Here is a 230,686-nt window from a genome sequence, read left to right on the forward strand (position 1 = left end):
CGGCCTGACGCTCAAGCGCGAGCACCGCATGCTCGACCGTTTCCTCAACTTCAACTGGGCGACCCTCGGTGGCCTGATCTATGTGACCACCACCTGGCAGACTTGCTTCCCCAAAGAGAACCTGAGCTGGGCCCTCGGCAACTCGCAACTGCTGCAGAACCTGCAGCAACAGATGGAGCAGCAGAAGGCCAAAGGGCTGATGTTCCGCTTCTCTACCTACCTGACCTGCTACGACATGAACGGCATCTTCAACGACCAACCTCCCATCGTCACCCACACCGTCGACCCGAAGATCCTGGCCGATGTGCAGGCGATGTACCAGAAAGGCCTGGACAATGTCGGCAGCATCTTCTTCAACCCCGCCTACAGCCGCAGCGCCGGCACCCTGGGCCTGTGGTTCGACGACGAGTTCCCCACGGCACCGGCCGGGCGGCGGCTGGTCCCTGCTAATCCGGTACAGTTGCAGAAGGACGGCGTGGACTTCAAGACCATGACATTGGGCGTGATCTCGGCGCAGGTGCATGACGACACCCTGTCACTGGATCTGCTCAACGGGTTCCCCAGCTATGCGCTCGACGAGAAAGCCAAGATTCCGCTGCCGGCGAAGTTCGACGCCGGCAGCTACCAGCTGGGGATACGCCAGGGCGAGCAGTTCACGCCGTTGGCCAGTTTCGGCTACGACGACTATCAGCAGGCGGCCTTCGACAAACGCTCGGGGATCCTCGACCTGCCGTTGAGCGCCGAGGCACAGAAACAGCTGCAAAGCGGAGCGCTGGAGCTGCAGCAGCAAGGCACCACGCCGGTGAAGGCGGCGACCCAGCAGATGTGGACCGCCGAAGTGGTCGAGAGCGCCAGTTTCATCGACGTCGGCGACAGCAAGACCTTGCAGATCATGGTGCAGTATGACGGCTTGCCCGCGCCGGCCGGCACCGTGCTGACGGTGGCCGAGTACAACAATGCCTACATGATGTGCACCACCGACTACTACCTGGCGTTCAGCAACCCGGCCGACTTCACGCTGTTCCTGGAAGACCCAGACAATCCTGCCAACAACACCCCCAATCTGCCGCAGTTCGTCGGTACCCCGTCGCTCACTCGCCAGCTGAGCGAAGGCACGGGCCGTAGGCTCACGGCGGTCCACCCCGCCGGCCCGACCACCGACATGAAAGCGGTGAGCTACCAGCAGTACCTGCCCACGCCAGGTTCGGTGGCCCTGAGCCCCAGCCTGGCATTCGCCAACCCCATCCAGGGCCAGGGCACACTGAAGGATGAGCCGAAGGGCAACGTGCAGTTCAGCACCACGCAGATCACCACCGACGCCAACGGGATTGCCCTGCTGACCGTCAAGGCCGTGGCGCCGGGCTTCCCGACCTTGCGCTTCTTCGTGCATGAGGACAAGCAGCCGCCGCAGGTCCCGTTCAGCTTCAAATTGATGCAAACCTACACCGACTTCCTCGCGCCGCTGCGCGTGTTGCCGCAGGAGCCGGAGATACAGCAGGCGTTCGTCGATGCCTGGAACCTGGTCTATAAGCAGCAGAACGCCGGCCAGTTGATCTGGGAAAGCTTCATCTACCCGTTCATCCTGCAGCCGTTCTTCTACATGTACCCGATCATGAACAAGTACATGCCGCTGAACTCCCTGGCACGCATAGAAGGCGCGGTCGACCAGCTCATCGTGCTGATCAGCAAGGAGTACCAGGAGGAAAGCACCCTGGCGATGCCCATCACCCGCGACATGCCGCAAAGCCGCCGGGCGGTGCTGGAGCTCTGGGCCCAGGCCCTGGTGAAACGCAACTACCCACCCATCGAGCTCAGCATGAGCGACTACCCGCAAGGCTGACCGGCAGGACTGCCGGGTGACGAGGCTGTCACCCGGCGCACTGCACAGGCGTGCTCGCCTGCAATGCTGGCGAGCATTGGCAACCGCCCTCGTCCAAGGAGAGACGTGCATGCACTTCCCCATTCATGTGTCACCGCACCCACGCCAAACGCTGTGCCCCAGCACAATCATCGCCGAGGGTCTGCTGAACCCACGCGGCGCCTGTCTGCAAGCCGATGGCAGTCTGCTGCTGGCCGAAGCAGGCTCGGGCCTGCCCGAGCGGCCTTTCAGCGGCCGAATCAGCCGACTGCGACCGGATCCGACCTCACCCGGCGCCTACCTGCCCCGGGAAACCCTGGCACAGGGCTTTCGCGCCATGAACATGCAAGCGCGCATGTTGCGCGACGAAATCATGGGGTTGTCGGACATCGCCTGCGGTGACGGCCGCTGCCTGGCCAGCCAGACCGACTATGTCGAGGGCTCAAGGTTGCTCGACCTGCAGTTCGACCCGCCCGAGCCGGTGTTCCACAGCCGCGGCAACCTCAACGCACTGTGCTTTCACCCAACCCGGCGCAGTTGGCTGGCGGTCAAGCCCGATAGCAACCAGTTGGTGGAGTTCGTCGATGGCCAGCAGGAGCGCGTGCTGGCGCAGTTGCCCGAACTGGAGCAAGGCCAGGAGGCCGTGCCCGTCACACTGGTGCATGAACCCAACACGGACGCGGTGCTGATCAGTCTGTTCTCCGGCGAGCTGCACGGTGACCCGCTGCGCAAGGGCATAGACTTTGCCGACAGGGCCGGACGGGTCATCCGGGTCTGGCCAGCCGATGGACGCATCGAGGTGGTTGTCCAGGGGTTGCAACTGCCCACCGGCCTGGCCCTGGACCGCAACGGCAACCTGCTGGTGCTGGAGCTCTGCGACAGCGTGCAGCAACCTTTGACGCCTGACTGGCAAGGCGAACCGCGGCATGGCGGCTTCACCCGTTTCTCAGGCAGGCTCCTGCACTGCAACCTGCAGACCGAGCAGGTGACGGTGCTTGCCCAAGGCCTGGATACGCCGTCCAACCTGTGCCTGGTACAGGATGGGGTGTTGGTCAGCGAAGGCATGGGGCTGCTGGGGCGGGCACTGCCCACGCCAGAGGGCGAGGTGGTGCCGTTGGCTGGCAGCGTGCGCTGGGTGGGGCTTCAAGACGGCATACAGCCAAAGCCTTGAACATTCCCGGCGTCCGGCGTAAAAAACTCCCTGCCCTCCCCAATCCCGCAAGGAGCACCGGATGCTGGAGCTGCACACCGAGCGCCTCTACCTGCGCCCCCTGAACGAAGCCGATTGGCCACTGTTCCTGAGGCTCCATCGCGAGCCTGACACCATGCGCCATGTATTCGACGAACTGCCGGAAAGCGAAGTGCGCCGTGGTTTCGAACACCGCCTGCCGCAGTGGTCGCCCGAAGCGGAACATTGGCTGTGCCTGGTGATGGTCGACAAGGCCAGTGGCTGCGACGTCGGCGTCACCGGCCTGCGCGTGCTGCGCCCCGGCCACGCCGAGGTCGGCTACCTGCTGCTGCCGCAATGGCACGGCAAGGGCCTGGGCAGCGAGTCGCTGCGGGCCATCCTGGCATTCGCTGCCGACAAAGGCCTGGGTTCGCTGGAGGCCACGGTCACCGACGGCAACGACGGCTCCTGCCGGCTCCTGGAAAAGTGCGGTTTCACCCTCGCCCGCCGTGTGCCCCAGGCCTACCTGCTGCGCAATACGTTGCACGACGACCTCATCTACACCCTCGACCTGCGCGGATAGCCCATGAACCCCTATCAATGCCTGCCGCCCCGCGCCTTCTGGCGCACGGCGATCGCCGAGCGGCCCGCCGAACAGGTCGGCGAGTTGTGGTCGCCCGCCTTCGGGATCGACGCCAAGGATGCCATCGTCACCGCCGGTTCCTGTTTTGCCCAGCACATCGGCCATGCACTGGTGGCCCGGGAAATGAACTGGCTGGATGCCGAGCCAGCCCCGGCCGACTTGCCCGAGGACCAGCGCAAGGCACGCCAGTACGGGGTGTTCTCGTTCCGCACGGGCAACCTCTATACCCCAGCCATGCTGCGCCAGTGGCTGCAATGGGCGCTGGACGATCAGCCCCAGCCTGGCGAGACCTGGGCGCATGACGGACGCTACTTCGACCCGTTCCGCCCCACCGTTGAGCCCGCCGGTTTCGCCAGCGAGCAGGCGTTGTTCGCCTCGCGCCAGGCAACCCTGGCGGCGATCCGCCTGGCGGTGCGCCGCGCCAAGGTGTTCGTCTTCACCCTGGGCCTGACCGAGGCCTGGGTCCACCGCGACACCGGCGTGGTCTATCCGCTGTGCCCCGGCACCGTGCGCGGCGAGTTCGACCCGCGGATCCACCAGTTCCGCAACTTCGGCTTCACCGACACCTGCCAGGCCATGACCGAGGCCATCGCGCTGATGCGCGCGGTGAACCCAAGCCTGCGCCTGTTGCTCACCGTCTCGCCGGTGCCGCTGACCGCCAGCGCCACCGGCGAGCACGTGCTCAGCGCCACAACCTATTCCAAGTCGGTGCTGCGCGCCGTGGCCGGCCAGTTGTGCCAGGACCTGCCCGAGGTGGACTACTTCCCGTCCTACGAGATCATCACCGGCACCCCATTCAAGGGCGCCTTCTACCAGCCCAACCAGCGCGAGGTGACGCCCGAGGGCGTAGCCTTCGTGATGCGCCAGTTCTTCGCCGGCCTGGCCGCCGAGGCCGCGCCCGCGGCAAGCGTCGCCACCCCGTCCGTAACCTGTGAGGACCTTGTCTGTGAAGACGCCAGGCTCGACTACTACGCCTAGTTTCCTGCTGCTGGGCGATTCCCATGTCGCGGTGGTCGGCCTGGCCGCCAAGGCGCGGGGGCTGGCGTTCGGTGGTGGGCCGCTAGGTGCCGGGCGCGATTTCGGCGTGGATTTCTTCAGCCTGGCGGCGGACGACGTGGCAATGCGCGACGCCGAGCTGGAGCAACTGTATCGCCAGGCCCTCTCCCAGCTCGACGCTCCCTGCCTTGGGCGGATCCCCGGCCCGCTGGTGTGCAGCATAGGCCTGAGCCTGCACTACCTGGCCACCACCCAGAACTGGCTGTGCTACCAGGGCCTGGATGGCGAGTTCGATCCCGGTTTCCTCGACGGGCCGCTGTTCGCCACGATCATCGACACCCTGTCGCGCCCCGCCCTGGCGTTCTACGAGCAGGCGCTGGCCCTGGGCGTCAAGGTGTACGCCGTGCTGCCACCGCAACGGGTGCCGCCGATGGCCGACCGCCGGGTGTTCATGGCCGCGCAGGCGCTGCTGATGGAGCGCCTGCGCGGGCTGGGCGTGGAGCTGGTCGATGTGCGCGCAGCCGCCAATGACGACCGGGGGCTGCAGCGGGTCGAGTTCTGTGAAGTCGATGATCCGCTGCATGGCAACCTGGCCTTTGGCGAGCTGGTGCTCGATCAGTTGTTGTGGCAGATGGCCTAGGCACTGGGGGTTCGCCGCTGCAAGGGCAACGACGGACACCTCCTACCCCCGCGGCCGCCCGCCAAGAATCGTCACCCGCTCGCCATAGCGTGAATGCGGGAAGTAATCCCACACCGCATGGTGCTGGGTGCAGCGGTTGTCCCAGAACACCAGGGTGCCCGGCGCCCAGCGCACCCGGCAACTGAGCACCGGCTCCCGGGCCACTAGGTCGAACAGCATGTTCAACAGCACCTGGCTCTCGCCGGCCGCCAGCTGCACGATATGCGAGGTGAAGCCCGAGTTGACGAACAGCGAAGGCCGCCCGGTCTCGGGATGGCGCACCACCACCGGGTGCTCGGTCTTGGGCAGGCCGGGCGGCGGCGTGTAGCCCTTCCACGGGATCTCGCCGTCATGGATGGCGGTCAGGCTGCCGAGAAATGCCTGCATGGCCGGCGACAGCATCTCCAGCGCCAGGTGCATGTTGGCGAACAGGGTGTCGCCGCCCGTGCCGATGGCCGGGGTTTCCTTCACGTACAGCATCGAGCCCATGGACGGCTCCAGGTCGGCGGTACCGTCGGTGTGCCAGGTCTCGCCCGCGACGAAGCGCGACTGCGCATTGGCGCGGATCACCACCAGCTCCGGGTCGTCGCCGTCGATGTCTTCCAGCGGCAAGGCGCGCAGTTCGCCGAACAGGCGGCCGAAGGCCTTGTGCTGCTCGACGCTGAGCTGCTGGTCGCGAAACACCAGCACGTGGTTTTCCAGGAACGCCCGGCGGATCTCCAGCAACTGCGCCGGCGGCAAGTCGCGCGACAAATCGACCCCTGCGATCTCGGCACCGATGATCGGCGTCAGCCGTTCCACGCTGATGCTGCGGTACGGCGTGCGCTGGGCGCCGGCAATCCGTTCGATGGCGTTCAATCCGTGTTGATCCATGCTTCCCTCCCTGATGCGTGTTGATGGGTTTGGCTCGCCAGGCGCTGCAGCCCCGCCGCCAGGTGCGTGGCCGGCGCCATGCGCTGTTCGGTCGAGGTCGCGCAGGCCCAGCTGCAGACCCGCGCCAAGGCGCCGACAACGCTGGCGCACGCTTGTTCGTCAGCGTTGGCATAGGCGCGGGCGGCGACCTCGCTGCTGGCCGCCGCATTGGCCGTGGCGAATGCGTGGGCATTGGCCTCGGTGCTCAATTGCGCGTAGTACCGGGCGAAACCCTCGGCGTCACCGAACTGGTCGGCGATCATCGCCTGGTTGCTCGGCGCCTGGCCGTAGTCCAGGGCGCTCTCGTAGGCCTGGGCGTAGGCCGCTTCGGCGTCGTAGGCCCGGCGAAACGCGGGCAACAGTACCGGCCTGAGGGCGGCGCGCCACTCACCGACACGCCCGCGCAGCCCCAGGCCGGCGCGTTGGTGCAGGCGTTGCAGCGTGAGCAGCGCCTGGACGTGCTCGGGCAGTGCCTCGGCGAGCAGCGGCAACACCACCTCGGCCTGCCAGCGGTGCAGCAGGCGCCAGTACGCCTGCCGTTCCAGCGGCAGTGGCAATGGCCCGCTCTGCAACACCCGCAGCAATGGGCTGAGCCACACCGGTGGCGTGGCCTGTTCAGCCTGCATGTGTACCCTCCCCCTGCGCGAGCAGGTCGGCATTGATCGCCTCGGCGATCTGCCGGGCCCAGGGGCCGGCGACGATGCCATAGTGATCGGTGTCCAGCGCCGCCCAGTCGCTCAGGCCCGGCAGCAATGCCTGCCAGGCCTGGCGCAGGTCCTGCGCCTGCCAGCCGCTGCCGATGCCGTAGGGGTTGGGCCGCGTGGCTATGAATAGCCGCCCGGGCGTGTCCGCCAGCATGGGCGGTACGTGCCCCAGCATGCTCGCCAGGTTGTTGCGACAGCAGGTCACCAGGCGTTCCAGATAGCGCGCGCCGTCCGCCTCGCCATTGCGCAGGGCGAACTCCCGTTCGAACACCTGCTGGATCTGCGCCTCGTCGATCTGTTGCAACTCGGTGCCGGCATCCGGCGCGGGTGGATCGACCAGGTACAGCGTCGGCGTCTCGCGCCCGGCTTCAACGGCCAGGGCGCACAGGGCCTGGGCCACCCAGGCGCCGAAGGACCAGCCCAGCAGGCTCCAGCGTGCACCGGCGGGCAGTTCGGCCTGAATCGCGTCCAGGTACAGCTGCGCACGGGCCTGCAGCGAGAGGTTGGGCAGCACCGGCTGGCTCAGCACCGGGTCGGCGATCACCCGCACGCAAAGGTCCGGGTGCAGCGCCGTGGCCAGCTCGCGGTAGGCCTGGACGTCGCCGCCGACCGGGTGGATCAGGTACAACCACTGACGGCCGTCCCCCTGCTGCCAGGGATCGATGCGCAGGGCCTGGCGCCATGGGTCGCCGTCACCCTTGGCCTGCCCCGGCTCGTCGGCAACCAGGGCCAGTACCTCGCCCAGGCTGACCTGCGGGCTGAACTGCGACAACTGCACGACCTGGCCGGTGGCGCCCTGCAATTCATCGATCAGGTCGAGCAGGGTCAGCGAATCAGCGCCCAGGTCGTACAGCGACGCATCGTCCGCTAGCGCGTCCACGCCCAGCCACTGGCACAGACAGCCACGCAGGCGCTCGGCCAGGTCGCTCCCGCTCGCCTGCACCACGCCTTGGGGTTGCGCCGGCGCCACGCCATGACGAACAGGATAGAAGCGCCGGGCGGTTTCCAGTGACGTGGTCGAGACCAGCAGCTGGGGCAGCTGCGCGGCCATGGCCCGCTCGAACACTTCGCAGCCTTCCGCCGCCGACAGCCCGACCTTGAGGTGCTGCTGGTGCGCCGCGTCGCTACCATGGGTGCGGGTGGCCATGCCGATGTCGCGCCAGATATCCCAGTTGATGCCCAGGCGCAGGCAGCCCTCGTCGGGCGTTGCGCGGTAATGGGCAAAACCGTCGAGCACGCCGCTGGCCGCGGCGTAGTCCAGGTGCCCCACGCCACCGAACAGTGCCGACATGGACGAGCAGTACAGCACGAAGCCGGGCGTCATCCGTGCGATCAGCGCCTCCACGGCGAGCAGGCCACGGGTCTTGGCGGCCATGGCGGCGGCCATCTCCTGGGCGTCGCGGTGCCGGATCAAACTGCCGGCACCAACCCCTGCGGCGTGGATCACCCCGTCGAAGTGCCCGTAGCGGCAGGCCAGGTCATCGAGCACCTGGGGCCAACGCGTCAGGTCGGCGAGGTCGGCCTGCACCCAGTCGATCCGCGGGTGATCCATGTCCACCGTCGGCGAACGCGACAGCAGCACCACGCGCCGCCCCTCGGCACGCAACAGGTGCTGGCACAGGGTACGACCGATGCCGCCAGCACCGAGGATCAGGTAGGTGCCAGTGTGCGCAAGGCTTGACGCCGGGGCCGCCGGCAGCGGGCTGGGCACCAGCCGTGGTTGCCACAGGTAGCCGTCGCGCAGGGCCAGGCGCCGGGGCAACGCCTCGGGCTCGCCCAGCAAGGTCGCCAGGGCGCCGGCGTGCTCGCCCAGCGCGGGGCTTGGGAGGTCCAGCCAATGGCAGCGCAGCGGGTATTCCTGGGGCGCTACTTCGGTCACTCCCGCCAGGGCCGCCAGCTCCGGCCGTGCCACCGCGCCCTGCACCGGGCACGCCTGCCAGGACAGCAGCCACAGGCGCAGGCAGGCGTCACGCGGCGCCTGGCCCCAGGCCTGCAGCAGGCTGCCGGGTGTATCCAGGCAGGCCCATTGCGCCGTCGCCAGGCTGCGCTCGTCGACCGCACCGCTCACCGACAGGGGCAAGGCGTGCAGCCAGTCCAGCGCCCCTGGCAGTGCGTCGAACAGGCGGCCCAGTGCCTGGGCGTCGCCCACGTCCAGTTCGAAACGGTCGGCAGCAAGCTGACGGAAACCCTTGCCCGCCCGCACATGCACGACCCGCTGGCAGGCTTGGGCCAATGTCGCGAGCACAGCTTCGTCGGCGTCATCATGCGCGCACACCACGAGCGTCCGCTCGCTCTTGTGCATGGCCGCAGAGCCCAGGCGCCGCACACGCTGCCATTGCCGCTGGTGGAACCAGTCGGCCAGCGGCTTGCGCTCAGGCGTCGTGTGCCCCTGGAAACGGTAGGTTTCCAGGTCGAAGGCGGATGGCGGCAGGTTCCAGGGCGGCGCCGCCGAACGGCTCGGCCACTGGATCTGCGCGCCCTCATACCAGGCTGCCAGCACGGCCTGGGGCGAATGCTCGCTGGCCAGCAGCCGCGCCGACGAGGGACTGACCTCGCGCACCGCCGCCAGCGACAGGGCATCGCCTGCCTGGTAGACCATGCCGAAACGCCAGCGACCCTGGCGCCGACCGCCCTGCAGGTGCCGCAGCAACACCTGCACATCACCGGGGTTGGCCCGCAGCCAGTCGCCGACAACGCTGATATCGCGCTCCAGGGCCGTGCGGCTGTGGGCAGACAGCAGCAACAGCGGCGCCACCGCTTCAGGCACAGGCGGCTCGGCCTGCAACGCGCCGACGATTACATGGGCATTGGTGCCGCCGATGCCGAAGCTGCTCACCCCGGCCATGCGTCGCTGCCCCTGCGGCCAGGGTTGCGCCGTGGTCGGGATATGGAACGGCGAGCGCGCCAGGTCGATCTGCGGGTTGACGGCGGAGAAACCCAGGTTGGGCGGGATCACTCCGTGGTACACCGCCAGCGTGGCGCGGATCAGCCCGACCACGCCTGCCGCCGCGCCCAGGTGGCCGATCTGGCTCTTTACCGAGGCCAGCGCGCAACCGCCCGTCGGCGCCTCGCCGAAAGCCTGGGTCAGCGCGGCGACCTCGACCGGGTCGCCGAGCAAGGTGCCGGTGCCATGGGCCTCGACGTAGCCGATGGCACCGCCACTCACCCCGGCCTTGTCCAGGGCCCGGGCGATCACCGCGCCCTGCCCGGCCACCGACGGCGCGGTGTAGCTCATCTTGGCGCGGCCATCGTTGTTCAACGCCGAGCCTTCCACCAGCGCGTAGATACGGTCGCCATCGGCGCGGGCGCGGGCCAGCGGCTTGAGCACCACCACCCCGTAGCCGCTGGCGCCGAGGGTGCCGCTGGCGTCTTCGCTGAAGGGCCTGCACAGCCCGTCGCGGGAGAAGATGTGCTGCGAACGGTGGCGGTAACCGTCGGCCAGGGTCGGGTCGATCAGCACGCCGGCCGCCAGCATCAGGTCGCTGTCGCCCTGGCGCAGCAGGTTGCAGGCCAGGTGCACGCCGATCAGCGAGCTGCCGCAGGCGGCCTGCACGCTCAGCGCCGGCCCGGTGAAGTCCAGGTGGTAGGCGGCCTTGGTGGCGAGGAAGTCCTTGTCGTGGTGCAGGGCCAGCTGGAAGCCGTCCGGCAACTCGCCGGCGCCCTGCTCGCGCAGCATCTGCTGGAAGTAGGTGGTCTCCCCGCAACTGGCCACCAGGCCGATGCGCGGGCCCTCGCTCGACGGCACGATACCGGCGTGCTGCAGGGCCTGCACGCAGGCCATCAGCAGGTGGCGTTGCTGCGGGTCCATCAGCCGCGCCTCCTGGCGGCTGATGCCGAAATACTCGGGATCGAAGTCGAGCATGCCGTGCAATTGGCTGCGGGCGCCGACCAGGCCGTCGGCAGCGGCGAAGTGCTCGATACCCAGCGCATTGTCCTGGACCATCGCCCAGAACTCGCCAAGGTCGCGGGCACCGGCGACGTTGACCGCCATGCCGATGATCGCCATCGGCTGCTCGCGGGTATCGCTGGCACGCGCACGCTGCGCTGGGGTGGCTGCGTCACGCGCCAGGTGCGCGGCCAGGCGGCGGATCGTCACGTGCTCGAACAGCTCGGCCATGCTCGGGGCACGGCTCAGCGCCTGGCTGTAGCGCGCCTGCAGACGCATCAGGCCGAGGCTGGTGGCGCCGGCCTCGAAGAACGTCTGCTGCGGCTCGATGGCGTGGCCGATCACCTCGCGGAACAGTGTCGCCAGTTCAAGCTCCAGTGGGCTCGACGCATCCGTTACCACGCGGCGCCGTTCCAGGGGCTCGCCCTGCCCGACCAGGGCCTTGCGCTCTATCTTGCCGCTGGGGGTGCGCGGCCAGTCGTCAATGCGTCGGTACTGGTCGATGCGCACATGGGCCGGTAGCTGCCGCGCCACCTGCTGATCGAGGGCCTGCACCGTCGGCGGCGTGCCAGCAAGCTGCAGCCAGGCGACCAGGCGCGCACTCTCGCCCTGTACCGTCACCACGGCGTTGGCCACGCCGCTCACCGCCATCAATGCCGCCTCGACCTGGCCCAGTTCCAGGCGATGGCCGCTGAGCTTGACCTGCTGGTCGTCACGGCCCACGTAGTGCAGGCAGCCCTCGGCATCGGCCCAGGCCAGGTCGCCGGTGCGGTAGTACAGGCAGCGGCCACCCTCGGCCTGGGGCAGTTCGACGAAACGCTCGGCGTTGAGCGCGGCATCGCCCAGATAGCAGCGGGCAACCATTGCCCCGGCCACCAGCAGGTAGCCCTGACTGCCGCTGGGCACCGGGCGGTCCAGGGCGTCGACCAGCAACAGCCGCGCATTGTCGACCGCCTGGCCGATGGGCGCGCGCAGCGGCCAGGCGCGCACATCCGGCGGCAGCCGGTAGGCGCTGACCACATGGGTTTCGGTGGGGCCATAGTGGTTGAACAGGCTGGCCTTGGGCAGACCTTCGAACCAGGCGCGCAGCGCCTCGCTGCACAGCAACTGTTCGCCGGCCGTCACCACCTCGCGCAGGGACGCAGGATAGATGCCCTTGGCCACGGCGGTCTGCGCCAGGTGCTGCAAGGCCACGCAGGGCAGGAACAGCCGCTCGATGCGCGCCTGTTGCAGATACCCCAGCAGCGCCTCGGCGTCCTGGCGCCAGTGCGGTTCGATCAGGTGGTAGCAACCCCCGCCGCACAAGGTGCCGAACAACTCCTGGAACGCCACGTCGAACGACAGCATGGAGAACTGCAAGGTCACCGAACGGGCCGGCAACTGCCCGGCATTGCGCTGCCAGTGCAACAGGTTGCACAGGGTGCGATCGGTCACCTGCACGCCCTTGGGCGTACCGGTCGAGCCCGATGTGAACAGGGTGTACAGCGGGCGCTCGCCGCGGTGCCGGGGCCGCGTCAGGCTTGCCGGCGCGGCGTCGAGGTGTACCCGCTGGCAGTGGCTGGCGTCGACATCCAGCGCCTGCAACGCCGCCTGCGTGGCCGTGCTGAACAGCACACAGCACGCTTGCGCCTGGGCCAGCACCTGGCGCTGTACCGTCAGCGGATAGCTCGGGTCCAGCGGCACGGCGGTGATGTTGAGCTTGGCCAGGGCGAGCAAGGCGACCACGTGCTCCACCGACGGGGCCAGCAGCAGCACCATGGTCAGCGGGCCTTCGCCTGCGTAGCGGCTGGCCAGGGTCGCCGCCAGGGTGTCGGCCAGCGCATCCAGTTCGGCGTAGTCCAGCTGTCGCGGTCCGGCCACCAACGCAGTGGCCTTGGGGGTTGCCTGCACCTGATGCTCGAACCAGTCGGCCAGGGTGACGAACGGCAGGCAGACATCGGCGCCTTCGCTGGCCGCTGGCAGGCGTTGCCGATAAGGCGCCACCAGGGTGTCGAGGGTCGCCCGGGGGTCTGCCAGCAACAGGTCCAGGCCCTGATGCAGCAACGTGTCCAGCGCGGCCACCTCCTCGGCCTGGAAATGGCTGCACTGGTATTCCCACCAGCACTCCAGCAGCCCGTCACCGCCCACCACCAGCAAGCTCAGCGGGCACTTGGCCTGCGGCGTCGCGTACGGCTCCAGGCTGGCCCGCAACGGGGCGGCGGCGAGCTTGGCGTAGTCGGTGTTTTCCAGCACGAACAGGTAATCGAACAGGCTTTGGCCCGAGGACAGCCGCAGGTCCTCGACCAGATCGGCCAAGGCCACGTCCTGCAAGGCCAGCACTTCACGCACGGTGGCGGTCTGTCGGCGCAGTTGCTCGCCGAGGGATTGCGTTGCACGTAGGTCGGTGGGGATCAGCACGGTGTTGGCGAACATGCCCACACAGGCCTCGAACTCGGCCAGCGGCCGATTGGCAACCGGGCTGGCGATCCGCGGGCGCTCGCAACCGACCACCGCGTGCAGGCTCCAGGCGAAGACACTGAACAGGACGTCGAAGCGGGTCAGGCGCTGCTCGGCGCAAAAGCGTTCGAGCGCGGCGCTGCGCCGTTCGCCCAGTGGCTGGCGATACAGGCGCCCCCGGGCATCGCCGGGATACCTGGCCGGGCGCGGCGAGGTCGCCTCGCCGTGGCGTGCGTGCAACGCCACCAAGGCTCGGCGCTGTTCACGGTAGGCCGGGCTGACGCTCCATTGCCGCTGCCACAGGGCAAAGTCCAGGGTGTCCAGGGCCGGCGCCGGTGCCTGGCTGTCGCGTCCCTGCAGGGTGTCCTGGTACAGGCTGGCCAGATCATCGAACAGCAGGTTCATCGACCAGCCATCGGTGATGCTGTGGTGCAGATTCAGCAGCAGGCGGCAACTGCCGTCGGCATGCGGCGCCACCCAGGCGCGCAGCAGGCTCGGGCTGGCCAGGTCGAAGGGGGCGTCGAACACCAGGCTGGCGAAGGCTGGCCAGATGTCCTCGGACAATTGGCCGGGAGCCAGGAGCCGACAGACTGCCGCCGACTCGGTGATCGCCTGCTGCGGACCGTCGGCACCTGCCACGAACGTGGTACGCAGCGCCGGATGGCGCGCCACCAGGCGGCGCAGCGCTTCAGCCAGGGCCTCGGGGTCCACACCCGGCGCCAGGTGCAGCACCATCGGCACGTTGTAGGCGGTCGATTCGGGCAAGCGTTGCTGTTCGAGCCACAGGCGGCGCTGTTCGCTGCTGGCCGGGCCGGCTTGGCTGCCATGCGGGGCCGGCGCGGGCGGATAGGCCGTGGCCCCGCCCTGCCCGTGCTCCAGGCGCTTGGCCAATGCGGCGAACGGCTCCTCGAGCAATGTGCCGATGGCGATTTCCTGGTGCCAGTGGCTGCGGATCGCCGAACGCAGGCGCATGGCCTTGAGTGAATCGCCGCCACTGCCGAGCCAGTCGTCCCCGGCGCCCAGGGCGGCCTGGCCAAGCAGTCCACGGGCCTGCTCCAGCAGCCAGTGCAGCTGCGGCGACTGCATGCCCGCCTCGGCTGGCGCGCGCCAAGGCCGGGTGGCCTGGGCCAGCAACTCGGCCTGGTCGATCTTGCCGTTGGCGGTCAGCGGCAGGCGCGGCACCTGGAACAGTTGCTGCGGGCGCATCCAGGGCGCCAGGTGCTTGCGCAGGTAAGACTCGAACTCGCGGTAATCCAAGGTCCCGCGTGGCACGAGGAAGGCCAGCAACTGGTGGTCCTCGGCGGCCTGCCGGCGGCTGCAGACGTACGCCTGCGCCACCTGGGGATGTTCGCGCAGGCGCTGCTCCACCTCGCCCGGCTCGATACGGAAGCCGCGGACCTTGACCTGCCGGTCTACCCGCCCCAGGCACTCGACCAGCCCTTGCGCGTTGATGCGCACCAGGTCGCCGGTGCGGTAGTGCTTCTGCAAGTTGCCATCCGCCGTGGGCAGCAGCACGAATCCGCGCGCGGTCTCCTCGGGGCGGTTGCGGTAGCCACGGGCCACGCCGCTGCCGCTGAGGTACAGCTCGCCGACCGCGCCCGGCGCCACCGGCTGCTGGTCTGCGTCGAGCACCTGGAGGCCGGTGTCCGGCAACGGCAGGCCGATGGGCACGCTGTCGCCGGCAAACTCCCGTGGGATTGCATGGCACAGGGCGAAGGTGGTGCATTCGGTGGGGCCGTACACGTTGAACAGGCGGCAGGCGCTCTGCGGATTGGCCTGGTACCAGGCGCGCAGTGCCACGGCGCCGACCTGCTCGCCGCCGGTCAGCACCTGGCGCAGGCTGGCGAAGCAGGCCGGGTACTCAGCGCTCAGGGTGTTGAATAGCGAAACCGTGATGAACAGAGTGTCGACCCGCTGCGCCTCGAGCACTTCGGCCAGGCGCCGGGCGTCGAGCAGGTCGTGGTCGGCGATCATCACGCAGCAGCCACCGTTGAGCAGCGGTGCCCACAGCTCGAAGCTGCAGGCATCGAAGGCCGGGTTGGACAGGCAGGCAAAACGGTCGCCGGGGCGGATCTCGATATAGCTGCCGGCCTGCGCCAGGCGCAGCAGGCCGCGCTCCCCCACTTCCACGCCCTTGGGCATGCCGGTGGTGCCGGAGGTGTAGAACAGGCACATCACCTCGGCGAAGGCCTGCGGCAACGGCTGCGCCGGTTGCTCGGGGTAGTCCAGCAGCGCCTCGACACTGGCCTCCCACGGCCCCGGCAGCCCTTGGGGCGCATCCGCCAGGCTCAGCACACCGACACAGTCGGCATCGGCCAGCATCGATGCCCGGCGCTCGCCGGGGCTGGCGCGGTCCAGCGGCATCACCACGGCGCCGGCCTTGAGCGCGCCGAGCAGCGCCGCCACCCCCTGCCAGCCACGCGGCAGGTAGAGCGCAAGCGCCTGGCCCGGCAGCACGCCGCGCGCCTGCAAGCCCCGGGCGATGCGTTCACTGGCGCCGGCCAGCTGCGCATAGCTCAGCCGCACCTGTTGATCGATCACCGCCAGGGCTTGCGGGGTGCGCTGTACCTGGGCGGCGAAGCGCGCAAGCACGGTGTCCTGGAGCACGCTCATCATTTGCCCTCCTGGGCGTCGAAACGTTGCAGTTCACGCTGGAGGGTGCGTGACACCCGATGGATCTCGGCGCTTTCGAGCATGTCCCAGTGGCCGCCCTGCACCAGCGTGGCCAGGTAGCCGTCGGCGGCGCGGCGCCGCCAGAACGCCCGCAGCCCGCGCAACTGCCCGCGGGCCATGTCTTCCCGCGCCTGCACCAGCACCACCCGCCCGGCCTGGGGTGGGCAGGCGTAGGCGGCCATGGCCAGGCGGTTATGGTTGTAGACGTGGAAGTAGCGCTCGACCTGGGCGTCCTCGATACCGGGGTACATGCCGTTGAAACGCACCAGCTTGTCGCGGAACTCGGCCATGTCGACGGTACCGATCTGCGCCCGGAAGGCCGGATCGTCCGAACCCTGAGTGTCGAGCAGGACCACGCTGACCTGCCCGTGTCCAGCCAGGCGCAGGCGCCGGGCCATCTCGTAGGCCACCAGGCCGCCGAACGACAGCCCGGTGAGCAGCAGCGGGCCGTGCGTCAAGGGCTCGATGAGGCGCAGGTAGGCACCGGCCATCGCCTCGACCGTGGGCTCGGTGGCTTCGCCGGGGTTGAGCCCCGGCGATTGCACGCCATGCACGCCAACCGCCTCGGGCAGCGCCTTGGCCAGCGACAGGTAGCAGAACGCGGTGCCGCCGGCCGGGTGGATACACACCACGTTGTGCCGCCCCTCGCCCTGGCGGAAGGTGATCAGGTTGCCGTTGTCCCCCTGGGTGGCGGCCCCGTTTCGCAACCAGCCGCCCAGGGCCTCGATGGTCGGGTGGCCGAGTACCACCCGCGCCGGGACCTCGATCTCGAAGGCCTGGCCGATCTGGTAGGCCATCTTGACCGCGGCGATGGAGGTACCGCCGACGGCGAAGAAGTTGTCGCGAATGCCGATCTGCGGGGCCAGCAGCAGGCCTTTCCAGATCTGGTAAAGGGTCAGTTCGATATGGTCGCGAGGGCTGCCGAGGTTGACCTGGCGCGCGGCCAGGTCGTGTTCGGCGCGCTCGGCCAGCGCCTGGCGATCGACCTTGCCGTTGGCGGTCAGCGGCATGGCGTCGAGCCACAGATAGCTGCTGGGCAGCACGGCGCTGGGCAAGGTGTCGGCCAGGTGTACGCGCACGGCCTGTTCGTCCGGCCTGGCGGGCGCCACGCAGCAAGCCACCAGGCGCTGGTGCTCGGCCTGCTCGCCGAGCATCAGTACCACGCTGGCCGTGATCCCGGGGAAGGCCTGCAGCCGCGCCTCGACCTCGCTCAGTTCCAGGCGCACGCCGCGCAGCTTGACCTGGAAGTCGTCGCGCCCCAGGAACTCCAGTTGCCCATCGGCGCGGTAGCGGGCCAGGTCGCCGCTGCGGTAAAGGCGATCACCGGGCACGAACGGGCTGTCGATGAAGCGTTCGGCGGTCAGCGCCGGCAACCCAAGGTAGCCGCGGGCCACGCCCACGCCGCCAATGTGCAGGTGGCCGGTGACACCGGGCGGCACCGGCGCATCGAAGTCGTCGAGCACATGGAAGCGGTTGTTGGCGATGGGCCGGCCGATCGGCAAGCGCAGGGCCGGCACCGCGTCATCCGGCGCCAGGGTCCAGATGCTGTTGATGACCGTGGTCTCGGTCGGCCCGTAGACGTTGTGCAGCCGCGCCTTGGGCAGGCGTGCCCGCAACAGGCGTGCCAGGGCCGGCGACAGCTCGCCGCCGCCGCAGAACACATCGCTCAGGCCGTGGCACAGGCTGGCCTCCTCCACCTCCAGGAACAGCTGCAGCATGGCCGGCACGAACACCATCGCGGTGACGCCCTGCTCGCGGACCAGCCGGGCCAGGTAGCCGGGTTCCAGATGCCCGCCGGGCCGGGCGATCACCAGGCGTCCGCCGGTGGCCAGCGGCCAGAAGGTTTCCCAGGCCGAGGCGTCGAAACCGAACGGGATCTTGTGCAGCATCGCCCCGGCCTCGCCGCATACGCCCAGGCACCACAGCAGCAGGTTGCCCAGCCCGCGATGCGCGACCATCACGCCCTTGGGCAGACCGGTGGTGCCCGAGGTGTAGATCACGTAGGCCAGGTGCTCGGGGGTTACGCCCACCTCATGGGCAGCGAGGTTTTCGGCGGCCAGCTGCGCCCAGCACGGGGCGTCGGCCAGCAGGTCGAGGACCGGCGCCTCCCAGCCCGAGGCCTGCATGGCCTGGCCGAGGGTGGCGCGGGCCGCGCCCAGGGTCAGCAGTACCGCCGGGGTGCTGTCGCCCAGCATGTGGGCGAGGCGCCCGATCGGGTAGTCCGGGTCCAGCGGCACATAGGCGCCACCGGCCTTGAGCACCGCCAGCAGCGCCACCGGCAATGCCGCGCAGCGCTCCACGCAGACCGCCACGCGCACATCCGGGCCGACGCCCAGGGTGCGCAGGTAGCGCGCCAGGCGGTTGGCCTGGGCATTGAGTTCGGCATAACTCAGCGCCTCGCCCTCGAACACCACCGCGCAGGCCTGCGGGTTGCGCGCCACCTGCGCCTCGACCAGGCGGTGCACGCAGTCGACCGGCGTCGGCAGCGGGGCTGGCCGGTTCCAGCCGTGCAGCACCTGCTCGCGCTCGGCCGTATCCAGCAACGACAGCTCGCGCAAGGGCCGCTTGGGATCGGCGGCCACCTGGGCGAGCAGATGGTGATAGTGGCCACTGAGGCGCTCGATGGTGCACCGGTCGAACAGGTCGGTGTTGTACTCGACCAGCAGGTGCAGGGCACCGTCGCGTTCGCTCCACTCGAATGCCAGGTCGAACTTGGCGGTGGCGCTGCCGGTGCCGTGAGGCGACAGTTCCAAGCCCGGCAACGTGATGGCGGCGCCCGGGGTGTTCTGCACCACCATCATCACCTGGAACAGCGGGGAATGACCGGGGTCGCGGGGTGGGTTGAGCGCCTCGACCACCAGGTCGAACGGCACGTCGTGGTGCGCGTGGATTTGCAGCATGTTGCCGCGCACTTCGCGCAGCAGTTCGGCGAAGGTCTGCGCCGGATCGAGTTGCTGGCGGATCACCAGGGTGTTGACGAAGTGCCCGACCAGGGGTTCGAGCTCGGCCCTGCCGCGGTTGGCGAATGGCGTGCCCACGCACAGGTCGCGCTGCCCGCTGTAGCGCCACAACAGCACGTCCAGGGCGGCGAGCAGCACATTGAAGCGCGTGCCCTGGGTATGCCGGGCCAAGGCGTCGAGCTCGGCCAGGGTGTCGGCGCCCAGTGTCGAGCTGAAGGTCGCGCCGACGAACCGCTGTACGGCTGGGCGCGGGCGGTCGCCGGGGACTTCCAGCAGGGTCGGCGCACCGGCCAGGGTACGCCGCCAGAAGTCCAACTGGCCCTGCAGCGCCGCGCCGTCCAGGCGTTGGCGCTGCCAGCAGGCGTAGTCGGCGTACTGTATCGGCAGCGGTGCCAGGCGCGCAGGCACGCCGCGCAGCAATTCGGCGTAAGCGTTGGCGACCTCGTGCAGGATCACCCCCATCGACCAGCCGTCGGCGACGATATGGTGCATGCTGTACAGCCAAACATGATCCTCATCGCCCAGGCGCAATAGCGTCGAGCGCAGCAGCGGGCCCTGGGCCAGGTCGAACGGCGCGCGGGCCTCGGCTTCGACGGCGGCGGCCAGGCGCTCCTGGCGCAGCGCTTCGGGCAACTGGCTCAAGTCCAGCACGGCCAGGGTCAGCGGCAGGCTCGCATGCACCACCTGGCGCGGCTCGCCATCGACGTTGGCGAAGGTGGTGCGCAACATGGCATGGCGCTCGACCAGCACGTTCAGCGCTCGCTCCAGCACGGCTGCCTCCAGCCGGCCCTTGAGCCGCAGCGCCGAGGGCACGTTGTAGAACGGGTTGCCCGGTGCCAGTTGGTCGAGGAACCACAACTGCTGCTGCGAGAAGGACAGCGGGCAATCGGCCTGCCCGTCCGCACGACGCGGAATCGGCGCACTGTCGTCCGGCGCTGCGAGCAAGGCGATCAACGCCTGTTTGTGGGTCTTCAGCGCCGCCATCAACGCGTCATCGAGAAACCCTTTGGGCGCCTTGCAGCGCAGCTTGTCGCCGTCCACTTCGAGGGCCACGCCATGGCGGTCGAACAACGCCAGCAATTGATGGGCGTTCATACTTCGAATTCCTCCATGTCGTTGTCGTCCTGCGCCGTCACGGCGAGTACCTCAGGCTGCGTGGGTGGCGCTGCATGGGCTGCGCGCAGGCCGCCCACCATCGAATAGACCAGCGCATGCTCGGCGCCCAGGTCGAACAACTCGGTCAGTTGGCGCGCCTCCACCGAACCGACGCCGCACAGGCCCAGCCCCAGGTCGGCCGCGGCCATGGTCAGCAACTGCGCCATGGCGCCGGCCTCGATCAGGCAGAATTCGCGGCTGCCGTCACCGTACAGCGGGCGGATCGCCGCCAGGTCGGCAACGAAGAACAGCGCGAACGCCGCGCCTTCGTAGACCGGCCGGTTGACGAAGTAGTCGTAGGTGTCGGCATCCAGCGCGCCCTCGCCCATGGCCACCAGGCGATGAGCGACCGGGTCGTGGTAGTAGGCGCCGCCATGCACCCCGTGTACCCGCCCCGGCTTGATGTACAGGTAGGTCTGCAGCGGATAGGCGCCGCCGGCCGAGGGGAACAGGTACTTCGCCTCGCCGTCGAGCTGCCCCTGGGCCAGCATCGCCAGCAGCCCGGCAAAGGCCTGCGTGGTGATCGGCTGCTCCAGGTAATGGCGCACCGAGCGGTAGTCGCGATAACGCTGGATAAAGGCCGGATCGTCCGGCACGCCCAGGGGCACCTGCCGGGCATCGTCGGCGAATCGCCGCCGTGCGCGTTGCTCGGCCTTGAAGCGTGTACGTTGCTGGGGATCCTCCAGCACCTCGTCGATCTGCGCCCTCGGCGCTTCTTGACGCTGGGGACGCTGGCGGTACAGCGCCAGCAGGTTGAGCAGGGTCGGCTGCGCCAGCAGGTGCGCCACATGGGGACGGAAGCCCAGTTCGCTGGACAGCGCGTTGCTGATACGCACGATGTCGATGGAGGTGGCGCCGAGGCTCAGCAGGTTGGCATCGGCGGCGATGGCCGGCTGGCCCAGTACCTGCTCGACGATTGCCACCAGACGCTGTTCCTGCGGGCCGTCGAGCAGCAGCTGCGGGCCGCTGGCCGGCGCTTGCTCGGGTTCGGGCAGGCGGCTCTTGTCGACCTTGCCGTTGGCCGACAGTGGCCAGGCGTCCACGAAGGTGAACGATGACGGCAGCATGTACGCCGGCAGCTTGTCGGCCAGGTAGCCGGCGAAGTCGCCGGCCTGCAGCGCCGGGTCGGCCTTGAGCACGTAGCCGGCCAGGCGTTTCTGCGCCTGGGCCTCGCCGAGGATGCGCACCACCGCGCTATGCACGCCCGGGTGGCGATTGAGCACGGCCTCGATCTCGCCCAGTTCGATGCGGTAGCCCTGGACCTTGACCTGGTTGTCGTCGCGGCCGAGGAACTCGATGTTGCCGTCGGGCAGCAGGCGCCCGAGATCGCCGGTGCGGTACAGGCGCTCGCCGGTCAGCGGGTGGTCGAAGAAGCTCCTGGCGCTCAGCGCCTCGTCACGCCAATAGCCCTTGGCAAGGCCAATGCCGCCGATGTATAGGTGGCCGGTGGCCCAGGTGGGGCGCACCTGCAGGGCTTCGTCCAGCACGTGGAAGCGCTGGTGATCCAGGGCCTTGCCGTAGGGAATGCTGCGCCACGCCGGATCGACCTGGGTGATCGGGTAGCCAATCGACCAGATCGACGCCTCGGTGGCCCCGCCCAGGCTCATCATCTGCAACCCCGGGCGCAGTACACGGGCGCGTTCGGGCAACGCCAGCGGGATCCAGTCGCCGGACAGCATGGCCAGGCGCAGGCTCGCCGGCAGCGCCCTGCCCTCGCCCTCCAGGTACTCGACCAGCATGCCCAGCAGCGCCGGCACCGAGTTCCACACACTGACCCGATGACCCTCGACCAGGGCGGCCCAGTGCGCCGGATCCAGGCTCAACTGCGGCTCGAGCATCACCACCGCCGCGCCCGCCGCCAGGGTGCCGAAGAAGTCGTACACCGACAGGTCGAAGCTCAGCGACGAAATGGCCAGCACGCGGTCCTGAGGGCCCACGGCGAAGCGCCGGTTGATATCGAGCAAGGTGTTGACCGCGCCCTGGTGGTCGATCACCACGCCCTTGGGCGTACCGGTGGAGCCGGAGGTGTAGATCACGTAGGCAAGATCGTCGGGGCGCACGTCCACTTCGCGCAGTGCTTCGACCGGGCTGTGCGCCTGCTCGCTGACCGTCAGCGCGGTGATCTGCGCCGGCCACGCCACCTGCTCCAGCAGGCTGGGTTGGGTCAGCGCCAGGGTGGCCTCGGCGCGTTCGAGAATGTGCTGCAAGCGCGCCTTGGGCAGGTTCGGATCGAGCGGCAGGTAGGCGCCGCCGGCATACAGGATCGCCAGCGTCGCCACCACCTGCTCCCAACCGCGCTGCATCACCACCGCGACCAGGCGATTGCGCTGCACGCCGCGCGCTTGCAGCTGCGCGGCCAGTTGCCGGGCCTCCTGGCGCAACTGGCCGTAGCTGAGCTCACGGGCGCCCAGCACCGCGACGGCCTGTGGCGTGGCCAGGGCCTGGCGCTCGAACAGCGCGTGCATCAACGGCAGGTTTCGTGGCGCCGCCGGCGCTTGCGGCAGGCGCGCCTGGGGCAGCAACTGCGGCGTGCTGGCGGCCCAGGCTTCAGGAGCGAGCAGGTGATCGAGCAGCGCGTTGTAGGCGGCGAACATCTGCCCGATCATGCCTTCGGGGAACAGTGCGTCGATGCTGTCCCAGTTGAACAGCAGGCGGCCTTCGAGCTCGAGCAGGGTATGGTCGAGCCACACGTGCGGGGTCTGGGTGATGCTGTGTTCCAGCGTCGCGCCCAGGGCGTCGGCCAAGTTGAACTCGGCCAGCTCCGGCGCGGCTTCCGACAGGGTGCTGTTGAACACGATCGGCATTGCCGTCTGCTGCACGCCGCGGGCCTGGGACAATTCGCGCAGCACGCGCACGCCGCTGACCACCGAGTGGTCGATGTCCTGCCACAGGCGTGCCTGCACGGCGCGGGCCTTGTCGGTGAAGCTGGCGCTGCCGTCAATGGCCACCTCCAGCAGCACCAGGGAGGTGAAATCACCGATGATCGCGTCCACCTGCGGGTGCAACGGCAGGCGGTTGAACAGCGGCAGGCTGAGGGTGAAGCGCGGTTGCCGGCTCCACAGCGCCAGCACCTCGCTGAACGCGGTCAGCAGCATCACCGACGGGGTGACGCCGAAGCGCCGGGCCAAGGCCTTGAGCTGGGCCCACTGCGCCGCCGGCATGTCGCGATCACGCCGGGTGAAGTGCGGGTTGGCGATGCTTTCCGGCTGGCATACCCGTGGCAGGTCCGGGGCCGGGGCCAGGTGCTCGATGCGCCCGCGCCAGTAGTCCAGGGCCTGCGCGTAGCGCTGGTCGGCGCGCAGCCGGCGCTCGGCCAGCACATAGTCGCGGAAGGTCACGCCCGGCTCGGGCAGCGCCCGCTCGGGGTGGTGATAGAACCCCATCAGCTCGCGGGCGAGGATCTGCGTGCTGGCGGCATCGACCACCAACGCGTCGAGGCTGATATGCAGGTGGCTGATGCCATGGTCGAGCAGCGACACGCTGAAGTCGAACAACGGCCATCGGCTGGCGTCGAGCACCTGGTGCGACTGACGCTCGCGGGTGGCCAGCAAGGCCTGGTTGGCCGCTTCTGCGCCCAGGCCACGCAGGTCGTGCAGGGTCATGCTGTAGCGCGGCACCTGCTCCAGCACCTGCTGGGTGCCATCGCCGAGGAACACCACCCGCAGCATGTCGTGGCGCAGGATCATGCGGTTGAGCGCGGCCTCGAAACGCGGCACATCGAACGCCGGGATGCGCAGTTCCTCGTAGCCGTGGGCGCTGACGCCGCCGAGGCTGACGCTGGCTTCGCGGCCGAACCAGTAGGCTTGCTGGATATCGGTGAGCGGGAATGGCGCGTGACGGCTTGCAGGATCGGGCTGCAGTGCCTGCCCCTCGGGCGCGGCCTGCCCGTGCGCCGTGGCTTTGGCCTGGGCGGCCAGGTCCATCAGCACGGGCGCCTGGAACAGGCTGCTCAGCGACAGCTGCGTGCCCAGGCGCTGGTTGATCGCGTAGACCAGGCGCGTGGCCAGCAGCGAATGCCCGCCCAGGTCGAAGAAGTTGTCATGGATGCCGACCCGCTCGCACTTGAGCACCTCGGCCCAGACCTGCGCCATGCGCCGCTCGGTGTCGTCGCGTGGTGCTTCGAAATGCGCCGCGCCGCCGCGCTCGGGCGCCGGCAACGCCTGGCGGTCGAGCTTGCCGTTGCGGGTCAGCGGCAGTTGCTCAAGGCTGACCCAGGCGCTGGGCAGCATGTGCTCGGGCAACTCGCGCTGCAACGCGGCGCGCAGGGTCTGCGGCGCCTGGCCGACCACGTAGGCCACCAGGCGTGGGTCGCCGGCGACGTCCTCGCGCAACAGCACGGCAGCGTCGCGCACGCCCGGTTGCTGGCGCAGCAGGCTGTCGATCTCGCCCAGTTCGATACGGAAACCGCGCAGCTTGACCTGCTGGTCCGCCCTGCCCAGGTATTCGAGGTTGCCGTCGGCCTGCCAGCGCGCCAGGTCGCCACTGCGGTACATGCGTGCGCCGGGCTCGGTGCCGAACGGGTCAGGCAGAAAGCGCTCGGCACTCGCTGCGCTGCGGTTGAGGTAGCCGCGGGCCAGGCAGGCGCCGGCAATGTACAGCTCGCCGGACACCCCCACCGGCAGCGGATTGAGGTCGCCGTCCAGCACGTAGAGCCGCGCATTGGCGATCGGCTTGCCGATCGGCGGCAGTTCCGGCCAGTGTTCAGCCTCGTCGCAGGCGAGGCTGAACTGGCTGACCACATGGGTCTCGGTGGGCCCGTACTGGTTGCGCAGGCGCGCGCCGCCTAGCCCGCGGACCAACGCGCGCAGCGCATCGTTGACCTGCAGCGCCTCGCCGGCGGTGACGATCTCGCACCCACCAGCCGGCCTAGGAGCGTCGGCCTCGGTCAGCGCGGCCAGCTGTTGCAGCACGGCGAACGGCAGGAAGGCGCGCCCCGCCTCCTGGGCCACCAGGGTCGGGCGCAGGGCGGCCAGGTCCTTGCGCCCGGCTTCGCTCATCAGCAGCAGGGTGCCGCCCTGGCACAGGGTGCTGCAGATCTCCTGGAACGACACGTCGAAGTTCAGCGAGGCGAACTGCAGCACCCGGCGCGGCGCCGGGTCGTCGTCCAGTTGCCAGCCGATCAGGTTGTCCAGGGCGCGGCGGCTATGGGCTACGCCCTTGGGCCGCCCGGTCGAGCCGGAGGTGTAGAGCACATAACCGAGGTTCGCCGGGCTGACCACTACCTGCGGATCGCTGGCCGTGCAGTCGGCCCAGCGCGCGGCGTCGCGGTCCAGGCACAGCAGCTCGACCGCCTGCGGCAGGCCCGGGCACAGCGAGGCCTGGGTCAACAGCAGGCTTGGCGCGGCGTCGGCGAGCATGAAGGCCAAGCGCTCGGCCGGATAGGCGGGATCGAACGGCACATAGGCCGCGCCCGCCTTGAGGATCGCCAGCAGGCCAATGACCATCTGCGCCGAGCGCTCCAGGCACAGGCCAACTCGCTGCTCGGGGCCGACACCTTGGGCGATCAGGTGGTGGGCCAGGCGGTTGGCGGCGCGGTTCAACTCGGCGTAGCTCAGGGACTGCCCGTCGGCGACCAGCGCCACGGCACCCGGCTCACGCCGGGCCATTGTCTCCAGGCGCGCCATGCAGCCCGGCTGGCTGGCGGTGTCGCGGGCCGTACGGTTGAAGGCGTCCAGAACCTGCCCGCGCTCAGCGCCGTCCACCAGCTCGAGCGTGGCGATCGACTGCGCGGGCTCATCGACCATGGCCTGCAACAGGCGGCGCAGGTATTCGCCGAAGCGCGCCACGGTAGCGGGCTCGAACAGCCCGCTGGCGTACTCCAGGCCACCGACGATCTCCCCATCGCGCTCGCTCAGCGCCAGTTGCAGGTCGAACTTGGCCACCCGCTGGCGCGCCGGCACGGTGCTGACTTCAAGGCCCGGCAAGGCCAGGGTCTGGCCCTGGTCCTGCTCCCAGGCGAACAGCACCTGGAACAACGGGCTGTAGGCCAGGCTGCGCGACGGGTTGAGCAGTTCCACCACCTGTTCGAAGGGCAGGTCCTGGTGGGCCTGGGCCTGCAACGTCAGCTGGCGGACCTGGCGCAGCCATTGCGTCAGCGAAGGGGCGCCGCTGCGGGTAACGCGCAAGGCCAGGGTGTTGACGAAGAAGCCGATCAGCCCGTCCAGCGCCGGGTCCGGGCGGTTGGCCGAAGGTACGCCGATGACCACGTCGTCCTGGCCGGACAGGCGCATCAGCAGCAGCGACCAGGCGCCCAGCAGGGCCATGAACAGCGTGGTGCCCTGGGCGGCGCACAGTGCCTTCAGGCGCGCGGTCAGGGCGCGATCCAGCACCAGCGGCACGTAACCGCCGCGATAGTCCTGCACGGCCGGGCGCGGGTGGTCGGTCGGCAGCGTCAACAGCGCCGGCGCGCCCTCCAGTGTCTGTTGCCAGTAGCGGCGTTGGCTGGCCAGGCGCTCGTCGGCGAGCCACTGCCGGTGCCAGGCGGCATAGTCCACGTACTGCACCGTCAGCGCAGGCAACAGGGCCTCATGTCCTTGCACGGCGGCGGCATACAGCGCCTCCAGGTCACGGGTCAGCACGCCTACCGACCAACCATCGGAGATGATGTGATGCTGGGTCAGCAGCAGCACATGCTCGTCCACCGCCAGGCGTACCAGGCAGGCACGCATCAGCGGCCCTTGGGCCAGGTCGAAGGGCCTTGCGCCCTCCTCTTCGATCAACGCCTCCAGGCGCGACTGCGCATCAGGCAGGCCGTGCAGGTCGACTTGGCTGAAAGCCATGCCCTGGTCCGCGGCACCGATGAGCTGGCGACCCTCGCCCTCGATGCTGACGAAGGTGGTGCGCAGTGCTTCGTGGCGGGCCACCAGGCGGTCCAGGCTCAGGGCCAATGCCGTCACCTGCAACGGGCCCTTGATACGCAGGTTCAGCGGCATGTGGTAGGCGCCATTGCCGCCCTCCAGCTGGGCCAGGAACCACAAGCGCTGCTGGGCGGACGACAACGTTTGCGCGCCGGATCGTTCGATCGCGATGATCGGCATGCGCGCCTCGTCCCGGCTGGCCTGGAGATGCTCGGCGAAGTCCTTGAGCCGCGGGTGTTCGAACAGCAGCGCCGGCGCCACTTCGCGGGCCAGCTCCTGGCGCACCCTGGCCAGGATGCGCATGACCAACAGCGAATGGCCGCCGAGGGCGAAGAAGTGGTCGTCGCGCCCGACCCGCGCCAGGCCCAGCACCTCGGCCCAGATGGCCGCCAGGGTGGTTTCCAGCGTGCCCTGCGGCGCCTGGTAGTTGGCTTGCTCGAAGTCACCGGCCTGCGGTGCGGGCAGGCCGCTGCGGTCGAACTTGCCATTGGCGGTCAGCGGCAAGGCCGGCATCATCACGTAGGCGCTCGGCAGCATGTAGTCCGGCAGATGCGCGCCCAGCTGTTCGCGCAGGGCAGCCGGGTTCAACCCGGCGCCCGGCTGCTCGGCGTAGTAGGCCACCAGGCGCGGCTCGCCCGGTGGGTCCTGGCGCAGCAGCACCAGGCTTTGCCGCACGCCGGGCACTTGCGCCAGGCGTGCCTCGATTTCACCCAGCTCCAGGCGTAGGCCACGCAGCTTGGCCTGCTGGTCGCCGCGACCAAGGAACTCGAGCTGGCCATCGGCGTTCAGGCGCGCCAGGTCGCCGGTGCGGTACAGGCGCTCACCTGCCACATAGGGGTTGTCGATGAAACGCTCGGCGGTCAGTTGTGGCAGGTTCAGATAGCCACGCGCGACCCCGACACCACCGAGGTACAACTCACCCTCCTCGCTCGCCTGCCCTTGCGCATCGAGCAGATAGACGCGGCAGTTCGCCAGCGGTCGACCGATGGGCAGCACAGCATCAGCCACCTCGTGCGCCGGCAGTTCGTGGCAGGTGCTGTCGATACTCGCCTCGGTGACTCCGTACGCCTGCACCAACTGCACCCGCTCGCCGCACAGGCGGCGCAACTGGCGGGCGCTGTGGGCGGTCCAGACGTCGGAGCCGCACACCACGGTGCGCAGGAACGCCAGGTCGCGACCGTTCGCCTCGGCCCAGTCCATCAGCGGGTTGAGCACTGCCGGCACGAAGTCGCCGAAGCCCACCTGCGCTTCGCTCAACAGGCGGTACAGCGCGGGCGGGTCCATCAGCGTGTCACGCGGACACAGCACCAGGGTGCCGCCAAAGCCCAGCGCGCGGATCAGGTCGGCGCTGAACACATCGAACGAAAAACCGGCCATTTGCAGATGATTGAGCGGCGCCTGCAAGGCATAGAAGCGGCCCCAGGCGGCACTCAACGCGACCAGGCCACGGTGCTCGACCATCACCCCCTTGGGGGTGCCGGTGGAGCCGGAGGTATAGATCACATACGCCAGGTGACGGGACGTGAGGCCGACCGCCTGCGGGTCGGGATCAAAGGCCGGCTGATCGGCCCAGGCGTGCTTCTCGTCCAGGTCGAGCACCACCGCCGCCAGCTCCAGGCCAGCGAGCAAAGCCAGTGCCCGGCCGTGGCCAAGCAGCACCGCCGGCGCGCTGTCGGCCAGCATCTGCGCCAGGCGTGCCCGCGGGTAGGCGGGGTCCAGCGGCACGTAGGCGCCCCCGGCCTTGAGCACCGCGAGCACGGCCACCAGCATGTCCAGCGATCGCTCGACGCACAGGCCGACCCGCACGTCCGGGCCGACACCCTGGGCGCGCAGGTGATGGGCCAGGCGGTTGGCCCTGGCATTGAGCTCGCCATAGCTCAGCGCATCCTCGCCATGGCGCGCGGCGATGGCTTGCGGCGCCCGCCGTGCCTGCGCTTCGAACAGGCCATGCACGCACTGGTCGCTGTCGAACGGTGCGTCGTGGTGCCAGTTATCGGGTAAAACAGCGGCTTGCGCGCCGGCCATGCCGCGCGTGGAGGGGGTGTCGAACATCGGGCTGCCATCCGTGAGTATTGTTTTTATTCGCTGCGCGCAGGACGACGGGCGTCCTGCCGGTCGGGTCGGTCATTCGGGGGAGATCAGGGGCCAGGCGCGGCGCGGGCGCGCGCAGCAGTGAGGCGCACAGCGTGCGGCCGGGGGATGGCGCACGTGAAGGGACATGTGGCGAGCACGGGCGCATGGCCCGTCATATCGACGATTCCAGACTGCGTGACCAATTGAAACCTCACCATCCTTATGGGGGCATGCAAGGGCCACGAGCGTTGAGCCTGGGTGGTCCCTTCGGCTGCGGTACCGATGACCTGTGGGCCGTCGGTTTTCCAGTTGCGCCGGGCTCCTGGCCCCGGGCGCTGGCGGATGATAACCATGAGGGTCCGCAGCTAGGCAACAAAAACTAAAAATTTAATGCTTGATTGTTTACCTGGCGGCCTTCTCCCCACTTACCGGTCAGGCCGCCAGGCCCCCTTCACTGCGCAGGCGCCACCGCCGGCGGTGGCTCGTTGGTCACCCGCAGGATCCCCCACAGCCCCGAGGCATTGCCGTACGCCGCATAGTCGCGGAACAGGTAGTCCCCCGGCACGGCGTTGGCGCCCCCGGCACTGGGCAGCATGAAGCTGAAGTGCGCCGCCGGCAGCACGCTTTCCTGCGCGCCCACGTACATCGCCATCGGGTTGTAGCCGTAGCGCACCGAGCCGATGCCCGGCAGGCCCATGGGGTAGCCCTGCACATCGCTCTTCTCGGCCTGGTAGTTGTGCAGCGGCCACAGGTGCCCATCGAGCTGGTAGGTGATGCCGCGGCTACCACCGCTGGGCATCAGTACGTGGCTGCGCGCCGGCTGGCCGGGCTTGGCCCAGAGCACCGGGGTCTGCGGATCGCCGCCGACCAGGGCATTGCTGTAGGCCATGTGGGCGTTGGGCACGTCGGCGAAGCCGAAGCCATCGGCATGGCCGAACGGCGCGTCCGGCGCCAGGCCGAAGCGCAGCCACAGCGGCTCGGTCTTGTAGTTCATCGCCATGTTGCCGTTGTCCTTCGGATCGCCGGGCACGCCGTTGCCCTCGGTGGCGATGCCCTCCACCGGCCGGCCATCGGCCCAGCGCATGTTCAGCGAGCGCTGCCACACGGTGACAAAGTCGCGGTAGTCGGGCTGGCCGCTGACCTTCACCGTGGCCTGGGCGCGGCTGGCAGTGTCCTCGGTCCAGGTCGCGCTTTGCGGCAACACACTCATGGCGCCCACCAGGCCTTTCTGCGGCTGCTTGATGACATCCGCCGGGGTCAGGTTGAGGCCGCCGAACTCGATGGCCGTGGTGTTGATGTTGTCCACGGTGCGGCCCAGTTGCAGCACCGGCTTGCCTTCACGCTCCAGGTGCCCGGCGTAGTACTGGTACACCCGGTTCGGGTAGGCGCCGCTGCTGCCGGTGCGCGGCGGCACGGTCTGCACCGGGTTGAGGCCGACGTTGACGCCGTCCGACTTGGTGATGTCGTAGGCCAGCAGTTGCGCATGCAGGCCGACGTGGCTGGACGGGCGCATCAGGTTGTTGTTGAACGCCGTGGAGCCCTCGCCGCCGGCGCGGTCGCGCTTGACCACGTTCTGCATCACCGCGCTGCTGGGCAGGTCGGGCATCATCAGCGGCAGGCGGTTCTCCAGGGTGATACTGATGCAGTCACCGGCGTTGGCGCGCAGCACCAGCGGCTCGACCGGCACGCCGGCCTTGAGCTTGCCGGTGCTCGCGTCGAGGTCGGCCTTGCGCACGTAGAGCACCGCGGTCGGGTCGTGCAGCGGCGAGCTGTGCCCGCCGACGGTGAAGGTCGCGCCATCCTCCTCGTCGGTGACCGTGGCCATGGGGATATCGACCTTGCGGCTGTTGAACACCAGGGTGCCGCCATTGGCCTTGAGCGCGCCACCGACGTGCTGGCCGATACCGGCCGGGTCGTTGATGCTGACCCCGTGGCGGTTCTCGAGAATGTCGTTGGCCAGGGCCGCGACGATCTCGTAGCTGCGCTTGACCGTCGGCCGCGTGCCGATGCCATTGGCGTTGGCCGTGGTCTTCGGGCAGATGCCGTCGAAATTGACGGTATTGCGCATGGCCACCGGCTGCGGATTGTTCGGCAGGGCGAACAGGTCGGCGCGTTGCGCAGTGTAGTTGCGCATGATGCCCCAGATGCCGTTCCAGTAGCCTTCCAGCGCTGCGTCCAGCGAGTACAGGTAGTCGCCGTTGGTGGCGGCGGAGCTGGAAATCATCGACACCGGCGCCATGAACCCGAGCTGCTCGGAGATGCCCACCATCTGCGACGACTTCCACCCCGAGTTGGAGCTGTTGCCGAAGCCTGAGCCGTTCTGCAGCCATTTCACGCCGTGCAGGGTGACGTTGTGTTCCTCCTCATGGCCGCCGGCATGCATGCGCAGGCGCACGTTGTCACCGGAATAGGTGCGCAGCAGCGGTGTGAACGGGTCACCCGGCTCGCTGCCCTTGTTGACATGCGGCGGGAACAGCGTGGTGCCGCCGGTGGGGCCGGTGGCCTGGGTGATCGCCGAAGGCGCCAGGTTCATCGCCGGGATGGCGCGGTCGGTGCGGCTCTGCATGGCGTAGGCCAGGTCACCGCCGAGGCCGTCGGCCTGCATGCCGCGCTTACCGTCCGGGGCGACCTTGTTCGGGTCGAACACGCGCAGGGCCAGCGGTTCGTTGCGGTAGTTGACGACGAACATGCCGGGGTCATCCACCGAGATCGCCTGCGGGCATGGCCGGGTCGGGCAGCCTGGGCTCAGCCCGCCCCGGGATTCGACCACCGATTCGAGCAGCGTCGAGGCCTTTTGCCGCACGGGCGGGTTGATGGCGTAGCGGAAGCTGTCGGCGGTGGCCGGATAGGCCTGGCCGTCCGGCACGCCATTGGGGCCGGCGCCGACATACACGCCGGCTTCATAGGCATGCTGGAAGTCGCTGTACTCGAGGAAGAACTCGCGGTAGCTGTCGTTCTTGCCATCGCCGTCGTGGTCGCCGGTCTGGATCACCGCCTGCCACGAGGTCGGGCCGCCATCCTGGCGGGTCGCCGGGTTGTACAGCTGTTCGCCGGTCTCGGCGTGGTACCAGGTAGAGCCTGCGGGCTCGGCCAGCACGGTGGCGTACAGCCCGAGCTGCTGGTGGGTCGATGGGCCGAGGTGGTCATGGGTGAAGATGGTGCCCAGGCCACGGTCGACGTTGTGCACGTTCACCAGGGGGTCGGCGAACCAGCGTTGCATCGCGCTGCGCGCGCCGAGCCAGTCGGCCCGGCCGAAGCGTCCGAAGTACGGATGCTGCTTGGCTTTCGGGCAGGCGGCGGTGCCGTCGCGGGTATCGCCTTCGGTGCAGTTGTTGAAGCTGCGGATGGCATGCACGCGCTCGACCACGCTGCCGGGCGAGAGGATGCCGTCTTCGTAGTTCCAGCCGTTGGCCGAGCCGTCGGCGGCGGTCAGGTCCCATTTGGGCAGGTGGATATGCTGGCCGATCACGTCGGTCGGGGTGCGTACCTGGTAGTCGTCCATCTCGTAGAACGACGGGATCAGGTTGGTATGCACGTACTGGGTGCAGTCGAAGGTGTTCATGCGCATCACCAAGGGCTCCGGCGGGCGCTGCTTGGTGATCACCGGCCAGGCGTCTTCCCACAGGGCGAGGATGCGCGCCTGCGGGAAGTGGTAGCCGACCTTGTTGTACACCGCGTCGAACTGGATATTGGCCGCCTTGTAGATGCGCGGGCGGTCGGCGGTGAAGGTGGACGAACCGCGGAAACTCATGCCGGTGAGGTTTTCGCCGCTGAAGAATTCGCCCACCCCGGAGCCTTGTGTCAGACGCTTGCCACGATCGTCCATGCACGGCTCGTAGTAAGGCGCGCCCGCTGTCGGCAAGGCGCCGTTGGTGCGGAAGGCCTTGGCCACCGGCGCGCTGCCGGGAATCAGGGCGAAGCTGGGATGCTCGGCCTTGGCGTGGAACTGCATGGCTGCCTGTTCGACCTCGGTGCCCTCTTCGGGCAGGTAGATCGGCTTGGCCTTGTGTACCACCTTGGAGAAGTCCAGCTTGGTGGTGGTGGTCACGGCGTCGCCACCGGCAGACACGCCGTCGAGGGTGTGCCGGCCAAGGCCGCCGTCCCAGCCGTCGACCTGGTTGGGGTCGAGGTTGGCCCACAGCGCCTTGCCACTGTCCTTGAGCTGCCGGGCCAGGGCCGGGTCGAGCATGTCCAGCGGCGGGGTCGGTGGACGCTGGCCGACGCTGCTTTCCATGCCGCCGATCCAGAACGGGTAGCCGGGGTTTTTCAGGCTGCCGTCGGCGTTGCGATTGGTCTCGCTGCGATCGACCAACGCGAGGGAGCCAACCGCACGCGGCGTGGCGGGCTCGTCGGGGTGATCGTCGCCCTCCTCTTCTTCTTCGTCATGTTCGGCGACCAGGGTTTCGGCCAGCTTGGGCACCACTGTGACCTTGCCCGGCATCGGCGCCATGGCCTTGCCCGGCAACGGCACGATGGCCGGGATCGGCGTGCCGGCGATGATCTCGCCGTCGGGCAGCGCCCGGGCGCCTGGGGCGGGCTTGCCATTGCGCAGGGCGAACGGTGTGGTGTGGAAGCCGTTCTCGCCCTTGCCGCTGACCTCAAGGCGGGTGCCCGGTTCGAACACATCGTGTACCCGCCACATGGCCCACATGCCCTGGGCGAAGTGCGGATAGAAATGACAGTGGTAGATGGCGTCGCCGGCTACGCGGTTGCGGTTGCCGGAACCGCCGTTGGCGATTTCGTAGGTGTAGCCCACGCCCGGGCCGATGCCCTGGGCGTCGATGTAGTCGGAGTTGTCATCGTTGGGGTTGAACAGCCACTGGTGCCCGTGCAGGTGGAAGATGTGCTGCTCGTGCCCATTGTGGGTGTTGCGGAACTTGGTGAAGTCACCGATGTAGCTGTGGTGCACGTTGGCCGGTTCCGCCGGATACAGGGCCATGCTCGCCTTGACCCCGGTGGCGCTGGCCGGCGGCGTTTCGCCCGGACGGATGTTCTCCAGCCCGACGTTGGCCGGGATATCCACCAGGGTGCCGATATCACCGACAGTGTGGGCACTGAGGAAAAATTCCTCGTAGGCGCACGACAGGCAGTCATGCATCGGCCCCACGCCAAGGCGGTTGGCCACCACCTCGGCGCCCATGCCGCCGGAGCCGTAGTTGATCATGAACGAGTCGCGGGTCGGCTCCAGCACGTGGCCCATGACCGGGTCGGCCCAGTAGCCGGGGAAGGCCTGGGTGGCGGCAACCTCGTCGGCGAACTGCGAGGCGAAGTCGCGGAAGGCTTCCAGGCGATTGGGCAGCGCCGGGTTGCGCTTGCCGACGCTTTCCAGCGGATAGGTGTTGGCCGGGAAGCTGCCGTCCGGGTTGGGGCCCATGACGATGGCGTCGGTCTCGCTGCTCTGGATCTCGTTGCCATCGACCATGGCGATGATCGGCTTGCCGGCCTTGCCCTCGGCGATCCACGGTTCGACGTTGGGGTAGCGCGCCTGGTAGTCGATCACCGGCTGACCGGTTGCGGTGCGGCCGGTGGTGGCCAGGCGCATCTCCTCTTCGGTCAGGGTGTTGCGGTAGGTACGCCCGGCCTTGGGCACCACCACCACCTGGCCGAACAGGCCGTTGGCGACGTTGCCGCCGCCACCCTGCCCGCCGAAGGTCGCACCCTGGCTGGTAACGGCGAAGGCGCCTTCACGCTCGGCGTACAAGGTGTAGCTGCGGGTGCCGCCCGGGGCGACCAGGAAGTTGCCGTTGCGCCCGGTGTTGGCGGCGATATCACCGATGCTGTTGACCGCCTGCAGGCCGTTGACCTGGAAGCCCACATGGCGGTCGGTGACCTGCTCGTCAGCGACGAAGTGCTCGTTGCCCTCGTTCTCGACCTCGGCGCCCTCTTCTTCCTCGCCTTCGACTTCGGTCTCGTCGTGATCGATGCCGTGCTTGTTGGGGTTGGCCTGGTAGGCCAGCAGGTTGCTCAGGTTGACTGTCAGGCAGTCCCCCGCCGCCACCCGCAGCACGATCGGCCGCGGGCGCTTGTCCGGGCGCAGGGTGACCTTGCCCGGCACCGCCGCACCGCCCTTGCTCAGGGGCACGCGATGCTCGTCCACCACGTCCTGGCGCAGGGCGAACATCATGCCGTTGGCGTTCTGCGCGCCGAGGCGGTTGAACATCAGTGGCTGATCCAGTGCCACCACGTTGGCCACCAGCGTGCGCTGGCACTGCACGGCGGCCTCGCTGGATACCTGCCAGCCCAGCAGGACCAGCAGGAAGGTGGACAGGACCGGGCCTTTGCGAGGAGTCGACATGGGGCACCTCCGGGGACACAGGGATACTGCGTGGAGGTCAGCAAGTGCCGTGCCAGTTAATTAACTGATGAATTTCAATTAGTTAAGCGATGGAGAGTGGGGAAACCGGGGGATATCACCCATTGATGACCCCGGATCAGGGCCTACCGCGCAAGGGCTACGCAGTTTTCCGGTGCCACGACAAGCTGACGCCTACAAGAAACAGGCAATCACTCCGATAGCATTTAGTGATTGAACGCCAACGCAAAGGTGCAGTAAGCTCGGTCGCAATCACTGGAGAGCAACATGTCGAAACAAACCCGCAACCACGCCAACCACACCGGTCGCTCCGCGCACCGCGTGCTGGCCGTTGCCGGTCGTAACGCCGTTGCCAGCTTTTATTTTGGGTATTGGTTTAGCCACTAGGCGCCGATTACCCATCCGGCGCCCACCTTCGAGGGGCCGCCGAACATGAGAATACTCAAACCCCCGGTCGGCTCCCCGACCGGGGGTTTTGCTTTTCCGGGCCCACGAAACATACCGATCACCTTGAGGACAGCGTCATGAACCACACCACCTACTACCGCACCTATGCATGGCGATTTAGCCAGTTCCGTTCGGGCCAGCCTGCCGCCTCCGTTCGGTCGATTTCCGGTGGCAATGCCGCACAGACACCCCATTTGACGATCAGTCGAACACCTCGATAGGGCCGACCGCGCGGGCCAGAACCCGCCGTCCGCCCAGGGAACAAACGCCATGCAAGCCTCGAACCTCGCCCTGCCCCTGACCCAGCCGCACGCTGCCAACACCAACGTCAGCCAGCGCCTGCCCAGCCCGCACCTGCTCAAGCAGCAGATGCCGCTGTCCAGCGAACTCACCCAGCAAGTCCACGCCCAACGCCAAGCGATCCGCGCCATTCTCGAAGGCCGCGACGAACGCCTGCTGGTGGTGGTCGGCCCCTGCTCGATCCATGACCCGCGCTCGGCCCTCGAGTACGCCGACCGCCTCGCCGCGCTCAGCCGCGAGGTCGACGACAAGCTGCTGCTGGTGATGCGCGCCTACGTGGAAAAACCGCGCACCACCGTGGGCTGGAAAGGCCTGGCCTACGATCCGCACCTCGATGGCAGCGACGACATGCACGCCGGCATCGCCCTGTCCCGTGGCCTGATGCTGGGCATGCTCGAACGCGGCCTGCCGATCGCCACCGAGCTGCTGCAGCCGATGGCCGCCGGCTACTTCGACGACCTGCTGGGCTGGGCCGCCATCGGCGCGCGCACCACCGAGTCGCAGATCCACCGCGAAATGGTCAGTGGCCTCGAGCTGCCGGTCGGCTTCAAGAACGGCACCGACGGCGGTATCGGCATCGCCTGCGACGCCATGCGCAGCGCCGCCCACTCGCACCGCCACTTCGGCATGGACGCGCAGGGCCACCCGGCGATCATCGAGACCCTGGGCAATCCCGACACCCACCTGGTGTTGCGCGGCGGACACAAGGGCCCGAACTACGACGCCCAGAGCATCGCCCTGGCGCGCCAGGGCCTGGCCAAGGCCGGTCTTGCGCCACGCATCATGGTCGACTGCAGCCATGCCAACAGCGGCAAGGATCCGGCGCGCCAGCCGGCGGTATTCGAGGACGTGCTGGCCCAGCGCCTGGCCGGTGACCGCTCGCTGGTCGGGGTGATGCTCGAGGGCCACCTGTTCGACGGCTGCCAGGCCCTCGGCAAGGGCGCGCTGAAGTACGGCGTGTCGATCACCGACGGCTGCCTGGGCTGGGACGCGACCGAAGCGATGCTGCGCAAGGCGGCTGAGTGCCTGTAGGAGCAATACGCAAGCCTTGCGAGACATGTCCCAGACAAGTGCGCTAGGCTTGCCCTTTTCCCCCCAAGGAGCAGTACCCATGGCCCGAGCCACCGCCCGCCACATCCTGGTTGCCAGCGAAGACAAGTGCAACGAACTCAAAGCGCAGATCGAAGCTGGCGCCGACTTCGCCGAAGTCGCCAAGGCCAACTCCACCTGCCCATCCAGCCGCCAGGGCGGCGACCTGGGCTCGTTCGGCCCAGGCCAGATGGTTCGCGAGTTCGACACCGTGGTCTTCAGCGCGCCGCTGAACGTCGTCCAGGGTCCGGTGAAGACCCAGTTCGGCTACCACCTGCTGGAAGTGACCAGCCGCCAGGACTGATCCGGCATTGCCGTGCTCGTTCCTGTAGGAGCGATCGTTGTGGGAGCGGGCTTGCCCCGCTCGCACAAAAGCCGTTTCGACATGATCATGCGCTGTGTGGCTGCAAGTTGCGTGTGCCTGATCCTGCCGTTTTCACTACAGGCCGCCCCCACCCACGCCATCACCGTCTACGGTGAAGCCCCCCGCTACCCCGCGAAATTCCACCACTTCGACTACGTCAACCCCGACGCCCCCAAGGGCGGTAGCCTACGCCGCTCGGCCATCGAGATCGGCCAGTTCGACCATATCCTGCCCTACATCGACAAAGGCATCGGCGTCAGCCAGGTCGATGGCTGGCTGTACGCGCCGCTGGCCGTGCGTTCGCTCGACGAGCCCTACACCGTCTACGGCCTGATCGCCCAGCGCCTGGAGCGCGGCCCCGACGACGCCTGGTTGCGCTTCTACCTCGACCCGCGCGCCACCTTTGCCGACGGCAAGCCGGTGCGCGCCGAGGACGTACGCTTCAGCTACGAGCGTCTGATGAGCCAAGGCAGCCTCAAGTACCGTACCCAGTTCGCCGAAGTGGCCGGGGTCACCGTCGAAGGCCCGCGCCAGGTGCGCTTCGACTTCAAGCAGCCCCATGGCCGCACCCTGCCGCTGGAGCTGGCCGGCCTGCCGGTGCTGCCCGAGCATGACTGGCGCCAGCGCGACTTCGCCAACGGCGCCGGCTTCGACAAGCCCGTGGGCAGCGGCCCCTATCGCATCGGCAGGATCGACAACGGCCGCAGCATCACCTTCGAGCGCGATGCGAACTGGTGGGCGCGGGACCTGCCGGTCGCCCGCGGGCTGTACAACTTCGCCCGCATCAGCGTCGAATTCTTCGGCGACACCGAAGTGGCCCGCCAGGTACTCAAGGGCGGTGGCTACGACTACAACCGCGAGTACTCCGCCACCGCCTACACCCTCGGCTACAACGGCGCGGCGCTGGATGACGGGCGCCTGCGCCGTGCCCACCTGGGCCCGGCCAAGCCGCAGATCGCCCAGGGCTTCGTGTTCAACCTGGACCAGCCGCAGTTCAAGGACCGCCGCGTGCGCCAGGCCCTGGGCATGCTCTGGGATTTCGAGTGGAGCAACCGGCAGATGATGCGCAACCTGTACATCCGCCAGCAGAGCCTGTACGCCAACACGCCACTGGCCGCCCGCGCCCTGCCCGACGCCGAGGAGCTCAAGCTGCTCGAGCCGTTGCGCGGCCAGGTGCCGGATGAAGTGTTCAGCCAGGTGTTCAGTGCGCCGGTCACCGATGGCTCCGGCATCATTCGCCAACAGCAACTGCAGGCCTTGGCCTTGCTGCAGGACGCCGGCTGGCATCCCCAGGGCGATCGGCTGGTCAACGCCCAGGGCCAGCCGCTGAGCTTCACCTTCCTCAATGGCCAGTCGGGCATGGAGCGCCTGCTGCTGCCGTGGAAGCGCAACCTGGCGCAGATCGGCGTCGAGCTGAACATCCGCAACGTCGACTCGGCCCAGTACGTCAATCGCGTGATGGCCCGCGACTACGACATGATCGTCACCGGCTACCCGGTGACCCTGTCGCCAGGCAGCGAGCAGTACAACTACTTCGGTTCCGCAGCGGCGAACGATCCCGGCTCGAACAACCTGATGGTGCTCAAGGATCCGGCAGTGGATCGCCTGCTCGACGGCCTGGTGCGCGCTTCAAGCCAGGCCGACATGCTGCGCCACGCCCGCGCCCTGGACCGGGTGCTGCAATGGAACTACTACTGGATCCCCAACTACTACCCGCCTGGCAGCTCGACGGTGTGGTGGAACCGCTTCGGCCTGCCCAAGGTACAGGCCACCTATGACGAAGGCCTGGACACCTGGTGGGAAGTCAGCCCACGGGCTCTGACCACCCAGCAGATGGCCGAGCGCCAGGGGAGCGCGCCATGACCACCTATATCCTGCGCCGCCTGCTGCTGATCATTCCGACCCTGCTGGCGATCCTGCTGGTCAACTTCGCCATCGTCCAAGCAGCCCCCGGCGGCCCGGTGGAACAGGCCGTGGCCCGCCTGCAGGGCATCGGTGGCGGCGCGCCGGGCGCACAGGTCGAGGCGGTGCAGGGCGAATCCCGCGCCACCCGTGGCCTGGACCCCAAGCTGATAGAAGAGATCAAGCGCCAGTACGGTTTCGACAAGTCCGCCCCGGAACGGCTGTGGCTGATGCTCGGCCAGTACGCCCGGCTGGACTTCGGCCAGAGCTTCTTCCGCGGCGCCAAGGTCACCGATTTGATCGTGGAAAAACTGCCGGTGACCCTGTCGCTGGGCTTCTGGGCCACGCTGATCACCTACCTGGTGTCGATCCCGCTGGGTATCCGCAAGGCGGTGCGTCATGGCAGCCGCTTCGATGCCTGGAGCAGCGCGCTGATCGTGATCGGCTACGCCCTGCCCTCGTTCCTGTTCGCCCTGCTGCTGATCGTGCTGTTCGCCGGCGGCACCTCGCTCAACTGGTTCCCGGTACGTGGCCTGGTCTCCGACGACTTCGAGCAGCTCAGCCTGCTGGGCAAGGTCGCCGACTACTTCTGGCACCTGGTGCTGCCGGTCGGCGCCCTGGTGATCGGCGGCTTCGCCACCCTGACCTTGTTGACCAAGAACGCCTTCCTCGACGAGATCGCCCGCCAGTACGTGGTCACTGCCCGCGCCAAGGGCCTGAGCGAACGTCGCGTGTTGTACGGCCATGTGCTGCGCAACGCCATGTTGCTGGTGGTGGCCGGCCTGCCCCAGGCGCTGATCACGGTGTTCTTCGCCGGCTCCCTGCTGATCGAGGTGATCTTCTCCCTCGACGGTCTGGGGCGCATGAGCTACGAGGCGGCGGTGTCGCGGGACTACCCGGTGGTGTTCGGCACCCTGTTCATCTTCACCCTGGCCGGGCTGCTGATCCGCCTGCTGGGCGACCTGTGCTACACGGTGCTCGACCCGCGCATCGACTTCGACGCGACGGGCCACTGATGTTCTCGCCCATCGCCCGGCGCCGCCTGCGCCGCTTTCGCGACAACCGCCGCGGCTGGGTTTCGCTATGGCTGTTCGCCGCGCTGTTGCTGCTGAGCCTGGGCGCGGAACTGGTGGCCAATGACAAACCCTTGCTGCTCGGCTACCAGGGCGAGCTGTACACCCCGGCGCTCAAGCGCTACACCGAGCAGCAGTTCGGCGGGCAACTGCCGTTCCAGCCCGACTACCGCAGCCAATACGTGCGCCAGCTGATCGAGGGCCAGGGCGGCTGGATGCTCTTCGCGCCGATCCCGTTCAGCGCCGACACGCCCAACTACGACCTGCAGGTGCCTACCCCCAGCCCGCCCAGCACGAGCAACTGGCTTGGTACCGACGACCAGGGCCGCGACGTGCTGGCGCGGGTGCTGTACGGCACGCGGGTGTCGCTGCTGTTCGCCTTCGCCCTGACCCTGCTCAGCGTGCTGATCGGCGTCACGGCCGGCGCCCTGCAGGGCTACCACGGCGGCTGGGTCGACCTGCTCGGCCAGCGCCTGCTGGAGGTGTGGTCGGGGTTGCCGGTGCTGTACCTGCTGATCATCCTGTCGGGGTTCGTCGAGCCGGATTTCTGGTGGTTGCTGGGGATCATGGCGCTGTTCTCCTGGCTGACCCTGGTGGATGTGGTGCGCGCCGAGTTCCTTCGTGGGCGCAACCTGGAATACGTCAAGGCCGCTCGCGCACTGGGGCTGTCCGACACTCAGGTGATGCTGCGGCATATCCTGCCCAACGCCCTCAACGCGACCCTGACCTACGTGCCGTTCATGCTCACCGGGGCGATCACCACCCTGACCGCGCTGGACTTCCTCGGCTTCGGCATGCCCGCTGGCAGCGCCTCGCTGGGCGAGCTGGTGACCCAGGGCAAGCAGCACCTCGAGGCGCCGTGGCTGGGCTTTACCGCGTTCTTTGCCCTGGCGCTGATCCTGTCGTTGCTGGTATTCATCGGCGATGCGCTGCGCGAGGCGTTCGACCCGCGCCGGTGATCGCTTGTACCGGCCTCATCGCCGGCAAGCCGGCTCCCACAGGGTTCGCGCTATCTCTGTGGGAGCCGGCTTGCCGGCGATGAGGCCTTCACGTCCAACCCAAGGCCAATGCATGCACGACAACCTCAAGGACTACCCCCAGGTCCGCCAACTGGCCATCCGCTCGCTGTTCGAGATCATCGAGCAGTCCAGCGAAGGCACGGTGATCGTCGACCGCCAGGCGCGCATCGTCTGGATGAACGAGCGCTATGCCCGCCGTTTCGGCCTGGAGGACGCCGCCAGCGCCATCGGCAAACCGTGCGAGACGGTGATCCCCGGCAGCCTGATGCGCGAGGTAGTGAGCAACGGCAAGCCGATCCTGCTGGACATGCTCGACACGCCGAACGAACCGCTGGTGGTGATGCGCCTGCCGATCCACGACGACCAGGGCGCACTGATCGGCGCCATCGGCTTCGCCCTGTTCGACGAGCTGCGCAGCCTGTCGCCTCTGCTCAAGCGCTACGCCAGCATGCAGCAGGAGCTGGCTTCGACCCGCTCGCAGCTGCGCGCGCGCCAGGCCCGCTACAGCTTCGCCCAGTTCGTCGGCAGCAGCCCCGCCTGCCTCGAGGCCAAGCGCCGCGCCCGGCGTGGGGCTGGTAGCGACTCGCCGGTGCTGCTGCTGGGCGAGACCGGCACCGGCAAGGAACTGCTGGCCCACGCCATCCATGCCGCCTCGGCCCGCGCGCACAAGGCCTTCGTCAGCATCAACAGCGCGGCGATCCCCGAGGCGTTGCTCGAAGCCGAGTTCTTCGGCACCGCCCCAGGGGCCTTCACCGGCGCCGACCGCAAGGGGCGCAGCGGCAAGCTGCAACTGGCCGAGGGCGGCACGCTGTTCCTCGACGAGATCGGCGACATGCCGCTGACCCTGCAAAGCAAGCTGCTGCGCGTGCTGCAGGAAAAGGAATACGAGCCGGTGGGCAGCAACCAGATGCTGCGCAGCGACGTACGGATCATCGCCGCCACCTCCATCGACCTGCAGGCGGCCATGGCCCGGGGTGCGTTCCGCGCCGACCTGTACTACCGGCTGAACGTGCTGCCGGTACAGGTGCCGCCGCTGCGCGAACGCCTGGAGGACCTCCCGGCGCTGTGCGAGGCGATCCTCGCCGAACTGGGCAGCCAGTACGAGCTGGAGGCCGAGGCCCAAGCGTTGTTGGGGCGCCATGCCTGGCCGGGGAACATCCGTGAGCTGCGCAACGTGCTGGAGCGGGCGACCTTGCTGGCGGACCAGCCGCGACTGGGCGTGCATGACCTGGCGAACGCGCTGGGGCCGTTGAGCCCGCTGGCATTGGCTGTACCAGCACTGGATTACCGCCAGGCATGCGCCCAGTTCGAGCGAGGACTGATTGTCGATGCCTTGGCGCGCAGTGCCGGAAACGTGCCGGAGGCGGCGCAGGCATTGGGCCTGGGACGGTCGACGCTGTACAAGAAGATGGCGATTCTGGGAATCGAGTCTCAATAAAGAGACGCACATCTCACTACCGAGATCATTGCGAGGGCTGCGCCCTCGATCGCCGGCAAGCCGGCTCCCACAGGGGCGTACCGCGATCAACTGTGGGAGCCGGCTTGCCGGCGATGGGCCGCAACGCGGCCCCACTCTCTCAAATTCGAGACACCAATTTTGATAGAAACAATAAAACTCAATAATTTCAATAGCTTAAGAAGTTGGCACAATTCCCGCTAATGGTATTCCAACCATAAAAACAACAGTTGGAGATCCCCTTAGGATGACCGTGCTCATCGCCCTGGCCGCCCTGGCCCTGCTGATGCTCGCTGCCTACCGCGGCTACAGCGTGATCCTCTTCGCCCCCATCGCCGCCCTCGGCGCGGTGCTGCTCACCGACCCCGCCGCCGTGGCCCCGGCCTTCACCGGGGTGTTCATGGAGAAAATGGTCGGCTTCATCAAGCTCTACTTCCCGGTGTTCCTGCTCGGCGCGGTGTTCGGCAAGCTGATCGAGCTGTCGGGCTTCTCGCGCTCGATCGTCGCCGCCGCCATCCGCCTGCTCGGCACCCGCCAGGCAATGCTGGTGATCGTGCTGGTCTGCGCCCTGCTCACCTATGGCGGCGTGTCGCTGTTCGTGGTGGTGTTCGCGGTGTATCCGTTTGCCGCCGAGATGTTCCGCCAGAGCGACATCCCCAAGCGACTGATCCCGGCGACCATCGCCCTGGGCGCGTTCTCCTTCACCATGGACGCCCTGCCCGGCACACCGCAGATCCAGAACATCATCCCCAGCACTTTCTTCAACACCACCGCCTGGGCCGCGCCCTGGCTGGGCCTGATCGGCACGTTGTTCGTGTTCAGCGCCGGCATGCTCTACCTGCAACGCCAGCGCAACAAGGCCCAGCGCAAGGGCGAAGGCTATGGCAGCAACCTGCGCAACGAACCGGAGACCGCCGACGACATCGCCCTGCCCAATCCCTGGCTGGCCCTGGCGCCGCTGCTTCTGGTAGGCGTGATGAACCTGCTGTTCACCCACTGGATCCCGCAGTGGTACGGCACCAGCCACACCCTGCAACTGCCGGGCATGGCCGCGCCGGTGCAGAGCGACGTGGCCAAGCTGACGGCGATCTGGGCGGTGCAGGCGGCATTGCTGGTGGGCATCCTGATGGTGCTGGTGTGCGCCTTCGGCACCATTCGCCAGCGCCTGGCCGAAGGCACCAAGAGCGCGGTGAGCGGCGCCTTGCTGGCAGCAATGAACACGGCCTCGGAATACGGCTTCGGCGCCGTGATCGCCTCGCTGCCTGGCTTCCTGGTGCTGGCCGACGCCCTGCGCGGCATCCCCAACCCGCTGGTCAACGAAGCCATCACCGTCACCCTGCTGGCCGGTATCACCGGCTCCGCCTCCGGCGGCATGAGCATCGCCCTGGCAGCCATGAGCGACAGTTTCATCGCCGCCGCCAACGCCGCCAACATCCCGCTGGAGGTACTGCACCGGGTCGCCGCCATGGCCAGCGGCGGCATGGACACCCTGCCGCACAACGGCGCGGTGATCACCTTGCTGGCGGTCACCGGGCTGACCCACCGCGAAGCCTACAAGGACATTTTCGGTATTACCCTGATCAAGACCCTGGCCGTGTTCGTGGTCATCGCCACGTTCTACGCCACCGGCATCGTATGAAGGAGAAAGGCATGACGCTCAAAGGCAAGACCGCACTGGTCACCGGTTCCACCAGCGGCATCGGCTTGGGAATCGCCCAGGTGCTGGCCGAGGCCGGCGCCGACATCCTGCTCAATGGTTTCGGCGACCCGGCCGCGGCCATCGCCGAAATCAAGCGGTACGGGGTCAAGGTCGCCCATCATCCCGCCGACCTGTCCGACGTGGCGCAGATCGAGCAGATGTTCGCCCTGGCCGAGCGCGAGTTCGGCGCGGTCGACATCCTCGTCAACAATGCCGGCATCCAGCATGTGGCGCCGGTCGAGCAGTTTCCGCTGGAGGCCTGGGACAAGATCATCGCCCTGAACCTCTCGGCGGTGTTCCATGGCAGCCGCCTGGTGTTGCCAGGCATGCGCACACGCGGCTGGGGGCGGATCGTCAATATCGCCTCGGTGCATGGCCTGGTGGGCTCCACCGGCAAAGCCGCCTACGTCGCCGCCAAGCATGGCGTGGTCGGTCTGACCAAGGTGATCGGCCTGGAGACCGCCACCAGCAACGTCACCTGCAACGCCATCTGCCCGGGGTGGGTACTGACCCCGCTGGTGCAGAAGCAGATCGATGACCGCGCCGCCAGCGGTGGCGATGCCCAGCAGGCGCAACACGACCTGCTGGCCGAGAAGCAGCCCTCGCTGGCCTTCGTCACCCCCCGCCACCTCGGCGAACTGGTGCTGTTCCTGTGCAGCGAGGCCGGTAGCCAGGTCCGTGGGGCCGCCTGGAACGTCGATGGCGGCTGGCTCGCCCAGTAAAGGCTAGAGTGGAACAAGACGAGCCCGCTTCTGTACAGGGGCGGGCTCGCACCGCGACAAGACTCTCCGCCCTGACCGAGACTCCCGGCATGAACGACGTACTCTGGCGCCCCACCGCCACCCAGATCGAAGCCAGCCGGATGGACGCCTTCCGTCGTCGCGTCAACCGGCGCTTCAACCTTCAGCTCGATGACTACGCCGCGCTGCACCGCTGGAGCATCGAGCAGCGCCCGCAATTCTGGCAAACCCTCGCCGAATACTTCCATGTGCAGTGGCACACGCCGCCGTCGAGCATCCTCGAGGAAGGCGAACACATGGCCGATGCGCGCTGGTTCCGCGGCGCCACCCTGAACTTCGCCGAACATCTGCTGCAGCGCCGCGACGACCGCCCGGCCGTGATAGCCGTGCGCGAGGACGGCAGCCGCCACAGCCTCACCCACAATCAACTGGCTGCGCAGGTCGCCGGCTTGCAGCAGGCCTTTCGTCAGGCCGGGATCGCGCCGGGCGATCGTATCGCTGCGGTCATGCCCAACACTTGGGAAACCCTGGTGGCCATGCTCGCCGCCACCAGCCTCGGCGCGGTCTGGTCCAGTTGCTCGCCGGAGTTCGGCAGCCACGGCATCATCGACCGCTTCGGCCAGATCGCCCCTCGGCTGCTGGTGGTTTGCGCCGGTTATCAATATGCCGGGAAGGTCATCGACCAGGTCGAGAAGATCAACCAGGTCGTGGCCCAGCTACCGAGCGTCGAGCAGTTGCTGGTGGTGCCGCATACCCGGCCGCAGACCCGCGCCGATGAGTTCACCGGCAAGCCGACGTCCCTGTGGGCCGATTACTTCACGCCCGGCGGGACGCCGACCTTCGCCGCGCTGCCCTTCGATCATCCGCTGTATATTCTGTATTCCAGCGGCACCACCGGCGTGCCCAAGTGCATCGTCCACCGCGCCGGTGGCGTGCTGCTGCAGCACCTCAAGGAGCACGGCCTGCACAACGACCTCAAGGCCGACGATGTGCTGTTCTACTACACCACCTGTGGCTGGATGATGTGGAACTGGCTGGCCAGCGGGCTGGCGGTCGGCGCTACCTTGGTGCTGTATGACGGCTCGCCGTTTCACCCCGGGCCCGAGCGTTTGCTCGACCTGATCGACGCCGAAGGCATCCGCGTCTTCGGCACCAGCCCCAAGTACCTCGCCGCCCTGGAGCAGGCCGCTGTGGAGCCGGCGAAAACCCATGGCCTGAGCAGCCTGCGCCTGATCCTTTGCACCGGCTCGCCGTTGTCGCCCCACAGCTACGACTATGTCTACGCCAAGGTAAAGGCCGACGTGTGCCTGGCCTCGATGTCCGGGGGCACCGATATCGTCGCCTGCTTCGTGGCCGGCAACCCGCTGCTGCCGGTGCGCCGTGGCGAAATCGCCGGCAAGGGCCTGGGCATGGCGGTGGAAGTCTGGGACGAACGGCGCCAGCCGATCAGCGGCGCGAAAGGCGAGCTGGTCTGCGTGCATCCCTTCCCCTCGATGCCGCTCGGCTTTTGGGGCGACACTGACGGCCAGCGTTACCATGACGCGTACTTCAGCCAGTTCCAAGGTGTCTGGTGCCAGGGCGACTACGCCGAGCAGGTGCCTGGCGGCGGGCTGGTCATCCATGGCCGCTCCGACGCCGTGCTCAATCCCGGCGGCGTGCGTATCGGCACCGCCGAGATCTACCGCCAGGTGGAAAAGGTCGAGGAGGTGCTGGAAAGCGTGGCCATCGGCCAGGACTGGCACGACGATGTGCGCGTGGTGCTGTTCGTGCGCCTGCGCGACGGCCTGCAGCTCGACGAGGCCCTCAGCCTGCGTATCCGCCAAGTGATTCGCCAATACACCACGCCGCGCCACGTGCCGGCGGTGATCGTCCAGGTCAGCGACATCCCGCGCACTCTCAGCGGCAAGCTGGTGGAGCTGGCGATCCGCGACGTGGTGCATGGCCGGCCGGTGAAGAACACCGATGCCCTGGGCAACCCCGAGGCGCTGCAGCAGTTCCGCGACCGCCCGGAGTTACGCTGAGGGCGACATCAGGCATAATGTCGCCCTTTTGCCCCGAAGCACAGGTAACCCCATGAAAGCCCAAGCCCGCCACATCCTGGTCAAGACCGCTGACGAAGCCGAGAAGCTCAAGCAGCGCATCGCCAACGGCGAGGCCTTCGACGTGCTGGCGAAGAAGTTCTCCACCTGCCCCTCCGGCAAGCGCGGCGGCGATCTGGGTGAAGTGCGGCCCGGCCAGATGGTCGGCGCCATCGACCAGGTGATCTTCAAGAAGCCCCTGCGCGTGGTCCACGGGCCGATCAAGAGCAAGTTCGGTTACCACCTGGTGCAGACGTTCTACCGCGACTGAGCCTCATCGGCGCGTCGCCTTTGCAGCAGCGCCGGCGACTGCTCGCCACTGGCGACCACGCGCTCCAAGCCTTCCTGCACGGCAAGGCTGGCGCTCTCCATATCAGCTACGGCCTTGAGCATCGCTGCGGCATCGCCGCTGACATAGGCATCGATGGCATCGAATGCGCAGCGGTGTACCGCGGCGTGGGGCGCGTCGATGTCCTTGTACCCCGCAAGATGCGCATAGTGCAGGGCCCCGTCCCCCTCGCGATACCACTTGCCCAGGCGGCAGCGGGTGTGGTCGGTGAAGTCCGCGCCGCGCTCCTGCGAGACCCCGAACAACACCTTGTAGACGCGAAACTTGTAGATCAGGTGATCGAGCTTGGCCAGCTCACAGAAACTGCGCAGCGCCGACACCGATGCCGAACCTTCGGCCACCGTCGACATGTCCAGCAACTGGCGCATGGTACTGGCCGCGGACTGACCGACTCCGCTGTACGATGACGAATGCTCGGCCAGGCTGGCGATATGCCCGCGGCTTTGCGCACTGTCGGCACGAATGGCCGAGACCAGCGTACCGATCTCGGCGGTGGCTTCCGCCGTGCGCCTGGCCAAGGTTCTGACCTCATCGGCCACCACGGCGAAACCGCGCCCTGCGTCCCCGGCCCGCGCCGCCTCGATGGCCGCGTTCAAAGCGAGCAGGTTGGTCTGGTCCGCCACCTCGCGGATAATCTCCAGCACACCGCCGACCTGCTGAGCCTGATGATCGAGCCTGCCGACCTTCTCCGACGCCTCGCCGGAGGCATCGGCCAATTGCTCGAGGTTGGTCGCGATCGCGTCGATGCTGGCCTGGTTGCTGCTAGCGATGCCCTGGATGCGGATGGCGTACTGCCTTTCCTGCTCCATGCTGTGGGCGAGGCTGGCGAACGAAGTCTGGGTCATTTCCAGGGAGTGCGAGAACGCCGAGAGGTTGCCGGCCAGGTGGGCGAGCACCTGGTTCTCCCGCGCCAGTTCCGTGGCCCTCGATTCCGCCTCGTTGGCGCGCTGCTCCGACGCCAGCAGCTGTGAGCGGGTACGCTCGAGGGCGAGATTCAGCTCGTTGATCTGCGGGTCTTGCCGACCTGCCTTGCTCCACCACTTCACACCACGCTCCCGGGACTCACCCACCGCTTGTCACCCGACCGAAGACATCCGGGCAGAAACACCTAACGTTCTCAGCAAGCCGAGGCCCGCACAAGGCTCAGTTGCACAGAAAAACTACGGATCAGCCGATTGCCCGGCACGGCGCTTTCCCTGGCTTGGCGTATCCGCCAGCGTCGACTAATCGATTGTTTGCTCCGAGAAATATGGCCGGCACGTGGCCACCTGACAGTTTTGCCAGTTGTCCTGAGTAGCGCGTTTCCCTACAAGTCGCATAGGGCCGGGCCAACTCTGGGGCACCGGGCTTCCCGACCGGAAATGGAGATCTGCCGATGCGCCGCACCTACCTGCTCACTCCTGCCTCCTTGCTGATGCTTGTCATGCCTTCGCACGCATTCTGCGCCTCACTGACGGTGGCCCCGGGCGATGTACTTGGCGCTGTCGTGCAAACCCCGGATATCGATACGTTCACCATGACCGGCGGTACGCTGCAATCGCTGAACCAAGGTCAGGGATACGACGAATTCACCATGTCCGACGGACGCATCATCGGTGCCTTCGAAGACGGCGACAGGGCGATCTTCAGTGGCGGTCGTATCGGCCGGGTCGACCTGAAGCTCGCCGACAACTACTTCGAAATGTCCCAGGACTCCGCGGTGCAGACCAGCATCGATGGCAACCTGGTGAGCGGCTTCGGTAAAGACACCATCATCCTGCGCGGCGGCACTATCGGCGGCAACATCAGCACCAGTGGCGGCGTGGACAACATCAGCATCAGCGGCGGCAACCTGCTCGGCAATGTTCTGACGAGCGCGGGAGACGACGTCTTCACCTGGTCCGGCGGCAGCATCGGCGGGCGAGTCGACATGGGCATCGGCAATGACCAAGCGACCATCGTCGGCCTGGGCCCGGCTAGCCTCACCGTCACCCTCGATGGCGGCGAGGGTAGCGACGCGCTGCGCTTCGGCGGCAGTCGGATCATCAATGGCGAGCGCTATGTCAACTGGGAAACCATCGAGCTCACCCGCGACAGCCGCCTCGCGCTGGACGACACCCTGACACTTGGCGATGCCGTCAGCGGCAGCGGTTCACTGGTTATCGACGCGACGAGCACGTTGTCCTCCCGACAGGGCAACGTCTCGGCATTCACTGCCGGGCAAAATGCCTCGCTGCGCAACGCTGGCACCCTCGATCTGGGCACTGGCAACGACGCCCAGGGCCGCTTGACGATCATCGGCAATTACCAGGGCGACAATGGCCTGTTGCGACTCAACAGTGTGCTGGCCGGCGACAACGCGCCCTCCGATCGTCTGGTGGTCAGCCAAGGCACCCTCACCGGCAACACACGCGTGGAAGTCAACAACCTCGGTGGCGCCGGTGCCGTCACCACGCAAGACGGCATCCAGGTGGTCGAGGCCCGCCAGGGTGCGACGAGCAGCGATACTGCCTTCGTGCAGACCCAGACATTGTCGGCCGGTGCCTATGACTATCGCCTGTTCAAGGGCGGCGTGACCGCCGGCTCGGAAAACAGCTGGTACCTGCGTTCCTCACTGGTCGCGCCACCTGCGCCGACTCCGGGAGAACCAGCCATTACACCGCCAGTGGCGGCTCCCGCGCCCGGTCAACCCGACCTTCCCACCCCGGTGGCCGGCGAAAATCTCCCCCTCTACCGCCCGGAAGTGCCGGTATATGCCGCAGCGCCAAGGGGCGCCGCGATCATCGCACGGCAAGCACTGGGCACCTTCCACCAACGCCAGGGCGATCAGCGTCTGCTCTCCAGCCAGGGCCCCCTGCCGGCCAGCTGGGGCCAGGCCTACGGCGGTGCGTTGCGCCAGCAGTGGAGCGGTACCGTCAGCCCAAGCCTGGATGGCGACCTGTATGGCTTCAAGGTGGGCCAGGACCTCTACGCCAAGGTCGCTGAGAACGGCTATCGCCAGCAAGCAGGCGTGTATGTCAGCCACAGTCGCCTCGATGCAGACGTCAAGGGCTTTGCCCTGGCCAAGCAGGATCGCAGCGTCGGTGACCTGAAGCTCGACGGCGACAGCGTCGGCGTCTACTGGACCCTTGTCGGCCCCCAGCGCTGGTACCTGGACACCGTATTGCAATACACCGACCTCGATGGCCGGGCCCGTTCGGACCGAGGCGACAAACTTGACCTCGACGGCCATGCCTGGACCGCCTCGGTGGAGTCCGGCTACCCCATCGCCCTGTCCGAGCGCTGGACACTGGAGCCGCAAGCGCAGCTGATTGCACAGAAAGTCGCGCTAGACAGCGCCGCCGACAGCGTCTCGCGCATCAGCCACGATGCCCAGGTGGAACTGACCGGACGCTTGGGTGTGCGCCTGGAGGGCGCCTTCAGCGGTGGCGGCACTCGACTTCTGCAACCGTACGCACAAATCAACCTTTGGCATGGCGACGGAGGCCGCGACACCCTGACCTTCGATGATGTGGACAAGATCAAGACCGACTACCGCTACACCTCGGTGCAGCTCGAAGGCGGCCTGGTTGCACAGGTCAACCAGTCATTGAGCCTGCATGGCGGCGTGCAGTACAGCAGCAACCTCGACAGCCGCCAGCAGGAGGCCAGCGGTGTCAACCTGGGCGTGCGCTGGCAGTACTAGCGACGCGCCGCGAGCAACCCGAGCCCGGCGCAACCGAGCAGCGAAGCACTGACCCGGTTGAACATACGCCGTGGTCCGGGCCGTTCGAACCAGCGCTGCAAGTACGCGCCAAGCCCGGCATAGATGGCGATGGCCGCCCACTCCAGCAACAGGAACAGCACGCCCAAGTGCAGGAACTGTTCACTGACCGGGGTAGCGCTGCCCACGGTGACGAACTGCGGCAGGAACGCGGTAAAGATCAGGATGGCCTTAGGATTGCCCGCCGCCACCCAGAACTCCTGGCGCGCCAGTTTCCAGGCGCCGCAAGGCTGCTCGCCGGCCACCGCCGTCTCGCCGACCGGTGCCCGCCACAGCTGCCAAGCGATATAGAACAGGTAACCCGCGCCCAGCACCTTTATCGCCAGGAACAGGTACTCGCTGGTATGCAGCACCACGGCCAGGCCCATCGCGGCGAGGGCGATCATGCCGCTGAAGGCGAGCAGGCGCCCGGCACCGGCCACGCAGGCGGTGCGCAGGCCATAACGGCTGGCATTGTGCAGGGACAGCAGGTTGTTGGGGCCCGGCGCCATGTTCAGGGCGAAACAGGCGGGGATGAACAGCAGTAGGCTCGACAGGTCCATTCTTGTTCTCCTTGCAGGAGCGGCCAGCCTCGCGGCTGCCTGCCCATCGCGTCAAGCACAGCCAGCAGGCAAATGGCCGGAACAGTGGCCAGCGGTTAGGCTGGCGCTTTGCGCACACCCACGCCGCCTGCCATGGCCGCGCCTGCTACAAGCCACACAGCCATCCGACCTTTTCCATCGGTGCAGTGGATGCCGGGGCGCACGCCTGCGAATGCCTCAGGCCTTGATGACGATGGTGTGCGCCAGCATGTCACCGAGACGCTTGCGTGAACCGAAAAAGATGAAGATCCAGTCGAGAATGCTGAGGAACGGCGTAGTGATATTGCGCACGAAAGACTGGGCGATGGTGCAATTCAGGTAGCTGCGCTCATCGACCACGCAGATCCCCAGCAGTTTCTTGCCCACGCTCTGCCCATTGGGCAAGGCATCGGAAAACAGGTAGTAGGCCAGCGGCGCGCCAAAGCTGATCCAGACGCTGATCTGCTCGGACAGCTGGAGGAACTCGACGACACTGAAGGTCACGAAGAAGATGGCATAGGTGACCAGCACATCGATCATCTGCCCGCCCCAGCGGCGTCCCAAGCCTGCGAGGTTGCTGGGTTTCCGGTAGGCAGCCGGGGTTTCGGTAGTGCTCATGAGTCCATTCCAGTGAAGTTGATGAGCCACTTTATCGGCGAGCCCCAACAGATGTTTAGCCCGCGAACTGCACCCTGCAATTTTCTCCAATACCACGACGAAAATCTGCTGGTAGCGCTGGCTATCGGTAACCGCCGGGTGCTGCGCCGCTTCGCCCATGCCCTGCCCTGGCTGAAACGGGCGACCGGGATGATGCTGATCCTGCTCGCCGCTGGCATGCTCACTCGTCTGGCGTGGGGTTGACCTGCGTCAGGCTGGCGAGGTCCAGCAGGCTGAAGCGACCACGGCTCCAGCCGCCGGTGTCCAGGTGCCAGACGTTACCCAGCACCTTAATCTCCAGCACCGGCGTATGGCCGACCAGCAAGGCGCGCAGGCCCTTTACCGGGCGGCTGTCGCCCTCCTTGAGGCGCCGGCGCGACCACTGGCAAACCTCGCGCACCTGCAGGTCATCCCCGGCCTGCAGGCTCGCGCACAGCTGCGCCCAGTCGTCGAACGGGCTGTCGGCATGCAACAGGCCGACCGGCCCGCCCGCCGTGTCGACCTGCAAGGCGATCGGCAGGCGTTCGAACACCTCGACGAAACGCACCTGCTCGGCCTTTGGCAAATCGAGGAACCATCCGCCACCGGCGGCCCGGTACATGTCCAGGTCGACCCGGCCGCCGCGCAGGTGATTGACCGCGAGCGACTCGTGGTTGCCCTGCACCGCATGGAACCAGGGCTCGGCCAGCCATTGCAGCGCCTGGGCGCTGCCCGGCCCGCGGTCGACCAGGTCGCCGACGCTGAACAGCCGATCGACCAGCGGATCGAAGCCGACGGCCTCCAGGCATTCGCGCAGGCGCTCGAAATGCCCATGGATATCGCCTACGGCCAGGTCACGGCCTCGGGTGTTGGCGGCGACCCGCCTGAACGCACTCATCGCATCATTCCTCTGCTTCTGCCCGGCACCGGCGTAAAATAGGCGGGCAAGCCGCCCGAACCCGGAGGTGCATCATGCGTACTACCCTGGCCAGTTGCCTGCTGATGGTGCTGGCACTAGACAGCATGGCACAGGGCACTTCGACCGCGCAGGTCGAGGTGCGTTTCGACCATCCCGAGAAGTTCCGCGATGCCAGCCTCGACAACCGCGCCTACCCGCGCGGCGCCGACCCGCAGGTGATGAAGGCCCTGGCCGAGCACCTGCAGGCACTCGGCCAACGCTACTTGCGGCCCGGTCAGCAACTGCTGATCGACATTCGCGACATCGACTTGGCCGGCCAGTTCGAGCCTTGGCACAGCCAGGCCTACGATGTGCGCTTTCTGCGCGAAGTGACCTGGCCCAGCATCGACCTCGACTACACCTTCGAGCAGCCCGGCCAGCCCACGCTCAAGGCCAAGGAGCGCCTGAGCGACAAAATGTACCTCAGTCGCCCCGGTCGCCTGGGCAACAATGATCGGCTGTATGCGGAAAAGGCCATGCTTGGCGACTGGTTCCGCCAGCGCTTTGCCCCGCCGTCCTCTTGAGCGTCAACCTGCCAGACGGCGCAGGGCGATGGGTGCGATCAGCCGATGGAACGGCGCTACCGGCAGCATGTACAGGCGGCCCAGCCAATTGTGCGTACGCACCACCGTGCTGACCAGCACCTCGCAACTGCCCTCGGCCAGCGGACGGCGCATCAGGGCGATGTACACGTCCAGGTGCTGGTCGCGGTCGACCAACAGCACCTCATCGACGGTGTTGCTCACCAGCGTGAAGATCCCCACCCGCTCACCGGGCTGGTAGTCATGCGGGGCGCGAGCCGGGTCGATGGCGGTCAAGCGCCCCAGATCCTTGAGGCCGAACAGGCCCACCAGGCGATTGCGCAGCACCATCAATCCGTCGATCCAGGCGGGCATGCTCGTCATCAGGCGCAGGAAATGCACCATGGCAGGCCGCCCGTCGTCCTTCAATTGGATCGCCCGGCAATGACGAAAGCCCGCCTGTCCGGCGTGGGCGGCGATCAGCGAGTCGGCGGGTATGGCTGCGGCGTGGGTCATTGCGGTTTCGTCCATGAAATCGACCTGTCGGTACTGGGAGTGAGCGTGCGGCGATTGTATCCTCGTCAGCCGACGACATGCCAAGGACGGATACCTCTTGAGGACTTGCACGCTACGACAGCTTTCACGGCCAGGCATTGGCCGGCAATGGCCTGCGGAGCTACCCGCATGAAGTATGTGCTGGTGATCCTGGCCAGCTACGCCAGCGTCTGGTACCTGGTCGGCACCCTGATTCGCGGGCGCCTCGCCGATATTGCCGAAGGCCTGAGACACCGCCCGGACGCGCCGCCTGCCGGGCAGTACCTGCGGGAAGTCGAAGCCCACGCCCGACGCGCCCACCGCCACTACAGCCTGTTCGCCGGCACCTTGCTGGCCGTGGTGTTGACGTTGTTCTGTAGCTGGCTCAGCTGAGGCCTAAAAATCCAACGCCAGGCTCTGGCGCCCCTCCAGCGCCAGCAGGTACTGCTTGGCCGGCAATCCACCGGCGAAACCAGTGAGGCTACCTGAGGCTCCAATCACCCGGTGGCATGGCGCGATTATCGAGATCGGGTTGCGCCCGTTGGCCGCGCCCACCGCGCGAACCGCATCGGGCTTGCCGATCTGCTGGGCGATCTGGCCGTAGCTGCGGGTTTCGCCGAAGGGAATGGTCAACAGCGCCGCCCACACCTCGCGCTGGAACGCGGTGCCGACAAAATCCAGGTCCAGCTCGAAGCGCTGACGTTCGCCGGCGAAGTATTCGCCCAGCTGGCAGGCGGTCTCACGTAACACGCCGTGCTGGTCGTCCCGGTGCAGCTCGCCCAGGCGCACCCGGTTTTCCCGCTCCTGCTCCCACAGCACGGCGGCCAGCCGCTCGCCCCGCGCCACCAGGGTAAGGGTGCCGACAGGCGATTGCATGAGGGTGAAGGCACAGGACATGGCAGGCTCCGGCAGGATGACGATCGTTGCACTGTACCCATCGCGGCGCGGCCACGCATCCGCTTTCTTGCCCAGCCATCGCCACTGGCCAGGCCAAGCCACCACCCCGTACACTGGGCCGCCACTCGTTTTTCAAAGGATGGAAACACAGTGAACGACGCCTCGCCCGACATCGTCATCGAGCGCTTTGCCGAGCAGCACCTGCACGGTATCACCGCGCTCTACAACGAGCCCGCCGTGTGCCGCAAGGTGCTGCAGATGCCCTATCAGTCCGTTGAAGTCTGGCGCGAACGCCTGGCCGCCTACCACGAGCGGCAGGTGCGCCTGGTGGCGGTGCAGCAAGGCCAGGTGATCGGCAATATCGGCCTCGACCAGAGCACGCGCATCCGCCAGGCACACCTGGGCGAGCTGCTGATGGGCGTTGCCCAGGCCTGGCAAGGCAAGGGCGTCGGCTCGCGGCTGATGACCGCCATCCTCGACATCGCCGACAACTGGATGAACCTGCACAGGGTCCAGCTCACCGTCTACGCCGACAACGAACCGGCACTGGCGCTGTACCGCAAGTTCGGCTTCGAAGTCGAAGGCCGGCTGCGCGACTACGGCGTGCGCGACGGTGCGTATGTCGATGCACTGTGCATGGCGCGCATGCGTCAGTCGAAGAACTCCATGCCCGCGTAGGGTTTGACCCGGCAGGCCGCCAGCCGCGAGTGCAGATCGCCGACATGCGCTTCGAGCTGGTGGCCGTCAGGGTCGAGGAAGTACAGCGAGTCGCCCTCGCTGCTGTCCTGTTTCCACAGGCCGACGCCATGCTCGCGCAAGCGTTGGGCGAATTCCGCGAAATCCGCTTGGCGAATCGAAAACGCATAGTGCGTGTAGTTGCGCTGCAAATCACCCGCCGCGACCTGATCGACCGACAGGCACAGCCACAAGTCGCCCAGGCTCAGGTAGGCACCCCGCGCCCAACGTGCATCGAGCTTGAAGCCCAATACCTGATGGTAGAACTCAATGCTTTCCGCCAGCCTGGATACGGCCAGGGTGAGATGGTTGAATCCGTTCAACATGAACAAGGCCCCAGAGTGAAGTACGACGCGGGGCGAGCCCCATCGAGGCAGGCTCGCCCCGCCATGTCGCGATCATACTCGCGAACACATCAGAGCGGCATCGAGCAGACGTCCCTTGTCATACCAGGCATCGCGCTGATAGGCGGAATACTGCTGCCGCCCAGGGGAACCCTGCACCTTCACCAGGCCGTCGGCCTTGTTCGGATCGGTGCTGGCGACAAACAACTCGAGAGCATCCTGGTTTTGCACGACGTAGGTCGTGGCGTTCGCGGGAAGCTCGGCCTTGACGCAGTTCAGGTAGTCAGGCGGGCTTTTCGCGGTCACACCGAAGGTGTTGTCGCGGCCCGCGCGGATATCGGGATCATGCGCGCAGCCGGCCAGCAGCAGGCTGGCGGCCAATGCCATCGTCAAGCGGCTCATACAGACTCCAACCACCCCAGCAGCAAGCCCTGGACAGGGTCAGGCAGCTACCACCCTTTTTAATAGTGTGCTTACGATCTAACAGACTAGCTGCGCATGACGGGCGCGGTATGCCGGTTCGCTATATCGCTTGGGCGGGCCTGTCGATCCGGTACAGCACGTGTGGTCGCAGCGGATCGCCTTCAGGCACCGTCAAATCGGGGAAGTCGTCCGCCGGGTCCGAATGCATCCCCAACCGTTGCATCAACGCCCTGGAAGGTGTGTTGATGGCGGAGGTGTAGCCGATGACCTGGCGTAACCCAAGCGTCGACCATGCGTACGCCAGGCAGGCGCTGGCCGCCTCGAATGCATAGCCTTGCCGCCAGTGACTGCGCCCGAGGATCCAGCCGATTTCGACGTGGGGGCCGCCCGGTATCTCATCTCCCGTCGAGGACAATCCCAGCCCGCCGATGAGCGCACCGTCGGCCCTGCGCTCGACCGCGACAAAGCCGAACCCTTGTGCCTGCAAGTGTCGATCGCAGTCGGCAAGCATCGACCGGGTTTCATCGGGCGTCAGTAGCGCCGGGTAGTAGTAGCGCCTGACTTCGGGGTCGGCATTGACGAGGGCGAAGGCTTCGATGTCCCGTTCGGCCCAGGGCCGCAGGACAAGACGTGGGGTCTCGATGAACATGGGTTAGGTGCAACTCCCTTCTACCAGGCATGACCGACATCGCCCTGCGATGCCTGCGAGGCACGGGAATCTAGCACAAGCGAATGCTCTTTGAACTCCGGCCTACAATCGACCGGAGCCCGGACAGGTCAATGCATAGCGATCAAGGTTTGCCGAAAACATAGAAGCTCAGGTTGGCCGAACTCTTGCCCGCAGCGAACAAACCACGCAGGTTGTTCATCGAGACGCTGCGAATGTTGAAAGTCTCCTGAGCGGAGTAGTTGTCATTGATGCTGACGTACTGCAGGTTCTTGTCGCTGCCACCGGAATAGTCCAGGCGAACCATGAAGGTGCCTGCACCGGCGGTGGTTCTGAGGATGAAGGATTTGTACTGCTGGATCTGCGCTTCGACGAAGTTCGCGCCCGCCCGCTCACCTTCCTTGCCCTTCACATCACAACGACCGCTACTCAGGTAGACATAACCTGGAGGCACTTGGACATCGGCGGCCAGTTCTTCTTTGAAAGCCTGTTGCTGTGTCATGACTCATGCTCCTTATGAGTAGGATTTGCTTACAGCACTGATGAGTCTACAAGCGCCCGGCAAGTCGGCATTACCGGCGGACAAGCGGAACACGCAAACGGATAATACGAGACGGGAGTTAAATTCAAATGAATTGATAAATTGTTTCAGCCACTACCCTGCCCCGCGAACGGCCTTCAGCGCCGCTTGTTGATCCGTACTGTCAGCGCGCTGAAGAACATGAGCATGGCGGCGACATACAGGAAGACCAGATCGACGCCTGGAAACACGCCAATCCCTACGCACCAGGCAACCAGGAATATCCCGCCGACAATGCAGCGTTGTCGGGCCGTGAATCGCTCACTCGCGGCCTTTATACGGTCTATCCATGCCATCGATGCACTCCACGAAGGGTCAAAACCTTGATGATGATCTCCTTGAAATCGAAAGCCGCCTGACGATTCCCTCAGTGCTTGCCTGCCGACGCTGGCGACCCGGCCCCCGTGAGGATGACGCTGGCAGCGATCACGAGATAGATCAGGTACTGCCCTGGGTGGACAAAAAGACCTACCGCCCAGACAGCGATCAATCCCCCGCCGATCCAACGCCTGCGCCGAGGTGTCAGCCACACCAGCAACGCTGCGTGTTTTTCACGCCAGCTCATCCCACACTCCCTGTCTGGTAAACGGCGAAGCATACCACCGTGAGCGCCCGTCAACGTCAACCGAACGACAATCCTGCGCCCGGGCCCGGTTCTGGGGACATCGCCCCAGAAGTGGGGATCAGACACTGGCCTGCAAGAACATGAAAACCGCCACCACATCCACGGCCAGCACGGCGGCCACGACGAAGCTCATGAAATGGAAGTCATCCTGGAACATGTCTGCTCTCCCGCTGGTGGGTTTGCTGGGCTCAAGCAACTCCCGTTCCAGCCTGCCCGCTACAGGATCATGTCCATTGGTCAGGCGCGGTGGGTCTGTCGCGCAAACGGGCGCTTACTGATCACTCCCTCCGACCCTGCGCAAGGATGCCAATCGAGGTGTGCCCGATGAGACGCATCCAGAAAATCATCCAGCAGCGCCGTCGGCAGTTGCATGTGCATCTGCCGCCCAGTGAATTGAAGGCGTTGAGCCGTGAAGATGGACCCAACATGGCGAAACCGCTAAAGGGGGCGCAGAGGCGCCAAACCACATGTGATGCTAGGCTCGGGCGAACCTGGCCATCCAAGGTAGTGGAAATGAGCTTCGACTGGCACGCTGGACCTATCACCCGCACCACTCTGCTCGACAAGAACTACCGCAATACGCAGAAGGTCCGGCAGTTTCTGCTCGGTGAATGCGGCGCGGCGTTCAAGTTCGATCGGACCTTCATGGCCTGGATCAAGAGCGGAGTCCCCTCCACCATGGGTGATGTCGCGGATGAATGGATGCGTACGCGCAGGTGACCGCCCGGCAGCTGTGTCTCAGGGTGGCGCTGCCAGCGACAAGTGCCGGAAAAAGAACCTGTTTCAGGTAGATCTTGTTATTTCCGCGTGCCGCCCCCTGGTTTGTCGCTCTCTACCCCTCTGACGGACGGGCAAGTAGGCCAAACACCGAGACCGGAAAAAGCCATCGAACTACTTGCTTTAAGTACTTCATAGTCTTAACTGCGTAACACAACAACCCACGCTGAAAAAGGCATGAACTCACTTATCCATCCATGAGCTAACCTAACTACTAATCATAAGTAGCAGTGGCAAGTCTGCACATTCCAAATAGGGAGCCGCCCCATGGAATCCACAACCCAAAGGGACTTAAACTATGAAACTCACGATCACCAATGGCGCAAGCACATCAGTTGACATTGCAGTGAGCACATGGCGTAACGACGGAAATGACAGTTACTACTCAATAGCTCAAGGGGAATCTGACAGCTGGGACCGCAGCGACGCAAGAGGGTACTTGATGGCGGTGAAAATGAAATCCCAAGTAAAAACCTACTACGTTTCCCAAACCAGCAAGATAGTTGTTGAAGATAACACCGTGAAAGATCATGGCCAAACTCTTAATCCGCTATACGCAGTAAATACCATGTAACACCAGCAGCCGTTGTCGACTGCAGAATGACTGGCATGCTGCACAGTGCTAGTCATTCTGCATGAGCGATTCTAATTACATGTATTCGACAAGCCTGCAGTGTAAACAGGCCTTGATCGTCGTCACCAGTGATAGCCGTAATTCGTAGTGCGGGTGCTGGGGCAAGTTTGGCTCTTGTCGCTGCAGGTTCTCGCAACCCGTAACCGTTTCGACCAGGTCCGCAGTCGGCAATGGTCTTGAGATAATGGCGAATTGCCGGTACTTTTAGCGGCTTTGTCAGTAAGGACACTCCCTTTCATGCGCTGCGTTAAAGCCATTCCTCTCGCCATCTCCGCTATCGCCATCTCACTTCTCGCGGGGTGCGCCATTACTCCCCCGGCAAACTGGACCGATAAAGGTACCGGCACCATAGCTACGCGAAAGGGATTTATTAACTGCTACACAGACGCCAACCTGATCGACGGCAAACGCACGGAAGGCACCCTCTGCGCGACTGCAGTCACAGGATTTTTAAGTGATGGAGAGCCTGGAGTGTTCGCAGGCGTGGGATACGGTCGGCCGTTCAAAATCGAGATCAGCAAAACTTTCCAAGGTTACAAGCTGCCTTTCGCTGACCAGACGGGGCTGCTCAAATGCGATCCGTTGAAAACCGAGCCAGGCAAGACTATCCCCGAATCCATCTGTACGCTGACCCTCAATGATCAGAAACTGGTGAGTGCCAGGATCATCTTCGATGGCATGAACTGAGCGCTTGGATTCGGCGATCGCCTGCTCGACGCCATAAGACAGGCGCGCCGTCTGGCCGACCAGAGACGTATGGCTTCAAAGTCGGCCTACCCCACCAGCCCATTTGTGCTCCAACCGAGCAAAGGTGGGCTGTGGATCAACGAACCAAGTGTTACAATCCGCCAATTCAAATCAGCGCTCAAGGCGCTGGACATCCGTGAACGCCGGCAGTACGACACCCGCCACACCTACGCAACCCTGTGCCTCATGGCTGGGATGAACCGAAGCGTTCATCGCGAACCAGCTCGGCCAAGGCGTCGAGATGTTGCCCTCTACCTACGCGAAATGGATCAGCTCCTCCTCGGACTGGAGGGAGCTGGAGAAGCTGCCGCCCCAAGTCGAATTGGCCCAAGACTGGCCCAAGACTGACGAGAGGGCCTAAATACACCTCTGGAACCCCCGCAGGACAAGCACTTGATTTCTACCGCCAACATCACCATGCAGTTCGGCTCCAAGCCCCTATTCGAAAACGTCTCGGTCAAATTCAACAACGGCAACCGCTACGGCCTGATCGGCGCCAACGGTTGCGGCAAGTCGACCTTCATGAAGATCCTCGGCGGTGACCTGGAGCCGTCCGGCGGCCAGGTGATGCTCGAGCCCAACACCCGCCTGGGCAAGCTGCGCCAGGACCAGTTCGCCTATGAAGAATTCACCGTGATCGACACCGTGATCATGGGCCACGAGCAGCTGTGGAAGGTCAAGGCCGAGCGCGATCGCATCTACTCGCTGCCGGAAATGACCGAGGAAGACGGCATGGCCGTCGCCGAGCTGGAGACCGAGTTCGCCGAGATGGACGGCTACACCGCCGAATCGCGCGCCGGCGAGCTGCTGCTGGGCCTGGGCATTCCCCTGGAACAGCACTTCGGCCCGATGAGTGAAGTGGCGCCAGGCTGGAAGCTGCGCGTGCTGCTGGCCCAGGCGCTGTTCTCCGACCCGGACGTACTGCTGCTCGACGAACCGACCAACCACCTGGACATCAACACCATCCGCTGGCTGGAAACGATCCTCACGGCGCGCAACAGCACCATGATCATCATTTCCCACGACCGTCACTTCCTCAACAGCGTCTGCACCCACATGGCCGACCTGGACTACGGCGAACTGCGCCTGTTCCCGGGCAACTATGACGAGTACATGACCGCGGCCACCCAGTCGCGCGAGCAACTGCTGTCGGACAACGCCAAGAAGAAAGCCCAGATCGCCGAGCTGCAGACCTTCGTCAGCCGCTTCTCGGCCAACGCCTCCAAGGCCAAGCAGGCCACCTCGCGCGCCAAGCAGATCGACAAGATCCAGCTGGCCGAGGTCAAGCCATCGAGCCGTGTCAGCCCGTTCATCCGCTTCGAGCAGACAAAAAAGCTGCACCGCCAGGCGGTGATCGTCGAGAAAATGGCCAAGGCCTTCGACGACAAGGTGCTGTTCAAGGACTTCAGTTTCACCATCGAAGCCGGCGAGCGCGTGGCGATCATTGGCCCCAACGGTATCGGCAAGACCACCCTGCTGCGCACCCTGGTCGGCGAAATGAAGCCGGACGCCGGCGCGGTGAAGTGGACCGATAGCGCCGAAGTGGGCTACTACGCCCAGGACCACGCCCACGATTTCGAGGACGACGTGACGCTGTTCGACTGGATGGGCCAGTGGACCAGCGGTGAGCAGGTGATCCGCGGTACCCTGGGGCGCATGCTGTTCTCCAACGACGAGATCCTCAAGTCGGTGAAGGTGATCTCCGGTGGTGAACAGGGCCGCATGCTGTTCGGCAAGCTGATCCTGCAAAAGCCCAACGTACTGGTGATGGACGAACCGACCAACCACCTGGACATGGAATCGATCGAGGCGCTGAACCTGGCGCTGGAAAACTACCCGGGCACCCTGCTGTTCGTCAGTCACGACCGTGAGTTCGTGTCGTCGCTGGCCACCCGCATCATCGAGCTGACGCCCGAAGGCGTGGTGGACTTCAGCGGCACCTATGACGACTACCTGCGCAGCCAGGGTGTAGTGGTCTGACCAAGCGCTGAGCAACCATCATCGCGGGGCAAGTCGCATCGGTACGCCGATACGCCTTGCCCCGCGATGCGTTTAATTAGTTAGCCTGCTTCCTTTTCCCTCGCGCGGCAGCCATGATGGGCACAGCCCACCGCCCGCCCGCGAACGAGCCCATGACCGCGCCACACGCCTCCAGCGTCACCCTGCAGATCCTCTCGATCGTCCTCTACACCTTCATCGCGTTCCTCTGCATCGGCCTGCCGATCGCGGTGCTGCCTGGCCACGTGCATGATCAGCTGGGCTTCGGTGCGGTAATCGCTGGCCTGACCATCGGCCTGCAATACCTGGCCACCCTGCTCAGCCGGCCCTTTGCGGGGCGGGTCGCGGACACCTTGGGCGGCAAGCGCGCCATCCGCTATGGTCTGTACGGCATTGCCGGCTGCGGCGTGCTCACCCTGCTGTCGGCCTGGACCCTCGCCCTGCCCTGGCTGAGCCTGGCGCTGCTGCTGGGCGGCAGACTGCTGCTGGGCATCGCCCAGGGGCTGATCGGTGTCGCAACCTTGAGCTGGGGGATCGGTCAGGTGGGGGCGGAGCATACCGCCCGGGTCATTTCCTGGAACGGCGTCGCCTCTTACGGCGCCATCGCAATCGGTGCGCCGGCCGGCGTGCTGCTGGTGGATGGTTTGAGCTTTGCCGTGCTCGGAGCGGCACTGTTGGTGCTGGCGCTATCGGCCCTTTTGGTGCTGCGCACGCGCCCTGAGGTCGTGATAGCCGGCGGTGAACGGTTGCCGTTCTGGTCGGCGTTTGGCCGCGTGGCACCCTGCGGCATGGGGCTGACCCTGGCGTCTATCGGCTACGGCACCCTGACCACCTTCGTCACCCTCTACTACCTCGAGCGCGGCTGGATTGGCGCAGCCTGGTGCCTGAGTGCCTTCGGTCTGTGCTTCATCCTCTCTCGGCTGCTGTTCGTCAACGCGGTCAACCGCTTCGGCGGCTACAACGTGGCCATCGCCTGCATGGCCACCGAGGTACTGGGCTTGAGCTTGCTGTGGCTGGCGCCCTCGCCTTTGTGGGCGATGCTCGGCGCCGGACTGACCGGCTTTGGCCTGTCGCTGGTGTATCCAGCCCTGGGTGTCGAGGCGATCCGCCAGGTGCCCAGCAGCAGCCGTGGCGCCGGCCTGGGCGCCTACGCGGTGTTCTTCGACCTGGCGCTGGCCATTGCCGGCCCGGTGATGGGCGCGGTGGCGGTACACCTGGGCTATGCCTCGATTTTCGCCGTCGCCGCCCTGCTCGCCTTGTCAGGGGTGGGCTTGATCCTGCTGCTGGCCCGCCGCGGCTGAACGTTCGGCGGGCTCCGGCGCGCCCAATGCCTGGCTGAAGAAGGCCGCAGTCTCGCTACGCAGCGAGCGATGGATATGCCGGCGGTCGACACCCTCGGCGTCCTTGCACAGCACCGGCATGCGCAGGTGTTGCTCGTCGTCGCAGGGGGCCATGAACACGAAGTGCCCGGCACCGGCCAACAGGCGGTAATCAGGCGTAACCGGCAGCTTGCGCGCCAGGGCGTCGGCGTTGTGCTCCAGGGCCAGCAACTGGTCGTTGTCGCCGCTGTAGATCAGCGCCGGCACCTGCACGCCGGCCAGGGCGTGGCGACCGAACATCAGGCTCAACGGTGCCATCAGCATCACCGCGCCTACCCTGGCGTCGGCGCGGGGCGCCAGTTCACTGTGGTCGGCGATCAGTACGCCATGGGTCTTGCAGGCGTCGGCGTCACCGGGGCGTTGCTCGCAGTAGCGGCGCAGGCGTTCGAGGTCGGGCCGCGCGCCAGAAAGGATCAGCGCGGTTTCGCCACCGGCGGAGTAGCCAATCACCCCGACCTTGCCATCATTCAGGTACGGCGCGAGCAGCCTGTCGTTTCGTGCCGCGGTAATCGCGGCGCTGATCTGCAGCGGCCGGCCATAGAGGTTGCTGAGGGTGCCCAGGCGGCTATGGTCGCGGTTGTTGTCGCCGGGATGGACCACCGCCACCACCACGAAGCCCTGTCGAGCCAGGCCGTTGGCCAGGTCATGCAGGGCCATTGGGCTGCCGGTGTTTCCATGGGAGATCACCAGCAGCGGGAACTGGCCCATGGCTACCGGTGCCTCTTCGGCGACACGGGTCTGGTAGCCCTCGATGCGCACCGGGTGCGCCTCGCCGCTGGAGGGGTAGAACGCCAGGGCCTGCATGGGCTTGGCGTCCACCGGGTCGACCAGGGTCAGCCGGTGCAATCCGGCCACCCACGGCGCTGCATCGGCGCGGGCCAACAGGCCGCCCAGCAGGAATAGCGCCATCAGCAGGCAGCTTCGCTTCATCGCAGGGCGCTCCCAGGTTCAAGGCACTGCGCGGTACACGGGTATGGATGCCAGCATAGAACCCGGCTCGCTGACGGCAGATGAAAACTGGATGAAAAAAGCCGGCTGGCGCACGAGGCGACAGCCGGCTTTGCGTCGATGGCAACGATCAGGCAGCGGCGAACAGCTCACCTGCAATCTGTGCCTGGGCGGCATCGATGGCCTTGGCGCGGTGCTCCGGGCCGTAGGCCAGGCCATGGGCGCGGACAATTTCCAGGTCGGTGATGCCGATGAAGCCGAGGAACACCTTGAGGAAGTCCTCATGGCCGACACCGGTCGGCTGGCCCTGGTGCAGGCCACCGGCGGTGGACACCAGGATCACTTTCTTGTCACCGCACAGGCCTTCCGGCCCGGCTTCGGTGTAGCGGAAGGTCTGGCCAGCTACCGCCACGCGGTCGATCCAGGCCTTGAGCTGGGTCGGCACGGTGAAGTTGTACATCGGCGCACCGATCACCACCGCGTCGGCGGCGAGGAATTCTGCCAGAGTCTCGGCACTGAGCTTGGCTTCATGGGCCTGGGCGGCATCGCGCATTTCCTCGGGGGTACCGGCAGCCACCAGGGTGGCGGCGGAGAAGTGGCTGATGGCGTCGCTGGCCAGGTCGCGGTAGACCACCTCGATGCTCGGGTCGGCGGCCTTCCAGGCCTCGACCACTTCGCGGCTCAGTTGGCGGGAGGCGGAATTGTCGCCCAGGATGCTCGAATCGATATGCAACAGTTTCATGGGACTCTCCTGTGAATGAAGACCGCGGCGGTGGGCGATCACGATGGAGAGAATCCTATCGGCACATCGAATAGCTGATAAGTCGGCAAAAATGCGTTAGTTTGTTCCACTGATGGAACAATGAGACTGCCAAATGCAAGACCTCAACGACCTCTTCTACTTCGCCCAAGTAGTCGAAGCCGGTGGCTTCGCTGCCGCCGGGCGCCAGCTGGGCATCCCCAAGTCGCGCCTGTCGCGGCGCATCGCCGAGCTGGAGGAACGCCTTGGCACGCGCCTGCTGCAGCGCACCACCCGGCAACTCAAGCTGACCGCCGTGGGCGAGCGCTACCTGAGCCATTGCCAGGCCATGCTGCTGGAGGCGGAGATGGCCGACGAAGTGGTGGCCAGCATGTCCAGCGAGCCTCGTGGCCGGCTGCGCGTATCTTGCCCCGTCGCCCTGGCCCATGCATTCCTGCCGGATATCATCAGCCGCTTCCTCGCCCAGTACCCCTTGGTGCAATTGGACATGGTGCTGCTCAACCGCCGGGTCGACCTGATCTCCGAAGGCATCGACGTGGCCCTGCGCGTGCGTGACCTGGGCGATGAAGATCCGGCCCTGGTCACCCGGCGCCTGCGCCAGGCGCAGATGCAACTGGTGGCCGCACCAGGGTTTGCCGACCATATCCGCGAGCCCGCGCAACTGGCGACCCTGCCGGTGTTGGGCGCGGCCGAGGCCGACCGGCTGGTGCATTTTCGCCTGCATGGCCCCAACGACCGGCAGGAGGAGGTCGCCCTGGAGCCGCGCCTGGCCATCGACGACTTCGTCGTGCGCAATGCCGCGGTACGCGCCGGCCTGGGTTTCACCGCCCTGCCGTCGATGTTCTGCGAGGAGGAACTGGCCCGTGGCGAACTGGTGCGCCTGCTGCCAGACTGGTCGCTGCCTGGAGGCTACCTGCAGGCGGTCTACCCGCATCGGCGCGGCCTGCTGCCGGCGGTACGGGCCTGGATTGATCATCTGGCGACCTCGTTCGAGGCCTGTGGAGAGCGTTATGTCTGAGAAAAGGATGTCCGAGGAGCAAGTGGCGGCGCTGTGCCTGGCCCTGCCGGGGGCACAGGAAGACTACAAGTGGGGCGGCATCCGGGTGTTCTCGGTGGCCGGCAACAAGATGTTCGCCGTGCAGGACCTGGGCGGCGCGGGCCTGTCGTTCAAAGTCGCCGACGAGCTGTTCCTGGGCTATTGCGACCGCCCTGGGGTACGCCCGGCACCCTACCTGGCGCGGGCGAAGTGGATCAGCATGCTGCCGCCCTATCCCATGGGCCGCGACGAGTTGAGCGATCTACTGCGCCGCTCGCACCAACTGGTGGTTCGCCGCCTGCCCAGGCGCCAGCAGGCCGGGTTGCTGCTTGGGTCGAGCGACGAATAAGTCTCAGCCGGGCAATGGCGGCCCCTTGAGCTCGACCCGGTTGCCGTCCGGGTCGAAGCAGTACAACGATAGCCCCTCGCCCTCGGCACCGTAACGTTTCTCGGCGGCTTCCACCCTGACACCGGCCTCGCGCAGCATTACGCCAAGCGCCTGCGCGTCGAACGGCTCGATGCGCAGACAGAAGTGATCCATGTTGTGGCCAGGCCCCTGGTCACCCTCGCGGCCCAGCGGTCCATTCACGGCCACCAGGTCGATAAGACCGTCGCCCGCGCCCAGGTGGATCATACCCAACGTGTCTCGGCGCTTGCGCACCGGACAGCCGAGCAGCTCGTGATAGAAGGCCAGGCTGCGCGTCAGATCACTGACACGCAGAACGATATGGTCGATATGCAAGATGGCGAAAGCTGGCATGGCGATGCTCCACGTTCAGGCTTTGCCTAGACCATAGCAGCGGCCCTAGAAAGTCGCCTTAGGCCATTGGCGTCAATCAACGACGGCGGGAGCGCCGCGGCTGTCGTGGGTCGGACGGCCGCTGGCACGTCAGCAATTGCCCCGTTCCCTGCACCAGCCATGGAGCGCATCGACCCTCGCCGGCAAGCGGCCCGCACCTTCGCCGATCAGATAGCTGCTCTATTGGCCCCGCAAGTCTTCGAAGAAGGCCTGACGCCCCTGCACCTGGCTCGACGCGCGAGGCTGCCCGGCGGCCTCGCCGCTGGCCTTTTCCACATGCCAGTAGCAATGCCGGATTGCCCGCGTCACCGCCACATAGGCCAGGCGCTGTACCTCTTCCTTCTGCGCTGTGTCGAACGCCTGAGCGTCGCCTGGCTTGCCGAGACCTGCGAGGCGGTAGACCTGGTTTTTGTAAGGCGAACTGGTCAGGTACTGGCAATCGCCGAGCATGAACACCGCATCGGCCTGCAGCCCCTTGGCACTGTGGTAGGTCAGCTGGCGCAGGCGGCGTTGGCCGGGCGGCAAGCTAGAATCCACTTTAACAATTGACTCTAAATACTTTTCAATCAATAACTTATCGCTTGTTTTTCGAAACAACATCATGACTGACTCGCCACGCTGATAGTGCTCGATCAACGTCTCGGCCAATGCCGACTCATCCCGGTCGAAGACCCTCACTGGCGACAGCGGCAGCTCAGCCGCCAGTCCGCTGGCCCTGGCCTTCTTGCCGGTGATGGCCGGCGCGCTTTTTACCAGGTGCTCGGCGGCATCGATGATGTGCTGCTGGCTGCGGTAGTTTTCCACCAGCATCACCCGAGTGTTGGCCGGTGACGGGAAGGCCTTGGTGAACTCCATGAAGTATTTCGGTGAGCTGCCGCGCCAACCGTAGATCGACTGCCAGTCATCGCCAACGCACATCAGCGACGAATGCTGCGCCAGGCGCCCATTGTGCATGGCCGGCCCACGGCGGCGGATCTCGGCCAGGCAGGCGCGCAACCAACTGACGATCTGCGGCGAGACGTCCTGGAATTCGTCGATCATCAAGTGCGCCAGCGGGCGCAGCAAAGGATCGGGTAGCAACCTGAGGTTCTCCGGGTTGTTCTCACCGAACAGGGCGAACATGCGGTTATAGGTCATCACCGGCGGCGACTGGGCCAACAGGTGCGCTTCCAACGCCTTCCAGAACAGTGCCAAAGCCTCGAAGAACGCTGCATCGCTGTCGCCGGACGGGAAGCTCATGGCGGCGACGGCACTGTTGACGTCCAAGCCAAGGTTCTCGATGAAGCTCGCGGCGGTGACGAAGGCGTCGAGCAAGGGCGCCGAGGCCAATTCGCCTTTAACCTTGTACTCGAAGCCCGGGCCTGCCACGGCATTCCCCGCCAAGGACGTTGCAAGCCGCTTTGTAGAAGCATAGTTATCAAGCCATATCAGAGGCTTATCGCAGAAAGCTTGAAACAGAGTGCGCTTTACCGCCCACTCCGCGCGCACGGCCAGCTTGGCTCCCGGGCGCTGATACTGGGCACTTTCGGACGGATCGAAACCCAGTACCACCCAGGCGTCCAGCCCTTCCAGGCGGCCATGCACATGAAAACGGCTGCCGCGGATTTGTACCGTGTCGCGGCACGGCTCGATGCCCTTGATCGGCCAGGCACCGGCGGCGAACCACAGGTCCTCGATCACATCGCACAGTTCCTCGTCGCGCTGGGCGGCCAGCTGGGTTACCTGCACGCGCTTCTGCACATCCGGATGATCCGGATCCATCGGCTTGAGCAGCAGTGCTTCCTGGCGCAACGCACCGACCAATTGGGCAAAGCGGGGGTTCTGGCCCAGCAGGTCGCTGTAACACTGGTTGAGCTGCTGGCGCTGGGCATCGTTCAGGCGCAGGTCGAACGGGTTGCTGTCAGCGTTCGCCTCGCCGCCCGCGGGCATCTCATTGCCCAGGGTCTCGAACGCCCGTACCTGGGCAAAGCCCGGCAGGCTGCGCACCAGCGGCAGGATGCGTGAATGGAAGGTGCGCACCAGCTCACGCCCCTGTGCGGGCGACAGTTCGAGCTGCCACAGGGCGAACACCTGCAGCAGGCGCTGGATGAAATCACGGCGTGACTCGCGGGTGAAGGTCACAACGGTCAGCGCATCGAGCTCGAAACCCAGGTAGTGGCGCAGCAACAGGATGCGCAGCACCAGCGAGGTCGACTTGCCGGCACCGGCGCCAGCCACCACGCAGGTCGAGGGCGTGTCGCTGAAGATCAGCTTCCATTGCGCCGCGCTCGGCTGCGCCTCGGCCGGCAGGCGCTTGGCGACATCGGCCTTGAAGCGCTTTTTCAGCTCGGTGGTCAATGCCAGGCGCCAGTCGTCGAACAGGTTGTCGTCCTGCCCCGGCACACCGGCACTCTCCGGGCGGGTATCGCGGATCACCAGGACCTGGCGCCCGGCCTCGTAGCCATCGACCCGACCCCGCTCATAACCTTCACGCAGGCCATCGGCATGGCCGTTGCGTTGCCCCGTGGCATGGCCAAGGAACCAGGAGTCGCGATGCTGCGCCTGCAGACGCGATAGACCTCGTCCCAAGACGCGCGCCGCCAGGCGGCGCAGCCAAGGCAATTGGGCGGGTGGGGTCAGGTCGGCCGGGGCCTGGGGATGCTCGTGCGGCACGGTCACTCCATTGAAAATCAGAACAGCCGGCATGTTCGCCTCATCCGCGTAAAAGTGCCAGCGAATGCTTATGGATCATGGGATTAGGCGATGAACCGCATGCGGAATCGCACAAATAGATATCGAACAAGTTGATATTATCAAGCCGATATTTACGCTTTTTATCGATATTTAACCCGCGCATCATGCCCTCATTCCACCGAATCAGAGGAGCATCACCATGCTGCAACTGCGACCTTTCGAAGGCCTTGGCCACGCCAACCACGGTTGGCTGGACGCCCATCATCACTTCTCCTTCGCCGAGTACCATGACCCGGCACGCATGCACTGGGGCAACCTGCGTGTATGGAACGACGACCTGATCGCCGCCGGTGCAGGCTTCCCACCGCACCCGCACCGTGACATGGAAATCATCACCTATGTTCGCGAAGGCGCCATCACCCATCAGGACAGCCTGGGCAACAAGGGCCGGACCGAGGCCGGCGACGTACAGGTCATGAGCGCTGGCAGCGGTATCGTCCACAGCGAGTACAACCTGGAGAAGGTCGACACGCGGATTTTCCAGATCTGGATCGTCCCGGAGAATGTCGGCGACGCGCCATCCTGGGGTACCCGTCCCTTCCCCAAAGGTGAGCGCGGCGAGGGCTTCGTGACCCTGGCCAGTGGCCGCGAAGGCGATAAAGACAGCCTGCGCATCCGCACCGACGCCCGCCTGGTGGCCGCGACCCTGCGCGCCGGTGAAAGCGCCGAGTACCGTCTCGATGAGGGCCGCCGCGGCTACCTGGTACCGGCCAAGGGGCGGATCGAGGTGAACGGCTTGCAGGCCAAGGCCCGTGACGGGGTGGCAATCGAGCAGGAAACGCTGCTCAAAGTAACGGCGCTGGAAGACAGCGAAATCGTGCTGGTCGATGTGGCCTGATCGACCTCGCCCGGCTTGCCGGCGCAGGTCGACATCGCACTTTTTCGCGTTTGTGCGCTCTATGCATGGCCAGGTCCCGCCGATCCCCGGTGGGGCCGACTTTTCCAACCGGTGCCGATGGCCGTACGAAAACGCCTTCCGTTTCCTCGCCAACTGCTGATTGTCAGCAGCCTGGCCTGCCTGGTCGCATGCACCCAGCAGCAGGGCCGCGACATGCTCACCCAGTTCGGCAATGGCAAGCCCGACGAGCTGTTCCAGACCAGTGTCGACCGCATGGCCACCCTGGCCATGCGCGATAACCTGCAAAGCCTGTACCTGCTGATGAACAAGCTGTACCTGCGCAACCCCAACCAGTGGCGGCAATCGGGTTACCTCGACGCCACCACGGCGGCGCGGCAGATCCGCATTGCCATCGAGCAGCGCCAACCGCTGGCGCAACTGGGTGAGCGGCGTGACCTGGCCGCCTTGAGCTATGCCTTGAGCCCGGAGTTTCGCGGCGACCGGGTGGGCGCATTCATCTACGCCATCGGCAGCATGCTGGTCACCGCCCACGGCGGGCGCACCGAATTCTACATGACCGATACCCTCGACCCGCTGTTCATTTACAACGCAGCGCGCAATATCGAGAAGGCCACCTGGATGCTCGGTCAGCGCCAGGACGCCAATGGCGTGCTCCTGCTGTTTTCCAACGAGATCTCCGAGCAAGGCAGCAATCTGAGTTTCGCGGTGGAGTTCGGCAAAGTGGTCGCCCGCCTGGATCTGCTGACACAGATGCTCGACGAACGTTATCGGCGGATCGGCCTGAACTATGCGCAAAGCCTGCTATTGATGAACTTCCTGCCAGTGCAGTGACCCTCGCCCGCTAATCACCTGAGTGAGCGGCTGGTTGCACTGGCAAGTGCATACGACGCCTGTGACAGATCAGGAGCTTTCCCTCACCATCAGTTCGAACCCCAGGTCCTGCTGCCCGGCGGCCACCCGCTTGCCATCGAGCAACGCCAGCAGCGCCTGCGCTGCGCCACGGCCAACCGCCGCACGCGGGGTACGGATCGAAGTCAGGCGCGGGACCATGTGCGCCGAGGCCGGCAGGTCATTGAAGCCGACCATCGCCACCCTGCGTGGCACTTCGATGCCTTCGCGCAGAGCCTGCAGCACCGCGCCCTGGGCCAGGTCGTCGTTGCAGAAGAAGATGCCATCGACATCCGGCGCCCGGGCCAGCAGGCGGCTGAACAGTGTGCCGCCCAGGCCGATGGACGAGGGTTGCGGGTCGAGCACTTCAAGCTCGGCGGCTTGCAGACCAGCCTCGGCGAGGGCTTGGCGGAAGCCCTCGGCACGCTGCATCACCCGTGGGTCGAGCTGCGCGGCGATGAACCCCAGGCGTCGGCGGCCACGCTCGATCAGGTGCCGCGCCGCTGCGCGCCCGGCCGCGTGCTGGGAGAATCCCACCGACAAGGCATCGTCCTCGCCGCCTAGCTCCATCATGTGTACACAGGGCACCTGGCTGGCGGCGAGCATCTGCCGCGAGGCCTCGCTGCGCTCGAAGCCGGTGAGCAGCATGCCGCACGGCTGGTAGGCCAGGTAGTTGCGAATGAGGTTCTCTTCCTCGGCGATATCGTAGTGGTAGTTGCCGATCAGCACTTCCAGGCCACGGGGCCGCATCACCTCGTGGATGGCCTCGAGGGTATCGATGAACAGCTGGTTGGACAGCGAGGGGATCAACACCACCACCGACTGGCTGCGTGCCGACGCCAGGGCACGGGCCGCCGGGTTGGCGACATAGCCGAGGGTCGCCGCCGCGGCCATGACCTTCTGCGCCAGCTCCGGCGCGACCGTGCTGACGCCACGCAGGGCGCGGGAGGCGGTGATGGGGGAAACCCCGGAAAGCCTGGCGACTTCCGCCAGGGTGGGACGACCAGTGGTACGCGAGCCAGTGCGGGACATGAGTGTTGTAATTTTACCGCTTGCAGGAATGGGGAACGGTCACTAAGGTAGCGCTGTCTCTGAATGCAGGCAATGCAATCTTGGTAGCAGGCATGCGTTCAGCGTCCATACTGCCAAAGACAAGATCAATAACACCCGGGAGGGTGGCGCAATGGCTTCTGGTTCGTCCCGACCAAGACAGCGCTATCTCACCCAGCAGGAGGTACAGATGAACCCTTCCCTGTCCGCGATCGTGGTCATGGGCGTGGCCGGCTGCGGTAAAAGCAGCGTCGGCGCCGCCATTGCCACCCGCAGCGGCGGCCGCCTGATCGAAGGCGATGCCTTCCACCCCGCCGCCAACATCGCCAAGATGAGTGCCGGCATTCCCCTGAACGACGACGACCGTGCCGGCTGGCTGGTACGCCTTGGCCAGGAGCTGCAAGCCACCCTCGCCGCCGGCGAGCGCCCCATTCTCACCTGCTCGGCCCTTAAACGCCGGTATCGGGACACCCTGCGCCAGGCCGTGCCCGAGCTGTGCTTCGTGTTCCTCGAACTGACCCCGCAGGAAGCCGAGAAGCGCGTGCTGGCGCGCCCCGGCCACTTCATGCCGGCCAGTCTGATCGACAGCCAGTTCGCCGCGCTCGAGCCCCCACACGCAGAGCCGCTGACCCTGGCCCTGGACGCCACCCGCCCGCTGACCACGCTGGCCGAGGACGTACACCAATGGCTAAAGCCTTGCGGTGAGCGGGCGCTGGCGCGGACTGCCTGACCCGGCGGTTTATCCGGCTCACCAAAGACAGCGCTGTCTCCAGGCCCTGAAGGCTGAATGACGCAAGACACGCGACACCAAAACAACAACGAAAAGACCGAGGTTCACGAACCATGTTCGGACTGGCTACCGATACCTTCTTGTTGCTCGACGCACTGGTCACCATCGTCGGGCTCATCCTGCTGATCACCCATTTCAAAGTTCATCCCTTCGTCGCCCTCACCATAGCCGCGGGCTTTCTCGGCCTGACCTCCGGCATGCCGGTGGCCAAGGTGATGAAATCGTTCCAGGACGGCTTCGGTGGTGTACTGGGGTTCGTCGGCATCGTCCTGGCCCTGGGCACCATGCTCGGCAAGCTGATGGCCGATTCCGGCGGCGCCGACCAGATCGCCCAGACCCTGATCCGCGCCTTCGGCAAGCAGAAGGTGCATTGGGCGATGATGTTCGCCGCCTTCCTGGTGGGCATCCCGCTGTTCTTCGAGATCGGCTTCGTGCTGCTGATCCCGTTGGTGTTCATCGTCGCCCGCCGCTCCGGCGTGTCGCTGGTGAAAATAGGCATCCCGCTGCTGGCAGGCCTGTCGGTGGTACACGGCCTGGTGCCGCCGCACCCGGGGCCGCTGCTGGCGATCGGCATCTTCCACGCCGATATCGGCAAGACCATCTTCTATGGCCTGCTGGTGGCCCTGCCCACTGCGGTGATCGCCGGCCCCCTGTTCGGCAACTTCATCTCGCGCTACATCCCGGGTAACCCGTCCCAGGAGCTGATGGATCAGATCGCCCGCGAGTCGAACCAGCAGAACCTGCCAAGCTTCAGCGTGACCCTGATCACCGTGCTGCTGCCGGTGGTACTGATGCTGCTCAAGACCTTCGCCGACGTGGTACTGCCGGCCGAGCACATCGTGCGCCAGTGGATGGACCTGATCGGCCACCCGATCACCGCCCTGCTCGCCGCACTGCTGCTGGCCTTCTATACCTTCGGTTCGGCCCGTGGCTTCAACCGCCAGCAGATCATGAAGATGCTCGACCAGAGCCTGGCTCCCACCGCAGCCATCGTGCTGATCGTCGGCGCCGGCGGCGGCTTCAAGCAGATGCTGGTGGACACCGGCGTGGGCAACGTGATCGGGCAGATGGCGGTGCAGGCCGAGATCTCGCCGATCATGCTGGCCTGGCTGGTGGCGGCGGTGATCCGCATCGCCACCGGCTCGGCTACGGTGGCCACCATCACCGGCGCCGGCATCGTCGCCCCGGTGATCGACCTGGTGCCGGGGGTCAACCGCGAGCTGCTGGTGCTGGCCACCGGCGCCGGCTCGCTGATCCTGTCCCACGTCAACGATGCCGGTTTCTGGCTGGTCAAGCAGTACTTCAACATGACCGTGGCCGAGACCTTCAAGACCTGGAGCATGATGGAGACCATCCTTTCGGTGGTCGGCATCATCTTCATCATGCTGCTATCGATGGTGGTGTGACCGTTGGTCGCCGTAATGGCACCTTGCTGATGGGGCCATGGCCCATATGAGAACGAGGCCCTGCGCAGGCAGGGCCGACTTCTTGTCATCGCAAAGGAGCTTGCCCGTATGAAACGTTCCTTCCTGCTTGCCGCCCTGCTCGCCTCGCCCCTGGCCTTCGCCGCCGGCACCGGCGCCACCTACCCTGACGACCCGCACAACCCGGCGCCCAAGCCCGGCGTGGACAGCACCCTCAACCCGATCGAAAAGCCCATGCCACGGGATACCGACCCGCGGATCAAGGGCAATGACCCGGACAGTCCGCCAGCCGAGCAGAACGATGATCGTGATCTGCCGGGGATGGGTGGTAGTGGCTCGGAGGGGATGGGGCGTGAAGGCGCAGGCTCAGGCAACGGCGGCAAGCCCTGAGCTTTGTGAAAACGGGTTTTACTCAGCACAGCAAAAAAATCCCGCTGCCTGACGGCCTGTGAAGCCCATCGCCGGCAAGCCGGCTCCCACCCGACCGCGCCGCCCTCAAGCCAAGCGCTATCCCTGTGGGAGCCGGCTTGCCGGCGATGGGCTGCATGGCAGCCCCACAAACGCGAAACTGACAGGCAATCAGCCCGCCCGCTCACCATTGCCGTTTGTCCGGCCGGGTCAACCCAAGCTTCTCGATCTTGTAGCGCAGCATATCCCGCGACAGCCCCAACAACCGTGCCGACTTGGTGACGTTCCAGTCGGTGCGGTCGAGGGTGCGGCAGACCATGTCGCGCTCCATGTCCGGCAGGCTGGCAGCTGCCGGTGGCTCGTGGCGTGGCACCTCGAATGCCAGCACCTGCGCCGGCTGCGCCAGCGGCTCGTCGATCAGCGTCATGCACAGGTTCAACTGGTGGGCGCCGATCACCTCGCTGGGCGCCAGCAGCACCGTCTGCTCGAGCATGTTGCGCAGTTCGCGCACGTTGCCCGGCCAGCTGTAACCCAGCATCAGCGCCTCGGCCTCGGCCGAGAAGCGCAGGTTGGGCTTGCCGTAGCGCCGCCCGTGATGGGCCAGGAAGTGCCGCGCCAGGCGCAGGATGTCCTGGCCACGGGCAAACAGGCGCGGCACCTTGAGGGCAATGATGCGCAGGCGGAAGAACAGGTCGCGGCGGAACTTGCCCTGCTGGACCATCTGCTCCAGGTTGCAGTTGGTGGCGCTGATCACTCGCAGGTCGACCTTGCGCTCCTTGACCGCGCCGATACGGCGAATGGTGCGATCCTCCAGCAATTTCAGCAGCTTGGCCTGCAGCACCAGGTCCATCTCACCGATTTCGTCGAGGAACAGGGTGCCGCCATCGGCCGCTTCGACCAGGCCCACGCGGCGCTCCTTGGCATCGGTGAACGCGCCCTTCTCATGACCGAACAGCTCGGCCTCCAGCAGGTTGGCGGGGATCGAAGCGCAGTTGAACTCGATGAACGGGCCCTTGGCCCGACTGCCGTCGAAATGCAGGGCGCGCGCCACCAGCTCCTTGCCGGTGCCGGTCTCGCCCTCGACCAACACTGGCGGCAGGTCACCGCTGGCCATGCGCTGCTCGGCGTCGAGCAGTTGACGCAGGGTGTGCTTGAGCTCGAGCATGGCCGGCGACTCGCCGATCAAGGCCTGCAAGCCGGACTTCTGCGCCTCGCGCTCCTGGTAGAACGACAGCGTGCGCTCCATGCGCTCGGCGGCCAGGGCCTTTTCCAGCATCAGCTTGAGCTCGGCCAGCACCACCGGCTTGGTGAGGTAGTGGAACGCGCCCTCCTTCATGGCCAACACGGCGTCCTCGACGTTGCCGTAGCCGGTCATCATGATCACCTTGAGCTCCGGCGCCTGCGCCACCAGCGTGCGCAACAGATCGTGGCCGCTCATGCCGGGCAGTGAATTGTCGGTCAGCACGGCATCGGGCCGGGCGCGCTTGATCTGCTCCAGCGCCAGTTCCGCGCTGTGGCACACCGTGACCTCGAAACCCTTGAGGCTCAAGTAGGTGCGAATGTTGTCGGCAAGGATTTCATCATCCTCGACCACCAGGATGCTGTGCTCCATGGTCCCCTCCCGCTGCAATATTGAAAGTCAGGCTGACGCGGGTTCCTTCCTCTTCGCGGCTGGTCAGTTCGACCGCGCCGCCAAAGCGTTCCATGATCCTTTTGACCAGGGCCAGGCCAACACCCAGGCCGCCTTGCTTGGTGGTGAAGAACGGCTTGAACACCATGCGCCGCTGCTGCTCGCTCATGCCCTTGCCGGTGTCGCTGAGCTGCAGTTGCGCCTGCTGCCCCTCCAGCTGGCGCACCTCGGCGCGCAGCTCGCCACCTTGGGGCATGGCCTCCAGGGCGTTGGCAAACAGGCTGTTGAGGATCTGCGTCAGTTGCAACGGCTGGCTGGCCACCCATTGCGTCGCTGGCCCGTCGAAGGCGAAGCGCACGTTGTTGCGCTCGATCTGCGGAGCGAAGGCCTGCCGCGCATCCTCGACGGCCGCCACCAGGTCGACCGACTCGGCTTCGTCGCTGGTCGGGCGCAGCGACACCAGCAGGTCGCGGACCCAGCGCGACATGCGGTCGACCTGGGTGATGATGTCGCCGATGTTCTTCTGCGCCGCCGGGCTGGCGATGTCCTGGGCCAGTTCTGCGCTGGAACGGATATTGGCCAGCGGGTTGCGCAGGCTGTGTGCCACCGCCGAGGACATCTCGCCCAGGGCCACATAGGTTTCGCTGGCCACCAGGCGGTCTTGCTGGTGATGCAGCAGGCTGGCGGCACGGCGCACGATCCAGAACAGGCCAAAGTAGATCAGCGCCCCGCCGACCAGGGTGGAGGCCCAGATCAGCACGTAGCCACGGTGAATACGCCGTACCAGGTCCTGGGGCTCCTTGTAGATCTCGACCATGGCCAGCACTTGCTCGCCCTGGCTGTCGAACAGCGGGATGTAGTTTTCGATGAACAGGTGCCGGGGCTCGCGCTGGAACTTCTGTTCTTCGCGGTCTTCATCGGCCTGGTGGTAGCTGGCCGATACCGACTTGCGCGAGCGGAAGGCGTGTTCCAGGTCGTCATCTTCATCGATGCGCTTGCCGATCAAGTGCGGGTTGGTCGACCACACCACCGTGCGGTCACGGGCATAGACATTGGCCAGCAAAGTGTCGGGCAGATGCTCGACGTGGTCGAGGAACTCTACCCGGGTCGACTCGGCCAACTGCGGCGTGAACTGCAAGTGCTGCTGGTCGAGGCGCGGATCTAGCAACTCGCCCATGGTGATGCCCGGCGGCAGCTGCGAGTGCCGCACCTCGGCCTGCGCCATGGCCTGGATGAACTGCGCAGTGAGCATGGCATCGCGCTCGACGCTGTCCTGCACCACGAAACGCGTCGACACATACCCCAGCCCTCCGGCGACCGAGGCGATGATCAGCAGGCTGACCAGCGAGAACCAACGCAGCAGGTTGAACTCGCGCAGCGGCGTGGGCAGCCCGCTGACGGGAGGCACGGCCTTGTCGTGGGCATCGTTTTCGAGCGTCTGCATCACGTCGTTCCCACCTGGAAGGCCGATGAGGCTCATCGGCACGCTGCTGCTACCAGTGGTAGCAAAATGACTTCATGAAGCCTTGGCCCAAGGTGTCAGGCTAGGGCCAAGAGTGATGTAGCAAGAAGCCAGCCAGTCAATGTCACCAAAATAATTTATATTTAAAATCATATAGTTAAATCAATTTATTAAGACTGAGTCTTGGATAGTTCCCCAATTTTGGGTAAAGATCACCCAAAATATATTTTCTATAAAAATCAATAACTTAAAATGTATTTCTATAGTGATTTATAGAGGTTTGGCCACGCGAAAACTCAACAGCACCCGCGTCCCCACTCCTTCGCGACTGCTCAAGCGCACTGAGCCACCGAAGCGCTCCATGCTCCTCTTCACCAGCATCAGCCCCACGCCAACACCGCCTTGCTTGGTGGTAAAGAATGGCCGGAACGCCAAGCGCTGCTGTTGCTCGTTCATGCCCTTGCCAGTGTCCGAAAGCCGCAGGCTCAGGTTGCGTCGGTCGTGACGCACCACTTCAACGCGCAGCTCGCCACCGGCCTCCATCGACTCCAGGGCGTTGGCGATCAGGCTGCTGAAGATCTGCCCGAGCAGCGCCGGCTGCCCCAGCACCTTGACATTCGGCAGCTCAGGCAGCAGCAGACGCACGCCACCGCGCTCCAGCACCAGGGCAAACGCCTGCAAGCTGTCGCGCAGGCTCTGCGCCACATCCACCGGCACGGCCTCGTCGCTGAGCGGGCGCAGCGACTGCAACAGCTCGCGCACCCACTGCGACATGCGGTCGACCTGGCTGATGATGTCGTTGATGTTCTTCTGCGCCGGGCCATCGTCGAAGGCCTGGGCCAGCTCGGCGCTGGAGCGGATGCTGGCCAAGGGGTTGCGCAGGCTGTGGGCCACCGCCGACGACACCTCGCCCAGAGCCACGAAGGTTTCGTTGCCGATCAGCCGCTTCTGCTGCACCGCCATCAGCCTGGCAGCGCGGCGCATGATGCCGTACAAGCCGACATACACCAGCCCGACGCCCACGGCGATGGCCAGCCAGATCAGCAGCAGGCCGTGTTCGATGCGTACGATCAGGTCGTGGGGCTCCTTGTAGATCTCGACCATGGCCGTGACGTTCTCGCCGTCAGCGTCGAACAACGGGATGTAGTTCTCGATGAACAGCTGTTCGGGTGGGGTGACGAACTTCTGCTCGCTGCGCGCCTGCTCGAAGTCGTGGTAGCTGGCCGATACCCGCATCCTGTACTCGAAGGCCCGGTCGAGGTCATCGTCCGATTCGATCAGCTTGCCGATCAGCGCCGGGTTGCTCGACCAGATCACCGTGCGATCGGGGGCGTAGATATTGGCCAGGAGCATGTCCGGCAGGTGGGCGATATGGTCGAGGAACTCGCCTCGGGCCCGGCGCCGAGCCTCGGGGTCGACGTCGGGCAAGGCATGGTCGGTGCGTGGGTCGAGCAGCTCGCCCATGGTGCGCACGTTGGGGATCGACACATGGCGCACCTCGGCGTCGGCGATGGAGGTGATGAACTGGGCGGTGAGCAAAGCATCGCGCTCGACGCTCTCGTCGATGATGAAGCGGCTGGAGATCAGACCGAGGCCAACCCCCACCGACAAGATGATCGCCAGGCTGACCCAGGCGTACCAGCGCAGCAGGTTGAACGGCTTGCGCGCCTGGCCGGCTTCGGCGGGCAGCATTGTGTCGGGACGGGGGGCGAGGTCCATGGCGGGCTCCGCGGCAGGGCACCTCTAGAGGTTATAGCCCAAAGCTGGGGAAAGCATGGGTGAGGCGAGGCGATTGATCGCGTGAGGGCCGCCAGGTGCTCGCCGCAACCCTTGCAGCGCCTGTAAGATCGAGCGCCGCCCGCGCGGCGCATCGCTGGCAAGCCAGCTCCCACATTTATTTCGGGCCAGTTATGCCTGCGCCGCCGCGGCTGTACGCCTTGTGGGTACGACACGGTCTCAGCGTGGGCATTACTGGCGTCCGGCTTGTCTCAAGACATGCACCAGGGCGGACAGTGACAACTTCACAGGACAGACTTGCCCGAAACAGATGTGGGAGCAGGCTTGCCAGCGATGCGCCGCGCGGGCGGCGCTCGATTTCACAGGCGCTGCAAGAATCACGGTGAACACCTTGCCCCTCAAAGCGGCGCATCCCCAGCCAACCCGCGCAGCAGCCGGTAGTCACGCAACACATTCGGCACGTAGCGCTGGGTCTCGGCGAACGGCGGCACCACCCGCCCGCGGCTGAGTACCGCCTCGGGCCCCGCATTGTAGGCTGCCACCGCCAACGTGATGTCGTTATCGAACAGCTGGAGCATGCGCTTGAGGTAGCGTGCCCCGCCCTGCACGTTGGCTTGCGGGTCGAGCACATCCTTGACGCCCATCGCCTTCGCGGTGTCCGGCATCAGTTGCATCAACCCCGCCGCGCCCTTGGCCGAGCGAGCCTTGGGGTTATAGCCGGACTCGGCCTTGATCAACGCGTGCAGCAACGCCTGGGGCACTCCATGGGCCAGCGCGGCGGCCGCCACCAGGTCTGCATAGGGCCGTCCGGTGATCAGTTGCGCATCGATCGGCCCGCCTGCTGTCGCGCGTTCGCTGACCACGCGGTCGTAGTGCCGCCCTGGCCGATGCACATTGGACAGCACGAAGCCGCCCTTGCCATCACTGGAGATGTAGATGTCGGCCTGGGCGCCGAACACCATCAGGCCCGCCGCCAGCCCCACGATCAGTCCACGCATGTCGCTCGCCTCCGGCCCAAACACTCGAGAGTGGCCCCCGATGTGGGGGAAATGCCCCGCCAATCCGGGCTTTTCGACTACGACGCAAGCCGCGTGCCGCCCGCTGTGGCCCATGGCGCAAGGGCCCGACGCAGACGTGCATGGCTGTTGCATGGCAGGGACAAACGCAACGGAGGGTTTCACCATGCAGCGCAGCATCCGTAGCCAACGCGGCTTCACCCTGCTCGAATTGTTGGTGGTGTTGGTGGTGTTGGGCCTGTTGGCCGGCATCGTCGCGCCCAAGTACTTCAGCCAGCTCGGCCGTTCGGAGGCCAAGGTGGCACGGGCACAGATAGAGGGCTTGGGCAAGGCTCTGGACCTGTACCGCCTGGAAGTCGGCCACTACCCCAGCAGCGAACAGGGCCTGCAGGCCCTGGTGGTCGCCCCCGGCGGGGAGACACGCTGGTCGGGCCCTTACCTGCAGAAGGCCGTGCCACAAGACCCTTGGGGTCGCCCCTACATCTACAAACAGCCCGGCGAAAACGGCGGTGAGTACGACCTGCTGTCGATGGGCAAGGACGGCCAGCCCGGCGGTGACGGCGAAAACGCCGAGATCACCAGCTGGCAATAAGGAGCCCGACCATGCGCTATCAGCTCAAGGCCCTGGGAAGCCAGGGCGTAGTGCAATTGCAGGTGGAGGCCGAGGACCGCGACCAGGCCCGGCGCCAGGCCGAGGACCAGGGCTTGCGCGTGCTCAGCGTGCGCAGCCAGGGCCTGGCCTGGCGCCGGCGCGCGGCGACGTTCGACCTGATGTTGTTCAGCCAGGAACTGGTCACCTTGCTCGGCGCCGGGCTGCCGTTGATCGACGCCCTCGAAAGCCTGGCCGAGAAAGCCCCTGGCGGCGCCGCGCGCAAGACCCTGGAGCAACTGGTGCGCCAGCTCTATGAGGGGCGCTCGCTGTCCCAGGCCCTGGCCCAACAGCCTCGAGTGTTTCCGGCGTTGTACGTGGCGTTGGTGCAGTCCAGCGAACGCACCGGCGCCCTCGGCGACGCGCTCACCCGCTACATCGGCTATCGCCAGCGGCTGGACCTGGTCCGCCAGAAGCTGGTCGGCGCTTCGGTGTATCCGCTGCTGCTACTGCTGGTGGGTGGTGGCGTGGTGCTGTTCCTGCTGGGTTACGTGGTGCCGCGCTTCAGCCTGGTGTTCGAGGGCATGGGCACCGAGCTGCCATGGTTGTCGCGGGTACTGATGCGCATCGGCCTGTTCCTGCATGCCCAGCAACTGCCCCTGGGGCTGTGTACGCTTGCCAGTGTCGGCACCCTGGTTGTCCTACGCCGCCACCCAGCCGTGCGCCGTGGCGCCAGCCGCCTGCTACGCCGACTGCCCGCGCTGCACCAACGCCTGGTGATGTATGAGTTGGCGCGCTTCTACCGTTCGCTGGGGATTCTGCTGCAAGGCGGCATCCCCATCCTCACCGCGCTGGGCATGGCCCGCGGCCTGCTGGGCAACACCGCGGCCGAGGGCTTGGAGCAGGCTGGTCTACGGGTCGCCGAGGGCCTGCCGTTGTCCGATGCGCTGCAGGCCGGCCAACTGGTGACCCCGGTTTCGCTGCGCCTGCTGCGTGCCGGCGAGCAATCGGGCAACCTGGGCGAAATGCTCGAGCGTTGCGCGGATTTCCACGACCAGGAGATCGGTCGCTGGGTGGAATGGTTCGTCAAGCTGTTCGAGCCCTTGTTGATGACCTTTATCGGTCTGCTGATCGGGCTGATCGTGATCCTGATGTACATGCCGATCTTCGAGCTGGCATCGAGCATTCACTGAAGCCAAGCGATCCCCAGCACGCAACGGCTCAATAGTCGAACTGCTCCACCGCCCTGCGCCGCTCGTTGTCATCGCGCCGGTCATAGCTCGCGGTGGTCTGGATGTTGGCATGGTGCGCCAGCTTCTGCGCGATCGACAGGTCGTGCTCCTCGATCACCCGGGTGATGAACGCCCGGCGGAAATCATGGGGCATGATCTTCGCCCCCACCTGCGCCCCGCGCTGGCGGGCGATGTAGTAGATAGCATGCTTGGTGATGCGCGCGCGGGTAATGTGGCTGCCACGGCGGATACGGTTGAACAGAAAACTGTCGTCGCGCTCGCCAGCCACCAGGTGCTGGCGGCGCAGGTCGAGCCAGGCCTGCAGCTTGTCGAAGGCCCAGGCCGGGGCGTACTTCACCAGTTGACGATTACCCTTGGCCAGCACCTGCACGCTGCGCTCCTGAAAATCTACCTGATCCAGGTTCACGTCGACCGATTCGGACTTGCGCATCCCGGTGCCATAGAGCAACGCCAGGATCGCCGCGTCGCGCACGCCCTGCGGGCGCGGGTCGGCGGCGCACACGTCCATCAGCTCGCGGATCAGGCTGCGCCGCAGGTTGCGCCCCGGTGGCAGGCGGCTACCGCCGGCGGGCTTGACCTCGCGGATCAGCAACAACTGTTCGTGCTCGATCAAGCCCTGGCGCCAGGCCTCGTTCATCACCCCGCGCACGGCATTGACGTACAAGGACGACGTGTTGGGCGCATAACCATCGGCGCGCAGCGCCGCGACCAGGGCGATCACATGGCCAGGCTCCAGGCGGTGCCAGGGCACCTCGGCGATATCGCAGTCGGCAAACCCCAGGCGGTCGGCGGCGTCCTGCAGGATGTAGCGCATGGTCAACTGGCTGGATGGGGCCAGACGGGCGAGGTACTGCAGCAGCGGATTGCGCAGGAGATCGGTCACAACGGGGATCCTGTAGCAAGGCCGCCCTGACGCTAAAGGCGAGGCGGCGCAAAGCGAGTCATTTAAACCATGATTAAGGTCAAAAAGACTACAAAGATAAAGCGTCATAATGACTACAAACAGTGCCATCACCTTGATATTCAAAGGCTTTGAACGCTGGCACGGTTCGTGATGGTACCCCATTCAACCGTTTCAATCGAACCAAGGTCCTTGCCATGCTCGTCCAGCCGATCACCGCCCGCCCACGTCAGGCCATCTGGGCCCTGGGTTTCCGACCCTTTTTCCTCGGCGGCAGCCTGTTCGCGCTGATCGCCCTGCTGCTGTGGGCCGGCGTGCTCGTCGGTGCGTTCGAGCTCAACCCGGCCGGCGGCATGCTCGCCTGGCACCGCCATGAAATGCTGTTCGGCTTCGCGGTGGCCATCGTCGCCGGCTTTCTGCTCACGGCCGTGCAGAACTGGAGTGGTATCCCCGGCCTGAGCGGGCGACCGCTGCAGGGGCTGTTCCTGCTCTGGCTCCTGGGCCGAGCGGGTTGGTTCCTGCCCTTGCCCGCCTGGCTACTGGTGCTGATCGAAGGCGCCTTCCTGCCCCTGGTGGCGCTGACTCTGGCGCGACCGATCATCCAGCGCCGACTGCGCAACAACTACCCCATCGTCGGCCTGGTGCTGCTTATCGCAGCTTGCCAGTGGCTGACCTTGGCGGGCTGGCTGCAAGACAACCCCGTGTGGCAACAACGAGGTGTACTGGCCGGCCTGTGGCTGGTGGCGGCGATGATGAGCGTGATCGGCGGGCGGGTGATCCCGTTCTTCACCCGCCGTGGCCTGGGCAACATGCGCCCGGCACCGGCTCGACCCTGGCTGGACCGCGCCTGCCTGCTAGGCAGCGTGGCGCTGCCGCTGACCTATGCACTTGGGCTCAACGACGCGCCACAACCCCTGATGGCCGTGCTGTTCGCCGCCCTTGCGGTACTGCATGGTGTGCGCCTGGCGTTGTGGCATGACCGTGGCCTATGGCGGGTTCCGCTGTTGTGGTCGCTGCACTTGGCCTATGCCTGGCTGATTCCCGCCTGCCTGGGGCTGGCGCTATGGCATGTCGAAGTGGCGATCAACCCAAGCCTTGCCGCCCACGCCCTGACGGTCGGCGCCATGACAGGACTGATCGTGGCGATGATGGCACGGGTCAGTCTGGGGCATACCGGGCGACCGCTTCAGGTACCCCGCAGCGTGGGTTGGGCATTTGCGTTGATTCAGTTGGCGGCGTTAGCCCGCGTGGTGGTGGCAGCGTTCACCCCGCTGGGGCTGGGATTGTCGGTGTCGTTCGCCAGCGTGGCACTGCTGCTGTTCCTCTGGCATTACCTGCCGATCCTGCTGCGGCCGCGAGTGGACGGCATGCCGGGCTAACGGGCATGCCCCGCGCCAGGGCCGCATCTGGTCTACAGTTGAAGCCACGTTCACTGGCGAAGGGACCGCATGGCCTTCCACCACCTCACCCGCACCCACCCGCGCTTGAGCATCGCCACCCTGGCCGGCCTGCTCGGTGGCTGGCTGATCCCCTCCGGCGATGCCGTGCAGCATGTCCTTGTCGGCTGGAACCTCGGCGTCTGGCTCTATCTCGCCATGGTCCTGTGGCTGAGCCTGCGGGCCAATGCCGAGCGGGTACGCAAGGTCGCCCGCATCGAAGATGAAAACGCCGGCCTGGTGCTGATCACCGTGTGCGTTTCGGCCATCGCCAGCCTGGCGGCAGTCACCCTGCAACTGGTGTCCAGCCGCGGCCTGGAGGGCAGTACGCTGGGCTTGCACTACCTGTACACCGGGCTGACGGTGGCCGGCTCCTGGCTGCTGATCGGCTGCATCTTCAGCCTGCACTACGCCCGGCTGTTCTACACCGGCGACCGCCATGAACCACCGCTGCGCTTCGCCGACGGCGAGCGCAACCCGGACTACTGGGACTTCCACTACTTCTCGTTCACCATCAACGTCGCCGTACAGACCTCCGACATCGGCGTCGGCGGCCGGGCCATGCGTCGGGTGGTGCTGGCCCACTCACTGGTAGGCTTCGTGTTCAATACGGCGATCCTGGGCTTCACCATCAATATCGCTGCCGGGCTGCTCGGCCAAGGCGCGTGAAGCACAGTTGCGGATGCGCCGGCATACCTGTGCCAGCACCTGCGCCTCGAGCACCAATCCCAGCCGCACATGTCCCGCTGCGCTGGGTCCGAAACCATCGCCCGGTAGCAGAGCCACGCCCTCCTCGTCCAACAGACGTTGGGCGAATGCCTGGGCGCTGAGCCCGGTGCCACGGATATCGAGCATCACGAACATGCCTCCCACTGGCCGATGCGCATGGATGCCGGGGCAACCTTCGAGCAAGGTACACACCCGGTCGCGCCGCGCTCGGTACACCTCGCGCATTCGCCGTACCTCGCCTTGAGCCTGATCCAGGGCTACGCAAGCCGCCTGCATGACGAACTCCGGCAGGCCGAACAGCATGCTCATCACCAGGTTGCCGAGGTGTTGGGCAAACAACGGCGGACCGATCACCCAGCCGACACGCCAGCCACTCATGGCGTGGGACTTCGACAAACTGCCGATCGACACACAGCGCTGGGCCATGCCCGCCAGGCTCAGCGGGTTCGGTGCCTCGCCGTCGTAGAGCAGTGACTGGTAGACATCGTCGCAGATCAGCCACAGGTCGTGTTCCTGGCACAACCGCGCCAGACGCTTGAGGTCGGCCAGGTCGATGGCCGCCCCCGTGGGATTGTGCGGGCTGTTGAGCAACAACCCGCGACTGCGTGGCGTAATCGCCCGCGCCACCGCCGCCGGGTCCAGACGAAAGCCCTGCTCTGGGCGCACCGGCACCTGTACGGCGCGCGCGCCACAGGCACCGAACACGGTGTGATAGGTGACGTACATGGGCTCGGCGACGATCACCTCGTCGTCCGCTTCGAACAGGCACTGGAAGGTCGCGTACAGTCCGCACTGCGCCCCAGCGGTCACCACCACCCGCTCGGGGTCGAGGGCTACCTGGCTGTGTCGAGCGACGGCCTGGCGGAGTGCGAGGCTGCCGCGCACGTCGCTGTAGTGAGTTTCGCCGCGGCGCAAGCTGGCGATCGCGGCCTCGACCACCGGTAGTGGCGTGTCGAAATCCGGGTCACCTACCGACAATAGGAAGACTTCACGCCCCTGCCGACGCTGCTCCAAGGCCTGGTAATGGATATCCCAGGCCGCGATTGCGTGGCCGACGATGCGCTGGGTGAGCGTGGAATAACGCATGACTGTCTCCCTGTCTGCCAGCCGGCGCCGCTGGTCCGAAAAGCGCTGACGGTAAACATAGCAGAGCGCTGCTGGCTGCCAGGCGCCGACCCACGGGGAAAACGTTTGCCTGGCCCCTGCGCGCCCACCGTTCATCGTGACAGGACTGTGACCGCCGTCATGCATTAGTACATCTGCCATATTTTCCAGCGAATACTGCCATGGCAGGTGCTAAGGTTAGAGTCCTGACGGCCAGGACGGCCTAACCTGCTACCGCTTTGCAATCACCACGTTCACGAACAAGGAGGCTGGCATGAACAAGATGACGTTCCCCAACGCCTGCCAGGTGATGCGCTGGCATTTCCACCCGCTGGGTTTCGAGGCCAGCATGGATGCCCCGCGCAGCATGGTCGCCCGGCTGTTCGACCGCGCCACTGGCGAGACCTTGCTGGCGATTGCCGGCATCCCCTGCGCCACCGTCATGCCCGCCGCCGATGTCGAGCGGATCATCGAGGCCGTGGAAGCCGAGATGGAGACCTTCGATCTGCTGGCCAGCCCACTACGCAGCGCGGTTTAGCCCTCCTGGGCCTGGCGCGCCTTGAGCGCCTGCAATCCCTTCATGAACTGCTCCGGCGGCACCGGCTGGCCGAGCAGGTAGCCCTGCAGCGAATCGCAACCCAGCCGGGTCAGGAAGTCCTGCTGACGATCGGTTTCCACCCCCTCGGCGACGATGCGCAAGCCCAGCGCCTGGCCCAGGGCGACGATGGCCGAGACAATCGCTGCGTCATCGCTGTCTTGCTCCAGATCGCGCACGAAGCCACGGTCGATCTTCAGTTCGTTGGCCGGTAGGCGCTTGAGGTACATCAGGCTGGAATAGCCGGTGCCGAAATCGTCGATGGACAGGTCCACACCCATGTCCGACAGGCGCTGCAGCACATGCAGGCTGGCGTCGGCATCACGCATGGCGGTGGTTTCGGTGATTTCCAGGGTCAGGCGGTTGGGCGGCAGGCCATTTTCCTCCAGCGCGCGGGCCACGCTGTCGACCAGCCCGGCGTGGCAAAACTGGATGGCTGAGAGGTTGACCGCGATCCGCCATTCTTCATTGCCCTGTTCCAGCCACTGGCGCATCTGCCGGCAGGCTTCGCCCAGCACCCACTCGCCAATCGGGATGATCAAGCCGGTCTTTTCCGCCAGGCCGATGAAGCGGTCCGGCAGCATCAGGCCATGTAGCGGGTGTTCCCAGCGCAGCAATGCCTCGGCGCCAATGGGCTGGCGCTGCACGGCGTCGAACTTGGGCTGGTAGTGCAGGCGGAACTGGCCCTGGTCCAGGGCCGTACGCAGGTCCTGCAGCAGTTGCAGTTGCTGGCGCGCGTTGCTGTTCATCGAGGCATCGAAGAAGCTATAGCCGTTCTTGCCGGCGCTCTTGGCGTGGTACATGGCGGCGTCGGCGTTGCGCAGCAGTTCGTGCTGATCCAGGCCATTGCCTGGGTACAGCACGATGCCGAGGCTCGCCGACAACTGCAGGTCGTGCTCGACCACGCGGAACGGCCTGGCCATCAAGTTGACCTGCTTGACCGCGACGTTCATGGCATCGTCCGGCTCGTCCAGCTCCACCAGCAGCACGAACTCGTCGCCACCGATACGCGCCAAGGTGTCCTGGCTATGCAAATGGCCACGCAGACGCGCAGCGACTGCCTTGAGCAGCTGGTCGCCGACATGATGGCCGAAAGCATCGTTGACGGGCTTGAAACCATCCAGATCGATGAACATCAGGGCAAAGCACCCGCCCTGCTCCGCCACCCGGCCGATAGCCTGGTCGATGCGGTCGGCGAGTAACGTGCGGTTGGGCAGCCCGGTCAGGGTGTCGTGCAGTGCCAGTTGAGTCAGCTCTTGGTTGGCCAGGGTCAGCGAGCGCGCCAGTTCCGCAGTGCGCGCCTCCAGCCGGGCATCGAGCACCGAAGTCAGCAGCGCCACCGCCAGCACCGCCAAGGTGGTGATCAGCACCAGATAGTCCAGGCCGTCGCCCGCCAACCCCGTGGCCAGCGCGCCGCAGAAACTGCCGGCCGGGAAATTGGCCGCGGCCATGCCGGTGTAGTGCATACCGACGATGGCGATGCCCATCACCACCGCCGCCACGCCACGGATCTGCCGCACATAGGGTGTGTGCTGGCGCAGGCGGAAGGCGATCCACAGCGCTGCGGCCGAAGCGCCCACTGCGATGGCCAGCGAGGCGCCGAACAGCGTCGGGTCGTAGTCGATACCCGGCTGCATGCGCAGTGCGGCCATGCCCATGTAGTGCATGCAGGCGATGCCGGTGCCCATGATCAGGGCACCGAATGCCAATTGCAGCCACGGTAGTTTTGGCTGGCTCACCAACCACAGGGCGAAGCCCGAGGACGCCACCGCGATCAACAGTGACAGTGCTGTGAGGGCGGTGTCGTAACCTAGCTCGATGGGCAACCTGAACGCCAGCATGCCAATGAAGTGCATCGACCAGATGCCGATCCCCATGGCCAGCGCCCCACCTCCCATCCACAGGTACACCGCACGGCCCTTGGCCGTGGCGATGCGCCCAGTCAGATCCAAGGCCGTGTAGGAAGCAAGGATGGCCACGCACAGCGAGATCAACACCAGCGAGGAGGAGTAACTACCGATCAACATTCGCAGTTCCAGGATCGTACCGGGCAAGCCCGGGAAAAGCCGATGATTGTACTCAAGCTTTGCCGAAACGCACGGGGTTTTCGCGCCTCGCGATGGATCCAAAAACCGCTCGAAAGACCTACAGTGAAGGGGTTAGAGCGTTTGCGCGAACAACTGAAGGCATAATGCCACTTGTCGTTCGCTTCTGCTCATGGCGGTTCGCGGGCAAAGCCATCGATCTGGCACGCTCCTGCAGATCCCTGACTACGAGAAACACCGAGCCAAGCGAAGCGACTCCAGCTAAGCTCAGCACACCACCACGCCGTTCCCGGAGCCTGCAATGGCCACCCTGCCCAGGCATGCAGTGCCGCTCGCCCTGCTCGCCATCACCCTGTCGGTCACGACCGGTTGTTCGAACAAGCACCCCAGCGCCCGCTACGCCGCCCAAGGTTCCAACTGCTATGCCAAGGCCTTGCCCAGCAGCGGCGAAGGCGGCCTGGCGTTCGGCCCGACACTGGCCACGGCGAGCAGAAAGTCACTGGACAGCTGCATGCGCTACGCCGGCAGGTCCGGGGGCACGCCGCGCACCTGTCAGGTCGTCGTGGCCAAGTGCAAGAGCTGAACTAGCCCAACGCTTCTTCGATCAGCGCGGCGACCTCCCATGCACGTGAAGCCAGCGATGCATGGCTGGCATCCAGGGTGATGACCTTGCGTGCCCGCAAGCGTGCCGACATCATCTGCTGGTTGGCTGGGGCGATCATGTGGTCCTGGCTGGAAATCTGGTACCAGGAAGGTTTGTGCTTCCAGGCCGGGTCGCTGATGGCGTCACCGAAGGTGCTCGCCAGCGGCGCCTTCTGCGTCACCGCCATGACCCATGCCTCATCCGCCGACAGATCCTGGCAAAAGCTTTCGTGGAACTTGTCGGCGTTGATCCACAGGTAGCCATCGCTGTCCGGCGCAAGGTTCGCTGCCGCGACAGGCGGATGCTGCTGCGTCAGGCCGCCTGGGCTTTCGCCTGCGTCAGGGGCGAATGCCGCGATATAGACCAGCCCCTTCACGTTCGCGGCGTTGCCAGCCTCGGTGATCACCGCGCCACCGTAGGAGTGCCCCACCAGCAGCACCTCGCCTTGTACCTGGGCCACCATCTTGCGGGTACGCTCGGCATCGTCGGCCAAGGAGGTCAGTGGCAGCTCCACGGCGCGCACGTCTTTAATGCCCTTGCGCGCCAACTCGACGATCACCTTCCCCCAATGGGCGGCCCCGCCCCAGAAACCGTGTACCAGCACGACTGTAGGCTTGCTCATGAATGAGTACCTTCGTGAGAGAAACAAGGATTGATTCGCCACAACAGCATAGGCCCCTCAACGGTCGGCCTTAGATCAAAAGTGTCGTGCGAGACAGCGGCCATTGAAGCGAACGACTCACTGCCCCGCCTGCTGACGTTGCCAGCGTTCCAGGTTCTCGGTTACCAGCCGTTCGGGCAGCGGACCCGCCACCAGCTCTTTCATCTTGCGCGCCAGCTGTTCGCGCAGCGCCGGCTGGTTGCAACCCGACTTGTGCGATAGCGCCAGGTACAGCCCTTCGCTGGATACCGGCGGCTCAAGTACCTCCAGCTCCTTTTCCTTACCCAGCGTGCGCGCCAGGGCCATGCCGGGGTACTGCTCGAAGATCACGTAGTCGCTGCGCTTGAGCAGCAGCTTCTGGAAGGCCTGGGTAACGCTGGGCACCGCTTCGAGATTGAGCTGCGCCCGGGCGTAGTCGTCGAACGCCTGGCCATGGCTATTGTTGACCAGCGTCCCGCCACGTCGTCCTTTCAGGTCGGACCAGTCGCTGTAGACGAAGCCTTCACCCTTGCGCACCCAGACCACGCTGGAATTGAACAGGAATGGCGGGCTGATGAAGTCGGTCAGCAGTTCCCGGGCCTGGGTGCGGAAGTAGCCGGCCAGCATGTCGATGCGCCCGCTGTTCACTTCCTCCTGGGCCCTGGACCATGGCCCGACGTACACCACGTCCACCACCAGGCCGAGGTCCCTGGCCACCTGCTTCAGCAAGTCGGCATTGGCGCCGATCAGTTGCTCGGGATTGTGCGGGTCGCGCCAGAGATAAGGTGGGTACTCCGGGTTGCCGGTAGCGGTAAGGTACTGACAGTTGTCGGCGGCGAAACCGAGCTTCGGGACCATGGCCAGCAGGCACGACAACCCTACAGACAGGCCCAGACAACGTCCGCTCATGGCGCTCCTCGTGCAATGGATTACGCCACCGAAAACGTGGCCCTACACAGTTTGCACGAGAAATGAGCGAACGCCACATGCTGTATGACGATCTGTGATGCGGTGCAGCGTCACGGGCAAAGTCGTCGATAACAGGTCACTGCTCGGCCAACTCCGTCCGCGCGTCCCAGCCACCGCCGAGCGCCGCGATCAATTGCACGCTCGCCACCAACCGCCCCTGCAACAGCGTCAACACGCTGCGCTCGCTGCTCAGCGCGGTAGTTTGCACATTCACCACGTCCAGGTAGCCGATCAACCCGGCCTTGTACTGGTTCTCGGTCAAGCGCAACGACTCCCGCGCCGCCTCGAGCGCTTCCTGCCGGACAACGGCTTCGTCGCCATACACCTTGAGCTGCACCAGGTAGTTCTCCACCTCCTTGAACCCATCGAGCACCGTCTGCCGGTATTGCGCCACGGTCTGGTCGTACACCGCCACCGTGCGGTCCACCTCTGCGCTGCGCTTGCCGGCATCGAACAGCGTCAACGCCAACTGCGGGCCGACGGACCAATAGCGGTTGGGCAGCTCGATCCAGTTGTTGAAACTGCTGCTGGAATACCCGCCATTCATGCTCAGGGACAGGTCGGGGAAGTACGCCGCCCGGGAGACACCGATATTGGAGTTGGCCGCCATGACCTTGCGCTCGGCCGAGGCGATATCGGGCCTGCGCTCGAGCAACTGCGACGGCAGCGACACCGGCACCGGCGGCAACGCCGGAATGTCGCCGCTTGCGGCCAGGGCGAAGTCGGCCGGTGCCTTGCCCATCAGCACGGCGATGGCGTTCTCGTATTGTGCGCGCTGCCAGGCCAGATCGATCAGGTCGGCCTGGGTGCTCTTGAGCTGGGTACGCGCCTGGGCTACGGCATCCGGCCCGGCAACCCCGGCGCGGTACTGGTTCTCGTTCATCTTCAACGACCGCTCATAGGCCGCTACCGTTGCCTCGAGCAGGCGCTTCTGCGCATCGATCACCCGCAGTTGCAGGTAGTTCTGCACCAGTTCCGACTGCTGGCTCAGACGAATGGCCGCCATATCGGCCAGGCTGGCCTCGGCACTGGCCTCGTTGGCGTTCATGGCTTCACGCAGCTTGCCCCACAGGTCGATCTCCCAGCTCACGCCGAGTTGCGCGTTGTAGGTGTTGCGGATACCGCTGCTGTTGTTCGACAGGCTCGAGCTGGAACTCCCGGTGCCCTGGGCCGAACGGTTCTTGCCAGCGGTGAGGTTCAACGAGGGGAACAGCGCGGCGCGGCTGCTGCGCACCAGCGCCTGGGCCTGGCGGTACTGCGCTTCGTACTGCGCCACCGTCTGGTTGCTGCGGTTGAGCTCTTCCACCAGGGCATCGAGCTGCTTGTCGCCATACAGCTCCCACCATGCCCCGCGGGCGATGGCATCGGACGGGTTGGCCTGGGTCCAGCCCTCGGCCTGCTTGAACTGCGCCGGGGTGCTGATCTCCGGGCGGTGATAGTCCGGGCTCAAGGTACAGGCGCTGAGCATGGCCACGCACAACCCGGCGCTGACCAGGCGCGAGCCGCGCCCCTGGGTCAGCAGCCTGAGGGTGCGATGGATTCGGGTGTGGGCAAAGTTCATAGCGGGGTATCCAGGGCAGCATCGGTGCGCACGCCGCGCCAGCGGTTGAACCGGTGGCGCAGGCGATCGAGGTACAGGTAGACAACAGGCGTGGTGTAGAGGGTGAGAATCTGGCTGAACACCAGGCCGCCGATAATGGTCAGACCCAGCGGCTGGCGCATCTCGGCGCCCTCGGCGCGGCTGAGCAGCAGCGGCAGTGCGCCGAGGATCGCGGCCATGGTGGTCATCAGGATCGGCCGCAGGCGCAGCAGGCAGGCACGGCGGATCGACTCCTCCGGCGACAGGCCTTCGTGGCGCTCCAGCTGCAGGGCCAGGTCGATCATCAGGATGGCATTCTTCTTCACCACGCCGATCAGCAGGAACAGCCCCAGCAGCGAGATCAGGCTGAACTCGCCACCGGTCAGGTACAGCGCCAGCAAGGCGCCGACCCCGGCCGAGGGCAGTGTGGAGAGGATCGTCAGCGGGTGGATGTAGCTTTCGTAGAGAATGCCCAGCACCAGGTACACCAGCACCAGGGCGCCGAGGATCATCAGCGGCTGACCTTCGGTGGTCTTGGTAAAGGCGTCGGCGTCGCCGCCTAGCTTGGCGATCACCGATTCGGGCAGGCCAAGCTTGGCCACCGCCCGCTCCAGCGCGGCCAGGGCCTGATCGGGGCTGTAGCCTTCGGCGACATCGAACGAGATGTCCTCGGAGGCGAACTGCCCTTCGTGGCTGACGCGGTCGTTGGCCAGGCTGTTCTCGTAGCGGGCGAAGGTCGACAGCGGCACCCGGGCGCCGTCGGCGGTGATCACCTGCACCTGCTCCAGGGTGCTCGGGTCCCAGGCGTATTTCGGGTTGATCTCCAGCACTACCTGGTATTGGTTGAGGCTGTCGTAGATGGTCGAGATCTGCCGCTGGCTGTAGGCGTTGTTGAGCACCGCGGTGACCATGTCCATGTCGATGCCCAGGCGCTTGGCCTGGTCACGATCGACAACAAGAGTCACCTGCTGGGTGCCGGCGCCGTCGTGGGCGTCGATGGCGGTAAGCTCGGGCAGTTTACGCAGCTCGGCGGTGACCTTGGGGAACCACTCGCGCAGAGCCGCCAGGTCGCCGCTCTGCAGGGTATAGAGGTACTGCGAGGTGGTCTGGTCGCGACCGCCGCCACCGAGTTGCAGGTCTTGGTCAGCCATCAGATACAGGCGCCCGCCGGGGATCTTCGGCAGGTCCTTGCGCAGGCGGTCGATGACCTTCTGCGCATTCTCCTTGCGCTCGGCTATCGGTTTCAGGCGCACCAGCACGAAGGCGTTGTTGGTGCCGCTGTTGCCACCGATGAAACCGGCAACGCTCTCCACCGCCGGGTCCGCAAGCAGGGCGCGGCGGTAGATTTCCATCTTCGGTTGCATCACGGTGAACGACAGGCCGTCGTCGCCACGGATGAAGCCTTGCAGCTGGCCGGTGTCCTGCTGCGGCATCAGGGTCTTGGGCACCACCACGTACAACGCGATGTTGAGCACGATGGTGGCCAGCAGGCTGAGCAGGGTCAGGCGCCTGTGGCGCAGCGCCCAGCCCAGGCTCCGGTCGTAGCCGGCGACCATGCGTTGGTGGATGCGGTCGCTCCAGCGTTGCAGGCGGGTCTGCTGTTGCGGGCCATGGACCTTGAGCCAGCGCGAGCAGAGCATCGGCGTCAGGGTCAGCGATACCACCAGCGAGACGATGATCGCCGCCGCCAGGGTGATCGAGAATTCCTTGAACAACCCGCGCACGATACCGCCCATGAACAGGATGGAGATGAACACCGCCACCAGCGAGACGTTCATCGACAGCAGGGTGAAGCCAACCTCCTGGGCGCCCTTGTAGGCCGCGCGCATCGGGCTCTCGCCCTTCTCGATATGCCGGGAGATGTTCTCCAGCACCACGATGGCATCGTCCACCACCAGCCCGGTGGCGAGGATCAGCGCCATCAGCGACAGGTTGTTCAGCGAGAACCCGCACAGGTACATCACCGCGAAGGTGCCTACCAGCGACACCGGCACCGCCAGGCTGGGGATCAGCGAGGCGCGGAAGTTGCCGAGGAACAGGTACACCACCAGGATCACCAGCACCACGGCGATCAGCAAGGTGTGCTCGGCCTCCTTCAGGGTGGCCTTGATTACCGGCGAGCGATCCATGGCCACGTTGAGCTTGACGCTGGCCGGCAGCAGCGACTGCAACGCCGGCAGCTCGGCCTTGATCTGCTCGACGGTCTGGATGATGTTGGCGTTGGTCTGGCGGTTGACCACCAGCAGCACCGCGCTCTCGTCGTTGAAGAAGCCGCTGTTGTAGCGGTTCTCCACGCCATCGCTGACCTTGGCCACGTCCGACAGGCGCAGGATCGAGCCATTCTGCTGGCGGATGACGATGGGCTTGTAGTCCTCGGCCTTTTCCAGCTGGTCGTTGGCACGCACCTGCCAGTTGCGTTCTCTGTCCTCGACGAAACCCATGGGCCGGCGCTGGTTGGCGTTGGCCACGGCAGTACGCACATCGTCCAGGGACAGACCGTACTGGTTGAGCAACTGCGGCTCGAGCTCGATGCGCACCGCAGGCAGCGAACTGCCGCCGATCTGCACCTCCCCTACCCCACTGACCTGGGCCAGGCTCTGGGACAGGATGGTGTCGGCCAGGTCGTACAGCTTGCCCTTGGACAGCACCTGCGAGGTCAGCGACAGCACCATGATCGGTGCCTGGGACGGGTTGATCTTCTTGTAGGTGGGCATGCTGCGCATGCCACTGGGCAGCAGGTTGCGGGTGGCATTGATCGCCGCTTGTACCTCGCGTGCCGCGCCATCGATGTCGCGGCCCAGCTCGAAGCCGATGATCACTCGGGTCGAGCCCTGGTTGGAACTGCTGGTCAGGGTGGTGACGCCGGCAATGGCGCCGAGCTTGCGCTCCAGCGGCGTGGCCACGGTTGACGCCATGACCTCGGGACTGGCGCCGGGCAGGCTGGCCTGCACCACGATCACCGGGAAATCCATCTGCGGCAGCGGCGACACCGGCAGCAGGCCGAAGCTCACCCCACCCAGCAGCATGATCGCCAGGCTCAGCAGCATGGTGGCTACCGGCCGGCGAATGAACGGTGCGGACAGGTTCATGCTTCGGCCTGCCGCGCATCGTCAACCGGGCGCCAGCGACGTGCCAGGCGGTCGAAGTACAGGTAGATGACCGGTGTGGTGAACAGGGTCAGCACCTGACTCACCAGCAGGCCGCCGACCATCACCAGGCCCAGCGGCTGGCGCAGCTCGGCGCCGGAACCGGTGGCGAGCATCAGCGGCACCGCGCCGAACAGCGCAGCCAGGGTAGTCATCAGGATCGGCCGGAAGCGCAGCAGCGCCGCCTGGTAGATCGCATCACTCGGGCTCATGCCCTGATGGCGCTCGGCCTCGAGGGCGAAGTCGATCATCATGATCGCGTTCTTCTTGACGATGCCGATCAGCAGGATGATGCCGATAATGGCGATCATGCCCAGGTCGTTGCCGCTGAGCAGCAGCGCCAGCAAGGCCCCTACCGCCGCCGAGGGCAGCGTGGAAAGGATGGTCACCGGGTGGATGTAGCTCTCGTAGAGCACCCCGAGCACGATGTACATGGTCACCACGGCGGCGAGGATCAGCAGCAAGGTACTCGACAGCGAAGCCTGGAACGCCTCGGCGGCACCCTGGAAACGGGTCTGCACGCCGATCGGCATGCCGATGTCCTGCTGCACCTGTTCGATCACCTTGACCGCCTCGCCCAGCGACGCGCCGTGGGCCAGGTTGAACGACATCATCACCGCCGGGAACTGGCCGATGTGCGAGATGGCCAGCTGGGCCTGGCGCTGCTCGATGCGCGCGAGGGCCGACAGGCGCACCTGGCCGCCGTCGGCGGCCTTGACGTGGACCGCCTCCAGGGCCTGCGGGCCGAGGCTGGCCGCAGTCTGCGACTGCAGCACCACACGGTACTGGCTGGCCTGGGTGTAGATGGTCGAGATCTGCCGCTGGCCGAAGGCGTCGTACAGGGCGTTGGTGATCTGCGCCACGGTGATGCCGAGGCGGCTGGCCATGTCGCGGTCGATCACCAGGTACACCTGCAGGCCCTTGTCCTGCAGGTCGCTGGCCACGTCCTGCAGCTCCGGGCGGTCCTTCAGTGCCTGCACCAGCTTGCCGCTCCACTCGGCGAGCATGTCGGCATCCGGCGAGCTGAGGCTGAACTGGTACTGGGTGCGGCTGACCCGGTCCTCGATGCTCAGGTCCTGCACCGGCTGCATGAACAGGCGGATGCCGACCAGTTTGTCGAGCTGCGGCTGCAACCGGTTGATCACCTCGGATGCCGTCACGTCGCGCTCACCATGGGGCTTGAGGTTGATCAGCAGGCGGCCGCTGTTGAGGGTGGCGTTATCGCCATCCACACCGATGTAGGAAGACAGGCTCTGTACCGCCGGGTCCTGCAGGATCACCTCGGTCAGGGCCTGCTGGCGCTCGCTCATGGCGGCGAACGAGGTCGACTGCGGCGCTTCGGAAATACCCTGGATGACCCCGGTGTCCTGGGCCGGGAAGAAGCCCTTGGGCACCATCAGGTAGAGCACAACGGTCAATGCCAAGGTGGCCACGGCCACCAGCAAGGTCAACGGCTGGCGTTTGAGCACCCAGGTCAACGCCGTGCCGTAGTGCTTGATCAGCCAGTCGATCCAGGCGCCGCTGGCACGGTAGAAGCGGCCCTGCTCCTCCTCCTTGGGCTCGCGCTTGAGCAAGCGGGCGCACATCATCGGCGTCAAGGTCAGCGATACCACCAGGGAAATCAGGATGGCCACCGCCAGGGTGATGGCGAACTCGCGGAACAGGCGCCCGACCACATCGGCCATGAACAGCAGCGGGATCAATACCGCGATCAGCGAGAAGGTCAGCGATATCAAGGTAAAACCGATCTGTTTCGCGCCCTTGAGCGCGGCTTGCAGCGGTGTCTCGCCCTCTTCTATATGCCGGGAGATGTTCTCCAGCATGACGATGGCATCGTCCACCACGAAACCGGTGGCGATGGTCAGGGCCATCAGCGTGAGGTTATTGACCGAGAAGCCGGCCAGGTACATCACCCCGAAGGTGCCGATCAGCGACAGCGGCACGGCGATCGACGGGATGATCGTGGCCGAGACCCGACGCAGGAACAGGAAGGTCACCATCACCACCAGGGCAATGGCGAACAGCAACTCGTGCTGCACGTCGCGCACAGCGGCGCGGATGGTCTGGGTGCGGTCGGTGAGGACGCTGACGTCGAGGCCCGCCGGTAGGTTGTCGGTGATCGACGGCAGTAGCTCCTTGATCCGGTCGACCACCTCGATGACGTTGGCGCCGGGCTGGCGCTGGATGTTCAGCAGCACCGCCTCGTTCTGGTTGGCCCAGGCGGCCAGGCGCTCGTTCTCGGCGCCGTCGACGATCTCAGCGACGTCCTTCAGACGCAGCGGCGCGCCATTGTTGTACTTGAGGATGAGGTTGGCGTACTCGGCCGGCGAGCGTAGCTGGTCGTTGGCGTCGAGCATCGACACCCGGGTCGGGCCATCGAAGTTGCCCTTGGGCTGGTTGACGTTGGAAGCGCCGATCAGGGTGCGCACGTCGTCCAGGTTGAGGCCATTGGCCGCCAAGGCATCGACGTTGACCTTGATCCGCACCGCCTGGCGCTGGCCACCGGCGATGCTGACCATGCCGACGCCACTGATCTGGGCGATCTTCTGCGCCACGCGGGTGTCGACCAGGTCGTTGAGCTTGGGCAACGGCATGGTCTTGGAGGAGATGGCCAGGGTCAGCACCGGCGTGTCGGCCGGGTTGACCTTGTTGTACACCGGTGGCGCCGGCAGGTCGCTGGGCAGCAGGTTGCTGGCGGCGTTGATCGCGGCCTGTACCTGCTGCTCGGCGACATCCATGTTCATGTCGAGGTTGAAGCGTAGGGTCAGCACCGAGGCGCCGCCGGAGCTGGTCGAGGCCATCTGCTCGAGGCCCGGCATCTGGCCGAACTGGCGCTCCAGTGGCGCGGTGACGGCGCTGGTCATCACCTGGGGGCTGGCGCCGGGGTACAGGGTCATAACGCGGATGGTCGGGTAGTCGACCTGGGGCAAGGCCGCCACCGGCAGCAGCTTATAGGCGATCAGGCCGGCCAGGACGATGGCCAGCATGCTCAGCGTGGTGGCGACCGGCCGCAGGATGAACAGGCGCGAGAGGTTCATGCGCCCGCCTTGGAGCCTGGTTCACCGGTCTGCGCCGAGCCCTTGGCGCCCTGCCCCTGCAGGTGCTGGCCGGGGGTGGTCGGCACTTGCGAGCTGTCTTCGACCACCTCGACCTTGGAGCCTTCGCGCAGACGGTCGGTGCCTTCCAGCACCAGGCGGTCACCGGCGGCCAGGCCCTCGAGGATCACGCTGTTCTCACCATCGCTGGCACCGACCTTGAGCGGGCGGATGTTGATGGTGTTCTCGGCGTTGACCACATAGGCGAAGGTGCCGTCATTGCCGAACTGGATGGCCGCGGCCGGGGCCAGTACCACCTGCTTCAGGGTGTCGGCCAGCAGGCGCACATTGACGAACTGGTTGGGGAACAGCGCATGGTCGGTGTTCTGGAAGGTGCCCTTGAACTTCAGGGTACCGGTGGCGGTGTCGATCTGGTTGTCGAGGCTGCCCAGCACGCCGGTGGACTGCAGTTTCTGGTCGCCACGGTCCCAGGCCTCGACCGGTAGGCTCGCGCCAGTGCGGTAGCGGGCCAGCACGGTGTCGAGCTGAGTTTCCGGCAAGGTGAAGGCGACGCTGATCGGCTCGGTCTGGGTGATGATCACCAGCGCCGTGGTGTCGTTGGCGGCCACCAGGTTACCCAGGTCCAGCTGGCGCAGGCCCAGGCGACCGCTGATCGGCGCACGGATCTGGGTGAACTCCAGGTTCAGGCGTGCGTCGTTGACCTGCGCCTGGTTGGTCTTGACCAGCCCCTGGAACTGCCCGACCTGCGCCTCGGCGGTGTCCAGGGTCTGCTTGGCGATGCTGTCTTCGGCGTACAGGCCTTTATAACGGGCCAGGTCGACCTGGGCGTTCTTCAGTTGCGCCTGGTTCTGCGCCAGGGTGCCTTCGGCCTGCTGCAAGGCGATGCGGTAGCTGCGCGGGTCGATCTCGGCGAGCAGGTCGCCGGCCTTGACCTGCTGGCCTTCCTTGAAGTGGATCTTCACCAGCTCGCCGGCCACCCGGCTGCGCACGTTGACCGTGTTGGTCGCGGTCACGGTGCCAAGGGCCTTGTAATACAGCGGGAAGTCACCCACCCGCGCAGGCTCGACGCGCACCGGCACCGCTTCGGTGGAGGCGCCGAAACCCGGCCGCCCGCCCATGCCTTTACCCGGGCGATGCCCGCCACCCTCTGTATGGGCAGTCGTTGCGGGCCACAGCCACCAGGCCAACAGGGCCACCAGCAGCAGGATCAGCAGGCCGAACAGCCAGCGACGAGGGGAACGGGAATTGGAGGCTTGCATGGGTCGAACGAACCTTGTTCAGAGATAGACGGCATGGAGAGCGTGAACGATAAGCACTGGCATCGTTTTAGCAAAGGGGCTTTACCAGTGCTTTACCTTCGGCTGACGTTGGCAAAGGGGTGAACTTTAAATGAAAACGGCCTGGAACAGGGTCCAGGCCGTTACAGGGTGTAACCCGTGGGACTGCGCAGCAGCCCCAACATCACTTACTTCAGAGCAGCCAGCACCGCTTCATAGTTCGGCTCGTCGGCGATCTCGCCCACCAGCTCGGCGTGCAACACCTTGTCGTTTTCATCCAGTACCACTACGGCACGGGCGGCCAGGCCGGTCAGCGGGCCGTCGGCGATTGCCACGCCGTAGTTCTCCAGGAACTCGCGGCCACGCAGGGTCGACAGATTCTGCACGTTCTCCAGGCCTTCGGCGCCACAGAAGCGCGCCTGGGCGAACGGCAGGTCGGCGGAGATGCACAGCACCACGGTGTTGGCCAGGTCATTGGCCTGGGCGTTGAACTTGCGCACCGAGGTGGCGCAGGTCGGGGTGTCGACGCTTGGGAAGATGTTCAGCACCTTGCGCTTGCCGGCGAAGTCCTTGAGCGACGTGTCGGCCAGGTTGCCAGCCACCAGGGAGAAAGCAGGTGCCTGGGTACCCGCTTTCGGCAGTTCGCCTTTGACTTGAACCGGGTTGCCTTTGAGAGTCACTTGGGCCATGGCGGAAATCCTTATGTGGGTAGGGTTGAAAAGGATCCAGAGTTAAGCATGAAGCAGCACAAGTGCCTATGGGCAAAAATGAAATTGTCCTACGTTTGGGCAATTCCTGTAGACAAACGCCCGGGTGACTGGCGTCGACCCGGGCGTTTGTCCTACATGGAGGCCGTTCAGGCCAGCAGGCCGTACACCACCGAGGTCAAGGCCACCAGGCCGACCACCACCACGAACAGGTTGGACAGCGCACCACTGTACTTGCGCATCGACGGCACGCGGCGAATGGCGTACATCGGCATCAGGAACAGCAGCACCGCGATGATCGGGCCGCCGAAGGATTCGATCATGCCGAGGATGCTCGGGTTGAGGGTGGCGACGATCCAGCACACCACCAGCATCAGCGCGGCGACGATACGGTCCAGGGCCTTGGCGCCCGGGCGCATGCCGGACTTGACGATCATGCCCTTGAGGCCTTCGCTGGCACCGATGTAATGGCCCAGGAACGACTTGGCGATGGCGATGAAGGCGATCAGCGGCGCGGCGAAGGCGATGGCCGGCTGCTCGAAGTGGTTGGCCAGGTACGACAGGATCGACAGGTTCTGCGCCTTGGCTTCGGCCAGCTGGGCGCTGTTCAGGGTCAGCACGCAGCTGAACACGAAGAACAGCACCATCAGCACCATCAGCAGGTGGGCGCGGCGCAGGATCTGGCCACTGCGCTCGTCGGCGTGTTCGCCGTAGCGGCGCTTCTGGTCAACGGCAAAGGCCGAGATGATCGGCGAGTGGTTGAACGAGAACACCATCACCGGGATGGCCAGCCACACGGTGTGCAGGAAGGCCGAGCCGGACGGCACCTGGGTGGCGGTGTCGAGGATGCCGCCGGTCCAATGCGGCACCAGGTACAGGGCCAGCAACGCCAGGGCGACGATGAACGGATACACCAGCAGGCTCATGACCTTGACCGTGGCCTGTTCGCCGCAGCGCACGATGGCCAGCAAGCCGAGGATCAGCACGAACGACAGGATCGCCCGCGGCGGCGGCGCGATATGCAGCTGGTGCTCCATGAAGCTGCTGACGGTGTTGGTCAGCGCCACGCTATAGATCAGCAGGATCGGGAAGATGGCGAAGAAGTACAGGACGGTGATCAACGCGCCTGCGGTGATGCCGAAATGCTCCTCGACCACGTCGGTGATATCGCCGTCCTTGCTGCCCGAGAGCACGAAGCGGGTCAGCCCGCGGTGGGCGAAGTAGGTCATCGGGAAGGCCAGCAAGGCCAGGACCAGCAGCGGCCAGAAACCGCCAAGGCCGGCGTTGATGGGCAGGAACAGGGTTCCGGCGCCGATGGCCGTGCCGAACAGGCCCAGCATCCAGGTGGTGTCTTGACGCGACCAGCTGCCGAGGGTGGCGGGGGTCGATTCTACAAAGCGTTGTTCAACGCTTGGGGCCTGCTCATTCATTCCGGGTGAAGCTCCACTCGCAAGACTGCAACAGGCTGAGAATGGCGAAATAGACGATTCGCCCAACTCAACCGGGGAAGAGGGGCGCGATTGTGCATGCAAAGGTTGCACTTGTGGAAGCCCTACCCGAGGGACGGTTGCACTTGTCTTTACAAGCAGGTTGTGCTGTATGGGGCCGCACAGCGGCCCCAGGCAGGTTACCGCTGAACGGCGGCGAATGCCTCGGCCACCTGGCGCAGGTTGGCCGGACGCAGCCCGGACATGCACACCCGACCGCTGTCGATGAGATACACGCCGAACTCGTCACGCAGACGGCGCACCTGTTCGACGCTGAAGCCGGTGTAGCTGAACATGCCGCGCTGGCGCAGGAAGAACTGGAAGTCCTGGCCCGGCAGCAGTTCGCCGAGCAGGTCGACCAGGCCTTGGCGCATGTCGAGGATGCGCTTGCGCATCACCTCCACTTCCACCGCCCATTGGGCATTGAGCGCGGCATCGCCCAACACACCGGCCACCAGCTGGGCGCCGAACGCGGGCGGGCTGGAGTAGTTGCGGCGCACGGTGGCCTTGAGCTGGCCAAGCACGCTGGAGGCGGTGGCGGCATCGTCACAGACCACCGACAGCCCCCCTACCCGCTCGCCGTACAGCGAGAAGATCTTCGAGAACGAGTTGCTGACCAGGCACGGCACGCCGGCACGGGCCATCTCGCGGATGGCGTAGGCATCCTCCTCAAGGCCTGCGCCGAAGCCCTGGTAGGCGATATCGAGGAACGGAATCAGCTGGCGCGCCTTGACCACCTCGACCACCTGCTGCCACTGCTGCTGCTCCAGGTCGACCCCGGTGGGGTTGTGGCAGCAAGGGTGCAGCAGGACGATGCTGTTCGCCGGCAGGGTCTGCAGGGCCGCCAGCATGCCGGCAAAATCGACGCCGCGGGTGACGGTGTCGAAATAGGGGTAGCTGTGAACCTTGAAACCCGCACCTTCGAAGATTGCCCGGTGGTTGTCCCAGGTCGGGTTGCTCACCCACACCTCGGAGTCGGGGAAATATCGCTTGAGGAAGTCGGCGCCGACTTTCAGCGCGCCGGAGCCGCCGACGGTCTGCACGGTGGCCACGCGCCCATCGGCCACGGCCGGGTGGTCCGTGCCGAACAGCAGCGCCTGGATCGCCTGGCGATAGGCGGCCAGGCCTTCCATCGGCAGGTACAGTGAGGCTTCATGGGGCTGGTCGGCCAGGCGTTTCTCCACCTCGGCCACCGCCCCCAATTGCGGCACCACGCCGGCTTCGTCGTAGTACAGACCGATACTCAGGTTGACCTTGTCGGCGCGCGGGTCGGCCTTGAAGGTTTCCATCAGCGAGAGAATCGGGTCGCCGGCATAGGCATCGACATGTTTGAACACAGCGTGCAGCTCCTTGGAAATCAGGACAGTTCAGGAAAGGCTCAGGCGAGGATACCCGCAGTGGAGCGCGAGGAACATCACCGGTGTGCAAGGAGTCGATGCAGGGGTGCAAGCCACGAGCTGACGGCTCAGCCGGCCAGCGCCTCGAGCTCGGTCAGTTCCCGTTCGGTCAGCGCCACTCCTTCCCGTGCGGCCACTTCACGCTCGCGGTAACGCCGCTCACCGGGCATCCGCGCCAATCCGGCGGCCTGCATCTGCTCCACCAGTTCGCGGCTTCGCAGTGCAAAGCGCTCGCCCTCGGCCTTGCTCGGGTCGATCACGATGATCAACTGGCCGGTCCAGGGAGTCTTGGCTCCCGGGTGACCGGACCAGTCGAACTCCCAGGAGAAATTGCCTCCCGTCAGCGCCGCCGCCAGCAGCTCGACCATCATCGACAGCGCCGAACCCTTGTGTCCGCCGAACGGCAGCAAGGCGCCGCCCTCGAGAATCGCCTTGGGGTCGGTGGTTGGCTGGCCATCGGCATCCACACCCATGCCCGGCGGCAGCTGCTCACCCGCCCGCGCGGCGATCTGCACATCGCCATGGGCCATGGCGCTGGTGGCCATGTCGAAGACGATCGGGTCATGCCCCGCGCAAGGCGCGGCAAACGCGATGGGGTTGGTACCGAACAGCGGCTCGCGCGCACCATGGGGCACCACGCAGGTCATGCTGTTGACCACGCTCAGGGCCACCAGGCCTTCCTCGGCGAATGGCTCGACATCCGGCCACAGCGCGGCGAAATGGTGCGAGTTGTGAATCGCCAGCACCGCGATGCCTGCGCTGCGCGCCTTCTCCACCAGCAGCGGGCGGGCTGCGGCCAGTGCCGGTTGGGCAAAGCCGCCCTTGGCATCGACTCGCACATAGGCTGGTGCCAGGTCGGTTACCTGCGACTCGGCGCGGCCATCGACCCAGCCACTGGCCAGGGTCGAGACATAACCGGGAATACGGAACACCCCATGACTGTGGGCGCCGTCGCGCTGGGCGCTGGTGCAGTTGTGGGCGAGCACGGCGGCCACCGTCGCGCTGCAGCCATGACGCTCGAAGATCGACTGCAGCAATGCCTGCAGCTCGGTAAAAGGCACACGCACGACAGGGTCGGTGGAAGGTGAAGACATCTGGAGCTCCTTTCTTGGAATTGGAATCGCTACAGCGCAACTGCACAGACTTTCCCGCCAATGACAGCTATCTGTCAAATATTGACTTGATGACAGAAAACAGCCATTTTGGCTTCCACGCCAGAAATCAACCGGAACCGACCATGAGCCAATCGATCAAGCAACGCCTGGAAAGCAGCCTGCACACCGCTGCCGCTTCGGGCCGCCAGATCGCCAGCTACATGCTCGCCAACCTCCATGAGCTGCCCTTCCAGACCTCGGCCAGCATCGCCGCCAAGCTGGGCGTGAGCGAATCGAGCGTCGGCCGCTTCTGTCGCGCCCTGGGCTATGCCCACCTCAAGGCTCTCAAACAGGACCTGCAGAACGACCTGGGTGACGGCCCGTGGCTGGCCGGCGACCGCCTGCAGGCGTTTCGCCAGCAACCCGAGGACGACCAGCGCTCAGGCAGCCTGGAGCTGGAAATGGCCGCGCTGGTGCGCGTGCATGAATACAGCCGCGGCGAGACCTGGCAACAGGTCGCTCGGCGCCTGGCCGACAAACCGCGGGTATTCGTCGCTGGCTTTCAGACCGAGCGTGGCGTGGCCATGTGCATGAGCCACCTGCTGCAGTACCTGCGCGACGGCGTGCAGTTGGTCGATGGCAGCGCCGGGCATTTCGGCGAGGTACTGCTGGGGCAACCGCAGGACTGCGCGCTGGTGGTATTCGAAGCTCGCCGCTATTCGCGCCACGCCCAGCAGCTGTGCCACAAGGCGCGTGCGTTGGGCATCCCGGTAACCCTGGTCACCGACACCTTCTGTGACTGGGCCGATGCCAACGCCGACGAGGTGTTCCGCATCCCCACCGAATTCAACCTGTTCTGGGAATCCACCGCGACCATGCTGTCGTGGGTACACCTGATGGTCAACGAGGTCTGCAAGCAGCTCGGACCGGATGTTGAAAAACGCTTGGAAGCAACAGCCGCTCTACATAACGAGTTCGTCGGCTACACCTCGTGGCCGGCGGGCAAACAACAATAGCAAGAGTGCGATGACCGAGGTGCGAGATGAAAGGAACCATGGCTGTGGTGGGTGCGTGCGCCCTGCTGCTGGCGGGCCACGCCAGTGCCGAGACCCTGCGCTTTGCCACTGAAGGCGCATATCCCCCCTTCAATTACGTCGACGCCGACAACAAGCTGCACGGCTTCGACATCGACATCACCCATGCCCTGTGCGAACAGATGAAGGTCGAGTGCAGCCTGGTGGCCCAGGACTGGGAAGGCATCATTCCGGCGTTGATGGCGCGCAAGTACGACGCGGTGGTGGCCTCGATGATCGACACCGAGGAACGACGCCGCAAGATCGCCTTCACCGACCGCTACTACCGCACCCCGTTGACCGTGGCGGTCGCCAAGGACAGCAAGATCAGCGACGCGCAGACCGACTTCAAGGGCTACACGGTCGGCGCCCAGTCCGCCTCGACCCAGGCGATCTACGCCGAGGATGTGTACGGCAAGGCCGGTGCGGACGTGAAGCTGTACCCGACCCTGGACGAGGCCAACGCCGACCTTGCCGCCGGGCGCCTGGACGGGGTAATCGCCGACAAGTTCCCGCTGCACGAATGGCTGAACAAGAACGGCAAGGACTGCTGCAAGATCCTCGGCGACGTCGACGGCACCAAGGCCGATGCGGCGATTGCCGTGCGCAAGGACGACGACGCCCTGCGCGTGCGGCTGAACGAGGCACTGGCGGCGATCGTCGCCAATGGCACCTACCAGAAGATCGCGAGCAAGTATTTCGCCTTCGATATCTACCAGTAATCTCGTGGGAGCGGGCTTGCCCCGCGATGGCGTCCTTCGTCAACCAGGTGCTATCGCGGGGCAAGCCCACTCCCACGGGGTCGCATGTATCCTGGGGGTTAACCATGCTCGATCAACTCTCGCTGCTCTCCTTCGCCAGCGGCGGCTGGGGCCAGGCGCTGCTGGCCGGCGCGCTGGTGACCGTGTCGCTGGCCCTGGCCTGCCTGCCCATCGGCCTGCCACTGGGCCTGCTGGTGGCAATCGCCGCGCGCTCGCGCAAACGCCTGCCACGGGCCTGGGCCACCACCTTTTCCACGGTGTTCCGCGGCCTGCCCGAACTGCTCACCCTGCTGATCATCTATTACGGCTGCCAGATCGCCGCGCAGAAGATCCTCGCCGCACTGGGCTACGAGGGCGAGGTGCTGATCAACACCTTCCTCGCCGCGATGGTCGCCTTCAGCCTGGTGTTCGCCGCGTTCTCCAGCGAAATCTGGCTGATGGCCTTCAAGACCCTGCCCAAGGGCCAACTGGAGGCCTGCGCGGCCTTGGGCCTGGGCAAGCGCACCGGGTTCTTCAAGGTGGTGCTGCCGCAACTGACCCGCATCGCCCTGCCGGGCCTGTCGAACAACTGGCTGAGCCTGCTCAAGGACACCTCGCTGGTCTCGACCATCTCGCTGATCGACCTGATGCGCCAGACCAACCTCGCGGTCAGCGTGACCAAGGAGCCGATGCTGTTCTACGGCGTCGCCTGCCTGGTCTACCTGCTGTTCTCGGCGCTGTCGGGCAGGGTCTTCGCCCTGCTCGAGCGGCGCAGCAATCGCCACCTGCAAGGAGTCCGCCCATGAGCCTGGAGCAACTGCTGGCCTACGTGCTCGACCCGGACCTGCTGGACCGTTACGGCGCGCGTTTCGTCGATGGCCTGCTGGTCACTGCCAAGCTGGTGGCGATCTCGTTCACCCTCGGTGCGCTGCTGGGCATGCTCCTGGCGCTGGCGCCGATGTCACCGAGCCGCGTGCTGCGGCGCCTGGCGGCTGGCTACGGGTATTTCTTCCGCGGTTCACCGCTGCTGGCCCAGCTGTTCCTGCTGTACTACGGGCTGGGTTCGCTCAAGGGTTTCTGGCAGGAGCTGGGCCTCTGGTGGTTCTTCCGCGAGGCCTGGTACTGCGCCCTGCTCGCCTTCACCCTCAACACGGCGGCCTATCAGGCCGAGATCTTCCGCGCCAGCCTGATGGCGGTTGCGCCGGGCCAGTACGAGGCGGCCAAAGCCCTGAACCTCAAGCGCTCGACCACCTTCTTCAAGGTAGTTTTGCCACAGTCGCTGCTGGTGGCCATCGGCCCGCTGGGCAACGAGCTGATCATGATGATCAAGGCCAGCGCCATTGCCTCGCTGGTGACGATCTACGACCTGATGGGGGTGGCCAAGCTGGCCTTCTCACGCAGCTTCGACTTCCAGATCTACCTGTGGGCGGCGGTGCTCTACCTGCTGATCGTCGAGGTGGTCCGGCGCACCCTGAAACACCTGGAGGCCCGATTGGGCCGCCACCTGAACTGATTGAAGGAAACCTCCATGCATTGCCAGACCATCGTCCTGGGCGCCGGCATCGTCGGTGTCAGCACCGCCCTGCACCTGCAGGCCCGCGGACGCCAGGTAATCCTTATCGACCGCGACGAGCCCGGCAGCGGCACCAGCCATGGCAACGCCGGGCTGATCGAGCGTTCCAGCGTGATCCCCTATGCCTTCCCGCGCCAGCTTGGCGCCCTGCTGCGCTACGGCCTGAACCGCCAATCGGACGTGCGCTACAGCCTGTCGTATCTGCCCAAAGCTGCACCGTGGCTGCTCAGTTACTGGCGTCAGTCCGCCCCCGAACGCCTGGCCAAGGCCGCTGCCGACATGCTGCCGCTGGTGCAGCGCAGCGTCGAGGAACACGATGCGCTGATCGAGGCCGCCGGGCTGCAGGCGCTGGTAGAGGCCAAGGGCTGGATCGAGGTATACCGTGACGCCGCGCTGTTCGAACAGGCCAAGCACGATCTGAAGGGGTTGGCCCGCTACAGCCTGCGGTACGAGATCCTCGAACGCGAACAACTACAGGCCCGCGAACAGCAGCTGGACGGTGATGTGATCGGCGGCATTCACTGGCTCGACCCGAAGACGGTAAGCAACCCAGGAGGCCTGACCCGTGGCTACGCCGCGCTATTCGTCCAGCGTGGCGGGCAGTTCCTCCATGGCGATGCGCGCAGCCTGCGCCAAGTCGAGGCCGGCTGGCAGTTGGACAGCCGTCGCGGCAGGGTGACCGCCGACGAGGTGGTGGCCTGCCTCGGCCCGCAGTCGGCCGACCTCTACGAGCGGCTGGGCTACCGCTTTCCACTGGGCATCAAGCGCGGCTACCACATGCACTACGCGACCCGCGACGGCGCCGTCTTGGGCCACTCGATCTGCGATACCCAGGGCGGCTATGTCCTGGCACCGATGGCCCAAGGCGTGCGCCTTACCACCGGCATCGAGTTCGCCGCCAGCGACGCCCCGGCCAACGAGATTCAATTGCGCCGCTGCGAGGCCCTGGCGCGCAAGCTGTTCCCGGCGCTGGGAGAGCGTTTGGACGACACGCCCTGGCTAGGCCGCCGCCCCTGCCTGCCGGACATGCGTCCAGTGATTGGCCCAGCACCGCTGCACAGGAACCTGTGGTTCAACTTCGGCCATGCCCACCATGGCCTGACGCTGGGCCCGGTCAGCGGCCGCCTGCTGGCGGAGTTGATGACCGGCGAGCGTCCCTTCACCGACCCTGCGCCCTACAGCGCCGTACGCTTCACCTGAACCTTGAGCGGGAGAACAACAAGATGACCGCACCTTTGAGCCTTGCCAGCCTGCACCCTGCCCCCGATCCACGCCCGGAGCTGATCCGCATCGAAGGTCTGAACAAGCATTACGGCGCGTTCCATGTGCTGCACGATATCGACCTGTCGGTGCGCGAGGGCGAGCGGATCGTCCTTTGCGGCCCCTCGGGCTCGGGAAAATCGACACTGATCCGCTGCATCAACCGCCTGGAGATCGCCCAGCAAGGCAGCATCCGCGTGGCTGGCACCGACCTTGCCAGCACCGGCCGTGAGGCCGCCAAGGTGCGCAGCGAGATCGGCATGGTGTTCCAGCACTTCAACCTGTTCCCGCACATGAGCGTGCTCGACAATTGCCTGCTGGCACCGATGAGCGTGCGCGGCCTGTCACGCCGGGAGGCCGAGGAGCGGGCGCGGTCGTACCTGAGCAAGGTGGGTATCGAGAGCCAGGCGCACAAGTACCCCAGCCAGCTCTCGGGCGGCCAGCAGCAGCGAGTGGCAATCGCCCGGGCGCTGTGCATGAAGCCCAGGATCATGCTGTTCGACGAGCCGACCTCGGCGCTCGACCCGGAGATGGTGGCCGAGGTGCTGGATGTACTGGTGCAGTTGGCCGGCACCGGCATGACCATGCTCTGCGTGACCCATGAGATGGGCTTTGCTCGGCAGGTGGCGGAGCGGGTGTTGTTTCTCGAAGGTGGGCAGATCATCGAGGACTCTTCACCGGAGGTGTTCTTCGGCCAGCCCAGGACGGCGCGGGCACAGGCGTTTTTGAAGCAGATTCTGCATTAGCGGTTCGTGGTCCTATTCAGATATATGCAAGCCTGGCCGACTCTCCTGCAAGACAGCGATGCGATAGATGATGATCTTGATCTTGATCTTGATCTTGATCTTGATCTTGATCTTGATCTTGATCTTGATCGCAAGATTAACTGCGTAGTTACTAGCGACAGCTGCGCCAGCCCAGGCGCCGCCCGTAACTTCGCGACTTCAGGAGGCCGAACGCAGGTCTTGCGGAGGGAGGTGACGGGCATGGATGCCCGTCAAGCGCTGCGCCCCAGGATGGGGCGTTCAGCGCGGTCCTCCCGGGAGCAAGGCCGGAGTGAGGGAACCCGGAGCGAAGCGGAGGGCCGGATGAATGGAGCGCAGCGTTTTTTGGTTACTTTTTGTCGCGTTTGACAAAAAGTGACTCGCCGGGTGGCGAAAGGGTGAATATGCGTCAGTATAGCAAATGAATGCACTTACACCTGTTAAAACCCACACCAATCGCATTTGACTTTGACTTTGACTTTGACTTTGACTTTGACTTTGACTTTGACTTTGACTTTGACTTTGACTTACACAGCGTGTGTTTTAAAAGTTATATGCGCATTCATTCGCCATGTCGACGCACATGTGTCAGCGATGTCTCAAGTCCATACATCGTGGGAAAAGGAGGCAAAACCGTTCGGCTCCGTTCATACGGCCCCTACGCTGCGCTCCGGGGTCCCCTCACTCCGGGCTCGCTCCGGGAGGACGCGCCGACGGGCCATCCATGGCCTGATCGGCGCTTGACGGGCATCCATGCCCGTCACCTCCCTGCGCAAGCCCTCCGTTCGGCCTCCTGAAGTCGCAATTTGTGTCGCCTGAACTATCGCGCGCTTAGAAGCAAGAGCAAGAAGTATAAGTTTTTGCTTGGCACTTTAATATTAAAAATACTTCAGCCACCACACTAACTCAACACCACGCACACCTCACGCAAGTTAACTACATGATTCACCGCTTACGCGCACAAATACCGAAGGCGATATCGCCGATGTAGATGTCCTGCGACCGTAGCCGCTCGGCATCCAGGCGTGCCTGCAATGTGTCGATCCCCACCTGCCGCGCCGTGGCCACGCCATGGGCGATGATCCGCGGCAGGCAAGCGCGGATGATCTCACCCAGCGGGTAGGCGTCGTCGGGCGTCTGCACCAGGCATTCGGCACGCAGGTCCTCGACCATCAGCGCCGCCTCGCTGAACAGGCGATGCAGATTGAAGCCGATATTCAGGTCCGCCCCCTCATGGGCAAGCATGCGCCGCAACCATTGCTGGGCCTTGTGGTGCAAGGGGAATGACGCCTGGCTGGCCGGAGCCAGGCTGCCATCGTGCTCCTGGAAGATCATCAGCCCGCCTGGCAGCAGACACCGGGCCAACGCGCGCAACGCCTTGACCGGGTCCGCCTGGTACATCAGTACCCGTCGCCCGACAATGGCGTCGAACAACCCCAGGGGCGCGGGCAACGCGCACAGCTCGGCAGCCACGAACTCAGGTAGCGCCGCCCCTTTGCGGCTTTCACGCTGGCGCGCGACCTCCAGGGCGCCAGCCGCCCGGTCGATACCCACCACCGCGCCGTCCTCGCCTACCAGGCCGGCCAGCAGCCAGCTCACATCGCCACTGCCACAACCGACATCGAGCACGCGCATACCGGGGCCAATGCCCGCGTCGACCAGCAGGCGCGTGGTGAAATCCGCTTTCGCAAGTGCCATGCCATGCTCCTTCGCAAGGAGACCAGTGTGCAGAGCAAAAGGGCATGCGCACAAGACTGGCCTATGCTACAGCCACCCACCACCCTAGGCCCCGAGCATACCCATGGTTACCGACCCACTGCTGGACAGCTGGCGGCACAATGCCCAGGCCTGGATCGAGGCGGTACGCTCCGGCTCCATCGAATCCCGCCGCCAGGTCACCGACCAGGCGATACTCCTGGCCGTGCTCGGCCACCAGCCTAGTAGGGTGCTGGATCTGGGCTGCGGCGAGGGTTGGCTGCTCCGTGCCCTGGCCGCAAGGGGCATCGATACGGTCGGGGTGGATGGCGATGCGACCCTGGTCGCCGCCGCACGCGAAGCGGGTTCGGCGCAGGTCCACCTGGCCAGCTATGAACAAGTGATCGCAGGCGTGCCGGGCATCGGCCACGATCATGAGCTGATCTGCGCCAACTTCGCCCTGCTCCAGCAAGACATCATTCCCCTGCTTACGGCCATGCGAGATCTGCTGCAGCCCGACGGCACGCTGCTGATCCAAACCCTGCACCCCTGGACGGCAGCCGCCGGCAACTACCAGGATGGCTGGCGCGAGGAGTCATTCGTCGGGTTCACCGGCGACTGGCGCCCGATGCCATGGTACTTCCGCACCCTCGGCAGCTGGCTCAAGGCGCTGGAGCTGGCGGGCTTTGACCTGGTCGAACTGCAGGAGCCGCAACATCCGCAGAGCCAGGTGCCGCAATCCCTGCTGCTGGTCACGCGCAAAGCGGCCTGACCCCTGCGGCCTCTCGTCGCAGCCTTTTCCCTCTTGGCAAATCCTGTACAGGCCGTAAAATCCCGCCTCCTTTTCGCCCGTCGCCCCAACCGGTGGCAAGCCCCCGCAAAGACCGCGTCCGTGCCTCACACATCGCGCATGTGCCACAGGCTCAACCGCCCCGCCCGGCCTCCACCCAACAGGCCCCGCGGTTGACTCTTGCCAAGCTCGCATCCCGCCCCAGGCCGCACTGTACGTCGCTGTCCGCCACGTGCAGCCGAAAAGGTGCTTCTGAGCTCTTTTCAACCTTGAGGTAACTATGTCTGTGCGTTTGCTGGCGATGGCGCTGGCACCCCTGCTCGGCCTGTTCATCATTGCCCTGGGCAATGGCGTGCTGTCTTCCCTGACCACCCTGCGCCTGGGCGCCGCCGGCGAATCGGCGACCATGATCGGCGTAGTGTCCTCGGCCTACTTCATCGGCCTGACCCTGGGCGCGATCTTCAACGACCGGCTGATCCTGCGCATCGGTCATATCCGTGCCTACAGCAGCTTCGCCGCCTTGATCGGCGCCACCATCCTGCTGCAGGGCCTGTTCTACGACACCACCTGGTGGTTCGTGCTGCGGCTGGTCAACGGCTGGGCGGCGGTCGGCGTGTTCCTGGTGATCGAGAGCTGGCTGCTGCTGGCCGGTGACGCAAAGATCCGCGGGCGTCTGCTGGCGCTGTACATGATCGCCTTCTACGGTGCCGGGGTGATCGCCCAGGCCGCCTTGGGCGAGGTCACTGGCTGGGGCGAGACCGCGCCGTTCATGGTCGCCGGCATGCTCGCCACGCTGTCGGTGCTGCCGATCGTAATCCTGCCCCGGGTATCGCCACTGCTGGATCAGGTCGAGCCGCTCAAACCGCGGCAACTGCTGGGCGTGGCGCCGACCGGGCTGGTCGGCTGCTTCGGCTCGGGGGTCGCCATCGCCGGGATCTATGCCTTGCTGCCGCTGTACCTGCAACGCATCGGCCTGGACGTCGGCGAGACCGGCGACATGATGGCCTGGGTGATCCTCGGCGCCATGCTGCTGCAGTATCCGGTCGGGCGCTGGTCCGACCGCAAGGATCGCCAGGATGTGCTGATCGCCCTGGCCGCCCTGTGTACCGTGCTGTCGGTATTGATCGTGCTGCTGCCAGCCGACACCGTGCTGCTGCCGGCACTGCTGTTCCTGCTCGGCGGCGGCGTGTTCGCGTTGTATCCGGTGGCAGTCAGCAGCGCCGCCGACCGCGCTCCGGCCGACGCGCTGGTGCCGATGATCCAGGGGCTGCTGCTGATCAACTCGCTGGGCTCGGCCATGGCCCCGCTGGCCATTTCGCCGATGATGACCGCTTATGGCGAAGTCGGGCTGTTCTGGGCCTTCGCCGTGATCAACCTGGCCATGGTCGGGTTCTTCCTCTGGCGCCGCGGCAAGCGTCCGGCCCCTGAACATCCGGCGCCCTTCGCACCCACGGCGACCTTCTCGCCAACCGGCGCGGAACTGCGGGTGACCGAAGACCTGATGCACGCAGCGCAGGAGCACCCGACGCTGGAGGCGATGGATGCCACGCCCGGCCAACAGGCGCCTCGCCCTGACGCACACTGACGGCAGACGCCAAGGACCGCCCGTCGCTTGACGGGCACCTTGGCGCCGCCGTGATAGCCCAACCATGACAGTCATCCGACAGGAGATTCATCATGGTCAATCCACGTCCCCTCGCCTTGCTGCTGGCCCTGATGCTGGGCAGCACCGCCACCCTCGCCCTCGCAGCAACCGACATGAACGGCAGCGGCACGCACAAAGAGCACACGTCCGAGCAAGGCAAGACCGCCGGTGAAGGCAGCAGCGTAAACAGCCCCGGTGGCAAGGATAACGACAGCAGTGACACCGGTACCGACTCTGACGCCGCCGACGGTGCCGCTGGCGGCTCCAACAGTACCGGAGAAGCCACCGGCAGCGGCGCCGGGGCCTCTGGTGGCAGCGCCGAGGATCAGGACAGCCGGTGACGCACGGCCTTCACCGCCAGTATCGGGGCTCGTCCACCACGCGCTGGTGCTCGGCGAACAACAACGGCAGCTGCTCTTTGAGGAAGTCCAGCCAGGTACGCACCTTGGCATCCAGGTAATGCCGTGACGGATAAATCGCATAGATCTCACGCTGGCGCAGCCGATGCGGCGCCAGCAAGCGGCACAGGCGCCCCTCCTGCATGGCCTGGCTCGCCGAGTAATACGGCAGCAGGCCGACCCCCATGCCCAGCTCGGTGGCCTTGAGCATGGCGTCTGCGACGTTGGTGAGGAAGGTGTCCTGGGGCACGATCACGCAATTGTCGGGGTGGCCTTCGAACGACCAATCCTCCTCGAACAGCGGGTCGACGGTGCGCAGGCAGACGTGCCCGTGCAAGTCCTCGGGGCGCTCGGGTACGCCGTGACGGGCAAGGTAATCCGGGGATGCGCACAGGATGCTGTGGATGCTGCCCAGCGGTATGGCGATCAGTTGCGAGTCCGGCAGGCCCTGGCCGATGGTGATCACCACGTCATGCCCCTCGGCCAGCGGGTCGGGGTTGCGCTGCGAAAGGGTCAGCTCCATCACCACTTCCGGACAGGTCGCGTTGTAGCGCGCCACCAGCGGCATCATCAACAGCCCCAGGCCATGGGTGCAATGGAAGCGCAGGCGGCCACGGGGCGTGAGGTGGGCGCCGCGCGCCTCGTCCACCGCCTCCTCGGTGAGTAGCATGATCTGCCGGGTGCGCTCGAGAAAGCGCTCGCCCGCCTCGCTCATGCGCAGGCGCCGGGTGGTGCGGTGCAACAGGCGGGTCTGCAGCTGGTTCTCCAGCTCGGCGACGATCCGCGACACCTGCGCGGCAGAAATATCCAGGGCCTGGGCCGCCCCGGCGAAGCTGCCGCATTCCACTACCCGGGCGAAGGTTCGCATCGCATGCAGCATGTCCATGGGCAGGCACCCTCATTCATACATGAAAGGCAGGAATCTATCACGGGATAGCCCATTTATTGTGAAACACAAATGAATGGATCATTAGTTATCCGCAATAAATGAGGTACCTGTCATGAAACGTTCGATTGCCCTGCTCGCCCTCAGCGCCACCCTCGCCTCGTTCGGCGCCTTCGCCGACAACAGCCCCAGCACCTATGAGTACGGCATGCCGCTGGACATCGCCAAGGTCATTTCGATCACTCCGGCCAGCAACGACGCCGATTGCCAGGTCGGCACCGCGCACATGGTCTACGTCGACCACCAGGGCCAGACCCGCGAAGTCGACTACCGCCAGATGGGTAACTGCTCGCAGCTTTAACCCCGTGGCAAAAATACCAGCCATCTTGCTGAAAGTGCATTTGCCCGCCTGACACGGCGCCGCATGATCTGCCGGGACAACAACAAGAACGTCCCGGACCATGAATACGATCGATACCTCCACGGCCCTGTCCGTACGCGCCTGCGACGCTTCCCACGCCCGCATCACCTGGCGGCTGATGCCGCTGCTGCTGGTGTGCTACCTATTCGCCCACCTGGACCGCATCAACATCGGCTTCGCCAAGATGCAGATGAGCGCCGACCTGGGCTTTTCCGACACCGTCTACGGCCTGGGCGCCGGCCTGTTCTTCATCGCCTATGCGCTGTTCGGCGTGCCCAGCAACCTGGCCCTGGAGCGGGTCGGCCCGCGGCGCTGGATCGCCACGCTGATGGTGGTGTGGGGGTTGTTGTCCACCGGCATGATGTGGGTCCAGGACGCAGCTGGGTTTTACACACTGCGCTTTCTGCTTGGGGTGGCCGAGGCCGGTTTCTTCCCTGGCATTCTCGTGGTGCTCAACCGCTGGTATCCGGCCCGACGCCGCGCCCAGATCACGGCGTTGTTCGCCATCGCCGTGCCCTTGGCCGGGGTGGTCGGCGGGCCATTGTCCGGCGGCATCCTGCAGGCGTTCCACGATCAGGGCGGCATGAGGGGCTGGCAGTGGATGTTCCTGATCGAGGGGCTGCCGGTGGTATTGCTCGGGCTGGTGGTGCTCAAGGCCCTGCCGGACAGTTTCGAGCAGGTGGCTTGGCTCGACGCCGATCAGAAGCATGCATTGCGCGAGGAAATGGCCCGCGAGGAGCGGCACAAGCCGATTGACTCGATGCGCGGGCTGCTGGGCGACACCCAAGTCTGGTTGCTGGTGGCGATCTATTTCGCGGTGATGCTGGCAGTCAACACCCTGGCCTTCTGGATGCCCAGCCTGATCCATGGGGCCGGCATCGGCAGCGACGGCCAGGTCGGTTTGCTCAGCGCCATCCCTTATCTGGCCGGATGCCTGTTCATGCTCGGCTGCGGTCGCTCCTCCGACCGTCACCGCGAACGCCGCTGGCACCTGTGCGTGCCCTTGCTGATGGCCGCCGCCGGCATCGCCCTGGCCGGCTGGGCGCCGGGCAACGCCTGGCTGGTAATGGCCGGGCTGGTGGTCGCCGGCATGGGCGCCAGCGCCGCGCTGCCGATGTTCTGGCAACTGCCGCCGGCGTTCCTGGCGGGCGGCGCCAAGGCCGCCGGCATCGCCATGATCAGCTCGTTCGGCAGTATCGCCTCGTTCGCCGCGCCTTACCTGATCGGCTGGATGCGCGACAGCACCGCCAGCCCGGGCCTGGCCTTACAGGTACTGGGCGTGGCTATCGTGCTGGGTGCCGTGCTGGTGCTGAAGGTGCCTGCCAACGTGGTCAACCCAAAGTGAGGGGCTTCACGCCAGCAACTCGGCAATCCACTGCGCCTGACGGGTGATATCGCGCACCTTATCCTCCGGCACTGGCTGGCGCGCTCGGGCGAAGTTGGCAAGGGTCTGGTGTTTCTGGCGCAGCATGCGTTGCCACTTGAACAGGAACGCAGGGCTGCGCGCCTGCATCAGCAGCGGGCCGAAGTACAGCTGCTCGGCGCTGTAGCTGACCGACTCGGCACGTTCGGCGACGATGATTTCGTAGTCGAAACGGTTTTCCCGCAGCACTTCCTCACAGACGATCCGATAGCCGTTGTCCATCAGCCACTGGCGCAGCGCCTGTTCACCGCCGTTGGGTTGCAGGACCAACCGCTCATGTCCGCCCAGGTGCTGCTTGCCAGCCTCGAGGATGTCGCGAATGGTCTCGCCGCCCATGCCGCAGATACTGACTGCGGTGATGCCATCATTTGGCCCGATGGCCGCCAGGCCACTGGCATGGCGCACGGTGATGCGGTCTTCCAGGCCGTTCTCGCGCACGGTGCGCTGCGCGGCCTGGTAGGGCGTCAACGCCACCTCGCCGGCCACGGCCGCGACGATCGCGCCCCGACGCGCCAGCGCCACCGGCAGGTAGCCATGGTCCGAGCCGATATCGGCCAGTCGCGCGCCCGCCGGCACATGGGCGGCCACGCGTTCCAGGCGCATGGACAATGTGTGTTCGTTCAACGCAAGCCTCTTTTCACGACCAGGGCCCGGCGCCTGTGGCCGGGTGGGGCGCGATTCTGCCGGTCCCGGCCAGGTATTTCAAATGCCCACGACCGACCGCCCTGCCTCGACCGTTCCCGCCCGCTCGCGTAGGCTTGGCGGTTTCCTTCCGTTGCAAGGCGAAACCCCATGGCTAACAGCGACATCATCTACACCCCCGACCCGGACGCCGACTCGATCTCCTCGGACGTTGCCGAGTACAACGGCATCCTGGTCAGCACCCAGATTCCCGTGCAGGCCGATGGCAGCCTTGAGCTGGGCGACATCACCACCCAGTGCGAATGCACCCTGCAAGCTTTGAAAGTTGCCCTGGAGCGCGCCGGCAGCTCGATGGACCGGGTGTTGCACCTGACCATCTACCTGACCGACATGGCCGACCGGGCCGCGTTCAACGAGGTGTACCAGCGGTTCTTCAAAAAGCCATGGCCGGTGCGCGCGGCGGTGGGCGTGGCTTCGCTGGCGTTCGAAGGGATGCGTGTGGAAGTGACGGCGATGGCGGCCAAGGGCTGAGATCTGCTCATGGGCCGCCTACGGCGCGGCCCCATGACGATTGTTGCCTCTTCAAGCGTTACTATCTCCCGAGCGCAGCGTACTAGCAGCTTCCTCGACAACGTCAACTGCCACTTGAGTTATAGCTGACGATTGTGCTCGAACCCTATTCTCTTGGTACATATCGTTGATATCAACCTGCAACAACTTTGCCTTGGCGCCAAAATTGACCTCTTGGCTGGATGAGAGCATGTCAGAAATCTTGGAAATCGAAGCGGCACCGACGACCGCGCCAAGCAGGCCCAACTCCGTCGCCCAATGACCACCGCCCTTCTCCGTGGCGCCTAGATATAGGCCTGCCCCCCATCCAACAACAGCCGAAGTTGTACTAGTCAGTGCTCCAACAACATGGGTAGCCCTCTGCATGGATGTCACAGGTTGCCCCGCCAGCCCCTCACGCTTGTTGTGTATCAGTATTTGCCGATTTTCCGAGTAGACGGACATATCCCATAACTGTTTGAAATGATGTGGTGCCTCGTTCGCACCAGCCGTACCTACTGCCGAGGCCGCAGTGGCCAGGAGTGATCTGACAAAAGACCTGTCAGTACCCCGGGAATCATGGAAGTTGATTGGATCACCCTGGCAGTACGCAAAAGCATTGATTCCACCCGCCCCGAACGGACTCAACCGATCGGGCGAGTTGAACCGCATCAGCAATGGATTGAAGGTCCGATGCCCATTGCCCAGATGATAATGGCCCGTCAGCGAATCGTGGGGATGGCCACAGTAGGCCAACCGAGCATCACGCTTATCGGAAACGGCCCCATATGGCGCATAAGCCCTGGGCAGGCTGGAGCTTCCCAGCACTGATCGCTGCTGGTCGATCACGGCCAAACGACTGGAAGTCATCGCACAACCTTTTGCAGAAAGATATTGGACCCGACGCTACCACCACCGCGTCGCACGCATAACTGACAAAAATGCCAGGCCTTCTACCACCGTTTGGGCAAGTTCATCGGTTATGGATGCCCCCGCCCCGATTCACCGCTACAATGCCCGCCTTACCGTGACAGCCCGAACCTATAACGACATGTCCCTTCCAAAGCACCACCTGGAACTGCTCAGCCCTGCCCGTGACGTGAGCATCGCCCGCGAGGCGATCCTGCACGGCGCCGACGCCATCTACATCGGCGGCCCGAGCTTCGGCGCGCGCCACAACGCCTGCAACGAGGTCAGCGAAATCGCCGAGCTGGTCGAGTTCGCCCGGCGCTACCATGCCCGCGTGTTCACCACCATCAACACCATCCTCCACGACAACGAACTGGAGCCTGCGCGCAAGCTGATCCACCAGCTGTACGACGCCGGTGTCGATGCGCTGATCGTGCAGGACCTGGGGGTGATGGAGCTGGATATCCCGCCGATCGAGCTGCATGCCAGCACCCAGACCGATATCCGCACCCTGGAGCGGGCCAAGTTCCTCGACCAGGCCGGCTTCTCCCAGCTGGTACTGGCCCGCGAGCTGAACCTGCAGCAGATCCGCGCCATCGCCGCCGAGACCGACGCGGCCATCGAGTTCTTCATCCACGGCGCGCTGTGCGTGGCCTTCTCCGGCCAGTGCAACATCTCCCACGCCCAGACCGGACGCAGCGCCAACCGCGGCGACTGCTCCCAGGCCTGCCGCCTGCCGTACACCCTCAAGGACGACCAGGGTCGCGTGGTGGCCTTCGAGAAGCACCTGCTGTCGATGAAGGACAACAACCAGACCGCCAACCTACGCGACCTGGTCGATGCCGGCGTGCGCTCGTTCAAGATCGAGGGCCGCTACAAAGATGTGGCGTATGTGAAGAACATCACGGCCCACTACCGCAAAGAGCTGGACGCCATCCTCGAGGACCGCCCCGAGCTGGCTCGCGCCTCCAGTGGCCGCACCGAGCACTTCTTCGTGCCGGATCCGGACAAGACCTTCCACCGCGGCAGCACCGACTACTTCGTCAGCGACCGCAAGATCGACATCGGCGCCTTCGACTCTCCAACCTTCACTGGCCTGCCGGTGGGCGTGGTGGAGAAAGTCGGCAAGCGCGACCTGCTGGTGGCCACCGATGTACCACTGACCAACGGCGACGGCCTCAATGTGCTGGTCAAGCGTGAGGTCGTGGGTTTCCGCGCCAACATCGCCGAACTCAAAAGCGAATCCGAGGAAGACGGCCAGAAGCGCTACCGCTACCGCGTCGAGCCTAACGAGATGCCCGAGGGCCTTTACAAGCTACGCCCCAACCATCCGTTGTCGCGCAACCTCGACCACAACTGGCAACAGGCGCTGCAGCGCACGTCGTCCGAACGCCGGGTAGGTGTCGAATGGCATGCCGTGCTGCGTGAGCAGCGCCTGATGCTGACCCTTAGCAGCGAGGAAGGCATCAGCGTGCAGGTCGCCCTGGACGGCCCGTTCGGCGCCGCCAACAAGCCGGAACAGGCGCTCGAGCAACTGCACGACCTGCTCGGCCAGTTGGGTACCACGATGTACCACGCCGACGCTATCGAACTCGATGCGCCCCAAGCGTTCTTCATTCCCAACTCGCAGCTCAAGGCCCTGCGTCGCGAGGCCATCGAGGCACTGACCGAAGCGCGGGTCAAGGCCCACCCGCGTGGCGGGCGCAAGGCCGAGACCACGCCACCGCCGGTGTACCCCGAGTCGCACCTGTCATTCCTCGCCAACGTCTACAACCAGAAGGCCCGCGACTTCTACCATCGCCATGGTGTGCAACTCATCGATGCGGCGTACGAGGCCCATGAAGAGCACGGCGAAGTGCCGGTGATGATCACCAAGCACTGCCTGCGCTTCTCCTTCAACCTGTGCCCCAAGCAGGCCAAGGGTGTGACCGGCGTGCGCACCAAGGTGGCGCCGATGCAGCTGATCCAGGGCGATGAAGTGCTGACCCTGAAGTTCGACTGCAAACCCTGCGAGATGCATGTGATCGGCAAGATGAAGAGCCATATCATCGACCTGCCGACCCCAGGCAGCGCGGTGGCCCAGGTGGTCGGGCACATCAGCCCGGAAGACCTGCTCAAGACCATCCCGCGCGCGCCGCACTGAGGTATGACCCGTCGTCGCTCCAGCGGACTTCACCGGCGGCGGGTCTAGACTGAACAGGGGGCTGCCACACGTGGAGGTGTGAGATGAGCCAGTTCAAGCGATTGTTGGTCATGCTCGGCCCGCAGATGCGCCACACGCCTGCCCTGCAGCGCGCGGCGGCGTTGGCCGAATCCAGCGGGGCCCTGCTGGACCTCAATGTCTTCATCGATGATGTCGACACCTTCGGCCTAATGAGCGACAGCCGCGAGCGCGAGCGCCTACTCGACGACAACCGCCAGTGGCTGGCTGATGAAGCCGAGCAGCTGCGCAATGCTGGCCTGGATGTCTCTACCGAACTGCTGCTGACCCGTGATCCGCTGGGCAGCGTGCTGGAGCAGGTCGAGCGGCTGGGCTGCGACCTGATGGTCAAGGACGTGCAGCACGAACCCATCCTCAAGCGCCTGCTGGTCACCCCGCTGGACTGGCAACTGCTCAAGGACAGCCCGATAGCGGTGCATCTGGTCAGCGATATCCGCCTGCCCCTGCCCCGGCAGATCGCCGCCGCGGTCGACCTCAACAGCCATGGCGCCGGCGAGCACCTGGACGACGCGGTGATCCGCAGCGCCCATGCCCTGGCCCTGCAGTGCAACGCCGAGCTGCACCTGTTGCATGTGTGCGATGCGGCCAGGACCCATATCGCCGACTTCGGCGCCGGCACCGTGACCATGCCTGGCTTCGACGCCAACGTGCGCACGGCCCAGCACACGGCGTTCAATCGCCTGGGCGACCACTACCAGATCGACCTGGAGCGCCGTCACTTCCTCGAAGGGCCGGCGGTCAAGGCGCTCACCCAGTACATTGCCGCCCACCGGGTCGATGTGATCGTCATGGGCAACCATCGCCACGATGCGCTGCAGGCGTTTCTCGGCGGTACCACGGCGCATGTGCTGGAGCATCCGTTGTGTAATGTGCTGGCGATCAAGGCGGTACGCTGAAACCATCGCGGGGCGAACCCGTTTCCAACGCGTGGAAACGGGTTCGCCCCGCGATGAAGAGCAGTTACGGGGTCAGAACGCCTTGCTGTAGAACAGCGAGTAAGACTCGATCCCGTCGTTAGGCTGCTTCAGCCCGGCATTGGAATAGTGCATGGCGCGAATGCCGATCTTCTGCTCCGCCGGCAGCTTCAGGCCGAAACCGATCCGGTCCTCGAAGTTCACCGACGAGCCCAGGCGCTGGTCGCCCACGTCGGTCTTGGAGAACGCCGCCAGGCCGATACCCGCCTCGATGAACGGGGTGTAGGTAAAGCCACTGAATTCATAGACGAACACCGGGCTGATCGACAGCGAGTGAGCCCCACTGGCCTCGCCGCCTTCCCAGTAGGTGTAAGCCGCATCCCAGTATCCGGTCAGATGTCCGGTACTGCTCTCAAGCCATTTCTTGTCCCAGTCGAAGGACAGGCCGATGCGGTAGGTCATGTCGCCTTGGCCAGTAGCACCCACGGCAGCGGACACCTGCGCGGCCTGGGCCAGGTTGGCGCCGGCGAAAGCCAGCACGGCGGCGGCCAACATTGTGGCGAGACGGGTTTTCATCAATGACTTTCTCCTGATGGTCTTCACGGGCAGGGCCGCGAAATGCGCGTCCCTGCGTCAATGGAGGCTACGCCCCTCGTTTTTCCTGCATTGGCAACCCCAGACTGGCAAGGGTTACAAGCGGTAATACTTCTTTGATTATTGTCAGAATGTACTGATAGTGGGAAGTGATTTGCCACTATTGGCTAAAGGACATTGGGCGCTTGCCATTGGTTCAGTCGTATTCCGCTTCCCTTACCGCCAGTTGAGGTCAACCCGCGCCGGCGCCTTGCCATCCACCGTCACCTGTTGCTGCACCGTCTGGCCCTCGGCATTGCCGACCACGCGGTAGTGCCCGGGGGGCAATTGCACGAAGATCAACGGGCCGACGTCCTGCAACGTCAGTACCGAGTGGCCCTGGGCCGATTGGATATCCACTGCGGCGCCGCTCTGGAACTTGCCTTCGGCGCCGGTCGAGAGGGTGATGTGCAGGTCGTAGCCGGGGGTGCGGCGCAGGGCATCGGCTTCATCCTGGCCGATACCGCCCTGCAGGTAGCGGATGCCGTTCTGTTCCTGGGGCTGCAATTGCACGCCCTGCGGATCGATGGGAGTGTTCAGGTCGGTGGCTGCCGCGAGGCTCCAAGGCATGGCCAATGCCAGCAACAGCGCGGCGCAAAGACCGTAATGATGAGTGTGCATGATGCATTCCTCCCTGGGAGGGATGGTCTACACAATTTGGAGGGTTTTCCGGGGCTCGGGTTCGCCTGTCGACGCACCGTTAGTCTGCGTGGCGCTGCCCTTCAAGCCGAGGGCAGTTCACGACGCTCTTCCAGCAACTTGATGAACATGCTCAAGCTGCGCGACACCGTGCCCCGCCGCCACACCAGCCAGGTCTTCAGGTAGCGGAAGTCCTCGGCCATCGGCCAGGCGCTGACCGTGCTGCACCCCGGCATGTTGTCGAGCATGCTGCGCGGCATCATCGCCAGGCCTGCGCCTGCGCTGACGCAGGCGAGCATGCCGTGGTACGACTCCATCTCGTGGATCTTGCCCGGCACCGCCTGGTCATGGACGAACCAGCTTTCGAAATGGTGGCGGTACGAGCAGTTGGCGCGAAACGCGTAGATGCTCGAGCCGTTGACGTCACGGGCACGGGTCACGGGCGGGTGGTTGAGCGGCGCGATGACCATCATCTCCTCCTCGAACACCGGCATGCCTTCCAGCGTCGGGTGCAACACCGGTCCATCGACGAAAGCCGCCACCAGGCGCCCGGACAACACCCCTTCGAGCATGGTCCCCGACGGCCCGGTGGACAGGTCCAGGTCGACCTTCGGGTAGCGCTGGTTGTAGGCCGCCAGCAAGGCCGGGATGCGCACCGCTGCGGTGCTTTCCAGCGAACCCAGGGCGAAGGTGCCCTGCGGGTCTTCTCCCGCCACGGTCAGGCGTGCCTCATGAACCAGGTCGAGGATGCGCCGGGTGTACTCGAGGAAGTTCCAACCGGCTGGCGAGAGGCGCAGGCGGCTCTTCTCGCGGATGAACAGCTCGACCCCCAGATCCTCCTCCAGCTGCTTGATACGGGTGGTCAGGTTCGACGGCACCCGATGGATCTGCTGGGCGGCGGCGCTGATGCTGCCGTGCTCGGCCACGGCCTTGAACATCTCGAGTTGCACCAGGTCCACGGTCATTCTCCAAACGTGAATGTTTCGCTCATTATTATTCAGTTTTCATTAAAGCGCGCCACCACTAGTCTGCGCTCACCCCATCAGAACAATGAGAGTCCTGCCATGAGCGAGATCAGCAGCCTGACCCACGCCATCTCCGTCGACCCCTATAGCGGCGAACGGATCGGCCACTATGCCTTCGACACCGACGCCGCACTGGACGCGGCGCTGCAACGCGCCAAGGCAGGCTACAGCCAGTGGCGCAAAGTGTCGCTGGGTCAGCGCAGCGAGTACCTGGTCGCGCTCGGGCAGGCCCTGCAGGCCAACGCCGAGGCCTTCGCACAGATGATCGCCCGCGAGATCGGCAAGCCGGTCAGCCAGGCCCGTGGCGAGGTGAGCAAGTGCGTGGGCCTGTGCCAGTGGTACGCCGAACACGGCCCGGCCATGCTCGCGCCGGAGCCGACCCAGATCGAAAAGGCCCGTATCGAGTACCGCCCGCTGGGCCCGATCCTCGCCGTGATGCCGTGGAACTTCCCGGTCTGGCAGGTGCTGCGCGGCGCGGTGCCGGCGCTGCTGGCGGGCAACACCTACGTGCTCAAGCACGCGCCCAACGTGATGGGCAGCGCCTACCTGCTGGCCGACCTGTTCAAACGCGCCGGCCTGCCTGAGGGCGTGTTCGAGGTGCTCAATGTCACCCCGGACGGCGTCACCCGCGCCATCAACGACCCACGCATTGCCGCCATTACCCTGACCGGCAGCGTGCGCGCCGGCATGGCCATCGGCGCGCAAGCCGGCGCCGCGCTGAAGAAGTGCGTGCTCGAGCTGGGCGGCTCCGATCCGTTCATCGTACTGGCCGATGCCGACCTCGATGCCGCGGTGAAGGCCGCCGTGATCGGCCGCTACCAGAACACCGGCCAGGTCTGCGCCGCCGCCAAGCGCCTGATTGTCGAAGAAAGCATCGTCGAGGCGTTCACCCAGAAATTCGTCGAGGCCACCCGTGCGCTGACCGTCGGTAACCCGCTGGACGACGCCACCTACATCGGCCCGATGGCCCGCTACGACCTGCGCGATGAACTCGACGGCCAGGTCCAGGCGACCCTCGCCGAAGGCGCTACCCTGCTGCTGGGGGGTAAGAAGGTCGAAGGCGTGGCCAACTTCTACGAGCCGACTGTGTTCGCCAACGTCACCCCGGACATGACCGCGTTCAAGCAGGAACTGTTCGGGCCGGTGGCGGCGATCATCAGCGCCCGCGACGCCGACCACGCCGTGGCACTGGCCAACGACAGCGAATTCGGCCTGGCCGCGACCATCTACACCGCCGACTATGCCTTGGCCGAGCGCATGACCGCCGCGCTGGACACCGGCGGCGTGTTCATCAACGGCTACTGCGCATCCGACCCCCGTGTGGCGTTCGGTGGCGTGAAGAAGAGTGGCTTCGGGCGCGAACTGTCGCACTTCGGCGTGCGCGAGTTCACCAATGCCCAGACCGTATGGCTGGATCGCAACTGATCTGAACGAGCTGCTCGCCGGCCAGACCGGCTCCTGCGGGAGCCGACCTGGCCAGTGAGTACCTGCTGGTCTGCAAAATCGCCTGAGCCTGTACCTTGAGTCACTCGGCAAGCGGCGAATAATCGATCACCTCCCCTTTACCCGGAGGTACCGATGTCCACCCATGCCACGCCACTGCGCCTGAACAGCACCGACCTGACCACCCTCAAAGGCCGGCAGAAGATCGTCGCCCTCACCGCCTACAGCACCCCCATCGCCCGCCTGATCGACTCGCTGGTGGACCACGAAGACCACAACCATATTGAATTTAGCACCTCAATATAGCGATCGCACTAAATCACATGAAAGCCTAAACTTTACGTTCACCAGCATTAAAACCTTCGAAATACTCAGCAATTAACTTCTTATTAACGAAAAAGTCATCCAAAACAATAACCAAGAATAGCTCATCCTTAAATCTGTAATCAAACGGTATGCTGGCACCGTCAATCTTGAAACTTTTGACCTTGTGACCCCTCACAGAAACATCTGCCTCAGAAACCCTTTGCTCATACTGATCAAGACTGTAAAGTATTTGCTCATGATCAATATGAGTAATTAGATACCCACCCTCAGTACGCTCATATTCCAAATGCACCAACTGAGTAACCACCGAGTCACCCGCCAACTGGAAGTCATCATTTAGCTCTTCAAAAATCAAGCTTTGGGATTTCTGATCATGTATTACTGTTAGTTTGTCACCAAACCTTTCAACAGAATAAAACTCCGAAACAGCTGGCAACTCTGACACCTCGAGATCCAATATAGATCCGTAAGCTTTCTCCTCCATGGAGGGCCGTCCATCGGCAATGCATTTTATTCTGAATGCGAGCGTGCCCACCTTGCCATCCGAATACAACTGATAGATGGACTCAGCCAAAATTTGCGAAACCGGGATACTAAAAAATTTATTCAAACGCTTATCAACGACACCTCTAGCAAGATGATCACAATCGAACCTCATGTTCTCATTAAAGCTAAGAAGGCCGTACTTGGCAAACTGCCTGTCAACATCTTGCAGCCTCACATCAACACCTGAATACAAATCAATTAAGGACGCTGAAAGATCAAGCTCAATATCGTCCAAAACATACCTTGACCTCCGATACTCCTCGTAAAACAACAGCACCACCTTATACACGACATAATATTCGGCCACGAAAGCCTCTACTCCATCGCCATAGTGCCCCCTGGCACAGTTCGAAACACCTTCATAGCTAGCTTTTAAATTCTCACCATACAAACAAAGCACGCCATTGAAATCGGAAATCTCCAACTTCTCGAGCTCCATCTCCAACTCAATTTCTGCAAACTTTGGGTTTCGCCCAATCTTCATGGCTTCGTCTATTTCACCGCGGAGAACCTCAACCCTGAAGCCAGCCTCCCTCAAGAATAAATCATGAACCCTACTGCAAAACTCTGAGTCACTCAGAAGTGCTTTTAGCTGTTGAAGAGTTGCTTCTGACAACGGCGCCTGACGTCGACTCATCAAGCAAAGTATTTTGTGCTGATTACACTCACTACAATACGCAGACTCATGAATCTTTTCGACAATGTCCTTAATCATTAAAACCCTCTCAAACAATAAAATCAAAGATTCACAAACCTCAATATCCTCACGCGCGTTCGCAGCCTTGCTTTCGGCCAATCTCACCCGTCGCATGACAACAGTTCGACGCCTCAAATCTATGGCAGGGTAAGCTATCGTTTTTCAATCCTTTTTACCAGCTGACTGTGCGACTGAGCTCCACTACTGACCTGCGAAGTTACTGAGTACCGCTAAATTATTAACTAGCACTCAGAAGCAGATGTAGCCCAGGGATGCCATACTTCTGGTCTTTAACGTGCTTTACCGCCTGAACATGATGCTTTTGAATGCGATTTTCCCCCTCATCCTAGCCGAGAGAAATCACGGATTAGAAGAGGCCATACGAAAGCCTGCGAAAATCGTGGCTAATAATCTACCTCTCAGCAAGCGTGGCCTTACGTACGACATCGTCGAGCCCAGTTGAACGCAAGAGCCTATAACCCGCGCCCGCGCCTCAGCGTCTCGCTGGGCAACTCCTGGAACAACTGCCGGTAACTCTCGGAAAACCGCCCCAGGTGCCAGAACGACCAGCGCATCGCCACCTCGGCCACGGTTGCGTCACCCACCAGCAGGTCCCGCCGCGCGCCGTTCAGGCGACGCAGGCGCAACCAATGCGCCGGTGGCAGGTTGGTGAAACCTTTGAAGGCTTGCTGCAACTGACGCACGGAAACCCCGGCGACCTTGGCCAGCTGCAGCAGGTTGAGGGTTTCGTCAGGACAGTCGGCGGCCCACTCGCTGACCCGACGCATGATCGCCCGCTCCTCGTCGCGCCGCCCCAACGCATCCCCCTGCAGATGCTGCCCGGCGTTGTCGAGGATGAACAGGCAGTCTTCCAGCAACTGCTCGCGCAGCGCCCCGCCTTCCAGCGGGCAATCGGCCTGGCCCAGCTGGGTGAGCGTGGCGCTCAGCCAGTTGCCGAACAAGGCGTTCTGCTGGCAGGTCAACGGCACCATGAACAAGCCGCGCAGGCGTTCCAGGTCGAGGCCGTGGCTGGCCAAGAACGGCTGCTCGAATACCACCGCCACCTCCTGGTAGTTCTCCGGGGTGATCCAGATATTGCGGCTGTCTTCATTGAGCAGGTAGAGGCTGTTTTCGCTGCGGTCGAAACAGAACGCCAGGGCGCCGCTGGGGGCGCGAAAGAACTGCTCGACCCGGGTATTCAGGCGCTCTTCATACACCTCCACGCCATCAAGGCCCAGCCAGCGCAACTGACCGTTGAAATGCCCAGGGGACATCTGCCGGTATTGCTGCTGCCAGCCGGGGGTGGCGCGGGTCTGTTCGGTCACATCGGTGGTGCGGTAATCCTGGACCTGCAAGGCGGTTGGCGTTGTCACGCGCTGTCCTAGTTGCACTCTTTTGGTGCATTCATTGCCGAAGAAAGTGGATAGATCGCCCTGGGGGCAGCGACCAAGATAGTCCTCAGCGTCACCTGTGGGAAGTGCCCCTCGGCACTGAACGCCTTGCGTCCCACCACAACTACCCAACCAAGAGGTTTGTATGAACGCCCCCTTCGATCAGCTGTCCACCTGGCTGAAAGAACACCGGATCACCGAAGTCGAATGCGTGATCAGCGACCTGACCGGCATCGCCCGCGGCAAGATCGCCCCAACCGCCAAGTTCCTCCACGAGCGCGGCATGCGCCTACCCGAAAGCGTGCTGCTGCAGACCGTCACTGGCGACTATGTCGATGACGACATCTACTACAGCCTGCTCGACGCCGCCGACATCGACATGGTCTGCCGCCCCGACCCCACGGCGGTGTACCAGATCCCCTGGGCCATCGAACCGACCGCGATCGTCATCCACGACACCTTCGACAAGCAGGGCAACCCGATCGAGCTGTCGCCGCGCAACGTGCTGAAGAAAGTGCTCAAGTTATATGCCGACAAGGGCTGGCAGCCGATCGTCGCGCCGGAGATGGAGTTCTACCTGACCCAGCGCTGCGAGGACCCTGACCTACCGCTGCAAGTGCCGCTGGGTCGCTCGGGCCGCGCCGAAAGTGGCCGTCAGTCGTTTTCCATCGATGCCGCCAACGAATTCGACCCGCTGTTCGAGGACGTCTACGACTGGTGCGAAATCCAGGGCCTGGACCTCGACACGCTGATCCATGAAGACGGCCCGGCGCAGATGGAGATCAACTTCCGCCACGGCGACGCCCTGGACCTGGCCGACCAGATCACCGTGTTCAAGCGCACGATGCGCGAGGCGGCGCTCAAGCACAACGTCACCGCCACCTTCATGGCCAAGCCGATCACCGACGAGCCGGGCAGCGCCATGCACCTGCACCAGAGCGTGGTCGACATCGCCACCGGCAAGCCGATCTTCGCCAATGACGACGGCAGCATGAGCGAGCTGTTCCTGCACCATATCGGCGGCCTGCAGAAGTACATCCCCAAGCTGCTGCCGATGTTCGCGCCGAACGTCAACTCGTTCCGCCGCTTCCTGCCCGACACCTCGGCGCCGGTGAACGTCGAATGGGGTGAGGAAAACCGTACCGCCGGCCTGCGCGTGCCAACCTCGAGCCCCGAAGCGATGCGCGTGGAGAACCGCCTTCCGGGTGCCGACGCCAACCCGTACCTGGCCATTGCCGCGAGCCTGTTGTGCGGTTACATCGGCATGGTCGAGAAGCTCGAGCCCAGCGCCCCGGTACAGGGCCGCGCCTATGAGCGGCGCAACCTGCGCCTGCCGATCACCATCGAGGACGCGTTACAGCACATGGAAGACTGCGAAAAGGTGCAGCAGTACCTGGGCCAGCAGTTCGTCCAGGGCTACGTCGCGGTCAAGCGCGCCGAGCATGAAAACTTCAAGCGCGTGATCAGCTCGTGGGAGCGCGAGTTCCTGCTGTTGAGCGTGTGATCCGCTTTGGGGGTGCTATGCACCCCTTTCGCTGGCAAGCCAGCTCCCACAACAGCAGCACAACTCCTGTGGGAGCCGGCTTGCCGACGATGGGCTGAACATTAGCCCTTACACCAGCGAACTCCAAGAACAAGACCAACGAGGTGTCGACCATGCGTCATCGCAAAGCCCTGATCCCCGCAACCTTCGCCCTGCTGTTCGGCGCTGCCGTCCAGGCCCAGCCAACGGTGAGCGTTTACAACTGGACCGACTATATCGGTGACACCACCCTGGCCGACTTCCAGGCCAGCAGCGGGATCAAGGTGGTCTATGACGTGTTCGACTCCAACGAAACCCTGGAGGGCAAGCTGCTGGCCGGACGCACCGGCTATGACGTGGTCGTGCCCTCCAACCATTTCCTTGCGCGCCAGGCCCAGGCCGGCGCGTTCCTGCCGCTGGACCGCAGCAAACTGCCGAACTGGCGCCACCTGGACCCGAAACTGCTCAAGCAGCTGGAGCAGAACGACCCGGGCAACCAGTACGCCGTACCGTACCTCTGGGGCACCAACGGCATCGGCTACAACGTCGACAAGGTCAAGGCGGTGCTGGGCATCGACAGGATCGACTCCTGGGCCGTGCTGTTCGAAGCGGAGAACCTGAAGAAGCTCAAGCAGTGCGGCGTGGCGTTCATGGACTCGCCCGACGAGCTCTACCCCGCCATGCTCAACTACCTGGGCATGAACCCGCGCAGCGAGAAGGCCGATGACTACAAGAAGGCCGAGGCCCGCCTATTGGAGCTGCGCCCGTACATCACCTACTTCCATTCCTCCAAGTACGTATCGGACCTGGCCAATGGCGATGTCTGCATCGCCTTCGGCTACTCCGGCGACGTCCTGCAGGCCGCGCACCGCGCCGAGGAGGCCGGCAACGGCGTCAAGGTCGCCTACAGCATTCCCAAGGAAGGCAGCAACCTGTGGTTCGACCTACTGGCCATCCCCAAGGACGCCAAGAACCCCGAGCAGGCCCTGGCCTTCATCAACTACCTGCTCGACCCCAAGGTGATCGCCAAGGTCAGTGCCACGGTCGGCTATGCCAACGCCAACCCCGACGCCAAGGCCGACATGGACCCGGCGCTGGTCGACAATCCCGAGATCTACCCGCCCCAGGAGGTGCTGGACAAACTGTATGTCTCGAGCATGCAGAGCCCGCCGATCCTGCGGCAGATGACCCGCTCCTGGAGCAAGATCAAGTCCAACCGCTGAGCCGAGCACACCCATGCCTCACATGACTGAACACACTGCCTCCTACTACGCCGCCTCGGCGCGCCAGGCGGCGACCTACCCCGCGCTCGACCAGGACCTGCAGGCCGATGTCTGCGTGGTCGGCGGTGGCCTGACCGGGGTCAACGCGGCCCTGGAGCTGGCCGAACGCGGCCTCTCGGTGATCCTGCTGGAGGCCCGCCGCATCGGTTGGGGCGCCAGCGGGCGCAATGGCGGGCAACTGATCCGCGGCATCGGCCATGACGTCTCGGGCTTTGCCCGGCACGTCGGCCAGGACGGCGTGCGTTACCTCAAACAGGCCGGGATCGACTCGGTGGCTCTTGTCGCCCGCCGTATCGCGCAATATGGCATCGACTGCGACCTGCGCTGGGGGTTCTGCGAGCTGGCCAATACCCCTGCCCAGTTCGCCGCATTCGAGGACGAGCAGCGCGACCTCGCCGAACTGGGCTACCCGCACGAGACCCGCCTGGTCGGCCCCGAGCGCATGCACGAGATCGTCGCCAGCGACCTGTACGCCGGTGGTCTGGTCGACATGGGCTCGGGCCATCTGCACCCGCTCGACCTGGTCCAGGGCGAAGCCCGCGCCGCCCATGGCCTGGGGGTGCGCATCTTCGAGCAGAGCCCGGTACTGCGCATCGAACATGGCAGCACGGTGACCCTGCACACCGCACGCGGCAGGGTGCGGGCGCAGAGCCTGGTACTTGGCTGCAACGCCCACCTCGACGAACTGGAGCCACGCTTGAGTGGCAAGGTGCTGCCGGCCGGCAGCTACGTGGTAGCGACCGAGCCACTGCCCGAAGGCCTGGCGCGCACGCTGATCCCGCAGAACATGGCGCTGTGCGACCAGAAAGTGGGCCTGGACTACTACCGCCTGACCGCCGACAACCGCCTGCTGTTCGGTGGCGCCTGCCACTATTCCGGCCGCGACCCCAAGGACATCGGCGCGTACATGCGGCCCAAGGTGCTCAAGGTGTTCCCGCAACTGGCCGAGGTGCGCCTGGACTACCAGTGGGGCGGCATGATCGGCATCACCGCCAACCGCTTCCCCCAGGTCGGCCGGCTCAGCCAGCACCCCAACGTGTTCTATGCCCAGGGCTACTCCGGGCATGGCTTGAACGTCACCCACTGGACCGCGAAACTGCTCGCCGAGGCCATCGCCACCGAGCAAAGCCATGGCTTCGATGTGTTCCGCGCGGTGCCGCACCTGACCTTCCCCGGCGGCAAGGCACTGCGCTCGCCGCTGCTGGCGCTGGGAATGCTGTGGTACCGCTTGCGCGAGGCACTGGGCTGACGGCCCACCGTCAAAGGATGGCCTGCAGCCCCTTGTCGGCAATGATGTTCAGCAGCTTCAAGGCCGGCCCGGCCGGGCGTGTTTCGCCCTGTTCCCACTTGCGCACTGTCGACGCGCTGGTGTGCAGGTGCAGGGCGAACACCGGTTGGCTGAAGTTAAGGGCTTCACGCAGGTGGCGGATGTCCTGGGCAGTGAACGCTCGCACCGGAGCCGGGCAGATCGCCTCGAAGTCCCTTAGCGTGACCTTGCCGACAGCACCGGCCTGCTCCAGGGCCGACAGGTCGGCACGCAATGACTCAATGAGTTTGCTGGTCACAGTGGACCTCCATCAATACCCCACAGCCCAATGCCTTGGCCAGGGCGCGGGGTGACAATTCCAGAAAAACCTTGCCGGTAAACTGCAGGGCCTTTTGCTCGGCCGACGTGACATTGGCCTGGTCGCTTTTGGCGAATCCATGCAGGAACACATATCGATCTCCAATACGAGCCGACAGGAGCGTGCGATAACCACCTCGCTTGCCACTGCAAAGGCCCGCAATGCGCTTCTTGAACAGCAAACCGCCAAGACTCGCATCAACCAGCCCGCTGTGCATCTCCAGAACTGCCCGGCAGAGCAAGTGGTCCGGCAAGCACTCCCTGGCTTGCCAGCGGGCAAACTCCCTACGCTTGTAGACATCCATGATCGGCACCCGAAACATACCCGTAAAGGGCACACTTTTCCATCGCCGATGACGAATGGCTAGTCAGCCCAATCAGGTTGATCGGTGGGAAACGGCAACTCTCGAAGGCCCGGAAACTGGCCTTCGGCCCACCACCTGCTAGCGTTGTTCTGGCCCCTTCCCTCATGGACTCGTCATCATGAAGCACCTGCCTCGCACCACCCTGCTGTGCGCTGCTCTGCTGGCCCTGGTTGCCTGCTCCAGCAACCGTGTCGATCCCAAGGACTATTCCGGGTTTCTCAAGGACTACAGCCGCCTGAAGCCGGCCGAGAGCGTCTCCGGCGCGCCGGTGATGCGCTGGATCGACCCGGACGTGAAGGCCAGCCAGTACACCAAGGTGTTCATCGAACCGAGTCAGTTCTACCCCAAGCCGCAGCCGACCAACGTGATCTCGGCGCAGACCCTGCAAGAGATCACCCGCTACTTCAACGAAGCGATGCGCCGCGAGCTGGGCAGCGTGCTCACCCTGGTCAAGGAGCCTGGCCCGAACACCATCGTGGTGCGCCCGGCGATCACCGCGGTCTCTACCAGTACCGAAGGCCTCAAGCCCTATGAAGTGATCCCCATCGCCCTGGTCGCCGCGGCGGTCAACACCGCCGCCGGTGGCCGCGACCAGGCCGTGGACATCGCCGTGGAGGCGGCCTTCCTCGATGGCGCCAGCCAGAACGTGCTGGCCCAAGTGGTGCGCAAGGGCAGCGGCAAGGACCTGGAGAACGACACCACGCAGCTGACCCTGAACGACGTCAAACCGGTGCTCGATGGCTGGGCCAGCGACATGCGCCGCAGCTTCGTGGCCCTGCAGCAGAAAGCCAAGTAAGTGACCATCTGGTCAATGCGCGACCGCTCGTCGGACATGCTGTAAAAATGCCATCACTGCCTGGCCGGCCTGCTTAACTCAAGCGGGCTGCCAGGCAGGCGGCACCGCGTATCAGGGATGGCTGCACAAGCCGGCTGCCAACAGCCGCTCGCACCGGGCAAGCCTGTTCTCCCCGCCCGGTCTCCCACCTCCTCCGCCTCTTCGCCCGCCTGCGCCAGTCGTGGTTATCGGTATGTCATTCATCGAATGCAATGGAGGCAATCATGTCTGAATCGCTGCTCGCACCGTCGGAAGGCCTTTTCCCGGTGTCCTACCTCATTGGTACCAACGCGCCAGGTGCCCCGCGCCTGCAGCTCGACCTGCTGGTCTACACGCCAGACCGCAGCGTCAACGGCCACGCGCTGATCACCCAGACCACCAACCCACCGCTGGAGCTGGCGCTGGATGTCTGGGGCACCTACAGCTACCTCACCGTGCAACCGCCAAGCGAAGGCAAGATCCTGCTGACGGTACGTGGCAACCATGGCGGCCCACACGCCAACTCGCCGGAGCAGTTCGAGCTGCGTGCGCTGCTCGACCAGGACTGGCAGAAAGGCACGGCCAGCTACCGCTACTACAACGGCCAGCGCTGGATCGAGGTGGACAACGTACCCGTCGTGCTGGAGCTCAAGCGCATCCAGACGCTGGCGAACGTCGACCTGACGACCGAACTGCACAACGCCACCCTGGAGGCAGTGATCGCCACCGGTGATGTCGCGCAACTCAAGCACCTGGCCAGCGGTGCCGTGGGCAAAGCCCTGGACCAGGCCCTCGCCTCGACCAAAAGCCCGGCCGCCAAAGCCGCCAAGAAAGCCTGAGCAGACAAGGAGAATCAGCATGTCCTTCGGACTTTTTCATACCCGCCTGAACGTCAGCAACGGGCTGCTCGGCGCCCCGATCCTGACCCTCGACCTGCTGGTGAATACCGTGCAGAAGAAGGTCACCGGCAGGGCTTCGATCATCCAGACCACGCATCCGGTTCAGGTGTTCCACGCCAAGGTGTGGGGCGGTTACAGCGAGCTGCCGTTCGCGCCCGCGGGTAGCCCGTCGATCGTCCTGCACCTGGATGGCAGCCCAAGCGGCCCGCTCAGCCAGATTGCCCAGACCTTCCACCTGCAGGGTCTGCTCGACCAAGGCTGGAATGCCGGCACCGCCAGCTACCGCTACTTCATCAACGGCCATTGGGTCGATCAGCATGGCCGCGTGCGCAAGGCGCCGGACATCACCCACCAGGATCAACCGCGACCAGCGGAGCGCCTGAAGGCCGCGATCAGGCACCTGGAAAGCGTCTGACCCGAGCGGTCCGCGGGGCAAGTCCTCCCCCACGCTTTCACGTGGGAGCGGGCTTGCCCCGCGTTCTTAGGTCAGGCCATGAAGCTGTAGGCGATCGCCGACAGCGTGATCAAGCCGATCAGCACCACGAACACATTCGACAGCTTGCCCGAATACTGCCGCAACGCCGGTACCTTCTGTACCGCGTACATCGGCATCAGGAACAGCAGGCAGGCGATCACCGGCCCACCGAGGCTCTCGATCAGCCCGAGGATGCTCGGGTTCAGGGTCGCCACCGCCCAGCAGGTCACCAGCATGAACAATGCGGTAGCGCGCTCCAGGCGCTTGGCCGGCCAGGTCTTGCCGCGCCCGCGCAGGCTCTTGACGATCATGCCCTGGAAGCCTTCGCTGGCACCGATGTAGTGGCCGAGGAAAGACTTGGTGATTGCCACCAGCGCGATCAGTGGCGCGACGAAGGCGATCACCGGGGTCTGGAAGTGGTTGGCCAGGTACGACAGGATCGAGATGTTCTGCGCCTTGGCCGCGGCCAGGTCCGCCGGGCTCAGGGCCAGCACGCAACTGAAGCAGAAGAACATCACTGTCAGCACCATCATCACATGGGCCGTGGCCAGGGTCCGGCCACTCTTGCGGTCGGCATCATTGCCATAGCGGTGCTTCTGGTCGACGGCGAAGGCCGAGATGATCGGCGAATGGTTGAACGAGAACACCATCACCGGAATCGCCAGCCATAAGGTCAGCAGCAGCTTCGAGGCGCTGATGCCCTCGTTGGCCTGGGCGAAGAAGGCGCCGTTCCAGTTGGGGATCAGGCTCAACGCCAGCAGCAGCAAGGAGGCGACGAAGGGATACACCAGCACGCTCATGGCCTTGACGATGATCTGCTGGCCGCAGCGCACCACGATCATCAAGCCGCAAATCAGCAACAGCGCCAGCAGTGCCCGCGGCGGCGCACCGATATGCAACTGGTGCTCGAAGAAGCTGGTCAGGGTATTGGTCAATGCCACGCTGTAGACCAGCAGGATCGGGAAGATGGCGAAGAAGTACAGCAAGGTGATGAGCTTGCCGGCGCCTACGCCGAAGTGCTCCTCCACTACCTCGGTGATGTCCTCGTTGCCGCCTTTGCGCCCGGACAGCACGAAGCGCGTCAGGGCGCGGTGGGCGAAGAAGGTCATGGGGAAGGCCAGCAGCGCCAGGATCAGCAGCGGCCAGAAGCCCCCGACCCCGGCATTGATCGGCAGGAACAGGGTGCCGGCGCCGATCGCCGTGCCATACAGGCCCAGGGCCCAGGTGGTGTCGTGACGGTTCCAGGTGGTCGAGCCACTGGCCAAAGCCGGGGCAGCCGAATCCGCACGAACGCTCGTGGTGCTTTGTACATCAGTCATGGGTATCGCCTTGTAGTTGTTTTTGTCGCAGGTACAGCGGGTGTTGCAGGTTCAATCAGGTTTGTGCGGCACGTCGTGGCAGCGCGCCCGCTCCCACGACGTCAAAGGCTTGTTTTCAGCACTCGACGAACGCGACGGCCAGGCCGCCGCGGGAGGTTTCCTTGTAGTTGGCGTGCATGTCCGCGCCGGTATCGCGCATGGTGCGGATCACCCGGTCGAGGGAGATGAAGTGCTCGCCATCGCCACGCAAGGCCATCTGCACGGCGTTGATGGCCTTCACCGCGGCAATCGCATTGCGCTCGATGCACGGGATCTGCACCAGGCCACCCACCGGGTCGCAGGTCAGCCCGAGGTTGTGCTCCAGGGCGATCTCGGCGGCGTTTTCCAGCTGCGGCGGGGTCGCGCCAAGCACTTCGGCGAGCCCTGCGGCGGCCATCGAGCAGGCCGAGCCCACTTCACCCTGGCAACCGACTTCGGCGCCGGAAATCGAAGCGTTCTTCTTGCACAGGATGCCCACTGCGGCAGCGGCCAGGAGAAACGCCACCACATCGTCGTCACAGGCGCCGGGGTTGAACTTCATGTAGTAGTGCAGCACCGCCGGGATGATTCCCGCCGCGCCATTGGTGGGCGCGGTGACCATGCGCCCGCCGGCGGCGTTCTCTTCGTTGACCGCCAGGGCGAACAAGTTGACCCACTCCATGGCGCTGAGGGTCGAGCCGATCACGTTGGGCTTACCGACTTCCTGCAGGCTGCGGTGCAGGCGCGCCGCCCGGCGCTTGACCTTGAGCCCGCCGGGCAGGATGCCTTCGTTGCGCAGGCCGTTGTCGACGCACTCGCCCATCGCCGCCCAGATCTTCAACAGGCCTTCGCGAACCTCGCTTTCCGGACGCCAGGCGCACTCGTTGGCCAGCATCAGCTGGCTGACGCTGAGGTTGTGGGCCTTGCACAGGGCCAGCAGTTCGGCACCGCTAGAAAATTCGTAAGGCAGCTCGACCAGGCCCTCGTCGCTCGAAGGCGCATCGATTTCAGCTTGTTCGACGATGAAGCCGCCACCCACCGAAAAGTAGGTCTGGCTGAACAGGCTGCCCTGCCCGTCGAAGCTTTCCAGGGTCATCGCATTGGGATGGTAGGCCAGGCTCTCGTCCAGCAGGCGCATGTCGCGGCTGTACTGGAAGTCGATCGGATGACTGCCGTCGAGCATCAGGCATTGCTCCTGCATCAGCTGGTCGATGCGTGGCTCGATGCTGTGCGGGTCGATCCGATCAGGCCATTGGCCCATCAGCCCCAGCAGGCAGGCACGGTCGGTGGCATGCCCGACTCCGGTGGCCGACAGCGAGCCATAGAGGCGCACCTCGACCCGGCGCACCTGGGCCAGCAGGCCGCGCTCACGCAAGGCCTGGGCGAAGGTCGCCGCGGCGCGCATAGGGCCGACGGTGTGGGAGCTGGATGGGCCGATGCCAATCTTGAAAAGGTCGAAAACACTGATAGCCATGCTAATGCCTGACCGTGGCGGCGATCTGCGACACGCCACGGCTCTCCGGAAAATTTGAGCGGTATTGCCAAGTTGCGCGATACTGCCGCGCTCAGGCCAGCTTGACCAACGAAACTTCCTACACAAGCCTTTAGCAGGACTAAACAATGAAAGGCCCACTCAATGGCCAGGTGTTCGTCTGGCTGCACGTGTTCTCCTGTGCGGCGCGACACCTGTCGTTCACCCGCTGCGCCGAAGAGCTGCACATCACCCCCGGAGCGGTCAGCCAGCAGATGCGCCAACTAGAGGAGCGCCTGGGCTTTCGCCTGTTCCTGCGCCGCGCCCGCGGCGTCGAGTTGTCCGCCGAGGGCCAACGCCTGGCACAGACCGTGGCCGAAGCCTACGGCAGCATCGAAGCCGAGCTGCTGCGCCTGGACGCCGGCGAGATCCGCGGCACCCTGCGCCTGCGTTCGATCCCCTCGTTCCTGGCCAAGTGGCTGACCCCGCGCCTGCCGCGCTTCCAGCAACGCTATCCGGACATCGAGCTGCGCCTGGTGGCCGAGGACAGCAACCAGGCGCTGCACCCGGAAGACTTCGACCTGGCCATCGACCTCAACGACGGCAGCTATCCGGGCATGCTCTCCACGCCTCTGCTCGACGAGCAGATCTTCCCGGTGTGCTCGCCTGCCCTGCTGCGTGGTCGTCCGCCCCTGCACGGGCCAGCGGGCTTGGCCCACTACCCGCTGCTGCATGACATCACCGCCTGGCGCGGCAGTTCGGAATACGCCGAGTGGGAGTTCTACCTCGACGGCATCGGTGCCGGCGGACTGGACGTGCGCCGTGGGCACACCTTCAACCGCAACCACCTGACCATTGAGGCCGCCATCGCCGGCGTCGGCGTGGCCATCGCCCGGCGTACCCTGCTCAACGACGAACTGGAGCGCGGCGCGCTGATCGTGCCGTTCGGGGTACCGATCGCCAACCACAAGCGTTATGTGCTGCTGTATCCACCGGGCGGGCTGAGCCAGCCTGGGGCGCGGGCGGTGCATGACTGGCTGGTTGAAGAGGCGCAGAGCTTTCGCGCCATGCACCCATTGGCACTGCCGGCGACTTAAATCAATACCTCTTTAAATGCTAATGATTAGCATTGAGGATTTGCCTTTCTGATTCGGAATCCCTAGTGAATGCCTTCACTTACTTGCGAATCGAAAGGACTCCAGCATGTCGCAACAACGTGTCAGCCCGGCGCAGCAGCCGGCTGTGCCCCACTTCGACCTCAATCGCATTTTCACCGCCATGCACATGGCTTTGCTGCTCGGCCTGGGCGGCGCGTCCATGGGGGTGACTGCGGCGCAGACCGAGGAAGTGGAAAAGCCCCGCCACGGCCAGCCCACCGGCAGCCTGGAGCTGTCCGAAACCATGGTCGAAGGCAGCCGCGACGCCCCCAGTGCATTGCCGCCAGTCTACGCCGGTGGCCAGGTGGCCTCGGGCGGCCGGGTCGGGCTGCTGGGCAACAAGGACTTCATGGAGACGCCGTTCAGCACCATCAGCTACACCGAGAAATACATCGAGGACACCCAGGCCCAGACCATCACCGATGTCATCGCCGCCACCGACCCGTCGGTGTTCAGCAACGGCCTCAAGGGCACCTACAGCGAGAACTACTCGATCCGCGGCTTCAACTCCAACATCAACGACGTGAGCATCGGCGGCCTGTACGGCATGGCGCCCTACTACCGGATCTCGCCCGAGATGTTCGAGCGCGTCGAGGTGCTCAAGGGCCCGTCCGCCCTGCTCAACGGCATGCCGCCAGGCGGCTCGGTGGCCGGCAGCATCAACCTGGTGCCCAAGCGCGCGGGCGCCGAACCGCTGACGCGGATCACCGGCACCTACATGTCGGACGCGCAGTTCGGCGGGCACCTCGACGTCGGCCGTCGCTTCGGCGAGGAACAACAGTTCGGCGTGCGCTTCAACAGCGTCTACCGCGACGGCGATACCGCCACCGACCACCAGCGCATGAAGGCCGAGCTCAATGCCCTGGGCCTGGACTGGCGTGGCGAGCGTGCGCGGCTGTCCGCCGACCTGTACCAAAGCGAGGACCGGGTCAGGGGCCAGAACCGCGGCATTGGCCTGGCCGAGGGCGTACCGGTGCCCAGGCCGCCGAAGTCCGAGACTTTGCTCAACCCGGACTGGGGCTTCGTCCAGACCCGCGACAAGGGCGTGATCGTGCGCGGCGAGTACGACCTAAACGACAACCTCATGGCCTATGCCGCCGCCGGCACCAGCAAGACCGACTATGCCTACAGTGGCACCATGCTCGCCGAGGTGTTCAACACCGCCGGGGACATGGAGACACGCATGGGCCAGTTGAAGATCGACCTGAAGAAGACCTCGGGCGAAGCCGGCCTGCGCGGCCATTTCGACACCTTCGGCGTGGGTCATCAGTGGTCGCTCAACGCCACGCACTATTCGGATAAGCAACGCGACTATGGTCGGCGTGACATCCCGGGCGCGGAGTGGATCAACAATATCTACCACCCGGTCTGGGGTCCCGAGGCCGCCAGGAGCTACCCACCCATCTCCCACACCGAATCACGCCTGAGCAGCTACGGCCTGGCCGACACCCTGTCGTTCCTCGACGAACGCCTGCAACTCACCCTGGGCGTGCGTCGCCAGCAGGTGCTGACCGACAGCTTCGACGTCAGCAACGGCGCGCACACCACACGCTACAACGAGAGTGCCACGACCCCAGCGGCGGCAGTGCTGGTCAAGGTCACCGACGAGGTGTCGCTGTACGCCAACTACATCGAGGGCCTGAGCAAGGGCGCCATCGCGCCGTTCAATACGGCCAATCGCGGCGAGGTCTTCGCCCCCTACAAATCCAAGCAGAAGGAAGTCGGCGTCAAGCTCGACCTCGGCGACTTCGCCCACACCCTGAGCCTGTACCAGATAGAACGCCCCAGCAGCTTCACCGACCCGGTAACCAGAGTGTTCTCCTTCGGCGGCGAACAGCGCAACCGCGGGCTCGAATGGAGCTTCTTCGGCACACCGCTGACCGATGTGCGGCTGATGGGCGGCGTGGCCCGCCTCGATCCCAAAGTGACCAAGGCCGCAAGCGGCTCGGATGAAGGCAAGACCGCTACCGGCCAACCGAAACTGCAGGGCAAGCTCGGTGTGGAGTGGGACACCCCACTGCTCGATGGCCTGACCTTGACAGCCAACGCCAACGCCGTGTCGAAACAGTACATCAGCAGCGACAACAGCCAGTCGATTCCCGGCTACACCATCTACGACGTCGGTGCCCGCTATCGGCTGCAGGTCGCCGACCACCCGGTGACCTTGCGTGGCACGGTGGAGAACGTGACCAACAAGGCCTACTGGGGCATGCCGCTGCTCACCAGCCTGGGGCTGGGTGCGCCACGCACCGTGCAGCTGTCCGCCAGCATCGACTTCTGATCCTAGTCCGCCTTGCCCACCGGCATCGGTTGCCCCGCCAGGACACTGGCGGGCGTGACCACCTGCCCTAGGTCGATGTGGCGGAAATCCGGCTTGGCCCCGAGTCGCGCATTGAAGCGCACGTTGAAGGTGAACGGGTCGTCGGTCGGCATGTCCAGCGACCGCCCATAGAGCGCGCTGACCGCCTTGTCGTCGTAGCCCATCAGCTTGAGCATCGTGGGGAACAGGTTGTAATGGCTGGAGGCATTACGGTTCACCGCCAGGTTGCCTTCCCAATCCAGTGTCCTGAGGCCCTGCCCCTGGATCACTACCAGCGGTACCAGGCCCTCCTCTGGCACCGGGTCGCTGTCGCAATGAGTGTTCAGCCCTGGGTTGCCACGCTCATGCAGGTCCTGGCCATGGTCGGAGGTGTACAGCACCACGGCCTGGCTGAGGTCGGCCTCGGCGAACAAGCGGCGGAAGAACTCGCCGACGTTCCACAATACGGTGTTCTGGTAGGCATTGCGGTACAGCACCCAGTCCTGCGGGCGTCCGTCGAAACCGTCGCGGGTGCCGGTCTCGGCGATATCGACGTAGCGGCCCCGTGGCAAGGCCGGCTGGTATTTGAGGAAGTCGTCCGGATACTTGTCATGCACAGGGAAGTGGGCGCCGACCTTATTCACCACGATCAGCTGCGGCTTGCCATCCTTGAGCAGCGCCACCAACCGATCGAGCGCCGCCATGTCGCGCTGCACCACGGGGATGTCGTCGAACTGGATGAACTGGTCGATATCGCGCTTCTCGGTCAAGGTCATCAGGTTCTGCAGGTTGCCGCCAGTGCATTGCCCGTCGATATAGACCGTCTCCAGGCCCGCGCGCTTGGCGTACTGCCAGATCGACGGCTGGGTCGAGTTGATGCGCAGGTAGTCGTCGCGGGTGCCGCCATAGCGCAGGGTGACATTGGTGTCGACGCTGCAGTTGGCGATGGAGGCGGCGTAGCCGAAATTGACGATCTGCACGCCAGGCTGGGCCTGGGCCAGATGGCTGGTGACCCCGGCCGGGGTGTTCAGGTCCAGGTAGTTGCCCGAAATGCTCTCGTCGATCAGCAGCACGATATCCCGTGCCATCGTCGGCCCCGACTGCGCAAGGGTCACGGGCTGACGCGGCCCGACATGGTCGTGCAGGGTCTCGTAGGTGAACAGGCTCAGGTAGGCCAGCGGCGTGTACATCACCGGCAGCCCGCGGGCGCCCTCGCCGGCCCGCACGAACAGGATGGCGACCAGCGCCAGCAACCCAAGTACCGGTGCCAGCGGCGGTAGCCGGCGCGGCAGCTTCGGCGTCGGCCCCGGACGCAGGCCGATGCCCAGCAGCAACAGCAGCGCCCGCGCCGCAGCGAGGGTTATAGCGTAGTGATATTGCTGCAGCGCCTCCTGGACGAAACCGCCGGCGTAGACCATAGACACGAAGGCGCTATAGGTCAGGTAGGAATCGGTGATGCGGTTATAAGCGTCAAGAAAGATCGCGCTGATCGTGAAGGCCAGGGCCAGCACCCAACGCAGCCAGCCGGGGCGGGTGAACGCCGCCAGCACAAGGGCCACGGCCAGCATCGCGAACATGCCCAGGTACAGCACCAACGGCACGCCAATACCCAGGGCTTCTATACGCTCGCGGTAATAGGCGTGAAAGCTGGCCAGATAGACCAGCAGTAACAAAAACTTGATCCATCCGCGCATGTTTCAGCCACTCCGGTCATGGAATTCTTCTCAAACCGTAGCAGTTGTGAAACAAACCACAACGCAAAAAAGTCAAATTTCCGACGACATGCCGACACCGGAATCTGGCACCGCCCGCAAGCTGTTGTTGATTATCTCTATCGTCTGCAACCCGCTTGTTTCGCCGCATTGGACCGTTCATCGGTTCGTCGAACGGCCAATTGCCACTAGGTATGCTCGCTAACACACGGATTGGAAACGGGTTGGTGGCAGATGGCCCGTTTCGTTGGAGTCTGTAAATGCGACGAAACATGCCATTGCTTTGACGCAATTCCCCGGCACTGAGCTATACCCAATTCACACCACTGTTTCATCTCCCTTACTCATCCATTCGAGGCACCGCGCATGGACGTGAGCGTTTTTGGCACCGGTTATGTCGGACTGGTACAGGCAGCAGCCCTGGCGGACGTAGGTCATCGGGTTCTCTGCGTGGATGTCGATACCCACAAGATCAACCAGTTACGCCAGGGTGTACCGCCGATCAGCGAGCCGGGCCTGTCGGACCTGCTCGAGGACAACATCAAGGAAGGCCGCCTGCTGTTCAGCACCCAGGCCAGCGATGCGGTCAGCCATGCCGAGCTGATCTTCATCGCCGTCGGCACGCCGCCCGATGAGGATGGTTCAGCTGACCTGACCCACGTGCTCAACGTCACCCGGCAAATCGCCGCGCTGATGGAAACCGACCACACCTTGATCATCAAGTCCACCGTGCCGGTAGGCACCGCCGACCAGGTCATGGCGCTGGCCCGCGACGAATTGCAGCGCCTGGGCAAGGGCCAGTTGCAGGTACGCGTGGTGTCCAATCCCGAATTTCTCAAGGAAGGCAGCGCCCTGGCCGACTGCATGCGCCCGGACCGCATAATCGTCGGCACCCTCGACGAAGTGGCCCATGACCAGTTGGCCGAACTGTACGCGCCGTTCTGCCGCAATCACGAAAAGCTGATGTTCATGGACAACCGCAGCGCCGAGCTGACCAAGTACGCCGCCAACGCCATGCTCGCCACCCGCATCAGCTTCATGAACGAGCTGGCCAACCTCAGCGAACACCTGGGCGCCGACATCGAGGCGGTACGCCGGGGTATCGGCTCCGACCCGCGCATCGGCTACCACTTCATCTACCCCGGCTGCGGCTTCGGCGGCTCGTGCTTCCCCAAGGACATCAAGGCCCTGCTGCACACCGCCGCCCACAGTGGCATGCCGCTGCGCCTACTGCAGAGTGTCAGCGAGGTCAACGACCAGCAGCGGCGCATCCTCTTCGCCAAGCTCAAGCAGCGCCTCGGCGGTCTGGCGGGCAAGTCCATCGCCCTGTGGGGCCTGGCGTTCAAGCCCAACACCGACGACATGCGCGAAGCGCCCAGCCGCTACCTGATGGAAGCGTTGTGGGCCGAAGGCGCCACGGTGCGCGCCTATGACCCCGAAGCCATGGACGAATGCCGGCGCCTGTACGGCTATCGCGACGACCTGCAGCTGTGCGCCACCCGCGACGACACCTTGCAGGACGCCGACGCCCTGGTGATCTGCACCGAGTGGAAAAATTTCCGCGTGGTCGACTTCTCGATGCTCGCCAGCAAGCTGCGCGAGCGGGTGATCATCGATGGTCGCAACCTGTACAACCCGGAGCAGGTGGCCGCCCACGGCCTGCACTACAGTGGCATCGGCCTGCGCCAGGTCAGCCCGCAGGCGGATGCGCCATGAAAGTGCTGGTCACCGGCGCAGCCGGTTTCATCGGTGCCCACACCTGTCGCCAGCTGTTGCTCGAAGGGCACCAGGTGGTGGGGCTGGACAACTTCAACGACTACTACGAGCCGTCGCTCAAGCATGCCCGCGTGCACTGGGTACGCCAGACAGTAGGGGACTTTCCGCTGCACTGTCTGGACCTCGGCGACCGCGACGGCATGGCCAGGCTGTTCGCCAGCGAACGCCCGGAAGTGGTGGTACACCTTGCGGCCCAGGCTGGTGTGCGCTATTCGCTGCAGAACCCGCAGGCCTACCTGGAAAGCAACCTGGCCGGCTTCCTGAATGTGCTCGAGGGCTGCCGTCGGCACCCGGTCAAGCACCTGCTGTACGCCTCGTCCAGTTCGGTGTATGGCGCCAACCAGCAAACGCCATATCGCGTCGAAGACGCCGTTGACCACCCGCTGTCGCTGTATGCCGCCACCAAGAAGGCCAACGAGGCCATGGCCCACAGCTACAGCCACCTGTACGACATTCCTTGCAGCGGCCTGCGCTTCTTTACCGTGTACGGCCCGTGGGGCCGCCCGGACATGTCGCCGATGCAGTTCGCCAAGGCGATCAGCGAAGGCCGGCCGATCCAGCTGTTCAACTATGGCCGCCACCAGCGCGACTTCACCTACATCGACGACATCGTCGAGAGCCTGGTACGGCTGATTCCCCTGCCCCCGGTCGCCGACCCGCAGTGGGATGCGCTGAACCCGGATCCGGCCAGCAGCCATGCGCCGTGGCGGCTGTACAACATCGGCGGGCAGCGTCCGGTGGAGCTGCTCGACTACCTGGCCTTGCTCGAGAAACACCTGCAGCGCAACGCGGTGATCGAACTGCTGCCGCTGCAACCAGGCGATGTGCTGGCCACCTGTGCCGATGCTAGCGCCCTGGCCAGGGTCACCGGATTCACCCCACAGATAGGTCTCGATGAGGGGCTCAGGCGCTTCGTCGCCTGGTTCAAGAGCTACTACTCGCCCGCCGCCAGCGAAGCGGCGCCCACGGGCGAGCAGCCGAATCAACGGAGGGCGGTATGACAGGACAACCCAAGAGCGCGCAACTGCAGGCGCTGTACCAGGACAAACGCATGGACCCGGCGCACCGGCAGCGCATCGATGCCGCCATCCACATGCAGGGCCGCGGCTGGATCACGGGGCGCGCCGGTGGCCGTCCCTGGACACTGTCGCGTACCAACCGCGTGCTGTCGTGCCTGGCCGCGCTGACTCTGCTGTTACTGCTGTCGCCGCTGTTCCTGGTACTGGCGCTGCTGATCAAGCAGTCCAGCGCAGGCCCGGTGTTCTTCGTGCAAAAGCGCACCGGCTACCGTGGTCGCGCTTTCGGTATGTACAAGTTCCGCACCATGGTGGCCAACGCCGAGGCGCTCAAGGACTCGCTGCGCCACCTGAACAAGCACGGCGCCGAATCCATCGACTTCAAGATCGACAAAGACCCGCGCATCACCTCGATAGGCGGCTGGTTGCGCCGCAGCAGCCTGGACGAGCTGCCCAACCTGATCAACGTGGTCACCGGCGACATGCGCCTGGTCGGCCCGCGCCCCACTTCGTTCAACGCCTACCGCTACCACGACAACCACCTGGCGCGACTGTCGATCTACCCGGGCATGACCGGTCTGTGGCAGATCTCCGGGCGCAGCAACATCGATTTCGACCAACGTGTGGAGCTGGACCTGAGTTACATCAACGAACAGAGCCTGATGCTGGACCTGAAGATCCTGCTCAAGACCCCGTTCAAAGTCTTCACTGGCCACGGAGCAAGCTGAGATGGACGGTTCATCCTCGAGAAGCCTGACGATCGCTACCCCAAGCGAGACCAACCTGACCGCCACCGTGCTCGACCTCGACCAGCGCACCCTGCTGCTGACCGCGGCCAACACCGGCAGTGGCACCAGTACCAGCGCCCTGGCCTTCGCCAGCCAGCTGGCGCTCATGAGTGCCGGCAACGTGCTGCTGATCGACGCCAGCCTGGCACCTGGCGGCCTCAGCCAGCAACTGGGCCTGAGCAAACTGCGCGGCTACAGCGACCTGCTGTTCAACCAGGACACCCCGCCGCTGGCCCAGGACTGCATCGTGCGCCTGTCCGACCAGCCGTTCGACGTGCTGCCGGTGGGCACCTGGAAACGCGGCCGCGACCGCCTCGACCCCGAGCAATTGCGCGTGCTGCTGCACCAGTTGAGCAATCAGTACCGCTTCGTGGTGATCGACGGCGAGGCCATCTACGCCAGCGCCGACAGCCTGGTGATCGGCACCCTGGTCGACGGCGTGATCCTGGTGGTGTGCGCCGAGGAGACCCGCTGGGAAGTGGCCCAGGCCGCCAGCCAGCGCCTGACCCAGGCCGGCGCGCGATTGATCGGCAGCGTGTTCAACAAGCGCAAGTACTACATGCCCAAGTGGCTGTACGAAAATCTCTGAGAGGCCGCACAGGATGAACGCCATGAGATATCCCTCGATTGCCCTGTGCGTGCTGGCCCTGGCCGGCTGCGCCAGCCAGGAAAACCGCGAGATGCCGGTGCAGATCCTCACCGCGCCTCCCGCCGAAAGCCAGGCCACCGAAGTCGCCCGCCGCGAGCAGGTACTGCGCCCGCAGGACGTGCTGGAAGTGATCTTCCACGTCAGCAACCGCTCGGCCGGGGCCTACCGCATCCAGTCCGGCGACACCCTGGACCTGAACTTCATGGCCGCCAGCGGCCTGAACGGCAACCAGCTGGTGCAGCCCGACGGCACCATCACCCTGCCCAGCACCAATGCCGCCGTGCGCGTCGAAGGCATGACCCCTGGCGAAGCCGAAAGCGCCATCCGCCAGGCCTACCAGGACAAGCGGGTATTCAAGCCCAACCGTGACCAGGTCACCGTGCGCGTGATGAGCCCGATGACCGACGAGGTCAACCTGAAGAACGCCCTCAGCCACCCCGGCACCGGCATGAGCCGCGACATCACCGTGGGTAACGACGGCCGCGCCACCTTCCCGGAAATCGGCTCGGTGCCGCTGCAGGGCATGACCGTCAACCAGCTGCGCGACTACCTCAACGAACGCTACGCCACGTTGCCCGGGCGCATGAGCGTAGACGTACTGCTCAAGTCCACCGCCGCCAACGAGATCTACGTGCTCGGCGAAGTCGGCCAGCCCGGCGCCTTCCAGATCCGCCGCCCCGTCTCCGTGCTCGAGGCGCTGACCCTGGCCCGCGGCCCTACCCTCAAGGCCAAGCTCGGTTCGGTGGTGATCATGCGCCGCGAAGGCAACACCGTGCATGCGGTCAACTACGACGTCGACCAGGCGCTCTCCGGCGGTAGCCAGAAACTCGCCTACCTGCAGCCCGAAGACATGCTCTACGTGCCCAAGACCAAGCTTGCCAGCGCAGCCGAGCTGTCCCGGCAACTGGCCGACGTGGTGCTGTTCCAGGGCTTCGGCTTCAGCTTCAGCTACCGCGTCGACAATAAAGAAAGCGACGACTGACCGGGGGACGGACCATGACCACGCAACCGAAAGAAAACTACGTACATGAGTTCTTCCGCATCTTCTTCGCCAACCGCCAGTTGGTGAAACGGGTGTTCCTGGTGTTCGCGGTGATCGCCGTGCTGTTGCCGCTGGTGCTCAAGCAGAGCTACGACATCACCGCCGAAGTCATCGTGCAGTCCAAGAAGCTTTCGCAGAGCGACACCACCTCGGCGCTCAGCCAGCAGGCCGACCAGTTCATCCCGCCGTCGCTGGCCGACATGGAGACCGAGAGCAACATCCTGCGCTCGCCGACCCTGATCCGCCAGACCATCGGCGAGCTGCGCAAGGAAGGCCACTATCCGGACGAGCCCGGCCTGCTGCGGCGCACCGTGATCGACCCGCTGCGCCACGCGGTGATCGAGCCCCTGCACCGACTGTTCGGCAACAGCGTGGCGGACGATCGCGACACCCAGCTCGATACCCTCACCGACCAGGCGGTCAAGGACCTCAAGGTCGAGACCCTGCCCGGCTCCAACGTGATCTCCATCACCTACAGCGCCGACGATGCCAAGCTGGGCACGCTGTTCGTCAGCCGCCTGCTGGAGAACTTCCTGGCCAACCGCCAGGACCTGCAATCCAACGAACTGCCCGAGGCCTTCTACGAGCAGAAGAAGCTGCATTACCAGGCCCGCCTGGGCGACCTGGAAAGCCAGCGCCTGGGCCTGCTGACCGCCATCGGCTCGTCGGATCCCAAGGAGGAGATCACCTTCCGCCTCAACGCCATCAACACCGAAGAGCAGGCGCTCAACCTGCAACGTGACCGCCAGCTGCAGAACCAGAAGTGGCTGGACTACCTGCAGAGCAGCCTGGCCGCGGCCAACAAGGCGAAGATGGCCGACTACGCCTTCCCCTACACCTTCACCACCACGGTCGACAACGTCGCCTTCGAGGACCGCGAGATCAAGCAGCTCGGCGAGCAGCTGACCACCCAGCTGGCCCGTTACAACGGTGACGCCACGGTGTTCCAGCCAGGCTCCGACCAGATGGTGATGGCTCGCCAGCAGATCGCCCAGTTGCGCGCGCAGTTCCTCAAGATCGTCGAGAACCGCATCCGTGAACGCCAGCAGGACCTGGCCGTGACCCAGCAGGTGATCGAGCAGAAGACCCAGCGCATCGCCGACTACAGCAAGCGCATCCTTCAGTTGCGCGAGACCCAGAGCAAGACCCGCCAGCTGGACACCGAGATCGATGCCCTGCACAAGGCCTTCTCCACCTACGCCCAGCGCTACGAGGAAAGCCGTGGCCAGGGCCTGCTCGATGGCAGCCAGTCCAACGCGCGCATCCTCAGCGCACCCTACGAGCCCACCGCGGCGAGCTTCCCGAAACCCGGCCTGATCATTCCGTTCGGCCTGGTCACCGGCCTGCTGCTGGCGATTGCCGTGGTCTACGTCAGGGAGTTCTTCGACCACCGCTTCAAGCATCCGGCGCAGATCAGCCACGAACTGGGCCTGCCCGTACTGCTGGTGATCAACGACCAGTCCCCTGCGCTGCCCAACCCGCACAAGAGCTGGTCGCTGCCACGCCTGTGGCACTGGGTGCGCAATTGAACGCCGCGCTGCACGCCGGCCGGCCGATCCTGCACCTGCTGAGCAGCGGCGGGTTCTACGGCGCCGAGCGCATGCTCCTGGACCACTGCCAGGCGACCCCTGGGCGGCATCGGGTGCTGTTTCTCGATGCCCCGGCCGAACTGGTGGCGCGCTTTCGCGAGGCGGGTGTCGAGTGCGACACCTGCCGGGGCCTGGGGGCGGTGCTCAAGGTGCTCGGCGCGCAGCGCGGCCTACGCCCACTGGTCAACAGTCATAACTTCAAGGGCCAACTGTTCGGGTGGATCGGCGCCACGCTGTGGCGCCTGCCGATGGTCAGCACCCAGCATGGCTTTACCCCGCGCAGCCGCAAGCAACGCTTCTACACCTGGCTGAGCCTGCAGCTGTGCCGTACGCCGACGGTGGACACGGTGGTGTGCGTGGCCGAGAGCATCGCCCGCATCCACCGCGATGCCGGGGTGCCAGCGGCCAAGCTGCAGGTGATACCCAACGGGCTGCCCGAGATCTGTGAAGCGCAGGCAAAGGATGGCGTGGGAGCGCTACAGCCAGGCGGCGCCCCCTGGCTCGCCGCCTACGTCGGGCGGTTGTCCAGCGAAAAAGGCCCCGACCTGTTCCTCGATACGCTGATCCCGGTGTGTCAGCGCCAACCGCGGGTCCACGCCGTGATGCTTGGCGAAGGCCCTGAGCGCGAAGCCCTGCAACAACGCATAGATGCCGCCGGCCTCAGCGAGCGCATCACCCTGCCGGGCTTCCAGCGCGACATGCGTGGCTGGATGAAACGCCTGGATGCCCTGGTCATCAGCTCGCGCACCGAAGGCACGCCGATGATCCTGCTCGAGGCCATGCAGGATGGTGTGCCGGTGGTGGCCTTCGGTGTCGGCGGCATCCCCGACGTGATCGAGCACGGCCACAACGGCCTGCTCGCCCGTCCCTTGGCCACGGCTGAGCTGGGCGAGCATCTCGAAGCGCTGTTGCAAGACCCTGAGCAAGCCGACGAACTGGTTGCCCGGGCGCGCCAGACCCAACGTCAACGCTACCACCTGCCGACCCTGGCACAACGCTGGGCCCAGGTGTACCGGGGCACGGCCGAGGAGGTTGTCGCATGATCATTCCCCTGTCGCTGGTGGCCCTGGTGGCCTTGCTGAGCCTGGGTCTGCTGGCCAGCCCCTACCCGTTCCTGGCGCCCGGCGGGGTGATCGGCCTGGCCGGCGTGCTGGTGCTGTACCGCAAGCCGGCCTGGGGCCTGCTGGCAATCGCCACCCTGGTGCCGCTGGAGGGGCTGCTCAAGGACGGTCTAGTGTCCGGCGCCAAGCTGGTGGGCATCGGCCTGGTGCTGATCCTCAGCCTGCAACTGGCAGTGCGCCAAATCCCCGGCGAGCGCCTGCGCAGCAATCAATGGCGCCTGCTGCTGCCGTTCATGGCCCTGTACCTGCTGAGCCTGTGGGCCAGCGACGACCTGGCCCTGTCGGGCGGGCACCTGCGTGAGCTGCTGGTGGGCCTGGTGGTATTCGTCATTACCTTGCTGGTCGGTCGCGACCTCAACCTGCCGCTGCTGGCGCGGCTGGTCACCGTCAGCGTGTGCGTTACCTGCCTGTTCGCGATCTTCTCCACCAAATACCAGGAGCAGGGCCGCGCCTCGGCCATGCTCGACCCCAACGCCTTCGCCCTGCTGATTACCATCGCCATGCCCCTGGGACTGTGGCTGGCGATCAAGGCGCGGCAGATCCCGGTCAAGCTGTTCTGGGCCGGTTGCTGCCTGTTGCTGCTGGTGGGCATGACCAAGACCGAATCGCGCTCGGGGCTGGTGGTGCTGCTGATCAGCCTGGGCATCGTGCTCTATAACTACCGCGAACAGCTGACGCGCATCCGCCCGCGCCACCTGGGCTTCGCCATGCTCGGCCTGGCCATCGTCCTGCCCCTGGGCATCGCCTTGATGCCCGCCGGCTACGCCGAGCGCATCCAGTCGCTGATGCTGCTCAAGTCCGGGGTCAACGCGCACCAGGACGAGTCCCTGGGGCGGCGCGCCTCCTACCTGGTGGTGGGCAAGGAGATGATCAGCCACAGCCCGCTGCTCGGCACCGGGCCCGGCACTTTCCCGCTGCATTACGCCGATACTGGCTTCTCCAAAGCCTTCGCCCCGGTCAACAGCAAGACCACCGACCTCTACCGCCGCGCCCACAACACCTACCTGGAACTGTTCAGCGAAGTCGGCCTGCCGGCAGGGCTGCTGTTCGTCGGCATGATCGTGCTGGCCCTGCGCAATTTCTGGCGGGCGCGCGCCGCCTTCCGCGCGGCCGGCGACCCGGACCGCGCCGACCTGATGACCCACCTGACCATGAGCATGCTCGCCATCGGCCTGTTCCTGATGTTCCTCAGCGCCCCGAGCCACAAGTACCTGTGGCTGATGCTGGCGCTGTCCAGCGTGCTGCTCGGCCAGGCACGTGAGCAGCAGCCGGTGGAGGTGGCCCGATGAGCCGGGTGAGTATCGTCATCCCGATGTTCAACGAAGCCCGCCATATCGGCCGCACCCTCGACGCCGCCCGGCGCTCGGCAAGCGCGGCGGGTCTGGCCTGCGAGCTGATCGTGGTGGACAACGGCTCCAGCGACGACGGCCCGGCGATCGCCCGCGCTCACGGCGCCCAGGTGCTGAACGTGCCGGGCGTGGCCATCGGCGCCCTGCGCAATGCCGGCGTACACGCCAGCCAAGGCGACTGGCTGGCCTTCCTCGATGCCGACATCGAAGTCCCGGAACACTGGCTGGACCTGCTGCTGGACCTGCAGCGCCGTGGCGAAGGCGATGTCTTCGCCCTGGACTGCGACACCCCGCGCCACGCGCCGTGGTTCGCCCAGGCCTGGCAACGGCGCACCTTGCGCACCGGCCAGACAGTGCAGGACTGCACCTGGCTGCCCACCCCCAACCTGTTGATGCGGCGCAGCTGGTTCGAGCAGGTCGGCGGCTTCGACGAGCGCCTGCGCACCGGCGAGGACAAGGACTTCACCTTGCGCCTGCATGAAGCCGGTGCGCGCCTTCGCGTGCTGCGCGAACCGGCGGTGCTGCACTGGGGCTATGAAGCCAACTGGCGCGAATGGCTGGGCAAGGAGATGTGGCGCCAGGGCAGCCACCTGCAATTGCTGCGCAGCCATGGCGTGAGCCTGCGCCTGCTGCGGTTCCCGATGCTCTCGGTGGGCGCCTGGGTGCTGGACGCCATGGCCCTGTCGGCGCTGCTCGACGGTTTCCCGCATGTCGCCCTGTTCTTCCTGCTGGTCAGCGCCCTGCCCGCGCTGCTCCTGAGCCTGCGCCAGAGCCGCAGGCACCGCGACCCGCTGCTCACGCTGCAGCTCTGGGGCCTGCACTGGCTGCGCCTGCACCTGGCCGGCGCGGCCTTCATCCTCAGCCTGTTCAACCGCACCGCAAGGAGGCCCGCCCGTGGCTGAGTTCATTTTCTGGCTATGCCTGCTGCTGCCGCTATATGCCTGGGTCGGCTATCCCCTGCTGCTGACCCTGGCCGCGCCGTTCTTTGCCCGTCGCACGCATTCACCATTGCCGCCCCAGCGGGTGAGCGTGGTGATTGCCGCGCACAACGAAGAGCGCCATATCGAAGCCAAGCTTGCCAGCGTGCTCGGCCAGGACTACGCAGCCGCCGAGCTGCAGGTGGTGGTGGCCAGCGACGGCTCCAGCGACCGCACCGTGGCCTTGGCCCGCAGCCTGGGCGACCCACGGGTGCAGGTGCTGGACCTGCCACGCCTGGGCAAGGCAGGTGCGTTGAACAGTGCCGTGCAAGTATGCACGGGCGACCTGCTGGTGTTCACCGACGCCGACAACCAGTGGTCGACCGACACTCTCGGCCTGCTGCTGGCGCCCTTCGCCGATGCGCAGGTCGGCGGCACCGCCGGGCATATGATCATCCCCGACCCAGGCAAGGGCCTGAGCATCGGCGACAGCCTGTACCGCCACTACGAAGCCTGGGTGCGCAAGGTGGAGAACCGCACCGGCTGCATGGTCTCGGCCGATGGCGCCCTGCTGGCCCTGCGCCGGCCGCTGTACCAGCCGATCCCGAAACAGGTCAACGACGACTTCTTCATCAGCACCTGCGCGCCGGCCGCAGGCCTGCGCATCGTCTATGTGCCCGAGGCGGTAGTGCTCGACCAGGGTGTGGACGAGGCCGACAAGCAGTTCCGCCGCCGCCAGCGCGTCACCGTCGGCGGCCTGCTGAGCCTGGCCGCCCGCCGCGAGCTACTCAACCCGGCGCGCCACGGCCTGTACGCCATCGCCCTGATCAGCCACAAGCTGATCCGCCGCCTGGCCCCGGTGCTGCTGCTGCCGCTGCTGCTGGCCAACCTGTGGCTGGCCGCCGAGCCCGGTTTCTACCGCCTGACCCTGGCCCTGCAACTGCTCGGCTACGCCGCCGCCATCGCCGGCCTGCTCGACGCCCGTCGGCGCTTGCCGCGCCCGTTCCGCCTGGCCGCCTTCGTGCTGGTCACCCTCGCCGGCATGAGCGTGGGCCTGTGGCAGTTCCTGCGCGGGCACAGCTACAGCCAATGGAACCCCGACCAGAATCGATGAGCGACGGACATGCCGATCAAGACCCATATCAAGCAGGCCAGCGGCTGGTTCTATTTCAATTCGCCACGCGGACGCGCCGAGCTGCGTGGCGCCGGGGTGATCCTCATGCTGCACCGGGTGCTGGCCGATGACGCCAGCGCCGCGCTGCCCCACCGCAACGAACTGTGCGTTGGCCCCCGGGCCTTCGAAGGCTTGCTGCGCTGGCTGCCCCGGCATTTCGATTGCGTCAGCCTCATGGACCTGCTGCAGAGCCACGAGGAGCCCCGCGGCGACAGCCGCCCCAAGGTCGCCCTGACCTTCGACGACGGCTGGCGCGACAACGCCGTCAACGCCTTCCCCCTGCTGCAGCGCCACCAGGTGCCGGCGAGCATCTTCCTGTCCACCGACTACATCGGCAGCCGCCAGCGCTTCTGGTGGGAAAGCGTCGGCGAGACCTTGTGGGGCAGCCATGGCGAAGAGGCCCGGCGGCAACTGATCGAACGCCTGCGCAAACTAGGTCGGCCATTGCCGGCGGCCTACTTCATGCACGACCACAGCAAGGCCCGCAGCCTGGTGCTGGCGCGCTACCTGCAGACCCTCAAGAGCCTCAGCCCCCAGGCCCTGCACGTACTGACCGATGCCTGCCCGACGGAATCGCTGCCCCAGGCCATGGACTGGCAGCAGGTGCGCGCCCTGGAGGACTCCGGCCTGGTGCGCTTCGGCCCGCATGGCGCCAGCCATGCCCTGCTGCCCTACCTGGACGACCATCGCCTCAAAGAAGAACTGACCCGCAGCCATGCGGCACTCAACGAAGGCTGCCGCGCTCCGCTGCCGGTGTACTGCTACCCCAACGGCGACCACGACGAACGCGTGCGCACCCAGGTCGCCGCGCATCGTTATCCCTACGCCCTGAGCACCCGCCCGGGCATCTGCAAGGGCCACGACGACCCGCTGGCCCTGCCGCGCATCGGCGTCAGCCAGCGCAATGCCAGCCGGCCCTCGCTGCTGGCCTGGCGCATCAGTCGCGGAGACCGCTGATGAATCGCAACAGCTACCTGCGCCACCTGGCGCTGAGCATGGGCACCAAGCTTGCGATGATCGCCCTGCGCCTGCTGCGCAACGTACTGCTGGCGCGCATCCTCGGGCCCAGCGAGCGCGGCCTGTTCGCCCTGCTCAGCACCCTGCCCGACCTGATCAGCGCCGCCACCAGCGGCGGCCTCAACAGCGCGGTCGGCTACCAGGCGGCCAAGCAGCGCGACATGGGCCTGCTGCTGACCCAGGTGCTGGTCTACGGTTGCCTGCTGGCCGGCGTGCTGACCCTGGCCTGCGTGTTCCTGGTGCGCGAGTTCGGCGCCGACCTCGAGGTCACCGTGCAACTGGGCCTGCTGGCCTGGCTGTTGCTGCTGGCGGTGCCGATGACCGTGCTCAAGAGCGGCCTGCTGACCCTGCACAACGCCAGCGGCGGCGTCGGCGCCTTCAACGTCCTGCGCCTGACCGAGTCGCTGGCGCCGCTGCTGCTGTTCCTCGGGTTGTTCTGGATGTGGCGCGACGAAGCGCTGGAGGCGGCGCTGATCAGTTGGCTGTGCGGCATCGCCCTAGTCCTGGCGCTGGGCTTGTGGTGGCTGCGCCGCCAGCACCCGCTGGCCCTGCGCTGGGACCGTGGTGGCCAGCGCGAGCTGCTCAGCTACAGCGCCAAGAGCCACCCCGACCTGTTATTCCAGCAGTTGATCCTGCGCTCGGACTACCTGTTCATAGGCGCCCTGCTCGGCAGCACCGCCCTGGGCCACTACGCCATGGCCAGCGCCGCCGCCGAACTGCTGCTGATCGTCCCCGAGGCGGTGACCACGCCACTGATGAAACGCCTGCTGCAGCAGGATGCCGGCATGGAACGCATCACCCCCCTGGCCTTGCGCCTGACCGCCACGGTGATGCTCGGCGCCTGCCTGGGCATGGCGCTGATCGGCCACTGGCTGATCGTCACCCTGTTCGGCGCCGAGTATGCCGCGGCCTATCCGGCCCTGCTGGCGCTGCTGCCGGGCCTGCTGGGGCTTTGCTACGCCAGCATCCTGCGCCTGGACCTGCTGGGCAAGAATCGCCCCGGCACGGTGTCGCTGATGATGGGCGCCGGTGCTGCGCTGAACCTGGTGCTCAACATCTTGCTCATTCCGGCCTGGGGCATCGTCGGCGCGGCTGCGGCCTCGTCCATCGCCTACCTGGCGGTCACCGTGGCCATGCTGGTGCTGTACTGCCGCCTCAGCGGCGTGCCGCTGGGCCAGACCCTGGTCATCCTGCCCGCCGACCTGGCGCCGCTGCGCCAGATGCTGCAACGGCGGGCGGCATGAAGGCGGCCTTGTTGTGCGGCGCGCTCCTGGCCCAGGGCGCCTTCGCCGCGCCTGTGCAGTGGGGGGATATCCGCGATGGCAGCCTGTACCTGCTGCCGGCCCGCGCCGATGAACTGCGTATCCAGTGGCAACCCGCCTGGCAGGCCGATGCCAATGCCGAGCGCCTGTACCTGCTGGACGGCAACGGCCGCCTGGCCGGCGAACGGCGGATCGAAGCCGCGCAGGTGCGCGGCGAGCAACGCTGGCCGTTGGCAGCGGGCGGCGGTGCTTATCGCCTGGAGGTGCCCGGCTACAGCTTCCGAGACTATCGCGTCCAGCACGACGGCAGCACCCGTGCGCTGTTCGCCCCGGCCAAGGTGCATTTCAGCGCTGAAGTCGGGCCTGGTGTCACCCTGTATTTCCAGGTCAAGGCCGGCGAGCAGGCGGTATTGGCCGGCAAGCACCACGGCGGCGTGCATGGCCTGTTCGCCGAACGCCTCAGCGATGGCCGGCGCATCCAGCTGCCGCTCAAGCCCTACCGCGCCTACTGGCGCTTCGATCAACAGGCGCTGCCCGCCAGCAGCCGCGACGAGACCTGGCGCCTGGGCCTGCAGGGCAGCGGCAAGGCAGCGTTCTGGCTCGACGGCAGCGCCAACCTGTTCGCCCAACGCGCCGCAGACCTGGGCGAACTGCCGCAACTGCCGGGCCAGGTAACCCTTGCCGTGGCTGACAAGGTGCTTGGCCCCACGCCACGGCTGGGCGTGGCCCTGCCCTACGTGCTGCCACCGGCCTCGAGCTTCGCCGCGCTGGACGCCCTGCGCCCCCAGGCCGCCGGCTTCTACAGTTTCGTCGACGTCCTGCAACGCCAGCCGGACTTCGAGAACGCCTGGCGCAAGCTCTATCAGGAGCGCTTCGGCATTCTCCAGGACATCACCCTGCTGGCCGGCAGCGCCCGGGTCGCCGACCTCAGGAGCGACCGCACCAGCGCGGACGGGCTCGACGCCTGGCTCGAGGCGACCAAGGCGCTCGGCGGCAAAGGCACCCATTACCTGGCCTTCGCCGACGAACCGAATCTCAACTACCGCGACTACGCCAGCTACCGCGATTTCTTCCAGGCCATGGCCAAGCGCGTGCGCGACTACCCCGGCGCCCGCGAGGCCGGCGTGCGCATCGCCATGCCGGCCTCCTCGCGCCTGCTCGGCGGGCCTTTCAGCGACGATGGCAAGCAGCGCCGCGGCATCGACTGGGCGCGGCGCCTGCTGGCCGAGCAAGGCGCGCAGATCGACGCATTGGCCTGGCACGAATGGATGGTCCGCGACCTGCTCGCCACCCGCAGCTACCGCGACAGCGTGCGCCAGGCCGCCGAGCTGGTGGGCCTCGACGCTCAGGGCCGGCCACGCAAGGCATTGCTCCTGGACCAGACCAACCTGTCCAGCGGCTCGAGTCTCAGCCCCTACGAACAGAACACTCACTACGCCGGCCTGTGGTGGACCTCGGTGGTGATCAACGCCGCCAGCGACGGCCTGCTCGACATGCTCAACTGGTTCCACGTCGCCGACGAGCCCGAATGGCCCAAGGGCATGCTGCGCGATGCCGGCGGCCAGCGCTACGAACTCAAGCCGGTGGGCCTGGCCCAGCAGTTCATCCAGCGCCACTGGCTGGACCAGGTGCTGGCCCTGGACAACGACGCGTTCGAGGTCGATGCCCTGGCCATGGCCCGCCAGCGCCAGCGCAGCCTGCTGGGAGTGAACAAGGCCGAGCGCCTGCAGCAGGTGGCGCTGACGCTGGGCAACTGCCCCGTCGGCCAGCTCGAGCTGTTCGGCCCCGACAACCAGAGCCGCCACGCCAGCTTCAGTTGCACGGACGGCCAGATCCACTTTCAACTGCCAGGGCAGACCGTATTCGCCCTGACCTGGAGCGCGTCATGAGACGCACCTCGATCAGCCATGCCCAGGAGGCACCATGACTGCATTCACCAAGATCCAGGACCGCATCAAGCGCAAGGGACTGCGTGACACCTTCGGTAGCGCCTGGCGGCACTACGTCTTCTATCATTGGGAACTGCTGTGGATGGAACGCGACCTGGTCAGCCCGGTGCCGCCGCACCGCCTGAAGCCCTATGCCCCGTTGCGGGTGGAAACCATCACCGTACACAACGTGCAAGCCTTCGCCCGCCACTTCGGCGACCGGGTCGAGACCATGCGCGAACTGGCCGCCGAGGGCCATACCGGGCTGATGTTCGTCGACGACGCCAACGACGCCGTGGCGTTCATCTGGGGCAGCAGCCGCCATTACCACGACCGTCACTACTACGGTTGCTGGTTCCCGGTCGGGCCGGGGGAGTTCTTCGAGTTCGGCGGCGAGCTGATCCGCAAGTATTGGGGCACCGAGCTGTCGGTGGATCTGCAACTGGCACTGTGGAAGGCCATGGCCGCCCAAGGTTGTACCAAGGTGGTGGACGTCTGCGAACAGCACAACATCCCAGCGCTCAAGCTGCACCTGCGCATGGGCTATCAGGAGCAAGGACGGATCATGAACGTGTACTGCCTGTTTGGCCGCTGGAAGTTCTTCCGCGAAAGCCGCTACAGCGCCTCGCGTCTGGAGCCGTTACGCAAGCCTGAGGCTGCGGCCTCCTCGGCCACGGCGGGTTGAGCTCATGGGCCTGCAACTGAAGTGGTGCGCCTCGCTGCGCGCCGGCGACTTCCCCGCCGCCGACTACGAGGCGCTGCGCAAGCGCCTGCCCGGCAGCACGCCCTTCAACCACCTCGGCTGGCTGCGCGCCGCCGAGGCTGCCTTGCCGCCAGGCCAGCATCTACAGGTGCTGCTCGGTTACCAGGACGAGCGCCTGTGCCTGTGCCTGCCGCTGATACGCGCCCGCGAACCCTTCGGCCCGCTGTTCGCCCCGGTGGTGCGCCACCTGGGGTACCCGCTGAGCGACCGTATCGCCCTGCTCATCGATCTGCCGGCGCTGTATGCCGACCAGGTCCTGCAGGCCATCCGCAAGCGCTTGCCCCATGCCCTGCTGCAACTCAACGAAGTACCGGACAACGCCGAGCACGATGGCTGGCTGCGCCAGTGGGCCGGCGCCAGCTCCACCTGGCAGCAGCGCCTGACCTGCCGGGTGCCGGTACACCGCATCAACGAGCAGGACCGCCAGGAAGTCAGCGGCGACCCACGCTACAAGCTGCGCCGCGCGCGCAAACGCATCAAGGCCTGCGGTGCCAGCGTGCGCCGGGTCGTCGCCACTCCCGAGAACATGGGCGAACTGCTCGACGCCATCAGCGCCGTCGAGGCGGCCAGTTGGAAAGGCGACGACGAAGTCGGCATCTTCTCCGGCCCCCAGCGCCGTCCTTGGATGTACCAGGCCTTCACCGCCCTGGCCAGCGAAGGCCTGGTGTGCCTGGTGCTGCTGGAACTGGACGGGCGCTGCATCAGTTACCGCCTGGGCCTGCTGGAACGTGGCCGGATCTACGACTACAACCTCGCCTTCGTCCCCGAACACCGCGACCTGGGCAGCGGCCGCGTGTTGCTCGAGGAATGGATTCACTGGGGCCTGGACGAAGACTGGAAGTGGATCGACGCCTCGCGGGTCAGCCTGGACAACTCCAGCCACCAGTTGCACGAGCGCATGACTGGCCAGGTTGAACAGTGGCGCCTGAGCAGCTACAGCTGGCGCCCCGACGGCGTGCTGCTGGGGCTGGCGCTACGCTGCTGGCACTGGCTCAAGCCACGCCTGCGCAGGCGTTCGCCGCGCCAGGAAGCCGATATTGTCGCCCCCACCCCGCCACAGGAGCGCCCGGATGCCATCCCAGGTCATAGTCAACGCTGACGATTTCGGCCTCAGTGCCCACACCAACGCGGTCATCCTGCATGCCTTCCAGGCCGGGCTGATCAGCTCGGCCACGGCCATGGCCAACATGCCGGCTTTCGCCACCGCCTGCATGCTGGCCCAGCAACCGGCGCTCAAGGGACGGGTGGGGTTGCACTTCAACCTCACCTACGGCCGCCCACTGAGCCAAGCGATCCTCGCCGAGCCACGCTTCTGCACGCCCCATGGCGAGTTCGACCTGCGCCTGAAGCAACGCACCCTGCGCCTGTCGCGCCGCGAGCGAGCCGCGGTGGAGACGGAGCTGGAGGCGCAGTGGAAGCGTTGCCTGGACAACGGCCTGATGCCCAGCCACCTGGATTCGCACCAGCACGTGCATAACATCTGGCCGGTGGGCGTCATCGTCGCCCGCTTCGCCCGCACCCAGGGGGTGCCGATCCGCCTGGCGCGCAATGTGGGGCACAACATCGGGCCGGCCAAGCGGGTGTTCAAGACCTTGCTCAACCGCCGCCTGCGCCAGCTCGCCGGAAGCACCGCCGACTTCGTCTGCACCCCGGCCGATCTCAAGGCCGGGTTGGCCCCCGCACACGGCGTACTGGAGGTAGTAGCCCATCCCAGCGCGCTGGGCGGGCACGACTTCGGCGATGCCTACCTGGCCAGCGGCGAATCACTGCTGGCGTTGGTCGAGCAGCGCCTGGGGCAAGTGCCGCGGGTGGGGTATGCAAGCCTGGGGATGCAGGAGGAGATGAGTTGATGGCCGCTGGGTGTTCGACGTTAGAAGTGCTGCGCCTGTGAAACTGAGCGCCGCCCACGCGGCGCATCGCGGATAAATCCGCTCCTACATCTGTTGCAACGTGGCCATGCCTGATAGGCCATGGTTGTTAGCCTTGTTTGCACGACGCGGTTTTTCGGTGGGCATTGCTGGCGCCCCACCTTTCTCAAGCCCTGCGCCAAGGCTGGCAACCATGGCCTGACAGGTTCGGTACGTTGCAACGAATGTAGGAGCGGATTTATCCGCGATGCGCCGCGCGGGCGGCGCTCGATCTGATAGGCGCCAAACCTGTATCGACGGACATATCACTAACGCCCCGGCGGCCGATGCCGACGCTCGTGGTTCTCGGCCAGCCAGCCGCGCAACGCCTCGGCCGGCATCGGCCGCCCGAGCAGGAAGCCCTGCCCCTGGTCGCAACCGGCGTGGCGCAGGAAGTCGTACTGCTCCTGGGTCTCGATGCCTTCGGCGGTGATGCGAAACCCCAGGGCATGCCCGAGGTCGATGATCGCCCTGGCGATGGCCACCGCGTCGTCGTCGCCGGGCAAGTCCTTGATGAAGGCCCGGTCGATCTTCAAATGGTCGATCGGCAGCGCGCGCAGGTAGGCCAGTGACGAATAGCCGGTGCCGAAGTCGTCCACCGCCGTGGCCACGCCCATGGCCTGCAACTGCGCCAGCACCGCACAGGCCTGCTGCTGGCTCTCCATCAACAGGCTCTCGGTGATTTCCACTTCCAGCAGATTGGCTGGCAGGCCATGGCGCTCCAGCGCCGAGGCAAGGCTGGTCACGTAATCGCTGCGCTCGATCTGCAACGCCGCGACGTTGATCGCCAACGGCCCGGGCAGACCATCACAGGCACGCCATTCGGCCAACTGAGCGCAGGCAAGCTCCAGCACCCGCTCGCCGAGAGGGATGATCAGCCCGGTGCGCTCGGCCAGGGGAATGAATTCACCCGGCGACACCAAGCCATGCTCTGGGTCGCGCCAGCGCAGCAAAGCCTCGACGCCCTCCAGCTGCCCGCTGAACAGGTCGACCTTGGGCTGATACCAGAGCTCGAACTCGTTGTGCTCCAGTGCCCGACGCAGGTTGCGCTCCAGCTCCAGGCGCTGCTGCAGGCGCTCGGTCATGTCCGGGTGATAGGGCCGCCAGGCATCGCGCCCGGCCTCCTTGGCGGCATACATGGCGGTGTCGGCATGGCGCAGCAGGCTGTCGGCATCCTCGCCATGCTGCGGACACCAGGCCAGACCGATGCTGCCGGTGACCAGGGCGGCGTTGCCGTTGAGATCGAACGGCCGCTGCAGGCATCGCAACAAGGCACGGACTTGATGATTCACCTGCCCCTGCGCGCCCTGCAGCATGAACACGAACTCGTCGCCACCCAGGCGGCAGAGCCGGTCCTGGCTGTCCAGCTCCTGCAGGAAGCGTGCGGTTGCCTGCTGCAGCAACAGGTCGCCCATCGGGTGTCCCAGGCTGTCGTTGACCTGCTTGAAACCGTCGATGTCGAGCATCAGCACCGCCAGGCCATGGCCCTGTAGGATCGCAGCGCTCAGTTGCTGCTGGAACAGGATGCGATTGGGCAGCCCGGTGATGGTGTCATAGTGGGCCAGGCGCTCGAGCTGCGCCTGGTAGCGCTGCAGCTCGCGATTGCGTTGCTCGAGCAGGCGCTGCTTGCGATTGAGCTGTGCGACGAACAGGCTGAATACGCCCGTGCAGCTCAAGGCGAACAGGAACAGCGGCGAGCCGAACAGGTCCAGCCCCGACCAGCCACCGCGTGGCACGGCCACCAGTTGCCAGAGGCCACCCGGCACCTCCACGGTCATCTTCACCTGGGGCTCGTCGAACAGCCGTGGGTCGCCCCAGATCAGCGCGCCCTCGGCACCCTTGCCATCGCCGCCGCGCACGGCCAGCTCGAACTCGGTGTCCGGACGCAGCCCGGCCGTCAGCAGCAAGCGGTCGATATCGGCGACGATCGACACATTGCCCCAGTAGAACCGTACGCCGCGCTTGCCGGTGACGAACACCGGCCGCCGGTAGATCAGCGCCCGCCCGCCTTGATACAGCTGCAGCGGGCCGGCCAGCACCGGCTGGGCCTGCTCGCGCGCCGAGCGCAGCAGAGGAAACTGGTCCGGCAACTGGCGATAGTCCAGCCCGATGAGCTGTTCATTCCCGGCCATCGGGTAGACATCGCTGATCACATCCCCCGGTGCCAACGCGATATGGCGCATGTAGGGCACCGACTGCAAGGCATCGCGGGCCATGCCATGGAAGTGCGCGGGGCTGATGCCGCCGTCGGCACTGATCAGTTGGGCGATGCCTTCGGCCTCGCCGAATGCCGCGCCCAGTTGCGCTTCCAACGCACCACGCATCCCCGCCAGACGCGCCGCCAGGTTGCCCAGTTGCTCACTGCGCTCGCGCTGCGCATCGAGGTGTCCCAGAGCGACCGAAAGGCCGATACCCACCAAGGCAAGGCCGACTGGCAGCAGGCGACTCAGCGAGTGGCGCAACGTCCCGGACGGGGGGGATGTAGGTTCAGGAGAATGCTGGGGAATGATCATAGGCAGGTGATGATGGTCGACTCAGCAGTTATCGGCGCTGCGCGGCTAATATTGAGGCCTGTTTTGCCGACGCGCGACACGCCGGCGCCAGGCTGGCAATTTCCAGGCAGTCGGCGCATGCTCGCAAGCTGAAGCGTTTCATCATCCGGATTTGAGAGGTGCAGTACCCATGGACCGTCTGCTCGATTCGCTGTTTCCCACCCCCGAGGACATCCCGCAAGCCTGGCGCCTGGGCGCGCCCCTGGAGCAACGCGACTATCTGGTCAATGGTGAGCTCCGACATTGGGACGGCCCCCTGGCCACCGTGCGCAGCCCAGTCTGGCTCAAGGAAGGCGACAGCGAACGCCAGGTCATCCTCGGCAGCGCCCCGCTGCTTGACGCCGACACCGCGCTGACGGCCCTCGACGCTGCCGTCGCCGCCTACGACAAGGGCCGCGGTGCCTGGCCGAACATGCGCGTGGCCGAGCGTATCGGGCATGTCGAAGCCTTCCTGGCGCGCATGCGCGAGCAGCGCACGGCGGTGGTCAAGCTGTTGATGTGGGAGATCGGCAAGAACCTCAAGGACTCGGAGAAGGAGTTCGATCGTACCTGCGACTACATCGTCGACACTATCGAAGCACTCAAGGATCTCGACCGCCGCTCTAGCCGCTTCGAGCTCGAGCAGGGCACCCTCGGCCAGATCCGCCGGGCACCGTTGGGCGTGGCGCTGTGCATGGGCCCGTACAACTATCCGCTCAACGAGACTTTCACCACGCTGATCCCGGCGCTGATCATGGGCAACACCGTGGTGTTCAAGCCGGCCAAATTCGGTGTGCTGCTGATTCGCCCGCTGCTCGAAGCCTTCCGCGACAGCTTCCCGCCCGGGGTGATCAACGTGATCTACGGGCGTGGCCGTGAGACCGTCAGCGCGCTGATGGCCAGCGGCAAGGTCGACGTGTTCGCCTTCATCGGCACGCACAAGGCCGCCAGCGACCTGAAGAAGCTTCACCCACGCCCGCACCGCCTGCGCGCGGCGCTGGGCCTGGACGCCAAGAACCCCGGTATCGTCCTGCCCCAGGTCGACCTCGACAACGCCGTCGAGGAGGCCGTCACCGGCGCCCTGTCGTTCAACGGCCAGCGTTGCACCGCGTTGAAGATCCTGTTCGTCCACGAGGACGTGGTCGATGCATTCCTCGACAAGTTCCAGCGCAAGCTCGCCGCGCTCAAGCCCGGCATGCCCTGGGAGCCCGGCGTGGCGCTGACGCCGCTGCCGGAGCCTGGCAAGCTCGACTACCTCGACGCCCTGGTGGCCGACGCCACTGCCAAGGGCGCCCGGGTGCTCAACGAGGGCGGTGGGCAGAGCCGCGGCTCGTTCTTCTACCCTGCGCTGCTCTACCCGGTCAGCCAGGACATGCGCGTCTATCACGAGGAACAGTTCGGCCCGCTGGTGCCGGTGGTGCCCTACCGCGACCTGCAGAGCGTGATCGACTACGTGCTCGATTCCGACTACGGCCAGCAGTTGAGCCTGTTCGGCAACGACCCGCAGACCATCGGCGCGCTGGTCGATACCTTCGCCAACCAGGTCGGCCGGATCAACCTCAACGCCCAGTGCCAGCGTGGGCCGGATACCTACCCGTTCAACGGCCGCAAGAACAGCGCCGAGGGGACCTTGTCGGTGCATGACGCATTGCGCGTGTTTTCCATTCGCACCTTGGTCGCGACCAAGTTCCAGGAAGCGAACAAGGAGTTGATCAGCGAGATCATCCGTAACCGGCAGTCGAGCTTCCTGACCACCGACTACATCTTCTGAACAATTCGCCTGATCAGGGCTGCTGCGCAGCCCATCGCCGCGGTTCGTCGCCACGACAAGCCGGCTCCCACACCGACCGCGCCGCCCTCAAGCCAAGCGCCATCCCTGTGGGAGCCGGCTTGCCGGCGATGGGGCGCAACGCGGCCCGTTGTTTTTATAGAGAATCGATATAAAGCAAGTGTCGATTTTCCAGGCTCATGAGCGACTCTAATCACCAAGGTGTTGCAACCCACCCCACGTGAAAGGAGATTACGCAAATGGCAGCCAAGCCCATCCCCGAAGGCCAGCACAGCCTGACCCCGTACCTCGGCATCAAGGACGCCGCCAAGGCCATCGAGTTCTACAAGAAGGCCTTTGGCGCCGTCGAGATGTTCCGCCTCGAAGGCCCTGACGGCAGCATCGGCCATGCCGAGTTGAAAATCGGCGACTCCTCGCTGATGCTCGGCTCGCCCTGCGACATGGAGGGCGGCCTCATACCCAGCGAGACCATCGAGACTCCGGCGGTCGGCCTGCACCTGTATGTCGAGGACTGCGACAAAGTCTATGCCCAGGCCTTGCGCGCTGGCGCGACAGCAATACGCGAAGTCCAGGACCAGTTCTACGGCGACCGCAGCGGCACCCTGAAGGATCCGTTCAACAACATGTGGTTCGTCTCTACCCACAAGGAAGACCTCAGCCCCGAGGAAATCCGCGCCCGCGCCGCCAAACTGTTCGGCGGCCAGTGAGCGGCAGGCTCCAGGCTGCAAGCTTCAAGTTGAAAGCCGCCGCGCTTTGCCTGAAGCTTGAGGCTTGTAGCTTGGAGCTGCCCCTCAATGCGAATCATCGAAAAATCCGGCGCCCTGGTGCGCAGCCTGACCCCGGCAGAGGACGAACTGCTGGTGGGCTTCGCCCGCGGCACCCTCACCGGCCCGCGCCTGTTGCAGGCCAACCAATGGCTGATGAAGATACGCAGCGCCAACCAATGGCTGGCCTGCGATTGCCGCAAGGACGCCCTGCCGGTGCTCAACGTCTCGTTGAACGGCAGCACCGGCACCCTGTTCCTGCGCAACAACCCCGACACTCCCGAGCACACCCCAGGCTGCCCGTTCAGCAAGGATGAGCGCGAGGCCGGCGAACGCGCCGAGGAAAGCGTCGCCCCCGCGGCCTGGCTGGCACCGGATGCACCACTGCGCCTGCTCGGCGACTATCGCCGTGCCGCTGACGGCGAAGCGCCGGCAACGCCACGCGAGCCTGGCGAACGCCGCGAACAGCAGCGCCTGCTGTCACTGCTGCTGACCTGGATCGAGGCCAGCGGCCTGAACGTCTACGCCACCCACCTGAAGAAAGATCTCACCGCGCAGTTCGCCGACCTGCGCACCGTTGCCGGCCGCTATCCCCTGCTGGAGCGGGTACCCGCCAGCAACTACCTGGAAACCCGCCTGGACATGAAGCACATGATGATGCTCAAGGCGCGCCTGCGCGAGGCCACGGTGTTCGGCAAGCATCGCCGGCACGGCCTGTTGCTCGACTGCGTCGACCAGGTCAAGGGGCGCAAGCTGTTCAACAACCGCAGCGAGGACGGTTTCGACTTCCAGGGTCACCACCAGTACTGGGGCGGCAACCGCGCCAGCGGGCCACTGCTGGCCCTGGCGCTGTATTCGCCGGCCACCGCTGGCAGCCATTTCTACGAGCTGATCCATGTTGCCAGCGTGCCGGTGCTGTCGCGCGGGCAACTGTTCCCGGTGTACCGCGACGAAGAGCGCGAGCCGCTCAAGGCGCTGGTGTCGCTGATCGACTGGATGGCCGGCAAGGGCGTCAAGGTGCTGATGCGCCGCCCGGTGATCGGCGGCCAGGTGATGGACGAACTGGTGCTGACCTCGGACCAGGACCGGGTGCTCTCGGTGTCGTTGCTGGAGCAGCCGATCGGGCCGGAGCCGGATGCCGAGAACTTCAAGCGCTATGCCGACTTCAAGAGCCTGGACACCTTCCGCAAGTATGTGGCCGGATTCTTCATGCGCGAACGCTGAACAGGCCTCACAAGGGCCGATTTGCACGGCCCTTGTGAGAGCGGGCTTGTCCCGCGATGACGCCGGGCTAGAACGCCGCCTTGAAGATCGCCTCGATCTCCACCTGGCTGGCCACCCGTGGATTGGTCAGCCCACAGGCATCCTTCAGCGCATTGGCCGCCAGCACCGGCACATCCTCGACCTTGGCTCCCAGTTCCGCGAGCCCTGCCGGAATGCCAATGGCCGCCCCCAGGTGCTCGATGGCCGAAATCGCGGCGCTGGCCCCCTGCTCGGCGTCCAGCCCGCACACCTTCACACCCATGGCCCTGGCCACGTCACGCAGCCGTGCGGCGCTGCCCTTGGCGTTGAAACGCTGCACATGGGGCAGCAGCACCGCGTTGCACACGCCATGGGGCAAGTCGTAGAAGCCACCCAACTGGTGGGCCATGGCATGCACGTAGCCGAGCGAGGCATTATTGAACGCCATACCCGCGAGGAACTGGGCGTAGGCCATGTTCTCCCGCGCCACCAGGTCACCGCCGTCGGCGACGGCCTGGCGCAGGTTGTCGCTGATCAAGCCGATGGCCTTGAGCGCACAGGCGTCGGTGATCGGCGTGGCGGCGGTGGATACGTAGGCCTCGATGGCATGGGTCAAGGCATCCATGCCCGTGGCGGCGGTGAGCCCCTTGGGCATGTCGACCATCAACGCAGGATCGTTCACCGAGAGGATCGGGGTGACGTTGCGATCGACGATGGCCATTTTCACGTGGCGCGCCTCGTCGGTGATAATGCAGAAACGGGTCATCTCGCTGGCGGTACCCGCCGTGGTGTTGATCGCGATCAGCGGCAGCTGTGGCTTGCTCGAACGATCCACGCCCTCGTAGTCGCTGATATGTCCACCGTTGGTGGCGCACAGCGCGATGCCCTTGGCGCAGTCATGGGGAGATCCACCGCCCAGGGAGATCACGCAGTCGCAGCCCTCGCCGCGCAGCATCGCCAGGCCCGCCTCGACGTTGGCGATGCTCGGGTTGGGCTTGGCGCCGTCGAACACCCGCGAATCGATGTCGCGCATGGCCAGCATGCCGGCGATGCGCTCGGCCACGCCAGCCTTGGCCAGCCCGACGTCGGTGACGATCAGCGCCTTGCGCAGGCCATAACCGGCGATCGTCGTCATCGCCTCCTCCAGGCAGTCGATGCCCATGATGTTTACGGCGGGGATGAAAAACGTGCTGCTCATGGCCGGGTCCTCTCAAGCTGACGGTAGTTTTCAGCATCCGCCGGAATGGCCAGAGGGGCATTGATCCAGCGCAAGCCGGCCTACCCCATGAACAATCGATAAGCCGGATTCTCCGTCTCGTCCCAGTAGTCGTAACCCATCTCGTCCAAGGCCCGTGGCAACCCGGCCAGCTCGTCCTCGGGCACCTCCAGCCCGGCGAACACCCGCGCCTGCGCCGCGCCATGGTTGCGATAGTGGAACAGGCTGATGTTCCAGCGCTTGCCCAGGCGTTCGAGGAAGCCCAGCAGCGCCCCCGGACGCTCGGGGAACTCGAAGCGCAGCACACGCTCGCCGGTACCGCGCGCCGCGTGACCGCCGACGGTGTGACGCACGTGCAGCTTGGCCAGTTCGTTGTCGGTCAGGTCGAGTACCTGGTAGCCCTGCTCGCCCAGGCTCGCCAGCAACTGTTGCCGCGGATCCTGCTGCGGGTGGGTCTGCACGCCGACGAACAACCGCGCCTCCTTGCCTGGGTAGTAGCGGTAGTTGAACTCGGTGATCTGGCGCTTGCCCAGGGCCAGGCAGAAGGCGCGGAAACTGCCGGGGCGCTCGGGGATGGTCACGGCGATGATCGCCTCGCGCTGCTCGCCCAGCTCGGCGCGCTCGGCCACGTGGCGCAGGCGGTCGAAGTTGACGTTGGCGCCCGAGTCGATGGCGACCAGGGTCTGCCCTTGCAGCCCTTCACGGGCCACGTAGCGCTTGATGCCCGCCACCGCCAGGGCCCCGGAAGGCTCGGTGATCGAGCGGGTGTCGTCGTAGATGTCCTTGATCGCGGCGCACAGTTCGTCGCTGCCGACCGTTACCACCTCATCGACGAAGTGGCGGCACAGTTCGAAACAGTGCGCACCGACCTGCGCCACCGCCACGCCGTCGGCGAAGGTTCCGACCTGAGGCAGGACCACCCGTTCGCCGGCTGCCAGGGCCGCCTGCAGGCAGTTGGAGTCCTCCGGTTCGACGCCGATCACCTTGACTTCCGGGCGCAGGTACTTGACGTAGGCGGCAATCCCGGCAATCAGGCCGCCGCCGCCGACCGGGACGAAGATCGCATGCAGCGGGCCTGGGTGCTGGCGCAGGATCTCCATGGCCACGGTGCCCTGCCCGGCGATGACGTCGGGGTCATCGAACGGCGGTACGAAGGTCGCGCCGTCGCGATCGGCCAGTTGCAGGGCATGGGCCAGGGCATGGGGGAAGCTTTCGCCATGCAGCACCACATGGCCACCGCGTGAGCCCACGCCCTCAACCTTGAGCGAGGGGGTGGTGGTGGGCATGACGATGGTGGTCTTGATGCCCAGGTGCGAGCCGGCCAGGGCCACGCCCTGGGCATGGTTGCCGGCCGACGCAGTGATGACCCCACGCTCGCGCTGGGCGGCGGTCAGCCGCGCCAGGCGGGTGTAGGCGCCGCGGATCTTGAAGGAGAACGTCGGTTGCAGGTCTTCGCGCTTGAGCAGGACCGGGTTGCCCAGGCTGGCCGACAGCGCTGGCGCAGCTTGCAAGGGGGTTTCGATGGCCAGGTCGTACACTGGGGCCGAGAGAATTCGGCGCACCTGCTCGGACAGCAGTTGCTGGGGCGTTGCCGGGGTGCGAGGGGTGACGCTGAGGCTGGTCATCGATGACTCCTGGTTTTGTTGTCGTGCCCAGGAGTCAGAGAGAAGAAACCCGCCTCCAGGGCGGGTTCAGTGCATGTGTGCGCTAGCCCGCCAATCTGATAATGGCGGTAATAATGCTGAGGGCACTACGCTGCGGGAATAGGTTCATGGGCAGGGAAACTAGCGTGCGGCGTAAGAAGAAGTCAAGGCTTGGCACTACCGCCCTTGTCGGCGCCATAGAGTACCTGCCCTGTCGCAGATGACACCCAACCGCAGATACGACGAAAAAACGCACAATTGATAGTCATTCGCCATTAACTCGTTCTCGCAGACCCCCGCTCGGGGGTAGAATGCCGCAAAACCGGGAGCCGCGATGAATCAGGACCGCCACATTCCAAGCGAAGACGATGCAATTACCGACGCCGCCGCGCATTGGTGCATGCGCCTGCACGCCGACGATTGCACGGTGGCCGAGCGCGAGGCGTTCGGCCAATGGCTGGCGACCGACCCACGGCATGCCGAGGAATACCAGGCGATGCTGGAAATCTGGGACACCGCCGACCTGCTGCCGCGCAACGCCCAGGTAATTCCGCTGCCCGTGCGGCGTCCGGCACCGGCGCGGCACTGGCGCCCCTTCGCCTCCGCCGCGGCCATCGCCCTCCTGGCCCTGCCGCTGGCCGGCTGGGTCGGTTGGGAACAGGGCTGGCTGCCCAACAGCTACCAGCATTTCGAAGCCACCGACCACCTGCGGCAGGTACGCCTGAGCGACGGCAGCAGCGTCGAGCTGAACCTCAACAGCGAACTGCGTTTCCTGAACTTCAAGGACGAACGCCGCGTCACCCTGATCGAGGGCGAGGCGTTCTTCAAGGTCACCCACGACAGCAGCCACCCGTTCATCGTCCACGCCGCCAACGGCCAGACCCGGGTCACCGGCACCCAGTTCAACGTGTGGAAGTATCAGGACCAGGTCAAGGTGACGCTGGTGGAAGGCTCGGTGCTGGTCAGCAGCGGCGGCAACTCCGGTGGCTACCGCCTTGGCCCGGGCATGCAGGCCAGCTACCACAAGGGTGACTTCGAACCCGAGCTGAACCAGAGCGACGACTACGCCAACAGTCTGGCCTGGCGCAGCGGCAGGCTGGTGCTGGACAACCTCAGCCTCGGCCAGGCGCTACCGGTGATCAACCGCTACCTGGACAAGCCACTCGTGCTGGCCGACGACAGCACGGCCAGCATCCGCATCAGTGGCATCTACAGCACCCGCGAGGTCGAACGCCTGGTCGACACGCTGCCCAAGGTGCTGCCGGTGTACCTGACCCGCAGCAAGGACGGCAGTACCGTCCTCAACCGCATCGTGCCGGCGCCGACTCGCGGCTGAATCCGCGATCTGGGGCCGCCCTGCGGCCCATCGCCGGCAAGCCGGCTCCCACAGGCGATCACATGCCCCTGTGGGAGCCAGCTCGTCGTGGCGACGAACCGCGGCGAAAGGGCTGCAAAGCAGCCCCGGCGGTATCAGCTCAAACCCTGATCAAAGCGTCATCGCCGCCAACCAGCCAAACGCCAGCAGCGGCAGGTTGTAGTGGAGGAACGTCGGCACCACGGTGTCCCAGATATGGTGGTGCTGGCCATCCACGTTCAGCCCGGAGGTCGGCCCCAGGGTCGAGTCCGAAGCCGGCGAACCGGCATCGCCCAGGGCACCGGCAGTACCGACGATGCATACGGTGGCCAGCGGATCGAAGCCCAGCTGCACGCACAGCGGCACGAAGATCGCCGCCAGGATCGGCACGGTGGAGAACGACGAGCCGATGCCCATGGTCACCAGCAACCCTACCAGCAGCATCAGCAAGGCGCCGATGCCCTTGCTGTGGTCGATCCACTGCGCCGACGTCTCCACCAGGCTCTTGACCTCGCCGGTGGCCTTCATCACTTCGGCGAACCCCGAGGCGGCGATCATGATGAAGCCGATCATCGCCATCATCTTCATGCCTTCGGTGAACAGGTCGTCGGTATCCTTCCAGCGCACGATGCCCGACAGCGAGAAGATCAGGAAGCCGACCATCGCGCCGATGATCATCGAGTCCAGCCACAGCTGGATGATGAACGCCGCGGCGATCGCCACCCCGGCCACCAGCAGGGTCACCGGGTTGTACTGCACGCTGACCTGCTCGACCTGCTCGATGCGCGCCAGGTCGTAGTCACGCTTCTTGCGGTAGCTGAAGAACACCGCCAGCAACAGGCCGGCGAGCATGCCCGCGGCGGGGATGGCCATGGCGTGGGTGACATTGACCCCGCTCACGTCGACGCCGGCGCGGGCGACGTTGGCCAGCAGGATCTCGTTGAGGAAGATGTTGCCGAAGCCCACCGGCAGGAACATGTACGGGGTGATCAGGCCGAAGGTGATCACACAGGCGATCAGCCGGCGGTCGATGCGCAGGCGGGTCAGCACGTACAGCAGCGGCGGCACCAGCAACGGGATGAAGGCGATGTGGATCGGCAGGATGTTCTGCGACGACACCGCTACCACCAGCATCAGGCCGACCAGCAGCCACTTGATCTTGCCGCCGTCGGCATGCCCCTGGCGATCGATCATCGCCAGCGCCCGGTCGGCCAGGGCATGGGCCAGGCCGGACTTGGCGATGGCCACCGCGAAGGCGCCAAGCAAGGCATAGGACAAAGCCACCGTGGCACCGCCCCCCAGGCCACCGTTGAAGGCCTTGAGCGTACCTTCGATACCCAGCCCACCGACCAGGCCTCCGGCCAGGGCGCCGATGATTAGGGCGATGACCACATGCACGCGGGACAGGCTCAGGATCAGCATGAGCCCGACCGCGGCAATCACTGCATTCATGGTGTGCAAACCTCGTTACGACAGACAAAAAGCGGGCATTCCGGCGACAGACTGCGCGCAGGCAGTGGCCGGACCAGGGGATGTTGTTATGAAGGGCGCACACTCTGAAGCACAGACCGGCAGAAGTCAAAAGCCTCTGCCTCGCGGCCCTTTGTGGGAAATAGACGAAAGTCGCAGGGTTTAATTGAACGTTTGAATAAAGAAAAATCCGAACACGCCGACACAGTCGGCAGCATCAAACCTATTACAAGGGATTTTCCCCATGCCTTTGCTGCGACAACTCTCCATCCAATGGAAGATCACCCTGCTGGCGGGCCTGTGCCTGGCGGCGATCGTCACCCTCCTCGTCGGCCTTTCGCTGTACCGCATGGACCACAGTTCGGACCTGGTCAAAGCCAGCAGCATGCGCATGCTTTCCGACTCGGCGCAGTCGCGCATCGAGTCCCAGGGCGAGGTCCAGGCACTGAACATCCGCCGTCAGTTCATGGACGCCTACCAGTACGGCGCCGGTTTCGCCCGTCAGGTGCTGTTCCTGCGCGAACAGGCGGAAAAACGCTTCCTCGACGCCTACGACCTGCGCCAGGACATGACCGCCCAGGTGCGTGCCGCGCTGCAGGCCAACCCCGACCTGCTCGGCCTGTCGCTGGTGTTCGAACCGGGCGCGCTGGATGGCAAGGACAAGCTGTTCGCCGGCCAGAGCGAACTGGGCAGCAACGAGACCGGGCGCTTCGCCCTGTACTGGTCGCAGCCGCGGGTCGGCCAGCTGACCTCGATGGCGCTGCCCGAGCACGACATGGCCAACACCGAGATCGGTCCCAGTGGCCAGCCGGCCAACACCTGGTGGGTGTGCCCGCGCAGCACTGGCACGGTGTGCGTGGTCGAGCCGTACTTCTATGACATCGACGGCCAGCGGGTGCTGATGACCAGCATCGTCTTCCCGCTCAAGGCCGGCGACAAGGTCATCGCCACCCTGTCCATCGACATCAACCTCAACAGCCTGCAGGCGTTGAGCCAGACCGCCAGCCGCAGCCTCTACGAGGGCCAGACCACGGTCGGCATCCTCAGCCCGGTGGGCCTGCTGGCCGGCTACAGCGCCGACGCCGGCAAGCTGGCCCAGCGCTTCGACCAGGTCGACCGGACCCAGGGCGCGGAACTGGTGCGCAAGCTCGCCGAAGGCAAATTGCAGATCCTCCACGATCAGCAGCGCCTGAAAGTGCTGGCCGCCTTCGAGCCGATCCCCGGCGGCAAGCCCTGGGGCGTGCTGCTGGACGTGCCGGAAAGTGCCCTGACCGGGCCGGCCGAGGCGCTCAAGGTTGAACTCGACGCCCTCAACACCAGCGGCACCCTGCTCGAACTGGGCCTGGGCCTGGCCGCCGCCATCGCCGGCCTGCTGCTGGTGTGGCTGATGGCTCGCGGCGTGACCCGGCCGATCCTTGGCGTGGCCACCATGCTCAAGGACATCGCCAGCGGCGAAGGCGACCTGACCCGCCGCCTGCAATACGACAAGCAGGACGAGCTGGGCGAGCTGGCCGGTTGGTTCAACCGCTTCCTCGACAAGCTGCAGCCGACCATCGCCGAGGTCAAGCGCTCGGTCCAGGCCGCCCGCGGCACCGCCGACCAGTCCGCGGCCATCGCCGCCGAAACCAGCGCCGGCATGGAGCAGCAGTACCGCCAGGTCGACCAGGTGGCCACCGCCTCCCACGAGATGAGCGCCACCGCCCAGGACGTCGCCCGCAGCGCGGCTCAGGCCGCCCAGGCCGCACGTGAAGCCGACCAGGCCACCCGCGAAGGTCTGGCGGTGATCGACCGCACCACCACCAGCATCGACACCCTAGCCGCCGACATGAGTGGTGCCATGGCCCAGGTCGAAGGCCTGGCGCGCAACAGCGAGAAGATCGGCTCGGTGCTCGAGGTGATCCGCTCCATCGCCGAGCAGACTAACCTGCTGGCGCTCAATGCCGCGATCGAAGCGGCCCGTGCCGGCGAGGCTGGCCGCGGCTTTGCCGTGGTCGCCGACGAAGTGCGCAACCTGGCGCGCCGCACCCAGGAGTCGGTGGAAGAAACCCGCCAGGTGATCGAGGCCCTGCAGGCCGGCACCCAGGAAGTGGTCGGCGCCATGGACAGCAGCCATCGCCAGGCCCAGGGTGGCGTCGAGCAGGTCGGCCAGGCCGTTACCGCGCTGCAGCGGATCGGCCAGGCGGTGACGGTGATCACCGACATGAACCTGCAGATCGCCAGTGCCGCCGAGGAACAGAGCGCGGTGGCCGAGGAGATCAACAGCAACGTCGCCACCATCCGTGATGTCACCGAGTCGCTGTCCGGCCAGGCCAACGAGTCGGCGCGGGTCAGCCAATCGCTCAACAGCCTGGCCAACCAGCAGCAAGGGTTGATGGACCAGTTCCGGGTGTAAGCCCCTGGCGGGCGCCGCGCCCGCCTCGGGTTCAGCCGGCGAGGCTGGCGAACCGCCCGCCGCCCAGGAGCCGATCGAGCATCGCCAAGGCGGCCTGCACGTTCGGCCTGGCGCCCATCGGCAACACATCGCTCAGCGCAAGGGTCGCATCCTGGTAGCCGCTGGCCATCACCAGCAGGTGCATCTGCTTGGCATCCAGGTACACATGGTGCCGTTCGATGGCGTAGGACTGGATCAGCCCCAAGGCCCCGGTGACCAGCGGCGTTGCGGAGGAAGTACCCGAGTAACTGTCGGTATAGTCGCGGTCGTTGCCGGACTTGTCCTGAAGGGCGCCATAGGACAGGGTCGTAACGCTATCGCCCCAGCTGTTCAGCATGCGGTAACGATAGCTGTGGTTGGAGTACTGGTGCGGCTTGCCGTCCCAAGAGTGGCAGGCACCCACCAGGATGGCATCGGCGTCGCCATGATCGCTGAAGTACCGCCACTGGGACAGGTCGAGACCATAGCCGGCGACAGTGCCCTCGGTCGCCAACGTGCTGCCGCTGCCGTTGCCTGCCGCCACCAGTACCACCGCGCCGCGGCGGCTCAACTGGTCGATGACCTCCCACCAGACCTTGTCATGCACTGCAGGCAGGACCGTGCTCGGGATATCGACATTCGCCGTCTGCCGGTTGATGCCGACGATGTCACCCGGTTGGACCTGACGCAACAGCGCCTTGAGCGTCTCCTCGCCCAACCCACCACCGGCCCGATTGTCGTAAAGGTAGAGCTCGCCGTCATGGCAGATGCCGGTGACGCCCAGGCCGTTGCGCAAGGCCAGCAGAATGCCGCTGGAGGCCGTGCCGTGGGCGGGATTGTCGTTGGGCTGCGCGGTGACCACCCGCAGGCGTGGGTTGCCGCGCAAGTCCTCATGGTTGGCATACAAGCCGCCATCGCTGAAGTGGATCCGCGCTCCCTTGCCAGTCACTTGCCGGTGCCAGGCCTCGCGGATGTTCATGCCTCGCCAGCGCGGTGGGCTCGGCGGATCGAGGTAGTTTTGCCTGGGCTCGAAATCCGGGGTCGGCTTGGCTTGCTCGTTCGCCCGGTTGCCGGCCACCACCGCAGCCCCCGTCAACAACGTCGCCAAAAGCGCCGACAGGCCGAAGATGACCACTCCTTCCTGACGCGGCTCACCGATGAACTGCAGGGACTCGACATACGCCAAAGCCGCCAGGGTCTGGAGCAGGGAGAGGTATGTCGCGTTGCGCATCTGTGCGGGTTGCTCGAGTTGGTAGAAGCGCCCGAGCACGGCCAGGCGCTGGTCGGTCTGCTCCTGCGCCGCCAGCAAGGGTTGCGGATCGATCATCGACCTCAGCTGCGGCCACTGGCGCACAAGCTCGGAACCACTCTGGGGTTGCAGGTCGGCGACGAACCGGTCGAAGCCGCCTGCCGCGAACTGGATCAGCAGCGTGGGGTAAGGCGTGCCCTCGGCCCGTGGGACAAAGGGTTCAAGCAGCTGGGCGTGAGGGTCGTCGACACACGGCATGGCGCTTGCGAATCGACCCTGCGCTTCGACCAACGCGCGGCGGCCACGCCGCCCAGCCGATGCCAAGGGCAGCTTGTCCAACACGCTTCTGTCCAGGTCGCCTTCGTCAACCCGAAGGGACAACGGCGCCATGTCGATCACCCCCGCCATGCCAATCGGACGCCCCATGGCAATGGCATGTACGTCCTGCAGTACGACGCGCGGCCTGATCTGATAGCGGCCCAGCGTTTCCCGGGTAACGAACGTGGCTGGACAACCGTGATCCTCCAGCTTTCCACTGTGGGCCTGGGCGTAAACCGAGATACCTTCGAGCGGTGTGACGCGCCCTTCATCGACGCGCTCCAGCTCATAGCGAATGCGATCGACCTTGCCCAGATCCTCGCCACTGCAACGCACATGGAATTTTCCGTCGAAGCGAAAGCTCCGGTAGTACACGAAATGCAGGTCCAGCGTCATGGCAGGCTCCTTTCAAGATGAACTGACCGCCTCCATGGCGGCCCGTCAGTCTTGCCTTTGGTAGCCGACACAGGCAGCCAGAACGCCTTCCAAGGGACGCCGGGGGACTCGTCTACACTGTCCCGGACCCACGGACCGGCAATCGAAGAGAACCCGATGAAGAAAATTCCTACCCTGCTGGCCGGGCTGCTCCTCGCCTTCGGCCTGGCCAGCACTGACTCCGCCGCTGCGCAACCATCATCCCCCATCCACTTCGGCGCCATCGGCTGGGAAAGCGGCGCACTGACCACCGAAATCCTGCGTCTGATCGTCGAACGCGGCTATGGCTACCCCACCGACACCCTCCCCGGCAGCACCGTGAGCATGGAGGTGGCTCTGGCGCGCAACGACCTGCAGGTGATCGCCGAGGAATGGGCCGGACGCAGCCCCGCCTGGGTCAAGGCCGAGCAGGCCGGCCAGGTGTTCGCCCTGGGCGATACGGTGAAGAACGCCGAGGAAGGCTGGTGGGTGCCGGCCTACGTGATCAAGGGCGATCCCGCACGCAACCTCAAGCCCTTGGCCCCAGACCTGCGCAGCGTCGACGATCTCAAGCGCTACCCCCAGGTATTCGACGACCCCGAGGTGCCCGGCAAGGGCCGCTTCCTCAACAGCCCCAGCGGCTGGACGTCCGAGACCGTCAACAGCCAGAAGCTCAAGGCCTATGGCCTGGACGGCCTGTACAACAACTTCCGCAGCGGCACCGGCGCGGCCCTCGACGCCGAGATCGCCGCCAAGATCAAACTCGGCAAGCCCGTGCTGTTCTACTACTGGAGCCCGACCCCGCTGATGGGCCGCTACGACCTGATACGCCTCGAAGAACCCCCGTTCGATGCGGCCGCCTGGGCCACCCTCACCGATGCCGCCAACCCCAGCCCCAAAGGCAGCCGTTCGTTGCCGGCCAAGCTCTCCATCGGGGTGTCGAAAGCGTTTCGTGACGCCCACCCGGAACTGGTCGCCGTGTTCGAGAAAGTCGACCTGCCCATCGATACCCTGAACAAGGCACTCGCCCACATGAGCGAAACCCGGCAAAAACCCCGCGACGCGGCGATCGCCTTCCTGCGTGACAACCCTGCACTGTGGAAGGCCTGGCTGCCCGCCGAAAACGCCGCCAAGGTCGAGGCCGGCCTGTGAGCGGTGGCTTCCCCGAAGCCCTGCAATTCTCCTTCGCCGCCTGGGTCAACCGCCTGGTCGACTGGCTGGTCCTGCACTATGGCGATCACCTGCGCAGCGTCTCCGAGCAGCTGCTGCAACTGCTGGTAGGCCTGGAAAACCTGCTGCGCCTGCTGCCCTGGTGGTTGCTGCTGGCGCTGGTTGGCCTGCTGGCCTGGCACGCCAGCCGCAGCCTGGGCCGGGCCCTGCTGTTGCCGCTGCTGCTGGCGCTGATCGGCATGCTCGGGTTGTGGGACAAGCTGCTGCAGACCCTCGCCCTGGTACTGGTGAGTACCGGCCTGTGCGTGCTGATCGGCGTGCCGCTGGGCATCCTGCTGGCCACCCGGCCCCTGGCCCGGCGCCTGATCCTGCCGGTGCTCGACGTGATGCAGACGCTGCCGGCATTCGTCTACCTGATTCCGGTGCTGATGCTGTTCGGCCTGGGCAAGGTGCCGGCGGTGTTCGCCACGCTGATCTACGCCCTGCCGCCGCTGGTGCGCCTGACCGAGCTGGGCCTGGCGCAGATCGACCCGTCGCTGCTGCAGGCCGCCCACGGCCTGGGTGCCAGCCGCTGGCAGCGGCTGCGACGCATCGCCCTGCCGCTGGCGCTGCCAAGCATCATGGCCGGGCTCAACCAGTCGGTGATGATGGCGTTGTCGATGGTGGTGGTGGCGTCGATGATCGGCGCCCGTGGACTGGGCGAGGATGTCCTGGCCGGCATCCAGACCCTGAACGTCGGCCAGGGCGTCGAGGCGGGCCTAGCGATCGTCGCGCTGGCGATGGTGATCGACCGCATCAGTCAGGCCTATGGCCGCCCTGGGCGCTGAGGCCCAGCTTCGCGTATCGTACCTGGGCCCTGACAGCCACGAACCGGAGCCTGCCCCGCGTGTCCCTCAAAGCCCTGCGCACCTTGGTCACCATCGCCCGCCATGGCACCTTCGCCCGCGCCGCCGACCTGCTGAGCCTGACCCCGTCGGCGGTGAGCCTGCACATCAAGACTCTGGAAGACGAGCTGCAAGTCGCCCTGTTCGACCGCAGCCGTCGCCAGGTGGTGCTGACCGAGGCCGGCCAACTGGCGGTGGCCCGTGCCGAAGGCATCCTGGCTGCCTACGACGAACTGGCCGATACCCTGGCCAATGGACCGAGCCTGCGCGGTCGTCTGCGCATCGGCGCGATCCACACCGTGCTCGCCCGACGCCTGCCCAAGGCACTGGTGTGGATCAAGACGCACCATCCGCAGCTGCACGTGAGCGTGGTATCGGGGATGTCGGCGGAACTCGCGCGCCGCATCGAGGACGGCGAGCTGGATGCGGCGATCACCACCGAGCCGGTCAGCCCCTACCCCCGGAGCCTGCAGTACACAGCGCTGTTCGAGGACCGCTTCTGGGCCATCGCCAGCCCGGAACTGGCTGGCCAGAGCCTGCCGACGCTGCTTGCCAGCCAGCCGTTCCTGCGTTTCGACAAACGTGCCTGGGCCGGCCGCCAGATCGAACAGGAGTTGCGCCGCCAGCGCCTGCAAGTCAATGAGCAAATGGAGCTGGACAGCCAGGAGGCCTTGGCACGCATGGCCGCCATGGGGCTGGGCGTGGCGGTCATTCCCATGAGCGACGACGATCTGCAGCGCCTGCCTGCCGCGACCATACTGCCCTTCGGCGAACCGCAGCTGACCCGCTGCGTGGTGCTGCTGGAACATGAGAAGAGCCAGCGGCGGCACCTCAGTGCGGTGTTGAAGACCGCACTCGAGGCTTGAACCGCACGGTTTGCGTAGACGCCCCAGACAATGCATTTTTTCTCAACGGTCAAACAAGAAAACAACGTTTTTTCTGCTTACTGCCCTCCGCTAGGCTGTGCCGGTACCCCACCATGGACCACCCGCCATGCTCCACCTACTGCTCACCACCCTCGTCCCGATCATCCTGCTCATCGCCCTGGGCACCTGGCTACGGGTGCGTGGTTTTCTTGCCGAAACCTTCTGGCCCGGTGCCGAGCGCCTGAGCTACTACGTGCTGCTGCCGTCGCTGTTCCTGCACGGCCTGGCCACGGCCAACCTCGACGGTGTGCCAGTGCTGGGCATGGTCGCCGTGCTGATGCTCTCGACCCTGCTCGGCGCCCTGCTGCTAGTGCTCTACCAGGGCATCGCCAGCCATGACGGCAGTGACTTCACTTCGGTGTTCCAGGGTGGCGTGCGCTTCAACAACTACATCGGCGCCACCCTCGCCGCTGGCCTCTACGGCACTGCCGGCATCGCCTTGGCGGCGGTGGCCAACGCAGCCATCGTGCCGCTGGTCAACCTGCTCTGCGTGCTGGTGTTCGCCCGTTTCAGCGCACGCCACAGCTCGCCAGCCACGGTGCTCAAGGCGATCTTCGCCAACCCGTTGATCATCGGCTGCGCCGGTGGCCTGTTGCTGCGGGTAACCGGCCTGGGCCTGCCGGCTGGCCTCGAGCCGACGGTCAAAGCCTTGGGCCAGGCGGCGCTGCCCCTGGGCCTGCTGTGCGTCGGCGCGGCGCTGGGCGGCGCGCGCCTGGGCCAGCAGGCCAGGCCGGTGATGGCCGCCTCGCTGTTCAAGTTCCTGGTCATGCCGGTGGCCACCTGGGGCCTGTGCCGGCTGCTCGGGCTGGGTGGACAGGCGGCGGTGGTGGCGGTGCTGTTCCAGGCCTTGCCCACCGCTTCGTCGTCCTATGTGATGGCTCGACAGATGGGCGGCAACGCCCCGCTGATGGCCACCATCATCGCCTTGCAGACCGTCGTCGCCGCCGCGACCCTGCCCCTGGTGCTGAGCTTGACACTGAATTGAAGCCAAGCGACTAGACTGTGGACAGTCCTCTCGCGGAGTCTCGATCATGCGCCTTGCGTGGATGCTGTTCGGCCTGTCCCTGACCCTGCTCGCAGGCCCACTCCCCGCCGCCGACAGCCAGAAGGCCGCCGTTGCCGAAGACAAGGCCCAAGTGCTCGAGGAGAAAGTGGTCGAAGATGCCCCACCGCCTAGAAAACAGGAGACCCTGACCCCCGGTGAAGTCCAGGCCGTCGACCCGGCAGGCCAGGCGCCGATGGACGACAGCATCACCTGTCTGGCCCGCACCATCTACTGGGAAGCCAAGGGCGCCGACGCCGAGGACATGAGCGCGGTGGCCAGCGTGGTGCTCAATCGCTTGGGCCACGAAGGCTTCCCCGACAGCATCTGCGCGGTGGTCAAGCAGGGGGTGGAGAGCAAGAGCTGCCAGTTCTCCTGGTGGTGCGACGGACGCCCCGACCAGGTGGAAGAAGCGGAGCGTTACTCGGTGGCCAAGGAAATCGCCCGCAAGGCACTCAACCAGCAGCTCAAGGACCCCACCGGCGGCGCCCTGTATTTCCATGACCGCAGCGTCCGCCCCGACTGGGCCAAGGCCTACCGCAAGACGGCGCAGACCACGCATTTCCTGTTCTACAAACCGAACCAGGCCTTGGCCCGCTAGACATTAGAAACCGACCGTCGCCGATACCAGCCAGGTCCGTGGTGTCGACAAGGTCAGGCCCGTGGCGGTACCTTCCGGCACGTTGGCCGAAGCCCAATAGGCCTTGTCCAGCACGTTCTCCACGCTGGCGCGCAAAGTGACGGCCTTGCCGCCCAGCTGCAGCGCGTAGCGCGCCCCCAGGTCATAGCGCTGCCAAGCTTCGATCTTCTGCTGGTTGGCCGCATCCAGGTATTGATTGCCGGTGTGGATCATCCGGGCGCTGAGCGTCAGCCCGGCCACCGCCGGCAGGTCCCACTCCGCGCCCAGGTTGGCGTTGACGATCGGCGCGCCGATGGCCCGGTTGCCGTCGTTACGCCCACCAGCGGTGCGGGTCTGCTCGGCGTCCAGCAGCATCGCGCCTCCGAGCAGGCGCACGCCAGGCAGAGGTTCGCCGAACAGGTTCACCTCGAGCCCTTGGTTGCGTTGCTCGCCATCGCCCCGCAGGTTGTTCTGCGCATCGGTGTAATAGGCTGGCCTGTCGATACGGAACAGGCTGAGGGTGGTGCTGAACCGACCGGCATCATACTTGGCGCCCACCTCCACCTGTTTGCTGCGATAGGGCGCGAACACCTTGCCGGCATTGTTCGCCGTCTCGGGCGCCACCTGCCCCTGGGTCAACCCCTCCATGTAGTTCAGGTACAACGACAGCTGTTCGCTGCTGCGCCACACCAGCCCCAGCGCCGGCGAGGTGGCGCGTTCGTCGTAACGCTGATCGGGTTCCCCAGGCTCGGAACTGTCGACCTCGACCCGTTGCAGGCGGGCGCCGAGGGTAAGCAGCAGGCGGTCGTCGGCCAGGCTAAGCGTATCGGCCAGGGCCAGGCTGGAAAGCAGCGTCTCGGTATGGGTCGGGTTGTCCAGGGCAGTGGGCGTACCAGGCTGCGCCAAGGCCACCGGGGCGAACAGGTTGCTTACGCCACCGGCATAGCGCGCGCCACTGTTGTCGAAAGTCATGTCGAAGCGATTGAGGCTGATGTCCAGGGTATGGCCAACCGCGCCGGTATCGAACCAGCCCCGCGCCGCGACGGTGCCGGTCACCACCTCCTCCTCGCGCTGGAACGCCCGAGGGCTGACGCTGAAACGCCCGGTATCGTTGGTCACCTGCACGGCGTGGCGCAGAAAGTCGTAGTCGCCCTTGCGCGCGCCCAGCGCGCCATGGACCATCCAGTTGCCGCTGACATCGTATTCACCGCGCACCGCGCCGAAGGTGTCCTTGGCCCGCGAGTAGCTCCACGGCTGGGCGAAATTGTGGTGGATGGCCTTGGCATTCGGCACCTTGACCCCAGCGTTCAGGCCGACCCGCTCCATCGGTGCGTCGACATCGCGCTGCTGGTGGCCGACATCCAGCGACAGACGCAGGCGCTCGCCGCGCACATCGAAGCCCAGCACCGAGGCTTCGCGTTCCAGGCGCTGATGATCCCACTCGGTATCGCCGCCCTGGCGCACCGCGTTAAGGCGCAGACCGAAGCGCTGCCCTTCACCGAAACGTCGGCCAATATCGACATGCCCACCGCCCTGGCCAGCCGAGGCGTAAAGCGCGGTGAACTCGGTCAGCGGCGTCTCGCCCGCGCGCTTGGGCTCGATATTGACCCCACCGCCGACGCTACCATTGGGGGCCAGCCCGCCCAGCAGGGCACCAGGCCCCTTGAGAATATCGACCCGCTCGACCATTTCCATGTCGATCGAGTAGGTCGGCAGCACGCCATACAGGCCGCCGTAGGCGACATCGCTGTTGTACAGGCTGAAGCCGCGCACCGAGAACTGCTCGAAGCGCCCGGCGGACGGGTTGGTGGTGCGTACCGACGGGTCGTTGGCCACGGCATCGGCCAGGGTCCGGGCCTGCTGGTTCTGCAACAGCTCGCTGGTGTAGGAGGTGATATTGAAGGGCGTGTCCATGTAGTCACGCTCGCCCAGCAACCCCTGGCTGCCGCGCCGCGACACCTGGCCACCGGCGTAGGTGTCGCTGGCCGAGCCGATGCCCTGGCCATTGATCGTGGTGCTGGGCAGCTCATGGGCGTTGTCGCCCGGCGCCATCTCGCGCACCAGGGTGTAGCCGCCCTGCCCGGTCGGCACCAGTTGCAGGCCCGAACCCCGCAGCAATGCCATGAAGCCCTCTTCGACAGCGTACTCACCGGCAAGCCCATTGCTGCCGTGCCCGGCCAGCAGCGCCGGGTCGACCGACAGGCTGACCCCGGCCTGGCCGGCAAAGCGGGTCAGCGCGACGGCCAGGCTGCCAGCCGGCACCTGGTAACTGCGCCGCGGCGCATCGTCAGCCCAGGTCATCCCCGGCAAACCCAGGGCGAGTAACAGCGCAGGCGTGGACAAGGGGCGAATCAGAGGGTTCAGGGACATCCGCAATGCTCTTGTTGGAGGGTGATGCCCTGAATGACCGGTGAGCGGGGAAAAAGGGACAGCCGTCAGGCAGTATTTTCGCGCGGCGTCAGCGACACCCAGTAACGCGTGCGGTAATGCACCGCCAACGGCAGGCTCGCGGCCAGCAATGCAAGGATGCGGTCGGTGTCGTCAAGCTGGAAGGTGCCGGTCACCGCCAGACGCTCCAGTGCCGGGTCCCAGCGCAGCAAGCCCGGGCGATAGCGGCGAAGCTCACGCAGCAACTCGCCCAGCGGCTGGCTGTCGGCCAGCAGCAAGCCCTGCTGCCAGCCTGGCAACTGCGCATCGAACGCCTGTGCGGCACCGATGCCGGTGGCACCGAGCAGCGCACGCTGTCCGGCAGCGAGCCGCGCGCCTGAACCGGACACCGGTTGTAGGTCGACCTGGCCACGGCTGACCGAGACGGCACACCCCCGCTCGCCCAGGCGCACGCAGAAGCTCGCCCCTTTGGCACGCAACAGGCCATGCGGGGTCTGCACCAGCAGCGCCCCGACGCTGTCCACGGCTATCTCGCCAGCGACCAGTTGCACCTGTTGGCGGTCGCTACTGAAATCCAGATTCACCGCGCTGGCCGTATTCAACTGCAGGCGGCTGCCATCAGGTAACGTCAGGCCGCGACGCTCGCCGGTGGCGGTGCGCAGGTCGGCGCGCCAGCTATCCACCGGCAATTGCCGGTATCCCATCCACCCCAATGGAGCCAGGGTACACAGGGCGAGCGCATGCCCCAGCAGGCGACGGCGCTGCGGATCGGGGCGGTCGAGGCAAGCCGCCGCCAACGGTGCCGGCACCTCGTTGAAGCGTCGGCGCAGCGCCTCGGCCTTCTGCCACAGCGCCTCATGGGCAGCGCTGCGCTCACGCCAGCGACTCAGGTCGTCACGCTGCTCGGCGCTCAGTCCTCCGGCATCCTGCAAGGCCAGCCATAGCGCCGCCTCGCGAGCCAGTCGCCGCGCGGCATCATCGGTGTACGCGCTCACAGATCCACCAACAGGCAATGCTCGTAGGCCCTGACCATGTAGCGCTTGACCGTACGCTCACTGACCCGCAGGCGGGTGGCGATACTGGCATAGTCCAGGCCCTCCAGTTGCGACCAGAGAAACGCCCGACGCACTGGGCGCGGCAGGCCATCGAGCAGTTCATCGAGAGCCTGCAAGGTTTCAAGCAGCAGCCAACGCTGCTCCGGGGAGGGTGCCAGCGCCTCGGGCAACTGGCGCAGAGCCTCGAGATAGGCGTGTTCCAGGGCGCGTCGCTGATAGTGATTGACCAGCAGTCGACGACCGACGGTGAGCAGATACGCCCTCGGCTCGCGCAAGCAGGGCAAAGTCTGCGCCTGCTGCGCGGCCAGCACGCGCAGGAAAGTGTCCTGGGTAAGGTCGGCCGCCGACCACGTATCGCCCAGGCGTCGCTGGAGCCAACCATGCAGCCAGCTGCGATGTTCCTGGTAGAGAGCACTGAGTGAGGCTTCGGGTGCCGCGGTGGACTCGGTCATCAATGGCACGCTGATGCAGATGTAAATGAGACCGATTCTAATTGACTTGAACTTGCTGGCCAATACCGGCTGCCTGCTGGCAATCCGATCTTTTTCATACCGTGTCCTTTCGATGAGCCCTGGTTTAAGAATGCAGGCAGAACGCTTCCTCCTGCAGTTCGAGAGACTCTATCCGTCATCCATGCCGCGGGGCTTAAGGAAAAGCCCATTGCGTTGTCGCGAGGTACTCCACTGGCATGTAGGAAATCAGGTAGAACTACGAGGTGATCAGGCAGTGCTGTCAAAACCCGGCGCCGCGTCGGCGGCGCCTGATCTCAGGACTATCGCCTGACCCCCAGCATCCCGCGCTCGACGATGAAATCGATCACCGCCTGCAGCCCCTCGCCCTTCTTCAGGTTGCTGAAGGTCCATGGCCGCTCTGGGCGCATGCGTCGGGTGTCACGCTCCATCACCTCCAGCGACGCTCCCACATAGGGCGCGAGGTCGGTCTTGTTGATCACCAGGAAGTCCGACTTGGTGATGCCCGGCCCGCCCTTGCGCGGGATCTTCTCGCCCTCGGCGACATCGATCACATAGATGGTCAGGTCGGCCAATTCCGGGCTGAAGGTGGCGCTGAGATTGTCACCGCCACTCTCGACGAAGATCACCTCGAGGTTGCCGAACTGGCGCGCCAGCGCCTCGACGGCGGCCAGGTTCATCGAGGCATCCTCGCGGATCGCCGTGTGCGGGCAGCCGCCGGTCTCGACGCCGACGATACGCTCAGGCTCCAGGGCCCCGGCTTCGGTGAGGATGCGCTGGTCTTCCTTGGTGTAGATGTCGTTGGTCACCACGGCGATCTGGTAGTGATCACGCATGGCCTTGCACAGGGCTTCGAGCAGCGCGGTCTTGCCGGAGCCGACCGGGCCGCCGACGCCGACACGCAGGGGTTGCTGGTAGTTTTGCATCGTGGCAGTCCTCAGGAACGGAACAAACGGGTGTATTGGGTTTCATGGCGCGACGAAGCGATGGCCAGCAGCGGCAGGCCGCCGCCGAGCTGTTCGTCGTTCAGGGCCAAGGCATGATCGAGCACGGCAGGCAGTGCCTCGCCCAGGTCGCGCAGCAGGGTCTGGGCGGCCTGCTGGCCGAACGGCACCAGCTTCACCCCCGCCATCACCGCGCCTTCGAGCCAGGCGAAGCCATGGCCCAGGGCGAGCTGGCGCAGCGGAATCGACCAGTGCGCCCCGAGCCAGGCCATGCCACCCAGCTGGCTGAGCTCGAGGCTGGCGCGCCAGGCCGGCTCCTGCCCCAGTTGCCAGCCATCGAGCAGACGCGCCAGGGCGCTGCCGCGCTGGCGTTCCTCCAGGCGCAGTTCGGCGGTCTCGCGGTTGGCCAAAAGAAACTGGCTCCAGTGCGCGAAGGCGTCGGCATCGTCCGCCTGACAGGCCTTGTACAGACGCGCCAGCAACGGCCAGTCGAGGTAGCCGAGGGTGTCGTGCAACTGCTCGCGCTGCCAGGCAGCGAAGCCGTTGGCGTCCTTCACCCAACCGGCTTCCACAGCCCATTCCAGACCTTGCGAGTAGGTGAAGCCGCCTACCGGCAAACCGGGGCTTGCCAGTTGCAGCAAGCGCAGCAGCGCCAGATCGCTGTGCATCAGCCGGCCAGCACCAGCGCGGCGCCCGCTAGCAGGCCGCCGCCGAAAGCCTTCTGCAGGCCGGCATGGCGCCGCAGCAGGCAACCGACGCCAAAGCCCGCCGCCAGCAACAGGCCGCTGACCGTGACGAAACCGGCACTGAACTGCCAGAACGCGCTGGGGGTGGCTTCCACGCCATGGGCCCAACCGTGGAACAGGGCGAACACCGGCATGATCAGCGACAGCAGCAACTGACGGCTCGGCAGCAGCATGGCGGCGGCGGCCACCAGCAGCGAGCCGAGGATCATTTGCTCCATGCCCACCACATCGCCGAACAGATGGCCACACACCGCGCCGCCGAACATCGCCGCCAAGGTCGCCAATGGCAAGGTCAGGTTGCGCCGCGTGAGGGCGGCGAGTACACCGGTGCCGAGCAGCATCAGCAAGTGATCGAGGCCGGTCAGCGGGTGCAGCAGGCCATCCTGCAACGGGTTGCTGTCGTGGCCGGGATGGGCGAAGGCCGGCAAGGCCACCATCAGCAGTACCAGGGCGAAAGTCTTTTTCATTGTGGGCTCCAGGGTAAGGTCAGGAATGGGCTGGCAGGCGCACGAACGGATGGTCGTGGCCGTGGGAATGGCTATGAGCGGCACTCTGGTAGGCACCGGCCTCGGGCTCGAACGGCGCCTGTTCGGCTACCACCTCCAACCCCAGGCCACGCAGCATGTCGTCGAGCACATGGTCGTGCTGGAAGCGCAGCAGGCCCGGCTCGATCTGCAGCGGCACATGGCGGTTGCCCAGGTGGTAGGCGGCGCGGGCCAGCAGGTGCGGGTCGGCGCAGCGCACGGTCGAGACCGCCTCGGGCGCGGCGAACACGCGAATGACCTGTTGGCCATCGGCATCGGCCAGCAGTTCGCCGCCGCGCAGCAGATGGCCGCGCTCGAGCATCAGCCCGGCTTCGCGGCCATCGTCGAGGGTGACGCGCAGGCGGCTCTTGATGCGGCTGTCGACATCGAGGGTGACGGTGCCGGTGATGGCTTCGGACTCAGTGATCCGGCGGGTCAGGACAATCATGTTCGCTCCTTCAAAACAGGAAATAACGCTGCGCCAGCGGCAACTCGTGCGCCGGCTCGCACACCAGCAGCTCGCCGTCGGCGCGTACCTGGTAGGTCTGCGCGTCGACTTCGATCAGCGGTTGCAGGGAGTTGAGGAGCATGTCGGCCTTGCGTACCCGCCGACAGCCGTGGGCCACGCCGATCAGGCTCTGCAGTTTCAGCTCCTCGGGCAGGCCGCGGTCCAGTGCAGCCTGGGGCAGGAAGGTCATGCGCGTGGCATGCCGGGCCGCGCCCAGGGCGCCGAACATCGCCCGGTAATGCACCGGTTGCGGGGTCGGGATCGAGCCATTGATATCGCCCATCGGCGCCGTGGCGATCATCCCGCCCTTGAGTACCAGCGCCGGCTTGACCGCGAAGAACGCCGGGGCCCACAGCACCAAGTCGGCCAGCTTGCCCACCTCCACCGAGCCGACCTCGTGGGCAATGCCGTGGGTCAGCGCCGGGTTGATGGTGTACTTGGCGATGTAGCGCTTGACCCGGAAGTTGTCGCTGTAGCTGCTGTCCGGGGCCAGCGGGCCACGGCGCAGCTTCATCTGGTGCGCCACCTGCCAGGTGCGCAGCACCACCTCGCCGACCCGGCCCATGGCCTGGGAGTCGGACGAGGTCATGGCGAAGGCGCCCATGTCGTGGAGGATGTCCTCGGCGGCGATGGTCTCGCGGCGGATGCGCGATTCGGCGAAGGCGACGTCCTCGGCGATACTCGGATCCAGGTGGTGGCAGACCATGAGCATGTCCAGGTGCTCGTCCACCGTGTTCACGGTGTAGGGCAGCGTCGGGTTGGTCGAGGACGGCAGCACGTTGGCCTGGCCCGCAGCGCGGATGATGTCCGGCGCGTGGCCGCCGCCCGCCCCTTCGGTGTGGAAGGTGTGGATGGTGCGCTCGCCGATGGCGGCCAGGGTGTCCTCGATGCAGCCCGACTCGTTGAGGGTGTCGGTATGGATCGCCACCTGGATGTCCATTTCCTCGGCCACGCCCAGGCAACAGTCGATGGCGGCCGGCGTCGAGCCCCAGTCCTCGTGCAGCTTGAGGCCCACGGCGCCAGCGGCGATCTGCTCGCGCAGGGCTTCGGGCCGCGAGGCATTGCCCTTGCCCAGCAGGCCGATGTTGATCGGCAGGCAGTCGGCGGCCTGGAGCATGCGCGCCAGGTACCAGGGCCCAGGGGTGCAGGTGGTGGCGTTGGTGCCGGTGGCCGGGCCGGTGCCGCCGCCGATGAAGGTGGTCACGCCGCTGGTCAGCGCCTCTTCCACCTGCTGCGGGCAGATGAAGTGGATATGCGAGTCGATGCCGCCGGCGGTGACGATCTTGCCTTCGGCGGCGATCACCTCGGTGCCCGGCCCCACCGGTACCGTGACACCGGGCTGCACATCGGGGTTGCCGGCCTTGCCGATGGCGGCGATACGGCCATGCTTGACGCCGATATCAGCCTTGACGATGCCCCAGTGGTCGATGATCAGCGCATTGGTCAGCACCAGGTCCATGGCCTCGGCGGCGAGCATCTGACCCTGGCCCATGCCATCGCGGATTACCTTGCCGCCACCGAACTTGACCTCCTCGCCGTAGATCGTGAAGTCCTTTTCCACCTCCACCCACAGTGCGGTGTCGGCCAGGCGCACGCGGTCACCGACGGTAGGCCCGAACATGTCGGCGTAGGCCTGGCGGGAAATGCGGCTCATGCCCTGCCCTCCAATACGCCCATCACCTTGCCCTGAAAGCCGTACACCTCGCGCTTGCCGGCGTAGGCCACCAGTTGCACGGTGCGCGCTTGTCCTGGCTCGAAGCGCACTGCGGTGCCGGCCGGGATGTCCAGGCGATAGCCGCGGGTCGGCTCGCGCTCGAACACCAGGGCGTCGTTGACTTCGTAAAAGTGGTAGTGCGAGCCCACTTGCACCGGGCGGTCACCATGGTTAGCCACGCTGACGCTGACGCTCTGGCGGCCGACATTGAGCTCGATGTCGCCTGCGGCGACCTGGACTTCTCCGGGGATCATGCCGGCCTCCTCAAACGATGGGTTCATGCACGGTCACCAGCTTGGTACCGTCGGGGAAGGTCGCTTCGACCTGGACGTCGTGCAGCATTTCCGGCACACCGGCCATCACCTGCTCGCGCACAAGCACCTCGCGGCCCAAGCTCATCAGCTCAGCCACCGTGCGGCCATCGCGGGCACCTTCGAGCACCGCGGCGCTGATCAGCGCCACCGCCTCCGGGTAGTTCAGTTTCAGGCCACGGGCCAGGCGCCGCTCGGCCAGCAAGGCGGCGGTGAACAGCAGCAGTTTGTCTTTCTCTCGCGGGGTCAGCTCCATGGCGGCTCTCTCAGGTGGCCCAGATGCGCGGCGGGCACGGCGCCAGGCCAAGCACGGCCGGGCGCAGCAGGTGCCAGAGGCGCTGCAGATTGCGTTGCAGGTGTTGGTTGTCGTGGTCGAGCAGGCGGATCACCAGCAGTGGGCCGAGCAGCGTCGCGCCGGCTGGAGTGTCGAGTTCGTCGAGAATCTGGCGCACCCGCTCCAGCACCGCCTGATCTGCGGGTACTGCGCAGAAGGTGGCGAGCAACGGGTGCTCGGCCACCTTGCCCAGTAGCCCGCCCTCGATGCGCAGGCGCTCGTGCAGGCCCGGTTCGCCGGGCAGTTCGATGCGCAGGCGGCTGTCCAGCGCGCCCTCCTCGAAGCGCTCGTTCATCACCGGACGGCCCAGGCACAGCGTCTCCCAGGCCAGCAGGCGCGCGCCGGGCTCGAGGCTGAAACGGCTGTCGAGGCAGGCCCGGGCGCCGTTGAAAAAGATGCTGTCCTGGGGCAGCCATTCCAGGGTGCTGCCGGCGGCGAGGTGAAAGCGCTGGGCGAGCCGCGCGGTGGGGCCGATGCTGCGGTAGAACTTGCTCGCGCCGGGCATGGTCAGCAAGGCATGGCTGCCGGGCTCGAGGTGGACATCCAGTTCGAGGCGGTCACCGGCGACGATGCCTCCAGGCGGGTGCAGCACATAGACATGGCATGGCGCCCCTTCCGGATAGAACGGTCGCTGCACCAAAAGAGGTCCGACATGACGCCGCGCACCAAGGCGGGTCACGCCCTCGCGCTGGACGAAGCGCAACTGCAGGTGGGCGCTCCAGCCCGGGTCTGCCTGCGGTGGGTCGATCTGCTGCGCCAACGACATCCTCAAACCCCTGAAATCCATGGCCTGACGGCCGTATGAGGGCCCTGCGCCGGGCGCTTGCAGGCGCGCCGGGCTGACCACTCGATCAATATTCGCTGGAGGGATATAGCAGGGAGCGGGCCAACTGCGCAGATGAACGATGATGAAACTTTCGGACCGTCAGTCATGTCGCGAGGCTGCGGGCCAGAGCGGTTGCTTCCCGACGCGCGATTCAAGTGCCTGCCGGCGTGGCGAAGTGCGCTAAAGTGACCGCCCTGCCCCTTTTCGAGCCAAGGACGCCCCCATGCAATTCGCCCCCGCCATTCCGATCCTGCGGATCTTCTCGGTCGACAAGGCCCGGGAGTTCTACCTTGATTTCCTGGGTTTCCAGCTCGACTGGGAACACCGCTTCGCCCCAGACCTGCCGCTGTACATGCAGATCCACCGCGACGGGCTGATCCTGCACCTGTCCGAGCATCACGGCGACGCCACGCCGGGCTCGGCGGTATTCGCCCGGGTCGAGGATCTCAAGGCGCTGGAGCGCGAACTACTGGCTAAGCGCTACGGCTACGCCCGCCCGCAGGCCGAGGCGGTCGACTGGGGCCTGGAGATGCAGGTGTCCGACCCGTTCGGCAACCGCCTGCGCTTCTGCCAGCAGATCGACAACGTCTGATGGCCAGCGGCAAGCGTGCCCTGGCGCGCCTGGAGCGGGAGATGGTCGCCTGCCTGACCGACGCCTGCGCCACCGCCCAGGGCGAGATCGTCGGTTTCGCCTGGCTCACCCACCAGGTGGACCTCGACGACTTCCCCGCCAGCCTGCGCATCACCTGGGTGTTCACCGACGATACCGACAAGGCCCGCGCGCTGGCCGGCGCGGACAAGGCGCGGATGATCGCGCTGACGGCCCAGGCACTGAGCGCCGCAGGCATCGCGCTGGACCATGTCGCTCGGCATGTGCGCTTCGACAGCGAAGAGGCTTGCTGGCGCGATCATGGCGGCGATTGGAATCGGCGCTTGCGCTGAAACGCGTGACCCACTCCTACAGATCTCCTGCACATCTCCTACAGTTCCCGATCCGCGCCGGATGTATTAAGGTGGCGGGGTGCGCATATAAAAGCAGCCCGCCGTGTTCGGGCAAGAGCAATGAGGGTGTCATGAGTAACGAAAGCATTAACTGGGACAAGCTGGGTTTCGACTACATCAAGACCGACAAGCGTTACCTGTCCGTATGGCGTAACGGCGAGTGGGACAAGGGCACCCTGACCGAAGACAACGTGCTGCACATCAGTGAAGGCTCCACTGCCCTGCACTATGGCCAGCAGTGCTTCGAAGGCCTGAAGGCCTACCGCTGCAAGGATGGCTCGATCAACCTGTTCCGCCCGGACCAGAACGCCGCGCGCATGCAGCGCAGCTGCGACCGCCTGCTGATGCCACGGGTTTCGACCGAACAGTTCATCGAGGCCTGCAAGCAGGTGGTCAAGGCCAACGAAAAGTTCGTTCCACCGCACGGCAAGGGCGCCCTGTACCTGCGTCCGTTCGTGATCGGTACCGGCGACAACATCGGCGTGCGCACCGCCCCCGAGTTCATCTTCTCGGTCTTCGCCATCCCGGTCGGCTCGTACTTCAAGGGCGGCATGACCCCGCACAAATTCCTCATCTCCGACTTCGACCGTGCCGCCCCGCAAGGCACCGGCGCGGCCAAGGTCGGCGGTAACTATGCGGCCAGCCTGCAGCCAGGCTACGAAGCCAAGAAAGCCGGCTTCGCCGACTGCATCTACCTCGACCCGCTGACCCACAAGAAAATCGAGGAAGTCGGTTCGGCCAACTTCTTCGGCATCACCGCCAACAACGAATTCGTCACGCCGAAGTCGGTCTCGGTACTGCCAGGCATCACCCGCCTGTCGCTGATGGAACTGGCCGAATCGCGCCTGGGCCTGAAGGTCATCGAAGGCGACGTGGAAATCGACAAGCTCGACCGTTTCGTCGAAGCCGGTGCCTGCGGCACCGCGGCGGTGATCACGCCGATCGGTGGCATCCAGTACAACGGCAAGCTGCATGTGTTCCACAGCGAGACCGAGGTAGGCCCTGTGACGCAAAAACTGTATGCCGAGCTGACCGGCATTCAGAGCGGTGACGTCGAGGCGCCAGCGGGCTGGATCGTCAAGGTCGTCTAAGCCTGTGCCGTCATGAGAAAGGGGCGTGCCAGCAATGGCGCGCCCCTTTTCTTTGCCGACACGCCATCGCCCGGTCGGCCACGGCGGTGTTGCGTAGATGAATTTTTCTTAAATCGCCGGTTGTCTATTCTTTGGCACAATCAAGTCTCCACTCGCCGCCCAGGAACCAGCATGCCACGCGTACTGACCATCGAAGACGACGCTGTCACCGCCCAGGAAATCGTCGCCGAACTGTCCAGCCACGGTCTGGAAGTCGACTGGGCCGACAATGGCCGTGAAGGCCTGGCCAAGGCCATCGCCGGCGGCTACGACCTGATCACCCTGGACCGCATGCTGCCCGAGGTCGACGGCCTGACCATCGTCACCACCCTGCGCAACCTGAAGATCGCCACGCCAATCCTGATGATCAGCGCCCTGTCGGACGTCGACGAGCGTGTGCGCGGCCTGCGCGCCGGCGGTGACGACTACCTGACCAAACCGTTCGCCTCCGACGAGATGGCCGCCCGGGTCGAGGTGCTGCTGCGCCGCAACAGCGTGCCGATGACCCAGACCCGCCTGCAGGTCGCCGACCTCGAGCTGGACCTGATCAGCCACGAAGCCCGCCGCGGCGAACAGGCGCTGAACCTGCTGCCCACCGAGTACAAGCTGCTCGAGTACCTGATGCGCCACTCCGGCCAGGTGATCACCCGGATGATGATCTTCGAGGAGGTCTGGGGTTACCACTTCGACCCCGGCACCAACCTGATCGACGTGCATATCGGCCGCCTGCGCAAGAAGATCGACTCGCCCGGCCAGAACCCGCTGATTCGCACCGTGCGGGGCTCCGGCTATGCCATTGCCGAACCCGTCTAAGGGCTGGAGCTCCTCAACCAGCCGTCTGCTGGCGCTGTACAGTTTCCTGTTCGTGGCCTGGAGCAGCATCCTCATGGGGGTGCTGTACTTCGAGGTCACCAGCTACCTGAACAAGCTCACCCGCCACTCGATGCTGCAACGCCAGCACCTGTTCGCTCACATGAGCGGCAAGCAGCTGGACGACGCGCTGGTGGCAAGCCAGGCCTTCGAGGAACGCAGCTTCGACGCCTACGGCCTGTTCGACGCCCAGCTCAACCCGATCGGCGGGCGCATCCGTGCGATACCCTCGGAGCTGGGCCTGGACGGCAAGGTCCATGAACTCAAGCGTTGCCTGGACGCCGACGATCCCCACCTGCCCCGCGATAGCTGCGATGCCGTGGCGATCAAGGTGCAGGATGGTCGCTGGTTGGTGCTGGTGCGCGACAACGGCTCGCTGTTCGTGGTGACGAGGATCATCCTCGACGCCCTGCTCTGGGGTATCTCGCTGACCTTGATCCCGGGCTTCGCCGGCTGGTACCTGCTGCGGCGCAGGCCGCTCAAGCGCATCCGTGCGATCCAGGCCCAGGCCGAGCTGATCGTCGCCGGCGACCTCACCCACCGCCTGCCCCTGTCGGCCCGGCGCGATGAACTGGACATGCTCGCCGCCATCGTCAACGCCATGCTCGATCGCATCGAGCGGCTGATGCACGAGGTCAAGGGCGTCTGTGACAATATCGCCCACGACCTGCGCACTCCGCTGACACGCCTGCGTGCCCAGCTCTACCGCATCCGCCAGCAAAGCGGCAGCGACTCCGCCGAAGGCGCGGCGCTGGACCAGGCGATCGGCGAGACCGACACGCTAATGGCACGCTTTCGCGGCCTGCTGCGCATCAGCGAACTGGAAGACCGCCAGCGCCGCGCCGGCTTTGTCCGGCTCGACCCGCAGGCGTTGCTGGTGGAGCTGCATGACTTCTACCTGCCGCTGGCCGAGGATGGCGGCATTCGCCTGCACCTGGAGCAGCCTGCGCAGCTGGCGGCGCTGCATGGCGACCGGGAGTTGCTGTTCGAGGCACTGGCCAACCTGGTGGGCAACGCGATCAAATTCACCCCCGAGGGCGGACAGGTACGTATCGTCGCCAGCGAGGACGAGGCCGGCGTGCATATTGCAGTCGAGGACAGTGGACCGGGGATTCCGGCGGATGAGCGCGAGGCAGTGTTGAAGCGCTTCTACCGCAGCGAGGAAGGCCATCGTCATGCGGGCTTCGGGCTGGGGCTGTCGATCGTCGCGGCGATCGTCGACCTGCACGGGTTCAGCTTGGAAGTGGGGGCCAGCGAGCTGGGTGGAGCGAGATTGGTGCTGCACTGCCCATTGGCTGGGGTTGCTCAATAAAGAGAGGGGCCGCTTTGCGGCCCTTTCGCCGGCAAGCCGGCTCCCACAGGGAAGGCGCATGGCCTGAGTGTAGGAGCCACCGCGACGAAAGGGCTGCGCAGCAGCCCCTCTGGCGATCAGTCAGCCAGGCGCCAGGTGGTGGTGCCCTTGCTGTCTTCCAGCACCACGCCCATGGCGGCCAGCTGGTCGCGGATGCGGTCGGACTCGGCCCAGTTCTTGTCGCTGCGCGCCTGCAGACGCGCCTGGATCAGCGCCTCCACTTCAGCGGCATCGACCTTGCCCTCGGCGCCGGCGCGCAGGAAGTCATCGGCTTCCAGCTGGAGCACACCCAGCACATCCCCCAGCTCTCGCAGACGACCCGCCAGGCCAGCGGCGGCCTCGGGGTCGCTGTCACGCAGGCGGTTGATCTCGCGCACCAGGTCGAACAACACGGCGCAGGCCTCAGGTGTGCCGAAGTCGTCGTTCATCGCCACGGTGAAACGCTCGACGAATGCCTCGCCACCCTGGGCAGCCACGCGCGGCAGGCCTCGCAGCGCATGGTAGAAGCGCTCGAGCGCGCCCTTGGCGTCGCGCAGGCTGTCCTCGGAGTAGTTGATCGCGCTACGGTAGTGGCTAGCCACCAGCAGGTAACGCACCACTTCCGGGTGGTACTTGTCGAGTACATCGCGGATGGTGAAGAAGTTGTTCAACGACTTGGACATCTTCTCGCCGTTGATGCGAATCATGCCGCAGTGCATCCAGGCGTTGGCGTATTGCTTGCCGGTGGCCGCCTCGCTCTGGGCGATCTCGTTCTCGTGGTGCGGGAACTCCAGGTCGCTGCCGCCACCGTGGATGTCGAAGCTCTCGCCCAGGCAGCAGGTGGACATCACCGAGCACTCGATGTGCCAGCCCGGGCGGCCCGGGCCCCACGGCGAGTCCCAGTAGGGCTCGCCGGGCTTGACGCCCTTCCACAGGACGAAGTCGAGCGGATCCTGCTTGGCCTCGTCGACTTCGATGCGCGCGCCGATGCGCAGGTCTTCGATCTTCTTGCGCGACAGCTTGCCGTAGCCGACGAACTTGCCGACCCGGTAGTACACGTCGCCATTACCCGGCGCGTAGGCGTAGCCCTTGTCGATCAGGGTCTGGATCATCGCGTGCATGCCGGGGATATGGTCGGTGGCACGCGGCTCCAGGTCCGGCTTGAGGATACTCAGGCGGCGCTCGTCCTCGTGCATCGCGTCGATCATGCGGGCGGTCAGCGCGTCGAACGACTCGCCGTTCTCGTTGGCCCGGTTGATGATCTTGTCGTCGATGTCGGTGATGTTGCGCACATAAGTCAGTTCATAGCCGCTCTTGCGCAGCCAGCGGGTGACCAGGTCGAAGGCCACCATGCTGCGGCCGTGGCCCAGGTGGCAGTAGTCGTATACGGTCATGCCGCACACGTACATGCGCACCTTGTTGCCGTCCAGCGGCTTGAAAACTTCCTTGGTCTTGCTCAGCGTGTTGTAGATGGTAAGCACGAAGGTTCCTCAGCTGCCCCACGAATCGCGCAGGGTCACGGTGCGGTTGAACACCGGGCGACCCGGCTGGGAGTCTTTCAGGTCGGCGCAGAAGTAGCCTTCGCGCTCGAACTGGAAGCGGTCTTCCGGTTGGGCCTGGCCCAGGGAAGGTTCCGCGCGACAACCACTGAGCACCTGCAGCGAATCGGGATTGATGTTGTCGAGGAACGTGCCGCCGTCTTCGGTCTTCTCCGGGTTGGCGGAGCGGAACAGGCGGTCGTACAGGCGCACTTCGCACTCGATGCTGCCTTCGGCCGGCACCCAGTGGATCACGCCCTTGACCTTGCGGCCTTCGGGGTTCTTGCCCAGGGTGTCCGGGTCGTACGAGCAGCGCAGCTCGACGATGTTGCCGTCAGTGTCCTTGATCGCCTCGTCGGCGCGGATCACGTAACTGCCGCGCAGGCGCACTTCACCGGCCGGCTCCAGGCGCTTGTAGCCCTTGGGCGGCTCTTCCATGAAGTCGTCGCGGTCGATGTACAGCTCGCGGGCGAAGGGCAGCACGCGCACGCCCATGTCTTCCTTCGGATGGCGCGGCAGTTCGAGCTGCTCGACCTGGCCCTCGGGATAGTTGGTGATCACCACCTTCAGCGGGCGCAGCACGCACATGGCGCGCGGCGCGGTGCGGTCGAGGTCGTCACGGATGCTGAACTCGAGCATCGCCATGTCGACCACGCCGTCGGAACGGTTGGTGCCGATCATCTCGCAGAAGTTGCGGATCGAGGCCGGGGTGTAGCCGCGGCGGCGGTAGCCCGACAGGGTCGACATGCGCGGATCGTCCCAGGCCTCGACGTGGCCTTCGTCCACCAGCTGCTTGAGCTTGCGCTTGGAGGTGATGGTGTAGTTCAGGTTCAGGCGGCTGAACTCGTACTGGCGCGGGTGCGCCGGCACCGGCAGCTTGTCGAGGAACCATTCGTACAGCGGACGGTGGCTTTCGAACTCCAGGGTGCAGATCGAGTGGGTGATGCCTTCGATGGCGTCCGACTGACCGTGGGTGAAGTCATAGTTGGGGTAGATGCACCACTTGTCACCGGTCTGGTGGTGGTGGGCATGGCGGATGCGGTACAGGATCGGGTCGCGCAGGTTCATGTTCGGCGAGGCCATGTCGATCTTGGCGCGCAGCACGCGCTCGCCGTCCTTGAACTCGCCAGCCTTCATGCGGGCGAACAGGTCCAGGTTTTCCTCGATGCTGCGCTCGCGGAACGGGCTGTTCTTGCCTGGCTCGGTCAGGCTGCCGCGGTATTCCTTGGCTTGCTCGGGGGTCAGGTCGCAGACGTAGGCGTTGCCCGACTTGATCAGCTCCACGGCCCAGGCGTGCAGCTGCTCGAAATAGTCCGAGGCATAGCGCACCGGGCCTGCCCATTCGAAGCCCAGCCACTTGACGTCACGCTGGATGGAGTCGATGTACTCCTGGTCTTCCTTGGCCGGGTTGGTATCGTCGAAACGCAGGTGGCAGACGCCGCCGAATTCCTTGGCCAGGCCGAAGTTGACGCAGATCGACTTGGCGTGGCCGATGTGCAGGTAGCCATTGGGCTCGGGCGGGAAACGGGTGACGATGCTCTGGTGCTTGCCCGCGTCCAGGTCGGCCTGGACGATCGGCCGCAGGAAGTTCACAGGGACGGCGGGGGCGCCTTTGGCAGCGGCGTTTGGCGCGTTGTCGGCAGTGGGCTTGCTCATAGTGTCCTTGAATGCAGGTAGCCGGCCGGGTAGGCCGATTGAATCAAAGGGCCTATCATAGCCGAAGCAGTCAAGCTGCTGACAGCCGGAGCACCGACAAAGTGGCGCGTTTTGTCGCCGCAGCGGTCCACAATCCGGCAGAATGGCGCCGCAGTGGCGTGTGCCGCGGCTGCCTGATCCTGCGTCAGGTTGTTCCGTGCGCACCGCGCACCCAATTTCCCGAATGCCTTGAAAGAGCGAATTTCAGCATGTCCAAAGTCAAACTGAGCACCAACCACGGCGATATCGTCCTGCAACTGAATGCCGAGAAAGCCCCGCTGACCACCGAAAACTTCGTTCAGTACGTCAAGGAAGGCCACTACGATGGCACCGTGTTCCACCGCGTGATCAAGGGCTTCATGATCCAGGGCGGCGGTTTCGAGGCTGGCATGAGCCAGAAGAAAACCCGCGCCAGCATCCAGAACGAAGCCGACAACGGCCTGAAGAACACCAAGTACAGCATCGCCATGGCGCGCACCATGGAGCCGCACTCGGCCTCCGCGCAGTTCTTCATCAACGCCTCCGACAACGACTTCCTCAACCACAGCGGCAAGAACGTCCAGGGCTGGGGCTACGCGGTGTTTGGTGAAGTGATCGAAGGCAAGGAAATCGTCGACGCCATCGAGAAGGTCGCCACCGGTTCCAAGGCCGGCCACCAGGACGTGCCGAAGGACGACGTGATCATCGAGAAAGCCGAGATCATTGAGTGATACTGCTGATCTCCGATCTGCACCTGCAAGAAGAACGCCCGGACATTACCCGGGCGTTTCTTGATCTGCTCGACGGTCGCGCCCGCCACGCCAAGGCGCTGTACATCCTCGGTGATTTCTTCGAGGCCTGGATCGGCGACGATGCCATGACGCCCTTCCAGCAGTCGATCTGCCAGGCCCTGCGCCGGTTGAGCGACAGCGGCACGGCCGTGTACCTGATGCACGGCAACCGTGACTTTCTCATTGGCCAGGCGTTCTGCGACGCCGCCGGCTGCACCCTGCTGGCCGACCCCAGCGTGGTCGAACTCGGTGGTGAGGCGGTGTTGCTGATGCACGGCGACACCCTGTGCACCCGTGACGTGGCCTACATGAAGCTGCGCCGCTACCTGCGCAACCCGCTGACCCTGTGGATCCTGCGGCACCTGCCGCTGGGCACGCGGCACAAGCTGGCGCGCAAGCTGCGCAGCGAAAGCAGCGCGCAGACACGCATGAAGAGCACCGAGATCGTCGATGTCACCCCCGAGGAAGTGCCCAAGGTGATGGCCGCCCACGGCGTGCGCACCCTGGTCCACGGCCATACCCATCGACCGGCGCTACACAAGCTGGTGGTTGACGGCCAGCCGGCACGGCGCATCGTGCTGGGCGACTGGGATCGGCGTGGCTGGGCGTTGCAGGTGGATGAACAGGGTTTCCAGCTAGCGCCGTTCGAGTTTTCCTGAACCCGGCACTTTGCATTGGGGCTGCCCTGCAGCCCATCGCCGGCAAGCCGGCTCCCACAGGACCGCGCACGCTTGGATTTGCGCTTTCCCTGTGGGGCCGGCTTGCCGGCGATGCGGTCAATCAAGTTATTGGGCGCTGACCACCCGTCCCTTGTCTCGCTCGCTGATCACGTACTGCCGATACTGCGGATCAGCCTTGATCTGCGCCTCGGTGAACGGAATCGGCGCCAGCTGCTTGGCCGCGAAGGCCCGTGTCTGGTCGGCGGCATGCGCCGAGGCCTTCTCGCTCGACAGCGAAAACGCCAGCAGCCCCTGGGCCTGGGGCCCCTGCTCGGTGAAGCTGACCACCTGCAGATAGCTCGAACCACTGACCACCAGGCGCTTGCCCGGCCCCACCGGCACACTGACCATCGCGTTGTAGACACCCAGCGCCTGTGGGCCGCCGGGCACCGGCGTGCCATCGGCGGCCTGCTGGATCTGCCCCCAACGCTGGTCGGCGGCGATGCCTGCTTCACCCACCTGTTGCAGCGACGCCAGCGCCGCCTCGCGCAGCAGCTTGCGCACCGCAGCCTGTTCTACCGCCAGGCCACGAGGCGTGTGCAACGGGTCGGCCGGGTCGAACGGCACGCGCCAGCTGTGCGGATGCTCGGCCAACGCGCCGGCGATGTTGATGAAATGAACCAGGCCGATACCGCTATCCTGGTCGGCCTTGCCGGTCCACGCCTGCAGGCTGGCGCACACCGACTGAATGTCCGCCTCCACGCCCTTGCACCATTGCAACAGGTCCGGCATCAGCAGGCTGGCCTGATACACCTCGTCATCGAACACCATGCGCTGCAGTTCGGCGACACCCAGCTTGCCCTTGCCTTGCAGGCGCTGCAGGGCAAAGCGGCTGCGCAGGCCCAGGGGCTGGTCGGCACGGCTGACCAAGGGCGAGAAGCCGGTCAACGGCTGGGCCGGATTGGCCATCCACGCCGAATCGTTGGCGTGCTGTACATAATCGCGCCGCTCCAGGCTCGGCAGCAGGTTGGCCGGGAAGATACCCGGCTGGGCCGCCTGCGCATCCACCTTCCACTGGCAGGCGCTGCGCGACCCGTCGAGGACCACCAGCGGGCCCGACGCGCCCGGGTTGCTGCACTGCTCCAGCATCCCTTGATCGACATAGGGCACCACCGACTGATTCAAGTACAAGGCCTGGCCCGCAGCATCCACCGCCAGGGTGTTGACCCAGGGGATACCCTGCAACTGCCCCACCGACGCCTTCAGCGCCTGCAGGCTGTCGGCGCGGTTGATCCGGTACCACTGCTGCAATACCCGAGTGTTGTCGAGGTTTGCGTCGCGCAGGCTGTAGGCAGCGTGATTGTCCCAGTCCAGACGGCCGGGCCATTGCACCACCGGGCCGAACTTCGACAGGTGGATCGTGCGCTCCACCTGGCTGAGCGTACCGTCCTCACCCTTCACCGTGACCTTCAGCAGCTTGCGCTCCAGCGCCAGCGACTGGCCGTCATACAGGTAGCGGGTGGCGTCCTTGGGGTCCAGTTGCAGACGGTAGAGGGTGAAATGCTTGGAGGTGTCGACCGTGTGGGTCCAGGCCAGGTGCCGGTTGAAACCGATATTGACCACCGGCAGGCCCGGCAACGCCGCCCCCATCACATCCAGCTGCCCGGGGATGGTCAACTGCATCTGATAGAAACGCAGCCCGCCAACCCACGGGAAGTGCGGATTGGCCAGCAGCAGCCCACGGCCATTGGCCGAACGCTCGGCGCCCACGGCCACGGCATTGCTGCCACGCTCGGCGGCGAACTGCGCCTGTCGCGCCAAGGCCACGCTGTAGTCGACCGCCGGGCGCTGCGCCGCCAGCTTGGGGGGCGTCGCGGCGACCACGGCCTCGACGAATTGCCCCACACCGCCCTCGGCCAGCAAGCGTCGGGTCAGCTTGACCAGGTCGCGGCTGGTGATCGGCCGTAGCCACTCCCCTGCCCCGCACTCGGCCGGCAGCCCCTCGGCCCGTCGCTCACCCAGGGCACGGTTGTAGCCGTTGGCATAACCATCAAGCAGGTCGCGCACCGCCACCGGCTGCGCCTTGAGGAAACTGTCTACCGCCGCAGGTTCGTTGAGCCAGGTAAAGAACAGGTCACTGGAGAGGTTGTCACGCTGCTCGATCGTCTTGCCATCGGCACCGAAATAACGGGAGCGCTCGCCATTGACCGTCAGCACCTCGCCGGCCAGCAGGCACAGGTTGTCCTGGGCATAGGCGTAGCCGATGCCGTAACCCAGGCCGCGCTCGTCCTTGGCCAGGATATGCGGCACGCCGAAGCTGGTGCGACGGATCTGCGCGGAAGCCTCGCCATCGACCTCCCGCGCCTGCAGGGTCAGGCTGGAAGCGACCAGGGCGGCGGCGAGGCCCAGGCGAAACAGGGGAAGAGAGATCACAGGCACTCCTCGTGCTATCGGGGTCATCCCGAACAGACGAATGGCCAGATGAAAATTTTACGTTCGACGGGGCGCTACAACGTTTCAACAGAACGTGTCAGATTTTTTTCATCGGGGGTTGCAGATTTGTCGCGCTCAAACGTCTTTAGATGTGAGGCACCCATGATTTCGGGACAGTCCACGAAAAGGAGCATTCACATGTACAACCCGCAACAGTTGCTAGCGGCGCAGCCTGCACCCAGCCAGGCCGCCGCCCCCCAGGAGGAACGCGTGGGCAACGAACAGATCCGCGAGCTGCTGCGCGCCTATGGCCTGCGCACCAGCCTGATCCGGCTGAAGGTCATCGACGCCCTGCACACCGCCGGCCGCAATGGCCGCAGCATCGGTGTGCGCGGCGTGCATGCGCAACTCGAGCAATTGGATATTCCGTTGTCCTTCCTGAGCGTGCGCGAAGTGCTCAAGCGCCTGTGCAGCGAGGGCGTGATCAGCCTGGGCAGCGACAAGTGCTACAGCCTGAACCCTGAGGCCCAGGCCGTACTCGAGCAACCTGCCTCGCGCTGAGCGCATGGCCGGCAAGGATATGCCGGCCGGCCCGCTTCAGGGTTTCACCTTGCGCCGCAGAATCCCGTTGATTACCACCACGACCACCGCAATGGCGATGGCGATGTACTGGAACGTCTGCTCGCTGATAGTGCCCTGCTTCTGCAGGTAACTTAGGCCGAGCATGATCCCCAGGACCACCAGGATAATCAGGATCGAATATTTCAGGCGCTGCACGTGTGTCATCGGAGGTTCCTTGCGACATCGGGGACATGAGGCTCCAGCGGAGCCGACGCAATGATACCTCGCCCGCCTTTCCCTCGCTGCAGTTCCGGCCAGCGTCTCACGCCGTAATACCCTCCTGACCGCCCCCTGCTCAACGACAGTGTCGAGCCGTGTCTTCGGTTACATATCTGGGTAACGCACCCAATAAGCCATCATGGAACCCCTTCTCTAGATAGTTTGGGGCCTGCAGCGCAAGGGCGAAGGAATTTCCTACTTCATGTCGCCCTATTACCCGCAAATAACAGACAAAGGCGGCTACAAGCCCCGGTCCGCTTCGCGCCTAGCGACCCTTTCCACCGCTGTTCGAAAATCCGCCTACGCCACTCGGGCCATCCCGTGGCAACCAGAGCCGCAGCCCATCGGGGCCTCGGCGTCTGCCAAACCCAATGACGGAAGGAACCATTTCGTGGAAATGCCAGACCTGAGCAACATCGACATCACTCAATTGCCTCAGTCGTTACAGGCGCTGATCGAATGCATCGGCCTGGACAGCGCCTACCGGCTGACCCGTGCCTTTGGCGGACGCCCCAAATACATCCCCAAGCATCGCCAACGCACCAAACTGGCCGATGTGTTGCCACCCGAAGCGCTCGATGCGCTGATCCAGCGCTACGCCGGCCTGGCCCTGGAGATCCCCAAGCCCGATCACTTCCAACGCCAGCTGCGTAACCAGCAGATCCAGAGGGAGAGCGCCAGCGGGCTTTCACGCAGCCTGCTCGCCGACAAGTATGGATTGAGCCTGCGACAGATCGGCAACATTCGTAGACAGGCATAGCTCGCGCCCGGCCAAGGGGTGACGCCGGAAGCAATCGATCGGGCGAAGATCGAGGCACGGATCAAGGCGATGCCACGGTGACCGCGAACTACTTTTCGCCGTCCTCGAGCGGTGTGCTCCACAGCACCAGCTCGAGCGCCGCGGCAATCTGGATGCGGTGGTCGGCAAATGGAATGGGCAGCAGGTCCTGGGCGCGCTCCAGGCGCCGCAGCAAGGTATTGCGATGCGTACCCAACGCTTCGGCGGTCTGGGTGATGTTGCAGCCATGGGCCAGGAATGCATGCAACGAATGCTGCAGCGCCATCGGCTCTGTGGCCAGGCGCCCCAGGGTACTCAAGACAAACTGCCTGGCCGCCCGGGCATCCTGAGTCATCAACGACACCATCCTTACCTGATCGATACTGGCCACAGGCGGCGCGCCCGCCAGGCGCCCCATCAGCCGCTGGGTGGTCAAAGCTTCCAGGTGGGAGCGACGGAAACCGTTGAGCCCCGCCGCCGGGGCGCCCAGTGCCGCACGAACGCCTGGGTACTGACGAACCACGTCTTGCAGCGCATTGAGGTCCAGAGACCTTGTCGCAGCACTCCAGCCCCATAAGGTCGCAGGCCCGGCGAACACCACCAGCGGCGCCCCCGCCCCCGTGAGGCTTGCCAGCGCGCGCGCCATGTCCTCCAGCGGACGAATGTGCGCTTCGGGCGTCTCGCTCCACACCAGAAAGGCCTGGTGCTTCTGCGCAAGGCTGTAGCCCAGGCGTCTGGCGAACTGCTCGGCATCGACATCGCGGCCGTCGAGCAGGCGACTGACCAGGCCGCGTTTGTCCACGTGATCGTCATGGGCCTGAGCGTGCTTTTCTTCCAGGATGATCCGGGTGATCACACGCATGTTGCTGTCGATGAATTCCGAGATCGAACGCGAGGACACATCGAGCAATTCCTCGAGCACCACAGGATCTTGCGTCAGGCCAAACGCCATCTTCATCCACAGTTCCCAGGCGGTGTTCTGTGTCGACCTTGCGACATTCATCAACATTTCGGACAGCCCCCTGTGCGCGAGCTCCCTCGCCGTATCCACCATGTCGGCAGACACATAGGGTTCCACCGGCTCTCCCGGGCGCTGCATGTTGGCGTTGGCCCAGTGCAGCAGCTCTGCCCTGTTGGCGCGCCGAAACGCAGCCAGGATGACCGGGTCTTCCAGCAACTTCGCATCTTGCGCTGAAGTGAAAAGCGCCTGGTTCAGCCGCTCGACCCACTCCGGCGGCAGCGCCTGAGCACGCTCGGCGCCCTTGCGAATAAGTTCACGCACGGCTTCCGAGGGGCGTGGCCAGGGGGAGAAAGAACCGGTCATATGGGTGCCTATCGCGCAGAACTCCGTGGAAAATGCTGTTGCTCGTACTTGCGGGTCTACCCCGGACTGCTCTTGTTCAGCATGCTCTTGGCAACAGCGCAACAGCAGCGCCATGAGCAACCGTCATTCCTGACGGGGCACGACACCGCGACGTGAAAACAGGATAGGCGCCCCTTCGGCATCGAGCAGCACCGCCGTCAGCGACAAGCCATCAGCCGACTGCTTTTCCTGGAAATGGCGCCCGCCATCGTCGCTCAGCATCATCAGCCCATCCAGCCCGACCACCAGCACCCGGGTACCCGCTACCGCCATGGCGGTGACGGAGCCTTTGCCGTGGGTGGGCAACCTGCGCAAGTCCTTCCCCTCGTTGGCACCCTGCAGCAACGTGCCGCGCTGGCCACCGAGCAACAGGCTGCCGTCGTTCAGCACAGCCCCGGACCACAAGGTGCCTGTGTAGCCGGTATCCAGGTAACCCCAGCTTTTGCCATGGTCCCCGGAGTGCAACAGCTGCCCATGCTCGGCGGTGGCGTACAGCGTGCCGTGGCTGTCGGCAAACAGCCCCATCAGGTTGAGGTCGGCCTTCTTGGCACCCGGCGGCGGCGGCAACGATTGCTCGGTCCAGGTCTTGCCACCATCCTCGGTGGTCAGCAGCAACGACCACAGCCCCACGGCAACGCCCTGTTGGGCGTTGAAGAAATGTACGGCGAACAGCGGCCGATCTTCGTCGCTGGACAAGCGCTGGATCTGCCACGACTCGCCACCGTCGGTGGTGGCCAGGATCGCGCCCCAATGGCCAACCGCCCAGCCACGCTGGGCGTCCACGAAGGACACCCCCGTCAATTGAGTGGATACCGGCACCGAACGCGCCTGACGGAAGCGCTTGCCCTGGTCGTCCGACAGCAAGACCACGCCGTGGTCGCCGACCGCGACCACGCGCTCCCCGGCCCAGACGGCATCCAGCATGGTCGCTTGCGTGGCATTGCTCGCCTGTACGGCAGGCACTGCCTGCAAGGGCTCGGCCCAGGCAGATAGCAACGGCAATGTCGCGGCGAGCACCGCCGCGATCAATGAACCCCTGAATCGCATGTTTCTCTCCTCAGTGCAGCAGCGCGCCGATCATGCGCACGGGGCGCTTGCGCGGGAATACCCGCTCCAGCCAGACCGCGAACGCCGGCAGTACGGTCATGGCCATGACCATGTTGACGATGAACATGAAGGCCAGCAGCTTGCCCATGTCCGCCTGGAACTTCAGGTCAGAGAAAGCCCAGGTGGCGACGCCCACCGCCAGGGTGATCGCGGTGAAGATCGTGGCCACGCCCACTTCGAGCAACGCGTACTCGACCGCCTTGGTGATCGACTGACCATGGGCCAGGTGCAGTTGCAGGCGGTTGTAGATGTAGAAGGCGTAGTCGACGCCGATGCCCACCGCCAGCACCATCACCGGCAAGGTGGCGATGGTCAGGCCGATCTGCAGCTCCTTCATGAACCAGTAGCCAATGAACGTACCGATGGTCAACGGCAGGCAGCACACAAGCACCGCGCGCAGGTCGCGATAGACCGCGAACACCAGCAACGCGATCGCGGCATAGACATACAGCAGCATGGGCGTCTCGCTCTTCTCCACCTCCTCGTTGATCGCCGCCAGGACACCGGCGTTACCCGAGGCGAGGCGGATCGCCAGGTCCGGTTGCGGATACTCGCTACGGAACGCCTTGACCGCCGCCACCACCCGGTTGATCGTCGTCGCCTTGTGGTCGGCCAGGTACAGGTGCACCGCGGACATGCTGCAGTCGGTACGCACCAGTCCAGGAGTGCGCGCCACCTCGGTGGCCAGCGCCGCGTAGTTCATCGGGTCGATGGGCACCACGGCCATCTTCGGGTTGCCTTCGTTGTAGCCCTCGTTGAACTGGCGCAGGTTGCTGGAGAACGACGCTACCGACAGCACGCCAGGCACGCCCTGCATGGCCCAGACGAAACGGTCCTGGTACTGGCCTGCGGCGACATCCTCGCACGCCGCCGGCACGCCTTCGCCAGCCTCCCCCGGCCTGGCTTCGAACACCACGCTGAGCCAGTCCAGGCCAATGTCATAGTTGTTGGCGATGGACACGGCGTCGCGGTTGAAGCGCGAATCCTCGCGCAACTCCGGGGCTCCGGCCTGCAACGAACCGACGACACGGTCATGGCTTTGCCAGATCGCCAGCAGAAAGATCACCAGCGCCACGCCCAGTACCCACTGCGCGTTGCGCCACTCGGCCAGCCGCGACAGGCCACGCAACCAGCGGCTGCGGCGCTGCCGGGAAACCTCCTGGGCCGCCGCGTACCTGTCGTCGACCCGCAGCATGGACGCCAGCAAGGGCAGCATCAGCAGGTTGGTGATGATCTTGTAGGCCACCCCGAGCGATGCGGTGATCGCCAGTTCCCGCACCATCGGGATCGGGATCAGCAGCAACGTCACGAAAGACACCAGAGCGGTCACCAGCGCCAACGTTCCGGGGATCAGCAAACCGGTGAAGCTCGAACGTGCCGCCGCTTCGGCACTCTTGCCGATGGCGATCTCGCGAACGATGAAGTTGATCTGCTGCACGCCATGGGAAACCCCGATGGCGAACACCAGGAACGGCACCAGCACCGCCAGCGGGTCGAGCCCGTAGCCGAGCAGGCGCAAGCTGCCGAATTGCCAGACCAGCGAGGCCAGCGAACAGACCAGCGCCAGCAGGGTGAAGCGCAGCGAATGGCAATACCAGTACACCGCCGCCGCGGTCAGCAGCAGCGCCAGCAAGCAGAACTCCAGCACCGCCGAAGCGCCGTCGGCGATGTCGCCGATCTGCTTGGCGAAGCCGATGATCTGCACTTCGAAATCGCCATCTTCGAACTGCTGGCGGAGCTCTTTTTCCAGGCGGTGATTGAACGCGACATAGTCCAGGTGCGTCCCGTCGGCCTCGTACTCGTTGAGCTCCGCGGTGATCATCGCGCTGCTCTGATCACGCGACACCAGGGTGCCGATGAAGCCCCCTTGCGCGGTGGAGTTGGCGATCGAGGCGATGACCTGGTCGTTCAGGTGCTCGGGCGAAACCGTGCCCGGCACCAGTGGATCGGCGCGAAAGCCTTCTTCGGTAATCTCGTTGACGAAGGCATTGGGCGTCCACAACGAGCGCACGCTACTGCGCGAGATACCGGGCAGGAAGCTGATTGCCTGGGTCACGTCATACAACCGCTTCAGCCCAGGGGCGCTCCAGATATCACCTTTGCGTGCCTTGACCACGATGGTCAGGCGGTTGGCACCCATCAGGTCGTTGCGGTACGTCTCGAAGGTCTGGATGTATTCATGGCCGACCGGCAACTGTTTTTCGAAGCCGGCGTCCATGCGCAACTGCACCGCGAACCAGGCCATGATCAGGGTGAACACGGCCAGGCCCGCCAGCACCAGCCGACGATGTCCAAACAAGACCCGCTCGACGCGTGGCAACACGCCACGCGCCTGGACCTCTGTCAGTTTTACAGAACCGTTCACAGGAGGCCTCACAAGGTACGGGAGATCGCGATGCCGACATAGTCGCGGTCACGATACAGCTGGTCGTAAGGGGTATCGCCGCCCATGAACTTGGCGTAGTTCAGGGACACCTGCCAACTGGCCGGGTTGCGCACGAAGTTCAGGTAGAAGTTCATGCTGCTCGCGTCCTTGGTGAAGGTGGCCGTGAGGTTCGGTGTGCGCCCGCTCAGCGAGCGTGCGTAGAACACTCCCGGGGTGACCTGCCAGCCCGGCAGCAAGGTGCCGTCGTAGGTCATGCTGAAGTCCAGGTTGATGCCCGACGAGGTCTTGTCGCCACGCGACTTCGGCGCGGTCGCAGGGTCCAGCTGCCAGGCATTGAGGCCGGCGGCGAGCGGCTCGCCGTTGACCTGGTCATGCAGCCCCGGGTACTTGATGACCACCAGTTCTGTGAGCAAGGTACCGGTGCTGGCGCCAGTGAAATCCAGCAGCGTCGGCGAGTTGGACGGCGTGAAGCTGTAAAGGCCGGTCAGGTGCCACTGGAACTTCTTTTCGTCCTTCCAGCATTTGCCGCCATTGCTCGAACACAGGTCGACGACCGGGTTGAGCATCACCGAATCCTTTGGCCGATAGGACAGCTCGGTACCGACGGCCCAGTCGCCGATCGGCATGTTGGCGCTCACGCCATACATCATCCGGTCTTCCTGGTAGCGCCAGGAGGGTGCGGCGGCAAAGGTGTCCGGGTCGAGAATATCCACGCGCAACGACGGCGTCTTGTCGTGGTAGCGCATCACGTAGAAGCCATAGTTGACGTCGCTGTCCTCCGGCTGCCAGCGCAGCGAAAGGCCCCACTGGCCGCTGTCCCGGGCTTTGTTCTCGGAGAACCCGTACTCGCCCCTGCCCTCGCCGAGCGCGTTGGTGGTGGACCAGTAGCTGCCCACCGGCGGCAGCTCGCTCTTGTTCCAGCGGAATTGATAATAGGCCTCGACGTTGACCCCGGAGCCCAGACCCGAGGCGACACTGAGCATCGGCGCCGGCAGCACGGCCTCCTTGAGCTGCACCCCCGGACGGGCCAGGGCTTGATAGTCGTAGGCGTTGGTATTGTTGATACCCCCGGCCACGAACAGGCTCTCGCCCCAGTTGATCACCTGGTTACCCAGGCGCGCCCGGACACGCTGCCCACCCACGTCGAAGCCTTTGCTCACCCACAGATCGAGCAGGCGCGCCTTGAAGGCGAGATCGTCGCGAGCATCTTTGCCAAGGCCGCTACTGCCGATGCTTTCAGGGGTGTTGAACGAGCGCGTGCCAGTGGTATCGGTGGCCGCGAAGTCACGGATCCAGGTACCGCGCGCCATGAAGGTGACGTCCTCGGGCATCTTCAGCAACAGCTCGTGGGTACCCTTGAGGTAGTTGGTGAACATGTCGCCGCGGTCGTAGTTCAGGTCGCCCTGGTCCGCCACGCCCGAGCTCTGCGCCAGGCAGCCGGACGGCACATTGTGCCCGGTCGGCCCTTGGTTGATCAGGTTGCAGCCGCGCGACTCCGTACGTACGCCCATGCCGGCGGTGATGGTGGAGTCGAACGAACCATTGAGGGTTTCGGTTTCGAAGGTGAACCCCATTGCCAGTGGGGTGGTGCATACGATGACAAGGCCTGATGCTTTGCTAATTATTCTTTTCATGCTGGCTCTCGATCTGACGTCGTTTTAGCGTTCGCTGATGGCTCGCAGGTTGTCGGAGGTGAAGAAATCGCGTTTCAGGCGTGGGCTGCTGCCGTCCTCGGTGAGCCAGCGGATATCGTTCTTGCCAACGCCGACCGACGTCATGTCGAACAGGTAGCGGCCATCGACCAGGTTGTACTGGACCTGGGCCTGCACATCGCAGGTGCCGGTCTCGTAGACGGGGATCGAGAAGCCTTCACGGACCTTCCAGATCTGCCCTTGTTTGTCGTAATCGACGGCCAGCAGCGGGTTCCAGCTGTCCTCGTCGATGTAGAACATGCGTTTTGGCGCCTGGTGTCGCATGCCCTGGCGGACATTGGCTTCGACCACCCAGACCCGATGCAGCTCGTAGCGGCGCGCTTGCGGCGCGATCGAATCGTTGCCGGCGAACGCTTCCACATTGGCGGCGGTGTCATAGGCACCGAAGGCGTTGTAAGGCACCAGCAGTTCCTGCTTGCCGACCAGTTTCCAGTCGAAGCGATCCATGGTGCCGAAGAAAACGTTCGCCTCATCGACGGTGTACTGGTTATCCAGGCCGATCTGCGGCGCGTCGTAGGAGTACGACGGCATGCGCCGTACGCGACGTTGGCCAGGGAAGTAGTAGAAAGTCGTGGCCTGCTCGCCGGCCACGGCCGTCTGCACCGCGGACTGGCCAGCCAGGGCGGCAGGCTCCAGGTAATTGAAGAAGGTGGCGTTTTCCAGACGGCCGACGGAGGAGAACAGGTTGTCGCCTTTCTTGCCCCAGGGGGTGAAGAAGAAGGTGTCGGTGGACTGACGCAGCCACTCCCCGCCTTTGCGCGGCGAGATGCCCGAAATGCTTTTCGGGATTTCGACGCCCACGCCGCGGTAACGCATCTTCATGTTCCACATCACCTCGGCGCCATTGCTCGGCATCGGGAACGGGGCACCCGGCAAATGCGCTTCCTCGAGGGCGACCCCGGTGGCGTCGAGCTTGGCGAAGCCCACGTTCTTGCGCGTGTTCTCAGCCACGAAGGCCGGTACATCGCAGGTCCGACGGGTCGGGTAGACCTCCATGCGGTAGCCCGGAATCTTCTTGAACAGTTCCAGCTGGGCGGGAGCAAGCTTGCTCGCGTACTGCGCCACGTTGCTCGCATCGATGCTGTACAGGGGCTTGTCGCCCTTGAACTTCCAGTGCTCCCCGCGTACCTGGCCGTAGTTCCAGCCCGTCCCTTGCGGCCCCGGGGCGTTCCAGGCCGGAATATCGCCGTTTGAGCTGGCGGCGACTTCACCACCCAGCGGCGTCAGCTTCGAGCCCAGCGCCTCGGCCCCCTGGGGCGCGGCCTGCACCGAACAGATCGCGGTCGACGCCGCCAGGGTAACCAGCAGCTGCCTGAAAATACGCCGGGCGGACAGTTCACCTTCCAGCCGTGCAGTGACTTCTTTCATGGGGGGATCCTCAAACAAATGGCTTTGACCGGCTGTTCGATCTTCCGGGTGGGAAAATCGGTGCCTGACGCATCTCGGTCACCCGACATGATCAATTGACCATGTCATATGATCAACACGCAAACCATATGCCAAAACGCCTTACAGGCGGTTTACATCAGATAAATCAGCTAGTTGGAATTGTTTATCGCTTTATAGGTGCCGAACATCTGCACACTGATGGGAAGTAAGGAAACATGTGTTACTAAAAGATGCTTGTTCTTGGTGCGCCGTATAAACACCTCGCCCCTGGCGAGGCTGGCACTACCGAACCGCTCTATACTTTCCGCTTATCCAGCCTAATTCTTGACGCGAATACGTCACCCATAAAAAAACCGCCCCGAGGGGCGGCAAAGAAGCAGGCCTTCGGCCCGCCATGGAGTAAATACCAGATATAACATCCTGAAAAAGGATGAAGCACGTAGATACTGTTGCGTCAATGCGAGTGCAGCATGCCCTGCGCACAAACTTTTCGGGAGCGCTGAAGTGCACCATAGGCATAGAACAACTGCGCCATCGAATAGGACCAGGTCACGAAGGCACAACTCATGAATATCATCTTCGTGTCATCCCCCGGGATCGGGAAAAAGTCATACCTTAGTGCAATCGTCAAGCCCGCTGCCGCCCCCAGGAATGTGGCCAACGCGTGCAGAATCTCGCCCGCACGCGCCAGTCGCCACGTGAAGTAGAGCAGGTACACCGTGGCGATCGACCACATCAGCACATAGAAATAAGGGAGCCATGGTTTGAATGCCGACGAGAGAAAGTAAATAGCCGCGGCAATGAAAGACAGCAAAAACAATATGAAATCTTTCGCCGGTGTCGGCTTGTAATTATGCGTCACGGCCATCAACCCGAGCGTTACAATAATCGGCACGCCGACACCGCGGGAAAACGCGTCGAGAAAAATGGCAATGTTGTAGTTGGTCTGCCAGCCGGTGGCGATGAACGTCGTGAAGTTCGTTGCGGATATACCCACGATCAGAAACTCGACACCGAGCAGATAATTTTTTTGCCTGATGAATGCCGCGCCATAACCTAAACCACATACCACCAGCAGCACGCATGCGACCAGCGCGAACACATCTATTAGTTCCACGATAACAGCCTCTTCAATAGGATCGCGGCGTTGTCCCGCAGCCCGTTGCACAGGACAACGACATCAACTGCAATCAGCCTTTGCTGGCATTGTGTTTACGCACTTTTCTATCGGTCCAGTCATCCAGTAACTTGGCCGCCGCGAACGCGGAATGGATAGCGCACCATTGCAAGGGCTCAGGCAGCATGGACGGCGTCTTGTGCTGCATGGCCGTCAACAGTTCTGGTGTCTTGCCATTGATTTGCGCGGCAAACAGCGACCCGACATATGACTGGGTGCCCAGCCCGTGGCCCGAGCAGCCGGTGGTGTAGAGAATGTTCTGCTGTTCGCCCATGGCACCGATCACCGGCAGGAAGTCATACGCGCCGCTGACATAGCCACTCCAACAATGCTGAATGCCCAGGCCGTGCAAGGCCGGATGGCGTTCGCGCAGTACCTGCGCCAGTGCCGCATAGGCGCCTTGATCCGGGATATTGGGCGTCTTCGATCCGTACGCATAACCCAGCTTCTTGACGGTCAGCACCATGGTGCCGTGTGCCGTCAGACGATGGCTTTCCATGGTGTAATGCGGCGTGATGATGCCTTCACGCCCGTGCCAGCCCACGGCAGCGAGCTGCTGCGGCGAGAGCGGTTGCGTTTCGATCGCCGACACCCGAATCGCCGCAACCTTGTTGCGCAACACCCCCAACTGCGGGGTATAGGCATTGGTGGCCAGTACCATCACCGGCGCGGCCGCACTGCCGTGGGCAGTCTTGCAGGTAATGACCGGCCCCTCGCTGAAGGAGAGCAACGGCGTGCGCTCATAGAGTTTCACGCCGGCCTCGATGGCCGCGCGACGCAGGCCGGCGACGTATTTCCCAGGGTTCAGGGTGCCGCCACACTGCTCGGCCGCGAACAGAAACGCCGGCGGGATCCCCCGCGCCCGCATCTCGGCGCCGTCCACGAACCGGGTCACGGCCCCCAGTTTTTGACCCAGCGCCATGTTTTCCCGCAAGCGTTTTTCCTGGCTGGCATGAACACCTGCGCGCAGCACGCCGGAGGGGTTGTAGTCACAGTCGATGCCCAAGGCCTTCATTCGGCCTTCCACGTAGGGCACGGCCTCGTCGTAGAACCTGACGAACTGTGTCGCCTGCTCTACCCCTAAACGCTTGACGAACATGTCGTACTCGATACCCATGCTGCCCAGCAGGTAACCGGCATTGCGGCCACTGGCGCCGAAGCCGGCGAACTCCTGCTCCAGCAGGATCACCTGCGCACCCAGCGCCCTCAGCTCCAGCGCGGTCGACAGCCCGGCAAAACCGGCGCCGACCACGATGACATCGGCCTTCACGTGCCCTTCGAGCGACGGCTGCAGATCGGCGGGGCGCTCCACCCATCCACCCAGGCTGCGAAACTTCAACGGTGCAGCGTCACCAGGGGCTGCTTTGTTCACTGCATTCATCTACATGACTCCCAGAATACCGGCCACTTCTTGCATCCGAAGCGGCCCAGGACTGTTCGGAACCGTCAGAACCCTTTTCCAGGCTCGGAGAATGCCGGCATGTTCAGGAGCTCTTGCGGGTCGCGCATCTGACCATCGATTTCCACCCAGCCGAGCAACGTGGAGCTGGCGCTCCAGCCCAACAGACGTTGCATTTCTGCCGGGAGCTGGCGAACGCGCTCGACGGGAATGGACAGGAAGTGGTTCTCTTCCAGACGCAGGAAGGCAAGGTCATAGGCCATGGTCAGGCCGGTACGCGGGGCTGCGGACGTATTGGCGCCACCACCGTGGTAAACCGAGCCCATCCACAGCAATGCGGAACCTGCCGGCATTTGCGCGGCGACGGTTTCTTCCTGGGTCGGCATGCGCTCGTCATCCCACAGATGGCTGCCAGGGATGACCCGGGTCGCTCCGTTCTCTTCGGTGAAATCGGAAATCGCCAGCATCATTTGCAGCCGCGCCTCACGCCCGTACTGGGGGTGGCGCCACAGCGAAGTGGCATCGTCACGGTGCAGGGGTTGCAGGCCTTGGCCCGGGCCGATCTGAATGGCCTGGGTGATGCTCAGCTGGATATCGGGCGCCATCTCGATGCGGTCACTGCCTACCCAGACGTGAGTAGGGGTTTGCAGGATCTGTCTGGCCACGCCGAGGAACAGCGGGTTCATCGCTACTTCGACAGCCGTGTCGCTGCGCCCGATGATCCGCGCGACACGCCGGGTCTGGGTGCCCGCGAAATAGGGGTCGACGCCGCAAGGGGTGACATTCAGGTAGCTGTCCAGTTCGTCGCGCAGGGCGTTCAGCGTGGCCGGCGAGACCAGGTCGGAAATGATGACCCCACCGTCACGCCGAATGATCTCCACCACCTGCTCGACCGATGCATCGCTGCCGAGCGTCGAGAGCGTTCGTGTATCCATCTGCTTTGTACCTGTCTGGTTTTGTCATTGTTCTGATCCAGCAAAGCTGGGCAACGTGGCTCAACCCGCCAGTGCCGACCACGGCCTCCCCCCTCTCCTGCCGTACTTGCGCAGTGCGGTGGTGCCTGGGTGTGAAAATCATCATTACCGAACATGGTCATTTGATCAAGTCGTTTGATTTAACTATTTTTCATGCTGTTTCATGTTCCTTTGCGCAGGCGTGCTTCGACGCATGGATCGAGGCACCACCTTGCGATAGCATTCGTCACCGTCGACGCCGGACCAAAAGGCCGGCGACAACATCGAAAAGGAGAACGCTCTATGGCTCGAATTGGCGCAGAAGAGCGCAGGCAGGATTTCATCGAGGCCACCGTGAAGGTGATCGCGGAACATGGGGTGGCCAACGCCACGACGCGGCGTATCGCAGCGGCGGCAGACTCTCCGCTGGCTTCGTTGCACTATGTCTTCCACACCAAGGACGAGTTGTTCTATGCCGTCTACGAGTCCTTGATCAACCTGCCGCAGCAATCGCTGCAGCACGTGCCGGCGGGTGCCACGGCAGCTGAATCGGTGGGTGAAATGTTGCGCCAGCTGGTCAACTGGTTCACCGCCCACCCGGAAATGGCCACTACGCAGTTCGAACTGTTTTGCTGGAACCTGCGCAACAACCCGGAGATGGCAGCCAAGATCTACGCCGTGTCCATCGACGCGGCCCAGCAGGCCATCGCCAAAGTCACCGGTTCGGCGCTGGACCAAGCCGCAGTGGCCACCGTCAGCCGCTTGCTGATCAACCTGTTCGACGGCCTGATGCTGGCCTGGTCCGCCCACGGCGACCGTGCGCGCCTCGAAAGCGAAACCGAGACCGCCTGCCAGGCGGTCAAGCTGCTGGTGGCCAGCTACTGAAACGCCATTCGGATTGCCGGGCTGCGCCACCGCACGGTAATCCGCATTTCCCAGGTGGACGCCCCTCGCCCACTTCTCCCCGCCGCCTAAGCTTGTCCGTCAACCCGTGTACTGATCGACGGACCGACAAGGTGCAAACCATCCCAAAACGATGACGATCCGGTGCATTTTGCACCTTGCTCCGCACAATCGGCCGCCCTATTCTGGTCAAATGATCAAGTCAAAAGATCAGTCTCTATAACACTAAAATAGGAGGCGACATGTCCTCGCACACTGCTCTTCCGGTTGAGCCGCTCGACATTTTGATCATGGGAGCCGGTGTGTCTGGCATCGGCGCGGCGGCCTACCTGCGACGTCATCAACCCAACAAGACCTTCGCGATTCTCGAGTCCCGCGAACGCATGGGCGGCACCTGGGACCTGTTCCGTTATCCCGGCATCCGCTCCGACTCGGACCTCTACACCTTCGGTTTCGACTTCAAGCCCTGGACCAAGGCGAAATCCCTGGCGGACGCCGCGGATATTCTCGAGTACCTGCGCGAAGCCATCGACGAGTACCAGCTCGAACCGTTCATCCAGTACCAGCAGAAAGTCGTCTCGGCCAACTGGCAAAGCGACAGGGGCCTGTGGGCAGTGCGCATCGAGGAGGGCCAGACGGCCCAGGTGCGTACGCTCGAATGCCGCTGGCTGTTCAGTGCGGGTGGCTACTATCGCTATGACCAGGGCTTCACCCCCCGCTTCGAGGGCACCGAGCAGTTCAAAGGACAGATCGTTCACCCGCAACACTGGCCGGAGAACCTCGACTATGCGGGCAAGCGCGTGGTCGTCATCGGCAGTGGCGCGACCGCGGTGACGCTGATTCCGGCCATGGCGGACAAGGTCGCCAGCATCACCATGCTGCAGCGCACGCCTTCCTACATCATCAATCAGCCGGCCAATGACGGGGTTGCCGCGTTCCTGCGCAAGGTCCTGCCGGCGCAAACCGCCTACTCCCTGACGCGCTACAAGAACGCCAAGATCACCCTGGCGTTCTGGGGCTTCTGCCAGCGCTTCCCCAAGCTTTCGAAAAAACTGCTGCTGTGGCTGACCCGCAAGGAGTTGCCGAAAGACTACCCGGTCGACGTGCACTTCAACCCACCCTACAACCCGTGGGACCAGCGTCTGTGTTCGGTGCCCGAGGGCGACCTGTTCAAAGCCATCAGTGCCGGCAAAGCCGACATCGTCACCGACCATATCGAGCGCTTCACCGAGTCCGGCGTATTGCTCAAATCGGGCAGGACGCTGGAGGCCGACATCATCGTCACGGCCACCGGGCTCAACGTACAAATGTTCGGTGGCATCACTCTGCACAAGGACGGCAAGCCGGTGGTACTCAGCGAGACCCTGTCCTACAAAGGCATGATGCTCTCCGGCGTGCCCAACTTCGCTTTCGCGGTGGGCTACACCAACTCGTCCTGGACCTTGAAGGTCTGCCTGCTGTGCGACCACTTCTGCCGCCTGCTCGGTTTCATGGCGCGCGAAGGCTACAACGTCTGCGAGCCGAAGGCGCCGGCCGGGATCGAAACCCGCCCTCTGCTGGACTTCGGGGCCGGCTATGTGCAGCGCGCGCTCGACAGCATGCCGCGCCAGGGGCCGTGTGAACCCTGGGTGATGTCGATGGACTACTTCCGCGATATCAAACTGCTGCGCCGCGGCACAGTGGCGGAAAAGTGCCTCAGCTTCAGCAGCGTGCCGAACGTGCCGGTGCATGCCGGCGTCGAACTGCAGCAGCCAGGTAGCCGCCGATGAGCCGTGATCGCTTCTGCGAGCTACCGGGCAAAGGCAAGCTCTGCTACCGCAGCTACGGTGTCGAGGGTGCCCCGGCGGTCCTGCTCATCGTCGGCCTCGGGCTGCAGCTGACCTACTGGCCGCAAGCGCTCATCGCCGGGCTGGTCGCACAAGGGTTGCGGGTCATCACGCTGGACAACCGTGACTCGGGCAGATCGTTCTTTACCGACGTGGCGCCCCCAACGACGCTGCAGCAGTTCCTGCGCAAGCGCACCCCAGGCTATGACCTGGGCGACATGGCCAACGACGTCATCGGCTTGATGGACGACTTGCAGCTGCAAGCAGCGCATGTCGTGGGAATGTCGATGGGCGGCATGATCGCCCAGACCCTCGCCGCGCGTTACCCGCAGCGAATCAGGACCCTCACGTCGATCTTTTCCACCACGGGTTCCCTGCGCGTCGGCCAGCCGGCGCTCAAGGCCCTCCTGCAGCTGCTGCGCCGCCCGCCGCGCAGCGAGAAGGAAAGCGTTCGCGACTACGTGGACATCATGCGTCTGATCGGCTCCACCCTCGAGTGGAACGAGCCCGTCTTGCGTGAGTATGCCCAGCTGGCTTGGCAGCGAGGCGGTGGCGAGGCCAGCAACCTCGGTACCGCCAGGCAGATCGGCGCGATCATCAACTCCGCCGACCGCACCGAGGAGCTGCAGCGGATTCGTTGCCGCACCCTGGTCATCCATGGGGAAAAAGACCTCATGGTCGCCACCAGCGGCGGCTACGCCACGGCGGCGGCGATCCGTGGTTCCAATCTGGTGTTGCTGCCCGGGATGGGGCATGACTTTCCGGCGCGCCTGTCCACCACGCTGCTGTCCCTGCTGACGGGGCACCTGCGTTAACAACAATTTTCTTTAGGGGCGTGCAGCTTGGCCGCCCCTCTTTTTATTCCACTGGAGACCTTTGGCGGCACGTTGCAACACAACCCAAAACAACAACATACCGGCTTGCGCCAAAGCGCCAGGCCACACATCACACGCCTGAGCGGCCGACCGCGACCAGGCGCGGGTGCTCCTCCACTGCCCTTTCGACAATGACAACAATTGAGCAAGAGGTACGTATGGAATTCAAGTTCTTACTCCCCAGCAAGATCGTGATGGAACCTGGCCTGCGCGAGCGCACCGGTGAACATCTCCAGGGCCTCGGCCTGGCACGGGTGCTGATCGTGACCGATGCCGGGGTCAAGGCCGCCGGCCTGCTGGACAGCGTCTATGCCAGCCTGGACAAGGCAGGTATCGCCTACGAGGAAGTCACGGACATCAAGGCCAACCCGCGCAGCGAAGACATCAACCGCACCGCGCAGCAGTATCGTGGCAAAGGCATCGACGGCCTGCTGGCCGTGGGCGGCGGCAGCGCGATGGACGCGGCCAAGGCCATCAGCCTGCTGCTCACCCACGAGGGGCGGATCGAGGACTATGAAGGGTCGTTCACCCTCAAGCACGCCATACCGCCGATCGTCGCCATCCCGACCACCTCAGGCACCGGCAGCGAAGTGACCTGCTTCTCGGTGATCACCGACACTGCCCGTCATTTCAAGATGAACGTGCTGGATTATCGCATTGGCCCGGTACTGGCACTGCTCGACTCGCACATCACCGACACGCTGCCCGCGTCAATCGCCGCCGCCACCGGCATGGATGCCCTGACCCACGCCATCGAGGCCTACACCTGCCGCGTGGCGAACCCGATCAGCGACGGCCTGGCGCTGCATGCCATCCGCCTGATCAGCCAGCACCTCAAGGCGGCGGTGCAGGAGCCGGACAATCAGCAGGCCCGGGAGCAGATGCTGGTGGCCAGCCTGATCGCCGGCATGGCATTCGGCAACGCCGACGTCGGCAGCGTGCACTGCATCTCCGAAGCGATCGGCGGCATGTACGACACGCCCCATGGCGTCGGCAACGCGATCTTCCTACCCTTCGTCTTCGGCCACAACCGCGATGCCGACATCCTGCGTCACGCCCAGGTGGCCTACGCCCTGGGGATCGACCCGACGCTGGCGCCGGTGGACGCCGCCGAGGCGGCCGTGGGCCATCTGTTCCAGATGAGCAAGGACCTGGGCATTCCTTGCTTCGCCGAGGTCAAGGGCGTGCGCGAGGAAGACTTCCAGGCCATCGCCGAAAAATCCAAGCTGAACTTCTCGGACGCCAGCAATGCCAAGGCGATGTCCGTCGAGGCCTATCACGCCATCATCACCACCGCTTACCACTTCGTCGCGTAGGAGGGCTGCGTCATGAGTGATTCAACCTCCAGCGCCTCGTTGCGGCGCACCTTGGGGCCGTTCTCGGTGCTGCTGTTCGGCCTGGCGTTCCTTGCCCCGCTGATCGTTTTCGGCACCTACGGCGTGATCACCCAGGCCAGCGGCAACACCACGGCGATGGCCTACCTGATCGCGGCGACCGGGGTGGTGTTCACCGCGTTGAGCTACGGGCGGCTGGTCAGGGTATTTCCGGTAGCCGGCTCGGCCTACACCTATACCCGCAAGATGCTCAATGCCAATCTCGGGTTCATGGTGGGCTGGGCTGCCCTGCTCGATTACTTCTTCATCCCGATGCTGATCTGGCTGCTCGGTGCCAGCTACCTCAACATGGCCTTTGCAGACGTTCCGCAGTGGGTGTGGATCAGCGGTTTCATCGTCACCACTTCAGTGCTCAATGTCCTCGGCATCCAGGTCGCCAACCGCTTCAACGTGCTGTTGATGGTCGCGCAACTGGCGATCATCGTCGTGTTCCTTGGCCTGTGCGTGCATTACATCGTGGCAGCCAACGGCCCTGGCGGGCTGCTGTCGGCCAAGCCGTTCTTCAGTCAGGACGTGCCCTTCGCCACCAGCATGGCCGGCGCCGCCATTGCCGCCTACTCGTTCCTGGGCTTCGATGCGCTGTCCACGCTGAGCGAGGAAACCCGAGATCCGGGCCGGACGCTGCCACGCGCCATCCTGCTGGTCGCGTTGATCGGCGGTTCGGTCTACGTGGGCTCCTCGTACTTCATGTACCTGGCACACCCCTCCCCCAGCTTCGAGCAAGTGGACGGGGCCGCCTTCGAGATCGCCCGGATGATCGGCGGCGATGTGTTCTTCGCCGTGGTGCTGGCGGGGATCATCATCGCCCACTTCGCCGCCGGCATGTCGTTCCAGGCCAGCGTGGGGCGGCTGCTCTACGCCCTCGGCCGGGACAACCAGCTGCCGCGCAAGGTGTTCGGTGTCCTGCATCCGCGCTTCAAGACCCCGGCCTTCAACATCCTGCTCTGCGGCGTTTTCGGCACGGCCGGTTTTGCCTTGACCATCGCCACCGCGACGTCGCTGGTCAACTTCGGCGCGTTTGTCGCCTTCACCGCCGTCAACCTGTGTGCATTGCGGCTCACCTTCGATGCCCGCGTCAAGGATGGCGCCGGCCTGCTGCGCGGCGTGCTGTTCCCGCTCATCGGCCTGGTCACGGCCGGATGGATGCTGATCAGCCTGGATAAAGACGCGCTGATCATGGGCAGTTGCTGGCTCGGCCTGGGGCTGGTCTACCTCGCCTGCCGCACCAGCTTCTTCCGCAGCCCCGTCCCTGAGGCATTGGTATAGCGACCCCGTTTCAATCGAATGCTCTGACGACAATCACAAGGCCGGCCATTGGCCGCGCCGTTAAATGGCGAGAATCGACATGCAAAGCAAACTTCTGATCAATGGTGCCCTGGTAGCCGGCGAAGGCGACGAGCTGGCCGTGTACAACCCCTCCCTGGGCAGCGTCCTGGTGCAAACCACCGAGGCCAGCCAAGCCCAGGTCGAGGCCGCGGTGCAAGGCGCCGATGCAGCCTTCGAAGCCTGGTCGCAAACCCCGCCCAAGGACCGCGCGGCGCTGCTGCTCAAGCTCGCCGACAGCATCGATGCCCAGGCAGCGGTGTTCGCGCGCCTGGAAGCCGACAACTGCGGCAAGCCCTACACCGCCGTGCTGCAGGACGAGCTGCCGGCGGTGTCGGACGTATTCCGCTTCTTCGCCGGCGCCGTGCGCTGCCTGCAAGGCTCGGCCGGGGGCGAGTACATCCCGGGGCACACCTCGATGATTCGTCGCGATGCGGTCGGCGTGGTCGCCTCTATCGCGCCGTGGAACTACCCCTTGCTGATGGCGGCCTGGAAACTCGGCCCGGCCTTGGCCGGCGGCAACACCGTGGTGCTGAAACCCTCGGAACACACGCCGATGACCACCCTGAAACTGGGTGAACTGCTGGCCGAGATCTTCCCTGCCGGCGTGGTCAACATCGTCCATGGTCGGGGGGCTACGGTTGGTGAGCCGCTGACCAGCCACGCCAAGGTGCGCATGGTGTCGCTGACCGGCTCCGTGCGCACCGGCAGCCGGATCATCGAGGGCACCGCCGACAGCGTCAAACGCATGCACATGGAATTGGGCGGCAAGGCCCCCGTGTTGATCTTCGACGATGCCGATATCGACGCGGCCGTCGAAGGCATTCGTGCCTTTGGCTTCTACAACGCAGGCCAGGACTGTACCGCCGCCTGCCGTCTGTATGTGCAGCAGTCGGTCTACCCGGAGTTCGTGCGCAAGCTCGGCGAAGCCGTGGCCAGCATCAAGTGCGGGCTGCAGGATGATCCCTCGACCGAGATGGGGCCGCTGATCACCGAAGAGCACCTGGGCCGTGTCGAGGGCTTCGTCAAGCGTGCCCGCGAAGTGCCTCATATCGAAGTCATCACCGGTGGCAAGCGCGCTGCTGGTGGCGGGTTCTTCTTCGAACCGACGGTCCTGGCCGGTGCCCGCCAGGACGACGAGGTGGTCTGCCGGGAGATCTTCGGCCCGGTGGTGACGGTCTCGTCGTTCGAGGACGAGGCCCAGGCGCTGGCCTGGGCCAATGACTCCGACTACGGCCTGGCCTCTTCGGTGTGGACCGCCGATGTCGGCCGCGCCCATCGCCTGGCCGCGCGCCTGCAATACGGCTGCACCTGGGTCAATACCCATTTCATGCTGGTGAGCGAGATGCCTCATGGCGGCGTGAAGCTGTCCGGCTATGGCAAGGACCTGTCCATGTATGGCCTGGAAGACTACACCGTGGTGCGCCACGTGATGTTCAAGCACTGATAGCGCCAAGCAAACGTTGCCCGATCACTTCAAGAGGTTATGCATGAACAACATCGAGACATTCGAACGGCTCGAGTCCAACGTGCGGATGTATTGCCGCGACCTGCCCCTGGTCTTCGATACCGCCCAGGGCAGCAAGATCCGCGGCGAGGATGGCCGCGAGTACCTGGACTTCTTCGCCGGCGCCGGTGCCCTGAACTACGGCCACAACGACCCGCGCATGCGCGATGCGCTGATCGCGTATCTGTACGCCAACGGCGTGACCCATGCCCTGGACCTGCACACCACCACCAAGCGCCGGTTCCTCGAGGCGCTGGAACGCGACTTGCTCAAGCCGCGCGGCTGGGACTACAAGGTGCAGTTCACCGGCCCGACCGGCGCCGATGCCGTCGAGGCGGCATTGAAGCTGGCGCGCAAAGCGACCGGGCGGAGCAAGATCGTGTCGTTCTATGGTGCCTACCACGGCATGACGGCCGGTGCGCTGGCCGTTACCGGCAACCGCACCCGGCGTGGCCCGGGGCTGTCCACCGACGTGGTGTTCGTGCCCTACGAAGACAGCCCTTACGGTGAGTTCGACAGCATCGGCTTCCTCGAGCGCCTGGCCAACGACCAGGGCAGCGGCTCGGAATTGCCAGCGGCGGTGATCGTCGAATCCGTGCAGATCCAGGCCGGCGTGTACGTCGCTTCCAACCAATGGTTGCAGCGCCTGCGCCAGTGGACCCGGGCGCACGGGGTATTGCTGATCTGCGACGAGATCCAGGCTGGCTGCGGCCGCACCGGTGACTTCTTCGGTTTCGAGCGCTCCGGGGTGGTCCCTGACCTGATCACCTGCGCCAAATCGATCGGTGGCTATGGCCTGCCCATGGCCATCGTGTTGATCGGCGCCGGGCTGGATGTCTGGGAGCCGGGCGATCATATCGGCACCTTCCGCGGCAACCAACTGGCGTTCCTCACCGCCCAGATCGCCCTCGGCTATTGGCGCGACGAGCAGTTCCTGAAGTTGCTGGCCGCCAACTGCGCGGCCATGGAGCGCGCGGTCGCCGGCTACGCCGAGATTCCAGGGGTCGCCTCCGCGCGCTGCCGCGGCATGATCGCCGGCATCGATTTCGGCCGCGGCAACGTGGCCTTGGCCAAGGATGCCCAGCAGCGCGTGCTGCAGGCGGGCGTGCTGGTCGACCGCTGCGGGCCGAACGGCGAAATCATCAAGCTGATGCCACCGGTGAATACCCCGACCGAGCAGCTCGAACAGGGCCTCAAGGCGTTCGGCGAAGCGGTCGCGGCAGCGCTTGGTCAGTAACCGCAGGATCCTGCCGTGCGCCCCGTGGCGATCCACGGGGCGCAGGCAACCTGCTCACTTGCGGGCGTTCGCTGCCTGCGACAGGAACATGAACCAATGAACACGCTTACTGCAACCGCGCGCAACGATCTGGCAGCACTCATTCACCCCAACACCAACCTGGCCCAACATCAGGAAATCGGGCCGTTGGTCATCAGCGCAGGCGACGGCGTGCGGGTCTTCGACGAACAGGGCAATGCCTATATCGAAGCCATGTCGGGCCTGTGGAGCGTTGCCCTGGGCTTCAGCGAACAGCGCCTGGTCGACGCCGCCGTCGAGCAGCTCAGGCAACTGCCCTACTACCACAGCTTCAGCCACAAGACCAACGCCCCGGCCGCGGCGCTCGCCGCCAAGCTGGCGGAGCTTGCGCCCGGCGATCTGAACCATGTGTTTTTCACCAACTCAGGGTCCGAGGCCAACGACTCGGTGGTGAAGATGGTCTGGTACGTACACAACGCACTGGGCAAGCCCGCCAAGAAGAAGTTCATCTCCCGCCAGCAGGCCTATCACGGCGCTACCGTCGCCTGCGCAAGCTTGAGCGGCATCCCGTCGATGCACCGTGATTTCGACTTGCCGGCCATCCCGGTGCATCACCTGACCTGTCCGAACTTCTATCGATTCGCCCGGCCAGGCGAGACCGAGGAAGCCTTTTCGGCGCGCCTGGCGGACGAGCTGGAGCACTACATCCTCGACGAGGGCCCGGAAACCATCGCGGCGTTCATCGGCGAACCGGTGATGGCCGCAGGCGGTGTGGTTCCTCCTCCCCAAGGCTACTGGGCGGCGATCCAGGCGGTGTGCAGACGCTACGACATCCTCGTGGTGATCGACGAGATCATCACCGGCTTCGGCAGGCTCGGGACGATGTTCGGCTCTGAGCTGTACGGGATCCAGCCCGATATCATGGTGCTGTCCAAGCAGCTCACCTCGTCCTATCAGCCCCTGGCCGCCGTGCTGGTGTCCGATGCCGTCCATGACGTCCTGCTCAGCCAGAGCCAGCGTTTGGGAGCCTTCGCCCATGGCCTGACCTGCACCGGCCATCCCGTCGCCACCGCGGTGGCGCTGGAAAATATCCGCATCATCGAGGAGCGCGACCTGGTGGGCCAGGTCCAGCGCCTGGCCCCTGAATTCCAGCGCCGTCTGCGCGCATTCGCCGACCATCCGCTGGTGGGCGATGTGCGCGGTGTCGGGCTGGTGGGCGCCATAGAACTGGTGGCGAACAAGGCCACCGGCCAACCGTTCGCCCAGCCCGGCACCTTGGGTGGCTATGTGTTCAAACAGGCACACAAGCACGGGCTGATCATTCGCGCCATCTACGACACGATCGCCTTCTGTCCGCCGTTGATCTGCACCCAAGCCGATATCGAGGCGATCTTCAGCGCCTTCGAACGCACGCTGGCCGACGCGACTGAATGGGCCCGCGCACAGAACCTGTTGTAGACGACGCACCACACTAGACACCTAAAACAAAAATCATGAGGGTTGCAATGTGAGCACACAAAATGACCAGCGCTTCGACTTCGATGTATCGGTAGTCGGGCTCGGCGCCATGGGCACGAT

Annotated in this window: 187 protein-coding genes and 4 pseudogenes (2 of these 191 cut by a window edge); 108 read left to right on the plus strand and 83 right to left on the minus strand. The window is 65.3% G+C overall.

The window, feature by feature from the left end:
* The 5 genes from KSS90_RS13305 to KSS90_RS13325 all read left to right on the plus strand — a co-directional run.
* Positions 1 to 1,840: the 3' portion of an Ig-like domain-containing protein gene (locus tag KSS90_RS13305; RefSeq protein ID WP_217865918.1), read on the plus strand. Its footprint begins 548 nt before the window's first position; the window shows 1,840 of its 2,388 coding nt (coding positions 549-2,388); the start codon falls outside the window, past its left edge; it ends in the stop codon at positions 1,838 to 1,840.
* Positions 1,841 to 1,949: 109 nt separating this feature from the next.
* Positions 1,950 to 3,029, plus strand: a complete 1,080-nt coding sequence (locus tag KSS90_RS13310; RefSeq protein WP_217865919.1) for a hypothetical protein — start codon at positions 1,950 to 1,952, stop codon at positions 3,027 to 3,029.
* A gap of 61 nt (positions 3,030 to 3,090) precedes the next feature.
* A complete protein-coding gene (locus KSS90_RS13315) occupies positions 3,091 to 3,609 on the plus strand; it encodes a GNAT family N-acetyltransferase (protein WP_217865920.1) in 519 nt (172 codons plus the stop codon).
* A gap of 3 nt (positions 3,610 to 3,612) precedes the next feature.
* Positions 3,613 to 4,647 carry a GSCFA domain-containing protein gene (locus KSS90_RS13320; RefSeq protein ID WP_217865921.1) on the plus strand — a complete coding sequence of 345 codons (1,035 nt, stop codon included), beginning with the start codon at positions 3,613 to 3,615 and terminating at the stop codon, positions 4,645 to 4,647.
* Positions 4,616 to 5,305: a hypothetical protein gene (locus tag KSS90_RS13325; protein WP_225933077.1), complete on the plus strand. Its 690-nt coding sequence runs from the start codon at positions 4,616 to 4,618 to the stop codon at positions 5,303 to 5,305. The genes KSS90_RS13320 and KSS90_RS13325 overlap by 32 nt, the downstream gene beginning before the upstream one ends.
* A 42-nt stretch (positions 5,306 to 5,347) precedes the next feature.
* Here KSS90_RS13325 and KSS90_RS13330 read toward each other — a convergent pair whose 3' ends face one another.
* The 6 genes from KSS90_RS13330 to mnxG all read right to left on the minus strand — a co-directional run bounded on the left by KSS90_RS13330 (position 5,348) and on the right by mnxG (position 35,295).
* Positions 5,348 to 6,217: a TauD/TfdA dioxygenase family protein gene (locus KSS90_RS13330; RefSeq protein WP_217865922.1), complete on the minus strand. Its 870-nt coding sequence runs from the start codon at positions 6,215 to 6,217 to the stop codon at positions 5,348 to 5,350.
* Positions 6,199 to 6,882, minus strand: a complete 684-nt coding sequence (locus KSS90_RS13335) for a hypothetical protein (RefSeq protein ID WP_217865923.1) — start codon at positions 6,880 to 6,882, stop codon at positions 6,199 to 6,201. Before KSS90_RS13335 ends, KSS90_RS13330 begins: the two co-directional genes overlap by 19 nt.
* Positions 6,872 to 15,898 carry a non-ribosomal peptide synthetase gene (locus tag KSS90_RS13340; protein WP_217865924.1) on the minus strand — a complete coding sequence of 3,009 codons (9,027 nt, stop codon included), beginning with the start codon at positions 15,896 to 15,898 and terminating at the stop codon, positions 6,872 to 6,874. The genes KSS90_RS13335 and KSS90_RS13340 overlap by 11 nt, the downstream gene beginning before the upstream one ends.
* Positions 15,895 to 20,010 carry a non-ribosomal peptide synthetase gene (locus tag KSS90_RS13345; protein WP_217865925.1) on the minus strand — a complete coding sequence of 1,372 codons (4,116 nt, stop codon included), beginning with the start codon at positions 20,008 to 20,010 and terminating at the stop codon, positions 15,895 to 15,897. Before KSS90_RS13345 ends, KSS90_RS13340 begins: the two co-directional genes overlap by 4 nt.
* Positions 20,007 to 28,979: a non-ribosomal peptide synthetase gene (locus tag KSS90_RS13350; RefSeq protein ID WP_217865926.1), complete on the minus strand. Its 8,973-nt coding sequence runs from the start codon at positions 28,977 to 28,979 to the stop codon at positions 20,007 to 20,009. The genes KSS90_RS13345 and KSS90_RS13350 overlap by 4 nt, the downstream gene beginning before the upstream one ends.
* Before the next feature lie 472 nt (positions 28,980 to 29,451).
* The gene (gene mnxG, locus KSS90_RS13355) at positions 29,452 to 35,295 is read right to left on the minus strand and encodes a manganese-oxidizing multicopper oxidase MnxG (RefSeq protein WP_217865927.1); all 5,844 of its coding nucleotides are present in this window, start codon (positions 35,293 to 35,295) and stop codon (positions 29,452 to 29,454) included.
* Positions 35,296 to 36,030: 735 nt separating this feature from the next.
* Here mnxG and KSS90_RS13360 point away from each other — a divergent pair.
* The 10 genes from KSS90_RS13360 to KSS90_RS13405 all read left to right on the plus strand — a co-directional run bounded on the left by KSS90_RS13360 (position 36,031) and on the right by KSS90_RS13405 (position 47,751).
* Positions 36,031 to 37,092, plus strand: a complete 1,062-nt coding sequence (locus tag KSS90_RS13360; RefSeq protein WP_217865928.1) for a 3-deoxy-7-phosphoheptulonate synthase — start codon at positions 36,031 to 36,033, stop codon at positions 37,090 to 37,092.
* Between the two features lie 79 nt (positions 37,093 to 37,171).
* Positions 37,172 to 37,453 carry a peptidylprolyl isomerase gene (locus KSS90_RS13365; RefSeq protein WP_094009975.1) on the plus strand — a complete coding sequence of 94 codons (282 nt, stop codon included), beginning with the start codon at positions 37,172 to 37,174 and terminating at the stop codon, positions 37,451 to 37,453.
* A gap of 81 nt (positions 37,454 to 37,534) precedes the next feature.
* Positions 37,535 to 39,376 (plus strand): extracellular solute-binding protein, encoded by a 1,842-nt coding sequence (locus KSS90_RS13370; protein WP_437180031.1) that lies wholly within the window; start codon positions 37,535 to 37,537, stop codon positions 39,374 to 39,376.
* Complete coding sequence (locus tag KSS90_RS13375; protein ID WP_217865929.1) at positions 39,373 to 40,431, plus strand: microcin C ABC transporter permease YejB; 1,059 nt, start codon at positions 39,373 to 39,375, stop codon at positions 40,429 to 40,431. Before KSS90_RS13370 ends, KSS90_RS13375 begins: the two co-directional genes overlap by 4 nt.
* Positions 40,431 to 41,447 carry an ABC transporter permease gene (locus tag KSS90_RS13380; RefSeq protein WP_217865930.1) on the plus strand — a complete coding sequence of 339 codons (1,017 nt, stop codon included), beginning with the start codon at positions 40,431 to 40,433 and terminating at the stop codon, positions 41,445 to 41,447. Before KSS90_RS13375 ends, KSS90_RS13380 begins: the two co-directional genes overlap by 1 nt.
* Before the next feature lie 112 nt (positions 41,448 to 41,559).
* A complete protein-coding gene (locus KSS90_RS13385) occupies positions 41,560 to 42,945 on the plus strand; it encodes a sigma-54 interaction domain-containing protein (RefSeq protein WP_217865931.1) in 1,386 nt (461 codons plus the stop codon).
* Positions 42,946 to 43,210: 265 nt separating this feature from the next.
* Complete coding sequence (locus tag KSS90_RS13390; protein WP_046855518.1) at positions 43,211 to 44,602, plus strand: GntP family permease; 1,392 nt, start codon at positions 43,211 to 43,213, stop codon at positions 44,600 to 44,602.
* An 11-nt stretch (positions 44,603 to 44,613) separates the two neighbouring features.
* A complete protein-coding gene (gene hbdH / locus KSS90_RS13395; protein WP_217865932.1) occupies positions 44,614 to 45,384 on the plus strand; it encodes a 3-hydroxybutyrate dehydrogenase in 771 nt (256 codons plus the stop codon).
* A gap of 89 nt (positions 45,385 to 45,473) precedes the next feature.
* Positions 45,474 to 47,423: an acetoacetate--CoA ligase gene (locus tag KSS90_RS13400; protein ID WP_217865933.1), complete on the plus strand. Its 1,950-nt coding sequence runs from the start codon at positions 45,474 to 45,476 to the stop codon at positions 47,421 to 47,423.
* A gap of 52 nt (positions 47,424 to 47,475) precedes the next feature.
* Complete coding sequence (locus tag KSS90_RS13405) at positions 47,476 to 47,751, plus strand: peptidylprolyl isomerase (protein WP_009686637.1); 276 nt, start codon at positions 47,476 to 47,478, stop codon at positions 47,749 to 47,751.
* On the opposite strand, the gene KSS90_RS25890 is transcribed toward KSS90_RS13405, so the two are convergent.
* Together KSS90_RS25890 and KSS90_RS25895 are read right to left on the minus strand one after the other, a co-directional pair.
* On the minus strand, positions 47,739 to 48,197 hold the full coding sequence (locus KSS90_RS25890) for a CZB domain-containing protein (protein ID WP_437180090.1): 459 nt from the start codon (positions 48,195 to 48,197) through the stop codon (positions 47,739 to 47,741). The two genes, KSS90_RS13405 and KSS90_RS25890, sit on opposite strands and share 13 nt — an antisense overlap.
* Before the next feature lie 36 nt (positions 48,198 to 48,233).
* Positions 48,234 to 48,473: pseudogene (locus tag KSS90_RS25895) on the minus strand (methyl-accepting chemotaxis protein); the annotation flags it as partial.
* A gap of 731 nt (positions 48,474 to 49,204) precedes the next feature.
* On the opposite strand from KSS90_RS25895, the gene KSS90_RS13415 reads away from it, so the two are divergent.
* Positions 49,205 to 51,493, plus strand: a complete 2,289-nt coding sequence (locus KSS90_RS13415; RefSeq protein ID WP_217865935.1) for an autotransporter family protein — start codon at positions 49,205 to 49,207, stop codon at positions 51,491 to 51,493.
* Here KSS90_RS13415 and KSS90_RS13420 read toward each other — a convergent pair.
* Together KSS90_RS13420 and KSS90_RS13425 are read right to left on the minus strand one after the other, a co-directional pair.
* Positions 51,490 to 52,113 carry a LysE family translocator gene (locus KSS90_RS13420; RefSeq protein WP_217865936.1) on the minus strand — a complete coding sequence of 208 codons (624 nt, stop codon included), beginning with the start codon at positions 52,111 to 52,113 and terminating at the stop codon, positions 51,490 to 51,492. The genes KSS90_RS13415 and KSS90_RS13420 overlap by 4 nt on opposite strands.
* Positions 52,114 to 52,329: 216 nt before the next feature.
* Positions 52,330 to 52,749: an RDD family protein gene (locus tag KSS90_RS13425; protein WP_217865937.1), complete on the minus strand. Its 420-nt coding sequence runs from the start codon at positions 52,747 to 52,749 to the stop codon at positions 52,330 to 52,332.
* A gap of 102 nt (positions 52,750 to 52,851) precedes the next feature.
* Here KSS90_RS13425 and KSS90_RS13430 point away from each other — a divergent pair.
* Positions 52,852 to 52,992, plus strand: a pseudogene (locus tag KSS90_RS13430) (LysE family translocator); the annotation flags it as partial.
* Here the strand turns inward: KSS90_RS13430 and KSS90_RS13435 are convergent.
* Complete coding sequence (locus KSS90_RS13435) at positions 52,970 to 53,665, minus strand: metallophosphoesterase (protein ID WP_217865938.1); 696 nt, start codon at positions 53,663 to 53,665, stop codon at positions 52,970 to 52,972. The pseudogene KSS90_RS13430 and the gene KSS90_RS13435 sit on opposite strands and share 23 nt — an antisense overlap.
* Before the next feature lie 74 nt (positions 53,666 to 53,739).
* On the opposite strand from KSS90_RS13435, the gene KSS90_RS13440 reads away from it, so the two are divergent.
* Positions 53,740 to 54,249 carry a DUF3016 domain-containing protein gene (locus tag KSS90_RS13440; protein WP_217865939.1) on the plus strand — a complete coding sequence of 170 codons (510 nt, stop codon included), beginning with the start codon at positions 53,740 to 53,742 and terminating at the stop codon, positions 54,247 to 54,249.
* A gap of 3 nt (positions 54,250 to 54,252) precedes the next feature.
* Here KSS90_RS13440 and KSS90_RS13445 read toward each other — a convergent pair whose 3' ends face one another.
* The gene (locus KSS90_RS13445) at positions 54,253 to 54,777 is read right to left on the minus strand and encodes a DUF2867 domain-containing protein (protein ID WP_225933078.1); all 525 of its coding nucleotides are present in this window, start codon (positions 54,775 to 54,777) and stop codon (positions 54,253 to 54,255) included.
* A gap of 153 nt (positions 54,778 to 54,930) precedes the next feature.
* Here KSS90_RS13445 and KSS90_RS13450 point away from each other — a divergent pair, with 153 nt between their 5' ends.
* Positions 54,931 to 55,173 carry a hypothetical protein gene (locus tag KSS90_RS13450; RefSeq protein ID WP_217865940.1) on the plus strand — a complete coding sequence of 81 codons (243 nt, stop codon included), beginning with the start codon at positions 54,931 to 54,933 and terminating at the stop codon, positions 55,171 to 55,173.
* A gap of 3 nt (positions 55,174 to 55,176) precedes the next feature.
* On the opposite strand, the gene KSS90_RS13455 is transcribed toward KSS90_RS13450, so the two are convergent.
* Entirely contained in the window at positions 55,177 to 55,677 is a 501-nt protein-coding gene (locus tag KSS90_RS13455; protein ID WP_217865941.1) for a methylated-DNA--[protein]-cysteine S-methyltransferase, read from the minus strand.
* Between the two features lie 150 nt (positions 55,678 to 55,827).
* Between KSS90_RS13455 and KSS90_RS13460 the strand changes: the two genes are divergently transcribed.
* The gene (locus tag KSS90_RS13460; RefSeq protein WP_217865942.1) at positions 55,828 to 56,355 is read left to right on the plus strand and encodes a GNAT family N-acetyltransferase; all 528 of its coding nucleotides are present in this window, start codon (positions 55,828 to 55,830) and stop codon (positions 56,353 to 56,355) included.
* On the opposite strand, the gene fos is transcribed toward KSS90_RS13460, so the two are convergent.
* The 6 genes from fos to KSS90_RS13490 form a co-directional block, all read right to left on the minus strand.
* The gene (gene fos, locus KSS90_RS13465; protein WP_217865943.1) at positions 56,328 to 56,738 is read right to left on the minus strand and encodes a fosfomycin resistance glutathione transferase; all 411 of its coding nucleotides are present in this window, start codon (positions 56,736 to 56,738) and stop codon (positions 56,328 to 56,330) included. The genes KSS90_RS13460 and fos overlap by 28 nt on opposite strands.
* A 72-nt stretch (positions 56,739 to 56,810) precedes the next feature.
* Entirely contained in the window at positions 56,811 to 57,158 is a 348-nt protein-coding gene (locus KSS90_RS13470; protein WP_225933079.1) for a hypothetical protein, read from the minus strand.
* A gap of 121 nt (positions 57,159 to 57,279) precedes the next feature.
* On the minus strand, positions 57,280 to 57,828 hold the full coding sequence (locus KSS90_RS13475) for a GNAT family N-acetyltransferase (RefSeq protein ID WP_217865944.1): 549 nt from the start codon (positions 57,826 to 57,828) through the stop codon (positions 57,280 to 57,282).
* A 142-nt stretch (positions 57,829 to 57,970) separates the two neighbouring features.
* Complete coding sequence (locus KSS90_RS13480) at positions 57,971 to 58,348, minus strand: hypothetical protein (RefSeq protein WP_217865945.1); 378 nt, start codon at positions 58,346 to 58,348, stop codon at positions 57,971 to 57,973.
* Positions 58,349 to 58,524: 176 nt separating this feature from the next.
* Complete coding sequence (locus KSS90_RS13485; protein ID WP_217865946.1) at positions 58,525 to 58,722, minus strand: hypothetical protein; 198 nt, start codon at positions 58,720 to 58,722, stop codon at positions 58,525 to 58,527.
* 71 nt (positions 58,723 to 58,793) lie between these two features.
* Entirely contained in the window at positions 58,794 to 58,991 is a 198-nt protein-coding gene (locus KSS90_RS13490) for a hypothetical protein (RefSeq protein WP_217865947.1), read from the minus strand.
* A gap of 573 nt (positions 58,992 to 59,564) precedes the next feature.
* Between KSS90_RS13490 and KSS90_RS13495 the strand changes: the two genes are divergently transcribed.
* From KSS90_RS13495 to KSS90_RS13515, 6 genes and pseudogenes are all read left to right on the plus strand, one after another.
* Positions 59,565 to 59,771 carry a DUF6434 domain-containing protein gene (locus tag KSS90_RS13495; RefSeq protein WP_217869785.1) on the plus strand — a complete coding sequence of 69 codons (207 nt, stop codon included), beginning with the start codon at positions 59,565 to 59,567 and terminating at the stop codon, positions 59,769 to 59,771.
* A 355-nt stretch (positions 59,772 to 60,126) separates the two neighbouring features.
* Positions 60,127 to 60,402: a hypothetical protein gene (locus tag KSS90_RS13500; protein WP_217865948.1), complete on the plus strand. Its 276-nt coding sequence runs from the start codon at positions 60,127 to 60,129 to the stop codon at positions 60,400 to 60,402.
* 297 nt (positions 60,403 to 60,699) lie between these two features.
* On the plus strand, positions 60,700 to 61,149 hold the full coding sequence (locus tag KSS90_RS13505; protein ID WP_217865949.1) for a hypothetical protein: 450 nt from the start codon (positions 60,700 to 60,702) through the stop codon (positions 61,147 to 61,149).
* Positions 61,150 to 61,218: 69 nt separating this feature from the next.
* Positions 61,219 to 61,570, plus strand: a pseudogene (locus tag KSS90_RS25755) (site-specific integrase).
* Between the two features lie 32 nt (positions 61,571 to 61,602).
* Positions 61,603 to 63,189 (plus strand): ABC-F family ATPase, encoded by a 1,587-nt coding sequence (locus KSS90_RS13510; protein ID WP_023628643.1) that lies wholly within the window; start codon positions 61,603 to 61,605, stop codon positions 63,187 to 63,189.
* Between the two features lie 152 nt (positions 63,190 to 63,341).
* The gene (locus KSS90_RS13515; RefSeq protein ID WP_217865950.1) at positions 63,342 to 64,508 is read left to right on the plus strand and encodes an MFS transporter; all 1,167 of its coding nucleotides are present in this window, start codon (positions 63,342 to 63,344) and stop codon (positions 64,506 to 64,508) included.
* Here KSS90_RS13515 and KSS90_RS13520 read toward each other — a convergent pair.
* The gene (locus KSS90_RS13520; RefSeq protein ID WP_217865951.1) at positions 64,467 to 65,516 is read right to left on the minus strand and encodes an alpha/beta hydrolase family protein; all 1,050 of its coding nucleotides are present in this window, start codon (positions 65,514 to 65,516) and stop codon (positions 64,467 to 64,469) included. The two genes, KSS90_RS13515 and KSS90_RS13520, sit on opposite strands and share 42 nt — an antisense overlap.
* Positions 65,517 to 65,664: 148 nt before the next feature.
* Positions 65,665 to 66,276, minus strand: a complete 612-nt coding sequence (locus tag KSS90_RS13525) for an FMN-dependent NADH-azoreductase (protein ID WP_217865952.1) — start codon at positions 66,274 to 66,276, stop codon at positions 65,665 to 65,667.
* A gap of 133 nt (positions 66,277 to 66,409) precedes the next feature.
* On the opposite strand from KSS90_RS13525, the gene KSS90_RS13530 reads away from it, so the two are divergent.
* Positions 66,410 to 67,312: a LysR substrate-binding domain-containing protein gene (locus KSS90_RS13530; RefSeq protein WP_217865953.1), complete on the plus strand. Its 903-nt coding sequence runs from the start codon at positions 66,410 to 66,412 to the stop codon at positions 67,310 to 67,312.
* A complete protein-coding gene (locus KSS90_RS13535; RefSeq protein ID WP_217865954.1) occupies positions 67,305 to 67,679 on the plus strand; it encodes an MmcQ/YjbR family DNA-binding protein in 375 nt (124 codons plus the stop codon). The genes KSS90_RS13530 and KSS90_RS13535 overlap by 8 nt, the downstream gene beginning before the upstream one ends.
* 3 nt (positions 67,680 to 67,682) lie before the next feature.
* Here KSS90_RS13535 and KSS90_RS13540 read toward each other — a convergent pair whose 3' ends face one another.
* Together KSS90_RS13540 and KSS90_RS13545 are read right to left on the minus strand one after the other, a co-directional pair.
* Positions 67,683 to 68,090 carry a VOC family protein gene (locus tag KSS90_RS13540; protein WP_217865955.1) on the minus strand — a complete coding sequence of 136 codons (408 nt, stop codon included), beginning with the start codon at positions 68,088 to 68,090 and terminating at the stop codon, positions 67,683 to 67,685.
* Positions 68,091 to 68,309: 219 nt separating this feature from the next.
* Positions 68,310 to 70,814, minus strand: a complete 2,505-nt coding sequence (locus KSS90_RS13545; protein ID WP_217865956.1) for a UvrD-helicase domain-containing protein — start codon at positions 70,812 to 70,814, stop codon at positions 68,310 to 68,312.
* Positions 70,815 to 71,001: 187 nt separating this feature from the next.
* Between KSS90_RS13545 and KSS90_RS13550 the strand changes: the two genes are divergently transcribed.
* Together KSS90_RS13550 and KSS90_RS13555 are read left to right on the plus strand one after the other, a co-directional pair.
* Positions 71,002 to 71,700 carry a pirin family protein gene (locus KSS90_RS13550; RefSeq protein ID WP_217865957.1) on the plus strand — a complete coding sequence of 233 codons (699 nt, stop codon included), beginning with the start codon at positions 71,002 to 71,004 and terminating at the stop codon, positions 71,698 to 71,700.
* 117 nt (positions 71,701 to 71,817) lie between these two features.
* On the plus strand, positions 71,818 to 72,552 hold the full coding sequence (locus KSS90_RS13555; RefSeq protein ID WP_217865958.1) for a hypothetical protein: 735 nt from the start codon (positions 71,818 to 71,820) through the stop codon (positions 72,550 to 72,552).
* 69 nt (positions 72,553 to 72,621) lie between these two features.
* Here KSS90_RS13555 and gnuR read toward each other — a convergent pair whose 3' ends face one another.
* Positions 72,622 to 73,641 (minus strand): transcriptional regulator GnuR, encoded by a 1,020-nt coding sequence (gene gnuR / locus KSS90_RS13560; RefSeq protein WP_217865959.1) that lies wholly within the window; start codon positions 73,639 to 73,641, stop codon positions 72,622 to 72,624.
* Between the two features lie 208 nt (positions 73,642 to 73,849).
* Here gnuR and KSS90_RS13565 point away from each other — a divergent pair, with 208 nt between their 5' ends.
* From KSS90_RS13565 to KSS90_RS13575, 3 genes are all read left to right on the plus strand, one after another.
* A complete protein-coding gene (locus KSS90_RS13565) occupies positions 73,850 to 74,389 on the plus strand; it encodes a gluconokinase (RefSeq protein ID WP_217865960.1) in 540 nt (179 codons plus the stop codon).
* Positions 74,390 to 74,502: 113 nt separating this feature from the next.
* Positions 74,503 to 75,855: a GntP family permease gene (locus KSS90_RS13570; protein WP_038706074.1), complete on the plus strand. Its 1,353-nt coding sequence runs from the start codon at positions 74,503 to 74,505 to the stop codon at positions 75,853 to 75,855.
* Between the two features lie 108 nt (positions 75,856 to 75,963).
* Positions 75,964 to 76,263, plus strand: a complete 300-nt coding sequence (locus KSS90_RS13575; RefSeq protein ID WP_217865961.1) for a hypothetical protein — start codon at positions 75,964 to 75,966, stop codon at positions 76,261 to 76,263.
* 202 nt (positions 76,264 to 76,465) lie between these two features.
* Here KSS90_RS13575 and KSS90_RS13580 read toward each other — a convergent pair whose 3' ends face one another.
* The 4 genes from KSS90_RS13580 to KSS90_RS13595 form a co-directional block, all read right to left on the minus strand.
* The gene (locus KSS90_RS13580) at positions 76,466 to 77,893 is read right to left on the minus strand and encodes a sigma-54-dependent transcriptional regulator (RefSeq protein WP_217865962.1); all 1,428 of its coding nucleotides are present in this window, start codon (positions 77,891 to 77,893) and stop codon (positions 76,466 to 76,468) included.
* The gene (locus KSS90_RS13585; protein WP_217865963.1) at positions 77,862 to 79,355 is read right to left on the minus strand and encodes a sensor histidine kinase; all 1,494 of its coding nucleotides are present in this window, start codon (positions 79,353 to 79,355) and stop codon (positions 77,862 to 77,864) included. Before KSS90_RS13585 ends, KSS90_RS13580 begins: the two co-directional genes overlap by 32 nt.
* Positions 79,356 to 79,643: 288 nt before the next feature.
* Positions 79,644 to 81,092, minus strand: coding sequence for a sensor histidine kinase (locus KSS90_RS13590; protein ID WP_217865964.1), 1,449 nt, complete (start codon positions 81,090 to 81,092; stop codon positions 79,644 to 79,646).
* Between the two features lie 416 nt (positions 81,093 to 81,508).
* A complete protein-coding gene (locus KSS90_RS13595; protein ID WP_217865965.1) occupies positions 81,509 to 82,108 on the minus strand; it encodes a lytic transglycosylase domain-containing protein in 600 nt (199 codons plus the stop codon).
* A 184-nt stretch (positions 82,109 to 82,292) separates the two neighbouring features.
* Between KSS90_RS13595 and gspG the strand changes: the two genes are divergently transcribed.
* The gene (gene gspG, locus KSS90_RS13600) at positions 82,293 to 82,718 is read left to right on the plus strand and encodes a type II secretion system major pseudopilin GspG (RefSeq protein ID WP_217865966.1); all 426 of its coding nucleotides are present in this window, start codon (positions 82,293 to 82,295) and stop codon (positions 82,716 to 82,718) included.
* An 11-nt stretch (positions 82,719 to 82,729) separates the two neighbouring features.
* Entirely contained in the window at positions 82,730 to 83,908 is a 1,179-nt protein-coding gene (locus KSS90_RS13605) for a type II secretion system F family protein (RefSeq protein ID WP_217865967.1), read from the plus strand.
* 28 nt (positions 83,909 to 83,936) lie between these two features.
* On the opposite strand, the gene KSS90_RS13610 is transcribed toward KSS90_RS13605, so the two are convergent.
* Positions 83,937 to 84,851: a site-specific integrase gene (locus tag KSS90_RS13610; protein ID WP_217865968.1), complete on the minus strand. Its 915-nt coding sequence runs from the start codon at positions 84,849 to 84,851 to the stop codon at positions 83,937 to 83,939.
* Positions 84,852 to 85,066: 215 nt separating this feature from the next.
* Here KSS90_RS13610 and KSS90_RS13615 point away from each other — a divergent pair, with 215 nt between their 5' ends.
* Together KSS90_RS13615 and KSS90_RS13620 are read left to right on the plus strand one after the other, a co-directional pair.
* Positions 85,067 to 86,248, plus strand: coding sequence for an NnrS family protein (locus tag KSS90_RS13615; RefSeq protein ID WP_217865969.1), 1,182 nt, complete (start codon positions 85,067 to 85,069; stop codon positions 86,246 to 86,248).
* 69 nt (positions 86,249 to 86,317) lie between these two features.
* Entirely contained in the window at positions 86,318 to 86,974 is a 657-nt protein-coding gene (locus KSS90_RS13620; RefSeq protein WP_217865970.1) for a DUF1345 domain-containing protein, read from the plus strand.
* On the opposite strand, the gene KSS90_RS13625 is transcribed toward KSS90_RS13620, so the two are convergent.
* Positions 86,891 to 88,120 carry a pyridoxal phosphate-dependent aminotransferase gene (locus KSS90_RS13625; RefSeq protein ID WP_217865971.1) on the minus strand — a complete coding sequence of 410 codons (1,230 nt, stop codon included), beginning with the start codon at positions 88,118 to 88,120 and terminating at the stop codon, positions 86,891 to 86,893. The two genes, KSS90_RS13620 and KSS90_RS13625, sit on opposite strands and share 84 nt — an antisense overlap.
* Positions 88,121 to 88,412: 292 nt before the next feature.
* Here KSS90_RS13625 and KSS90_RS13630 point away from each other — a divergent pair, with 292 nt between their 5' ends.
* Positions 88,413 to 88,676 carry a DUF1652 domain-containing protein gene (locus KSS90_RS13630; protein WP_217865972.1) on the plus strand — a complete coding sequence of 88 codons (264 nt, stop codon included), beginning with the start codon at positions 88,413 to 88,415 and terminating at the stop codon, positions 88,674 to 88,676.
* Here KSS90_RS13630 and KSS90_RS13635 read toward each other — a convergent pair.
* A complete protein-coding gene (locus KSS90_RS13635) occupies positions 88,673 to 90,760 on the minus strand; it encodes a putative bifunctional diguanylate cyclase/phosphodiesterase (RefSeq protein ID WP_217865973.1) in 2,088 nt (695 codons plus the stop codon). The two genes, KSS90_RS13630 and KSS90_RS13635, sit on opposite strands and share 4 nt — an antisense overlap.
* 319 nt (positions 90,761 to 91,079) lie before the next feature.
* Here KSS90_RS13635 and KSS90_RS13640 point away from each other — a divergent pair, with 319 nt between their 5' ends.
* Complete coding sequence (locus KSS90_RS13640; protein ID WP_217865974.1) at positions 91,080 to 91,361, plus strand: hypothetical protein; 282 nt, start codon at positions 91,080 to 91,082, stop codon at positions 91,359 to 91,361.
* Position 91,362: 1 nt separating this feature from the next.
* On the opposite strand, the gene KSS90_RS13645 is transcribed toward KSS90_RS13640, so the two are convergent.
* The 10 genes from KSS90_RS13645 to KSS90_RS13690 form a co-directional block, all read right to left on the minus strand.
* Entirely contained in the window at positions 91,363 to 92,043 is a 681-nt protein-coding gene (locus KSS90_RS13645; protein WP_217865975.1) for an alpha/beta hydrolase, read from the minus strand.
* Between the two features lie 117 nt (positions 92,044 to 92,160).
* Complete coding sequence (locus KSS90_RS13650; RefSeq protein ID WP_217865976.1) at positions 92,161 to 92,970, minus strand: substrate-binding periplasmic protein; 810 nt, start codon at positions 92,968 to 92,970, stop codon at positions 92,161 to 92,163.
* 136 nt (positions 92,971 to 93,106) lie between these two features.
* The gene (locus tag KSS90_RS13655) at positions 93,107 to 94,591 is read right to left on the minus strand and encodes an efflux transporter outer membrane subunit (RefSeq protein WP_217865977.1); all 1,485 of its coding nucleotides are present in this window, start codon (positions 94,589 to 94,591) and stop codon (positions 93,107 to 93,109) included.
* Positions 94,588 to 97,698, minus strand: coding sequence for a multidrug efflux RND transporter permease subunit (locus KSS90_RS13660; RefSeq protein WP_217865978.1), 3,111 nt, complete (start codon positions 97,696 to 97,698; stop codon positions 94,588 to 94,590). Before KSS90_RS13660 ends, KSS90_RS13655 begins: the two co-directional genes overlap by 4 nt.
* Positions 97,695 to 100,793: an MdtB/MuxB family multidrug efflux RND transporter permease subunit gene (locus KSS90_RS13665; RefSeq protein ID WP_217865979.1), complete on the minus strand. Its 3,099-nt coding sequence runs from the start codon at positions 100,791 to 100,793 to the stop codon at positions 97,695 to 97,697. The genes KSS90_RS13660 and KSS90_RS13665 overlap by 4 nt, the downstream gene beginning before the upstream one ends.
* Positions 100,790 to 102,070 (minus strand): MdtA/MuxA family multidrug efflux RND transporter periplasmic adaptor subunit, encoded by a 1,281-nt coding sequence (locus KSS90_RS13670; RefSeq protein ID WP_217865980.1) that lies wholly within the window; start codon positions 102,068 to 102,070, stop codon positions 100,790 to 100,792. The genes KSS90_RS13665 and KSS90_RS13670 overlap by 4 nt, the downstream gene beginning before the upstream one ends.
* Positions 102,071 to 102,276: 206 nt before the next feature.
* Positions 102,277 to 102,777: a thiol peroxidase gene (gene tpx / locus KSS90_RS13675; RefSeq protein ID WP_217865981.1), complete on the minus strand. Its 501-nt coding sequence runs from the start codon at positions 102,775 to 102,777 to the stop codon at positions 102,277 to 102,279.
* A 167-nt stretch (positions 102,778 to 102,944) separates the two neighbouring features.
* The gene (locus KSS90_RS13680; protein WP_217865982.1) at positions 102,945 to 104,225 is read right to left on the minus strand and encodes a serine/threonine transporter; all 1,281 of its coding nucleotides are present in this window, start codon (positions 104,223 to 104,225) and stop codon (positions 102,945 to 102,947) included.
* A gap of 197 nt (positions 104,226 to 104,422) precedes the next feature.
* Positions 104,423 to 105,619, minus strand: coding sequence for an amino acid aminotransferase (locus KSS90_RS13685; RefSeq protein WP_217865983.1), 1,197 nt, complete (start codon positions 105,617 to 105,619; stop codon positions 104,423 to 104,425).
* Positions 105,620 to 105,747: 128 nt separating this feature from the next.
* Positions 105,748 to 106,773: an Ldh family oxidoreductase gene (locus tag KSS90_RS13690; protein WP_217865984.1), complete on the minus strand. Its 1,026-nt coding sequence runs from the start codon at positions 106,771 to 106,773 to the stop codon at positions 105,748 to 105,750.
* A gap of 143 nt (positions 106,774 to 106,916) precedes the next feature.
* On the opposite strand from KSS90_RS13690, the gene KSS90_RS13695 reads away from it, so the two are divergent.
* The 6 genes from KSS90_RS13695 (at position 106,917) to KSS90_RS13720 (ending at position 112,165) form a co-directional block, all read left to right on the plus strand.
* Positions 106,917 to 107,789, plus strand: a complete 873-nt coding sequence (locus tag KSS90_RS13695) for a MurR/RpiR family transcriptional regulator (protein WP_217865985.1) — start codon at positions 106,917 to 106,919, stop codon at positions 107,787 to 107,789.
* Positions 107,790 to 107,815: 26 nt separating this feature from the next.
* A complete protein-coding gene (locus KSS90_RS13700) occupies positions 107,816 to 108,568 on the plus strand; it encodes a transporter substrate-binding domain-containing protein (RefSeq protein ID WP_217865986.1) in 753 nt (250 codons plus the stop codon).
* Between the two features lie 104 nt (positions 108,569 to 108,672).
* On the plus strand, positions 108,673 to 109,392 hold the full coding sequence (locus KSS90_RS13705; protein WP_217865987.1) for an ABC transporter permease: 720 nt from the start codon (positions 108,673 to 108,675) through the stop codon (positions 109,390 to 109,392).
* Positions 109,389 to 110,099 carry an ABC transporter permease gene (locus KSS90_RS13710; RefSeq protein WP_217865988.1) on the plus strand — a complete coding sequence of 237 codons (711 nt, stop codon included), beginning with the start codon at positions 109,389 to 109,391 and terminating at the stop codon, positions 110,097 to 110,099. Before KSS90_RS13705 ends, KSS90_RS13710 begins: the two co-directional genes overlap by 4 nt.
* Positions 110,100 to 110,114: 15 nt before the next feature.
* Positions 110,115 to 111,359, plus strand: coding sequence for an NAD(P)/FAD-dependent oxidoreductase (locus KSS90_RS13715; protein ID WP_217865989.1), 1,245 nt, complete (start codon positions 110,115 to 110,117; stop codon positions 111,357 to 111,359).
* Positions 111,360 to 111,382: 23 nt separating this feature from the next.
* Positions 111,383 to 112,165: an amino acid ABC transporter ATP-binding protein gene (locus tag KSS90_RS13720; protein WP_302467760.1), complete on the plus strand. Its 783-nt coding sequence runs from the start codon at positions 111,383 to 111,385 to the stop codon at positions 112,163 to 112,165.
* Between the two features lie 963 nt (positions 112,166 to 113,128).
* Here the strand turns inward: KSS90_RS13720 and KSS90_RS13725 are convergent.
* Positions 113,129 to 113,881 carry a methyltransferase domain-containing protein gene (locus KSS90_RS13725; RefSeq protein WP_217865990.1) on the minus strand — a complete coding sequence of 251 codons (753 nt, stop codon included), beginning with the start codon at positions 113,879 to 113,881 and terminating at the stop codon, positions 113,129 to 113,131.
* Between the two features lie 103 nt (positions 113,882 to 113,984).
* Between KSS90_RS13725 and KSS90_RS13730 the strand changes: the two genes are divergently transcribed.
* The 3 genes from KSS90_RS13730 to KSS90_RS13740 all read left to right on the plus strand — a co-directional run bounded on the left by KSS90_RS13730 (position 113,985) and on the right by KSS90_RS13740 (position 116,654).
* Positions 113,985 to 114,650 carry a class I SAM-dependent methyltransferase gene (locus KSS90_RS13730; protein ID WP_217865991.1) on the plus strand — a complete coding sequence of 222 codons (666 nt, stop codon included), beginning with the start codon at positions 113,985 to 113,987 and terminating at the stop codon, positions 114,648 to 114,650.
* Positions 114,651 to 114,948: 298 nt separating this feature from the next.
* Positions 114,949 to 116,253, plus strand: a complete 1,305-nt coding sequence (locus KSS90_RS13735) for an MFS transporter (protein ID WP_217865992.1) — start codon at positions 114,949 to 114,951, stop codon at positions 116,251 to 116,253.
* Positions 116,254 to 116,345: 92 nt separating this feature from the next.
* A complete protein-coding gene (locus KSS90_RS13740; RefSeq protein ID WP_217865993.1) occupies positions 116,346 to 116,654 on the plus strand; it encodes a hypothetical protein in 309 nt (102 codons plus the stop codon).
* Positions 116,655 to 116,664: 10 nt separating this feature from the next.
* Here the strand turns inward: KSS90_RS13740 and KSS90_RS13745 are convergent, their stop codons facing one another.
* Positions 116,665 to 117,597, minus strand: coding sequence for a LysR family transcriptional regulator (locus tag KSS90_RS13745; RefSeq protein ID WP_046855759.1), 933 nt, complete (start codon positions 117,595 to 117,597; stop codon positions 116,665 to 116,667).
* A 115-nt stretch (positions 117,598 to 117,712) separates the two neighbouring features.
* On the opposite strand from KSS90_RS13745, the gene KSS90_RS13750 reads away from it, so the two are divergent.
* Together KSS90_RS13750 and KSS90_RS13755 are read left to right on the plus strand one after the other, a co-directional pair.
* Positions 117,713 to 117,958 (plus strand): DUF2790 domain-containing protein, encoded by a 246-nt coding sequence (locus KSS90_RS13750; protein ID WP_046855760.1) that lies wholly within the window; start codon positions 117,713 to 117,715, stop codon positions 117,956 to 117,958.
* A 100-nt stretch (positions 117,959 to 118,058) separates the two neighbouring features.
* Entirely contained in the window at positions 118,059 to 119,363 is a 1,305-nt protein-coding gene (locus KSS90_RS13755; RefSeq protein WP_217865994.1) for an MFS transporter, read from the plus strand.
* 6 nt (positions 119,364 to 119,369) lie between these two features.
* Here KSS90_RS13755 and KSS90_RS13760 read toward each other — a convergent pair whose 3' ends face one another.
* Entirely contained in the window at positions 119,370 to 120,065 is a 696-nt protein-coding gene (locus tag KSS90_RS13760) for a tRNA (adenine(22)-N(1))-methyltransferase (RefSeq protein WP_302467761.1), read from the minus strand.
* 168 nt (positions 120,066 to 120,233) lie between these two features.
* Here KSS90_RS13760 and KSS90_RS13765 point away from each other — a divergent pair, with 168 nt between their 5' ends.
* Entirely contained in the window at positions 120,234 to 120,614 is a 381-nt protein-coding gene (locus KSS90_RS13765) for a RidA family protein (protein WP_050705604.1), read from the plus strand.
* A 51-nt stretch (positions 120,615 to 120,665) separates the two neighbouring features.
* On the opposite strand, the gene KSS90_RS13770 is transcribed toward KSS90_RS13765, so the two are convergent.
* Entirely contained in the window at positions 120,666 to 121,502 is an 837-nt protein-coding gene (locus tag KSS90_RS13770; protein WP_217865995.1) for an RHS repeat-associated core domain-containing protein, read from the minus strand.
* A 181-nt stretch (positions 121,503 to 121,683) separates the two neighbouring features.
* On the opposite strand from KSS90_RS13770, the gene KSS90_RS13775 reads away from it, so the two are divergent.
* Positions 121,684 to 123,684: a peptidase U32 family protein gene (locus KSS90_RS13775; RefSeq protein ID WP_217865996.1), complete on the plus strand. Its 2,001-nt coding sequence runs from the start codon at positions 121,684 to 121,686 to the stop codon at positions 123,682 to 123,684.
* Between the two features lie 83 nt (positions 123,685 to 123,767).
* Positions 123,768 to 124,658 (plus strand): universal stress protein, encoded by an 891-nt coding sequence (locus tag KSS90_RS13780; RefSeq protein WP_217865997.1) that lies wholly within the window; start codon positions 123,768 to 123,770, stop codon positions 124,656 to 124,658.
* 72 nt (positions 124,659 to 124,730) lie between these two features.
* Here KSS90_RS13780 and KSS90_RS13785 read toward each other — a convergent pair whose 3' ends face one another.
* From KSS90_RS13785 to ptrR, 3 genes are all read right to left on the minus strand, one after another.
* On the minus strand, positions 124,731 to 125,252 hold the full coding sequence (locus tag KSS90_RS13785; RefSeq protein WP_437180032.1) for an acyloxyacyl hydrolase: 522 nt from the start codon (positions 125,250 to 125,252) through the stop codon (positions 124,731 to 124,733).
* A gap of 234 nt (positions 125,253 to 125,486) precedes the next feature.
* Positions 125,487 to 125,930 (minus strand): carboxypeptidase regulatory-like domain-containing protein, encoded by a 444-nt coding sequence (locus tag KSS90_RS13790; protein WP_217865998.1) that lies wholly within the window; start codon positions 125,928 to 125,930, stop codon positions 125,487 to 125,489.
* Positions 125,931 to 126,031: 101 nt separating this feature from the next.
* Positions 126,032 to 126,907 carry a putrescine utilization regulator PtrR gene (ptrR, locus tag KSS90_RS13795; RefSeq protein WP_081941333.1) on the minus strand — a complete coding sequence of 292 codons (876 nt, stop codon included), beginning with the start codon at positions 126,905 to 126,907 and terminating at the stop codon, positions 126,032 to 126,034.
* A 105-nt stretch (positions 126,908 to 127,012) separates the two neighbouring features.
* On the opposite strand from ptrR, the gene KSS90_RS13800 reads away from it, so the two are divergent.
* On the plus strand, positions 127,013 to 128,398 hold the full coding sequence (locus tag KSS90_RS13800) for an aldehyde dehydrogenase family protein (protein ID WP_217865999.1): 1,386 nt from the start codon (positions 127,013 to 127,015) through the stop codon (positions 128,396 to 128,398).
* A gap of 153 nt (positions 128,399 to 128,551) precedes the next feature.
* The gene (locus KSS90_RS13805; protein ID WP_225933080.1) at positions 128,552 to 128,722 is read left to right on the plus strand and encodes a hypothetical protein; all 171 of its coding nucleotides are present in this window, start codon (positions 128,552 to 128,554) and stop codon (positions 128,720 to 128,722) included.
* A 25-nt stretch (positions 128,723 to 128,747) separates the two neighbouring features.
* Here the strand turns inward: KSS90_RS13805 and KSS90_RS13810 are convergent, their stop codons facing one another.
* Positions 128,748 to 130,100: a hypothetical protein gene (locus tag KSS90_RS13810; RefSeq protein ID WP_217866000.1), complete on the minus strand. Its 1,353-nt coding sequence runs from the start codon at positions 130,098 to 130,100 to the stop codon at positions 128,748 to 128,750.
* Positions 130,101 to 130,459: 359 nt separating this feature from the next.
* Positions 130,460 to 131,359, minus strand: a complete 900-nt coding sequence (locus tag KSS90_RS13815) for a helix-turn-helix domain-containing protein (protein WP_217866001.1) — start codon at positions 131,357 to 131,359, stop codon at positions 130,460 to 130,462.
* A gap of 163 nt (positions 131,360 to 131,522) precedes the next feature.
* Here KSS90_RS13815 and KSS90_RS13820 point away from each other — a divergent pair, with 163 nt between their 5' ends.
* From KSS90_RS13820 to KSS90_RS13830, 3 genes are all read left to right on the plus strand, one after another.
* Positions 131,523 to 132,881: a glutamine synthetase family protein gene (locus KSS90_RS13820; protein WP_028689491.1), complete on the plus strand. Its 1,359-nt coding sequence runs from the start codon at positions 131,523 to 131,525 to the stop codon at positions 132,879 to 132,881.
* Positions 132,882 to 133,033: 152 nt separating this feature from the next.
* Positions 133,034 to 134,122, plus strand: coding sequence for a polyamine ABC transporter substrate-binding protein (locus KSS90_RS13825; RefSeq protein ID WP_217866002.1), 1,089 nt, complete (start codon positions 133,034 to 133,036; stop codon positions 134,120 to 134,122).
* A 13-nt stretch (positions 134,123 to 134,135) separates the two neighbouring features.
* Positions 134,136 to 135,431, plus strand: a complete 1,296-nt coding sequence (locus tag KSS90_RS13830; RefSeq protein ID WP_217866003.1) for an NAD(P)/FAD-dependent oxidoreductase — start codon at positions 134,136 to 134,138, stop codon at positions 135,429 to 135,431.
* 10 nt (positions 135,432 to 135,441) lie between these two features.
* On the opposite strand, the gene KSS90_RS13835 is transcribed toward KSS90_RS13830, so the two are convergent.
* Positions 135,442 to 135,747, minus strand: a complete 306-nt coding sequence (locus KSS90_RS13835) for a helix-turn-helix domain-containing protein (protein ID WP_046855774.1) — start codon at positions 135,745 to 135,747, stop codon at positions 135,442 to 135,444.
* A complete protein-coding gene (locus tag KSS90_RS13840; protein ID WP_217866004.1) occupies positions 135,728 to 136,111 on the minus strand; it encodes a type II toxin-antitoxin system RelE/ParE family toxin in 384 nt (127 codons plus the stop codon). Before KSS90_RS13840 ends, KSS90_RS13835 begins: the two co-directional genes overlap by 20 nt.
* Positions 136,112 to 136,289: 178 nt before the next feature.
* Here KSS90_RS13840 and KSS90_RS13845 point away from each other — a divergent pair, with 178 nt between their 5' ends.
* From KSS90_RS13845 to KSS90_RS13855, 3 genes are all read left to right on the plus strand, one after another.
* Positions 136,290 to 136,967, plus strand: a complete 678-nt coding sequence (locus KSS90_RS13845; protein WP_046857799.1) for a DUF3313 domain-containing protein — start codon at positions 136,290 to 136,292, stop codon at positions 136,965 to 136,967.
* A 263-nt stretch (positions 136,968 to 137,230) separates the two neighbouring features.
* Positions 137,231 to 137,824 carry a DUF1842 domain-containing protein gene (locus KSS90_RS13850; protein WP_217866005.1) on the plus strand — a complete coding sequence of 198 codons (594 nt, stop codon included), beginning with the start codon at positions 137,231 to 137,233 and terminating at the stop codon, positions 137,822 to 137,824.
* 19 nt (positions 137,825 to 137,843) lie between these two features.
* The gene (locus tag KSS90_RS13855) at positions 137,844 to 138,299 is read left to right on the plus strand and encodes a DUF1842 domain-containing protein (protein ID WP_217866006.1); all 456 of its coding nucleotides are present in this window, start codon (positions 137,844 to 137,846) and stop codon (positions 138,297 to 138,299) included.
* Positions 138,300 to 138,370: 71 nt separating this feature from the next.
* On the opposite strand, the gene KSS90_RS13860 is transcribed toward KSS90_RS13855, so the two are convergent.
* Positions 138,371 to 139,678: a serine/threonine transporter gene (locus KSS90_RS13860; RefSeq protein WP_217866007.1), complete on the minus strand. Its 1,308-nt coding sequence runs from the start codon at positions 139,676 to 139,678 to the stop codon at positions 138,371 to 138,373.
* Positions 139,679 to 139,793: 115 nt separating this feature from the next.
* Positions 139,794 to 141,170 carry an L-serine ammonia-lyase gene (locus KSS90_RS13865; RefSeq protein WP_217866008.1) on the minus strand — a complete coding sequence of 459 codons (1,377 nt, stop codon included), beginning with the start codon at positions 141,168 to 141,170 and terminating at the stop codon, positions 139,794 to 139,796.
* Positions 141,171 to 141,316: 146 nt separating this feature from the next.
* Between KSS90_RS13865 and KSS90_RS13870 the strand changes: the two genes are divergently transcribed.
* Both KSS90_RS13870 and KSS90_RS13875 read left to right on the plus strand, forming a co-directional pair.
* Positions 141,317 to 142,264, plus strand: a complete 948-nt coding sequence (locus KSS90_RS13870; protein WP_217866009.1) for a LysR substrate-binding domain-containing protein — start codon at positions 141,317 to 141,319, stop codon at positions 142,262 to 142,264.
* Positions 142,265 to 142,370: 106 nt separating this feature from the next.
* Entirely contained in the window at positions 142,371 to 144,605 is a 2,235-nt protein-coding gene (locus tag KSS90_RS13875; RefSeq protein WP_225933081.1) for a TonB-dependent receptor, read from the plus strand.
* Positions 144,606 to 144,607: 2 nt separating this feature from the next.
* Here KSS90_RS13875 and KSS90_RS13880 read toward each other — a convergent pair whose 3' ends face one another.
* Positions 144,608 to 146,317, minus strand: coding sequence for a sulfatase-like hydrolase/transferase (locus KSS90_RS13880; protein WP_217866010.1), 1,710 nt, complete (start codon positions 146,315 to 146,317; stop codon positions 144,608 to 144,610).
* A 384-nt stretch (positions 146,318 to 146,701) separates the two neighbouring features.
* Between KSS90_RS13880 and KSS90_RS13885 the strand changes: the two genes are divergently transcribed.
* The 16 genes from KSS90_RS13885 to KSS90_RS13960 are packed head-to-tail and all read left to right on the plus strand — an operon-like array spanning position 146,702 to position 164,576.
* Entirely contained in the window at positions 146,702 to 148,051 is a 1,350-nt protein-coding gene (locus KSS90_RS13885; protein ID WP_217866011.1) for a UDP-glucose dehydrogenase family protein, read from the plus strand.
* Complete coding sequence (locus KSS90_RS13890) at positions 148,048 to 149,112, plus strand: NAD-dependent epimerase (protein WP_217866012.1); 1,065 nt, start codon at positions 148,048 to 148,050, stop codon at positions 149,110 to 149,112. Before KSS90_RS13885 ends, KSS90_RS13890 begins: the two co-directional genes overlap by 4 nt.
* Positions 149,109 to 149,855, plus strand: coding sequence for a sugar transferase (locus KSS90_RS13895; RefSeq protein WP_217866013.1), 747 nt, complete (start codon positions 149,109 to 149,111; stop codon positions 149,853 to 149,855). Before KSS90_RS13890 ends, KSS90_RS13895 begins: the two co-directional genes overlap by 4 nt.
* A gap of 1 nt (position 149,856) precedes the next feature.
* Positions 149,857 to 150,504: a CpsD/CapB family tyrosine-protein kinase gene (locus KSS90_RS13900; RefSeq protein ID WP_217866014.1), complete on the plus strand. Its 648-nt coding sequence runs from the start codon at positions 149,857 to 149,859 to the stop codon at positions 150,502 to 150,504.
* Positions 150,505 to 150,526: 22 nt separating this feature from the next.
* Positions 150,527 to 151,546, plus strand: a complete 1,020-nt coding sequence (locus KSS90_RS13905) for a polysaccharide biosynthesis/export family protein (RefSeq protein WP_046855784.1) — start codon at positions 150,527 to 150,529, stop codon at positions 151,544 to 151,546.
* Positions 151,547 to 151,560: 14 nt separating this feature from the next.
* Complete coding sequence (locus KSS90_RS13910; RefSeq protein ID WP_217866015.1) at positions 151,561 to 153,135, plus strand: GumC family protein; 1,575 nt, start codon at positions 151,561 to 151,563, stop codon at positions 153,133 to 153,135.
* On the plus strand, positions 153,132 to 154,238 hold the full coding sequence (locus KSS90_RS13915; protein WP_225933082.1) for a glycosyltransferase family 4 protein: 1,107 nt from the start codon (positions 153,132 to 153,134) through the stop codon (positions 154,236 to 154,238). Before KSS90_RS13910 ends, KSS90_RS13915 begins: the two co-directional genes overlap by 4 nt.
* On the plus strand, positions 154,235 to 155,605 hold the full coding sequence (locus KSS90_RS13920; protein ID WP_217866016.1) for an O-antigen ligase family protein: 1,371 nt from the start codon (positions 154,235 to 154,237) through the stop codon (positions 155,603 to 155,605). The genes KSS90_RS13915 and KSS90_RS13920 overlap by 4 nt, the downstream gene beginning before the upstream one ends.
* The gene (locus tag KSS90_RS13925; RefSeq protein ID WP_217866017.1) at positions 155,602 to 156,567 is read left to right on the plus strand and encodes a glycosyltransferase family 2 protein; all 966 of its coding nucleotides are present in this window, start codon (positions 155,602 to 155,604) and stop codon (positions 156,565 to 156,567) included. The genes KSS90_RS13920 and KSS90_RS13925 overlap by 4 nt, the downstream gene beginning before the upstream one ends.
* Complete coding sequence (locus KSS90_RS13930) at positions 156,560 to 157,696, plus strand: glycosyltransferase (protein WP_217866018.1); 1,137 nt, start codon at positions 156,560 to 156,562, stop codon at positions 157,694 to 157,696. Before KSS90_RS13925 ends, KSS90_RS13930 begins: the two co-directional genes overlap by 8 nt.
* Before the next feature lie 9 nt (positions 157,697 to 157,705).
* Positions 157,706 to 158,713, plus strand: a complete 1,008-nt coding sequence (locus KSS90_RS13935) for a polysaccharide deacetylase family protein (RefSeq protein ID WP_217866019.1) — start codon at positions 157,706 to 157,708, stop codon at positions 158,711 to 158,713.
* Positions 158,713 to 160,017 (plus strand): oligosaccharide flippase family protein, encoded by a 1,305-nt coding sequence (locus tag KSS90_RS13940; protein WP_217866020.1) that lies wholly within the window; start codon positions 158,713 to 158,715, stop codon positions 160,015 to 160,017. Before KSS90_RS13935 ends, KSS90_RS13940 begins: the two co-directional genes overlap by 1 nt.
* Positions 160,014 to 161,924, plus strand: a complete 1,911-nt coding sequence (locus KSS90_RS13945; RefSeq protein ID WP_217866021.1) for a hypothetical protein — start codon at positions 160,014 to 160,016, stop codon at positions 161,922 to 161,924. Before KSS90_RS13940 ends, KSS90_RS13945 begins: the two co-directional genes overlap by 4 nt.
* Positions 161,925 to 161,958: 34 nt before the next feature.
* Entirely contained in the window at positions 161,959 to 162,648 is a 690-nt protein-coding gene (locus tag KSS90_RS13950; RefSeq protein WP_217866022.1) for a GNAT family N-acetyltransferase, read from the plus strand.
* 4 nt (positions 162,649 to 162,652) lie between these two features.
* Positions 162,653 to 163,825, plus strand: a complete 1,173-nt coding sequence (locus KSS90_RS13955) for a GNAT family N-acetyltransferase (protein WP_217866023.1) — start codon at positions 162,653 to 162,655, stop codon at positions 163,823 to 163,825.
* Complete coding sequence (locus KSS90_RS13960; RefSeq protein ID WP_217866024.1) at positions 163,797 to 164,576, plus strand: ChbG/HpnK family deacetylase; 780 nt, start codon at positions 163,797 to 163,799, stop codon at positions 164,574 to 164,576. Before KSS90_RS13955 ends, KSS90_RS13960 begins: the two co-directional genes overlap by 29 nt.
* Positions 164,577 to 164,902: 326 nt before the next feature.
* Here the strand turns inward: KSS90_RS13960 and KSS90_RS13965 are convergent, their stop codons facing one another.
* Positions 164,903 to 167,146, minus strand: coding sequence for a putative bifunctional diguanylate cyclase/phosphodiesterase (locus tag KSS90_RS13965; RefSeq protein WP_437180033.1), 2,244 nt, complete (start codon positions 167,144 to 167,146; stop codon positions 164,903 to 164,905).
* A 169-nt stretch (positions 167,147 to 167,315) separates the two neighbouring features.
* Between KSS90_RS13965 and KSS90_RS13970 the strand changes: the two genes are divergently transcribed.
* From KSS90_RS13970 to KSS90_RS13980, 3 genes are all read left to right on the plus strand, one after another.
* Complete coding sequence (locus KSS90_RS13970) at positions 167,316 to 168,935, plus strand: NADP-dependent glyceraldehyde-3-phosphate dehydrogenase (protein WP_217866025.1); 1,620 nt, start codon at positions 167,316 to 167,318, stop codon at positions 168,933 to 168,935.
* A 257-nt stretch (positions 168,936 to 169,192) separates the two neighbouring features.
* Positions 169,193 to 169,660: a VOC family protein gene (locus tag KSS90_RS13975; RefSeq protein WP_217866026.1), complete on the plus strand. Its 468-nt coding sequence runs from the start codon at positions 169,193 to 169,195 to the stop codon at positions 169,658 to 169,660.
* A gap of 87 nt (positions 169,661 to 169,747) precedes the next feature.
* The gene (locus tag KSS90_RS13980; RefSeq protein WP_217866027.1) at positions 169,748 to 170,941 is read left to right on the plus strand and encodes a DUF8534 domain-containing protein; all 1,194 of its coding nucleotides are present in this window, start codon (positions 169,748 to 169,750) and stop codon (positions 170,939 to 170,941) included.
* A gap of 67 nt (positions 170,942 to 171,008) precedes the next feature.
* On the opposite strand, the gene yiaY is transcribed toward KSS90_RS13980, so the two are convergent.
* Together yiaY and ilvA are read right to left on the minus strand one after the other, a co-directional pair.
* Positions 171,009 to 172,157 carry an L-threonine dehydrogenase gene (gene yiaY / locus KSS90_RS13985; RefSeq protein ID WP_217866028.1) on the minus strand — a complete coding sequence of 383 codons (1,149 nt, stop codon included), beginning with the start codon at positions 172,155 to 172,157 and terminating at the stop codon, positions 171,009 to 171,011.
* A gap of 80 nt (positions 172,158 to 172,237) precedes the next feature.
* Entirely contained in the window at positions 172,238 to 173,800 is a 1,563-nt protein-coding gene (ilvA, locus tag KSS90_RS13990) for a threonine ammonia-lyase, biosynthetic (RefSeq protein ID WP_217866029.1), read from the minus strand.
* Between the two features lie 352 nt (positions 173,801 to 174,152).
* On the opposite strand from ilvA, the gene KSS90_RS13995 reads away from it, so the two are divergent.
* Positions 174,153 to 175,154, plus strand: a complete 1,002-nt coding sequence (locus KSS90_RS13995; RefSeq protein ID WP_217866030.1) for a FecR family protein — start codon at positions 174,153 to 174,155, stop codon at positions 175,152 to 175,154.
* A 150-nt stretch (positions 175,155 to 175,304) separates the two neighbouring features.
* Here the strand turns inward: KSS90_RS13995 and KSS90_RS14000 are convergent, their stop codons facing one another.
* The gene (locus KSS90_RS14000) at positions 175,305 to 176,624 is read right to left on the minus strand and encodes a Na+/H+ antiporter family protein (RefSeq protein WP_217866031.1); all 1,320 of its coding nucleotides are present in this window, start codon (positions 176,622 to 176,624) and stop codon (positions 175,305 to 175,307) included.
* A gap of 586 nt (positions 176,625 to 177,210) precedes the next feature.
* Here KSS90_RS14000 and KSS90_RS25900 point away from each other — a divergent pair.
* Positions 177,211 to 178,176: pseudogene (locus KSS90_RS25900) on the plus strand (methyl-accepting chemotaxis protein); the annotation flags it as partial.
* Positions 178,177 to 178,278: 102 nt separating this feature from the next.
* On the plus strand, positions 178,279 to 179,034 hold the full coding sequence (locus KSS90_RS25905) for a methyl-accepting chemotaxis protein (RefSeq protein ID WP_371041468.1): 756 nt from the start codon (positions 178,279 to 178,281) through the stop codon (positions 179,032 to 179,034).
* A gap of 31 nt (positions 179,035 to 179,065) precedes the next feature.
* Here the strand turns inward: KSS90_RS25905 and KSS90_RS14010 are convergent, their stop codons facing one another.
* Complete coding sequence (locus KSS90_RS14010; protein WP_217866033.1) at positions 179,066 to 181,015, minus strand: S8 family serine peptidase; 1,950 nt, start codon at positions 181,013 to 181,015, stop codon at positions 179,066 to 179,068.
* Positions 181,016 to 181,171: 156 nt separating this feature from the next.
* Between KSS90_RS14010 and KSS90_RS14015 the strand changes: the two genes are divergently transcribed.
* The 5 genes from KSS90_RS14015 (at position 181,172) to KSS90_RS14035 (ending at position 185,656) form a co-directional block, all read left to right on the plus strand.
* Positions 181,172 to 182,185 carry an ABC transporter substrate-binding protein gene (locus tag KSS90_RS14015; RefSeq protein ID WP_217866034.1) on the plus strand — a complete coding sequence of 338 codons (1,014 nt, stop codon included), beginning with the start codon at positions 181,172 to 181,174 and terminating at the stop codon, positions 182,183 to 182,185.
* Positions 182,182 to 183,030, plus strand: a complete 849-nt coding sequence (locus KSS90_RS14020) for an ABC transporter permease (RefSeq protein ID WP_217866035.1) — start codon at positions 182,182 to 182,184, stop codon at positions 183,028 to 183,030. Before KSS90_RS14015 ends, KSS90_RS14020 begins: the two co-directional genes overlap by 4 nt.
* 59 nt (positions 183,031 to 183,089) lie before the next feature.
* Entirely contained in the window at positions 183,090 to 183,953 is an 864-nt protein-coding gene (locus KSS90_RS14025; RefSeq protein WP_217866036.1) for a LysR family transcriptional regulator, read from the plus strand.
* Between the two features lie 127 nt (positions 183,954 to 184,080).
* Positions 184,081 to 184,998: an AEC family transporter gene (locus KSS90_RS14030; RefSeq protein WP_217866037.1), complete on the plus strand. Its 918-nt coding sequence runs from the start codon at positions 184,081 to 184,083 to the stop codon at positions 184,996 to 184,998.
* A gap of 46 nt (positions 184,999 to 185,044) precedes the next feature.
* The gene (locus KSS90_RS14035) at positions 185,045 to 185,656 is read left to right on the plus strand and encodes a cell wall hydrolase (RefSeq protein WP_217866038.1); all 612 of its coding nucleotides are present in this window, start codon (positions 185,045 to 185,047) and stop codon (positions 185,654 to 185,656) included.
* 3 nt (positions 185,657 to 185,659) lie between these two features.
* Here the strand turns inward: KSS90_RS14035 and KSS90_RS14040 are convergent, their stop codons facing one another.
* The 11 genes from KSS90_RS14040 to KSS90_RS14090 all read right to left on the minus strand — a co-directional run bounded on the left by KSS90_RS14040 (position 185,660) and on the right by KSS90_RS14090 (position 195,434).
* Positions 185,660 to 188,044 carry a TonB-dependent receptor gene (locus KSS90_RS14040; RefSeq protein ID WP_217866039.1) on the minus strand — a complete coding sequence of 795 codons (2,385 nt, stop codon included), beginning with the start codon at positions 188,042 to 188,044 and terminating at the stop codon, positions 185,660 to 185,662.
* A gap of 65 nt (positions 188,045 to 188,109) precedes the next feature.
* A complete protein-coding gene (locus tag KSS90_RS14045; protein ID WP_217866040.1) occupies positions 188,110 to 189,057 on the minus strand; it encodes a FecR domain-containing protein in 948 nt (315 codons plus the stop codon).
* Entirely contained in the window at positions 189,054 to 189,569 is a 516-nt protein-coding gene (locus KSS90_RS14050; protein WP_217866041.1) for a sigma-70 family RNA polymerase sigma factor, read from the minus strand. The genes KSS90_RS14045 and KSS90_RS14050 overlap by 4 nt, the downstream gene beginning before the upstream one ends.
* Before the next feature lie 320 nt (positions 189,570 to 189,889).
* A complete protein-coding gene (gene ureG / locus KSS90_RS14055; RefSeq protein ID WP_217866042.1) occupies positions 189,890 to 190,513 on the minus strand; it encodes an urease accessory protein UreG in 624 nt (207 codons plus the stop codon).
* Positions 190,514 to 190,524: 11 nt separating this feature from the next.
* On the minus strand, positions 190,525 to 191,199 hold the full coding sequence (locus tag KSS90_RS14060; RefSeq protein WP_217866043.1) for an urease accessory protein UreF: 675 nt from the start codon (positions 191,197 to 191,199) through the stop codon (positions 190,525 to 190,527).
* Positions 191,199 to 191,744 (minus strand): HupE/UreJ family protein, encoded by a 546-nt coding sequence (locus KSS90_RS14065; RefSeq protein WP_110699368.1) that lies wholly within the window; start codon positions 191,742 to 191,744, stop codon positions 191,199 to 191,201. The genes KSS90_RS14060 and KSS90_RS14065 overlap by 1 nt, the downstream gene beginning before the upstream one ends.
* A gap of 19 nt (positions 191,745 to 191,763) precedes the next feature.
* Positions 191,764 to 192,249, minus strand: a complete 486-nt coding sequence (gene ureE / locus KSS90_RS14070; protein WP_217866044.1) for an urease accessory protein UreE — start codon at positions 192,247 to 192,249, stop codon at positions 191,764 to 191,766.
* Positions 192,250 to 192,259: 10 nt separating this feature from the next.
* Positions 192,260 to 193,963, minus strand: a complete 1,704-nt coding sequence (gene ureC, locus KSS90_RS14075) for an urease subunit alpha (RefSeq protein WP_217866045.1) — start codon at positions 193,961 to 193,963, stop codon at positions 192,260 to 192,262.
* Positions 193,960 to 194,277, minus strand: a complete 318-nt coding sequence (locus KSS90_RS14080) for an urease subunit beta (protein WP_217869792.1) — start codon at positions 194,275 to 194,277, stop codon at positions 193,960 to 193,962. Before KSS90_RS14080 ends, ureC begins: the two co-directional genes overlap by 4 nt.
* A 10-nt stretch (positions 194,278 to 194,287) precedes the next feature.
* Positions 194,288 to 194,590, minus strand: a complete 303-nt coding sequence (locus KSS90_RS14085; protein ID WP_038706005.1) for an urease subunit gamma — start codon at positions 194,588 to 194,590, stop codon at positions 194,288 to 194,290.
* A 10-nt stretch (positions 194,591 to 194,600) separates the two neighbouring features.
* Positions 194,601 to 195,434: an urease accessory protein UreD gene (locus tag KSS90_RS14090; RefSeq protein WP_217866046.1), complete on the minus strand. Its 834-nt coding sequence runs from the start codon at positions 195,432 to 195,434 to the stop codon at positions 194,601 to 194,603.
* A gap of 283 nt (positions 195,435 to 195,717) precedes the next feature.
* Here KSS90_RS14090 and KSS90_RS14095 point away from each other — a divergent pair, with 283 nt between their 5' ends.
* From KSS90_RS14095 to KSS90_RS14115, 5 genes are all read left to right on the plus strand, one after another.
* Positions 195,718 to 196,086, plus strand: coding sequence for a glyoxalase superfamily protein (locus tag KSS90_RS14095; RefSeq protein ID WP_217866047.1), 369 nt, complete (start codon positions 195,718 to 195,720; stop codon positions 196,084 to 196,086).
* Complete coding sequence (locus KSS90_RS14100) at positions 196,083 to 196,436, plus strand: hypothetical protein (protein ID WP_217869793.1); 354 nt, start codon at positions 196,083 to 196,085, stop codon at positions 196,434 to 196,436. Before KSS90_RS14095 ends, KSS90_RS14100 begins: the two co-directional genes overlap by 4 nt.
* 131 nt (positions 196,437 to 196,567) lie before the next feature.
* Positions 196,568 to 197,587: a branched-chain amino acid aminotransferase gene (locus KSS90_RS14105; protein ID WP_038706002.1), complete on the plus strand. Its 1,020-nt coding sequence runs from the start codon at positions 196,568 to 196,570 to the stop codon at positions 197,585 to 197,587.
* Positions 197,588 to 197,758: 171 nt separating this feature from the next.
* Positions 197,759 to 198,439, plus strand: a complete 681-nt coding sequence (locus tag KSS90_RS14110) for a response regulator transcription factor (RefSeq protein WP_038706001.1) — start codon at positions 197,759 to 197,761, stop codon at positions 198,437 to 198,439.
* A complete protein-coding gene (locus KSS90_RS14115; protein ID WP_217866048.1) occupies positions 198,417 to 199,808 on the plus strand; it encodes a sensor histidine kinase in 1,392 nt (463 codons plus the stop codon). The genes KSS90_RS14110 and KSS90_RS14115 overlap by 23 nt, the downstream gene beginning before the upstream one ends.
* A gap of 116 nt (positions 199,809 to 199,924) precedes the next feature.
* Here KSS90_RS14115 and cysS read toward each other — a convergent pair whose 3' ends face one another.
* The gene (cysS, locus tag KSS90_RS14120; RefSeq protein ID WP_038705999.1) at positions 199,925 to 201,307 is read right to left on the minus strand and encodes a cysteine--tRNA ligase; all 1,383 of its coding nucleotides are present in this window, start codon (positions 201,305 to 201,307) and stop codon (positions 199,925 to 199,927) included.
* Positions 201,308 to 201,316: 9 nt separating this feature from the next.
* Entirely contained in the window at positions 201,317 to 203,020 is a 1,704-nt protein-coding gene (locus tag KSS90_RS14125) for a glutamine--tRNA ligase/YqeY domain fusion protein (RefSeq protein ID WP_217866049.1), read from the minus strand.
* Positions 203,021 to 203,268: 248 nt separating this feature from the next.
* Between KSS90_RS14125 and KSS90_RS14130 the strand changes: the two genes are divergently transcribed.
* Together KSS90_RS14130 and KSS90_RS14135 are read left to right on the plus strand one after the other, a co-directional pair.
* A complete protein-coding gene (locus KSS90_RS14130) occupies positions 203,269 to 203,769 on the plus strand; it encodes a peptidylprolyl isomerase (protein ID WP_217866050.1) in 501 nt (166 codons plus the stop codon).
* A complete protein-coding gene (locus KSS90_RS14135) occupies positions 203,766 to 204,488 on the plus strand; it encodes a UDP-2,3-diacylglucosamine diphosphatase (RefSeq protein WP_217866051.1) in 723 nt (240 codons plus the stop codon). The genes KSS90_RS14130 and KSS90_RS14135 overlap by 4 nt, the downstream gene beginning before the upstream one ends.
* Positions 204,489 to 204,614: 126 nt before the next feature.
* On the opposite strand, the gene pvdQ is transcribed toward KSS90_RS14135, so the two are convergent.
* Entirely contained in the window at positions 204,615 to 206,948 is a 2,334-nt protein-coding gene (gene pvdQ / locus KSS90_RS14140; protein WP_217866052.1) for a bifunctional acylase PvdQ, read from the minus strand.
* Between the two features lie 171 nt (positions 206,949 to 207,119).
* On the opposite strand from pvdQ, the gene KSS90_RS14145 reads away from it, so the two are divergent.
* Positions 207,120 to 207,482 (plus strand): fe2+ zn2+ uptake regulation protein, encoded by a 363-nt coding sequence (locus tag KSS90_RS14145; protein WP_217866053.1) that lies wholly within the window; start codon positions 207,120 to 207,122, stop codon positions 207,480 to 207,482.
* 36 nt (positions 207,483 to 207,518) lie between these two features.
* On the opposite strand, the gene KSS90_RS14150 is transcribed toward KSS90_RS14145, so the two are convergent.
* Positions 207,519 to 207,707: a hypothetical protein gene (locus KSS90_RS14150; RefSeq protein WP_011533313.1), complete on the minus strand. Its 189-nt coding sequence runs from the start codon at positions 207,705 to 207,707 to the stop codon at positions 207,519 to 207,521.
* Between the two features lie 445 nt (positions 207,708 to 208,152).
* Here KSS90_RS14150 and KSS90_RS14155 point away from each other — a divergent pair, with 445 nt between their 5' ends.
* Positions 208,153 to 208,521: a Mor transcription activator family protein gene (locus KSS90_RS14155; RefSeq protein WP_217866054.1), complete on the plus strand. Its 369-nt coding sequence runs from the start codon at positions 208,153 to 208,155 to the stop codon at positions 208,519 to 208,521.
* A gap of 88 nt (positions 208,522 to 208,609) precedes the next feature.
* On the opposite strand, the gene KSS90_RS14160 is transcribed toward KSS90_RS14155, so the two are convergent.
* The 8 genes from KSS90_RS14160 to KSS90_RS14195 all read right to left on the minus strand — a co-directional run bounded on the left by KSS90_RS14160 (position 208,610) and on the right by KSS90_RS14195 (position 220,007).
* The gene (locus KSS90_RS14160; RefSeq protein ID WP_225933083.1) at positions 208,610 to 209,977 is read right to left on the minus strand and encodes a PucR family transcriptional regulator; all 1,368 of its coding nucleotides are present in this window, start codon (positions 209,975 to 209,977) and stop codon (positions 208,610 to 208,612) included.
* A 9-nt stretch (positions 209,978 to 209,986) separates the two neighbouring features.
* Positions 209,987 to 210,949 (minus strand): WD40/YVTN/BNR-like repeat-containing protein, encoded by a 963-nt coding sequence (locus KSS90_RS14165; protein WP_217866055.1) that lies wholly within the window; start codon positions 210,947 to 210,949, stop codon positions 209,987 to 209,989.
* Positions 210,950 to 210,959: 10 nt separating this feature from the next.
* On the minus strand, positions 210,960 to 213,374 hold the full coding sequence (locus KSS90_RS14170) for an efflux RND transporter permease subunit (RefSeq protein WP_217866056.1): 2,415 nt from the start codon (positions 213,372 to 213,374) through the stop codon (positions 210,960 to 210,962).
* Positions 213,375 to 213,382: 8 nt separating this feature from the next.
* Positions 213,383 to 215,029: a DUF1302 domain-containing protein gene (locus KSS90_RS14175; RefSeq protein WP_367616209.1), complete on the minus strand. Its 1,647-nt coding sequence runs from the start codon at positions 215,027 to 215,029 to the stop codon at positions 213,383 to 213,385.
* Between the two features lie 24 nt (positions 215,030 to 215,053).
* Complete coding sequence (locus KSS90_RS14180) at positions 215,054 to 216,475, minus strand: DUF1329 domain-containing protein (RefSeq protein ID WP_217866057.1); 1,422 nt, start codon at positions 216,473 to 216,475, stop codon at positions 215,054 to 215,056.
* Positions 216,476 to 216,950: 475 nt separating this feature from the next.
* Positions 216,951 to 217,598: a hypothetical protein gene (locus KSS90_RS14185; RefSeq protein ID WP_217866058.1), complete on the minus strand. Its 648-nt coding sequence runs from the start codon at positions 217,596 to 217,598 to the stop codon at positions 216,951 to 216,953.
* Positions 217,599 to 217,686: 88 nt separating this feature from the next.
* Complete coding sequence (locus KSS90_RS14190; protein WP_217866059.1) at positions 217,687 to 219,054, minus strand: NAD(P)/FAD-dependent oxidoreductase; 1,368 nt, start codon at positions 219,052 to 219,054, stop codon at positions 217,687 to 217,689.
* Between the two features lie 65 nt (positions 219,055 to 219,119).
* The gene (locus tag KSS90_RS14195; RefSeq protein WP_102682331.1) at positions 219,120 to 220,007 is read right to left on the minus strand and encodes a phytanoyl-CoA dioxygenase family protein; all 888 of its coding nucleotides are present in this window, start codon (positions 220,005 to 220,007) and stop codon (positions 219,120 to 219,122) included.
* Positions 220,008 to 220,328: 321 nt separating this feature from the next.
* Here KSS90_RS14195 and KSS90_RS14200 point away from each other — a divergent pair, with 321 nt between their 5' ends.
* From KSS90_RS14200 to KSS90_RS14240, 9 genes are all read left to right on the plus strand, one after another.
* On the plus strand, positions 220,329 to 220,910 hold the full coding sequence (locus KSS90_RS14200) for a TetR/AcrR family transcriptional regulator (protein ID WP_217866060.1): 582 nt from the start codon (positions 220,329 to 220,331) through the stop codon (positions 220,908 to 220,910).
* Positions 220,911 to 221,170: 260 nt separating this feature from the next.
* The gene (locus tag KSS90_RS14205; protein WP_217866061.1) at positions 221,171 to 222,697 is read left to right on the plus strand and encodes a flavin-containing monooxygenase; all 1,527 of its coding nucleotides are present in this window, start codon (positions 221,171 to 221,173) and stop codon (positions 222,695 to 222,697) included.
* Positions 222,694 to 223,569 carry an alpha/beta fold hydrolase gene (locus tag KSS90_RS14210; protein ID WP_217866062.1) on the plus strand — a complete coding sequence of 292 codons (876 nt, stop codon included), beginning with the start codon at positions 222,694 to 222,696 and terminating at the stop codon, positions 223,567 to 223,569. Before KSS90_RS14205 ends, KSS90_RS14210 begins: the two co-directional genes overlap by 4 nt.
* 218 nt (positions 223,570 to 223,787) lie before the next feature.
* Positions 223,788 to 224,945, plus strand: coding sequence for an iron-containing alcohol dehydrogenase (locus KSS90_RS14215; RefSeq protein ID WP_217866063.1), 1,158 nt, complete (start codon positions 223,788 to 223,790; stop codon positions 224,943 to 224,945).
* Positions 224,946 to 224,957: 12 nt separating this feature from the next.
* A complete protein-coding gene (locus KSS90_RS14220; protein ID WP_217866064.1) occupies positions 224,958 to 226,289 on the plus strand; it encodes an APC family permease in 1,332 nt (443 codons plus the stop codon).
* Positions 226,290 to 226,368: 79 nt separating this feature from the next.
* On the plus strand, positions 226,369 to 227,793 hold the full coding sequence (locus tag KSS90_RS14225; protein ID WP_217866065.1) for a gamma-aminobutyraldehyde dehydrogenase: 1,425 nt from the start codon (positions 226,369 to 226,371) through the stop codon (positions 227,791 to 227,793).
* A gap of 43 nt (positions 227,794 to 227,836) precedes the next feature.
* A complete protein-coding gene (locus KSS90_RS14230; RefSeq protein ID WP_217866066.1) occupies positions 227,837 to 229,090 on the plus strand; it encodes an aspartate aminotransferase family protein in 1,254 nt (417 codons plus the stop codon).
* 96 nt (positions 229,091 to 229,186) lie between these two features.
* On the plus strand, positions 229,187 to 230,566 hold the full coding sequence (locus KSS90_RS14235) for an aspartate aminotransferase family protein (protein ID WP_217866067.1): 1,380 nt from the start codon (positions 229,187 to 229,189) through the stop codon (positions 230,564 to 230,566).
* A 49-nt stretch (positions 230,567 to 230,615) separates the two neighbouring features.
* Positions 230,616 to 230,686, plus strand: partial view of an NAD(P)-dependent oxidoreductase gene (locus KSS90_RS14240; RefSeq protein ID WP_217866068.1) — the start only. The gene runs 856 nt beyond the window's last position; only the first 71 of its 927 coding nucleotides appear in the window; the start codon lies at positions 230,616 to 230,618; its stop codon lies off the right edge, out of view.

The organism is Pseudomonas maumuensis (assembly GCF_019139675.1).
Lineage (GTDB): Bacteria > Pseudomonadota > Gammaproteobacteria > Pseudomonadales > Pseudomonadaceae > Aquipseudomonas > Aquipseudomonas maumuensis.

Excerpts from the sequence above, each read along its gene's own strand:
- KSS90_RS13310 (WP_217865919.1), top strand. The coding sequence starts at position 1,950 with ATGCACTTCCCCATTCATGTGTCACCGCACCCACGCCAAACGCTGTGC.
- KSS90_RS13315 (WP_217865920.1), top strand. The coding sequence starts at position 3,091 with ATGCTGGAGCTGCACACCGAGCGCCTCTACCTGCGCCCCCTGAACGAA.
- KSS90_RS13320 (WP_217865921.1), top strand. The coding sequence starts at position 3,613 with ATGAACCCCTATCAATGCCTGCCGCCCCGCGCCTTCTGGCGCACGGCG.
- KSS90_RS13330 (WP_217865922.1), bottom strand. The coding sequence starts at position 6,217 with ATGGATCAACACGGATTGAACGCCATCGAACGGATTGCCGGCGCCCAG.
- KSS90_RS13335 (WP_217865923.1), bottom strand. The coding sequence starts at position 6,882 with ATGCAGGCTGAACAGGCCACGCCACCGGTGTGGCTCAGCCCATTGCTG.
- KSS90_RS13340 (WP_217865924.1), bottom strand. The coding sequence starts at position 15,898 with ATGATGAGCGTGCTCCAGGACACCGTGCTTGCGCGCTTCGCCGCCCAG.
- KSS90_RS13345 (WP_217865925.1), bottom strand. The coding sequence starts at position 20,010 with ATGAACGCCCATCAATTGCTGGCGTTGTTCGACCGCCATGGCGTGGCC.
- KSS90_RS13350 (WP_217865926.1), bottom strand. The coding sequence starts at position 28,979 with ATGTTCGACACCCCCTCCACGCGCGGCATGGCCGGCGCGCAAGCCGCT.
- mnxG (WP_217865927.1), bottom strand. The coding sequence starts at position 35,295 with ATGTCGACTCCTCGCAAAGGCCCGGTCCTGTCCACCTTCCTGCTGGTC.
- KSS90_RS13360 (WP_217865928.1), top strand. The coding sequence starts at position 36,031 with ATGCAAGCCTCGAACCTCGCCCTGCCCCTGACCCAGCCGCACGCTGCC.
- KSS90_RS13365 (WP_094009975.1), top strand. The coding sequence starts at position 37,172 with ATGGCCCGAGCCACCGCCCGCCACATCCTGGTTGCCAGCGAAGACAAG.
- KSS90_RS13370 (WP_437180031.1), top strand. The coding sequence starts at position 37,535 with ATGATCATGCGCTGTGTGGCTGCAAGTTGCGTGTGCCTGATCCTGCCG.
- KSS90_RS13375 (WP_217865929.1), top strand. The coding sequence starts at position 39,373 with ATGACCACCTATATCCTGCGCCGCCTGCTGCTGATCATTCCGACCCTG.
- KSS90_RS13380 (WP_217865930.1), top strand. The coding sequence starts at position 40,431 with ATGTTCTCGCCCATCGCCCGGCGCCGCCTGCGCCGCTTTCGCGACAAC.
- KSS90_RS13385 (WP_217865931.1), top strand. The coding sequence starts at position 41,560 with ATGCACGACAACCTCAAGGACTACCCCCAGGTCCGCCAACTGGCCATC.
- KSS90_RS13390 (WP_046855518.1), top strand. The coding sequence starts at position 43,211 with ATGACCGTGCTCATCGCCCTGGCCGCCCTGGCCCTGCTGATGCTCGCT.
- hbdH (WP_217865932.1), top strand. The coding sequence starts at position 44,614 with ATGACGCTCAAAGGCAAGACCGCACTGGTCACCGGTTCCACCAGCGGC.
- KSS90_RS13400 (WP_217865933.1), top strand. The coding sequence starts at position 45,474 with ATGAACGACGTACTCTGGCGCCCCACCGCCACCCAGATCGAAGCCAGC.
- KSS90_RS13405 (WP_009686637.1), top strand. The coding sequence starts at position 47,476 with ATGAAAGCCCAAGCCCGCCACATCCTGGTCAAGACCGCTGACGAAGCC.
- KSS90_RS25890 (WP_437180090.1), bottom strand. The coding sequence starts at position 48,197 with ATGCGCCAGTTGCTGGACATGTCGACGGTGGCCGAAGGTTCGGCATCG.
- KSS90_RS13415 (WP_217865935.1), top strand. The coding sequence starts at position 49,205 with ATGCGCCGCACCTACCTGCTCACTCCTGCCTCCTTGCTGATGCTTGTC.
- KSS90_RS13420 (WP_217865936.1), bottom strand. The coding sequence starts at position 52,113 with ATGGACCTGTCGAGCCTACTGCTGTTCATCCCCGCCTGTTTCGCCCTG.
- KSS90_RS13425 (WP_217865937.1), bottom strand. The coding sequence starts at position 52,749 with ATGAGCACTACCGAAACCCCGGCTGCCTACCGGAAACCCAGCAACCTC.
- KSS90_RS13435 (WP_217865938.1), bottom strand. The coding sequence starts at position 53,665 with ATGAGTGCGTTCAGGCGGGTCGCCGCCAACACCCGAGGCCGTGACCTG.
- KSS90_RS13440 (WP_217865939.1), top strand. The coding sequence starts at position 53,740 with ATGCGTACTACCCTGGCCAGTTGCCTGCTGATGGTGCTGGCACTAGAC.
- KSS90_RS13445 (WP_225933078.1), bottom strand. The coding sequence starts at position 54,777 with ATGGACGAAACCGCAATGACCCACGCCGCAGCCATACCCGCCGACTCG.
- KSS90_RS13450 (WP_217865940.1), top strand. The coding sequence starts at position 54,931 with ATGAAGTATGTGCTGGTGATCCTGGCCAGCTACGCCAGCGTCTGGTAC.
- KSS90_RS13455 (WP_217865941.1), bottom strand. The coding sequence starts at position 55,677 with ATGTCCTGTGCCTTCACCCTCATGCAATCGCCTGTCGGCACCCTTACC.
- fos (WP_217865943.1), bottom strand. The coding sequence starts at position 56,738 with ATGTTGAACGGATTCAACCATCTCACCCTGGCCGTATCCAGGCTGGCG.
- KSS90_RS13470 (WP_225933079.1), bottom strand. The coding sequence starts at position 57,158 with ATGAGCCGCTTGACGATGGCATTGGCCGCCAGCCTGCTGCTGGCCGGC.
- KSS90_RS13475 (WP_217865944.1), bottom strand. The coding sequence starts at position 57,828 with ATGTTCATCGAGACCCCACGTCTTGTCCTGCGGCCCTGGGCCGAACGG.
- KSS90_RS13480 (WP_217865945.1), bottom strand. The coding sequence starts at position 58,348 with ATGACACAGCAACAGGCTTTCAAAGAAGAACTGGCCGCCGATGTCCAA.
- KSS90_RS13485 (WP_217865946.1), bottom strand. The coding sequence starts at position 58,722 with ATGGCATGGATAGACCGTATAAAGGCCGCGAGTGAGCGATTCACGGCC.
- KSS90_RS13490 (WP_217865947.1), bottom strand. The coding sequence starts at position 58,991 with ATGAGCTGGCGTGAAAAACACGCAGCGTTGCTGGTGTGGCTGACACCT.
- KSS90_RS13495 (WP_217869785.1), top strand. The coding sequence starts at position 59,565 with ATGAGCTTCGACTGGCACGCTGGACCTATCACCCGCACCACTCTGCTC.
- KSS90_RS13500 (WP_217865948.1), top strand. The coding sequence starts at position 60,127 with ATGAAACTCACGATCACCAATGGCGCAAGCACATCAGTTGACATTGCA.
- KSS90_RS13505 (WP_217865949.1), top strand. The coding sequence starts at position 60,700 with ATGCGCTGCGTTAAAGCCATTCCTCTCGCCATCTCCGCTATCGCCATC.
- KSS90_RS13515 (WP_217865950.1), top strand. The coding sequence starts at position 63,342 with ATGACCGCGCCACACGCCTCCAGCGTCACCCTGCAGATCCTCTCGATC.
- KSS90_RS13520 (WP_217865951.1), bottom strand. The coding sequence starts at position 65,516 with ATGAAGCGAAGCTGCCTGCTGATGGCGCTATTCCTGCTGGGCGGCCTG.
- KSS90_RS13525 (WP_217865952.1), bottom strand. The coding sequence starts at position 66,276 with ATGAAACTGTTGCATATCGATTCGAGCATCCTGGGCGACAATTCCGCC.
- KSS90_RS13530 (WP_217865953.1), top strand. The coding sequence starts at position 66,410 with ATGCAAGACCTCAACGACCTCTTCTACTTCGCCCAAGTAGTCGAAGCC.
- KSS90_RS13535 (WP_217865954.1), top strand. The coding sequence starts at position 67,305 with ATGTCTGAGAAAAGGATGTCCGAGGAGCAAGTGGCGGCGCTGTGCCTG.
- KSS90_RS13540 (WP_217865955.1), bottom strand. The coding sequence starts at position 68,090 with ATGCCAGCTTTCGCCATCTTGCATATCGACCATATCGTTCTGCGTGTC.
- KSS90_RS13545 (WP_217865956.1), bottom strand. The coding sequence starts at position 70,814 with ATGCCGGCTGTTCTGATTTTCAATGGAGTGACCGTGCCGCACGAGCAT.
- KSS90_RS13550 (WP_217865957.1), top strand. The coding sequence starts at position 71,002 with ATGCTGCAACTGCGACCTTTCGAAGGCCTTGGCCACGCCAACCACGGT.
- KSS90_RS13555 (WP_217865958.1), top strand. The coding sequence starts at position 71,818 with ATGGCCGTACGAAAACGCCTTCCGTTTCCTCGCCAACTGCTGATTGTC.
- gnuR (WP_217865959.1), bottom strand. The coding sequence starts at position 73,641 with ATGTCCCGCACTGGCTCGCGTACCACTGGTCGTCCCACCCTGGCGGAA.
- KSS90_RS13565 (WP_217865960.1), top strand. The coding sequence starts at position 73,850 with ATGAACCCTTCCCTGTCCGCGATCGTGGTCATGGGCGTGGCCGGCTGC.
- KSS90_RS13570 (WP_038706074.1), top strand. The coding sequence starts at position 74,503 with ATGTTCGGACTGGCTACCGATACCTTCTTGTTGCTCGACGCACTGGTC.
- KSS90_RS13575 (WP_217865961.1), top strand. The coding sequence starts at position 75,964 with ATGAAACGTTCCTTCCTGCTTGCCGCCCTGCTCGCCTCGCCCCTGGCC.
- KSS90_RS13580 (WP_217865962.1), bottom strand. The coding sequence starts at position 77,893 with ATGGAGCACAGCATCCTGGTGGTCGAGGATGATGAAATCCTTGCCGAC.
- KSS90_RS13585 (WP_217865963.1), bottom strand. The coding sequence starts at position 79,355 with ATGCAGACGCTCGAAAACGATGCCCACGACAAGGCCGTGCCTCCCGTC.
- KSS90_RS13590 (WP_217865964.1), bottom strand. The coding sequence starts at position 81,092 with ATGGACCTCGCCCCCCGTCCCGACACAATGCTGCCCGCCGAAGCCGGC.
- KSS90_RS13595 (WP_217865965.1), bottom strand. The coding sequence starts at position 82,108 with ATGCGTGGACTGATCGTGGGGCTGGCGGCGGGCCTGATGGTGTTCGGC.
- gspG (WP_217865966.1), top strand. The coding sequence starts at position 82,293 with ATGCAGCGCAGCATCCGTAGCCAACGCGGCTTCACCCTGCTCGAATTG.
- KSS90_RS13605 (WP_217865967.1), top strand. The coding sequence starts at position 82,730 with ATGCGCTATCAGCTCAAGGCCCTGGGAAGCCAGGGCGTAGTGCAATTG.
- KSS90_RS13615 (WP_217865969.1), top strand. The coding sequence starts at position 85,067 with ATGCTCGTCCAGCCGATCACCGCCCGCCCACGTCAGGCCATCTGGGCC.
- KSS90_RS13620 (WP_217865970.1), top strand. The coding sequence starts at position 86,318 with ATGGCCTTCCACCACCTCACCCGCACCCACCCGCGCTTGAGCATCGCC.
- KSS90_RS13625 (WP_217865971.1), bottom strand. The coding sequence starts at position 88,120 with ATGCGTTATTCCACGCTCACCCAGCGCATCGTCGGCCACGCAATCGCG.
- KSS90_RS13630 (WP_217865972.1), top strand. The coding sequence starts at position 88,413 with ATGAACAAGATGACGTTCCCCAACGCCTGCCAGGTGATGCGCTGGCAT.
- KSS90_RS13635 (WP_217865973.1), bottom strand. The coding sequence starts at position 90,760 with ATGTTGATCGGTAGTTACTCCTCCTCGCTGGTGTTGATCTCGCTGTGC.
- KSS90_RS13640 (WP_217865974.1), top strand. The coding sequence starts at position 91,080 with ATGGCCACCCTGCCCAGGCATGCAGTGCCGCTCGCCCTGCTCGCCATC.
- KSS90_RS13645 (WP_217865975.1), bottom strand. The coding sequence starts at position 92,043 with ATGAGCAAGCCTACAGTCGTGCTGGTACACGGTTTCTGGGGCGGGGCC.
- KSS90_RS13650 (WP_217865976.1), bottom strand. The coding sequence starts at position 92,970 with ATGAGCGGACGTTGTCTGGGCCTGTCTGTAGGGTTGTCGTGCCTGCTG.
- KSS90_RS13655 (WP_217865977.1), bottom strand. The coding sequence starts at position 94,591 with ATGAACTTTGCCCACACCCGAATCCATCGCACCCTCAGGCTGCTGACC.
- KSS90_RS13660 (WP_217865978.1), bottom strand. The coding sequence starts at position 97,698 with ATGAACCTGTCCGCACCGTTCATTCGCCGGCCGGTAGCCACCATGCTG.
- KSS90_RS13665 (WP_217865979.1), bottom strand. The coding sequence starts at position 100,793 with ATGAACCTCTCGCGCCTGTTCATCCTGCGGCCGGTCGCCACCACGCTG.
- KSS90_RS13670 (WP_217865980.1), bottom strand. The coding sequence starts at position 102,070 with ATGCAAGCCTCCAATTCCCGTTCCCCTCGTCGCTGGCTGTTCGGCCTG.
- tpx (WP_217865981.1), bottom strand. The coding sequence starts at position 102,777 with ATGGCCCAAGTGACTCTCAAAGGCAACCCGGTTCAAGTCAAAGGCGAA.
- KSS90_RS13680 (WP_217865982.1), bottom strand. The coding sequence starts at position 104,225 with ATGAATGAGCAGGCCCCAAGCGTTGAACAACGCTTTGTAGAATCGACC.
- KSS90_RS13690 (WP_217865984.1), bottom strand. The coding sequence starts at position 106,773 with ATGTCTTCACCTTCCACCGACCCTGTCGTGCGTGTGCCTTTTACCGAG.
- KSS90_RS13695 (WP_217865985.1), top strand. The coding sequence starts at position 106,917 with ATGAGCCAATCGATCAAGCAACGCCTGGAAAGCAGCCTGCACACCGCT.
- KSS90_RS13700 (WP_217865986.1), top strand. The coding sequence starts at position 107,816 with ATGAAAGGAACCATGGCTGTGGTGGGTGCGTGCGCCCTGCTGCTGGCG.
- KSS90_RS13705 (WP_217865987.1), top strand. The coding sequence starts at position 108,673 with ATGCTCGATCAACTCTCGCTGCTCTCCTTCGCCAGCGGCGGCTGGGGC.
- KSS90_RS13710 (WP_217865988.1), top strand. The coding sequence starts at position 109,389 with ATGAGCCTGGAGCAACTGCTGGCCTACGTGCTCGACCCGGACCTGCTG.
- KSS90_RS13715 (WP_217865989.1), top strand. The coding sequence starts at position 110,115 with ATGCATTGCCAGACCATCGTCCTGGGCGCCGGCATCGTCGGTGTCAGC.
- KSS90_RS13720 (WP_302467760.1), top strand. The coding sequence starts at position 111,383 with ATGACCGCACCTTTGAGCCTTGCCAGCCTGCACCCTGCCCCCGATCCA.
- KSS90_RS13725 (WP_217865990.1), bottom strand. The coding sequence starts at position 113,881 with ATGGCACTTGCGAAAGCGGATTTCACCACGCGCCTGCTGGTCGACGCG.
- KSS90_RS13730 (WP_217865991.1), top strand. The coding sequence starts at position 113,985 with ATGGTTACCGACCCACTGCTGGACAGCTGGCGGCACAATGCCCAGGCC.
- KSS90_RS13735 (WP_217865992.1), top strand. The coding sequence starts at position 114,949 with ATGTCTGTGCGTTTGCTGGCGATGGCGCTGGCACCCCTGCTCGGCCTG.
- KSS90_RS13740 (WP_217865993.1), top strand. The coding sequence starts at position 116,346 with ATGGTCAATCCACGTCCCCTCGCCTTGCTGCTGGCCCTGATGCTGGGC.
- KSS90_RS13745 (WP_046855759.1), bottom strand. The coding sequence starts at position 117,597 with ATGGACATGCTGCATGCGATGCGAACCTTCGCCCGGGTAGTGGAATGC.
- KSS90_RS13750 (WP_046855760.1), top strand. The coding sequence starts at position 117,713 with ATGAAACGTTCGATTGCCCTGCTCGCCCTCAGCGCCACCCTCGCCTCG.
- KSS90_RS13755 (WP_217865994.1), top strand. The coding sequence starts at position 118,059 with ATGAATACGATCGATACCTCCACGGCCCTGTCCGTACGCGCCTGCGAC.
- KSS90_RS13765 (WP_050705604.1), top strand. The coding sequence starts at position 120,234 with ATGGCTAACAGCGACATCATCTACACCCCCGACCCGGACGCCGACTCG.
- KSS90_RS13770 (WP_217865995.1), bottom strand. The coding sequence starts at position 121,502 with ATGACTTCCAGTCGTTTGGCCGTGATCGACCAGCAGCGATCAGTGCTG.
- KSS90_RS13775 (WP_217865996.1), top strand. The coding sequence starts at position 121,684 with ATGTCCCTTCCAAAGCACCACCTGGAACTGCTCAGCCCTGCCCGTGAC.
- KSS90_RS13780 (WP_217865997.1), top strand. The coding sequence starts at position 123,768 with ATGAGCCAGTTCAAGCGATTGTTGGTCATGCTCGGCCCGCAGATGCGC.
- KSS90_RS13785 (WP_437180032.1), bottom strand. The coding sequence starts at position 125,252 with ATGAAAACCCGTCTCGCCACAATGTTGGCCGCCGCCGTGCTGGCTTTC.
- KSS90_RS13790 (WP_217865998.1), bottom strand. The coding sequence starts at position 125,930 with ATGCACACTCATCATTACGGTCTTTGCGCCGCGCTGTTGCTGGCATTG.
- KSS90_RS13800 (WP_217865999.1), top strand. The coding sequence starts at position 127,013 with ATGAGCGAGATCAGCAGCCTGACCCACGCCATCTCCGTCGACCCCTAT.
- KSS90_RS13805 (WP_225933080.1), top strand. The coding sequence starts at position 128,552 with ATGTCCACCCATGCCACGCCACTGCGCCTGAACAGCACCGACCTGACC.
- KSS90_RS13810 (WP_217866000.1), bottom strand. The coding sequence starts at position 130,100 with ATGCGACGGGTGAGATTGGCCGAAAGCAAGGCTGCGAACGCGCGTGAG.
- KSS90_RS13820 (WP_028689491.1), top strand. The coding sequence starts at position 131,523 with ATGAACGCCCCCTTCGATCAGCTGTCCACCTGGCTGAAAGAACACCGG.
- KSS90_RS13825 (WP_217866002.1), top strand. The coding sequence starts at position 133,034 with ATGCGTCATCGCAAAGCCCTGATCCCCGCAACCTTCGCCCTGCTGTTC.
- KSS90_RS13830 (WP_217866003.1), top strand. The coding sequence starts at position 134,136 with ATGCCTCACATGACTGAACACACTGCCTCCTACTACGCCGCCTCGGCG.
- KSS90_RS13840 (WP_217866004.1), bottom strand. The coding sequence starts at position 136,111 with ATGGATGTCTACAAGCGTAGGGAGTTTGCCCGCTGGCAAGCCAGGGAG.
- KSS90_RS13845 (WP_046857799.1), top strand. The coding sequence starts at position 136,290 with ATGAAGCACCTGCCTCGCACCACCCTGCTGTGCGCTGCTCTGCTGGCC.
- KSS90_RS13850 (WP_217866005.1), top strand. The coding sequence starts at position 137,231 with ATGTCTGAATCGCTGCTCGCACCGTCGGAAGGCCTTTTCCCGGTGTCC.
- KSS90_RS13855 (WP_217866006.1), top strand. The coding sequence starts at position 137,844 with ATGTCCTTCGGACTTTTTCATACCCGCCTGAACGTCAGCAACGGGCTG.
- KSS90_RS13860 (WP_217866007.1), bottom strand. The coding sequence starts at position 139,678 with ATGACTGATGTACAAAGCACCACGAGCGTTCGTGCGGATTCGGCTGCC.
- KSS90_RS13865 (WP_217866008.1), bottom strand. The coding sequence starts at position 141,170 with ATGGCTATCAGTGTTTTCGACCTTTTCAAGATTGGCATCGGCCCATCC.
- KSS90_RS13870 (WP_217866009.1), top strand. The coding sequence starts at position 141,317 with ATGAAAGGCCCACTCAATGGCCAGGTGTTCGTCTGGCTGCACGTGTTC.
- KSS90_RS13875 (WP_225933081.1), top strand. The coding sequence starts at position 142,371 with ATGTCGCAACAACGTGTCAGCCCGGCGCAGCAGCCGGCTGTGCCCCAC.
- KSS90_RS13880 (WP_217866010.1), bottom strand. The coding sequence starts at position 146,317 with ATGCGCGGATGGATCAAGTTTTTGTTACTGCTGGTCTATCTGGCCAGC.
- KSS90_RS13885 (WP_217866011.1), top strand. The coding sequence starts at position 146,702 with ATGGACGTGAGCGTTTTTGGCACCGGTTATGTCGGACTGGTACAGGCA.
- KSS90_RS13890 (WP_217866012.1), top strand. The coding sequence starts at position 148,048 with ATGAAAGTGCTGGTCACCGGCGCAGCCGGTTTCATCGGTGCCCACACC.
- KSS90_RS13895 (WP_217866013.1), top strand. The coding sequence starts at position 149,109 with ATGACAGGACAACCCAAGAGCGCGCAACTGCAGGCGCTGTACCAGGAC.
- KSS90_RS13900 (WP_217866014.1), top strand. The coding sequence starts at position 149,857 with ATGGACGGTTCATCCTCGAGAAGCCTGACGATCGCTACCCCAAGCGAG.
- KSS90_RS13905 (WP_046855784.1), top strand. The coding sequence starts at position 150,527 with ATGAGATATCCCTCGATTGCCCTGTGCGTGCTGGCCCTGGCCGGCTGC.
- KSS90_RS13910 (WP_217866015.1), top strand. The coding sequence starts at position 151,561 with ATGACCACGCAACCGAAAGAAAACTACGTACATGAGTTCTTCCGCATC.
- KSS90_RS13920 (WP_217866016.1), top strand. The coding sequence starts at position 154,235 with ATGATCATTCCCCTGTCGCTGGTGGCCCTGGTGGCCTTGCTGAGCCTG.
- KSS90_RS13925 (WP_217866017.1), top strand. The coding sequence starts at position 155,602 with ATGAGCCGGGTGAGTATCGTCATCCCGATGTTCAACGAAGCCCGCCAT.
- KSS90_RS13935 (WP_217866019.1), top strand. The coding sequence starts at position 157,706 with ATGCCGATCAAGACCCATATCAAGCAGGCCAGCGGCTGGTTCTATTTC.
- KSS90_RS13940 (WP_217866020.1), top strand. The coding sequence starts at position 158,713 with ATGAATCGCAACAGCTACCTGCGCCACCTGGCGCTGAGCATGGGCACC.
- KSS90_RS13945 (WP_217866021.1), top strand. The coding sequence starts at position 160,014 with ATGAAGGCGGCCTTGTTGTGCGGCGCGCTCCTGGCCCAGGGCGCCTTC.
- KSS90_RS13950 (WP_217866022.1), top strand. The coding sequence starts at position 161,959 with ATGACTGCATTCACCAAGATCCAGGACCGCATCAAGCGCAAGGGACTG.
- KSS90_RS13955 (WP_217866023.1), top strand. The coding sequence starts at position 162,653 with ATGGGCCTGCAACTGAAGTGGTGCGCCTCGCTGCGCGCCGGCGACTTC.
- KSS90_RS13960 (WP_217866024.1), top strand. The coding sequence starts at position 163,797 with ATGCCATCCCAGGTCATAGTCAACGCTGACGATTTCGGCCTCAGTGCC.
- KSS90_RS13965 (WP_437180033.1), bottom strand. The coding sequence starts at position 167,146 with ATGATCATTCCCCAGCATTCTCCTGAACCTACATCCCCCCCGTCCGGG.
- KSS90_RS13970 (WP_217866025.1), top strand. The coding sequence starts at position 167,316 with ATGGACCGTCTGCTCGATTCGCTGTTTCCCACCCCCGAGGACATCCCG.
- KSS90_RS13975 (WP_217866026.1), top strand. The coding sequence starts at position 169,193 with ATGGCAGCCAAGCCCATCCCCGAAGGCCAGCACAGCCTGACCCCGTAC.
- KSS90_RS13980 (WP_217866027.1), top strand. The coding sequence starts at position 169,748 with ATGCGAATCATCGAAAAATCCGGCGCCCTGGTGCGCAGCCTGACCCCG.
- yiaY (WP_217866028.1), bottom strand. The coding sequence starts at position 172,157 with ATGAGCAGCACGTTTTTCATCCCCGCCGTAAACATCATGGGCATCGAC.
- ilvA (WP_217866029.1), bottom strand. The coding sequence starts at position 173,800 with ATGACCAGCCTCAGCGTCACCCCTCGCACCCCGGCAACGCCCCAGCAA.
- KSS90_RS13995 (WP_217866030.1), top strand. The coding sequence starts at position 174,153 with ATGAATCAGGACCGCCACATTCCAAGCGAAGACGATGCAATTACCGAC.
- KSS90_RS14000 (WP_217866031.1), bottom strand. The coding sequence starts at position 176,624 with ATGAATGCAGTGATTGCCGCGGTCGGGCTCATGCTGATCCTGAGCCTG.
- KSS90_RS25905 (WP_371041468.1), top strand. The coding sequence starts at position 178,279 with ATGGAGCAGCAGTACCGCCAGGTCGACCAGGTGGCCACCGCCTCCCAC.
- KSS90_RS14010 (WP_217866033.1), bottom strand. The coding sequence starts at position 181,015 with ATGACGCTGGACCTGCATTTCGTGTACTACCGGAGCTTTCGCTTCGAC.
- KSS90_RS14015 (WP_217866034.1), top strand. The coding sequence starts at position 181,172 with ATGAAGAAAATTCCTACCCTGCTGGCCGGGCTGCTCCTCGCCTTCGGC.
- KSS90_RS14030 (WP_217866037.1), top strand. The coding sequence starts at position 184,081 with ATGCTCCACCTACTGCTCACCACCCTCGTCCCGATCATCCTGCTCATC.
- KSS90_RS14035 (WP_217866038.1), top strand. The coding sequence starts at position 185,045 with ATGCGCCTTGCGTGGATGCTGTTCGGCCTGTCCCTGACCCTGCTCGCA.
- KSS90_RS14040 (WP_217866039.1), bottom strand. The coding sequence starts at position 188,044 with ATGTCCCTGAACCCTCTGATTCGCCCCTTGTCCACGCCTGCGCTGTTA.
- KSS90_RS14050 (WP_217866041.1), bottom strand. The coding sequence starts at position 189,569 with ATGACCGAGTCCACCGCGGCACCCGAAGCCTCACTCAGTGCTCTCTAC.
- ureG (WP_217866042.1), bottom strand. The coding sequence starts at position 190,513 with ATGCAAAACTACCAGCAACCCCTGCGTGTCGGCGTCGGCGGCCCGGTC.
- KSS90_RS14060 (WP_217866043.1), bottom strand. The coding sequence starts at position 191,199 with ATGCACAGCGATCTGGCGCTGCTGCGCTTGCTGCAACTGGCAAGCCCC.
- KSS90_RS14065 (WP_110699368.1), bottom strand. The coding sequence starts at position 191,744 with ATGAAAAAGACTTTCGCCCTGGTACTGCTGATGGTGGCCTTGCCGGCC.
- ureE (WP_217866044.1), bottom strand. The coding sequence starts at position 192,249 with ATGATTGTCCTGACCCGCCGGATCACTGAGTCCGAAGCCATCACCGGC.
- ureC (WP_217866045.1), bottom strand. The coding sequence starts at position 193,963 with ATGAGCCGCATTTCCCGCCAGGCCTACGCCGACATGTTCGGGCCTACC.
- KSS90_RS14080 (WP_217869792.1), bottom strand. The coding sequence starts at position 194,277 with ATGATCCCCGGAGAAGTCCAGGTCGCCGCAGGCGACATCGAGCTCAAT.
- KSS90_RS14085 (WP_038706005.1), bottom strand. The coding sequence starts at position 194,590 with ATGGAGCTGACCCCGCGAGAGAAAGACAAACTGCTGCTGTTCACCGCC.
- KSS90_RS14090 (WP_217866046.1), bottom strand. The coding sequence starts at position 195,434 with ATGTCGTTGGCGCAGCAGATCGACCCACCGCAGGCAGACCCGGGCTGG.
- KSS90_RS14095 (WP_217866047.1), top strand. The coding sequence starts at position 195,718 with ATGCAATTCGCCCCCGCCATTCCGATCCTGCGGATCTTCTCGGTCGAC.
- KSS90_RS14105 (WP_038706002.1), top strand. The coding sequence starts at position 196,568 with ATGAGTAACGAAAGCATTAACTGGGACAAGCTGGGTTTCGACTACATC.
- KSS90_RS14110 (WP_038706001.1), top strand. The coding sequence starts at position 197,759 with ATGCCACGCGTACTGACCATCGAAGACGACGCTGTCACCGCCCAGGAA.
- KSS90_RS14115 (WP_217866048.1), top strand. The coding sequence starts at position 198,417 with ATGCCATTGCCGAACCCGTCTAAGGGCTGGAGCTCCTCAACCAGCCGT.
- KSS90_RS14125 (WP_217866049.1), bottom strand. The coding sequence starts at position 203,020 with ATGAGCAAGCCCACTGCCGACAACGCGCCAAACGCCGCTGCCAAAGGC.
- KSS90_RS14130 (WP_217866050.1), top strand. The coding sequence starts at position 203,269 with ATGTCCAAAGTCAAACTGAGCACCAACCACGGCGATATCGTCCTGCAA.
- pvdQ (WP_217866052.1), bottom strand. The coding sequence starts at position 206,948 with ATGACCCCGATAGCACGAGGAGTGCCTGTGATCTCTCTTCCCCTGTTT.
- KSS90_RS14145 (WP_217866053.1), top strand. The coding sequence starts at position 207,120 with ATGTACAACCCGCAACAGTTGCTAGCGGCGCAGCCTGCACCCAGCCAG.
- KSS90_RS14150 (WP_011533313.1), bottom strand. The coding sequence starts at position 207,707 with ATGACACACGTGCAGCGCCTGAAATATTCGATCCTGATTATCCTGGTG.
- KSS90_RS14160 (WP_225933083.1), bottom strand. The coding sequence starts at position 209,977 with ATGGCGCTGCTGTTGCGCTGTTGCCAAGAGCATGCTGAACAAGAGCAG.
- KSS90_RS14165 (WP_217866055.1), bottom strand. The coding sequence starts at position 210,949 with ATGCGATTCAGGGGTTCATTGATCGCGGCGGTGCTCGCCGCGACATTG.
- KSS90_RS14175 (WP_367616209.1), bottom strand. The coding sequence starts at position 215,029 with ATGAAAAGAATAATTAGCAAAGCATCAGGCCTTGTCATCGTATGCACC.
- KSS90_RS14180 (WP_217866057.1), bottom strand. The coding sequence starts at position 216,475 with ATGAAAGAAGTCACTGCACGGCTGGAAGGTGAACTGTCCGCCCGGCGT.
- KSS90_RS14190 (WP_217866059.1), bottom strand. The coding sequence starts at position 219,054 with ATGAATGCAGTGAACAAAGCAGCCCCTGGTGACGCTGCACCGTTGAAG.
- KSS90_RS14195 (WP_102682331.1), bottom strand. The coding sequence starts at position 220,007 with ATGGATACACGAACGCTCTCGACGCTCGGCAGCGATGCATCGGTCGAG.
- KSS90_RS14200 (WP_217866060.1), top strand. The coding sequence starts at position 220,329 with ATGGCTCGAATTGGCGCAGAAGAGCGCAGGCAGGATTTCATCGAGGCC.
- KSS90_RS14205 (WP_217866061.1), top strand. The coding sequence starts at position 221,171 with ATGTCCTCGCACACTGCTCTTCCGGTTGAGCCGCTCGACATTTTGATC.
- KSS90_RS14210 (WP_217866062.1), top strand. The coding sequence starts at position 222,694 with ATGAGCCGTGATCGCTTCTGCGAGCTACCGGGCAAAGGCAAGCTCTGC.
- KSS90_RS14215 (WP_217866063.1), top strand. The coding sequence starts at position 223,788 with ATGGAATTCAAGTTCTTACTCCCCAGCAAGATCGTGATGGAACCTGGC.
- KSS90_RS14220 (WP_217866064.1), top strand. The coding sequence starts at position 224,958 with ATGAGTGATTCAACCTCCAGCGCCTCGTTGCGGCGCACCTTGGGGCCG.
- KSS90_RS14225 (WP_217866065.1), top strand. The coding sequence starts at position 226,369 with ATGCAAAGCAAACTTCTGATCAATGGTGCCCTGGTAGCCGGCGAAGGC.
- KSS90_RS14230 (WP_217866066.1), top strand. The coding sequence starts at position 227,837 with ATGAACAACATCGAGACATTCGAACGGCTCGAGTCCAACGTGCGGATG.
- KSS90_RS14235 (WP_217866067.1), top strand. The coding sequence starts at position 229,187 with ATGAACACGCTTACTGCAACCGCGCGCAACGATCTGGCAGCACTCATT.